A 230,686-nucleotide genomic window follows, 5' to 3' on the forward strand; every position below is an offset into this window, starting at 1 on the left:
GATCGCCTCCTGTGACGCGACCGGAGCCAGCGCGGTGGTCACCGCGTTCCCATCGAGTCCTGCCGCGACGAAACCACTCCGATAGGACTGGATTACGCCCTGACTCAACAGGATCATCGCGATGACGATCGAGAGCGGCAGCAGGATGCGTAGTGTGCCGCGGGTGAGATCCACCCAGAAGTTGCCGAGCTCCCCTCCTCGGCCGACGCGCACGAGCCCGCGAATCAACGCGACGGCGACGCCCATACCCACTGCGGCGGAGACGAAGTTCTGCACTGCGAGTCCGGCGGATTGTGTCAGCGGGCTCATCGTTGTTTCGGGAACGTAAGACTGCCAGTTCGTATTGGTGACGAACGAGATCGCGGTGTTGAACGCGACGGCGGGACTGACACCCTCGAGTCCGTGGTTCAGCGGCAACACACCCTGGATCCGTTGCAGGCCGTAGAGAAGGAGCGCGCTCGCGAGCGAGAAACCGAGCACGCTGGTGGCGTACCCGTACCAGGTTTGTTCAGCGCGGGAGTCGATGCGGCACGCCCGGTAGAGAAGCGTCTCGATCTTCAGATCCTTGCTCCGAAGCCCGGTCTCGGTGGTGTACACCTTCGCCATGTAGTCACCGAGAGGGACATACACCACGGCGAGCACCGCGGCTACCAGTGCAATCTGCAGTCCCGCAGCAAATGCAGGAGTCATGGCGGCGTCAGAACCTCTCCGGATCGAGCAATGCGACGAGGAGATACACCACGGTCACCGCGGCAATCACAATCAAAGCAGTGGTTGTCACTCCGGCCCACGTCACCTGCGTCCCCCAGTCGTGTGGAGGTCGATGCTGTGGAGGGCGCGCAGCGTCAGAGCGCACGTCACGATCCCAGCGATCAGAAGCGCCACATAGGCGGCGTCTGCCATCTCGTTTCCTGTCGTCGACACGGATCGGCGCCGGTCGGCGCCGCATCACACCATCGCGTCCGATCAGCGTGGTCGGAGTCGATCCATACGAAATCTTGACGCTTCCGTCCGATGTCCTGACGTTTCGCTTACGCTCTGCCGACTATCGACCCGCACTGTGGGTCGCAACGAAAACCAGGAAAACGACGAACAATCCGGTTATGCCGAGCACTGCACCGATCAGGGCGTCCCGCTGGTTGTCGGCCACGCCCTTCTCCACACGCATCATCCCGATCCAGCCGCATACCACCGCCACCAGTCCGGCCGGGACGGTGACCAGATCGCCGACGATGGGAACGATGGCGAACACCACCGCAGCGATCCCGGCGACGAGAGCTGTGCTGCCTGCGCCGTTGCGATAGGGCGACGGTGTCGAGGGATCTGAATGCATACCGCGAATTCTGTCAGGAGACAGAGATGCCAGAGAGATCGAACTCGCGTCGGCACCTGTAGCGGTGTTTCTTCTCGCACTATCTCGGCGATGCACGCGCGCCGACCCACCATTACGCTCGGGGGTGGTAGCTGCCATAGACGTCACCCACCGAATCGGCGCCTCACGGGCACCGCCACTTCCTACTTACGGGACGTGATCGCATGAGCAACATCGCACCCATGAACGACACCACACCCACCGACGACACCGCACTCAGCATGACAGCTCGCTACCAGGGGCGGAATCTCCAAGTGTCCGGCCCGCACCGGATCTATCCGTCCGGATTGTGGTATTTCCGTTCCGCAGATTCGGACCCCGCCCCGACGTGGATTCCGGCAGGTGACATCCGCGAAGCGCCGGGAGGGAACGCGCGGACGGACGCCGACGACCGAGGTCTGGTCGGAGCTGTCGCACGTCCGTTGTTCGTCACCGGATTGAGCTTTGCGATCGCTGTCTCGGCGTGGGTGACCTCGTTCTTCGAGGCCCGCCTCGGCGCAGTGGGTGCCCGGCCGTCGAGATGACGCGTGACCGCCGTCGTCGGATGGCCCGCGGGGACTCGTACGCTGCCCTGCCCGTAGTGAGCAGTCGCACCCCGTATGGGCAGTCACACGGTGACGACCTCGAGGGCATGTGTGAGATCGGCGATGAGGTCATCGGCGTCCTCGAGACCGACCGACAAGCGGACCATGGAGCCGGTGATGCCGCGTCGCAGCCGCTCCTGCGGTGAAAGATCGTAGTGGGTGGTGGTCACCGGTTGCGTGACCAAACTTTCGACTCCGCCGAGACTCGGTGCAAGAGTGAACAACTGAAGACGATCGACCACCTGCACTGTCGTCTCGGTGTCCGCGGCGATCTCGATCGTCACGATCCCGCCGAAACCCGTCATCTGCTTCGCCGCGAGCATGTGCCCGGAGAAACTCGGCAGGCCCGGGTACAACACCCGCGCGACCCGGGGATCGGCCTCCATCGCTTCTGCGACCGCCTGTGCATTGGCGTTGTGTTGTCTGACGCGGACGATGAGGGTGCGCAGGCTACGCGACAGCAACGCGGCGGCCTCGGGTGCGATGCAAGACCCGAAGCTCTTGCGCCAGGGCTTCAACGGGTCGATGAGCGCGGCAGCCCCGAGCACGAGTCCGGCCGTGACATCGGAGTGGCCACCGAGGTACTTGGTGGCCGAGTACGAGACGAGATCGGCGCCGAACTCGAGAGGATTCTGATTGACGGGTGACGCAAACGTGTTGTCGACCGCCACGAGAGCACCGTGACTGTGTGCGAGGTCGGCGATCGCCGCGATGTCGTAGATCCCGAGCGCGGGATTGGTGGGCGTTTCGAAGAACACCAGCTTCGCTCCGCCACGGAGGGCATCGTCCAGGCGGTGGAGTTCGTCGCCGAGGAGGAATGTGGTGGTGATGCCGAGCAAGGAAAGCTGCGCGGTGAGCAGTTCCATCGTGCCGCCGTAAGCGTCGCCGACACACACGATGCCGTCGCGTCCGTACTGAGTGAACAAGGCTGTTTCAGCGGCCATACCTGAACAGAACGCCAAAGCGCCCTCCGCACCCTCGATCGACGTCATGGTTTCCTCTAGCGCAAAAATCGTCGGGTTCAGACCGTAGCGCGTGTAGAGCGGCCCCTCGGTGTGCCCGTCGGCGACTTCGAGCAGCGCCGCGGTGTTCTCGAACGAGAACGTCGTCGTGTTGTAGACCGGCAGGTGCGGTGCACCGTAGGCATCGGTGAGGCCGGTGCCGTGGATCGCCCGGGTGGATCGACCTGCTGATGCATGCTTCACGTCTGAACTCCGTTCACGAGGTGCGTTCGAGTGGACCCGACGCAGTATCCCGTTCACGAACGTCGGGCCCGTCGCCGACTGCCGCAACTTGGGCGGTCGAGCCGTTCCGTGGCCGGGGCAGCAGTCCGCCGGATGGTCACCCGGCCGATTCCCTGACGGGCCGCGCTGTGTGTCGTAGCGTCGAGGTGACGCCGTTCGGCACGGTGATCGACACGACGAGCCCAGCCCGCTCGAACGCACGCCTGCGTGTAAGCACTGCAGCCCCTGGAGGCAGTAATGAGTCACGACAGCTTCGGAACCCGCGACACCCTGACCGTCGACGGCATCGACTACCGGATCCATCGCATCGACAGGGTCCCCGGGTCGGATCGCCTTCCCTACAGTCTCAAGATCCTTCTCGAGAACCTCCTGCGCACCGAGGACGGCCGTCTGGTCACGCGCGAACAGATCGAGGCCGTGGCCGGCTGGGACCCCGCGTCCAAGCACAACCGCGAAATCCAGTTCTCACCTGCCCGTGTGCTCATGCAGGATTTCACCGGTGTGCCGTGTGTCGTGGACCTCGTCGCGATGCGCGACGCAATGACGACCCGCGGCGGCGACGCCACACGAATCAATCCACTGATTCCCACGGAACTGGTCATCGACCACTCGGTGATCGCCGATGTCTTCGGAACCGAAGACGCATTCCGCATCAATACCGACCTCGAATTCTCCCGTAACCGCGAACGCTACGAACTGTTGCGGTGGGCGCAGAGTGCGTTCGACGACTTCAAGGTCGTACCTCCCGGTACCGGCATCTGCCATCAGGTCAACCTCGAGCACCTCGGTCGGGTCGTCTTCACCCGTGAGACCGAGGACGGAGAGACGCTGGCCTACCCTGACTCGCTGGTCGGAACCGATTCGCACACTCCGATGATCAACGGTATCGGTGTCGTCGGGTGGGGTGTCGGCGGAATCGAAGCCGAGGCCGCGATGCTCGGTCAGCCCGCCTCGATGCTGATCCCGCAGGTCGTGGGATTCAAGCTCAGCGGAGAACTGAGGGAGGGCACCACCGCCACCGACCTGGTTCTCACAGTCGCCGAAATGCTGCGCAAAACCGGCGTGGTGGGCAAATTCGTCGAGTTCTTCGGACCCGGCGTGGCGAATGTGCCGCTTGCGAATCGGGCCACGATCGGCAACATGAGTCCCGAATACGGTTCGACCATCTCCATCTTCCCGATCGACGACGTCACGCTCGACTACATGCGGCTGACCGGACGTGCCGAGGAGCAAGTGCGTCTCGTCGAGGCCTACGCCAAAGCACAGGGGCTGTGGCACGACCCGTCCCGCGAACCGGCATACAGTCAGGTCGTAGAGCTGGACCTGTCGACGGTGCGCCCGTCGATCGCCGGTCCCAAACGACCGCAGGACCGCATTCCGGCGGCTCTCGCACCGCAGGCGGTCGGGGCGCTGCTCGCCGGCGCCGATGTGCCCGGCGTCGTCGCGCAGGTGCAGGAGGTGGGTCTCGACGAGGGCTCGATCGAGTCGTTTCCCGCGAGCGATCCCGTCGCGATCTTCGGTAAGGACACCAGCGCACCACCGCGTGACCCCCTGCCCGACGACTTCACCGCGGCAGATCCGCCGTCGAACAAGGTGCCCGTGCACATCGGCGACGGCCCCGAATTCGAACTCGACCACGGCCACGTTGTGATCGCTGCGATCACCTCGTGCACCAACACGTCGAACCCGTCGGTGATGATCGGTGCCGGACTGCTCGCCAAGAATGCGGTGGACAAGGGCCTGCGCAGCAAACCGTGGGTGAAGACCAGCCTCGCGCCCGGATCGAGGATCGTCACCGACTACTACGAACGAGCGGGACTCACACCGTATCTCGATAAGCTCGGCTTCAACCTCGTGGGTTACGGATGCACCACGTGTATCGGCAACTCAGGTCCCTTACTCGATGAAATCGCCTCCGCGGTCGACGAACACGACCTCAACGTGTCGGCGGTGTTGTCGGGAAACCGCAATTTCGAAGGCCGGATCCATCCGCAGACGAAGATGAACTTCCTCGCCTCGCCGCCATTGGTCATCACGTATGCCCTCGCGGGGTCGATGCTCGTCGACATCTTCGAGGACGAACTCGGTACCGATGCCGACGGCAACCCCGTGTTTCTGCGCGACATCTGGCCGTCCACGGAGGAGATTCAGGCCGTCATCGACGAGTGCGTGCGCTCGGAGATGTTCGAGTCGGGCTACGCCGATGTCTATCACGGTGACGACACGTGGCGAAACCTCGATGTCCCGACCGGTGAAGTGTTCGAGTGGAAGGACGACTCGACGTACGTGCGGCGCCCACCGTACTTCGACGGGATGACAGCGGAGCCGGAGCCGCTACGCGACATCGCGGGCGCACGGGTCCTGGCACTTCTCGGTGACTCGGTCACCACCGACCACATCTCGCCGGCCGGTGCGATCCGTCGCGACAGTCCCGCGGGACGTTATCTGCAGGAGCACGGCGTCGATTTCGCAGACTTCAACTCGTATGGGTCGCGGCGCGGTAATCACGAGGTGATGATCCGCGGTACCTTCGCGAACATCCGGTTGCGGAACGGGCTCGTCCCTGATGTCGAAGGAGGAGTCACCCGCTACCTTCCCACCGGCGAACAGATGGATATCTACGACGCCGCGCAGAAGTACGCGGACGACGGCACTCCGCTGGTCGTGCTGGCCGGCGCCGAATACGGTTCGGGCTCGTCGCGTGACTGGGCGGCCAAAGGCACACTGCTGCTGGGGGTGCGCGCGGTGATTGCGCAGTCGTACGAACGAATCCACCGGTCCAATCTCATCGGAATGGGGGTGCTGCCATTGCAATTCCCTGAGGGCACCTCGGCCGAAAGTCTCGGCCTGACAGGGGAGGAAGAATTCGAGATCACCGGACTGGCCGATGCAGACGCGATACCGGAGACCGTACATGTGCGCGCAGGGGACATCGAGTTCGATGCAATGGTGCGTATCGATACCCCAGCAGAGGCAGAGTACTTCCGGCACGGCGGAATTCTGCAGTATGTGCTCCGTCAGCTGGCGGCATAGCGCATCCGCCGCCGTCGGCGGACATCCCGTCGCATGAGCAGGGGTGTGTCCGCGACGTGGTTGTGGGAGGTCAATCTCCGAAGTGCATGTCGGTGATCGTGTCCGCGACCCGTTGGGTGTCCGTGTCCGTCCATCCGTCCGGCGCTGTGACCGCTGCCCACCCGTAGGGGATGAGATCCTCGTAGTTGTGCCCGTGCCCGACCGGGGGTGAAGTGCCGACCATGATGTCGGCCGCCACCTGCCAGAACGTGACGATCGGATACCAGCGCATCGACGGCACCCGATCTGCGCCCGGTGGCTCGGCGAGCCAATCGGGTCGCTCGATCAGTAACTCGGGACCCCACCACACCACCGGGTCCGATGCGTGTTGCAGGTACAGCACGCGCGGATCGTGCCACGGCCCGTGGAATGACTCCAGATTCTCCGGGCTCGCAGCGAAGCGCACCTCGAGCCCGTCGTTGTTCGTGGGCAGTACCTGCGGAGAGCCGGGGTCACGGTTGGCGACGAGACCTCGCCACAGCGAGTTCGAATTGGGCGGACCCACGAACAGTGCGCCGTCGATGTCATTGCGCAGATCGGCGAGGTCGTCGAACGCCGCCTCTGCGGACTGCGATCCGAGACTCTCGCCGTACACCACCAGCTTGGGGCGTCGCCCTTCCGGAAGCTGCGCCCATCGCTCGTGCACACCGTGGATAAGTGCGTCACCCGCCGCTTTCGCGGCCGAACCGTCGACGAGGAACGAAATCCAGCTCGGCAGGAACGAATACTGGATCGCCGCGATCGCCGAATCACCGTTGTAGATCATTTCGATCGAATCCGCCGCGACGGGGTTGACCCACCCGGTTCCGGTCGTCCCCGACACCACGAGGATCTCGCGCTCCCACGCCTCGGTCCGGTCCAGTTCGTCGAGAATCAACTGCACCTGCGATGCGGTGGAGGTGTCGGCCGAAAGCCCGGCGTACACCCGGATCGGTTCACTGGCGGGAGTGCCGTTGACTTCGGTCAATTCGTCGGCCCTCAGGCCGCCGTCGGCAAACGTGCGACCCTGCCTGCCGAGGCTGTCCCACGACGATGCGGACGCAGAACTGCCGGACCGCTGCGGTTCCCGTGGTTGTGCGACACCCGGGTCGGTGCTGTTGTTGTCGGACGCGAACACGAATCGTGCGGCGGTCGACGTGCTCGCGAGGATCACCTGGTCGACGAAGACCACTGCCGAGGCTGCGAGCACCGCCGGTGCGATCACGTGCGCCGCCGGAACCGGGATATGCAGCTGTGCGCTGAGGAATCGCGCGAAACGGCGGGCGATGCGTCGGAGGCCGCGCCCGAGCAGCAGGAGGAGAGCGAAGATGGTGGCACTGACCAGTCCGGTGCGCAAGTACGCGAACGACGTGGTGTCCTCGACACCCATGAGCGCTCGGATATCGTTCTGCCAGTTGGCCGCAACCAGAAGAGATCCGGTCACTGTGACCAGCGCAAGAACAGCGACGACGATCTGCGCAATGATGCGGGCGGTGCGTCGTCTGCGCCACCATGTCAGGTGCGGCGCGATCCAGCGGCGCGCCGGATAGGCGAGCAGAACACCGATTCCGTATCCCGTGACGCTCGTGATTCCGCTGATGAGGCCTTGGTACAGCCACTCCCGGGCAATCAACGACGGACTCAGACTCCACGCGAAGAAGAACACCGCGACCACGAGGCCGACGAAATCCAGCCCGAACACCGAGAAATACGGCCGCCGTTCGACGGTCGGGGAGCCGGCGTGAGCCGATGCGGTCGTCATCCGCCGACGGTATCCCGGCGCGGGCAGATAGTGTCGGAACCATGACACGACGAGTGAGCGTATGGGGCGGCGGATTCTGGCTAAGCCGGAAAACCAGGGAAGCCGCTCTCGACGCGGCGCGGGAACTCGATGAACTCGGCTACGCGAGATTATGGACATCCGGCGGCTTCGGCGACGGTGTTCCCCCGATCTACGGAGAGGTGCTCGCTGCGACACCGAGGCTCGGTGTCGCGAGCGGAATCGTCAGCATCTGGCACGCGGATCCTGAGGACGCCGCGACGACGGTCGATCGATTCGAACGCGAACATCCCGGACGTTTCCTGCTCGGTCTCGGCGCTAGTCACGGCCCCGTCGTCAACGCGACCGAAGCCGGCCGCTACACGAAACCCTACAGTCGCATGGTCGAATATCTGGACGCGTTGGACCGAGCGGACACCCCGGTTCCAGCAGACCGTCTCGTACTGGCAGCGCTCGGCCCTCGCATGCTGACGTTGTCGGCCGAGCGCACCGCAGGCGCACACCCCTATTTCACTCCCGCCGAACACACAGCTCAGGCCCGGGAGATCCTCGGTGACGGCCCGCTCCTCGCACCCGAAGTTGCTGTAGTGCTCGATGAGGACGAAGACACCGCCCGAGGAATCGCGCAAGAGTACATGCGGGGTTACCTGTCGCTTCCGAACTACTCCGGCAACCTCCTGCGACTCGGGTTCACCGAGGAGGACGTGGCGGGGGCAGGCAGCGACCGGTTGCGCGAGGCGCTGATTCCGTCGGGCAGCATCGAACGCGTCGTCGCCGGGATCGAACGGCACTACGAGGCCGGTGCCGACGAAGTACCTGTTCAGGTACTGACTGCAGATCCGACGTCGTTCCCCACGCAGGCCTACCGGGACCTCGCCGCGGCGCTCATCGGCTGATCGGCAATGGACTGGCGGAAGACTCTCGGAATCCCCGCTGCCGCGGTGGCCGCGGTGGCGTCGTACGACCTGCTGCAGCGAAAACACTCGCTGCTGCGCAACTTTCCTGTAATCGGGCATGCCCGCTACTTCATCGAGGCCATCGGCCCCGAACTGAGGCAGTACATCGTTGCCGGAAACGACGAGGAACGCCCGTTCACCCGGGACCAGCGCCGGTGGATCTATGCATCGGCGAAGCAGGAGAACAACACCTTCGGTTTCGGCACCGACAACGACATCGAGCGCACCGACGGATACACCGTCATCAAACACCGCACCTTCTCCCAGGTTCCGCCGTCCGCCGCACCGCACAGTGACGAGGACGTGGCGATTCCCTCCGCGAAGGTCCTGGGCGGACCACGCGGTCGTGCGAAGGCGTTCCGCCCCGGTTCGGTGGTCAACATCTCGGCGATGAGCTTCGGCTCGTTGTCGGCGGCTGCGGTGGTCGCGATGAACAAGGGCGCGGCGGCCGCGGGGTGCCTCCACAACACGGGTGAAGGAGGCCTGTCGCCGTATCACCACAACGGCGCAGATCTTGTCTTCCAGATCGGCACCGCCTACTTCGGATGTCGCGACGCCGAAGGGCGATTCGACCTGGACAGGCTTGTTGCGCTCACCGAGTCGGCGCCGGTCAAGGCGCTCGAGATCAAGCTGAGTCAGGGCGCGAAACCCGGGCTCGGGGGCCTGCTGCCCGGAGCAAAGGTCACGGCGGAGATCGCCGGGATCCGCGGCGTACCGGTGGGGCGCGATGTCGTGAGTCCGTCGAGGCACACCGCGTTCCACGATGTCGATACCATGCTCGATTTCGTCGAACTCCTCGCCGAGAGAACCGGGCTGCCCGTGGGAATCAAGGCTGCAGTCGGCGATCCGAGATTCTGGCAGGTCCTCATCGACCGGATGCGCAGCGGCGACCGCGGAGTCGACTTCGTGACGATCGACGGAGGGGAAGGTGGTACGGGCGCTGCGCCGCTGGTATTCGCGGACACCGTCTCCCTCCCGTTCCGCAGTGGCTTCGCCCGTGTCTATCGGCAGTTTGCAGACGCAGGCCTTGCCGAGCGGGTCACCTTCATCGGGTCGGGGAAACTCGGTCTCCCCGACAACGCCGTCGCGGCCATGGCTCTCGGATGCGACATGCTCAACGTCGCGCGCGAACCGATGTTCGCAGTCGGCTGTATCCAGGCCCAGAAGTGTCATACCGACACCTGTCCGACCGGCGTTGCATCGCAGAAGCCCTGGCTGCAACGCGGATTGGACGTTCCGTCGAAAGCGGACCGGGTGGAGCAGTATCTGCGTGCATTACGTCGCGACCTGCTGAAGGTGTCGCAGGCGTGTGGCGTGCCGCACCCGAGCCTGATCACCTCCGACGATGTCGAGATCGCCGACGGCAACCGACGCTCTGTGACACTGACCGAGCTGTACGGCTACCGGGAAGGATGGGGCCTACCGGGTCCTACCGATCAGGAGGAGATCACTCGCATCATGACGGCGACTGCGCTCGGCGACACCGGATCCACCGGAACTGCGACTCGGTACTGATGGTGGCTGTCCCGCGCTTTCAGCGCAGCCGAAGTGGGCAGCAGCGTGAGGGTGCGGGGGGCGGATGACGACTTCGACCGCGAGGGCGGTGCTCCCGACCGCTGATAGTGGTGGTCTGTATCACATTATCGCCGTACCCTGGATCCATGAAGCACATCACCACTGGTCCACGCGATTTGACGGTCGATGTGGGGGACACCATCGAACTGCACCTGCCGGAGAACACCTCCCGCGACTACTGCTGGTCCACGACCCGAATCGGGAAAGGGCTCAACCTACGCGACATCAGGTTCGTTCCCTCGAACAATCCGCTGCCCGGAGCCACGAGTGAACGGGTGTTCTACCTCCGCGCGAAGCGGCCGGGCACGTGGCCGCTGTCGTTGCGGATGCGCAGGCACATGGACCTGTCTGCGGCACTCGCCGACATGACCGTCACGGTGACCTGAGGCTTCGCAGAATGGGGATCGACGCGTACGCGCTCCTCGACGTCGCACGCGCAGAGGCCGAGGTGGGGCTTTCCGAAGGCGGCATACCGATCGGAGCCGCGCTGTTCGACTCCGAGGGCACACTGCTCGGTCGGGGGCGCAACAGACGCGTCCAAGATGGCGATCCGACGATCCACGCAGAGACCGCGGCGTTTCGCGCGGCCGGTCGCCGTCGCGACTACAGGTCGACAATCATGGTCACGACGCTCTCGCCGTGCTGGTATTGCAGTGGTCTGGTGCGTCAGTTCGGCATCGGGTCCGTCATCGTCGGGGAGGCGGTCACGTTCTGCGGCGGCCACGGGTGGCTCGTCGACTGCGGAGTCTCGGTCACGGTGCTGGACGACCCCCGCTGCGTGGCGATGATGACCCGCTTCATCGACAACTCACCAGAACTGTGGGATGAAGATATCGGCATCGCACCGTCGTCCGATCCCCTAACCTGAACAGGAGCTACGGGTGGGGGGAATGTGTCGTCGGCGAGTCGAATTCGTAAGTCGACCTGGGTCGGTATCGGGGCACTGGTGTCGATCTCCTGTGCGTCGCCGGGCGAGCACCTGGACCGCCTGCCGGCCGACCAACTTGTGTTCAGCGTCGGCGCCGGTGGCCACGGATGGCTCCCGTTCGTGGTCCAGGCGCTTCACTCTCCGGTGATCTCGGTTTACGGCGATGGCCGGGTGGTCTACACCGAACGAACCGAACCTCTCATGATGGCCCCACCTGAATACCTGGTGGCTCAGGCAGATCCGGACGATGTGGCCCGGTTCGCGGCGGATATCGAGGATCTGTACCTCATCGATCTGGGCACCGATGTCGGAAGTCCCGGAGTGACCGATCAGGCGACGACCACCGTCGCCTTTCATGGATACGGTGACGCCTCGGAATTGCGTGTCTACGCATTCGGTACCCGGTTCGAGCAGGATCTGTCACCGGCCGCACTCGAGAATCGCGCAGCATTGCGAGACGTGATTTCGGAGGCCTGGGACTTGGCCCAGGGTGAGGCCGAACCTTTCGTGCCCGAAACCGTGCACGTCCATGAACCGCAGGCGGGGGCCGCTCCGGACGGCGTTGTTCCGTCGTGGCCGGGCCCTCACCCCGCCACGTTCAGGACGGACGATCCGGGATTACCCGGAGTGATCACCGGGGACGCCGCCGGTCTCGTCTACACCGCGGCGCGTGAGAATCCGGATTCGTGGTGGAGGGTCGACGACGAGGTGGTACGGCTCATCGTCGATCCCGTCCCGTGAGTGGCAGCAGGGGCGTGGTGTGCGACTCGCCCGGGTGCAGATCCAGCGCTCATCGCAACGCGGGCGGAGCGTCCAGATCGGACGCGGAGTAGGTGTCGCACGCTGCGATCCGGCCCGTGTTGTATCCCGCGATGAACCACTTCTGGCGCTGCTCGGACGAGCCGTGGGTCCACGCTTCCGGGTTGACACGGCCCGTTGCAGCGGACTGGATACGGTCGTCGCCGACCGCAGAGGCGGCCGAGAGCGCATCCCGGATATCGGTGTCGTTCAGCGGCGCCAGGAACGGAATACCTGTGTCCGGGTCGGGGAGGGTGTCCGCGTAGTGCGCCCACACCCCGGCATAGCAATCGGCCTGGAGTTCGGTGCGCACCGCGCCCGACTCCGGTCCGCGGGGATCCGTCTGTGCGCGACCGAGGTCTCCCAGCTGATTTTGCAGGTGATGGCCTACTTCGTGCGCAACCACGTATTCCTGGGCGAGGGGCCCGCCGCTCGACCCGAACTGGGTCACGAGCTGCTCGAAGAAGCTGGTGTCGAAATACGCCGTCCGATCCGCGGGGCAGTAGAACGGGCCGATGTCGCTGGTGGCGTTGCCGCATCCGGTCGAAGTCGCCGCGGTGAACAATTCGACTTCGGGCATCTGGTATGCAATGCCTGTCTGAGCGGCGAGTTGCTGCTCCCACACGGTATCGAGGGATTCGACAGTGAAGGCGACGCGGCAGTCGACGCTCGAGTTCGCGTCGCCGCCGGTTTCGCATCCCTCGAGGGTTCCCCCGGCGCTGTACGGGTCGGGTTGGTCCGCGACACCCGATCCGAGCAGTGACGTCGGGTCGCCGCCGAACAGCAGCGCCAGGATCAGCACGATGAGGCCACCCGCGCCGCCCCCCAGCGCGATCTTGCCACCGCGGCCGCCTCCACCGACACGAACCCGGTTCGGATCGCGTCGTGCGCCCTCGTTGAACGTCATTGCATCCGCCTTGTCGTCGAGCCACTCGAGCCGCACAAGTCTGGCACGGCCGTTTCGGCACGTGTGTGCTCGGCCGGTTCGTGTCTTTCGTAGGATTGCAGCGACGAACCCCGTCGATGATCGTTTCGAAAGGAATTCCGTGCTGCGCACCCATCTCGCCGGCTCGTTGCGAGCCGAGCACGCCGAGCAAACCGTCACCCTCACCGGTTGGGTTGCCCGGCGCCGCGACCACGGCGGGGTCATCTTCATCGACCTGCGCGACGCCTCCGGTGTGTCCCAGGTGGTTTTCCGTGACGCAAAGGTGCTCGAGCAGGCGCACAAGCTGCGCGCCGAATACTGCGTGAAGGTGACCGGAGTCGTCGAGATCCGGCCCGAAGGAAACCAGAACTTCGAGATCCCGACGGGTGCGGTGGAGGTCAATGCCGTCGAACTCGAGGTGCTGGGTGAGGCGGCGCCGCTGCCGTTCCAGCTCGACGACCAGGCCGGTGAAGAGGCCCGACTCAAGTACCGTTACCTGGACCTGCGCAGGGAGGGGCCCGGCAAGGCCATTCGCCTCCGGAGCAAGGTCAACGCTGCAGCTCGCTCGGTGCTTGCCCATCACGAGTTCGTCGAGGTCGAGACCCCGACGCTGACTCGCTCGACGCCCGAGGGTGCCCGCGACTTCCTGGTGCCTGCGCGTCTGCAGCCCGGCAACTTCTACGCGCTGCCGCAGTCGCCGCAGCTGTTCAAGCAGTTGCTCATGGCAGGTGGCATCGAGCGGTACTACCAGATCGCGCGTTGCTATCGAGACGAGGACTTCCGCGCCGACCGGCAGCCGGAGTTCACCCAGCTCGATATCGAGATGGCGTTCGTGAACCAGGACGACGTGATCCTGCTTGCCGAAGAGGTGCTGCACGCGTTGTGGCGTCTGGTCGGATACGAGCTCGCGACCCCGATCCCGCGCATGACCTACGCCGACGCCATGCGACGTTTCGGCAGCGACAAGCCGGACCTGCGCTTCGGCATCGAACTCGTCGAGTGCAAAGAGTTCTTCAAGGACACTACTTTCCGCGTATTCCAGGCGGAGTACGTCGGTGCGGTCGTCATGCCGGGCGGTGCTTCGCAGCCGCGTCGTCAGCTGGACGCATGGCAGGAATGGGCCAAGCAGCGCGGCGCCAAGGGTCTTGCGTACGTGCTCGTGGGCGAGGACGGCGAGCTCACCGGCCCCGTCGCGAAGAACCTCACCGACACCGAGCGGGCCGGGTTGGCCGCGCATGTGGGTGCCGTCCCCGGCGACTGCATCTTCTTTGCCGCCGGTGCGACCAAGCCGATGCGCGCCCTGCTGGGTGCGGCGCGCGGCGAGATCGCCCGCAAGCTCGACCTCATCGACCCGAAGGCGTGGGCCTTCGTGTGGGTGGTCGACGCTCCCATGTTCGAGCCGGCAGCCGATGCGACCGCATCGGGTGACGTCGCTCTCGGTTCGTCTGCCTGGACGGCAGTACACCACGCCTTCACCTCACCGAAGCCGGAGTTCCTCGACACGTTCGACACCGATCCGGGTACGGCGTTGGCCTACGCCTACGACATCGTTTGCAACGGCAACGAGATCGGTGGCGGCTCGATTCGTATCCACCGGCCCGACATCCAGGAACGCGTGTTCAAGGTGATGGGAATTCCTGAGGAGGAAGCGAACGAGAAGTTCGGCTTCCTGCTCGAGGCGTTCAAATACGGTGCGCCGCCGCACGGAGGTATCGCCTTCGGCTGGGACCGGATCACCGCGCTGCTTGCCGGTGTGGACTCGATCCGCGAGGTCATCGCGTTCCCCAAGTCGGGTGGGGGAGTCGACCCGCTCACCGACGCACCCGGCCCGATCAGCGCCGAGCAGCGCAAGGAATCCGGTATGGACTTCAAGTCCGACGACGTGAAGGACACCGCAGCGGTCACCGCGCAGTAGAGACACCGCGGCGGCCACGGGGCAGAGGGTTCGCCGACTGCCGGAAGAGGGACAGCCGCGGAAACCCTGCCCACATCGACGGGGCGCGTTCATCCAGGTGAGCTCGCCCCGTTCGTCGGTCCTGCACTCTGGATTTCGGACGGTACGGAAGAGCTTCATATGCCGAATCGATAGCCGTGGTAGTTCTCATTCACGAAAATGCCTCCTCGGTTCGCGCTTCCGAGAAGAACTTTCGAAGCGGTCATAAGGCTTGGGTGCGGATTGTCCGTTTCGGTGAAACGCGTCGATGATCAGGCGCAACCCGGACCGTGGAGTAGTGCGGCGTCGCTGGTTCGGTCGAAATGGACCTTGGTCCCGAGTCGGTGGGGGATTCCGCACGCCCTGTCGGAGGCCGCGACGATGTAGATTGTTCGGTGATGACCGCAACATTGGCAGACCCCGTTTCGGAGGTAGTGCAAGCGGCGGAGACGCTGCTCACTCGTCGCACCGGCGCCCCGGTTACGCTCGCGGATCCTGTGGATCTCGGCGGCAGCGGCCGCTCGGTGGTTCTTCGCGTACGAGTCGCTGCCAACCCCTTCTCTCTGCCCCGCACCCTCGTCCTGAAGCAGGTGCCGCCGACTCGCGGCGCCGGCCACGTCGACCTCCGGGGTGCCACGACGGACGAGGAGGTTGCCTTCCTCCGCGAAGCTGTGTCGTACCAGTTCGCGACCGCGCTCGCCAAGGACCATCGACCTGGAGCGGAACTCCTCGCCTACGATTTCGAGACCCGGCTGCTGGTGCTCAGCGACCTCGGCGATGCCACCCCGCTGGCGACGCTGCTGCGCAGTGGCGACACCGATACCGTCGGAAATACGCTCATGGCGCTCGCGCAGGCTCTCGGTCGCATGCATGCCGCGACCGTCGGCCGTGAGGAAGATTTCTCGGCGTTGCTCCGCAGAGCCGGGGTCGTATCCGTCGGCGATGCGGTGGCCGAACAGGCCATCGACGCGGTCCGGGGCGTGCCCGAACTACTCGCCACGGACTTCGGGCTCACCGTTCCCCAGTCGGTACTCGACCGCGCGGAGCGCGCTGCGAAGCTGTTCACCGGGGGACGGTTCCGTGCGTTCAGTCCGTCGGATCTGTGCCCCGACAACATCGTCGTCGGCGACGACGGGGTGCAGTTTCTCGATTACGAATGGGGCGGGTTCCGCGACGCGACGCTCGACATCGCGTATGCGCTCACCTCGTTCCCATTGTGCCTGTGTGCAGCGCCCCTGACCTCCGAGCGGGTGCGGGCCATGGCGGATGCCTGGCGCGCCGAGGTGGTGGGCATGTGGCCGCAACTTGCCTACGACGAAGTTCTCGCCGAGCGTCTCCTCGACGCCCAGCTCGCCTGCGTCTGGTTGAGCACCCACCTGTTCCTGCCCGAGGAGCACGCCCGCATCGCGTCGGTGCGCACCCACCAACTGTCGGTGGCGCGGCTTCGCGCGTTGAGTTCGAGGTGGTCGTTGCTCGCGGACTTCGCAAGCGATACCGGCCACGACGATGTTGCGGCGCACGCGCGCGAGATTCTCGAGAACCTGGGGCACGTGGAGCCCTGACGTCGTCGGTCCTCACAATGGCGGTGCGGGCTCCGTGCTCGCGCTGTCCGCAGCCACTCGTAGTCCCGCCGCCCGTGTGACGCCGGTGTGGGGATCGGAAAGGTCGTGCAGGTGGAACCAGTCCATCTGGATCGCCTCGGGGGTGACGTCGAGCACTCCGTAGCCGTGGGAGTCGAGTTCGACGTACTCGATGTGGTGATTGGTGGTCCGGATGGCGGATTCGATCGCGGGGCCGACCGTCCGCGGCGGAACCCCGAGCAACTCGTCGATATTCGCTGACGTCACCGAGGGCACCACGAATTCGGTTGCCACCTTTCCCGCGTTCGGATACGCGGCGGCGTCGACGGGGACGGCTGCGCCCCAAGACGTGTGGATGTCTCCGGTGAGGAACACGACATTGCGACGACCTGCCGCGGTGATCGCGTCGAGCAGTCGTCGGCGATCGGAGGGATAACCGTCCCACTGGTCGGCGTTGTACGGGATGCCGTTCGACGGCACACCGAGAAGCTCGGTCAGCGCGCCTGTCGCCTGAGGGTCCAAGGGCGGGAACAGCACCGGTGCAATCATCACCGAGTTCCCCACCAGCTGCCACTTCGTCTGCGAGCTCGTCAGCCCCGCGGTCAACCACGCCATCTGTTCCGGCCCCGTGATCGTGCGCGTGTCGTCGTCGACGGTGCGCCACTGCGCCCCGGGGCGGACCTGCTCACTCCGGTAGCTGCGCAGGTCGAGCATGGACAGTTCGGCGAGGTCCCCGAACTGAAGCCGCCGGTAGAGGCGGGTGCCGTCCATACGGACCGGCATCCACTCCGAGTAGGCCCTGACCGAGGCGGCCTTGCGCGTGGCCCAATCGCCCTCGGTCGCTGGATCATGATTCTCCGCACCGCCCGCGTAGGCGTTGTTGGCCGATTCGTGGTCGTCCCACACGACGATCCACGGCACGGTCTCGTGGAGGGCCTGCAGATCGGAGTCGGTCTTGTACTGCCCGTGTCGGATCCGGTAGTCGGCCAGGGTCACGATCTCGTTGGCCGGGGCATGGGTCCTGGCGTCGGTGCCTGCGACAGGAAACCTGCCCGCCGCGTACTCGTACAGATAATCGCCGAGATGCAGGATCGCGAACAGATCGTCGCGGGCTGCGAGATGCCGATACGCACCGAAGAAGCCGCCCTCCCAGTTCGAGCACGACACCACCCCGAAGCGCAGATGATCCGTCGGTGTGCCAGGGGCGGGCGCGGTGCGGGTGCGCCCCGTCGGCGACACGACATCTCCGACGACGAAACGGTAGTGATACTCGGTTGCGGCGGCGAGTCCGGTCGTGTCGATCTTGACGGTGTGATCCGATGCGGCGGACGCGGTGACCGTCCCGGTCGCGTCGATCGACTCGAAGTTCGTGTTGCGGGAGAGTTCCCACCGCACTGTTGTCTCGGGTCCGAGTCCAGAACCGGGTGTCGCCTCAGGCGACGGGGTCACCCGCGTCCACAGGATCACCGCGTCCGGGAGCGGATCTCCGGAGGCGACGCCGTGGCGGAACACCGACGGTGACGCCGATGCCGCGCTCCCGGTGGCGGCGAGTGCGGCAGCGCCGGCGGCGCCGACTCCGGAGCGCAGGAATGTGCGGCGGGACAATCGCGTAGAGATCACGCACCGATCCGAACACAGTTCTGGACGGGTGTTCGACGAACGAGCAGGATGCCCGCCAAGATTTCACCGAGTGTTCGGATTTCACCGAGCGTTCGTCGTCCGGGAACCGATATCCGAGTGCACGGCATACTCGCTCGCTGTGAGGAGATCGACCGCACATTCGCTCGAAGGGCGGTGGCGCTTGTAGCGTCGTCGGCGTGAGTGATCTCTTCGGGGCGAACGACCCGTCGGCCGAACCGGACGCCTTGTTCGAAGCGCCGCGCGAATCGGAGCCGGATCCCGAACCGTCGATCCGGCGTACCCCGGTCGGCCCGACCGGGCCGAACGCACCGCTGGCGGCACGGATGCGCCCGGCGAACCTCGACGAGGTCCTCGGGCAGCAGCACCTGCTAGAGCCGGGCGCGCCGCTGCGGCGACTCGTCGAGGGGTCAGGTGCCGCTTCCGTCGTCCTCTACGGGCCTCCGGGAACCGGCAAGACCACCCTTGCGTCGCTCATCTCCGGTGCCACGGGTCGACGCTTCGAAGCGTTGTCCGCGCTGTCCGCAGGTGTGAAGGACGTCCGCGCCGTGATCGACCTCGCTCGCCGTCGGCTCACCCATGGCGAGCAGACGGTGCTGTTCATCGACGAGGTCCACCGGTTCTCCAAAACCCAGCAGGACGCACTGCTCGCCGCGGTGGAGAACCGGATCGTCCTGCTGGTGGCGGCCACGACCGAGAATCCGTCCTTCTCCGTCGTCGCACCTCTGCTGTCGCGGTCGCTGGTACTCCAATTGCAGCCCCTCGGCCCGGACGACATCCGGGCGTTGCTCGAACGGGCCCGCACGGACCCGCGGGGGCTCGCAGGGACGGTCGCGATCACCGACGAGGCGCTCGATCACCTCGTCCGGCTCGCGGGCGGCGATGCTCGCCGCGCCCTGACGGCGTTGGAAGCCTCCGCCGAAACGGCGCTCGACCGCGCGGGTGACACCGACGCAGTCATCGACCTGCCGACCGTCGAATCCAGCATCGACAAGGCCGCGGTCCGGTACGACCGCGACGGTGACCAGCACTACGACGTCGCCAGTGCCTTCATCAAGTCACTGCGCGGCTCCGACGTCGATGCCGCATTGCACTATCTCGCGCGGATGATCGTGGCTGGGGAGGACCCGAGGTTCATCGCCCGGCGCCTGATGATCCAGGCCAGCGAGGAGGTCGGTATGGCCGACCCCACCGCGCTCCAGGCGGCGGTCGCCGCGGCACAGGTGGTCCAGCAGGTCGGTATGCCGGAGGCTCAGCTCGCCCTCGCGCAGGCCACCATCCACATCGCCACCGCACCGAAGTCCGGATCGGTGACCGCCGCGCTGTTCGCTGCCATCGGCGATGTGAAGGCAGGGAAGGCCGGACCCGTGCCGAATCACCTGCGTGACGGTCACTACCAGGGCGCGCAGAAGCTCGGGAACGCCATCGGGTACCGGTATCCGCACGACCACCCGGACGGTGTCCTCTCACAGCAGTACCCGCCCGACGAGCTCGTGGGCGTCGACTACTACGAGCCGACGGGCCGCGGAGTCGAGCGTGATCTGTCGTCCCGGGTGCCGAAGTTGCGTCGGATCGTACGCGGACCGCGGTAGCCGCCGCGGTCCTGATAATCCGTTCGCGAGGGCGCGATAAGCTGAAAGGCGGCCGATCGACTGGATCGTCCGCCCCATGCCGGGCAGCTCCGCCACCGTCAGACCACAAAGGACCATCGACGTGCAGACCCACGAGATCCGCAGGCGCTTTCTCGACCACTTCGTGAAGGCAGGCCACACCGAAGTGCCGAGTGCCTCGCTGATCCTGGCCGATCCGAACCTGCTGTTCGTCAACGCAGGCATGGTCCCCTTCGTGCCGTTCTTCCTCGGGCAGCAGACCCCGCCCTACTCGCGGGCCACTTCGGTGCAGAAGTGTGTGCGCACCCTCGATATCGAGGAGGTGGGGATCACCACCCGGCACAACACCTTTTTCCAGATGGCCGGCAACTTCTCGTTCGGCGACTACTTCAAGGAAGACGCCATCACACACGCGTGGTCGCTGCTCACCGATTCCGTCGGCGAGGGCGGATACGGCATCGATCCGGAAAAGCTCTGGGCCACGGTCTACCTCGACGACGATGAAGCGTACTCGATCTGGCACGACAAGATCGGTGTCCCGGCCGAACGGATTCAGCGTCGCGGCATGAAGGACAACTACTGGTCGATGGGTATCCCCGGCCCGTGCGGCCCGTGCTCGGAGATCTTCTACGATCGCGGGCCCGACTACGGCGTCGAAGGCGGCCCGGAGGCCGACGAGGACCGCTACATCGAGATCTGGAACCTCGTGTTCATGCAGAACGAGCGTGGCGAGGGCTCCAGCAAGGAAGACTTCGAGATCCTCGGCCCGCTGCCGAAGAAGAACATCGATACGGGTATGGGCGTCGAGCGTGTTGCCTTCCTGCTGCAAGGTGTCGAGAACGTCTACGAGACGGACCTGTTGCGGCCGGTCATCGACAAGGCTCAGGAACTGACCGGAAGCCGTTACGGCGCCGACCACAGTTCCGACGTGCGATTCCGTGTGATCGCCGACCACGCGCGCACCGCTGCGATGCTCATCGTCGACGGCGTCAACCCCGGCAACGACGGCCGCGGCTACGTTCTGCGCCGACTGCTGCGCCGCATCGTCCGATCGGCTCGTCTGCTCGGCGCCGAGCAGCCCACGATGGCCGAGTTCATGGCTGTCGTCCGCGACACGATGGCCCCGTCGTACCCCGAGTTGGCCACCGACTTCGCGCGCATCGAGACCGTGGCTGTCGGCGAGGAGACGGCGTTCCTCAAGACCCTCGGTACCGGCAGCAAACTGTTCGAAGGTGCCGTCGAGTCGGTGAAGGCGCAGGGCAAGACCGTGCTCGGCGGTTCCGAGGCCTTCGCATTGCACGACACCTACGGGTTCCCGATCGACCTGACCCTCGAGATGGCGTCCGAAGCAGGACTCACCGTCGACGAGGACGGCTTCCGGTCGCTCATGGCCGAGCAACGGCAGCGCGCGAAGGACGATGCCCGCGCGCGCAAGCACGCTCACGCCGACCTGACGATCTACAAGGAACTGCTCGACCGCGGCCCCACCGAGTTCACCGGCTTCAACGAACTCGTGTCGGAGGCGCACGTTCTGGCCGTCATCACCGGAGGTGAGCGCCTGCACGCCGCGAGCGCCGGCCAGGACGTCGAACTGATCCTGGACCGCAGCCCGCTGTATGCCGAATCCGGCGGTCAGATCGCCGATGTGGGCACCATCACCGCAACCGGTCTGCGCGTGAAGGTCAACGACGTGCAGAAGATCGCCAAGCAGTTGTGGGTGCACAAGGTCAAAGTGCTCGAGGGTCAGGTCGTCGAAGGCGACGCTGTTCTCGTTCAGGTCGATCCGGAATGGCGTAAGGGTGCCACGCAGGGGCACTCGGGCACCCACCTGGTGCACGCGGCGCTGCGGGAGGTCCTCGGCCCGAACGCCGTGCAGGCCGGTTCGCTCAACAAGCCCGGATACCTGCGTTTCGACTTCTCGTGGCCGGGAGCGCTGTCCGAACAGCAGAAGCAGGACATCGAAACCGTCACCAACGAGGCTGTCGCTGCGAACTACCCGGTCAACACGTTCGTCACCGATCTGGACAAGGCCAAGAAGATGGGCGCGATGGCGCTTTTCGGTGAGAATTACGGCGACGAAGTGCGTGTCGTGGAGATGGGCGGGCCGTTCTCGATGGAACTGTGCGGCGGCACGCACGTGCAGCACTCGTCGCACGTCGGCACGGTCACACTGCTTGGAGAACAGTCCGTCGGCTCGGGCGTGCGCCGGGTGGAGGCCTACGTCGGCCTCGACTCCTACCGGCACCTGGCGAAGGAACGCGCGTTGCTCGCGGGCCTGTCGTCGACCCTCAAGGTGCCCTCCGAAGAGGTTCCTGGACGAGTCGAGTCGCTTCTCGAACGACTCAAGGTCGCCGAGAAGGAACTCGAGAAGACCCGTGCCGCGAACGTGGCCGCGGCAGCAGGTTCGTTCGCCGACAAAGCGGAACGCATCGGTGATGTGCTCGTCGTCGCGGGCCGAGCACCGGAAGGTGTATCCGGCGCTGCCCTGCGCACCCTGGTGTCGGACATCCGCGGGCGGCTCGGCAGCGACCCGGCCGTGGTGCTGCTGCTCGGCAGCGCCGATGGCAAGGTGCCGTTCGTCGTGGCAACCAACGACGCTGCGCGGGACAAGGGCATCAAAGCCGGCGACCTCGTGTCGAGCTTCGGCCCGGCGATCGGTGGTCGCGGGGGCGGAAAACCCGACATGGCCCAGGGCCAGGGCTCGGACGCATCGGGTATCGATGCGGCGCTCGACGCGTTCCGTGGCCGAGCGCGCGAGCTGGCCGGCTGATCGTGGCCGAGCTACCCGGCCCTGATCGTCCCGGTTCGGATGATCCGGGCCGGGGCCGTCGTATCGCCATCGATGTCGGCAGTGTGCGGATCGGAGTGGCGTCATGCGACCCCGACTGTATCCTCGCCACCCCGGTCGAGACTGTGCCGAGGTCCAAGGAGCGCGGCCCCGACGCGCCCGATATCCGGCGCATTGTCCAGATTGTTATGGAATACGAGGCGGTTGAGGTTATCGTCGGGCTGCCGCAGACCCTGCGCGGCGAGCCGGGGAAGGCCGCGAAGCTGGCGAGTTCGTTCGCACGTCGACTTCGTCGGGAGATTCCCGAGGTTCCCGTTCGGATGGCCGATGAACGCTTCACCACGGTCACTGCGGCGCGTGCGCTTCGCGACAGTGGAGTCAGCGCGCGCGGCGCGCGGCCCGTGATCGACCAGGCCGCGGCCGTCGCCATCTTGCAAGGTTGGTTGGACGAGCGGAGTGCAGCATTGAACGTGGCAGACGGGGACCAGGGGAGCGGCCGGTGAGCCGGGACGGACGGTACGGCGACGACACTCCCGATACTCGGCATGGCGGTATGTTCAGCGACCCCTACGCCGGAACCTACGACACCGCAGGTCGCTACACCCCGCCTGGCCCCGACCCGGCGCCGCGGCGCGAAGAATACGGCCAGAACCGACCCGCTGACGGTCGGCACCCGGACGACGATCCGACCAACATCCTGCATTTCGATGAGGGCGTGTTCGACGGCCCCCCGCCGCACCGACAAGCGGGGTTCGAGGACGAACGCGGAGGGGCTCGTCACGACGACGAGTACGTCGGTGGCTACTCATACGCCCAACGTCGAGAAGACGATTATTACGACGGCGCAGAGTACGACGAGCCCGGTGTATTCGATCGGACCGAGACCATCGCCGCAATACCTGTCCACGACGACATGGATGCCGATTCGTGGGACGACGAGCGCGCAGCCCCGGCCGTCGTCGGCGCCACGACGGAGCAGCGCGCCGAGTCCAGCGCATCGGCAAAGCGTCGCAGGCGAGGTAAGGTAGTCGGCTCCCTGGCCGCTGTGCTGCTTCTCATCGTGGTGGTGGGAGGGGGCTACTTCGCCTACGACCGATTCATGGGCCCGGGGTTGCCGCCCGATTTCGCCGGTCCTCCCGGGCCGGTCGCCATCGTGCAGGTCCATGCGGGCGAAACCGCGACGGAGATCAGCAGTGAAGTCGCTGACAAAGGCGTGACCGCCAGTGCGGGCGCGTTCTACAACGCTGCGGTGCAGAACGCAGGTATGAACGCTGTGCACCCCGGCTTCTATGCAATCCCCACCAATATCTCCGGTGTCGACGCAGTCACCGCCTTCGTCTCCCCGGAGAGCCGGGTGGGCGCGCTCGTGATCTCGGAAGGCCGCCAGCTTCACGACATCCGAGACGTCAACACCGGCGCCGTTCGCAAGGGCATCTACACCCTCATCGCAGAAGCAAGCTGCTACGACGATGCCGGTGTCACACAATGCCTGACCTACGAGGAACTCGTCGCAGCCGGCGCCAGCGCCGATCTGGACGCGCTCGGGGTCCCGGCATGGGCGCGCGACGCCGTTGCGCAGGTGCCGGATCGTGAGCGTCAGCTCGAAGGCCTCATCGCTGCGGGTAGCTGGGATTTCGACCCTTCGGCCGAGCCCGGAGAGGTATTGCGGACACTCGTGACCGGCAGCGCCGCACGATACGACGAGACGGGAATCTCTGCCGCTGCGCCGAAGGTGGGCCTGACCCCGTACGAATTGCTCGTCGCCGCGTCCCTGGTCGAGCGTGAAGCCATGCCCGACGATTTCGCGCGGGTCGCACGGGTGATCCTCAACCGCCTCGAGATCGACCAGATGCTGCAGTTCGACTCGACGGTCAACTATGCGCTCGATGAGACCGAACTCGCGACCACCGATGCGGACCGTGCACGCGTGACGCCGTGGAACACCTATGCGAGCGTAGGTCTGCCTGCTACCCCGATTTCGTCGCCGAGCATCGGTGCCTTGCAGGCCGTGGAGAACCCGGAACCGGGCGAGTGGACCTACTTCGTCACGATCGACGACCAGGGAACCACCCTGTTCGCCGACACCTATGAGGAACACCTCGTCAATACCCAGTTGGCTCTCGAAAGCGGAATTCTCGACAGTGGCAGATGACAACACGAACACGGTCCGGAAGGCGGCCGTACTCGGCAGCCCGATCGGGCATTCGAAGTCTCCGCTGCTGCACCTCGCCGCATATCGGGCGCTCGGACTTGTCGACTGGACCTATGAGCGCATCGAATGCACAGCTGAGCAGCTACCGGACCTCGTGTCCGGACTCGGTGACGAATGGGTCGGTCTGTCCGTCACCATGCCGGGTAAGTTCGCCGCACTCGAACTCGCGACGGAACGCACGGAGCGTGCCATCGTGATCGGTTCGGCGAATACGCTTGTCCGCACCGACGGTGGCTGGCGCGCCGACTGCACCGATATCGACGGTGTCAGTGGTGCGCTCGGAACCATCGGAGTGACCGATCTGACGGGCCGTTCCGCTGTGGTAGTCGGTAACGGCGGCACCTCCCGTCCCGCTATCGCCGGCCTCGCAGACCTGGGTGTCCGCGAGGTGACCATCGTGGCGCGCTCGGAGCAGCGTGCAGCCGAAACCTTCGACTGCGCCGAGTCCGTGGGGGTCACGCCGCGGTGGGTGTCGTTCGACGATCCGGCGCTCGGTGAGGTGTGTGCGGCGTCAGGCGCACTGGTCTCGACGGTGCCCGCCGCGGCGGCAGCGTCATACGCCGATGTGCTGGCGCGGGCGCCGTTCATTCTCGACGCGATCTACGACCCGTGGCCGACTCCGCTCGGTGCGGCCGCGCGCTCGCGCGGCAGTGTCGTCGTGTCCGGCCTGTCGATGCTGCTGCATCAGGCATTCGGTCAGGTGGAACAGTTCACGGGTCGTCCCGCGCCGAAGGAAGCGATGGCCGCGGCCCTCGGGCTCTCCTAGCGAATCGGAAAGATTTCCGAGACCGGTTGTCCGCGCATCCATCAGCTGTGGCGAACCGCCGACATCGGAATGCGCTCAGCCCGCGGTAGCGGCGGGGTCCGTTTCTTTCTGCCACGGCCATCGACCTTCGATCTCGAGTTGAAGAGACCAGCTCAGGAAGGTCCGGATGAGTACGATGATCGCGAGCACGCCGACCGAAGTGAACGTGGGCGTCACCGCGACGGTCTTGATGATGTCGGCCGCGACCAGGAACTCGAGTCCGAGCAGGATCGACCGACCGAGATTTCGGCGGTACGGCTCGTAGATCTTCGCGCCGGTCCGGCGTCGCCACGAATCCAGCGCGATCCACGTGGACACTGCCGCGCCGAGAACGATGCATGCGACCCCGACGACATCGATCGCGGAGCCCACGTGCTCGAGTAGCTCTGCCACCTGCATCAGTGACGCTCCCTCCTACCCCGGACGACCGACCTGCCCATGCTTACACGCCGAGTTGTCCACAGGAGGCACATCGATCCACAGATCGGGCGATTCCGGTGCCGGCGTCTCCCATGGCCTTCGTGGTCGGGCGATGCTGTGACGCGTGATCCCCACCGTCGTGACTCCCGTAATCCCGTTCCTCGGAGCGGTGGTGATGGCGCTGATCGGAGCGGTGGTGGGCGTGAGTGTGCGGACGCTCACGACGCGACTGTCCGGAGCCGAGCCGTGGCGCGGCGCATGCGAGATCGCGTGCGCCACCGGCGGCGCCCTCGCCACCGCGGCGACGTGGCCTGCGGCGGCTGCGCTCGCATTGTTGATGTGGTGGTGCGTGAGCTGCAGTGGGGTCGATCTGCTGGTGCGACGGCTTCCCAACGTGCTCACCCTCGGTGGGGGACTGGCGGTCGTGTCGATCGGGGCCTGTGCGGGACACGGACGCGCCGCGGTCGTCGGCGCGGCCCTGCTGACCGGGGTGATGCTCACCGCACATCTGCTGTCCCCACGCTCGTTGGGGGCCGGCGATGTCAAACTCGCGATCGGATTAGGCGCCGCCGCGGGGGTCGCCGGAGCGCAGGCCTGGATGATCGCGCTGCTGCTCCCGCCGTTGCTGACCGCCGTCGTCGGGTCGGTTGTCCTTCTGTGCCGGCGTCTCGGCCGGGTCTCGTCGGGTGAGCGATCGTCCGGGTCGACGGTGGTGCCGCACGGTCCGTCGATGTGTGTCGCGACGATGCTGGCAGTGCTGTCCGCCGGTTGACCGCACTGTCTTCGGCGCAAGTCCGGTCGTTCACGGCCGGGACAGCCGATCCCTCGAGCGGTGTGTGTCGGTGGTCGCTTGTACGGTGCGGGCGTGCAACTCAGATACCAGTACCGCGTCTACCCGACGCCTGGCCAGCAGGACATGCTGGCCCGGTCGTTCGGATGCGCGCGGGTGGTGTTCAACGATGCGTTGCGCGCCCGGCAGGACGCGTATGCGGCCGGGGTGAAGATCTCGGACACCGCCGTGCAGAAACGGGTGGTCACCGAGGCGAAGAAGACTCCGCAGCGGGTGTGGCTGTCCGAGGTGGCGTCGGTGGTGTTGGTCCAAGCCTGTCAGGACGCGCGTCGCGCGTATCGGAATTGGTTCGAGTCGCTGTCCGGGAAGCGCAAGGGTCGCAGGGTGGGGGCTCCGCGGTTCCGGTCTCGCAAGGGCACTCGGCAGTCGATCCGGCTGACCCGGAACGGGTTCGGTATCCGAGGCAACCAGAGGCTGTATATCGCGAAGGTGGGCGAGCTGAAAGTCGCCTGGTCAGGGGAGTTGCCGTCGGAACCGTCGAGTGTGTCGATCATCAAGGATGCGGCGGGCCGCTATTTCGTGTCGTTCGTGGTGGAGACCACCGACGAGCCGCTCTCGGAGTGCGACACCGAGGTGGGGATCGACCTCGGGCTCGCCACGGTCGCGGTGCTCTCGGACGGGAAGGTCATCGAGTCCCCGAGGTTCTTCCGACGCGCCGAACGCAGACTCCGCAGGGCGCAGCAGAATCTGTCTCGCAAGGAGAAGGGCAGCAAGAACCGGGCAAAGGCCCGCCTCGAGGTCGTCAGAGCTCACGCGAGGGTGGCCGATGCCCGCAGCGAGTGGGCGCACACACACTCCACGATGATCGTCCGCGAGAATCAAGTGGTGTTCGTCGAGGATCTGTGCGTGAAGGGTGTGGCACGGACGCGGTTGGCGAAGTCGGTGCACGATGCCGGGTGGGGCATGTTCACCCGGTTGTTGGAGGAGAAGGCCGCCCGGTATGGGCGGGTGTTGGTGAAGGTGGATCGGTGGTTTCCGTCGTCGCAGCTGTGCTCGGCGTGCGGGCGGGTCGACGGATCGAAGCCGTTGTCGGTGCGGGAGTGGACCTGTCGGGGGTGTGGTGTGGTCCACGATCGCGATGTCAATGCAGCACGAAATATCCTCGCCGCTGGACGGGCGGAGGGGCGAAACGCCTGTGGAGAGATGGTAGGTCTTCCTGCTTAGCGGGGAGCGTGGCTCGATGAAACAGGAACCCACCGAGGTGGCGTGTAGCGCTGCGGTAGGAATCCCGGTTGTTCTCGGCCGGGAGGACGTCAACAGGGTGGCGTCACAGCTCGCCCGGTGACCATGGAAGGATGGACGCGTGCTGCGCTGGATAACTGCCGGAGAATCCCATGGTCCCGCCCTCGTCGCGATGCTCGAGGGCATGGTTGCTGGTGTCGAGGTGACATCGAACGACATCTCGGAGCAGCTTGCGCGGCGACGACTCGGTTACGGACGTGGCGCGCGCATGAAGTTCGAGGCCGACAAGGTCACCATCATCGGAGGTGTCCGGCACGGACGCACACTCGGTGGCCCCGTCGCCGTTGAGATCGGCAACACCGAGTGGCCCAAGTGGGAGACCATCATGGCTGCCGATCCGGTCGACCCGGAACTGCTCGCCGGGCAGGCGCGCAACGCCCCGCTGACCCGTCCCCGCCCCGGTCACGCCGACTATTCGGGCATGCTCAAGTACGGATTCGACGACGCACGCCCAGTGCTCGAACGCGCGAGCGCGCGTGAGACCGCGGCGCGCGTCGCCGCCGGAACAGTGGCCCGCAACTTCCTGCGCCAGGTGTTCGGGGCCGAAGTCGTCTCGCACGTCATCTCGATCGGAGCCTCTGATCCGTATGTGGGCCCGGGGCCGTCGGCTGCAGACCTCGGGGCGATCGACGCGAGTCCCGTTCGCGCCTTCGACAAGGCGGCGGAAGAGTCGATGATCAACGAGATCGAGGCAGCCAAGCGCGACGGCGACACTCTCGGCGGTGTTGTCGAGGTCGTGGTGCATGGTCTGCCGGTGGGTCTCGGCTCGTTCGTCAGTGGCGCCGAGCGTCTCGATGCACGCCTCGCCGCTGCCTTGATGGGTATTCAAGCGATCAAGGGCGTCGAAGTCGGTGACGGCTTCGAAACCGCGCGTCGCCGCGGCAGCGCTGCCCACGACGAGATGGTGCCGGGGCCGGATGGGGTGGTCCGATCGACGAACCGCGCCGGTGGTCTCGAAGGTGGCATGACCAACGGTGAGGCGCTGCGCGTTCGTGCGGCGATGAAGCCGATCTCGACGGTGCCGCGTGCGTTGTCCACGATCGACATGAGCACAGGTGAAGAAGCCGTCGCGATCCACCAGCGCTCGGACGTGTGCGCGGTGCCGGCAGCGGGTGTGGTAGCCGAAGCGATGGTGGCACTCGTCGTCGCCCAGGCAGCGCTCGAGAAGTTCGGTGGCGACTCGCTTGCCGAGACAGTGAGCAACGTCGACCATTACGTGAAGGGGATCGCGGCGCGCCCGCCGCGGTGACAGCCATGGTGCCGCGTGCAGTCCTGATCGGACCCCCGGGGGCCGGGAAATCCACCATCGGGCGACGGGTCGCCCAGGCGCTCGATGTGCCGTTGCTCGACACCGATGTCGAGATCGAGCGCGTTACGGGACGGACGATTCCCGAGATCTTCACCGAGGACGGAGAACCGGAGTTCCGCCGGATCGAGGAGCAGGTCGTCGCATCGGCTCTTGCCTCGCACGACGGGGTGGTGTCACTCGGTGGGGGGGCGATCCTGTCGGATCGGACCCGTGAGCTGCTGGCAGGACACACGGTGGTCTACCTCGAACTCAGTGTCGCGGAAGGCTTGCGCCGGACCGGGACGAACACCACCCGGCCTCTGCTCAACGGCGGGGATCCTGCGCAGAAGTACCGCGATCTGATGCGGAGGCGGCGGCCGCTCTACCGGAAGTCGGCGACGATCCGGGTGCGCACCGATGGCCGCAGCCCAGGTCGCGTCGTCCAGCAGGTGCTCGCCAAACTCGATTCGGCGCAGGAGAACTCGAACATCATGACCAGCGAAGAGAATCGGAGCAGCACACCGTGACCGAACCGGTACGCATCGACGTCGAAACCTCCCAGCCTTACCCGGTTGTCATCGGACGTGGACTGCTCGGCGATGTCGTCGAGACCCTCGCGGGCACTCGCACTGTCGCGATCTTCCATCAGCCGACGTTGGCCGCCACCGCGGAAGCGGTGCGGGAAGCGCTTGCGGAGACAGGGATCGACGCGCATCGCATCGAGATCCCGGATGCCGAGGACGGCAAGGAACTCGCCGTTGCCGGTTTCTGCTGGGAGGTGCTCGGAAAAATCGGCCTCACGCGTTCGGATGCGATCGTCGGCCTCGGCGGTGGCGCCGCCACCGACCTCGCGGGTTTCGTGGCCGCAACCTGGATGCGCGGTGTGAGGGTTTACCACATTCCGACGACGCTGCTCGCCATGGTCGATGCGGCTGTGGGCGGTAAGACCGGCATCAACACCGAGGCGGGCAAGAATCTTGTGGGGTCGTTCCACGAGCCGTCGGCGGTGTTCGTCGACCTCGCGACCCTCGAGACGGTACCGCGCAATGAGATCATCGCGGGGCTGGCCGAGGTCATCAAGACCGGATTCATCGCCGATCCGGTGATCCTCGAATTGATCGAGGAGAATCCGGAGGTCGCACTCGACCCGGCCGGGGCCGTCCTGCCCGAGTTGATTCGACGGTCGGTCGAGGTCAAAGCGAAGGTTGTGGCGGCAGATCTCAAGGAATCGAGTCTGCGCGAGATTCTCAACTATGGCCACACACTCGGTCACGCCATCGAACGACGCGAGCGGTACAAGTGGCGCCATGGCGCGGCGGTGTCGGTCGGTCTGGTGTTCGCCGCGGAGTTGGGCAGGCTCGCGGGGCGTCTCGACGACGCTACTGCCGAGCGGCACCGCGTAATCCTCGAATCGGTGGGTCTGCCCACGACGTATGCGTCGGATGCGTTCGGTGATCTGCTTGCGGGCATGCAGACCGACAAGAAGAACCGCGCAGGCCTGCTGCGGTTCGTGGTGCTCGACGGACTTGCGAAGCCGGGTCGGCTCGAGGGTCCGGATCCGTCGCTGCTGGCCGCCGCCTATTCCGAGGTGGCTCGGCAGGGCACGGCCGACGCAGGCACAGTTCTGCTGTAGTTCGTCAGCTTCCGTCAGGCGACCACGCCGGGTCGCGGCCGGTGAGTCCGATCAACCGATCGAGATCCGAGGCGCGATCCGCAACAGGTACCGCAGGACCGAACAGGCCACCGGCGTCGCGCTGCTCGTCGGTGATCGACTCGGCGAAGGCTGTGCACGCGGCGATCTCGAACGGCGTGCACGAGTACGAGCGGCCCGTGGCGACGGCGAGATCCCAGCCGTGTACGACGAGTTCGTCGAGTGCGACGAGTCCCGCGATGTAGCCGGGTAGGTCGAGGCCGCCGGCTCGGGTGGGGCCCGACCACGCGGCAGGGTCCCGCCATGCCTGCCGGAGCGCGTCGAGACGCTCGCGACCGAGTGCCCGCCAGTCGGTGGGGAGCTCGTCCGTGCCGGGCGACGGCGTGCTGTCGGTAAGAGCACCGAAATCCTTACGTGCGGCGGCCTCGAACGCGAGGGACAGGCCCAGCACGTGGTCGACGAGAACCCGGACCGGCATTCCGTCGCATGGAGTAGGCCGATCCAGGTGATCGTCGTCGATGTTCTCGAGGACATCGGCCATCCGGTCCGCGGCAGGGGACAGGTCGAGCATTTCGGACATGGTCTCTCCTCGGTCAGCGGTTCTGGCTGTACTGACTACGGGCAAGTGCGAAACTGAGCGCGGTCAGGGCTCCTGCAGGAATTCGAGAATCGTGTCGGTCTGGCCGAGGATCGCGTGTCCGACACCGGACAGGACGTGTACGCGTGCGGTGGGCAGGGCGCGTTCGAGTCGTGTCGCGGTGTCGGCGGAGTCGAACATGAGGTCGCGGTCGCCGACGAGGGCGAGCACCGGTACACGGATGCCGGCCAGCGCAGCGTCGTCGAAAATCGGGAGTCGCTCGGTGCGGGGCCGGAAGGTCGAGAAGGTGGCGAGGATCTCGTCGACGACGGGATCGTTCGGGTCGAGTCCGGTCATCCGCGCAGCGGACCGGCGTCGACCCGATTGCCCGAACAGACTCAGCGCTGCGGTCAGCGCCACGCGTCCGGTGGTTTGCCGTCCGATTCCGCCCGGGCACAGCAGTGCCAGCCGGGCGACCCGCTCCGGTCGGCGGAGGGTGTAGTCGAGCGCGCTCCACCCGCCGAGCGACATTCCTATCAGCGCGGTTGCGGCGAGGCCGAGTCCGTCGAGGACATCGTCGAGCCACAGAGAGACATCCTCGGTGTCGAGGCGGGGGCGGGACGGGGCACTCAGGCCGGGCTCGCCGACCATGTCGACCGCGAACACACGGAAACTCCTGGACCAGGACGCAATATCTTCCCGCCATGTCGACGAATTCGCACCGGATCCGTGCAACAACAGCACGGGTGGTGCATCGAGGTGACCGGATGCGAGGGCGAAGGTTTCGCCTTGTCGCGTGTCGAGGCGCAGGTGCTCGGCGGGTACGGGCCACGCGCTGAGTTGTTCGCGGTAGCGCTGCATGATCCGGCGTCCACCGGCTTCGGATCGGTAGATGGTACTCACGAGTCGAGCACCGCCTCGACGGATTCGAGCAGGCGTGCGGTGTCGGCGAGGCCTCCGAGAATGACGACCTTCATGCGCCTGCGCTGTTCGTCGTAGACCGTGTCGAGGCGCAATGCCGGGCCGTCGTCGCGCTGGGCCACCGACGCTGTGAGGAGCGTGCTGAGACGATAGGCGGTGTGGGGGTCGACGGCATCGATCTCGACGATGCTCGACACTTCACTGTGCCGCTCGGTCACGGTGCGCTCGCGGAGCGGTGGTGGAGCGGAGCGGCCGGTGAACGCCTCGAGATCTTCGCGGGCGATTCGATACTGCTTGCCGATGCGCACCGCTGGGAGTTTTCCCTCGCGCACGTAGTTGCGGACGGTGCGCACATGTAGTCCTAGGCGCTCCGCCACTTGATCCACCGAATACAGCACGTCAGGCATGAAACAACCCTATCGTTCCGCATCACGCGGATCAATGGGGAACGATAGGGTTGTTCAGGGAAGGGTTGGTGCATCAGGAGTCGCGGTTGCGGCCCGGGTCGACCGCCGGGAACACCTCTGTCGGTGCCTCCTCATTGCGCCAGGCTTCCGTCGCGGCGGTATCGCGGGTCGAATCTGCCGTGGAGGCACCCTGTGCGGCCATCGCGTGCTCGCGCTCCGGACGGTTCGAATGTTCGGACCAGTCGTCGTCTGCCGGCTTGTCGTGCCGGACCAGGTACCGTCCGACTCCGACCGCGACCATCGCCGGGAGGAACACCAGCAGCACGGTGAATGCGGCACCGGAAGTCAGTTCGAAGAACAGCGACTTCACCCCCACCGGAATCGCGGTGATGGTGTCGACCAGCCAGGTGACGAAGCCGCCGGCGAGGCCGGTGACCGCGCCTGCGGCGAGCCACCGCATCGTCAGATCGTCGCCGTCGTCCGGGTCCGGGTGAGCGCGACGGTCGCGAATCCCGTCGAGACCGGCCCATGCCACCGCCGCAAGAATGACCACGACCAGTCCGGCCCACCGCAGGACCGAACCCTGCAGGGGCCACTGGATCAGTGCGGCACCGAGCAGGACACGCACGACGACGTGGACCACGGCGAGCCCGAGCCCGCGAAGTAACCAGGAGTTCATGTACCCGAGGGTAACGCCTGCCGCAGCAGAAGTGTGGCAGGGCCCACATTCCCTCTGCGCGGTAGGTTGACCACCATGTCTGCCGATCATGTTTCCCGCCGCGCGGCGCTGCGCGGCCTCCTGGCCGAACGTGGCCTCGACGCCATGCTGGTCACCGATCTGCTCAATATCCGGTATTTGACCGGATTCACCGGATCCAACGCAGCCCTGCTCGTGTCGACCGATGAGGACGCCGACGAGTCTCGTACCCTGATCTGCACCGACGGACGCTACCTGTCCCAGGTGGCCGAACAGGTCCCCGATCTGCGCGCCGAGATCGCCCGCGCGTCGGCAGTCCACCTGGTGGGTGCCGCAGGGCGGGGACCGAACCGGTCCTGGGGTTTCGAAAGCCATATCGTGACCGTCGACGACCGTGCCGAATGGGATGGCCTCGACGCTGCCGTCTCCTTCGTTGCCGCGCCCCGCCTCGTCGAGCAGCTGCGCATGATCAAGGACGAACACGAGATCGACCTGCTCCGGCAGGCGTGCGGTGCCGCGGATCGGGCGCTTGCCGATCTGATCGACGCCGGGGGCTTGCGGCCCGGCCGCACCGAGAAGGAGGTCGCGCGCGACCTCGAATGGCGCATGCTCGAGCACGGAGCCGACGGCATCTCATTCGAGACGATCGTCGCGGCCGGCGCCAATTCTGCGGTACCGCACCATCGCCCGACCGGTGCGATCCTCGCGTCCGGAGACTTCGTCAAATTCGACTTCGGCGCGCAGGTGGGCGGGTATCACTCCGACATGACCCGCACCTACATCCTCGACCGTGCGGCCGACTGGCAGCGGGATGTCTACGACGTGGTCCTGCGGGCCCAACGCGCAGGTCGCGAAGCTCTCGCACCGGGTATCGAGTGTGCTGCTGTGGACGCGGCGGCCCGCTCGGTCATTGCCGCGGCCGGCCACGCGCAGTTGTTCCTGCACGGTCTCGGGCACGGTGTCGGCCTCGAGATCCATGAAGCGCCGGGAATCGGTGCCGCCGCGACCGGTACACTTGTCGCCGGTGCGGCGGTGACCGTCGAGCCGGGTGTGTACTTCCCGGGGCGCGGAGGCGTGCGGATCGAGGACACGCTCGTGGTGCGCGAGCAGTCTCCGGAGCTGTTGACGCTCACCGCCAAGACATTGACCGTCGTGTAAGGGCGGTCCCCCCGACTCTAGGAGACGCGAAATAAGTGGCTGACACCAGTGATTTCAAGAACGGTCTCGTTCTGAAGATCGAAGGCCAGCTCTGGCAGATCATCGAGTTCCAGCATGTCAAGCCGGGCAAGGGCCCCGCATTCGTGCGCACGAAGCTCAAGAATGTGACGTCGGGCAAGACTGTCGACAAGACGTGGAACGCCGGTGTCAAGGTCGAGACCGCCACGGTCGACCGCCGCGACATGACCTACCTGTACAACGATGGCACCGATTACGTCTTCATGGACGGCGAGACCTACGACCAGATCTCGATTACGCCCGAACTGCTCGGCGATGCCGCGAAGTTCCTGCTCGAGAACATGCCCGTCCAGGTGGCGACACACGAGGATCTGCCGTTGTTCGTCGAGCTTCCCGTCACGATCGAGCTCGTCGTGAAGCACACCGATCCCGGCCTGCAGGGTGACCGCTCCACCGGCGGCACCAAGCCCGCGACTCTCGAGACCGGCGCCGAGATCCAGGTCCCGTTGTTCATCAACACCGGTGACAAGCTCAAGGTCGACTCCCGCGACGGGAACTACCTGGGACGAGTGAACTCCTGAGTGTCCGGTACCCAGAAGAAACTCGGGGCTCGTCACAAGGCGCGTAAACGCGCCGTCGACCTTTTGTTCGAGGCGGAAGCCCGCGACACTCACCCCGTCGACCTCGCGGCCGATCGGGTCGCGCTCGCAGTCCGCGACGACCAGGTTGCGCCGGTGCCGCCATATGCGCAGACAATCATTCGCGGGGTCGCCGAGCACCTCGACGAGATCGACCGCACGATTGCCGATCATCTGCACGAGTGGACTCTCGATCGTCTGCCTGCCGTGGATCGCGCGATCCTGCGGTTGTCGGTCTGGGAGCTGTTCCACACCGCGGATGTGCCGCCGGTAGTAGCCGTCGACGAGGCCGTCGAGCTGGCCAAGCAGCTCTCGACCGACGACTCGCCGGCCTTCATCAACGGTGTGCTCGGCCAGATCGTGACCCTCGCGGACCAGGTGCGTGCGGCGGCTGCGGCCACGTCGGCCCGTCCGGCCACCGAGGAAGCGGGCTCCGGCGGGGACTCGACAGGCGTCGACCGGTCCTGACGGGCCTCCTCAGCTGTTCCGTGTGAGCGGGTTCGTCCGGGTCTTCTGGCGGGCCCGCTCACACGTTTTCCTCATGTGTCGGCGGCCGACGTTGCTGCAGTGGCTGTGTTGAGCTTCACCCGGGAACCGGGGCCGGGTGCTGCCGGGCCGCTGATAGGCTGATTGACCGTCAGGCATCCTTTAACGACCCGTCCAGTGAGGCGGAGAAGGAGGTCGCTGCATGGCCATGTCCGAGGACAGGTCCACAGCTTCACCCGAGTCGACACCCGACGTGTCCGCGCAGGCCCGCGAACTGTTGTCCGCCGCTGATGTCAGCCGGACCATCGCGCGCATCGCGCATCAGATCATCGAGAAGACCGCACTGGATGCCTCCGACGACCGCGCACCCCGCGTCGTCCTGCTCGGGATCCCGACCCGGGGCATCACACTGGCACACCGCCTCGCAGACCGTATCGAAGACTTCTCCGGTGTGCGTGTCCCCGTGGGATCACTCGACATCACCCTCTACCGCGACGACCTGCGCACCAAACCGCACCGTCCCCTCGAACGCACTTCTGTGCCCGAAGGCGGCGTCGACCACACTCTCGTCGTCCTCGTCGACGACGTGCTCTTCTCCGGACGTTCGGTGCGCGCTGCCCTCGATGCGTTACGCGACCTCGGTCGGCCCGACGCCGTGCAGCTGGCTGTCCTCGTCGACCGCGGACATCGTGAACTGCCGCTGCGCGCCGACTACGTCGGGAAGAACGTCCCGACCGCGCGCACCGAAGACGTCCGCGTGCTGCTCGACGAACAGGACGGCCGCGATGCCGTGGAAATCTCGGGAGGCAAGACCTCGTGAAGCACCTGCTTTCCATCGCGGACCTGACCCGGGACTCCGCGACCGAGCTTCTCGACGACGCCGAACGCTTCGAACAGGCACTGCTCGGCCGTGAGGTCCGCAAACTGCCTACGCTGCGGGGCCGCACCGTCATGACCGTGTTCTTCGAGAATTCCACCCGTACGCGCGTCTCCTTCGAGGTCGCCGGAAAATGGATGAGCGCGGACGTGATCAACGTGTCCGCATCGAGTTCGTCGGTGGCAAAGGGCGAGTCGCTGCGCGACACCGCCTTGACACTGCACGCTGCCGGCGCGGACGCCCTGATCGTCCGGCATCCCGCATCCGGTGCTGCGCACCGCATTGCGGAGTGGACCAACGAATCCGGATCGGGTCCGGCAGTGATCAATGCCGGTGACGGCACCCACGAACACCCCACCCAGGCGCTGCTCGACGCTCTGACGATCCGTCAGCGGCTCGGCTCGGTCGAGGGCCGCCGCGTCGCGATCGTCGGCGACGTCCTGCACAGCCGCGTCGCCCGATCGAATGCGCTGCTGTTGAGCATGCTCGGTGCGGAGGTCGTGCTCGTCGCCCCGCGCACGCTGCTGCCGGTCGGGGTCGAAACGTGGCCGGTGACCGTCGCGGACTCGCTCGACGCCGAACTGCCGGCACTCGACGCGGTCATGATGCTGCGCGTGCAGGCCGAACGCATGAACGGCGGGTTCTTTCCGTCCGCACGCGAGTACTCGATCCGCTACGGACTCAACGCCCGACGTGCCGCGATGCTGCCCGAGCACGCCGTGGTGCTGCACCCAGGCCCCATGCTGCGCGGCATGGAGATCGGATTCCCGGTCGCCGATGCACCGCAGACCGCCGTCCTCCAGCAGGTCACCAACGGTGTGCACGTTCGTATGGCGGTGCTCTTCCGGCTGCTCGTCGGCGCGGAAGGGGAGCTGTCATGACCCACCCTTCAGGAACAGGAGATACCCCGGTGACGCCGCAGGTGCTCATCCGCAACGTCCGGCTCTACGGCGAAGGGGATCCGGTCGACGTCCTGCTCGGCGACGAACAGATCCTCGAGATCGGCACCGCCGTCGCAGCGCCCGCCGGCGCGACCGTCCTCGACGGAACCGGACAGATCCTGCTGCCCGGGTTCGTGGATCTGCACACACACTTGCGTGAACCCGGTCGTGAGGACACCGAGACGATCGAGACGGGCTCGGCCGCAGCCGCGCTCGGCGGTTACACCGCTGTCTTCGCCATGGCCAATACCGACCCGGTTGCCGACTCGGTGGTCATCACCGACCACGTGTGGCGCCGCGGCCAGGAATGCGGCCTCGTCGACGTGCACCCGGTGGGGGCCGTGACCGTGGGGCTCGAGGGCAAGCAGCTCGCCGAGATGGGCACCATGGCCGCGGGCATCGGTCAGGTCAAGATGTTCTCCGACGACGGCAAATGCGTCTACGACCCCCTGATCATGCGGCGTGCGCTCGAATACTCGGGCTCGCTCGGAGTGCTCATCGCGCAGCACGCAGAAGAGCCGCGGCTGACGGTCGGTGCGGTCGCGCACGAAGGACCTACCGCCGCGCGACTCGGCCTGACAGGCTGGCCGCGCGCAGCCGAGGAATCGATTGTCGCGCGCGACGCGCTGCTCGCTCGCGACGCCGGGGCGCGCGTGCACATCTGCCACGCTTCCACAGCGGGCACGGTCGCGCTCGTCGAATGGGCTCGCGGGCAGGGTATCTCGATCAGCGCCGAGGTCACCCCACACCACCTGCTGCTCGACGACTCGAGGCTCGAGACCTACGACGCAGTGAACAAGGTCAACCCGCCGCTGCGTGAACGCTCCGATGTGGAAGCGCTCCGTCGCGGTCTGGCCGCAGGAATCATCGACTGTGTGGCCACCGATCATGCCCCGCACGCCGACCAGGACAAGTGCTGTGAGTTCTCCCAGGCCCGCCCGGGCATGCTGGGGCTGGAGACGGCCCTGTCGATCGTGATCGAGACGATGGTGCGCTCGGGCCTTCTCGACTGGCGCGGTGTCGCGAAGGTGATGAGCGAGCGACCCGCGCAGATCGTCGGTCTCGACGATCAGGGCCGGCCGCTCGAAGTCGGTGAACCTGCCACCGTGGTGCTCGTCGACCCTGACACCGAGTGGACCGTCAGCGGGCCCGATCTGGCGAGCATCTCGCACAACACTCCCTACGAAGCGATGACGTTGCCGGGCAAGGTGACGGCCACTGTGCTGCGCGGGCGCATCACTGCCCGTGACGGTGCGGTGTTCCCGCGTCACGGCGGCGAAGGAGTGCTCTGATGGACCGCATTCTGCTGACTCTGGGTTTCGCTGCACTGTGGGTGGTGCTGGTCCTGCTCATGTGGAAGGGCTGGCGCGGTCGCGCCCGACGACAGGCCGACGTTGTCGGCGAGCTGCCTACGCTGCCCGACGATCTCGGCAGCGAACTGATCGCCCCGAGCACCGGTTTATACGTCGGCAGCACTCTCGCCCCGAGTTGGCAGGACCGCATCGCGGTCGGTGACCTCGGGCACCGGGCAGAGTCGGAACTGAGCCGTTACACCGAAGGCATCCTGTTGCGGCGTAGCGGTGAGACGCCCATCTGGATTCCGCAGGACTCGATCCGCGCCATCCGAACCGAACGGGGACTGGCGGGGAAGGTGATGACCAAGGACGGCGTCCTGGTGATTCGCTGGGAGTTGCCCTCGGGCACCGAGATCGACACCGGATTCCGCGGCGATGACAAGTCGGTGTATCCGGCCTGGACCCGCGACGAGAACGAAAACTCATAGGACTGTGACGATCACAACGACGATGACGATCACGACAATCACGACACGCGAGAATTCAGCCCATGCGGCCGGCTCTGGTGAGGTCGAACAGAACGGAGACAACGCATGAGCGGCAGAACATTCGGCGGTGGCACCGCAGTGTTGGTTCTCGAGGACGGGCGAGTATTCCGCGGCGTCCCTTTCGGCGCCGTCGGCCAGACTCTCGGTGAGGCCGTTTTCAGCACCGGCATGACCGGATACCAGGAGACTCTGACCGACCCCAGCTATCACCGCCAGATCGTGGTGGCCACCGCGCCGCAGATCGGCAATACCGGCTGGAACCAGGAAGACAACGAGTCGGTCGGCCCGACCGGCGAGTCCGCCGAGTCGAAGATCTGGGTGGCGGGATTCGTGGTCCGCGACCCGTCCCGCCGCACGTCGAGCTGGCGTGCCACCGGCTCGCTCCAGGACGAGCTCGAGCGACAGAACGTCGTGGGACTCGCGGGGATCGACACCCGCGCGCTGGTGCGGCACCTACGCACTCGCGGTTCGATGCGTGCCGGCGTGTTCTCCGGCGACGCGCTCGTGTGGAAGGGCGACGACCTCGACATCGACACCCTTGTCGACCGCGTGAAGAGTCAGCCGTCGATGCTCGGCGCCGATCTCGCCGGGGAAGTGAGCACCACCAGCGGGTACGTCGTCGAGCCCACCGACGGTGAACCGCGCTTCACTGTCGCGGCGATCGACCTCGGCATCAAGACCAACACGCCGCGCATGTTCGCGCAGCGCGGTATCCGAGTCCACGTGCTGCCGTCCACCGCGACGCTCCACGACATCCTCGACCTGAAGGCCGACGGCGTATTCCTGTCGAACGGGCCGGGTGACCCGGCCACCGCCGACGGGGCGGTTCACCTGACCAAGGAGGTACTCGGGCAGGGGCTGCCGCTGTTCGGGATCTGCTTCGGCAATCAGATCCTCGGCCGCGCGCTGGGGCTGGGCACCTACAAGATGAAGTTCGGCCACCGCGGCATCAACATCCCGGTCGTCGAGCACGAGACCGGTCGCATCGCGATCACCGCACAGAATCACGGGTTCGCGCTCGAAGGAGAAGCCGGCCAAGAGTTCGACACCCCGTTCGGTCGTGCGGTGGTCAGCCACACGTGCGCCAACGATGGTGCCGTCGAGGGCGTCAAGCTCGCCGACGGTTCCGCGTTCTCCGTTCAGTACCACCCGGAAGCGGCTGCCGGACCCCATGACGCCGCCTACCTGTTCGACCGTTTCACCCGCATGCTCGAGGGAGAGAAGAACTGATGCCACGCCGTACCGATCTCTCCCACGTTCTGGTCATCGGCTCAGGTCCGATCGTCATCGGTCAGGCTTGTGAGTTCGACTACTCCGGCACACAGGCCTGCCGGGTGCTGCGCGAGGAAGGCCTGCGGGTCTCGCTCGTCAACTCGAACCCCGCGACGATCATGACCGATCCGGAATTCGCCGACTCGACCTACATCGAGCCGATCACCGCCGAATTCGTCGAGAAGGTCTTCGCGACCGAGGCGGCGAACGGCACCCCCATCGATGCGGTGCTCGCGACACTCGGCGGACAGACCGCGCTCAACACCGCTGTCGCGTTGTCCGAGCAAGGAATCCTCGACAAGTACGACGTCGAACTCATCGGTGCCGACTTCGACGCCATCCAGCGCGGCGAGGACCGGCAGAAATTCAAGGACATCGTCGCCAAGTGCGGCGGCGAATCTGCCCGTTCGGCAGTCTGTTACACGATGGACGAGGTACGTGCGACCGTCGCCGACCTCGGGTACCCCGTCGTGGTCCGGCCGTCGTTCACCATGGGCGGTCTCGGCTCCGGCATGGCCTACGACGAAGCCGACCTCGAACGTATCGCCGGCGGCGGTCTCGCTGCGTCACCGACCGCGAACGTCCTGATCGAGGAGTCCATCCTCGGATGGAAAGAATACGAACTCGAGTTGATGCGCGACGGGCGCGACAACGTCGTCATCGTCTGCTCGATCGAGAACGTCGACCCGGTCGGCGTGCACACCGGTGATTCGGTGACCGTCGCCCCCGCCATGACGCTGACCGACCGCGAGTACCAGGCGATGCGCGACCTGTCGATCGCGATCCTGCGCGAGGTCGGTGTCGATACCGGCGGCTGCAACATCCAGTTCGCGATGGACCCGCGGGACGGGCGCCTGGTCGTCATCGAGATGAACCCGCGCGTGTCACGTTCCTCGGCGCTCGCCTCGAAGGCGACCGGCTATCCGATTGCGAAGATGGCTGCCAAGCTCGCGATCGGCTACACGCTCGACGAGATCGTCAACGACATCACCAAGGAAACCCCGGCCTGCTTCGAGCCGACGCTCGACTACGTCGTGGTCAAGGCGCCGCGGTTCGCGTTCGAGAAGTTCCCGGGCGCCGACGGCACCCTCACCACCACGATGAAGTCGGTGGGAGAGGCCATGTCCATCGGCCGCAACTTCACCGAGGCGTTCGGCAAGGTATTGCGCTCGCTCGAAACCAAGCGCGCCGGGTTCTGGACCGGCCCCGAGGTGGAGGGCACCCTCGACGAGTTGCTCGAGGCGATCAAGACCCCCACCGACGGGCGGTTCTACCAGATCGCGCGGGCTCTCGACCTGGGTGCGACCGTCGAGCAGCTGTTCGATGCCACCGCAATCGATCCCTGGTTCCTTGATCAGTTCCAGCAGATCTCCGAGCTCGGTGAGCACGTGCGTTCGGCCGGCGAGTTCGGCGCGACCGAGCTGCGGTATGCGAAGCACCACGGGTTCTCCGACCGGCAGATCGCGGAGCTGCGTCCCACGCAGTTCCGGTCCGAGGACGACGTGCGGGCGCTGCGCGGAGAGCTCGGCATCCACCCCGTCTACAAGACCGTCGACACCTGTGCCGCGGAGTTCGAGGCGAAGACCCCGTACCACTACTCGACCTACGAGTTGGACCCCGCGGCCGAGACCGAAGTCGCCCCGCAGCCGGACAAGCCGAAGGTATTGATCCTCGGCTCCGGTCCGAACCGCATCGGCCAGGGCATCGAGTTCGACTACTCGTGTGTGCACGCGGCGATGACCCTGTCGGAGGCCGGATACGAGACCGTCATGGTCAACTGCAACCCGGAGACCGTCTCCACCGACTACGACACGGCCGATCGTCTGTACTTCGAGCCGCTCACCTTCGAAGACGTGCTCGAGGTGTACCGCGCCGAATGTGAATCCGGCACGGTCGAGGGCGTGATCGTGCAGCTCGGCGGCCAGACACCGCTGGGACTGGCGCGCCGACTGAAGGACGCGGGCGTCCCGATCGTCGGCACCAGTCCGGAGGCCATCGACCTCGCCGAGGACCGCGGCGAATTCGGTCGTGTGCTGGACGAGGCGGACTTGCCCGCCGCGAAGTACGGAACCGCCACCACGTTCGACGGCGCACGCGAGATCGCCGCCGGAATCGGTTACCCGGTGCTGGTGCGCCCGTCGTACGTCCTCGGCGGGCGCGGCATGGAGATCGTCTACGACGAGAAATCACTCGCCACCTACATCGAGAACGCCACCGAGATCTCCGACGATCGGCCCGTGCTGGTCGACCGGTTCCTCGACGACGCGATCGAGATCGACGTCGACGCCCTGTGCGACGGCACCGAGGTGTACATCGGCGGCATCATGGAGCACATCGAGGAGGCCGGCATCCACTCCGGCGACTCGGCGTGCGCGCTGCCTCCCATCACCCTCGGCCGTGCCGACATCGACAACGTTCGCCGCTCGACGGCAGCGCTCGCGAAGGGCATCGGTGTCAAGGGTCTGCTCAACGTGCAGTACGCCCTCAAGGACGACATCCTCTACGTCCTCGAGGCGAACCCCCGCGCGAGCCGCACGGTGCCGTTCGTGTCGAAGGCGACCGCGGTACAGCTGGCCAAGGCGTGTGCACGGGTGATGCTCGGTGAGACCATCGCTGAACTACGCGTATCGGGCATCCTGCCCGCAACCGGCGACGGCAGCGACACCCGGCTCGACACCCCGGTCGCGGTCAAGGAAGCGGTGCTGCCCTTCAATCGGTTCCGCCGGGCCGATGGCACCGGTGTCGATACCCTCCTCAGCCCCGAGATGAAGTCGACGGGTGAGGTGATGGGCATCGACGACGACTTCGGCACCGCGTTTGCCAAGAGCCAGGCCGGCGCATACGGTCCGCTGCCGACTTCCGGAGTGGTGTTCGTCTCGCTCGCCAACAAGGACAAGCGGTCGATGATCTTCCCGGTGAAGAGGCTTGCGGATCTCGGGTTCCATGTGATGGCTACCGTCGGTACGGCGGAGGTGTTGCGCCGCAACGGTATCCCGTGCGAGCAGGTGTACAAGGTGTCGGGCGAAGACCGCCCAGAGGGCGCGCTGGACATCGTCGACCGCATCAGGGCCGGTGACGTCGATATGGTGATCAACACTCCGTGGGGCAACTCCGGTCCGCGCGTCGACGGATATGAGATCCGCAGTGCGGCGGTCGCGGCCAACATTCCGTGTGTCACGACCGTGCAGGGTGCGTCCGCCGCGATCCAGGGCATCGAGGCAGCCCTGCGTGGGGACATCGGGGTCGCGTCGATCCAGCGTCTGCAGGCGCGGCTGCGCGACAGCGCTGCCCAGTGACCGAGCACGTAGCAGGCACGCCGTTCGGGAAGCGGCTCGCGTCGGCCATGGCCGAGCGTGGGCCGCTGTGCGTGGGCATCGATCCGCACCCGCGGTTGCTCACCGAATGGGACCTGACCGTCGATGTCTCAGGACTCGAGGCGTTCAGCGAACGGTGCGTCGAGGCGTTCGGCTCGGTTGCGCTGGTGAAGCCGCAGGTGGCGTTCTTCGAGGCCTTCGGGTCGGCGGGGATCGCTGTGCTCGAACGCACCCTCGAGGCATTGCGGAGTTCGGGCACCCTGGTGCTCGCCGACGCCAAACGCGGCGACATCGGCTCGACCATGGACGCGTACGCACGCACCTGGCTCTCCGACCCCTCCGAGCTGCGCTCCGACGCTGTGACCGTATCGCCCTACCTGGGCTTCGGAGCGCTTGCTCCGGCCCTGGAGCTGGCTGCACAGACCCAGCGCGGGGTATTCGTGCTCGCCGCCACCTCCAACCCGGAGGGCGCCCAGGTGCAACGCGCCAGGGTGGAAGACGGCCGGACCGTCGCGCAGGTGATGGTCGACGAGGCGGCCGCCCGCAACGCAGGCGCCGACACCCTCGGCTCGGTGGGTGTGGTGGTCGGAGCGACCCTGACCGATGCTCCGGACCTGAGTGCACTGCACGGACCGATTCTGATGCCCGGAGTCGGCGCGCAGGGAGGGACCGCCGACGACGTGCGTCGTCTCGCCGGTGACGCGCTCGGGTGGGTGGTGCCGAACGTCTCACGTGACGTGTTGCGAGCGGGACCGTCTGTCGCGGCATTGCGTGACGCGGTGGCACGCACCGTCGACGGGTTCGCGTTCCTCCGAGCCTGAGCGCCGGGCCGGCCGACGGGCCGAACATGCACGGTGCACGCCTTTTCGCAGCTCTGTGCCCTGCGCGACACGCGCAGGGCACAGATTTTTTTCGTCCGGCGCTTCGAAGGACCCGCGCTCGATTCGCGGCGGCCGGGTGCGCGTGCTGCCGGGGCCAGGCGAACGCCGTGGCATGTGCCTCTCACCTGCGGTTCTTCGTCGACAGGGGAGGGGACGGCCGTTCTGGGGGCGCGGCGACCTGCGCGTTCCGCGCCGCGGGATCCGCGTGCATTACCGCACGGATTTTCGAGTGGAACGGCGGGGGTCGGGTTCGCAATCGTCGGCGCGCGTGAGTACGGTCGCTATCGCCGCTGGTTACAGCGGTCGAAGACTGTTTTCCAACGATGAGACGGAGGAACCGTGGCCCTTCCCCAGCTGACTGACGAGCAGCGCGCCGCTGCTCTGGAGAAGGCGGCTGCTGCCCGTCGTGCCCGGGCAGAGCTCAAGGAGCGCCTGAAGCGTGGCGGCACCGACCTCAAGCAGGTGCTCGCTGATGCCGAGAACGACGAGATCCTCGGCAAGATGAAGGTGTCTGCCCTGCTCGAGGCACTGCCGAAGGTCGGCAAGGTCAAGGCGCAGGAGATCATGACCGAACTGGAGATCGCTCCGACCCGCCGTCTGCGCGGACTCGGCGATCGCCAGCGCAAGGCACTGCTTGCCAGGTTCGATTTCGAAGCCTGAGCACCGTGGTGGCTGACGCACAACCTGTGTCGGACAGCGCACCCGAGACGCGAAGGGGTCGGCTGGTCGTTCTGGCCGGCCCCTCCGCCGTCGGGAAGTCGACTGTCGTGCGCGTCCTGCGCACCCTTGTACCGGATCTGCTGTTCAGCGTGTCGGCGACGACCCGCGACCCGCGACCCGGCGAAGTCGAGGGACACGACTACTACTTCGTCACCAGGGATGCCTTCGATCGCATGATCGGCAACGGTGAGTTGCTCGAATGGGCGGACATCCATGGTGGCCTGCAACGATCAGGAACGCCTGCCGGGCCGGTGGAGGAAGCGCTGGCCGCCGGCCGGCCCGTACTCGTCGAGGTCGATCTCGCCGGTGCCCGCGCTGTGCGCGCTGCGATGCCCGAGGCCACACTCGCTTTCCTTGCACCACCCAGCTGGGAGGTGCTCGTCGAGCGGCTGACCGGTCGCGGCACGGAATCCGAGGATGTGGTGGCCCGCAGACTCGAGACCGCGCGCACCGAACTCGCGGCGAAAGACGAGTTCGACACTGTGATCGTCAACGACGATGTCGACCGCGCTTGCGCGGAGTTGGTATCCTTGTTGGTTGGATCCCGCGCCACCTAGCCGACGTTCCCGACCGACCCCCTCGGTCGACTGCGGTTCGGGGCGCGTGCGCCACAGTTTTCATTCCCGCCAATACTCAGGAGAACACCGAGTGAGCAGCATTCAGGCAGCCGCGACCGACATGGCGGGCGACGCCCTCCCGGTCTACGACACCCCGCTGGGTATCACCAACCCGCCGATCGACGAGCTGCTCGAGCGTGCGTCCTCGAAGTACGCGCTGGTGATCTACGCGGCCAAGCGTGCCCGCCAGATCAACGACTACTACAACCAGCTCGGCGACGGCATCCTCGAGTACGTCGGCCCCCTTGTCGAGCCGGGCCTGCAGGAGAAGCCGCTGTCGATCGCGATGCGCGAGATCCACTCGGATCTGCTCGAACACACCGAAGGCGAGTGAACGCTCCGGCTGTCGACGGCGCCCCGGACTCCGGGCGCCGTCGCGTCGTCGTCGGGGTGGCCGGTGGTATCGCCGCCTACAAGTCCTGTGCGCTGATCCGCGCCCTCACCGAGTCCGGGCACCAGGTTCGTGTCGTGCCGACCGAATCCGCTCTGGAGTTCGTCGGGCGTGCCACCTTCGAAGCACTCTCCGGGAACCCCGTGCACACGGGCGTGTTCACCGATGTGCCGCAGGTACCGCACGTGCGACTCGGTCAGGAAGCCGATCTCGTCGTGATCGCCCCCGCGACCGCCGACCTGATGGCGCGTGCCGCTACCGGACGCGCCGACGATCTGCTGACCGCGACACTGCTCACCGCGCGTTGCCCGGTGATGTTCGTGCCCGCGATGCACACCGAGATGTGGGAACACCCTGCCACGGTCGAGAACGTCGCCACCTTGCGCCGACACGGCAGCATCGTCGTCGAGCCCGCGTCGGGACGACTGACCGGCAAGGACACCGGAGCCGGGCGCCTGCCTGAACCGGATGAGATCTTCGCGCTTGCCTCGTTGCTCCTCGAACGCGCGGATGCCCTGCCCCGCGACCTCGCAGGTCGCCGCCTGGTGATCTCGGCCGGCGGTACCCGTGAACCACTCGATCCGGTGCGTTTCCTCGGAAACCGCAGCTCCGGTAAGCAGGGCTACGCGCTCGCGCGCCTCGCCGCGCAGCGCGGCGCCGAGGTCACCCTCGTCGCCGGGGCGGTCGCCGGACTCGACGATCCGGCCGCAGTGAACGTGGTGAAAGTCCAGACCGCCCAGCAGATGGGCGAGGCCGTCACCAAACACGCCGTCGGTGCCGACGCCGTCATCATGTCGGCCGCAGTCGCCGATTTCCGGCCCGCGACCTTCGCCAGTAGCAAGATCAAGAAAGGTGCGGGGGAGCCGGACTCGATCGCACTGACCAAGAACGACGACATCCTCGCCGGTCTGGTGCAATCCCGCAACGACGGCAACCTGTCGGCCGAGACGGTCATCGTCGGGTTCGCTGCCGAGACCGGCGACGAACAGGGCGATGTGCTCACCTATGCCCGCGCGAAGCTCGCCCGCAAGGGATGCGACCTGCTCGTGGTCAATGCGGTCGGCGACGGTAAAGCGTTCGAAGTCGATCACAACGACGGGTGGCTGCTCGCGGCAGACGGCTCGGAGACCGCGCTCGCGCACGGCTCGAAGGCACTCATGGCCAGTCGCGTCCTCGACGCCTTGCGTCCGCTGCTTCCCCGGCCGAGTTGATCGCGACCCACCCGGCAATTTGCTCGAGTGATTTTCAGCACTCGCGCCGACGCTCCGGGAGCAGTAGCGTCGGCACGTGGTCGGATGTGTTCCGATCGGCAGCATTCGTGTTCCACCAGGTACGGTTCAGCGCTACATCCAACAGGCGAGAGGGAGTTCTGTGAGCAAGACCGGCGGTCGTCTTTTCACCAGTGAGTCCGTGACAGAAGGACACCCGGACAAGATCTGTGACGCGATCAGCGACTCCGTCCTCGACGCGCTGCTCACTGCGGATCCCCGCTCGCGGGTAGCGGTGGAAACCCTCGTCACCACCGGGCAGGTCCATGTCGTCGGCGAAGTCACCACCTCTGCCTACGCAGACATCCCCAAAATTGTGCGTGACCGTGTCCTCGAGATCGGATACGACTCGTCGTCCAAGGGCTTCGACGGAAACTCGTGTGGCGTCAACATCGCGATCGGCGCGCAGTCCCCGGAGATCGCGGGTGGCGTCGACGTCTCCCACGAAGCACGCACCGGCACGCTGACCGACGACGAGGTGGCCCTCCAGGGAGCCGGCGATCAAGGCCTGATGTTCGGCTACGCCTGCTCCGACACCCCGGAACTGATGCCCCTTCCGATCTCCCTGTCGCATCGGCTGGCTCGTCGGCTCACCGAGGTCCGGAAGACCGGTGTACTCCCGTACCTGCGGCCGGACGGCAAAACCCAGGTCACCATCGAGTACGACGGCGACATCCCCGTTCGTCTCGACACCATCGTCATCTCCACGCAGCACGCCGCGGACATCGATCTGAACAACCTGCTCGCCCCCGACCTGCGTACCCATGTCGTCGATGCCGTGCTGGCCGACCCCAACCTCGCGCAGCTCGACACCTCCGACATCCGGCTGCTGGTCAACCCGTCCGGATCGTTCGTGCTCGGTGGCCCCATGGGCGATGCGGGGCTCACCGGCCGCAAGATCATCGTCGACACCTACGGCGGCATGGCACGCCACGGCGGCGGTGCGTTCTCCGGCAAGGACCCGTCCAAGGTGGACCGTTCGGCCGCCTATGCCATGCGCTGGGTCGCGAAGAACGCCGTCGCCGCCGGCCTGGCCGACCGCATCGAGGTGCAGGTCGCTTACGCCATCGGCAAGGCCGCGCCCGTCGGGCTGTTCGTGGAGACCTTCGGCACCGAGAAGACCGATCCCGCGCAGATCCAGCAGGCCATCGGCGAGGTGTTCGATCTGCGCCCCGGCGCGATCATCCGCGACCTCGACCTGCTGCGTCCGATCTACGCGCAGACCGCCGCGTACGGCCACTTCGGTCGCACCGACATCTCCCTGCCCTGGGAGAGCACCGACCGCGCCGAGAAACTCCGCGCGGCCGCCGGTCTGTAACCCCGGGATCGGACAGCGGTGGCCGAACCACGACACGCCGCCGAAGTCGACCCGGTCGCGCGGATACTTCCACTGCTTCCGTTGCCGCACCTCGACCGCGAATTCGACTACCTGATCCCGCACGAACTCGACGCGGACGCCCGACCGGGCGTCCGCGTCCGCGTGCGGTTTGCCGGGCGGCTCGTCGACGGATTCCTGCTGTCCCGCGTCGCTACGAGTGATCATCCAGGAAAGCTGGGCTGGCTCGATCGCGTGGTGTCCGGGGAAGTGGTCCTCACCGAGGAGATCGTCGGACTCGCCGACGAGGTCGCGACTCGCTACGCTGGGACCCGCGCAGACGTCTTGCGACTCGCGGTCCCGCCGAGACACGCCCGCGTCGAAGCCGAAACCCCCCGCGTCACCGCGGTGCCTCCGGTGCCCGAGATCGATCACGCGGCGTGGGCCCGCTACCGACATGGCGCCAACTTTCTCGAAGCGCTCGGCGCCGGTCGTGCCGTTCGTGCCGCGTGGCAGGTACTTCCCGGCGACGACTGGCCGCGACGACTCGCCGAGCTCGCGGCACTCGTCGCGGCCGGCGACCGCGCGGCGGTGCTCGTCGTCCCCGATCAGCGGGACCTCGACCGGGTCCTGTCCGCGTGCGTCGAAGTGGCCGGGGCCGAACACGTCGTGGGTCTCGCGGCCGGTCTCGGTCCCGCGCAGCGGTATCGACGCTGGCTGGCTGCATTGCGCGGCTCGGCCCGCATCGTGGTCGGTACTCGCGCCGCCGTGTTCGCCCCCACATCGCGGCTCGGACTGCTCGTCATCTGGGACGACGGCGACGACCTACACTGCGAACCACGCTCGCCCTACCCACACACCCGGGAGGTCGCGGCGCTTCGCGCCCACGCGACGGGCGCGTCGGTGGTGATCGCCGGGCATGCTCGCACCGCTGAGGCCCAGGCGCTCGTCGAGGCAGGATGGGCACACGATCTCGTCCCGTCCCGCGACGTGTTGCGTGCGTGGGCACCGAAGGTCACCGCGCTCGCCGATAGCGATCAGGCATTGGCTCGTGATCCTGCGGCCCGGGCAGCGCGGCTCCCCGCGATTGCCTTCGCAGCAGCCCGCTCCGCGCTCGGTGCGGGGCACGGTGTGCTGGTGCAGGTACCGCGTCGTGGCTATGTCCCCGCTCTGGCGTGCGGAAAGTGCCGAGCACCCGCTCGGTGCCGCCGCTGCAACGGGCCCTTGGCGCTGCCGTCGGCCGGTGGACCCGACGGGGCGGCGGTGCCGGCCTGTCGCTGGTGCGGTGTTGTCGACGCCACTCATCGGTGCCATGCGTGCGGTGCCCGGTCGTTGCGTGCGGTCGTGGTAGGAGCAGGACGCACCGCCGAGGAGTTGGGCCGCGCGTTTCCCGGTGTACCGGTGGTGACCTCGGGTGGAGCAGACGTGAAGGCCGTTGCTCCGGAAGGAGCGGCACTCGTGGTGTCCACCGTCGGTGCGGAACCGGTCGCGCCCGGGGGATACGGTGCCGCGCTTCTGCTGGATGGGTGGGCGTTGCTCGGGCGTGCCGACCTGAGAGCCGCGGAAGAGACGATGCGCAGGTGGCTCACTGCGTCGGCGCTGGTGCGCTCGTCTGCGGACGGCGGTCAGGTGGTCGTGGTTGCCGATTCCGGGATCCCCACCGTGCAGGCGCTCGTGCGCTGGGACCCGGTGGGGCACGCCCGGACCGAGGTCGAGGAGCGCGCCGAGGTGGGATTCCCGCCGGCTGTGCACATGGCGGCTGTCGACGGGGGGTCGTCGGCGGTTGCCGAGCTGATCGCGGCCACACATCTCCCCGAAGGTGCGGAAGTGCTCGGTCCGGTGCCGCTGCCGCCCGGTCAGCGATTGCCCTTCAGTGCCGACGCTCCGGAGCCCGACGAGGTGCACCGCATGCTCATCAGGGTTGCACGCACCCGCGGGCGGGAGCTCGGTCTGGCGCTGCGTCAAGCGCAGGCGACGCGTACCGCGCGCCGTGCGAACGGGCCGCTGCGCGTGCAGATGGACCCGCCGAAGATCGGCTAGCCGGAGAAGGTCAGCGCTCCTGCGGATCGGCCTGTAGAGCGGGGAGCATCAGTGCGGTCAGTGGCGCGATGTCGTCGGGGATGATCTCGAGACCGAGGTCGAGCCAACGGACCTCGTCGATCTCGGCAGCCGGGCCGCCTATCGGCACCGTCGGATGCTCGAAGACCGTGGCTTCGACTTCGAAGCCGGCTTCGTTGGCCGCTGCAGCCCGGAACACCCCGAGTGGACGCAGCGCGGCCGGATCCAAGCGCACCCCCAGTTCCTCTTCCAATTCACGGATGAGTGTCTCGGCGGCGGTCTCGCCCGGTTCGGGTTTGCCGCCGGGAAACATGAAGCTGGTGGTTCCGCGCTTGCGGACGGTCAGCACCGACGATCCCGCTGCGTTCCTCAACACCACTGCACTGACGGTGATCACTCCGGTTGTTGCCACCCCGACATGCTAGCCGCGACTCACGGGAGACCTACCCTTCGCACTGTATTTCCTACTACCGGCACGACAAGCGAGCTGTTACAGGTCACAATTATGTGGGGTTGGTCCAGAGGAAAGGAAGTCGCTGTGGGGAGACATCGGACAGTGGGTGCGGCGGTCGTGGGTGCGCTGTGCACCCTTGCTCTCGTCGCGGGACCGGCGGGTGCACAACCCGCCGGAGGCTCCACCGAGTTCGTCCCTGTGACCCCCGGTCCGGTTGTGCACACGCACGCAGAGGCTGCCGAGTACGCCGAAACTCATCCGGGTGCAGCACCGGACGGCACCAACGACTTCACCTGCCGGCCCTCGAACGAACACCCCAAGCCGGTGATTCTGGCGCACGGTACGGATTCCAACAGCTACTCGGATTTCGCTGCTCTTGCCCCACTGCTCGTGGAGTCCGGTTGGTGCGTGTTCGTCCTGAACTACGGCCTCGCCGCGGGCGACGAGGAGTACGGCACCGGAGACATTCGTGTCAGTGCCGCCCAGCTCGGCGGTTTCGTCGACACCGTACGTTCGGCCACCGGTGCCGACGAGGTCGACCTCCTCGGCTACTCGCAGGGTGCCACCGTCGCCCGCTACTACATCAACGAGCTCGGCGGTGCCGACGTCGTCGACCGCTGGGTAGGTGTCGCGTCCCCCAGCTATGGGGGCACCTTCTACGGTCTCGGTGCCGCTGCTGCCCTGGTGCCCGGTGCGCTGGAGCTCGCAGAGGAGTCGTTCTCCGTGGCGCTGGTCCAGCAGCTCGAGGGTTCGGACCTGCTCGAGCAGCTCAACACCCCCACCGACACGGTGCCCGGAGTGCGGTATACGACGATCGGCACGAATGTCGACGAGGTGATCCAACCCGCCGGTAACGTCGCGCTGCGCAGCGGTGACGCGGTGAACTACGTGATCCAGGATCTGTGCCCGCAGGACCTGACCGGGCATTTCAACATGGTTTACGATCCGTTCGCGCTGTCTCTGATGCGGCACGCCCTCGATCCGGACCGCTACGGGCTCGGCGATTGCGTTCCCGTGGCTTTGGGTACCGGTATCCCCGAGATGATCATCCAGAGCAACTTCTGAGTCCACCGGTATTCCACTGCATCAGATCTGCCGCCCGTCGACTCCCGTACTGGTCGACTCCCCATGCTGGTCGACTCCCTAGACTGTGGGAATCATCGTCGTCGAGATTCGGGAGCAGTATTCGTGACACGTCCGGCCGGACCCATCCCCACCACACCGCATCGCGTCGTGCCGGTGGTGCGCTGACATGCGCGTCGTGTTCGCGGGCACACCCGAACCCGCTGTCCCGTCGCTACGCCGCCTGATCGAGTCCGCCCGGCACGACGTCGTCGCCGTGGTGACCCGCCCCGACACCACCGCCGGCCGCGGCCGGAAGACGGTGCGTTCGGCCGTCGGCCGACTCGCCGACGAACACGGCATCGAGGTGCTCACCCCGCGTTCGCCGCGCGACCCGGACTTCATCGCGCGGCTGACCGAGCTGGCACCGGACTGCTGCCCGGTTGTCGCGTACGGAGCGCTGCTCCCGCAGCCCGTGCTCGACATCCCCGTCCACGGCTGGGTGAATCTGCATTTCTCGCTGCTGCCTGCGTGGCGCGGTGCCGCCCCCGTCCAGGCAGCGCTCGCCGCGGGTGACGAGATCACCGGCGCGAGCACCTTCCGGCTCGAGGCCGGACTCGACACGGGTCCCGTCTACGGCGTGGTCACCGAGACCATTCGCCCCACCGACACGGCCGGTGACCTCCTCGACCGTCTCGCCGACGCTGGAGCGATCCTCCTCGAATCGACCCTCGACGGCATTGCCGACGGCATACTCAGCCCCGCACCCCAATCCTCCGATGGAGTCTCGCTGGCCCCGAAGATCACAGTCGACGCGGCCCGGGTCACGTGGACGCATCCCGCGCACGTCGTCGACCGCCACATCCGTGCCGTCAGCCCGGCACCCGGAGCGTGGACCATGATCGGTGACCTGCGTGTGAAGCTCGGACCCGTCACCGTAACGGACGAGTCTCTCGAACCCGGCGAGATTCTCGCTCGGAAAGACGGCCTGTTCATCGGAACGGCAACCAGCGCCGTCCGGCTCGGCACCGTCCAGCCACCCGGCAAGAAGGCGATGGCCGCCGCCGACTGGGCGCGCGGCGCCCGCCTCGACACCGAAGTGAGTGCACAGTGACCGAATCCCGCAGGCCCGCACGGCGTCCCGGAAAAGGAACCGGGGATCGCAACCCGAAACCGCGTCAGGCCAGGCGCCCGTCGCAGTCTGCGGTGGATCCGGCGCGCACCGCAGCTCGCGACGTGCTGCGCGCGGTACGGGACCGTGACGCTTACGCCAATCTCGTACTTCCCGCGTTGTTGCGCGAACGGAAGCTCGATTCCCGCGACGCGGCGCTCGCGACTGAACTCACGTACGGTGCGTGCCGCGCTCAAGGGATGCTCGACGCGGTCATCGAGTCCGCCGCGCAGCGTCCCGTGGACGAGATCGACGGTGCGCTGCTCGACGTGCTGCGCCTGGGTACCTACCAGCTGCTGCGGACTCGCGTCGCGCATCACGCTGCTGTCGCGACCAGCGTGGATCTGGTCCGCACCGAATTCGGCCAGGGCCGAGCAGGATTCGTCAACGCGGTGTTGCGGCGAGTGGGAGAGCAGACCGAGGACCAGTGGGTCGAGCGGCTGGCCCCGGACGCGGACCGGGATCCGGTGGGACACCTCGCGTTCCGCCACGCACACCCGGTGTGGATAGCGCAGGCGTTCGCGCATGCACTCGGCCAGGACGCCGGGGAGCTCGCCGAGGTGCTCGCTGCAGATGATGCCCGCCCGATCGTGCACCTCGTGGCACGCCCCGGCATCATCACCGCCGAGGAACTCGCGCTCATCACCGGTGGGGAACAAGGCAAGTGGTCGCCGTACGCGGTGCATCTCGACCACGGCGATCCCGGTCGGCTCGAACCCGTCCGCGAAGGCATGGCCGCCGTGCAGGACGAAGGCAGCCAACTCGTCGCCCGGGCATTGACTCTCGCTCCGCTCACCGGCAACGACAGTGGACGCTGGCTCGACCTGTGTGCCGGGCCCGGCGGGAAAGCCGCGTTGCTCGGCGCCCTCGCCGACCTCGACGGCTACACCGTCGATGCCGTCGAACCGATCGAACACCGCGCCGATCTGGTCCGTAAGACCGCCCGCGGACTGCCGGTCACCGTGCATGTGGCGGACGGTCGCGAACCGGGACTCGAACCCGGCTACGATCGTATCCTCGTCGATGCACCCTGTACCGGGCTCGGTGCACTGCGTCGCAGGCCTGAAGCGCGGTGGCGGCGCCGACCCGGTGACGTCGCCGATCTGGTGCGCCTGCAGAAGCAACTCCTCGCATCTGCGATCGGACTGTTGCGTCCGGGCGGTGTCGTGCTGTATTCGACGTGCTCGCCGCACGTGTCCGAGACGGTGGCGGTCGTCGCCGACGCGGTGCGCCGCCACGGGGTCGAAGAACTCGACACCCGTGAGCTCGTCCCGGGGGTGCCGCAACTCGGTGCCGGACCGGGCGTGCAGCTGTGGCCGCATCGGCACGGCACCGACGCGATGTTCATGGCGGCGCTCCGGAAGCCGGTGGCGTAACCGGCCCTACGGTGCAGCGATGCGACCGGTGAACCTCGCGACGGTCGAGTGCCGCAGCGTATGCCGAAGATGAAGACTCTCTCATCTTCGTTTCACGAACTGTTCACGCCGACGTCAGAGCATTGTTGCCATGGCAGTCGTGAAGCGCATCTCTGCACTGGTGGCCCTGTTGATCATCCCGGCCGGACTCGCATGGGCCGGCCAGTTGCTCGGCGGTCATGCCGGGTCCCCGGACGTGGGCAACGCTTCGATCACGGTGTCGGTCGATCCTCGCGACCCCGGCACGACCGACGACGCTCCCCGCGGGCGCGAACCGCAGCCACCCGGTGCCGGTGCAGAGGAAACCGACGCGCCGGGACCCGAGGCAATGCGTCCCGGCCCGGTTCCTGCGGTGGAACCTGTCGCGCCGACGGCAGAGAACACGGTGCCCCCCGCACCTCAGATCTCCGATGTGCAACGGCAGCCGCTTCCCGCTCCCGCACAGGAATGGGATGACGACTGGGACGATGACGATGGGGACGACGACTGGGACGACGACACCGAGGATGATGACTGGGACGACGATGGCGAGTGACGGGGTGAGAGGACCGCGAGGATCAGCCCTGCCGGCCCGCTGGCGCATCCTCACCTGGATTCTCCTCACCACCGCCGTCGCACTGGTGTCGGTCGTTGTCACGACCCGAGCGTTGCTGCTCAACGATGTCGACCATGACGCGAACGCCGATATCACGCAGGAGATCGACGAGTTCCGCGCCTTCGCGTCCGTCGGTGTCGACCCGACCACCGCTGCGCCGTTCACCAGTGTCGACCGGATGCTCGAGGTGTACCTGAACCGGCAACACACCTCGGAAGGTGAGGTGATCGTCGGGGTCGTCGGTGGTCAGTTGTTGTTCGATCGGCGTATCGCCCTCGACCGGCCCGACCTGCCGCCGGGCCTGACCGAAGACGGAAATCTCTTCGACCGGATGCTCGGCACACCCACCAACTCGGGTGTCATAGACGCCGAGGGCGGGCGGGTCCGGTGGGCCCGGTCCGACGTCACCTCGGGCAATGACGACGGCGCACTGGTCGTTGCGGTGTTCACCGCTGAACAACGAGCCCAGGTCGGCGAAACCATCGGCACCATCGCCCTCGTCGCGGTCGGAGGACTCGGACTCACCGCAGTCATCGGCTGGCTTGTCGCCGGCCAGATACTCGCCCCGATCCGGCAGGTGCGCGAAGTCGCCGCGGCGATCGGAGAGAAAGACCTCACGAGTCGGGTGCCCGTCCACGGGCGCGACGATATCGCCGCGCTCGCCGAAACCTTCAACTCGATGCTCGATCGCTTGGAACAGGCCCACGCCACCCAGCAACGGTTCGTCGATGACGCCGGACACGAATTGCGCACGCCGATCACCGTGATCCGCGGGCACCTCGAAGTGATGGAACTCGACCGAACCGCCGATGCCACCACCCGCGCCGCGACTCTTCGCCTCGTCGAGGACGAGCTCGATCGCATGGCCCGCATCGTCAGTGACCTGCTGGTGCTTGCCAAGGCCGAACGCCCCGACTTCGTGACGTGCCGCGAGGTGGATGTCACCGACCTGACGCTCGACATCGAAGCCAAGGCGCAGATGCTCGGGACCCGCGACTGGCAGCTCATGGAAGTGGCCGAGGGGGTCGCCGACATCGACAGCCAGCGTGTCACCCAGGCCGCGTTGCAGCTCGCCACCAACGCGGTCTCCCACACTTACGACGGCGACATCATCCAGCTCGGATCCGCCTTCGTCGTCGACGACGGGCATCGTCTGTTCCGCGTGTGGGTGAAGGACACCGGCCCCGGTGTGGCACCGGAAGACGCGAGTCGCATCTTCGAGCGGTTCCGGCGTGGCAACCCCAGCCCTGCCGACGTCGGCGGGCAGGCACCCGAACGTGGCGGTGCGGGACTCGGATTGGCGATCGTGCGGGCCATCACCGACGCCCACCACGGATCGGTGTGGGTAGACAGCACCCCGGGAGAGGGCGCCACTTTCGGTATCGACCTGCCTGCAGACCGTCCCGGTGCACGCGTCCACGCCATCGACCACCGCGAACACACCGAGCCGGGACCCCGCGAGCCCGTATCAGCCCCAACCCTCGAGAGGCCGTAATCCATTGAGCCGCATCTTGATCGCCGAGGACGACCCACGGATCGTCGCCTTCCTGGAGAAGGGGCTGCGCGCTGCCGGCTACACCATCACCCATGCGGGCGACGGGGAGACGGCGCTGCTGCTGGCCCGCAGTGACGCGTTCGACCTTGTCATCCTCGATATCGGGCTGCCCAAGATGGACGGGTTCACCGTGCTCGACCGGCTCCGGGGCGAAGGGGTCCGCACCCCCGTCATCGTGCTCACCGCACGCGACAGCGTCACCGACACCGTCGCGGGGCTCGAGGGCGGAGCCAACGATTATGTGAGCAAACCGTTCCAGTTCGCCGAACTCCTCGCACGGATCCGGCTGCGCATCGGTGACGTCGGCGCGACCGATCCGACGTCGGTGCTGGGCGACGGCGATCTTGCACTGGACCTCCGCACCCGCCGCGTCGAAGTCGGTGGCGCCACCGTCGACCTCACCAGCCGCGAGTTCTCCTTGCTCGAGGTATTCCTGCGGCATCGCGGCCAGGTGCTCTCCCGTGAACAGATCCTCGGGCACGTGTGGGGCTACGACTTCGACCCGGCCTCCAACGTCGTCGATGTGTACGTCCGCGCGTTGCGCAGCAAGATCGGCGGCGACCGGGTGGAGACGATCCGCGGAGCGGGGTATCGGCTGCGATGACGTACTTCGCGACCACGCCACCGCGCGCGCCGGCAACCTCGCCGCCCTCACCTCGGTGGGAGCGGCGCTTGCCGGCCCCCGGCCGTCTGTCTGCCCTCGTCGTCCTGTTCGTCGCATGCGCCGGCATCGTGTATCTCGCCCGCACCGATGTCGCTCTGAGCGCGGACGCCGCACTCACCCTGATCGTGTTCGTGATCGCGGTGTGGTTGTGGATCTTCACCCGTGTCGACGACACCTACATAGCGCTCGGTGCTGCCGCGACGCTCACCGTCGTGGGAGTCACCGACGCCGATGCGCTGTTCGCCGCGCTCGGCGACGACATCGTCTGGCTGCTCCTGTCGGCGTTCGTCATCGCCGCAGGCGTTGCCTCCTCCGGGCTGGCCACCCGCGGCGCTACGTTCCTCGTCACCGGCGCGCGAACGCCACGGGCTCTGATCCACCTGGTGACCGCGGCGCTGGTGGTGACTGCGTTCGCCGTGCCGTCGACATCGGGGCGTGCGGCGCTCGTGCTGCCGGTCTTCGTCGCGATTGCCACCGTCCTGGCGGACCGCCCCCGGCTGGTGCGCGCCCTGGCGCTGCTGTTCCCGACCGTGATACTTCTGTCGGCCGTGGCATCGTTGCTCGGTGCCGGTGCACACCTGATCACGAGCCGGATCGTCACCGCCGCGACCGGCAGCGGATTCGATTTCGCGACGTGGATGCTGCTGGGGCTGCCCCTGGCGATCGTCTCGTCGCATGCTGCGGCGGAACTGGTGCTCTGGATGTTCACCGACACGGAGGACCGTCACCGGGACCTGTCGATCACCGCCGAGGACATCGGTGCGCAGTCCTCGACTCCGGTAACCGGTCCGTTGACCGTCGCCGAGTCCAGGGCAGCGCTGCTGCTCGCCGTCGTGACGGTGCTGTGGTGTACCGAACCGCTGCACGGCATCCATCCTGCTGTGGTGGCGCTGCTCGGCGCGCTCGTGGCGACCTCACCGCGCTACGGGTCGGTCAGGCTCGGAGCAGCACTGAAGACCGTGCCGTGGACGCTGTTGCTGTTCATGGCCGCGACGTTGTCGATCGGTACCGCGCTCACTACCAGCGGCGCAGCGGACTGGCTGGCAACCACCGCGTTCGGTCCGCTCACCTCACGCGGTGCCGCGGCGGGGCCGCTCTTCGTCGTGGTCGTCGTCTTGATCTCGACTGCTGCGCACCTGGTGATCCAGTCACGTTCGGCCAGGTCGGCGGTGCTCATCCCCGTGGTCGTGGCACTCGCTCCCAGTGTGGGCGTCGATCCACTCGCGGCAGCGTTCGTCTCGACCGCCGCGGCCGGCTTCTGTCATACCCTACCCAGTTCCGCGAAACCGGTGACGCTGTTCTCGTCGGTGCCGGAACTCCCCACGTACACGAGCAGGGACCTGCTGCGGTTGTCCATGGTGCTCGGCCCGCTCAGCGCGGTGCTGGTGCTCGTGTTCGCGTGGTTCGTCTGGCCGTTGCTCGGCATGGCGCTGTTCCCGTGATTCCGCCCATGGTCCCCACTGAACGCTTTCACCGTACCGATAGGAGTGACGTCATGGCACTGAAGGTCCCACACCGAATTCTCGTCGCGCCCAGCGGATTCAAGGAGAGTCTCGACGCCCCGTCCGTGGCCTCGGCGATCGCGGTCGGTGTCCGGAGGGCACTGCCCGGCGTCGCCGTCGACACCGTCCCGATCCCGGACGGAGGGGAGGGTACCGCCGAGATCCTCGCGGCGGCCACCGGAGGCACTCTCGTGCCGACCACGGTCACCGGCCCCGTCGGCGAACCAGTGGTCGCGCATTGGGCACTACTCGGGGGCGCTGCCGCTGGCACTGCAGTGATCGAAATGGCCTCGGCCGCGGGCCTGCGCCTCGTGCCCGGCGACCGCCGCGACCCCGGCCGGACCACAAGCCGAGGTGTGGGTGAGCTCATCGCTGCCGCACTCGACGACGGCGTCCGCCGCATCATCGTCGGATGCGGCGACTCCGGCACCTGCGACGGAGGTGCCGGCGCCCTGCAGGCGCTCGGCGCTCGGATCCTCGACTGTGACGGGCACGATCTTCCCGACGGGGGTCGCCATCTGGCTCGGTCCGATCGGCTCGAACTCGACGCCCTGCACCCAGCGCTCGCCGATGCAGAGATCGTCCTGGCGTGCAACACCCACAACGTGTTGTGCGGGCCGGGGGGCGTCGCCCGCGTGTTCGGGCCGCAGAAGGGTGCGAGTCCCGCGCAGGTCGAGGAGCTTTCGGCCGCGTTGGACAGGTGGGCGACGGTGCTCGAACAGCACTGCACTACTACGGGATTCGATGTCAGGACCGGCCCGGGCAGTGGGGCGTCGGGCGGGCTCGGCGCAGGACTTGCCGTTATCGGGGCCCGAATCGCGTCCCGTTTCGACGTACTGCTCGACAGCGGCCTTTCCTGCATCGACCTCGACGCCCTCGTCGCGCGCGCCGACCTGATCATCACCGCAGAGGGGAGCATCGACTTCCAGACACCGCGCGGCAAGGTACCCGCCGAGATCGCTCGGCGCGCTCAGCGAGTCGGGGTACCGGTGCTTGCGCTCGCCGGGTCGCTCGGCCCAGGCGCATTGGACGTACACGACGTCGGAATCGGTGCGATCGCGTCGATCATCCCCGTCCCGATGAAACTGGAGGACGCCGTCGCCAACGGTCACGACCTGCTCGTCGATGCCGCAGCACGATCGATGCGTTTGCTCATGCTCGGCTCCGCCGTCGCATGCCGGAGCAAGGGGTGGGGTAAGAAGAACAAACGGCAGGTCGCCGCGGCGACCGCGGCGTGACGAGGATTTCGCTCGCGTAGAGGTCGGCGCCGACCACGGCAAGTTTCTCCGGGTCGACGTGCAAGCACCCCTGCCAATAGGGTTCGCGTATGCCCGACATCGTCACACTGACCATGAACCCGGCCCTCGATGTCACCACTTTCACCGACCGGGTGGTTCCCACCCGCAAACTCCGGTGCGACGAGCCGTTCTACGATGCAGGCGGGGGCGGGGTGAACGTCGCGAAGGTCGCGCGCGTGCTCGGTGCGTCGGCCGCCGCGGTGTACCCGGCGGGAGGTGCACGCGGCGAACAGATGAGCGGGTTACTCGACGACGACGATGTCGAAGAGCACATCGTGCCCATCGTCGACGACACCCGGGAGTGCTTCACGACGATCGACCGCGCGAGCGGCCTCGAGTACCGGTTCGTCACTCCCGGCCCAGAGCTGACAGCCGAGGAACAGGAACAGTGCCTGGTCGCGCTCACGAAGGTGGCGAAGGACGCTAAGTATGTCGTCGCCAGCGGAAGCTTCCCGCCCGGTGTGCCGGGCACCTTCGTGCGGCAGATCGCCGAGGCCGCCCGCGACGCCGGAGCGCGGTTCGTCCTCGACTCTTCGGGTGACGCACTCGCGAGCATCGAGTCGGGGGTGTTTCTCGTCAAACCGTCGTTGGACGAATTGTGCGAGTGGGTCGGTCACGACCTCCCCACATCGGAGGACCGGATCGGCGCCGCCCGCGCACTCGTCGACCGCGGTGTCGCGGAGGTCGTCGTGGTCTCCCTCGGTGCCGACGGGGCCATCATGGTCACCGCCGCCGAAACGGTGCAGGTGCCCGCCCTCGACGTCGAGGTGCGCAGCGCGGTCGGGGCCGGTGACAGCATGGTGGCGGGGCTCGTAGTGGGGTTGTTGCAGGATCGGCCGCTGCGCGATGCGTTGGCGTTGGGAATCGCCTGCGGCTCCGCCGCGCTGCTCACAGCAGGCAGCCACGTCTGCCGGCGCGAAGACATCGATCGCTTCGACGCCCTCGCCCGCAGTCTGTGATGTCGACGGGGCCGCGGCTTCGTGCCTGCCGTACCACGCGCACCCCGGTCGCTGCGCGTGGTACCTCTCATCAGTCGAGGAACAGATCGAGTTGGAGTTCGCCGGTGCCCGCCCGGTACGGCTCGAGGTCGGTGATGCCGGCATCGGCGAGCACTTCGTCGTCGATGTAGAAGTTTCCGGTCGCCTCGGTGCTCGGTGAGGTCAGGACGGCGTACGCGGCGTCGGCGTAGATGTCCGGCGTCCGCGACGAATCGACCATCTGCTCACCGCCGAGGAGATTGCGGACGGCGGCGGTCGCGATCGTGGTGCGCGGCCAGAGCGAGTTGACGCCGATTCCGTCGTTCTTCAATTCTTCGGCGAGACCGAGTGTCGTCAGACTCATCCCGTATTTGGCCATCGTGTAGGCAAGATGCGCTCCTGCCCACTTGGGGGAGAGGTTCAGGGGTGGTGACAGCGTCAGGATGTGCGGGTTACGGCCTGCTTTCGCCGAGTCGCGCAGAGCGGGGATGGACAGCTTCGAGAGCAGGAACGTGCCGCGGCAGTTGATGTCCTGCATGAGGTCGTATTTCTTCATCGCGATGTCGGTGGTGGGTGACAGGTCGATCGCGGAGGCGTTGTTGACGACCATGTCGATCCCACCGAACCGCTCGATCGTCTGCCGGACCGCTTCGGCGACCGCGTCGTCGTCGCGGACATCGCCGACGAACGGCAGCACGCGTCCGCCTGCTTTCTCGAGTTCGGCAGCGGCGGTATGAATGGTGCCGGGCAGCTTCGGATTCGGAGTGTCGGTCTTGGCGATCAGTGTGATGTCGGCGCCGTCCCGGGCGGCGCGCAGTGCGATGGCGAGGCCGATCCCACGGCTTCCGCCGGACATGATCATGGTTTTGCCGGCCAGTGGTGCCGGATTCGGAGTGCTCACCTGTGCCCCTTCGTCGGATGCCGTCGAGTATGGGCGTACTTGGTGGCTTTCGGGAGCGGATCCGTCCGTGCCCCGGGACCGCGGTCACCGGAGCGCCCCCCTGCGGCGCTGTGGTGGCCGCAACCCCGGCCAGGTCATTCACTTGCCATCGATCGGTCGCCGAGTGACGCCCCGAAGTATCGCTCGGGTCGGATCGGCACGATGCACCGGTGAGTGAAGAGTTGATCAGCCTCGACTCAACCATTTCGCGGCTTCGGGGGCCAGTGCCATAGGTCCTCATCTACGTCGGCGGTGGCGACCCGGCATTGTTTTCGATCGGGTCCGGCCGCGCACTAGACTTTCCCGATGTGGCCCACCCGATGATTGCCCCCTCCATTCTTTCCGCGGACTTCGCGCGCCTCGCCGATGAGGCCGAGGCCGTCGCCGGCGCCGACTGGCTGCATGTAGACGTCATGGACGCACATTTCGTGCCGAACCTGACTCTCGGCCTGCCGATCGTGCAGTCGTTGCTCGCGGCAACCGACATTCCTCTCGACTGTCATCTGATGATCGAGGATCCGGGTAGGTGGGCGCCGCCGTACGCCGAGGCAGGCGCGCACAACGTCACGTTTCACGTCGAGGCCACGGACGATCCCATCGCCGTCGCGCGGGATATCCGCGCCGCAGGTGGTAAGGCCGGGCTGTCTGTGAAGCCCGGAACTCCCATCGAGCCGTACCTCGAGATCCTGAAGGAGTTCGACACGCTCCTCGTGATGAGTGTCGAACCGGGATTCGGTGGCCAGTCCTTCATCCCCGACGTGCTCGGCAAAGCCCGCGCGGTCCGGAAACTGGTGGATTCCGGTGAACTGCGTCTGCTCGTGGAGATCGACGGGGGGATCAACGCCGATACCATCGAGGCCGCTGCCGAGGCCGGTGTCGATTGCTTCGTCGCAGGCTCCGCTGTCTACGGCGCGGAGGATCCCGCAGAAGCGGTGCGCAAACTGCGCGCGCAGGCCGGGAGGGCCTCCGCGCACCTGACCCTCGCGCCGTGATCGCGCCGGAACTCACCGAAGCGCTGCAGTTCGCGCTCGACGCCGCGGAAGCAGTGCGCGGGACGACGAGCCCCAATCCGCCGGTGGGCGCGACCATCGTCGACGCGGACGGTCGAATCGCCGGAGTGGGGGCCACCGCACCGCCCGGCGGTCCCCACGCCGAAGTGCGCGCCCTCGCGGCCGCCGGAGACAGGGCGCGTGGCGGAACCGCCGTCGTGACCCTCGAACCCTGCAACCACACCGGTCGTACCGGACCCTGCGCACAAGCCTTGATCGATGCCGGTATTGCGACAGTGCACTACGCGATCGCAGATCCGAACCCGGTCGCAGGGGGCGGCGCAGACACCCTGCGTGGCGCAGGCGTGGCGGTCCACGAAGGTCTCGGCGCGGACACCGTGGCCCACAGCTCACTTCGCGCGTGGCTGCATCGGCAGCGCACCGGCCGTCCGCACGTGACCTGGAAATACGCGGCCGGGCTCGACGGCCGCAGCGCGGCCGCCGACGGCACCAGTCAGTGGATCTCCGGAGCGGACGCCCGCACACGCGTGCACGACGAACGCAGCAGACTGGACGCGATCGTCGTGGGCACCGGCACCGTTCTCGCCGACGACCCGTGGCTGACCGCGCGCCTGCCCGACGGTGATCTCGCACCCCATCAGCCCTTGCGTGTGGTCGTCGGGTTCAGTGACATCCCCACCGATGCGCGGGTGCTCGACGACAGCGCGCCCACCCTCGTACTGCGCACCCACGACGTCGACGAGGTCCTTGCCGCGCTCGCCGACCACCCCGACGTGCTTCTCGAGGGTGGCCCGCGTCTCGCGGGGGCATTCCTGGCGGCCCGCCGGGTCGATCGAATCCAGGCCTACATCGCGCCGGTCGTGCTCGGAGACGGGAGCGCCGCCGTGCAGGACGCGGGCGTCACCACGATCACCGAGGCGCTACGGTTTCGTCGGGAGCGCGTCGAGACCGTCGGCGCCGATGTCCTCATGACCCTGGTCCCGGACCGGGACTGACGAACCCGGTCACCGACCGGGAGTGAAGGAGCCGACCGTGTTCACCGGCATCGTGGAAGAACTGGGTGAAATCGTGGCGCGCGAAGACCTCGCGGATGCCGCTCGATTCACTGTGCGGGGGCCGGTGGTGACAGCCGACGCCAAACACGGTGACTCGATCGCGGTCAACGGTGTGTGCCTGACCGTCGTCGACGTCGTCGACACCGACTCGTTCACCACGGACGTGATGCAGGAGACACTGAACCGTTCGAGCCTCGAGGACCTCGCCGCGGGCAGCCGCGTCAACCTCGAACGCGCGGCAGCGGTGAACAGCCGTCTCGGCGGGCACATCGTCCAGGGCCACGTCGACGGGACCGGCTCCGTGCTCTTGCTCACGCCGTCCGAGAACTGGACGGTGGTCCGGATTTCCTTGCCTGCGAGCATCGCCCGGTATGTCGTCGAGAAGGGTTCGATCACGGTCGACGGCGTGTCGCTGACGGTGTCGGCGCTCGGCGGCGAGCCGGGCGACGAATGGTTCGAGATCTCGCTGATCCCGACGACGTTGTCGCTGACCACGCTCGGTGGCGCCGAGGCGGGTACCACCGTCAACCTCGAGGTCGACGTGATCGCGAAGTACGTGGAGCGACTGCAGAACGCTCGGTGAGAGGTCGTACTGTGGAACAGGACAGTGGACGCGAAGCACGAGTCGTCCGACTAGAAGATTTGGAGTCAGGGCAAGTGACGAGGTTCGACACCATCGAGCGCGCGGTCGCCGACATCGCCGCCGGTAAGGCGGTCGTCGTGGTCGACGACGAAGACCGTGAAAACGAGGGCGACCTCATCTTCGCTGCGGAGAAGGCCACTCCCGAACTCGTGGCGTTCATGGTGCGCTACACCTCCGGTTATCTGTGTGTGCCGCTCGACGGCGACGACTGCGACCGGCTCGGTCTGCCCCCCATGTACTCCACGAACCAGGACAAGCACGGTACCGCGTACACGGTCACGGTCGATGCGAAGGAAGGTATCGGCACCGGCATCTCGGCGTCCGACCGTGCCACCACGATGCGGCTGCTCGCAGACCCCGACTCGACCGTGCTGGACTTCACGCGTCCGGGCCACGTCGTGCCGTTGCGCGCGAAGGAGGGGGGCGTCCTGCGACGCCCCGGCCACACCGAGGCGGCCGTCGACCTCGCCCGAATGGCAGATCTGCGCCCGGCAGGCGTGATCTGCGAGATCGTCTCGCAGAAGGACGAGGGCCACATGGCCCGCACCGACGAGCTCCGGGTGTTCGCCGACGAACACGACCTCGCCCTGATCTCCATCGCGGATCTCATCGCGTGGCGTCGCAAGCACGAGAAGCACGTGGTGCGGGTCGCCGAGGCCCGTATCCCCACCCGGCACGGTGACTTCACCGCGGTCGGGTACCAGAGCATCTACGACGAGGTAGAGCATGTCGCGCTCGTCCGCGGTGACCTCGCCGGCCCCGACGGTGACGGTGCGGACGTGCTGGTGCGCGTGCACTCCGAATGCCTGACCGGTGACGTCTTCGGATCGCTGCGCTGCGATTGCGGTCCTCAACTCGACGCGGCACTCGAGATGGTGGCAGCGGAGGGGCGCGGTGTCGTGCTCTACATGCGTGGGCACGAGGGCCGCGGCATCGGGCTGATGCACAAACTGCAGGCCTATCAGCTGCAGGATGCGGGGTCCGACACCGTCGACGCGAACCTGGAACTGGGGTTGCCCGCCGACGCACGCGACTACGGCATCGGCGCGCAGATCCTCGTCGATCTCGGTATCGCGTCGATGCGGTTGCTGACCAACAACCCGGCCAAGCGGGTCGGGCTGGACGGATACGGCCTGCAGATCACCGAGCGTGTCCCGATGCCGCTGCGTGCGAACGCGGAGAATCTCACCTACCTGCGTACGAAGCGCGACCGGATGGGTCACGACCTGATCGGACTCGACGACTACGAGGCCGGTGACGCCTGATGAGCGGTGAAGGGCTACCCGACCTGCAACTTGCGGACGCCGCCGGTCTGCGTGTGGCGATCGTTGCGGGCCGGTGGCACACCGCGCTCTCCGATGCGCTCATCGCCGGGGCCCGGCGAGTCGCCGTGGACGCCGGGATCACCGAGATCACCGTCGAACGTGTCGCAGGTGCGATCGAACTGCCCGTGGTCGCGCAGCAACTTGCCCGCACACACGATGCCGTGGTCGCGTTGGGTGTCGTGATCCGCGGCGGGACCCCGCATTTCGAATACGTGTGCGACGCCGTGACCTACGGATTGACCCGCGTCGCCCTCGACGAGGGCACCCCGGTCGGCAATGGTGTGCTCACCACCGAGACCGAGCAGCAGGCACTCGACCGTGCCGGGCTGCCGGATTCGATCGAGGACAAAGGCGGCCAGGCATGTGCAGCCGCACTCGACACCGCCGTGACTCTGCGACGGCTCCGAGGAGCGGCGCGGTGACGGCAGCGACCGATACCGCGTGGGAACTCGACGTCCGCGCACGCAAGATGACCCGGGTGGCGCAGATCATCGCCGGGTTCCTGGTGGTCGGCCACATCGGAGCGGCCGTGGTCCTGCGGTCGGGCGGCGACACCGGTGTGCACCTGCGGGTCGCCGATCAGATCGCGATGGTCCTGATCGGACTCGTGGTCGCGGCCGGGGTACTGTTGTTCACCCGCCCCCGGCTGCGTGCAGGTGCGAGCGGTATCTCGATTCGGAACATGTTCCAGGAGAAGCATTTCGGCTGGAATCAGGTGCGCGGAATCTCATTTCCGCACGACGCGCCCTGGGCTCATCTCGAACTTCCCGACGACGAGTATCTGGCCGTGGTCGCGGTGCAGGCCCGCGACGGCGCACACGCTGTCGACGCCTTGGAGCGCTTTCGTGCGATAGAAGCACGGTACGGCCGGGGTGTCGGCGCGGACGGCTAGCCTGGACGTCGTGCCCGACCCCTCGACATACCGCCCCGCCCCCGGCACCATCCCCACGGAGCCGGGGGTGTACAGATTCCGCGACCCGCACGGCCGGGTCGTCTACGTCGGCAAGGCCAAGAGCCTGCGTTCGCGTTTGAACTCGTATTTCGCCGACGTCTCCTCGTTGCACCCGCGCACCCGGCAGATGGTCACCACCGCAGGCAGCGTCGAGTGGACGGTGGTGCGCACCGAAGTCGAGGCGCTGCAACTCGAGTACAACTGGATCAAGGAATTCGATCCGCGCTTCAACGTGCGGTATCGGGACGATAAGACGTATCCGATGCTGGCCGTGAGTGTGGGGGAGAAGTTCCCGCGACTGTTCGTCTACCGCGGTCCCCGACGAAAAGGCGTGCGTTACTTCGGTCCCTACTCCCACGCGTGGGCGATCCGGGAAACCCTCGACCTGTTGTTGCGGGTGTTCCCCGCCCGTACCTGTTCGGCAGGCGTCTTCAAACGGCACTCGCAGATCGGGCGGCCGTGCCTGCTCGGTTACATCGACAAGTGCTCGGCTCCCTGTGTCGGTCGGGTGGACGCCGACGAACACCGCCGGATCGTCGACGATTTCTGTGACTTCCTCGCCGGCCGCACCGACCGGCTCGTCCGCGAGGTCGAGACACGAATGCACGCTGCCTCCGAGGAACTCGATTTCGAGCTTGCAGCACGTCTGCGCGACGATCTCGGCGCGCTGCGGAAGGCGCTCGAGAAGCAGGCCGTGGTACTCGGTGACGGAACGGACGCCGATCTCGTCGCGTTCGCCGGCGACGATCTCGAGGTCGCCGTCCAGGTGTTCCACGTGCGCGGTGGCCGCGTCCGCGGTCAGCGTGGCTGGGTCGTGGAGAAGTCCGGCGACGTCGTCGACCGTCCGGCGGATCGCGACGCGCGGCCGTCCGGATCCGACGACGCCGATCGCGACGAAGAGTTGTCGCTGCTCGTCGAACAGTTCCTCACACAGTTCTACGGCGAGGAGGTTGCGGTCACCACCGCTGCCGACAGCGACCGCGCCGCAAGCGCGGTACCACGTGAAGTCCTGGTTCCGGCGCTGCCACCGGACCCGGACGAGATGAGCCGCTGGTTGTCGGGTCTTCGGGGCGGACCGGTGCGGCTGCGCGTACCGCAGCGCGGCGACAAAAAGGCGCTCGCCGAGACGGTGCTGCGCAATGCGAAAGAAGCGTTGACGCAGCACAAACTGCGGCGGGCCGGCGATTTCACCGCTCGGTCGGCGGCCTTGCAGGGTATTCAGGAGGCCCTCGACCTCGACTCGGCGCCGCTGCGCATCGAATGCGTCGATATCAGCCATGTGCAGGGCACAGATGTCGTTGCGTCGCTGGTGGTCTTCGAAGACGGGCTTCCGCGCAAATCCGACTATCGGCGCTACGCGATCAAGGAAGCTGCGGGTGAGGGCAGATCCGACGATGTCGGTTCGATCGCCGAAGTCACGCGCCGCCGGTTCCTCCGGCACAACCGCGACGTCGCGCACGCCGCGACCGGCGAGGGCGGTGGTGACGGTGGTGACGCAGCACCGGAGGCCGCGCTCGACCCTGCCACCGGCAGGCCGCGCCGCTTCGCGTATCCACCGAACCTGTATGTGGTGGACGGTGGTGCGCCACAGGTGGCGGCGGCCGCAGAAGTCCTCGATGATCTCGGTATCACCGACGTTGCCGTGATCGGTCTCGCCAAGCGCCTCGAGGAAGTGTGGGTGCCCGGCGAGGACGACCCGATCATTCTGCCGCGCGCGAGCGAGTCGTTGTACCTGCTGCAACGAGTGCGCGACGAGGCACACCGGTTTGCGATCACCTACCACCGCAGCAAACGCTCGCAGCGCATGACAGCATCCGCGCTCGACGGGATCCGGGGGCTCGGTGACACGCGGCGAAAAGCGCTCGTGATGCATTTCGGGTCGGTGGCGAAACTGCGTCTGGCCACCGTCGAGGAGATCACGGCGGTCCCGGGGATCGGTCGCGCGACCGCGCAGACCGTGCACGACGCACTCCGCGGCGAGATGGTGAGCGGTGTCTCGACGTCCCCACCCGACTCGACTCCGGAACCCGGTCCGGATGCAGGAGACACGCCGGTGGGCAATGATGACACAGTCGGCGTGTCGGAAATACGAGCGGAGTCGCAGCAATGACGGATGTCGGTAGTGACACCATCGGATCGGGTCGAGGCGGTGCCGCACCCCGCGCCGAGGTGATCATCATCACCGGACTGTCCGGGGCCGGGATGAGCACCGCGGCCACCGCGCTCGAAGACCTCGGATGGTTCGTCGCCGACAATCTTCCGCCGCAGTTGGTCATCTCCATGATCGATCTCGCGGTGCGCGCCGAGCCGCCACTCGAACGGTTGGCCATCGTCATGGATGTGCGCAGCCGTCTGTTCACCGGCGATCTCGGTCAGGTCGTCAACGAACTGGCTGCGCGGCCGGTCCAGACCCGTGTGTTGTTCCTCGAGGCCACCGATGCCGTGCTCGTCCGACGATTCGAGCAGGTCCGGCGCAGTCACCCCTTGCAGTCCGACACCGCCGACCGCACGCTCACCGACGGGATCGCGGCCGAACGCGGACAACTCGCACCCGTGAAGGCAGCGGCCGACCTCGTCGTCGACACGTCCGCGCTGACGGGGCCGGAACTGCGGCGCAAGATCGAAACGGCCTTCGGAGACGCGACGTCCGACACCATTCAGGTGACCGTCGAATCATTCGGCTTCAAGTACGGTCTGCCGATGGACTCCGACCTCGTATGCGATGTGCGCTTCCTTCCGAACCCCCACTGGGTTCCCGACCTGCGTCCGCAGACCGGCCGCGATGCGCCGGTGCGCGACTACGTCCTGTCCCACGAGAGTGCACCGGAGTTCCTCGACAGTTACCAGCGGATGCTCGAACTGACCACCGCCGGCTATCGGCGCGAGGGGAAGCGTTACATGACCATCGCGGTGGGTTGTACCGGCGGCAAGCACCGCAGCGTTGCCATGACCGAAGCCCTCGCGGGTCGATTGAGCGGCGAGCCCGGACTCGACGTGCACGTGGTACATCGTGATCTGGGGCGCGAGTGAGCACCTATCTGGGAAATTCTCCGACAGGTCCGGCGATCACGGCACTCGGCGGGGGACACGGCCTGTTCGCGACGCTGCGCGCCGTGCGCCGGCTCACCGACCGGGTCACGGCCGTCGTCACCGTCGCCGATGACGGCGGGTCATCGGGCCGGCTGCGCGCCGAGCTCGGCGTGATCCCCCCCGGCGACCTCAGGATGGCGCTCGCCGCGATGTCTGCCGCCGATGCCGAGGTGGATATCTGGACGCAGACCGTGCAGCACCGCTTCGGTGGTACCGGTGCCCTTGCCGGGCATTCGGTGGGTAACCTGATTCTCGCGGGCCTGACCGAGGTGCTGGGTGACACCGTCGCCGCCCTCGATGCCGTGGGCCGCCTCCTGCAGGTGCGTGGTCGGGTCCTGCCGATGTCACCGATTGCGCTCGACATCGAGGCAGACGTCTCCGGCCTCGAAGCAGATCCGCGGGCGAGCCGATGCATCCGCGGACAGGTCGCGGTCGCGACCACACCGGGGAAAGTGCGGCGTGTGCGGCTGATCCCGGCCAACCCACCGGCCGGTCCCGAGGCGCTGGACGCGGTGTGCGATGCCGACATGGTGGTGCTCGGGCCGGGCTCGTGGTTCTCGAGCGTCATCCCGCACGTGTTGGTCCCGGATCTCAACGATGCCCTGATCCACACGAACGCCCGTAAGGTGCTTGTGCTCAATTTGGCTGCCGAACCAGGCGAAACCGCCGGGTTCTCTGCGGAACGCCACCTGCACGTTCTGGCGCAGCACGCGCCGGACTTCCGCGTCGACAATGTCGTCGTCGACGAAGCATCGGTACCCGCCGGTCGCGAACGTGAGCACCTTCGGCGCGCTGCGACCGGTTTCGGCGCCGATGTCGACTTCGTCGACGTCGCAGAACCCGGCACCCATCGGCACGACCCCGCCAAGTTGGCGAGGGCGCTCGGACAGTATCTGACCACGCCGCACGGACGCAGCAGTTCCGTGGGCGGTGGCGGAAGGGAGATCGTCTCGTGGCAATGACAGCGGAGGTCAAGGACGAGCTGAGCAGGCTCGTCGTCACCCGCACCAGCAATCGCAAGGCCGAGGTGTCCTCGTTGCTGCGGTTCGCGGGCGGTCTGCACATCGTCGCGGGACGTGTAGTCGTGGAGGCGGAGGCCGATCTCGGGTCGATCGCGCGGCGGTTGCGCAAGGAGATCTTCGAGCTGTACGGCTACCAGGCGGAGGTGCTCGTACTCGGTGCCGGCGGGTTGCGCAAGAGTTCGCGTTACGTGGTGCGGGTCGGCAAGGACGGTGAGGCACTCGCACGGCAGACCGGACTGCTCGACAACCGCGGTCGACCGGTGCGGGGGTTGCCTGCGCAGGTGGTCGGCGGCAGCGTGTCCGATGCCGCTGCAGCGTGGCGCGGTGCGTTCCTTGCGCACGGCTCACTGACGGAACCGGGTCGCTCCTCTGCCCTCGAGGTCAGCTGCCCCGGACCGGAGGCAGCGCTCGCCCTGGTGGGTGCCGCCCGTCGTCTCGGGATCACCGCGAAGGCACGTGAGGTCCGCGGCGCCGATCGCGTCGTGATCCGCGACGGCGAGGCCATCGGTGCGTTGCTGACCCACATGGGCGCGCAGGACACCCGGCTGATCTGGGAAGAGCGTCGAATGCGGCGTGAAGTGCGTGCGACCGCCAACCGGCTCGCGAACTTCGACGATGCGAATCTGCGGCGGTCGGCGCGAGCCGCGGTCGCGGCGGCTGCCCGGGTCGAGCGGGCACTGGCCATCCTCGGCGCCGATGTGCCGGATCATCTCGCGGCAGCGGGCACGCTGCGGGTGCAGCACCGACAGGCATCGCTCGAGGAACTCGGTCAGCTCGCGGATCCGCCGATGACCAAAGACGCTGTCGCCGGTCGGATCAGACGGCTGCTGTCCATGGCCGATCGCCGTGCGAAGGAAATCGGGGTCCCCGACACCGAGTCCGCGGTGACTGCGGAGTTGCTCGAGGAAGCCTAGGGCTTCACTCTGATGTGGTGATTCGTGCCACGCAAGGGCGGATCCCGAGTGGTGAACCACGCACATTAGAGTAGTGGTCACACCAGCAGACTCATCTTGGATTCTGGGCAAACTTAAATTCTGGGCAAAGGAGCTTCACTGTGACTGTCCGCGTAGGCGTGAACGGCTTCGGTCGTATCGGACGTAACTTCTTCCGTGCTGTCGAGGCGCAGAAGGCGCTCGGCACCACGGACATCGAGATCGTCGCGGTCAACGACCTCACCGACAACGACACCCTGGCGACGCTCCTGAAGTACGACTCGATCCTCGGTCGCCTCGACAAGGACGTGCGTGTCGAGGGCGATTTCATCGTGGTCGGCGACCAGAAGATCAAGGCTCTCGAGATCAAGGAAGGCCCCGCCGCACTGCCGTGGGGCGACCTGGGTGTCGACGTCGTCGTCGAGTCCACCGGTATCTTCACCGACGCAGCCAAGGCCAAGGGCCACCTCGACGCAGGCGCCAAGAAGGTCGTCATCTCCGCGCCCGCCAAGGGCGAGGACATCACCATCGTGATGGGCGTCAACGACGACAAGTACGACGGCAGCCAGAACATCATCTCGAACGCGTCGTGCACCACCAACTGCCTCGGCCCGATCGCCAAGGTCCTCGATGACAGCTTCGGCATCGAGAAGGGCCTCATGACGACGGTCCACGCCTACACGCAGGATCAGAACCTGCAGGACGGTCCGCACTCCGACCTGCGCCGTGCCCGCGCCGCCGCACTGAACGTCGTCCCCACCGGCACCGGTGCCGCCAAGGCCATCGGCCTGGTCCTCCCGCAGCTGCTCGGCAAGCTCGACGGCTACGCACTGCGTGTGCCGATCCCCACCGGCTCGGTCACCGACCTCACCGCCAACCTTCGCACCAAGGCGTCCGTCGACGAGATCAACGCGGCGATGAAGGCTGCTGCCGAGGGACCGCTGAAGGGCATCCTGAAGTACAACACCGACCCGATCGTGTCGTCGGACATCGTTACCGACCCGCATTCGTCGATCTTCGACGCGCCGTTGACCAAGGTCATCGACGACCAGGTCAAGATCGTTTCCTGGTACGACAACGAGTGGGGTTACTCGAACCGCCTGGCCGATCTCATCGGTCTCGTCGCCAAGTCGCTCTGACACCCCACACGAACAGGACACCCGAACAGTGGCAGTTCAGACCCTGAAGGATCTGCTCGACGCCGGGGTGGAGGGGCGCGGTGTGCTCGTGCGCTCCGACCTCAACGTCCCCCTGGACGGCGCGACGATTACCGATCCCGGACGTATCCTCGCGTCTGCGCCGACGATCGCAGCACTCGCGGAAGCGGGCGCCAAGGTTGTCGTCACCGCGCACCTCGGTCGCCCCGAGGGCGAGCCGGATCCGAAGTTCTCGCTTGCTCCCGTTGCGGCGAAGCTCGGTGAGGTGCTCGGCCGCAACGTCCAGCTCGCCGGCGATGTCGTCGGGCAGGACGCCCTCGCTCGTTCCGAGGGCCTGACCGACGGCGACATCCTCCTGCTGGAGAACATTCGGTTCGATCCGCGTGAGACCAGCAAGGACGAGGCTCAGCGTCAGGCGCTCGCCCGTGAGCTCGTCGAGCTAGTCGGTGACGACGGCGCGTTCGTCTCCGATGGTTTCGGTGTCGTGCACCGCGCACAGGCGTCGGTGTACGACGTGGCAAAGCTGCTTCCGCACTACGCGGGCGGTCTCGTCGCTGCGGAGGTGGAGGTGCTGGCCAAGCTCACCACCGATACCGAACGTCCATACGCGGTGGTTCTCGGCGGTTCGAAGGTCTCCGACAAACTTGCGGTGATCGAAGCGCTCGCACCGAAGGTGGACACCCTCGTCATCGGCGGCGGTATGTGCTTCACATTCCTTGCCGCACAGGGTATTTCCGTCGGGAACTCCTTGCTCGAGGAGTCGATGATCGACACGTGCAAGAGCCTGCTCGACCGGTTCGCCGACGTCCTCCACATCCCGCAGGATGTGGTGGTGGCCGACAGTTTCTCCGCCGATGCCGAAGCGAAGACCGTTCCCGTCGCCGAGATTCCGGACGGGTGGATGGGGCTGGACATCGGCCCGGAGTCGGTGCAGCGTTTCGCGTCGCTGCTCACGGCGGCCCGGACCGTGTTCTGGAACGGCCCGATGGGCGTGTTCGAATTCGACAAGTTCGCGGCAGGCACCAGAGGCGTAGCCGAGGCCATCGTCGAAGCCACAGGTAAGGGTGCGTTCAGCGTCGTGGGCGGCGGCGACTCCGCAGCGGCGGTGCGTCAGCTGGGTCTGCCCGACGACGGGTTCTCGCACATCTCGACCGGTGGTGGCGCTTCCCTCGAATACCTCGAGGGCAAGGAACTGCCCGGCATCGCTGTTCTGGAGGCATGAGATGGCACGCAAACCGCTCATCGCGGGCAACTGGAAGATGAACCTCAACCACCTCGAGGCCATCGCACTGGTGCAGAAGATCGCGTTCACCCTCCCCGACAAGTACCTGGAGAAGGTCGATGTCGCGGTCATCCCGCCGTTCACCGACATCCGCTCGGTGCAGACCCTGATCGAAGGCGACAAGATCGGGCTCACCTACGGTGCGCAAGACGTGTCGGCGCAGAGTTCCGGTGCCTACACCGGCGAGATCTCCGGTGCCATGCTCGCCAAACTCGGATGCACCTACGTCGTCGTCGGACACTCCGAGCGGCGCACCCTCCACGGAGAGACCGACGAGCTCGTCCGCGACAAGGCGAAGGCTGCGCTCGCGCACGGTCTGATCCCGATCGTATGTATCGGTGAAGGTCTCGACGTTCGTGAGGCGGGCAACCACGTCGCCTACAACGTCGAACAGTTGAAGGGTTCGCTCGCCGGGCTGTCCGCCGACGACATCGCCAAGATCGTCGTCGCATACGAGCCGGTCTGGGCCATCGGCACGGGCAAGGTGGCCTCGGCCGCCGACGCTCAGGAGGTGTGTGCCGCGGTGCGGGCCACCCTCGCCGAGCTGGCCTCGCCCGAGGTCGCGGCGTCCGTCCGTGTCCTCTACGGCGGTTCCGTCAACGCCAAGAACGTCGGTGAGCTCGTCGCTCAAACCGACGTCGACGGAGGTCTCGTGGGCGGTGCATCGCTCAAGGCCGACGAGTTCGCGCAATTGTCGGCGATCGCTGCCGGAGGCCCGCTGCTCTAGGCAATCGACACGCTGGTGTCACCGCTGTGGGGTGCAGGATCCGTGCTGATCCTGCACCCCACAGTCATTGTCGAAGCTCGACTGCGTTTCGCGGCAACGCGAGGTCATGCATGACTGCGGTGCCGCGAATCTGCATGCACCCGGCCACCGGGTAAGCTGACGGCCGACGTCACCCACCAGCCGAAGGACACCGAACACCGACATGGCACTGTTCCTGGACATCCTCCTGATCGCCACCAGCCTCCTGCTGATCCTGTTGGTGCTGCTGCACCGCGCCAAGGGCGGCGGCCTGTCGAGCCTGTTCGGTGGCGGAGTCCAATCGAGCCTGTCCGGTTCGACCGTCGCGGAGAAGAACCTCGACCGAGTGACCCTCTTCGTCGGCATCATCTGGGTCATCTCCATCCTCGGTATCGGGCTGCAGATCAAGTTCAGCTGACGCTGTAGCGCTCGCGGAGCGGCAACCGGCCGCGGATACTGAGCGCATGACCGACACCGCTCCGGCTTCGGCCACCGAACCACTCCGCGACGACATCCGACTGCTCGGCGGCATCCTCGGCGCCGTCGTCCGAGAACATGCGGGCGACGAGATCTTCGGTCTTGTCGAAGCAGCACGTGTCGCCAGCTTCCAGATCCGGCGTTCCGAACTGGAACGCTCCGAGCTGGCCGCGCGTCTCACCGCGGTCCCCACCGCCGATGCCATTCCGGTGGTGCGTGCCTTCAGTCACTTCGCTCTGCTCGCGAACCTTGCCGAAGATCTCCACCGCGAACGTCGCCGCGCCGTCCACGTCCATGCGGGCGACCCAGCACCGGACAGCTCCCTCGCCGCGACCTACATCCGGCTCGATGCGGCGCACCTCGATCCGGGCACTGTCGCCGACGCCCTCGCCGCCGCGCTTGTCGCTCCCGTCATCACCGCGCATCCGACCGAAACCCGTCGCCGCACCATCTTCGACGTGCAAACCGCCGTCACCGAACTCATGCGTCGCCGCGACAACGTGGCCGACGCGCATGCGCGTGAGCTACTCGACAAAGACCTGCACCGACAGATCCTGACGCTGTGGCAGACGGCGTTGATCCGATTGTCGCGGCCACGGATCAGCGACGAGATCGAGAACGGTCTGCGGTACTACGAACTCGCGCTGTTCGATGTCGTCCCCGAACTCAACACCGAGATCCGCCGCGAATTGCGCCGCCGCTGGCCCAGTGCAGCGATCCTCACCCAGCCCCTGGTGCGCCCCGGGTCGTGGATCGGTGGTGACCGCGACGGCAACCCCAACGTCGACGCCGACGTCGTGGCGACAGCGTGCGACAGAGCCAGCGCGACGGCGCTGCGTCACCACCTCGGCGAACTCGCGGCGCTAGAGCGCGAACTGTCGATGTCGGCTCGGATCACTCCGGTCACCGAACAGCTGAAGGCGCTCGCGGACGGTTCCGGCGACAACGACCCTGCCCATTGCGACGAGCCGTACCGCCGAGCGGTCCACGGGATCCGCCGCCGGCTCTCTGCGACCGTGATGCGCCTGCATCCGGGACTCGAACTGGCCGACACCGTCGACGGTGAGCCGGTGGGTTACGTGAGGCCGGCCCAGTTGCTCGCCGATCTCGGAATCCTCGACGTCTCGTTGCGGGGTGCGGGCAGCGCGGTGATCGCCGATGACCGCCTGGCCCGGCTCCGCGGGGCTGTCGAGGTGTACGGATTCCACCTCGCCCCGCTGGACCTGCGCCAGAACTCGGAGGTCCACGAACGCGTCGTGGCCGAGTTGTTCGCCTGGTCGGGGGTGACCGACCGCTACCGTGAGCTCGACGAGAATGCCCGGGTCGCACTGCTCACCGCGGAACTGCGCGTCCGTCGGCCATTGAGCACGCCCGAGGCCCACCTGACGGAGGAGACCGCAAAAGAACTCGCGATCCTCCGTGCCGCTGCGGCTGCGGTGCGCCGCATCGGTCCTACCGCGATCGAGCACTACGTCATCAGCATGTGCACGTCGGTCTCGGACCTGCTCGAAGTGGAGGTGTTGCTCAAGGAGGTGGGGCTGCTCGATCTCGACGCGGGCTACCCACGATGCACCGTCCAGGTGATACCTCTGTTCGAGACCATCGACGATCTGCGTGGGGGAGCGACGACCTTGACCGCGGCACTTGCCGTCCCCGAGTTCCGCAGCCTCGTCGATGCCCACGACGGCGTGCAGGAAGTGATGCTCGGGTATTCGGACTCGAACAAGGACGGCGGCTATCTCGCCGCGAACTGGGCGCTGTATCGCGCCGAACTGGACTTGGTGGATGCCGCGCGCGCGACCGGAATCCGGCTGCGGCTGTTCCACGGCAGGGGCGGCACGGTCGGCCGCGGCGGCGGCCCGAGCGACGATGCGATCCTCGCGCAACCACCTGGCGCGGTGAACGGATCGCTGCGCCTGACCGAACAGGGCGAGGTGATCTCCGCGAAGTACCGTGATCCTGTTCTGGCCCGCCGAAACCTGGAGGCACTCGTCGCCGCCACACTCGAGTCGACGCTCCTCGATGTCGAAGGCCTCGGTGCCGACGCACCGGCGGCCTACAGAGTCTTCGACGAACTAGCGGATCTCGCTTATCGGGCCTACCGGAGCCTGGTGCACGATACACCGGGCTTCGTCGAGTACTTCACCACTTCGACTCCCGTCGCCGAGATCGGTGATCTGAACATCGGGAGCCGCCCGGCGTCTCGTAAACCGACCGAGGCGATAGCCGACCTGAGTGCCATCCCGTGGGTGCTGGCCTGGACCCAGTCGCGTGTGATGCTTCCCGGCTGGTACGGCACGGGCAGTGCCATTACGGAATGGATCGGTAACGCCCCCGACCGGCTCGCGACTCTGCAGGAGCTCTACCGACGGTGGCCGTTCTTCCGTTCCGTACTGTCGAACATGGCCCAGGTCATGGCCAAATCGGATCTGGGGTTGGCGGCCCGCTACTCGGAACTCGTGGAGGACGAAGGACTACGCGCGCGGGTGTTCGGTCGGATCGTCGCCGAACACGAGAGCACGGTGCAGGTGTACTTGCAGATCACCGGATACGACTCGCTGGTCGCCGACAACCCCGCCTTGGAACGGTCGCTTCACAACCGGTTCCCCTATCTCGAACCGCTCAACCACCTGCAGGTCGAACTGTTGCGGCGATATCGTGGCGGCGAGGACAACGACGAGGTCAAGCGTGCGATACAGCTGACCATGAACGGACTCGCCACCGCGCTGCGCAACAGCGGCTGAGATCCCCCGAAAGAAATTTCGCGCGGTATGTCGATTCGAGGCAGGTCCGTTCGTCGTCATCATGTACGGCAACCCGGCCGCACATCCGCACACTGGAGATCCGTCGTGAAATACATGCTGATGATCTACGCAGACACCGCAACCGACATCGAGCCCACCTGTGACTTCGAGGATTGGCAGCAATACGACAAGGAGTTGAAGGAGGCGGGGATCCTTGTTTCCGGGCATGCCCTCGAAGACCTCGTCACCGCCACCTCCGTCCAGGTGGACGCCGAAGGCCGTCGCAGCGTCACCGATGGCCCGTTCGCGGAGAGTCGTGAGGTTCTCGGAGGGTACGACGTCATCGACGTACCGAACCTCGACGTCGCGCTCGACTGGGCGGCACGCTGCCCCGGGTCCCGCGACGGCGGCCGTGTCGTGGTGCGACCCATCGCGGAGTTCGGGGCCTAAGTTGTGACCGACCCGGACACCTCCGCAGATGCCGCGCTGCGGATCGAGACGGTGTTCCGGGAGGAACACGGCCGGCTGCTCGCGGCGCTCGTCCACCGGTTCGGTGACCTCGACCTCGCCGAGGAAGTGGCGTCCGAAGCGATCGAAGCTGCCTTGATTCACTGGCCGGTGGACGGCGTCCCGGATCGCCCCGGAGCGTGGTTGCTCACAACTGCACGCCGGCGCGCTCTCGATCGTCTCCGCCGTGACCGCGCCTACGCAGAGCGGCTGGCGGTCCTCGCAGTGGAATCCGAGAGATCCGCGCCCCGCACGGTTCCCGAGGGCGACGACCTGCCCGACGATCGGCTTGAACTCTTCTTCGCATGCGCCCATCCGGCATTGTCGCCGGACGACCGCATCGCGCTGATCCTGCGCTGCCTCGCTGGACTCGATACCGGCGAGGTTGCGCGGGCCTTCCTCGTCCCGCGCACCACCATGGCCCAGCGGATCGTGCGTGCCAAGAACAAGATTCGTGGTGCACGCATCCCGTTCCGGGTGCCGCGCCCCGACGAGCTGCCGGAGCGGCTGCCGGTGGTGCTCGGCGCCGTGTACTCGATCTTCACCGAGGGGTACACGGCGAGCACCGGAGAGTCACTGCAGCGCCTCGACCTCGCGGAAGAAGCGATCCGCCTGGCCCGGATCCTGCGCAGGCTGATGCCCTCGGAACGTGAAGTGACCGGGCTTCTTGCCCTGACACTGCTCGTGCACGCCCGCCGCGAAGCGCGCACCGATTCGTCGGGCGCGCTGGTGTTGCTCGCCGATCAGGACCGCACTCGCTGGGACCTCCCGATGATCGACGAAGGTCGGTATCTGGTCGGTGAAGCATTGACCGGCGGACGTCCCGGCCCCTATGCGGTGCAGGCGGCGATTGCGGCGGTGCACGACGAATCGGAGCGCGCCGACGACACCGACTGGCCGCAGATCGTGGCGCTCTACGACGTGCTCGGCGCCCTCACGCAGTCACCGATCGTCGCGGTGAACCGCGCGGTGGCTGTTGCGATGCGCGACGGTCCCGCTGCGGGACTGACTCTGCTCGAGGACCTGGCCGGCGAACCGGCTATTCGCAATCACCACCCGTACGCCGCAGCCCGAGCCGAGTTGCTGCACCGCCTCGGACGTCACGATGAAGCCGCCGAGTTGTATCGGCGCGCGCTGGACCTCGCGGGTACCGCGCCCGAACGCCGGTACCTGTCGATGAAGCTCAGCGAGATCACGCCGAAGTGAGGCACGAAGACTACCGATACTCGTCGGCGAGATCGGGATATTCGTCCCACCGTGGTAGCCGGGTCCCGAGCACCGCAGCCTCGAGCCGGTCGAGGTAGTACTGCCAGCCGGGACCGATTTCTCCGACCTGCGAGCGGGGCACGTGTCGATGGGAGAATTCGACGGTGGTGACCCGGCCGATCGAGTGCAGCGCTACTTCGAGCAACCATCCGTCGATGTCGACGACGAACCCCGTCGGAGGAGTGCAGGTCACCACCCGTACATCGCTGGTGCTCGTGTCGTGCTGATCCGACATCGTCAGTCGAATCCATCCTGTAGTGGGGTCGCCGGTGTAAGAGCCGTACCAGCGGGAAAGGGATTCGGGATCGGTCAGGGCGGTCCACATCTCGCCGAGTGAACAGACGACCACGCGCTGATACCGCAGCGTGACCAGGGTCGAGCCGTCCGGGCAATCCTGCTCGGGGCGAACAGCTCCGGGGATGGTCGTCGGGGTGCTCACAGTGACTCTCCTCTCCCACGTTCTGGGCGTCGTGCTCCACCCATTGTCGCGCAGTGTGCCGACGTTGCGGTGACATATTGGGTGGGGGAGGGAACCGTTCGGGTCTCCGCCGCGTCGAACTTGACGAGAGGGAAATCACGCGGCGACACGCCGCGGCAACCACGTGAGGAGCCCGCCGCATGGATCCACGCACGACGCGATGTGTACCAACCAGGTCACCACTGAGGACCCTGCGTGTGGCCCGCGGCCCGCGTTCCCTGAGGCAGATGCGTTGCGTGCATGTGGGAGGGGCTACGCCGCAGCATCGGTCGGGTCAGGACGACCCGGATCGGAACGAGCGGGAGGAGTGAGCTGCGGAGCGGCGTCCGGTGCTGTGCGGGCGAGGTGGGTCGGTGGAATGGGAATACCGTGGTGGGTCAGGGTCGCAGCATCCAGCCCGGCGAGGAAATGATGCAGCGTCGAGATCAACGGGTGGGTCTTCACGGACGAACCTCCTCGGAATCACTGTTCGGAATCACTACTCGGGCACTTCGAGCACACCACCGCCGATGCCGTAGAAACAGTGGCAGTGATGCCATGTATCGGTAATATTTGGCCATGTCGCACGTGGTGGCGCTTCCGGTGTACGACGGCATGACCTTGCTCGAATACGGGGCGGTGATCGAAGCCCTGGGATTCCGGTGGTCCGAGCTGCCCGAACTCGATTACGAACTGCGCAGCTGCGGGCCGAAGACCGGCGTGACCACGCTCAGTGGTGCGGCGCTCGTCCCTCGATTCCCGATCGAGGCGATCGCCGACGCAGACACGGTCATCGTGACCGGTGTCCGCGATGTCGACCGCGACCGTTGTGCCGAGTGGGGCGACCTGCTTCGCACCGCCGCCGCACGTGGCGCCCGGATGGTGTCGGTCTGCACCGGTGCGTTCGCCCTCGCCGAAGCGGGACTCCTCGACGGTCGACGGGCCACGACACACTGGCGGCACGAACACCTCATGAGGTCCGCATTTCCGGCCGTCGACCTGAACATCGCAGCGATCGTCGTGCGCGACGGCAACTTCGTCACCAGCGCCGGAGCATCCGCGGGTCTCGACCTCAGCATCGCCCTCATCCGGGACGATCACGGGCCGGACCGCGCCAACGACATCGCCAGGCGGTTGGTCATGACACCACATCGCCACGCAGACCAGGCCCAATTCGTCGACGTCGACCGGATTCAGGTGCGCGACGACCCCGCCTTCACGCGCATACTCGGTGCGGTCGGTGACGACGTCGGCCGCCCGTGGACAGTTCAGGATCTTGCGGCCGAAGCGAACGTGTCGCCGCGCACACTACATCGGAGATTCCGGGCATACACAGGGTTCTCGCCCTTGGACTGGCTTGTCCGCCAGCGCATTCGAGCGGCGATGTCGCTGCTGGAACACACCGATCGGCCGGTCGAGGCGATCGGACGTGCAACAGGATTCGATGCCGCGGAAACCTTCCGATACCACTTCAGGCGTGTTGTCGGAACCAATCCGCGCGACTACCGCATGAGCTTCCGCGGAGCGTAGAACAGGTCGGACGATCAGGGCTTCGGGAGATCCGCTGCCGCAGCCGGATCGACGAACCACACTGTCCGCTCGCGGCCCCTCGCACCCGCTGCGGGAATCTCATGCGGATCGGCGCCGCCGACCGCCGCGGCGACCGCGTCGGCTTTGGCTGCACCGGTGACGAGCAGCCACACCTGTCGCGCCCGCTGAATCGCGGGCAACGTCAGCGTCACCCGCGCGGGCGGGGGTTTCGGGGAATCGTCGAGACCGACGACGAACCGGGCGTCCTCACGCACCGCATCGGTATGGGGGAACAACGAATTGATGTGCCCCTCCCCGCCCATGCCGAGCAGGTGCACATCGAAGGTGGGGACGGTGTTGTCGGGGGAGTGCTGGGCGAGCACCTCCGCGTAGCGAGCAGCGGACTCCTGCGGCGTGGTGCAGCCGTTCTCGCCGAGCCCCGGCATCGTGTGGACGCGCGACGCGCCGATCGGAACCAGATCGAGCAACGCGGCGCGGGCCTGCACCTCGTTGCGGTCGGGGTGGCCGGGCGGCAGGAAGCGCTCATCGCCGAAGAACACGTTCACCGCCGACCAATCGATGCCGCCTTGATCGCGTCGCACGTGCTCGAGAACCGCGATGCCGGTACCTCCGCCGGTCAGGACAACAGATGCCTGCACGCGCTCGCGTTGTGCGGCGACGATCGCCTCGACGAACTGCGATGCAGCAGCCTTTGCGACCGCATCGGCATCGGCGAACTTCGCGACCTCCACGGGTCCGAACTCAGACATATTCCACCTTCGACAGTTCGGCCAGCGCGGCCTCGTAGATTTCGTCGGGATCGAGGCGCCGCAACTCCTCTGCGAGACACTCGGCAGAGTCACGGCGAGCCAGGGTGATCAGGGCGTCGGGTTTGTCGGTGCGCTGCAGCGTCGCCACACGCCCGTCCTGAGGCCGATCGAGCACGATCGTCTGAGTTTCGGTGTGCAACTCGACGCGCAGCTCGCCGACTGCGCGCTGGACCGGGCAATCGAGCCGGCTCGCGAGCCACCCCGCCAGCAGATCGATCGCGACCTCCCCGTGCAGACCCGACACTGTCGCCGAGAGGACCTTCTCGTAGGGTGGCTGATCCAACGCGGAGACGAGCAGCGCGCGCCAGTACGTGATCCTGGCCCACGCAAGGTCGGTGTCGCCGGGCCGGTAGCCCGTGAGGCGCCCCACGATGTCGGCCCGCGGATCGATCGCATTGGTGGCATCGGTGATGCGCCGCACCGCGAGCTTCCCGACCGGATCCAGGGCCGGAACGGCGGGGGCCTGATTCGGCCACCAGGCGACCACCGGTGTGTCCGGAAGCAGGAACGGGACGACCACGGATTCCTGATGGTCGCCGAGCTCGCCGTGCAACGCGAGGATCAGCACCTCGGATGCCCCGGCCTCCCCGGCGACCCGGATCTCCGCGTCGAGGCGCGGGGGGCCGTCCATGCGTCCCCGGCCGATCACGATGACACGGCACGGATGTTCGCGGGACGCGTCGGTCGCCGCCGAGATCGACGCTTCGAGACGCCGTGCGTCGCCCGCACACACGATCAACGTCAGAACGCGACCCTGCGTGACGACACCGCCCGTGCGCCGCAGTTCCACGATCTTCTTGCTGACATCCACGGCGGACGTGTCGCGCAACTGAACTCTCACGGTCGCCTCCATTCGCGGCCGGAGCGGCGCAGCATCTCGTCGGCGGCAGCGGGGCCCCACGTACCCGACTCGTACCCTTCGGGGCGACCCGACTTCGCCCAGTGCTCGAGTACCGGATCGAGGATGTGCCAGGACAATTCGACCTCCTGGTTCACCGGGAACAATGACGGCTCACCGAGCAGTACGTCGAGCAACAACCGCTCGTACGCCTCGGGGGACGACACCGTGAACGCCTGGCCGTAGCTGAAGTCCATATTCACATCCCGGACCTCCATCTCGGAGCCGGGGACCTTCGAGCCGAAACGCATCGTGACGCCTTCGTCGGGCTGAACCCGGATGACGAGGGCGTTCTGGCCGAGTTCCTCGGTCATCGTGGTGTCGAACGGAAGGTGCGGTGCGCGCTTGAACACCACCGCGATCTCGGTGACACGGCGACCGAGCCGTTTACCCGTGCGGAGGTAGAACGGCACTCCCGCCCACCGGCGGGTATCGACTTCGAGGGTGATCGCGGCGTAGGTCTCCGTCGTCGAATCGGACGCGAACCCGTCCTCTTCGAGCAGCCCCACCACGGGTTCGCCGCCCTGCCAGCCCGCGGTGTACTGGCCGCGGGCGGTGGTCTCGTCGAGCGGCTCGGCGAGACGGGTCGCGGACAGCACCTTGATTCTCTCGGCGCGCAGCTCGGACGGCGCAAAGCTGACCGGTTCCTCCATGGCGGTGAAAGCGAGCAGCTGAAGCAGATGGTTCTGGATGACGTCGCGGGCCGCGCCGATACCGTCGTAATACCCCGCGCGACCACCGAGGCCGATGTCTTCGGCCATCGTGATCTGCACGTGGTCGACATAGTGCGCGTTCCAGATCGGGTCGAACAGCTGGTTCGCGAAACGGAGCGCCAGGATGTTCTGGACCGTTTCCTTGCCCAGATAATGGTCGATTCGGAACACCGAATCCTCGGAGAACACCTCACCGACGACGGAATTGAGCTCGCGGGCGCTTTCCTGGTCGTGCCCGAACGGCTTCTCGATCACCACGCGGCTCCACGCGCCGTTCTCAGGTTCGGCGAGCCCGGATCGGGACAACTGTCCGCACACCACCGGGAACGCGGCAGGCGGGACCGACAGATAGAACGCATGGTTTCCGCCGGTGCCGCGTTCACGGTCGAGTTTCTCGAGTGTGGCAGTCAATTCCGCGAAGGCGCTGTCGTCGTCGAAGGAGCCCTGCACGAAGCGGATTCCTTCGGAGAGACGTTGCCACACCTCTTCGCGGAACGGGGTACGGGAATGGTCACGGACCGCGGCGTGCACGATCTGACCGAAGTCCTCGTCGGCCCAGTCCCGCCGAGCGAAACCGACCAATGCGAATCCGGGCGGCAGCAGACCCCGATTGGCCAGGTCGTAGACCGCGGGCATCAGTTTCCGTCGGGCGAGGTCGCCGGTGACCCCGAAGATCACGAGGGCGCATGGTCCCGCGATGCGAGGAAGACGACGGTCTCTGCCATCCCGCAGCGGGTTGACCCACGCCGCCGCGCCGGATTCGCGCACGCTCAGCCCTCCGTGCCCGGAGCGTGGGCAGCCAACTGCTCGGATGTGGCCGCCAGCAACTCGTTCCACGAAACCTCGAACTTCTCGACGCCTTCGTCCTCGAGTTTGCGGAAGACATCGGGCAGGTCGACACCGATCTTGGTGAGCGCATCGAAGACCTGCTGGGCGGCCGCGACGTTGCCGGTGACGGTGTCGCCGGTGATCTCACCGTGGTCGGCGACGGCCTCGAGGGTCTTCTCCGGCATGGTGTTGACCGTGTTCGGCGCCACGAGGTCGGTGACGTACAGGGTGTCGGGGTAGTCCGGGTTCTTCACGCCTGTCGAGGCCCACAAGGCCCGCTGAGGGTGGGCACCAGCGGCCTCGAGTGACGGGAACCGCGCGCCGGTCTCGAACGCCGCCCGGTACGCAGCGTAGGCGAGGCGGGCGTTGGCGACCCCCGCCTTGCCGCGCAGAGCGAGCGCGGCGTCGGTGCCGATCTCGTCGAGGCGCGGATCGATCTCGGTATCGACGCGGGAGACGAAGAACGACGCCACCGACCGGATCTGCGACAGGTCGTGGCCCGCGGCCTTGGCGGCGGTGAGACCGTCGAGATACGCGTCGATCACTCGTTCGTAGCGGTCGACGGAGAAAATCAGCGTCACGTTCACGCTGATGCCCTCACCGATCACCCGGGCGATTGCGGGCAGCCCCGCGACCGTCGCCGGGATCTTGATGAACAGGTTGGGACGGTCGACGATCTTCCACAGCTCGAGTGCCTGCTCGACTGTCTCGTCGGTCTTGTGCGCCAGGCGGGGATCGACCTCGATGGACACACGTCCGTCGAGGCCTCCCGAAGCGTCGAAGACCGGGGCGAGCACATCGCATGCCGCCCGCACGTCGTCGGTGGTGGCGGCGAGGATCGTGGCGTCGACATCGGCGCCGGCGGCGGCGAGGTCGCGAATCTGCGAGTCGTACGCGTGGCCCTTCGACAACGCCGCCTGGAAGATCGACGGATTGGTGGTGACGCCCACGACACTGCGGGTGGCGACGAGTTCGGCGAGGTTGCCGGATTCGATGCGCTCACGCGACAGGTCGTCGAGCCAAACCGACACGCCTTCGGCGGACAGCTGCGCCAATTTCTCGTTCTGAGTGGAAACCTGCTGGGTCATCGGGGTCATCCCTTCACACGGGTGAGCGAGCGGCGGGCAGCGTCGACGACGGCCTCGGCGGTGATGCCGAACTCGCGGTACAGAGTCTTGTAGTCGGCCGAGGCGCCGTAATGCTCGAGTGAGACGGCTTCACCCGCATCCCCCAGCAGTCGGTACCAGGACATCGCCAGACCGGCTTCCACCGAAACACGGGCCTTGACCGACGGTGGGAGCACCTCATCGCGGTACGCCTGATCCTGCTCGAGGAACCACTCGAGCACCGGGACCGACACCACTCGCGTCGGGACACCGCCGGCTTCGAGCGTGTCGCGGGCGGCGACCGCGAGTTCGACCTCGGAACCGGTGGCGAGCAGCACGACCTCGGGGGTGCCGTTCGACGCCTCGGCGAGCACGTAGGCACCGCGGGCGACGCCCTCTGCCGCCTTCTCGCGTGTCCCCTCGAGCACAGGAACGTTCTGACGGGTCAGGGCGAGCGCTGTGGGGCCGGTGCGGTTCTCCAGTGCCGACTTCCACGCAAACGAGGTCTCGTTGGCATCCGCAGGACGGATCACCGCCAGATTCGGGATGGCGCGCAGCGCGGTGAGGTGCTCGATCGGCTGGTGGGTCGGGCCGTCCTCACCGAGACCGATCGAATCGTGCGTCCACACGTAGATCGCCGGGGTCTGCATCAGCGCAGCGAGACGCACCGCGGGGCGCATGTAGTCGGAGAACACGAGGAACGTGCCGCCGTACGGACGGGTGGGACCGTGCAGCGCGATGCCGTTGAGGATCGATCCCATAGCGTGCTCACGGATGCCGAAGTGCAGGGTGCGGCCGTACGGCTGTGCAGTCCAGTCCTTCGTCGAGATGGAGGCCGGGCCGAACGACTCGGACCCGGCGATCGTGGTGTTGTTGCTGCCCGCGAGGTCGGCGGACCCACCCCACAGCTCGGGCAGGATCGGGCCGAGGGCAGCGAGTGCCTTACCCGAGGCGGCTCGCGTGGCCGGTCCCTTCTCGGTCGGCTCGTAGGTGGGAAGTGCGTCCACCCACCCCTCGGGGAAGCTGCCCTCGTGCAGGCGGTCGAACAGTTCCTTGCGCTGCGGTTCACGCTCGGCCCACGCATCGAAGTCGGCCTGCCAGGCCTCGCGGGCCTTGGTGCCGCGATCGACGACACGGCGGGTGTGCTCGATCACCTCGGCGGCGACATCGAAGTTCTTCTCGGGGTCGAACCCGAGGGCCGTCTTGACCGCGGCGACTTCGTCGGCGCCGAGCGCGGCCCCGTGCGCGTCGCCGCTGTTCATCTTCGTCGGGGCGGGGTAACCGATGATGGTGCGCACCGAGATGAACGACGGCCGGTCGGTGACGGACTTGGCGTTCTCGACGGCCTCGAGCAGCGCGGAGACGTTCTCGCCGCCCTCGACGGTCTGTACATGCCAGCCGTAGGCCTCGTAGCGCTTGGAGACGTCCTCGCCGAGGGCGATCGCGGTGTCGTGCTCGATGGAGATCTTGTTGTCGTCGTAGAAGACGATCAGGTTGCCGAGTTCCTGCACGCCGGCGAGCGAGGACGCTTCGGACGTGACGCCCTCTTCGATGTCGCCGTCGGAGGCGACGACGTAGATGTAGTGGTCGAACGGACTCGCGCCCGGCGCGGCCTCGGGGTCGAACAGGCCACGCTCGCGGCGGGCGGCCATCGCCATGCCGACGGCGGAGGCCAGCCCCTGACCCAGCGGCCCGGTGGTCATCTCGACACCGGCGGTGTGGCCGTGCTCGGGGTGGCCGGGTGTGAGTGAACCCCACGTGCGCAGTGACTCGAGGTCGGCGAGTTCGAGTCCGTAACCGGACAGGTACAGCTGCACGTACAGCGTCAGGCTGGAATGTCCGCACGAGAGCACGAAGCGATCACGACCGACCCACTTCGGATCGGTCGGGTCGTGTCGCAGAACCCGCTGGTAGAGCGTGTAGGCCAGCGGAGCGAGGCTCATAGCGGTGCCCGGGTGCCCATTTCCGACCTTCTGGACGGCGTCGGCGGCGAGAATCCGCGCGGTGTCGACGGCCTTGGTGTCCAGGTCGGTCCAGTCGGCGGGATGGACCGCCTCGGTGAGGGTGCGGATCTCGTCTGTGATCGACACGAGCAGAAGTCTCCTGACATGGGTGTACGGGGTGCCGGCGGGTGTCAAAGCCCCACGCGCTCCTCCAGACTAATGCCCGGTGGTGAGCGGGTCGATTCGGTGCGCAGATGGCTGCGGTCTACCATCGTCCGTAGTAGTGGCGCGTCCGAACGACCGGGCGACCGTGAGCGGGCGAGCGAAGGTGCGTATTCGCGTGGTACAAGGAGACAGTGTGCGAGCAGGGCGGCGACCAGGAGGTCACGGCTTGGGCGCCCCGGAGGTTCCCGCCACGCCACGACCGGATACCGCGTGGGGTCGTCTTTCCGGCACGGTGCTCGCCTATATCGCGTTGACCAAGCCGCGTGTGATCGAGTTGCTGCTCGTCGCGACAATCCCCGCGATGCTGTTCGCAGACCGTGGCAGCGTCGACATCGTCCTGATCCTGAGCACCCTCTTCGGCGGGTGGATGGGTGCCGCGAGCGCGAACGCGCTCAACTGCGTCGTCGACGCCGACATCGACAAGGTGATGAAACGCACGGCGCTGCGGCCTCTCGCGCGCCAGGCCGTTCCGACCCGCAACGCCTTCGTGTTCGGTGTGGTGTTGGGGTTCGCGTCGTTCCTGTGGTTGTGGTGGCGTGCGAATCTTCTCGCGGGCCTGTTGGTCGTGGCGACCATTGCGTTCTACGTGCTCGTCTACACGATGGTGCTCAAGCGCCGCACGTGGCAGAACGTCGTGTGGGGCGGGGCCGCCGGATGCATGCCGGTCATGGTGGGCTGGGCCGCGGTCACCGGGTCCCTGAGCTGGGAACCGATCGTATTGTTCCTGGTGATCTTCTTCTGGACTCCGCCGCACACCTGGGCGCTCGCGATGCGCTACAAAGAGGATTACAAGGCCGCCGGGGTGCCGATGCTCCCGGTGATCGCCACCGAGCAGCACGTGACCAAGCAGATTCTGTTCTACACGTGGGCGACGGTCCTCGCGACACTGGTCATCGTGCCCGCGGCCGGCTTCATCTACGCAGTGGTGACGGTGCTGGCGGGGGCGTGGTTCCTTTATGTCGCGCACCAGCTGTACAACAGCGTTCGCGGTGGCGCATCGGTCAAGCCGCTCAAGCTGTTCCTGCAGTCCAACAACTATCTGGCCGTGGTGTGTCTCGGTCTCGCGGTGGACTCGGTGCTGGACCTGTCGACCATCACGTCGTACTTCTGACCCGTTTCTGCGATCACCCCGGTTTCCCACCTCGGTTCGGGAAACCGGGGTGATCGCGTGCAGCGCCGTGTCAGGGGAGCAGCACGATCGAACCGGTGGTGCGCCGTGACTCGAGGTCGGTGTGGGCCCGGGCGGCGTCGGCGAGGGGATACGTCGCGCCGACCCGGATGTCGAGCGTCCCCGCTGCGATCGCCGCGAACACGTCGCCGGAACGCCAAAGCAGTTCCTCGCGGGTCAGGGTATGGTGCGCCAGCGTCGGACGGGTGACGAACAACGATCCGGCCGGGTTGAGTCGCTGCAGATCGAACGGGGGCACTGCGCCGCTGGCGGCCCCGAACAGTGCCAGCGTGCCGCGGATACGCAGCGACGCCAGCGACGCCTCGAAGGTCGCGGCACCGACCCCGTCGTACACGGCGGCGACTCCGTCGCCGCCGGTGCGCGCCCGGACCTGCTCGGCGAGATCCTCGCCGTACCGCAGGACCTCAGCGGCACCCGCCTCCCGCGACAATGTCTCCTTCTCGTCGGTCGAGACCGTGGTGATCACGCGGACGCCCTTGGCAACCGCGAGCTGTGTCAGTAGCAGCCCGACACCGCCGGCTCCCGCATGCACGAGCACGGTGTCGCCGGGCTGCGCCGGATAGGTCGACTCGATCAGGTAGTGCGCGGTCATTCCCTGCAGCAGCACCGACGCGGCTTGCTCTGCGGGAACCGTGTCCGGGACGGGCACTGCCATGGAAGCCGGGACGCGGACCAGTTCGGCGTAGGAGCCCGGTGCCGCGCACCACGCCACACGCTGCCCGACGCTGATGTCGTCGACATCGGCGCCGATGGCCACCACCGTGCCGGTACCTTCCGAACCCGGGATGTGCGGTAGATCCGTGCTGTACATCCCGGTCCGGAAATAGGTGTCGATGAAATTGACGCCGATGGCCTCGGTCCGGACGAGCAGGTCGCCGGGGCCGGGTTCGGGATCGGGGAGTTCGGCGGGGACGAGTACTTCCGGGCCGCCGTGCTGTGCCACTTGGATTGCGCGCATACCGCCACAGTATTCTGCAGACATGAGCGTCGAAACCCAGACCACGCAGGCACCGGCCGACATCGTCTCGTCCCTCCGCAGCTTCGTCGCCGAGCACGGCGAAACCGCCAAGGCGGTCATTCAGCCCGTCGGGTATGCCGGCGTGCGGATCACCGTCGTCGCCGAGGACGGTGTGCTCGGTGATCGTATGGTCGCCGACCTGCCGACCGCTCACGCGGTCGTCGCGGCACTGCCCAACGTCACCGTCTCCGGATGGGAGCGTGAGGTCACCAGTATCGCCGATCCGGCCCGGGGGCACTGGAAGAAGATGGCGGGTTGGGTCGCAAATCAGACTCGTTTCCCGAAGGCACGTAACGAACGCTGAACGGAACTCTCAGAACGACACTTCGGCCGCCCGAGTTCATCGGGCGGCCGAAGTGGTATCTGCAGGAATGGTCACACCGTGACCGGCTCGCGGTGGGGCGAGTGGGTGCGGATCCGACCTGCGGCCCAGACCGCGGCGGTGGCGGCGGTGCACAGTCCGGCCCCTGCGACGTGGAACACCACGAGCACCGCCGGGACATCGGTCCAGAACTGCACGAGACCGATGCAGGACTGCGCGACGACGAGGGCCAGCACGACCTTGAGGCGAAGCTTCACAGCATTCGTGGTCTCCACCGCATACACGGCGAAGGTGAGGCCGACGAGCAGCGCCAGATACGCGACGAGCAGTTCGGCGTGCAGGTGCACGAGTGTGGTGATGTCGATATCCAGTCGCGGCACAGGCCGGTCGATGCTCTTGTCTCCGGCGTGCGGGCCCGCCCCGGTGACCATCGTCCCGGCGATCAGGACCCCGGCCAGCGCGGCACCGGACAGCGCGGTCAACCACCGCAGTGGCTGCGGGAGAATCTGCACCACCGCACCGTCGTCGGGTTCGCCGACCTTCGCGAAGAGCACGGTGGCGAGCCAGACCATCACCATCGACACCAGCAGGTGGATCGCGACGGTCCACCACAGCAGGCCCGTCAGGACGGTGATGCCACCGATGATGGCCTGCAGCACGGTGCCTGCGGGCATCAGCCACGCCCAGGCGATGACCTCACGGCGACGGCGCGCGCGTGTCACCGCAAGCACAATTGCGGCCGCGACGAGCACCACGACGAAGGTGAGCAGGCGGTTTCCGAACTCGACGATCTGGTGGAGCGTGTTCACGCTGCTGGATACGCCGACCGGAACCAGGGACCCGGGGAAACATTGCGGCCAGGTGGGGCATCCGAGACCGGATGCGGTCACGCGTACCACCGAGCCGGTCACCGCGATACCGCCCTGCACCACGATCGACAGAAAGGCGATAGCCCGCTGGGTCCTAAGGGACGGCAGAGGGAGACGGTCGACAAGGCTCAGGTAGCCGCGATACAACACGGAGACGATAGTACGACTCCGTCCACTACGGCCTGTAGTTGGGTGGTTCGGGCAAGGATCAGATGAAGCGGAACCACCGGCTCGCGGCCGCGCCGCCGATCAGGGCCCACACCGCCATCACGACGATGGACAACCAGTCCACGGCCCCTGCGATCGCCGAGTCGAGCGAGAGGGTCAAAGCACCCGACGGAACCAGACGCACGACGTGCACCAGGGCTTCGGGGATCACGTCGTCGAGTAGTACGACGCTGCCGATGCCGAGCAGCACGAACCACACGATGTTCGCGAGCGCCAGCACGATCTCCGCGCGCAGCGTGCCGCCGAGGAGCAGTCCGAGCGTCGCGAACATCACCGTTCCCAGCGCGATGACCACCGCTCCGATGATCAACCCCGTCGCGCTCGGGCGCCAGCCCAGCGCAAGTCCGATGGCGCCGAGAAGAATTGATTGCATCACTACTACGATGCCGACAGCAGTGCTCTTACCTGCGATGATGCCCCATTTCGGGAGCGCGGTCGCACCGATCCTTTTCAGTGCACCGTACCTGCGGTCGAATCCGACGGCGATTGCCTGGCCGGTGAACGCGGTGGACATCACCGCCACCATCATCACCGCGGGCAGCACCCGGTCCACGCGGGCGTCGCCGAGATCGCCGATCGGCAGGAGGGTGAGCCCGATCAGCAACGTGATCGGGATGAACATCGTCAGAAGGAGTTGCTCGCCGTTGCGCAGGAGCAGGGTCAGTTCCATCCGGGACTGTGCCACGAGCATCTTCACGGGCGCATTCGGTCGTGGGCCCGGTGTGAAGGTGCCGGGAGCGAAGCGATTGTCGGCCAGGCGGTCGCGGGATGTCACACTCAACCTCTCAGTTCCCGTCCGGTGAGTTCGAGGAATACGTCCTCGAGGCTGCGCTGGTCGACGCGGATCTCTGTGGCCAGCGCGTCTTGCTCGGCACACCACGTGGCTGCCGCGGCGACCACGGACGGATCGATATCGCCTTCGACGAGATAACGTCCGGGCAGCGCCTCGCGCACCCGGTGCTCCGCCAGCGCGGTCCGCAAGATGGTGACGTCGAGATCGGGTGGCGCCGACAGCCACAGTTGGCCCTCCGCACCGATCCGGGTGACCTCTTCGGGAGTTCCCGAAGCGACGACCTTGCCGTGATCGATGATGACGATCTCGTCGGCGAGTTCTTCCGCTTCGTTCATCAAGTGAGTGGTGAGCAACACGCTGACACCGTCGCGGCGCAGGGCGTCGATCAGTTCCCACACCAACAGCCGGGCCTGGGCGTCCAATCCGGCCGTGGGTTCGTCGAGGAACACCAGTTCCGGGCGGCCGACGAGCGCGCAGGCCAACGCGAGGCGCTGCTGCTGCCCACCGGAAAGCCGCCGGTACGGGGTGCGGCGCGAATCCTCGAGGCCGAGGCGCTGCAGGAGCCAATCCGGATCGAGCGGGTCGGCGGAGTAGGCGGCCACCAGATCGAGCATCTCCCCGGCCTTGGAACCCGGATAGGCGCCGCCGCCCTGCAGCATGACCCCGATCCGTGGCCGCAGGAGGTCGGACTGGGTGATCGGGTCGAGTCCGAGAACACGGACGGTGCCCTCTTCGGGGGTGACGAATCCCTCGCACATTTCCACCGTGGTGGTCTTACCGGCGCCGTTGGGACCGAGTAGAGCGAGCACCTGAGCGGGTTCGACTGTCAGGTCGAGTCCGTCGACCGCGGTCACACCCCCGAATTTCTTGACGACGCCGTCCAGGCGCACAGCGGGAGCCGCACCTGCGGCAGATTTCGAGGTCACGGGTTTCCAGCCTAGGCGTCGGCGGTCTCGGTGGGGCGCGCTGGTGCGTGATCTTCACCGCGCCACGGCAGCAGGGTGCGGGTCGCGACGATCAGAAGACCTGCGACCACGATCGTGGCGATGGCAGCCTGCACGATGATGAACGGTTGGTACTCGCCACCGTTGGGCATCAGGATCACGCTGACCACCGAGGAGAACACGATCGTCGGGATGCGGAAGACAGGTCGGGTCGCCCACGCAGCCAACGGAATTACCGCCCACAGCAGGTACCACGGTTGAACCACCGGGAACAACAGCACGATCGCACCGAGCGAGACACCCAGAGCACCGACCGGATGCAGTCGCCCCGTCAGCACTGCCAGCAGCATCCGCACAGTGACGAACGCCGCCACGAGCGCGGCGATTGGCCGTGTGATGGACAACACCGCAGTCGTGTGGTCGCCCAGGCCGAGTACGACTCCGGCCAGGCCGGTGCCGACGCCGAGCAGGGTGGGGATCGACATCCAGCTGCGGACCTCGGTGGCGGTGCCCAAGGTGTGTGTCCAGCCCAGCCCGAGGCCGCTGCCCCAACTGATCAACGCGATGACCGTGAGCGCGACGACACCGAGCGCCGCGGCTGCCGTGAGTACCGATCGCACCGATCCGCCCCACTTCCGCGCGAGGGCCATGCCGACGAAGCCGAGCGCGAGCAGTGAGGGGACCTTGATCATCGACGACAACGAGATCACAGAGGCGCCGGCCACGAGCCATGCGGCGACGTGCCACCGCGAGGTGCGGGCGGTGTCGCTGTAGACCCCGCGCAGTGCCAGTTCGACACCCGCGAGCATGAGCCCGAGCATCAGCGCTTCGTTGTGGATGCCCGCCACCAGATGGAACAGCAACAGCGGATTCGCGGCGCCGAGCCACAGCGCGCTCACCGGGGCCACCCCGCACCGTCGCGCCAGACGCGGCAGCGCCCACACGATCAGGGCGACGCCGAGCAGTGCGAACAGCCGGTGCACGAAGATGCCCGCGACGATGTTCTCACCGGTGAGGAAGGCAACCTTCTCACCGAGCCAGATGAACGCGGGTCCGTACGGTGCGGAGGTATCGCGCCAGATGTTCGGCACGGTCCGGGTCAGGACGTGATCGACTCCGAGCGCCCCGGCCGGCCCGATGCCGTACGGGTCCATGCCGCGTGCGGCGATCTCACTCTGCGCGAGGTAAGAATACACGTCCTTGCTGAACATGGGGGGTGCCACGACCAGCGGGAGGATCCACAGCAGCAGCGTGCGGTCGAGTTGCGACCGGGTCAGGCGACGCGGTTGCCCGTCGGGGTCGCGGCGTCCGATCGCGAAACGCCCGAGCAGGAGCCACGCGAGGACGACGAGGACGGTTCCCGTCATGGTCAGGGTCAGCGCGGCACTGGGCATCCGGGCGGCGAGCCCGAGCGCGCGGACGCCCTGCACAGGATTCTGCAGGACGGGCTGGGCACCGGCGCCGAGCGCGCCGATGGCCATCAGGACGGCGCCGGTCGCACCGAACAGCCGGATACGGTGCAGCTGGACGGTCTCGGTGGCATCGAGTCCGCGTCCTTCGGTCTCGTCGCCGTGCAGGACCGCGGCCACGTCGTGGCGTGCGCCACGGCCGTCGAGGCCGAAGACGCGTTGGACGAGCGTGAGCGCGCGGGTGCCGATACCGGTTCCGTCGGAGCGCGGATCCGAGGGGGAATCGGTTTCGGGTGGTGTCGACGGCACTCAGGAAGCGTAACGGGCGCCGGGAAAGCGCCCGGACGTGTCTGCCAGTGCCATCTAATCCCACTATTCCCGCGGTGAGGAAGGGCACCCTTGGTGGACCCGGGCTCTGAATTCCGTCACACTGGTGTTGTGAAAAGCCCGTCAGAGTTCGTGGAACATACAGAACGCGCAGGTCGAACACCTGCCGCGGGTTCTGTACGTCCATCGGCCGGACGCGAGCACCACGAAGGGCAGACCCGTGCCGCAGTCGTGAAACTGCTGGTCGAGAACGGGCCGATCACAGCAACCGACATCGGAGAGCGACTCGGCCTGAGCGCAGCAGGAGTGCGCCGCCACCTCGACGCACTCATCGAGTCGGGCGAAGCCCAGTCGGTGGTGCCGCCGCGAGCGAAGGCGCGGGGCCGAGGACGCCCCGCCCGGCGTTTCCAGCTCACTTCCCTCGGTCGTGCCCGACTCGGACATTCGTACGACGATCTCGCAGGCGCCGCTATGCGCCACCTGCGCGAACTCGGCGGTTCCGCCGCGATCGAAGATTTCGCGCGCCGCCGGGTCCAATCCATCGTGGGCGGTATCGAACCGGTCGAATCGGACGACGAGATCGACACGGTGGCCGATGAGATCGCCGCGGCATTCAGTGCGGCGGGATTCGCGGCGTCGACACGCCGCGTCGGGGCCGGCGTCCAGATCTGCCAGCACCACTGCCCGGTCTCGCATGTCGCCGAGGAGTTCCCCGAGCTCTGCGAGGCCGAACAGGACGCATTCGTGCAGTTGTTGGGCAGTCACGTGCAGCGTCTCGCGACGATCGCGAACGGCGACGCATTCTGCACCACCCATGTGCCGGTGCTCCCGGCCAAGGAGCCGCCGAGCCCGTGATCCGCAGCGAACCGCAAGAGATCAGAAACACCAGACAACCCGAAGTTCGTCCGTCGGTACAGCCCGCGCCGACAACCACCCCACTCCGGAAGGAGCCCGCATGACCGTCACATCGGACCAGACATCCGGCGCCGGTACACCGCTGACGCAGGAAGAGGCCATCGAGTCTCTCGGCCACTACGAATACGGCTGGTCGGACTCCGACGCTGCCGGCGCGGTGGCGCAGCGCGGCCTGTCCGAGGACGTCGTGCGTGACATCTCCTCGAAGAAGAGTGAGCCCGATTGGATGCTCGACATCCGTCTCAAGGCGCTGCGGACCTTCGACAAGAAGCCGATGCCGGTGTGGGGTTCGAAACTCGACGGGATCGACTTCGACAACATCAAATACTTCGTGCGTTCCACGGAGAAGCAGGCTGCGAGCTGGGACGACCTGCCCGACGACATCAAGAACACCTACGACAAGCTGGGTATCCCGGAAGCGGAGAAGCAGCGTCTCGTCTCGGGTGTCGCCGCTCAGTACGAGTCCGAGGTGGTCTACCACCAGATCCGCGAGGACCTCGAGTCGCAGGGCGTGATCTTCCTCGACACCGACTCGGGTCTGCGCGAACACCCCGAGTTGTTCCGCGAGTACTTCGGCACGGTGATCCCGGCCGGCGACAACAAGTTCTCCGCGCTCAACACCGCGGTGTGGTCGGGTGGCTCGTTCATCTATGTCCCGCCGGGTGTCCACGTCGACATCCCGCTGCAGGCCTACTTCCGGATCAACACCGAGAACATGGGTCAGTTCGAGCGCACGCTGATCATCGTCGACGAGAATGCGTCCGTGCACTACGTCGAGGGGTGCACGGCACCGATCTACAAGTCCGACTCGCTGCACTCCGCGGTCGTCGAGATCATCGTCAAGAAGGGTGGCCACTGCCGCTACACGACGATCCAGAACTGGTCGAACAACGTCTACAACCTGGTGACCAAGCGCACCAAGGTCGAGGCGGGCGGCTCGATGGAGTGGATCGACGGCAACATCGGATCCAAGGTGACGATGAAGTACCCCGCGGTGTGGATGATGGGCGAGCACGCCCGCGGCGAGGTGCTCTCGGTCGCATTCGCCGGCGAGGGCCAGCACCAGGACACCGGCGCGAAGATGCTCCACCTGGCGCCGCACACCTCCTCGACAATCGTGTCGAAGTCTGTCGCGCGTGCCGGTGGCCGTGCGTCGTACCGCGGTCTCGTCCAGGTCAACAAGGGCGCCTACGGCTCGAAGTCGACCGTCAAGTGCGACGCGCTGCTCGTCGACCAGATCAGCCGCTCCGACACCTACCCCTACGTCGACATCCGCGAGGACGACGTGACGATGGGCCACGAAGCCACCGTCTCCAAGGTCAGCGACGATCAGCTGTTCTACCTGATGAGCCGCGGACTGAACGAGGACGAGGCGATGGCGATGATCGTGCGCGGCTTCGTCGAGCCCATCGCCAAGGAACTGCCGATGGAATATGCACTCGAGCTCAACCGGCTCATCGAACTGCAGATGGAAGGGGCAGTCGGCTAAATGACTGCGGAAGCGAAGAACATTACGACCGCCGGCGGGCAAGGCGTCCAGGACGCCGTCCGCGGCGAGAACCGCGCACCGGCCGTCGACACGCAGGCGGTGCCTGCCACGAACAAGGGTGAGGTGTTCACGTCGTTCGACGTGAACGCATTCGAGATCCCCGGCGGCCGGGACGAGGCGTGGCGGTTCACCCCGCTGCGCCGACTGCGCGGACTGCATGACAGCACTGCCGTCGCCGACAGCACCGCGGCCATCGAGGTCAGCGACGTCGACAATGTGCAGGTCGAAACGGTGGGTCGCGACGACAGCCGACTGGGCCGGGGTGGCGTGCCATTCGACCGGGTCGCCGCGCAGGCGTACTCGTCGTTCGAGACGGCGACCGTCGTCACCGTCGGTCGCGAGGTCGAGGTGGCCGAACCCGTCACCATCACGGTGACCGGCCCCGGCGAAGGACACGTGGCCTTCGGGCACCTCCAGATCCGACTCGACGCGTTCGCGCAGCTCACCGTTGTGCTCGACCAGAAGGGCGGCGGCACCTACGCGGAGAACGTCGAGTTCGTCCTCGGCGACAGCGCACAACTGCGGGTCGTTGCGATTCAGGACTGGGCGGACGACGCCGTGCACGTCGCGGCACACCACGCCCGACTCGGGCGCGACGCCGTGCTGCGGCACTTCACCGTCGGGCTCGGCGGCGACCTGGTGCGTCTCTCCGCCACCACCAAGTACGACGGCCCCGGTGGCGACGCCGAGCTTCTCGGCCTGTACTTCGCCGACGCGGGCCAGCACCTCGAACAGCGTCTTCTCGTCGATCACTCGCAGCCCCACTGCAAGTCGAATGTGGTGTACAAGGGTGCGCTCCAGGGCGACCCCGATTCGGGTAAGCCCGACGCCCACACTGTGTGGATCGGCGACGTGCTGATCCGCGCAGAGGCCGAGGGCACCGACACCTTCGAACTCAACCGCAACCTCGTGCTCACCGACGGTGCGCGCGCGGACTCGGTTCCGAACCTCGAAATCGAGACGGGTGAGATCGTCGGGGCCGGGCACGCCTCCGCCACCGGCCGTTTCGACGACGAGCAGCTCTTCTACCTGCGTGCCCGCGGCATTCCGGAGGATCAGGCCAGGCGGCTCGTCGTGCGCGGCTTCTTCCACGAATTGCTCGAGAAGATCACCGTGCCCGAGGTTCGTGAGCGACTCGAAGCCGCGGTCGAGGCCGAACTCGCTGCGGTCGGCGTCTGACACGCCCCTCCGCTGTTACTCCCATTGACTTTCGAAGGAATCAGTAAACCGATGTCCAGCCCCCAGAACGTCCTCGAGATCAAAGACCTGCACGCGCGCGTCGCGCAGACCGACGCGAACGCCGAGCCGATCGACATCCTCAAGGGGGTGAACCTCACGGTTCGCTCCGGTGAGACCCACGCGATCATGGGCCCGAACGGTTCCGGCAAGTCCACACTGTCGTACGCAATCGCCGGACACCCCAAGTACGAGGTCACCTCGGGTTCGATCACCCTCAACGGTGAGGATGTCCTCGAGATGAGCGTGGACGAGCGGGCACGTGCCGGGCTGTTCCTTGCGATGCAGTACCCCGTCGAGGTGCCGGGCGTGTCGATGTCGAACTTCCTGCGCACTGCCGCCACCGCCGCCCGCGGTGAAGCTCCTAAGCTCCGCCACTGGGTCAAGGAGGTCAAAGAGGCGATGAGCGAGCTGGACATCGACCCTGCCTTCGGCGAACGCAGCGTCAACGAAGGATTCTCCGGTGGTGAGAAGAAGCGTCACGAGATCCTCCAGCTCGGACTGCTCAAGCCGCAGATCGCGATTCTCGACGAGACCGACTCGGGCCTCGACGTCGATGCGCTGCGCGTCGTGTCCGAGGGGGTCAACCACTACCGCGAGCGTGAGCACGGCGGCGTTCTGCTGATCACCCACTACACGCGCATCCTGCGTTACATCAAGCCCGAACACGTGCACGTGTTCGTCGGTGGCCGCATCGTCGAGTCCGGCGGCCCCGAGCTCGCCGATGAGCTCGAAGCGAACGGCTACGAGCGCTTCACCGCCGCTGCAGCGACGGCAGACACCCAGGGAGCGTGACCGTATGACGGTGCCGGTGCGGACATTCGACGTCACCCGGATACGGGAGGACTTCCCGATCCTCGCGCGCACGGTGCGCGACGACAAGCCGCTGGTCTACCTTGATTCGGGGGCGACCTCGCAGCGTCCCGTGCAGGTGCTCGATGCCGAACGCGACTTCCTCTTCACGTGCAATGCTGCGGTTCATCGCGGCGCGCACGCGTTGTCCGAGGAAGCGACCGATGCATACGAAGGTGCACGCGCCGTCATCGCTTCGTTCGTCGGGGTCGATCCCGACGAGGTGGTGTTCACCAAGAACGCCACCGAGTCGCTCAACCTCGTCGCCTACGCATTCGCCGACGCCCGCTTCGCGCACCGGCTCGGCCCCGGCGACGAGATCGTCATCACCGAACTCGAGCACCACGCCAACCTGGTGCCGTGGCAAGAACTGGCCCAGCGCACGGGCGCAACCCTCCGCTGGTACGGCATCACCGATGACGGCCGCATCGATCTCGATTCACTCGAGCTCACCGACGCGGTCAAGGTCGTGGCGTTCACCCATCAGTCCAATGTCACCGGGGCGGTCGCCCCGGTCGAAGAAATCGTCCGTCGCGCGAAAGCGGTCGGAGCGCTGGTAGTGCTCGATGCATGCCAGTCCGTTCCGCACATGGCGGTGGATTTCCGGGCACTCGGAGTCGATTTCGCCGCGTTCTCCGGGCACAAGATGTTCGGACCGTCCGGTGTCGGCGTCCTCTACGGACGCCGTGCACTCCTCGCCGAGGTGCCGCCTTTCATCACGGGCGGATCGATGATCGAAACCGTGAGCATGGACGCGACGTCGTTTGCGGCTCCGCCGCAACGATTCGAAGCCGGTTCGCCGATGTCGTCGCAGGCCGTTGGTCTCGGTGCCGCCGTGCGGTATCTACAGGACATCGGTATGGACGCGGTCGCAGCGCACGAACACGAACTGACCGCTGCTGCCCTTGCCGAACTCGGTGACATCGACGGGTTGCGTCTCATCGGCCCGAGTACACCGGAACAACGCGGCGGCGCAGTGTCGTTCGTCGTCGACGGTATCCATGCTCACGATCTGGGCCAGATCCTCGACGACGAGGGCGTGGAAATTCGTGTGGGACACCACTGCGCGTGGCCGTTGCACCGTCGATTCGGCGTTGCCGCAACTGCGCGTGCGTCCTTCGCGGTGTACAACACGCTCGACGAGGTCGCAGCGCTCGGCGCCGCGATCCGCCGTGCACAGGACTTCTTCGGGGTGCGTGGCTGATGCGAATGGAACAGATGTACCAGGAAGTGATCCTGGACCACTACAAACACCCCCACCACCGGGGGTTGCGCGATCCGTACGGCGCCGAAGTGCACCACGTCAATCCCACCTGCGGTGACGAGGTGACCCTGCGCGTGCACGTCGAGGAGGGCGTTGTCGCCGACGTGTCCTACGACGGACAGGGCTGCTCGATCAGTCAGGCCTCGACGTCGGTGCTCACCGACCAGGTGATCGGCATGCCGGTAGAGGACGCGATGACCACCGTCGCGAGCTTCGCCGAGATGGTCGGCAGCCGCGGCACCATCGACGGCGACGAGGACGTGCTGGGCGACGGTATCGCCTTCGCCGGGGTGTCGAAATACCCCGCGCGGGTCAAGTGCGCCCTGCTGGGTTGGATGGCGTTCAAGGATGCTGTCGTGCAGATCGCCGCCAGTACGAGCGACGACGAAACCGTATCGAGCGGAGGACCGAACCGATGACCGAACCCGCCCCCGACACCGCTGTCGGAGACACCGAGCAGATCACCGACGACGCTGCGGCACTGGTGGCCGACACAGCACCGCCGCTGGACCCCGTGCGCCTCGATGAGCTGGAGGAAGCGATGCGCGATGTGGTCGACCCCGAACTCGGCATCAACGTCGTCGACCTCGGGCTCGTCTACGGAATTTCCGAATCTGCCGAGGCCGTCACCGTCGATATGACGCTGACATCCGCCGCGTGCCCGCTCACCGATGTGATCGAAGATCAGGCTCGCGGTGCCCTGGTGCGTAGTGGACTGTGCGACGAGTTGCGCATCAACTGGGTCTGGATGCCGCCGTGGGGACCCGACAAGATCACCGATGATGGGCGTGAGCAGCTGCGCGCGCTCGGTTTCACGGTGTGACGACTACAGATACCTCTGAATCGGCGGATGCGCCGTCGGCCTCGGTGCCGGCGGACGCCGCTGATTCGGGCCCCGGCGCCGACCCGGTGGTCGGGCTCGAACAGGGCCTGGTGATCCTGTGGCGTCGCATCCGCGGTCTGATTCGCGAGCGTGCGGCAGCGGTGCATCCCAAACTCGATCCGGTCTGTTATCCGATGCTGATGATGCTGCGCCGCGCCGATGCTGTGGCGATGGCCGATCTTCATGCGGACCTGGGCATCGAGAAATCCACTCTCACTCGCCGGATCGACAGCACGGTTCGTCTGGGTCTGGTCGAGCGGACACCCGACCCGCACGATGCGCGTGCTCGTCTCCTGGCACTGACCCCGCTGTGCCGCGAACGCCTCAGCGAACTCGAATCGGTGCAGACCGAGCAGTGGCGCACCCGATTGTCGGACTGGGACAGCACCGACATCCGCCTACTCGGTGAGCTTCTCGGCCGCCTCGGCGACTCGATCGAAGCACACGAAGACTGACCGGCACCGACTGTGGATCGCCTCTCGTTCTAGGCGCGCTTGCGCGCAGTGCTCTTCTTCGCGGTGCTCTTGGACGCGGTGGCCTTCTTCGGAGCCGCTTTCTTGGCAGCAGTCTTCTTCGCCGATGCGTTCCGCCCGGTCGACTTCGTCGCGGCCTTCTTCGTACCGCCGTCCTGATCGTCGGTGTCCTGCTTTCCACCCGCAGCCTTGACACTGCGTTGCAGCGCGGCCACCAGGTCGAGGACCTCGGCGTCCTCACCCTCGGTCGACGCTTCGGCGACCTGGAAGACCTTTTCGCCGCCGCGCTCGATCGCGTCGTCGAGCAGCGCACGCAGTTCCATCTGGTATTCGTCGGTGAACTCGGCGGGATCGAAATCCTCGGACATCGACTCGACGAGTGTCTCGGCCATCGCGAGTTCCTTGTCGGTCGGCGCCGCGACATCGTCGAGCGCACCGAACTCGGCGGCACGTACCTCGTCCGGCCACAACAGCGCCTGCAGGACAAGTACCCCGTCGGTGGTTCGCAGCGCCGCGAGCCGGGTGCGTTGCCGCAGCGTGAAATGCACCAGAGCGGTGCGATCGCTGCGTTCGAGTGTCGCCGCGAGCAGCGCATAGGCCTTGGGGGAAGCCGAATCGGGTTCGAGATAGTACGTCTTCTCGAACAGGATCGGATCGATCTGCTCGGTGGGGACGAACTGCAGGACCGGAATTTCGTGTTTCTCGGCGGCAGGCAACTTCTCGAAGTCGTCCTCGGTGAGCACGACGCGCACACCCTCATCGGATTCGTAGGCCTTGTCGATGTCCTGGAAAGGGACGATCTCACCGCATTCGCTGCACACACGCTGGTATTTGATCCGGCCACCGTCGGCCGCATGGACCTGATGAAACCGGATGTCGTGACTTTCGGTGGCCGAGTATACTTTCACGGGTACGTTCACGAGCCCGAACGCGATTGCACCCTTCCAGATCGAACGCATGGCTCCATCATGATCGACCTCGACCTGCCGCGCTGCGCTTCAGAGGATTGCACGCATGATCGATCCGCGAACACCCCACGGGACCGCTGCGAACAGTCGGCGCATGCCATCGAGGGTTCCCAGGACGTCGGTTCGCCCCGAGAGGTAGGCGCGTTGCCGGTCGGGCGGCAGGTCGAAGAACGCGGCGAAGAACTCGGGGACCTCTGCCGGGCGCAGGCCGAGCAGCACTCGCAGCCCGAGTGTCCGTAGAGCAGCGACAGTACGCGCTGAACTCGGCCACAGGGACCGGTAGGGATCCGCCCCCGACCGGATCGCCGATGCCACTGGATCCGCGGCAGTGAGCGCGGCGGCAACCGCGTAACCGGTCGCCGGGTGCATCAGCCCGCCACAGGCACCGAAACCGAGCGCGCCGTCGTGCCGTCGCGCTCCGCCCTCCACGGAGAACCGAACCCGCTCCACCGAGGCGGTGGCAGCAACCTCGACGTCTCGTGCGGCCAGTCGTCTCGTGAGTCTGCGCTGTAGTTCGGGGAGGGGGAGCGCGGGTCTTCCCACCAGACAAGTCTCTTCGAGCAGAACTTGTTCGTCGTCCAACGGCACGGCGTACAGAAACGACGGAGTGTCCGCATCGCTGGTGCCGTTGTCCTGCCGCCAGTCCATGAACCACGCCGAGTGGCCCTCGAGAGCCGGCGCCGCAGTGTGCGCGTCGGTCACCACGCCGAAGGCTGTCTGCTGAGCACACGTAGGCGGTGCCGGTACCCCGCGGGCATCGAACACATGTGAGGCACGCAGTCGTTTCCCATCGTCGAGAACCACCGCACCGGGACCGACCGAGCGGACGCTGGCCTGCGTCACCGCCACCGACTCGAGTGACAGCGACTGCTGCAGCGCAGCGGTGTCGAGCACGACATACGGACGGTCGAGGACGTGAGGGTGCGTGGTCCACACTCCCGGGGACTCGATCCGCGTCGCGAGAACATTGTCGGGTAGCCACGACGGCAATTCGTCCGCCCAGGCGCCGTAGGTTGCGGTCCACGGCCGGTGTGGGGACGGGTCGACGGCCCGCACCGACAGACCGGCCTCCGCGCAACGCGCGGCCAACGCACGCCCGGACGGCCCCAGACCTGCGACCAGCACATCCGTGGTCACTGTCGTGGCCGTACGGTTCTCAGCCTGATCATGATCGCCACACTAATCCGCATTCGCGCCGACGTAGTGCATCTCACCTCGTGAAACGGCGCGTGGCGCAGTAAAATGAATGGTTCGTGTGCCGTATGCCCGGCATCATGTTCCACACACAGTCTCAGCCATCGAGGAGCTCTACGCGTGATCACCGCCACCGACCTGGAAGTCCGCGCCGGCGCGCGGACGCTGCTCTCCTCACCAGGATCAGCGCTGCGTATCCAGGCGGGTGACCGGATCGGGCTGGTGGGACGCAACGGCGCCGGGAAAACCACCACACTGCGCATCCTCGCCGGGGAGGGCGAACCGTACGCGGGCACCGTGATTCGCTCGGGCGATCTCGGCTATCTTCCCCAGGATCCGAAAGAAGGAAATCTCGAGGTCCTCGCCAAGGACAGGGTGCTCTCCGCGCGCGGACTCGACGAGATTCTCCGCAGCATGGAGAAGCAGCAGGCGCTGATGGCCGAAGCTGCCGACGACAAGGTCCGCGACCGTGCCGTGCGCAAATACGGCTCGCTCGAGGAGCGGTTCTCGACGCTCGGCGGGTACGTCGCCGAGTCCGAGGCCTCCCGGATCTGTCACAGCCTCGGTCTACCCGACCGAGTTCTCGGTCAGCCGTTGCACACGCTGTCCGGTGGGCAGCGCCGCCGCGTCGAACTGGCTCGGATCCTGTTCGCCGCGTCCGACGGATCCGGCGGCAAGTCGGACACCACGCTGCTACTCGACGAGCCCACCAACCACCTCGACGCAGACTCGATCACCTGGCTGCGTGGTTTTCTGCAGAACCACGAGGGTGGCCTCGTGGTCATCAGCCACGACGTGGATCTTCTCGCCGACGTGGTCAACAAGGTGTGGTTCCTCGACGCTGTGCGCGGCGAGGCCGACATCTACAACATGGGGTGGAAGAAGTACCTCGACGCCCGCGCGACCGACGAGGCGCGCCGCCGGCGCGAACGCGCCAACGCGGAGAAGAAGGCTTCGGCGCTGCAGAAACAGGCAGCGAAGCTCGGTGCCAAGGCGACAAAGGCCACCGCGGCGCAGAACATGGCCAAGCGCGCCGAAAAACTGCTCAACGATCTCGATGACGTGCGCGTGGCCGACCGGGTCGCCAAGATCCGGTTCCCCACGCCCGCAGCCTGCGGCAAGACGCCGCTCATGGCCAAGGAATTGACGAAGGTCTACGGATCCCTCGAGATCTTCACCGGCGTCGATCTGGCCATCGACCGTGGTAGCCGCGTCGTGATCCTCGGACTCAACGGCGCCGGTAAGACCACGCTGCTGCGTCTGTTGGCGGGTGTCGAGACCCCCGATCTCGGAGAACTGGAGCCGGGGCACGGGCTCAAGGTGGGCTACTTCGCGCAGGAGCACGACACGATCGACGACGCGGCAACGGTGTGGGAGAACATCAGGCACGCAGCACCCGACGCCGGTGAGCAGGACCTGCGCGGTCTCCTCGGCGCGTTCATGTTCACCGGTCCGCAGCTCGATCAGCCGGCAGGCACACTGTCCGGTGGTGAGAAGACCCGTCTGGCACTCGCCGGACTGGTGTCGTCTGCAGCGAATGTGCTGCTGCTCGACGAACCGACCAACAACCTCGACCCGATCTCTCGTGAGCAGGTGCTCGATGCGCTACGGAGCTACGAAGGCGCCGTGGTTCTGGTCACGCACGATCCGGGAGCTGCCGAGGCGCTCGATCCGGAGCGCGTCATCATGCTGCCGGACGGCACCGAGGACCACTGGTCTCAGGACTACCTCGAGCTGATCCAGCTGGCGTGACGGCGAGGCCCGAGGCAGGTTCCCGGACCGAGAGTTCGTCCCTCGATCCGGTCGGCGTTGCGCGATCCGCTCCGGGCGCTGCCTGCGTGAACTAGCCTGGTGCTGGGACCTTCGGCGAGGCGACGGGAGGATTCGATGGCGCGAAATCCTGACACTGGGCAGCCTTCGTACGCGAAGGGAGCCAGAGTGACCGGGGAGTCCAGAGACCGGTTACAGGCCGAGCTCAAGCGACGCTACGAGGCCGGCGCGAGTATTCGGACACTGGCGCAGGAAACCGGGCGATCATACGGCTTCGTGCACAACGTGCTGGTGGAATCGCAGGTGCGGTTGCGCGGCCGCGGTGGCCCGAATCGTCGGCGTGCCGCATCCGCGAGCAACAGCGGTAGTTGAGACCGTCTGGCGCCGACCTGCGATGATCGCGGTCAGTCGCGACGGCGGACCGACTCTTCGACGAGGTCGAGCACCTGTCCGAGTTCATCCTCCGCATGACCTGACGCGAGCCGCGAGATGAGCCCGTCGAGGACCAGATCGAGATACGCGACGAGCACTTCTGTCGGCACATCGTCACGGAGCTTCCCGGCGTCACGCTGACGCTCGAGGCGGCCGACCGTGGCCTCGGTCAGCTCGGCCGAATGCTGGGTCCACGCCTTCGCGAATTCGGGATCGGTGCGGAGTCTGCGTGTGATTTCGAGCCGGGTTCCGAGCCAGTTGAACTGCGCGGGCGTCGAGAGCATGTCACGCATGACCTGGACGAGACCCTCATTGCTGGCGACATCCGCCATGCGTTTGGCATCTTCCTGCGCGAGCGCGAGGAACAGCCCGTCCTTGTCCTTGAAATGGTGGAAGATCGCGCCGCGAGAGAGACCGGTGGCGATCTCGAGACGTCGGACGGTCGCTCCGTCATAGCCGAATTCGGCGAAGCAGCGTCGTGCGCCGTCGAGAATCTGGCTGCGCCGCGCGGCGAGGTGATCCTCACTGACCTTGGGCACTACCTACATCCTTCCGGAACAGGGCCGTGGCGGAAACGAGGCGGTCGGTGGTGGCACGGCGGGCCCGCGACGAGTTGTGTCCCGGGCCCGCCGGTGCCGTACCGGAGTGGCCGCGTGGCCACGGGGGTCGGATCAGCTACGGATCATGTTCCGCAGCACGTACTGCAGGATGCCGCCGTTACGGTAGTAGTCCGCCTCACCGGGAGTGTCGATACGCACGACCGCGTCGAACTCGACCTTGCTGCCGTCGGCCTTGGTGGCGGTGACATGCACGGTGCTCGGCGTGGTGCCCTCGTTGAGCGCCTCGATGCCCGCGATGTCGAACGACTCGGTGCCGTCGAGTCCGAGCGACGACGACGACTCACCGGCCGGGAACTGCAGGGGGATGACGCCCATGCCGATCAGGTTCGAGCGGTGGATGCGCTCGAAGGACTCGGTGATGACGGCCTTGACGCCGAGGAGGCTGGTGCCCTTGGCTGCCCAGTCACGCGACGATCCGGATCCGTATTCCTTGCCGCCGAGCACGACGAGCGGGATGCCCGCCTTCTGGTAGTTCTGCGACGCATCGTAGATGAACGCCTGCGGCGCACCGTCCTGGGTGAAGTCCCGGGTGTAACCACCGGACACTCCGTCGAGCAGCTGGTTCTGCAGGCGGATGTTCGCGAACGTGCCGCGGATCATCACCTCGTGGTTGCCGCGACGCGAGCCGAGCGAATTGTAGTCCTTGCGCTCGACGCCGTTGGCATCCAGGTACTGCGCGGCGGGGGTGCCGGGCTTGATCGGGCCTGCCGGGCTGATGTGGTCGGTGGTGACCGAGTCGCCGAGCAACGCGAGCACGCGGGCACCCTTGATGTCGGTGACCGGAGCCGGATCCATCGTCATACCGTCGAAGTACGGCGCCTTGCGGACGTACGTGGACTTCTCGTCCCACGCGAAGGTATCGCCTTCGGGAGTGGCAAGGTTCTGCCAGCGCTCATCGCCCTTGAAGACATCGGCGTAGGAGCTGCGGAACATGTCCTGGTTGATCGCCGACTTGATGGTGTCGTCGATTTCCTGAGCGGACGGCCAGATGTCCTTCAGGAACACGTCGTTGCCGTCGGTGTCCTGGCCGAGGGCGTCGGTCTCGAAGTCGAAGTCCATCGTGCCTGCAAGACCATAGGCGATGACCAACGGCGGGGACGCCAGATAGTTCATCTTGACATCCGGCGAGATGCGACCCTCGAAGTTGCGGTTACCCGAGAGCACCGCGGTCACCGAGAGGTCGTTGTCGTTGATCGCCTTCGAGATGTTCTCCGGCAGTGGACCGGTGTTGCCGATGCACGTCGTGCAGCCGTACCCACCGAGGTAGTAGCCGAGCTTTTCGAGGTACGGCCAGAGGCCGGCCTTCTCGTAGTAGTCGGAAACGACCTGCGAGCCCGGCGCCATGTTGGTCTTGACCCACGGCTTGGTGGACAGGCCCTTCTCGACCGCGTTGCGGGCCAGCAGGGCAGCACCCAGCATGACGGACGGGTTCGAGGTGTTGGTGCACGAGGTGATACCCGCGACTACGACAGCGCCGTGGTCGAGCACGAACTCGCCCTGCTCGGGGGTGGTCACGCGAATCGGCTTGGAGGGGCGGCCCTCGGCGCCGTTAGCGGCGGACGCCACAGCACCTGCATGGTCGTCGGCGAAAGTGAGTGCGGCGGGATCGGACGCGGGGAAGGACTCCTCGACGGCCTCATCCAGCTGGCTGTGATCGGCCGGGGCCTGATCCTCCACGTAGGTGTGGATGTCGCGGCGGAACGCGTTCTTCGAATCCGACAGCAGGATTCGGTCCTGCGGGCGCTTCGGGCCGGCGATCGACGGCACCACGGTGCCGAGATCCAGCTCGAGGTACTCGGAGTAGTTGGGCTCGGCGTCGGCGTCGTGCCACATGCCCTGTTCCTTGGCGTACGCCTCGACGAGCGCGAGCTGCTCGTCGCTGCGGCCGGTCAGGCGCAGGTAGTTGATGGTCTCGCCGTCGATCGGGAAGATCGCGGCGGTGGAACCGAACTCGGGGCTCATGTTGCCCAGCGTCGCGCGGTTCGCCAGGGGCACCTCGGCGACGCCCTTGCCGTAGAACTCGACGAACTTGCCGACGACGCCGTGCTTGCGCAGCATGTCGGTGACGGTGAGCACCACGTCGGTGGCGGTCACACCGGGCTTGATCTCGCCGGTCAGTTTGAAGCCGACGACGCGCGGGATCAACATGGAGACGGGCTGGCCGAGCATCGCGGCCTCGGCTTCGATGCCACCGACGCCCCAGCCGAGCACGCCGAGGCCGTTGACCATGGTGGTGTGCGAGTCGGTGCCGACGCAGGTGTCGGGGTAGGCCTGACCGTTACGGGTCATGACGGTGGGCGCCAGGTACTCGATGTTGACCTGGTGGACGATGCCCATGCCCGGGGGGACGACCTTGAAGTCGTCGAACGCGCCCTGGCCCCAACGCAGGAACTGGTAACGCTCACCGTTGCGCTGGTACTCGAGGTCGACGTTGCGCTCGAGAGCGTCGGCGCGGCCGAAGACATCGAGGATGACCGAGTGGTCGATGACCATATCGGCGGGGGAGAGCGGGTTGACCTTGTTCGGGTCGCCGCCGAGGGCGGTGACTGCCTCACGCATCGTCGCGAGGTCGACGATGCAGGGCACGCCGGTGAAGTCCTGCATGATCACGCGGGCGGGCGTGAACTGGATCTCGATGCTCGGATCGGCCGACGGATCCCAGCCCGCGATCGCGCGGATATGGTCGGCGGTGATGTTTGCGCCGTCTTCGGTGCGCAGCAGGTTCTCGGCGAGGACCTTGAGGGAATAGGGGAGTTTCTCGGTGCCGGGGACCGACGACAGACGGAAGATCTCGTACGAGTTCTCTCCGACCTGCAACGTCCCCTTGGCGCCGAACGAATCAATACTGGTGCTCACATCAGCTCCACTCGTCGTCACGGCTCGCCGTCGACGGGGCTGTGTCGACGGCTCAAGCGAGGCTCACGACTATGCCCGGGGTTGACCGGTGCCGCGGCATCTCGCCACAAGTCTAACAGTACGCTTGTCCTACATACCGGGGGTGGGTGCGAAAGGGTCGCGACGCGGGCTCTCGGCCCGAGGTGCGGTTTCCGATCCGGTCCGGTCGATCGCGTAATGTGCGGGGGTGCCGTACGAGTGCGGCATACCTGCGACACCGACGGCGTCCTCGCCGCACCCGGTTGTTGCGGCGAGTGCGGTTCGTCCGCTTCTGACCAGGACCACCGGAGAGAGATGTCTGCGCCACTTCTTCGTATACCCGGGCCCGCGGCCACGGACCTCCCTCCCGGAGTCGCTCTAGAGACGATCCTCGCGGACCTGGCCGACGATCAGGTCTCGGTCCCCGACAGCGCGGATTCGGAACTCGATCCCTCTCAACTTGTCGAGCAGGTACAACGTGCCCAGGACCACGGCATCGACCTCAGTGTCGTCGTGGTCGACAGCAACCCCTACATGGATTCGCAACTGCGCGACCTCGCCACAGCCGTCGGATCCGAGGACGGTGGCACCGTGCTCGTACTCAGCCCCAATTGGGTGGGCACCTTCAGCGACGCGCTCGATCGTGTGACGCTCGAAGCGGCGCAGGACCGGACCTACACGGGAGATCCGGTGGAGTCGACAACCAACTTCGTCGACTCGCTACTCGAACCCTCCCCGCCGTGGACTGCGATGACCCTCGTGCTGATTCTCCTGGTCGCGGCCGCCGGGGGCCTGACGTATCTCGCGAAGATCAGGCGTGCGCACGCCGAATCGGAGGCGGGTTCCGCAACGGGGCAGGTTTCTCCCGAAAGGGACAGTTCTTCGCGCTGAAATCTCCCGGATGCCGCGCCTTCACCCGATCGCGGCCGATTCTCCTGTCGGAGTGACCGCCCAGTGCGACGCCGACGGCGCGGGGTCGGCGCTGTCCCGTAATGAATGACCAGGGCGTTTCCGACGAATATCTGTGACTGTCGTGCGGGAGGTGCCCACAGTGTCGTACGGTTCACGTGGCGCTCTTGGGGAAGAAGTGTCACAACCCGAGTAGCGGGACGCTGACCCGTTACCCGCACGAGATCATCAGCGATCGGCCGCACAACCGCGGACGATCGGTGCTGTGCGCTCTTCTCTGTGTGCTCTTCTCCGGGCGTCGGGGTCGGCCGGTGCGATCGGTCGGCACGATCGAGGGAGAGCACAGTGCGACGGTTCGGCATCCACGGGGGGATTCCGCCACAGTCCTGGTCATCCGGCAGCGGGGCTACCCACAGAGATGTGCCGCCCGGCCGGGATCGGGGTGTGTCCTCTCCAACAGCGCGGCGCATTCCGCGGCTACTGGCGGGGCTGGGGCTGATCACGACAGTGGTCGTCGGGCTCGGGTCCACCGCAGGCGCGGTGCCACCCCCGCCACCGAATCCGAGCGAGTCGGAACTCGACGCTGCAGGCGCCGCGGTGAGTTCGGGCGTCGACCGAATCGGGTCACTGATCGTGCAGATTGCAGACGCCGACCAGCAATTGACCGAACTCGACGCGCAGGTGGCGATCAAGCGCGAAGACGTCAACCGTGCACTCGTGGATCTCCAATCGGCTCGCGACGCCGCGGATGCGGCCGCGCAAGAGGTCGCCACCTCGGAACTGGCACTGCAGGATGCCGGAGCCCGGATCCGGCACGCGCAGGACGATTTCGACGACTTCGCACGCAGCAGCTACACGCAGGGGGTCAACGGCGCATCGCTCGCATCCTTTCTCTCGACGGACGGACCTGACGATCTTCTGGACCGAGCACAGGTGATGCGGCTGTTGTCCTCAGGCAGAACCGCGGTGCTGGAGGCCTTGGAGCGTGCCCGCGCCACCGAGGCCAACAGCAACTCCCGGGCCCGCGCGGCGAAGCTCGACGCCGACGCCGCCGCGACCGCTGCCGAACAACGCCGATCCGAGGCGGAAGCTGCCATTTCGACTGCTCGGGCGGCGCTCGAGGCGCAGACGAGCGAGAAACAACGCATCGAGCAGGAACGCGCACAGGCCCAGACCGCACTCGACCAGGCACGGACGAATGTCACAGGGCTCGAAGGGCAGCGCGCGGAGTATGTGGCGTGGGACGATCGTCGTCGCGCGGAGGAAGCTGCCGCATCGGCGGCCGCGCAGGTCGCTGCGCAGGCCGCATCCGAAGCAGCGGTGCGGGTGGCTGCGGACGCCGCCGCGCGAGCGCGTGCCGCAGAACTCTCGAACGGACAGCGACCCCACACTCAACTCGACATCCCGGCGCCGACAGTGACTGCGCCGAGCGAGACGGAAGTCGCCGAGACCGAACCGACCGAATCCGACGGTCCCGGCACCGAGTCCGACGGCACCGGAACCGAGTCCGACGACACGGACACCGGCACTGGAACAGGCGCCGACACCGACACCGGTATCGACGAGGACGACGACGTCGGCGAATGGACGAATCCCGACCCCGCCGACGAAACGGGTCCATCGACACCTCGCCAGTCCAGCCCTCGCTCGTCCCCACGCACAACCCAGCGTCCGACACTGACCGGGGCTGCTGCCGTCGAAACGGTGATCGACCGAGGACTCTCGCAGATCGGTGTGCCCTACGCGTGGGGTGGCGGTGACGAGACCGGCCCCACCCGAGGGATCCGGGACGGTGGTGTCGCCGACAGCTACGGCGACTACAACAAAGTCGGCTTCGACTGTTCCGGACTGATGATCTATGCGTTCGCAGGAATCGGCGTCTCCCTCCCGCACTACACCGGGTACCAATACACCGCTGGTAGACAGGTTCCCGCCTCGGAGATGAAACGCGGTGACATGATTTTCTACGGACCGAACGCAAGCCAGCACGTAGGTCTGTATCTCGGCGACGGCACCATGCTCGAGGCGCCGCAGTCGGGTGCGCACGTGAAGATCTCGCCGGTACGCTGGGACGGCATGACACCGTATGTGGTGCGCATGGTGTCGTGACGGCAACGCGACGCAGGTCGCGCGGGGGTGACGACACGGAATACCGGTACCTGCAATAGTGGTGCCGGCAGGTGTTTCCAGCGGAGCGACAGGCGAAAGCGGTGGATTGTTGGTGACCTCACGCGAGGGTGGGACGTCGGGGACTGCAGGGTCGAACGACAAGAGCGAATCGACCGTCCAGAAGAGCGGCGAGCGAGGCAATGCTGTGAATGCCCCGACGGGGAACACCCCGACGGCGAACAACGCAGCAGTGAACACGACGAAGGCGCAGAAGCCCGCCGCGCCGCGCAACGACGGCCCGACACCCGACGGCCGGAGCCGCGACGGCAACGGCGCGCCGAAGGCGGTTGATCCTGCTCAGGACATCCGGCTCCTCGAGCGCGCCATCTACGAGGTCAAACGAGTCATCGTCGGACAGGATCTGCTCGTCGAGCGAATGCTCGTCGGCGTCCTCGCGCGCGGCCACGTATTGCTCGAAGGTGTACCCGGGGTGGCCAAGACCCTTGCGGTGGAAACCTTCGCCAAGGTCGTCGGCGGTTCGTTCTCCCGCGTGCAGTTCACCCCCGACCTCGTCCCGACCGACCTGGTCGGCACCCGGATCTACCGGCAGGGTCGTGAAGAGTTCGATACCGAACTCGGCCCCGTCGTCGCGAATTTCGTCCTGGCCGACGAAATCAACCGCGCCCCCGCGAAGGTGCAGTCGGCGCTGCTCGAGGTGATGGCCGAGCGGCACGTGACCATCGGCGGGAAGACCTTCCCGATGCCCGACCCCTTCCTCGTCATGGCAACCCAGAACCCGATCGAGAACGAGGGCGTCTACCCCCTCCCGGAAGCGCAGCGCGACCGGTTCCTGTTCAAGGTTCTCGTCGACTACCCGACCGTCGAAGAAGAGCGGGAAATCGTCTACCGCATGGGTGTCGCCGCGCCCGAGCCCAAGCAGATCCTCGGCAGCGACGAACTGATCCGCCTGCAGAAGGTCGCAAGCCGCGTGTTCGTGCACCATGCGCTCGTCGACTACGTGGTGCGAGTGATCTTCGCGACCCGCGCGCCTGCCGAAGTCGGCCTCGATGATGTGCAGGGCTGGATCGCCTACGGCGCATCACCCCGCGCGACGCTCGGCATCATCTCTGCTGCCCGTGCGCTGGCACTGGTACGCGGACGCGACTACGTCATCCCTCAGGACATCATCGATGTCATTCCCGACGTGCTCCGCCACCGGTTGGTGCTGTCCTACGATGCGCTCGCCGACGACGTCTCGCCGGATCACATCATCGGCCGGATTCTGCAGACCGTCGGGCTGCCGCAGGTCGCGCCTCTCGCGTCGGCTCCGCAGCCGGCACGTGCCGGCGCGTCCTCCACCGCACCCGAGGCGGGTGCGGCGCCCCGGTGAGTGAACGCGCCCCCGGGTCGCCGCCGACGTTCCGTGCCGGTCAACTGCGTGAACCCGAGCTGACCGCCGCGCTGCGCACGCTGGAATTGACGGTCCGGCGCCGTCTGGACGGTGTTCTGCACGGTGATCACCTCGGTCTGATTCCCGGCCCCGGATCCGAGCCCGGCGACGCCCGCGAATATCAGCCCGGCGACGACGTCCGGCAGATGGACTGGTCGGTCACCGCCCGCACTACCCACCCGCACGTCCGCCAGACCGTCGCCGACCGGGAACTCGAGACCTGGCTGGCGCTCGATCTGTCGGCCAGCCTCGATTTCGGCACCGGAATCTGCGAGAAACGCGACCTCGCCATCGCTTCGGTCGCTGCGATCGCCTATCTCACCGGGGGTGGCGGAAACCGCATCGGTGCGGTGGTGTCCAACGGCCGCGACTTCGTACGCATGCCTGCTCGCGGTGGGCGTCTGCACGCACAGTCGATGCTGCGAACGATCGCCACCACCCCGCACCCTCCGGACGGCACCCGCGGCGATCTGCGGGGAGTCATCGATTCACTTCGTCGCCCACAGCGCCGCCGCGGACTGATCGTGGTCATCAGCGATTTCCTCGGACCCATCGATTGGGAGCGACCGCTTCGGGCCCTGTCCGGTCGGCACGACGTGCTCGCCGTCGAGGTCCTCGACCCGCGAGATCTCGAACTGCCCGATCTCGGCGACGTCGTACTGCACGATCCCGAAACCGGCCGGACTCGCGAATTCACCACCACCGCGCAACTGCGGGCCGACTTCGCGCAGGCGGCGTCCGACCACCGCGACGCAGTGGAACAGGCGCTGCGCCGGTGTGGCGCACCCCGGTTGAGCCTGCGCACGGACCGTGACTGGATCGGCGATGTCGTCCGCTTCGTCGCGTCCCGCAGGCACAGCATCGGCGCAGGACAGGGGCGACGATGAGTTTTTCCGGTTTCGCCTCCCCATGGTGGCTGCTGTTCTTGGTCGTTGTCGCGGCACTCACCGTCGGATATGTCCTCGTGCAACGCCGCCGGCTCGCCCACACCCTCCGGTTCACCAACTTCGAACTGCTCGAGAAGGTCGCACCCGACAGACCGGGACGCGCGCGACACATCCCCGTTGCACTGTTGCTCGTCGGACTGACGTTGCTGACCATCGCGCTGGCCGGGCCCACTTCGGAGCAGCGAGTTCCCCGCAATCGAGCGACGGTGGTGCTCGCGATCGACGTGTCGCTGTCGATGGAAGCCACCGACGTCGCGCCATCCCGGTTGGCGGCGGCACAGGAAGCGGCCAAGTCGTTCGCCGACGATCTCACCCCCGGCATCAACCTCGGGCTCGTCGCCTTCTCCGGTACGGCATCGGTCCTCGTCTCACCCACCACCAACAGGGAGGCGACGAAGACCGCGATCGACCATCTACAACTGAGTGAACGCACGGCGACCGGCGAGGCGATCTTCACCTCGATGCAATCGATCGAGACCCTCGCTGCGGTCCTCGGCGGCAGCGACCAGGCACCGCCTGCCCGCATCGTCCTGTTGTCCGACGGCAAGCAGACGGTGCCCGAAAGCCCGGACGATCCCCGCGGCGGCTTCACCGCGGCCCGCCAGGCAGCCGAGAAGGGCATCCCGGTGTCCACCATTTCGTTCGGGACCCAGTACGGCAGCGTGACGATCGAAGACGAACAGATCCCTGTCCCCGTCGATGATCCGTCGCTCGAGGAGATAGCCGAGTTGTCCGGCGGCAGCTTCTTTGCAGCATCCAGCCTCGAAGAACTCGAGGGCGCCTACGACACCCTCGAAGAGCAGATCGGATTCGAGACCACGCGCGGCGATGCCAGCCGTCCGTGGCTGATGCTCGGTGTCTTCGCTGTCGCCGGGGGGCTGATCGCCGCCATGGTGCTCCGTCAGCGACTGCCTTGACGCCCGTTGTGGCACCAGCGGTGTCTTTTCGAAACTCGAGTCCCTACCAGATAGGTTTGACGGCATGACTGACGCAACCAGCGCCACACCGTCGCGGCACGTGACCACCCCCCGTTCGGTCCTCGTCACCGGAGGCAACCGGGGGATCGGCCTCGCTGTCGCCCGGCGCCTCCAGGCGGACGGACACAAGGTCGCCGTCACCCATCGCGGTTCCGGTGTTCCCGACGATCTGTTCGGCGTCGTGTGCGACGTCACCGACAGTGATTCCGTCGACCGCGCGTTCAAGGAGGTCGAAGACCAGCAGGGGCCGGTCGAGGTGCTGGTCGCCAACGCGGGCATCACCGACGACACGTTGCTGATGCGCATGACCGAGGACCAGTTCACCAGCGTCCTCGACGCGAACCTCACGGGCGCGTTCCGGTGCGCCAAGCGCGCCAACCGCGCGATGCTGCGGGCGCGGTGGGGCCGGATGATCTTCCTCGGGTCGGTCGTCGGTATGGCCGGTCAGGCAGGCCAGATCAACTACGCATCCTCGAAGGCCGGTGTCATCGGCCTGGCACGCTCGGTGACCCGCGAACTCGGCTCCAGGTCGATCACCGCCAACGTCGTCGCGCCCGGTTTCATCGAGACCGACATGACTGCTGATCTGTCCGACGACATGCGCGACATGGCGAAGAAGTTCATCCCGTTGCAGCGCCTCGGCAAGCCCGAGGACATCGCGGCGGTCGTCAGCTTCCTCGCCTCGGACGACTCCGCTTACGTCTCCGGCGCCGTCATTCCGGTCGATGGCGGTATGGGCATGGGCCACTAGCAGCCCGCGAAACCGAACCACATCCGAAACTCACTGGAGGATCGACACACTCATGGGCGGACTGCTCGAGGGCAAGACCATTCTCGTCACCGGCATCATCACCGATGCCTCGATCGCGTTTCACACCGCGAAGGTCGCGCAGGACCAGGGCGCGAAAGTAATCATTACGGGATTCGACCGGCTCCGGCTGATCGATCGCATCGCGCAACGGTTGCCGCAGCCGGTGCCGCCCGCAATCCAGCTGGATGTACAGAATCCTGAGCAGCTCGAGGGCCTGGCAGACAAGATCCGGGAACTGGCGCCCGAAGGTCTCGACGGCGTCGTGCACTCGATCGGCTTCGCGCCGCGGTCGTGCCTGGGAAGCCCGTTCCTCGACGCTCCCTGGTCGGACGTCGCGGTGGCGGTGGAGGTGTCCGCGTACTCATACGCCGCGCTCGCCAAGGCCGTCCTGCCCGTGATGAACGACGGTGGCTCCATCGTCGGTATGGACTTCGACCCCGCCCGCGCCGTCCCGTTCTACAACTGGATGGGTGTCTCCAAGGCCACCCTCGAATCCGTCAACCGATATGTGGCGAAGGAGGTCGGCTCGCGCGGCATCCGCTCGAATCTGGTGTCTGCCGGCCCGATCAAGACCCTCGCTGCAAAGGCGATCGCCGGCGACGCCACCGGGCCTGGCGCCGAGATGAACAAGCTCAACGACGGTTGGGCGGCTGCGTCGCCGATCGGCTGGGACGTCGACGACCCGACTCCGGTCGCGAAGACCGTGTGCACCGTGCTGTCCGACTGGTTGCCCGGCACCACCGGATCCATCGTCTACGTCGATGGCGGCTTCCATTCCCAGGTCGGTTTGGGCGGCTGAGGGCCTTACGAGCAGAAGGGCCGTGTCGATGGGAAACAACTCCGAGGAATACGACGCACTGGTAGTGCTGTCGTTCGGCGGTCCCGAAGGCCCCGACGATGTCCGTCCGTTTCTCGAGAACGTCACCCGCGGGCGGGGCATCCCACCGGAACGACTCGACGACGTCGCCCAGCACTACCTCCACTTCGGTGGTGTCTCTCCGATCAACGCGCTCAACCGCGCGATCATCGATGCGGCGCACACCGAACTGAGTGCGCACGGCATCGACCTGCCGATCTACTTCGGCAACCGCAACTGGCACCCGATGATCGAGGACACCGTGACGCAGATGCGTGACGACGGTGTGAAGAACGCCCTGGTGTTCGCCACGTCCGCGTGGGGAGGGTACTCGGGTTGCCGGCAATACCACGAGGACATCGCCCGGGCGGGGGAGGCGGTGGAGAACGCTCCGCGGCTGACCAAGTTGCGTCATTTCTACGACCATCCGTTGTTCCTCGATGCGGTAGCCGACGCGGTGCACGCCGCCCGTACCGAACTGCCCGACGACGTACGCGACACCGCACGGCTGGTGTTCACCGCTCACTCCATCCCCATCGCCACCGACGCGACGGGCGGACCCGCAGCAGAAGGCGGATACCTCTACAGCAGGCAGGTGTCAGAGGCCGCACGGCTCGTCGCGGAGGCCGTCGGAGTCGGCGAATACGACCTGGTGTGGCAGTCCCGTTCCGGGCCGCCGCAGGTACCGTGGCTCGAACCCGACATCGTCGACCACCTCGACAGCCTGCACGAGTCGGGAGTGAATGCCGTGATCGTCTCGCCCATCGGATTCGTCTCCGACCACCTCGAGGTGGTGTGGGACCTCGACACCGAGGCCCGGGGACGAGCCGAGGAACTCGGGATGGCGTTCGTTCGGGCCGGCACTGCGGGAACGGATCCACGATTTGCGGAACTGGTCCGCGAACTGGTGCAGGAACAGACCGACTCTGCTTCGCCGAGACGCCGTGGTTCCGAACCGTTGCTCGGTGTGGGTTGCGACGGGAGCTTGTGCGCGGTGGACTGTTGTGCCCCGCCACGCCGACCGTCCCGGCCGACCGCCGACTGAAACTGTCTTTCGGCACAGCACTATTCGCCGATGAGAGCGTCGCCGGCGGCGAGCGGCGGCGCGAACCACTCCGGCAGCGAACGGCGCAGAAACGACGGACCGTCGATGACGACCGCTCCGGAATCGAGGGCCTCCGACCAGCCGAGTTCACCGCGCCAGATCTCCGTCAACTCGCGAAGGCCAGCGGTGACACGCACGGACACGTCGAACCCGGGATCGGTATCGCACACGTCGACCGCAGTCTCGGTGATGACGAGCCACCATCGCTGCGACACCCACGACGTTCCGGGAAAGGTGAACTGCACGACCACCTCGGTCTCCGGCACCGCACTGTGAACGACATTTCTGTGCATGTCCCACATCAGCAGTTTCGGGTCCAGGTCGGCGTCGCCGAGTCGGCCCGTCCACCGCAGGCCCCATGCACCCAGTGCCTCGACCACCGGTTCCAGGTCGCGTCCGGCCGGCGTGAGCACGTAACGAACGTCGGATCCTTCGGCGACACGCTGCACGATGCCCGCGGAGACGAGTCGGTGCAAGCGCGCCGACAACAATGTCGGTGACATCCGGGGAAGGCCCCGACGCAGGTCGTTGAAGTGTTCGCTTCCGAGGACGAGTTCGCGTACGACGAGCAACGTCCACCGCTCGTCGAACAGTTCCATCGCCTTGGCGACGGGACAGAACTGGTGGTACGACGACCCCATAGTCGGATGGTATCCCGCTGCGGCGCCGACGAACAGTGCGTACGCGGCGCCGTTCCGGTACAAATTCCGTACTGGATGGCGATCCACGACCGTTCCTACAGTCGAGATACGGCCCACGGAACTTTCCGACGACTCGGGCCGACTCCGGACGAAGGAGGAGCGTGATGACCGAATCCATCACCGTAGCGGCGGCCGACCGCGAACTGAAGGCGAAACATCGAGCGATGTGGGCGCTCGGCGATTATCCCGCCGTGGCGAGCGAAGTCATCGCAGAACTGGGACCCGTCCTCGTGTCCGCCGTGGGCGTCGGCGAAGGAGATCGGGTGTTGGACATCGCCGCAGGATCGGGCAACGCCTCGATCCCGGCCGCACGAGCAGGGGCCAGGGTGGTCGCGACGGATCTGACACCGGAACTGTTCGAGGCCGGTCGCCGGGATGCGCTCGGAGCGGGGGTGCAGGTGGACTGGCGCGAGGCGGATGCCGAATCGTTGCCCTTCGACGATGCGAGTTTCGACGCGGCGATCTCGTGTGTGGGGATCATGTTCGCGCCCCACCATCAGGTCGCCGCAGACGAACTCGTCCGCGTCACCGGACGGGACGGTCGGATCGGCGTGCTGAGTTGGACCCCGTCCGGTTTCATCGGGCAGATGTTCGCCACCATGAAGCCGTACGCGCCGCCGCCGCCCGCCGGCGCCCAGCCGCCCCCGTTGTGGGGCGACGAGACGCACGTGCGTTCGCTGCTCGGAGCCCGGGTCACCGACTTCTCGGCCCGCACCGCAGTTCTGCACGTCGGGCGTTTCTCCACCGGCGAGGAGTTCCGGGACTTCTTCAAGGCCACCTACGGTCCGACCATCGCGGTCTACCGGAACATCGCGAACGACCCCCACCGGGTCGCCGCCCTCGATCGGGACCTCGCCGACCTTGCACGTGAGTACGACACCGGTGCAGGAGCGATGGACTGGGAATATCTCCTGGTCACTGCTCGTCGCGCCGACTGAGTGCTGCCCACACGTGGGAAGGGCGGTCCGCTACCGGGCTTCCGACAACCGCCCGGACGTTCGGGGAGAAGGGGGAGGTCCGGGCGTGCGGTTGACCGATCGCACCGCCCACCCCTGCGACCACTCGATCTCGCTCACCGCGCCATTGAGGATGCGCGGCGCCGGTTCGCCCGACAGGTCGTCCAGGACGGCCCGAATGAGTGCTCCGTGCGCGACCACCACGATCCGGCAGGACGGATGTGCCGCGACGATCGAATCGAGCGCGCGGCATCCTCGTTTCGCGACCGCCGCGAGCGACTCGAGGTCGGGGTAGCGGCCGTCCGGCCAGCGCGCCGCGGCATCGGACCGGGAAAGTCCCTCGGCTGCACCGTAACTGCGCTCGACGAGTGCGGGCAGAGGAGCCGCGGTGCTCACTCCGAGGTGTGCCGCGATGATCCGCCCCGTCCCCACGGCTCGTGCCGCCGTCGAGGTGATCACGGTGTCCCATTCCTCGTCGGCGAGCATCGCTGCGACCGCCCGTGCCTGCTCCTGCCCTACCTCGTCGAGCGGAATATCGCTTCTTCCCTGCAACAATCCGAGACGATTCCATTCGGTCCGTCCGTGCCGGACCAGTGCGAGCGTCGACCTGCTCATCGCGCACTGCCAGTCAGAGCCACCGTCCGGTGCGGCGCCCCACTCGTCGCGGGGGCATCCGGATAGAACAGCGCGCGCCGAACGGACAGCCCGACACGGTCGCCGACCGACGGCCGCACGCCACGGACCGAACACCGGAACTCGACGCCTCGGCAGGACACGACCACATCACTCGCGTCCCGGCCGAACAGTGACGACATCACGATTCCGTGGGCTGTATCGGCATCGCTGACCGTCGTGACATCGATGTCCCCGGGCAGTACCGCGAGGGTTCCCTCGCCGGTGGCGCCGTCCTGCAACAGATCCCGGCTCACGATCACGTCGGCGTCGATTCCGGTGAATTCGTGGGTCGTCACGGTTCCGCGCAGCAGATTCGCGTCCGACAGAAACCTCGCGACGAACGCCGACTGCGGGCGGTGCACGAGTTCCTCGGGTGTTCCGACCTGCTGTATCCGTCCACCGTCGAGCACGACGACTCGATCGGCAAGTGCAAGTGCTTCGGCGCGGTCGTGCGTGACGTGCACGACCGTGAGGTTCTGAGCACGGGTCAGTGTGCGCAGTTCGAGACGCAACCGGTCGCGGAGCGGTTCGTCCAGCGCAGACAGCGCCTCGTCGAGGAGCAGGGCACGAGGGTTTCCGGCCAGTGCGCGTGCCAGAGCGACACGCTGACGCTGTCCGCCGGACAGGGTCGCCGGATCCCGTTTCTCGACACCTGGCAACCCGACCAGGTCGAGTACCTCGGAGACGCGTTCTGCGCGCTGCGCGCGGGGCACCTTCGCCACTTCGAGCGGATACGCCACGTTGCGCTCCACACTGCGATGCGGCCAGATGGCATGTTGCTGGAACACCATGCCGAGACCGCGTTTCTCCGGTGGCACGCTGTGGCGGGCGTCGGCGACGACGTCGCCTCCGAGACACACCGTGCCCGCAGTCGGATCGAGGAAGCCGGCGACGGTGCGCAGGAGCGTGGTCTTACCGGAACCCGACGGCCCCACCAGTGCCACGAACTCGCCGTCGCGGACGGCAAGATCGATGCCGGTCAACCCGGTCGTTCCACCGGGGTAGTGCAGGTCCACACCCGTGAGAGTGATCGCGGACATGAGAGGTGAACTCCGATCTGTGGGGGGTCAACGGCCTGTGCGGGCGCCTGCGGCCACACCGAGGCCTGCGATGCCGACGAGTGCGACGAGCAGGGACAGCGCAGACGCGGCGTTGTAGTCGCCGGCCTGTTGCAGGTTGAAGATCGATACGCCGAGAGTCTGGGTGCCCGGTGCTACGAGCAGCACCGACATGGTCAGTTCGCGGACAGCGGTCAGCGCGACCAGCACGCCGCCGGTGGCAGCGGCCGGGATGGTCATCGCCCACGGCACGTCCCGCAACGACCGCAGTCGGGACGCGCCCGACGACCTCGCCGCTTCCTCGAGCGCTGCCGGGGTGGTGGACAACGGTGCCCGAACCGCCTGCACCACGATTGCGAGGAACGCGGTGATGTACGCACACAGGATGACCCAGCGTGTGTCGAACAGTCCGGTGTACCGGCCCACGATGAGCCAGCCCACTGCGATGACCAGTCCGGGCACTGCTTGCGGCAACATCGCGAGTAGGTCCAGACCGGCGTTGTCGCGTGATCGGGTGCGCGTGGTGAGCACCCCGATCGCCAGGCCCATCACACCGCAGACGAGTCCGGCGCCCACGGCGAGCATCAGCGAGTTCTGCACACCGACGACGGTGCCCGGTGCAGTGACCGCAGCGATAATGCTGTCGAGCGTCAGATTTTCCCACGTGAAAGGTACTCCGGGAGCCGGAAGCAACGCCTGCGTCGCCAGGGCGAGGATGGGCAGCACGGTCAGTGCGAGACCGACGGTCCACGCCAGGGCTCCGGTGAGCGTGCGCGCGCCCGCGAGAGGCAGGAGTGCAGGAGCGGTCACAGGGCCGTCCAGTTGCCTCCGACGCCCGGCCAGCCGGCGGTCGGCAGCGACAGCGAGAACCGCGAGCAACAGCAGTGCGATGCCGATGGTGGAGACCACTTCGAGGGGCCGGTCCACCGTGCCGGACTGGATGTAGCGGTAGACCATCGTCGACAAGGTCACGTATCGCTCGGGTAGCCCGATCAGGGCGGGGATCCCGAAGTCGGCGAGATTGCCCACCGCGGTCAAGGTGAACGCAGCCAGCAGGGCAGGTCGCAGCAGAGGCACCGTCACCGTGCGCAGGGCACGTCCGGGAGCGGCCCCACCGATCCGTGCGACCTGCTCGAGATCGCCGGGGATCTTCCGCAGTGCGGCCGAGATGATCAGATACGCCATCGGGTACGAGTGCACGGTCAGCAGGAACACCACGCCGTCACCGCCGTAGATGTTCCACAGCGGTCCACCGAAGTGTTCGGTCCAGAACTGGTTCACCATGCCGCTCGGCCCCAGCAGCCCGGTCCAGGCGATGGCTCCGACGAACGGGGGAATAAGCAAGGGAGACAGCAGGAACAATCGCAGCACGCCGCGTCCGGGGAGGTCGGTCCGGTCGAGGAGCAGCGCCATCACGGTGGCCAGGACCACGGCGAAGAATGCGGACAGGCCCGCGGAGACGACACTGTTGACGGCGGCACCTGCGATGTCGTCGTCGACCAGCTGTCGAACATGATTACCGCCGAGGCCCAGGGAGACGACGGTAGCGAGTGGGGCGACGACGATCGCGGCGACGAACACCCACAGTGCGATCCGGACGTAGGTCACGGGATCGGGCCGCCGCCCGGAGGGAATCCGGACGGCGGGCGCCGTATCGCTTTCGGACAATTTTTCGGGAACGTCAGCCGACGAGGTCATTGAACTTCCGGACCGCGTCGCTCTGCGTCCGGGTGATCTCCGCCAGGTCGGGGGTCAGCAGCGGGAGATCGGACAGGGCCGGAGCGCCCTCCGGGGTTCCGACGTCCCCGCGCACGGGCAGGTACTGCTGCTCGACGGCCATTTCCTGGCCCCGCTTGCCGACCAGGAAGTCGACGAACTTGCGAGCCGCCTCGGTGTTGTCGGAGTCGGCGAAGATGCCGGCCGGCTGGGAGACGAAGGGGACACCGTCCGTCGGGTACGACAGTGCGATCGGAGATCCCTTCGCTGCGAGTTCACGCACGAGGTAGTCGACGACGATCCCCACCGGCTGGGTGCCCGCGGCGACGGCCTGCCCGACCGGGCCGTTGCTCTCCGCGATCACGGGTTCGTTGGCGGCCAGCGCCTCGAGCCAGCCTTCGCCGAGTTCGGGGGTGTTCATCCAGACGGCGGTGTTGAATGCGGCGGCTCCCGACACATCCGGGTTGGGCAACGTGAGTTTGCCGAGGTACTGCGGATCGGTGAGGTCCTGCCAGGAGGTCGGCGGTGCATCGGCGGCGGTCGTGTTGTAGGCGATGACGGTCGGGATGATCCGGGTGCCGACGTAGTAGCCGTCGGGATCGACGACGTCGGGGTTGAGCGCGTCCGCGTCGGCGGGGACGTACTGCTGCAGCAGACCGTCGGCCTTGTACTGCTCGAAGGTGGGTGCGTCCGCGGCGAGCAGGACGTCCGCACCGATCTCCCCGGTGGCACGTTCGGCCTCGATGCGGGCCGTGAGGTCGCCGGTACCGGCACGGAAAACTTCGACGTCGATGCCGGTTTCCTCGGTGAACGCGGCGGTCAGCGCATCGATCTTGGCTTGGGGCTCGGAGGTGTAGACCGTCAGGACCTGCTCTCCGGCCGAGACCGGGGCACCGGTCGAATCAGTTTCGGAGGCAGCGGGTTCCGAGCATGCGGCGAGGGTGACCGCGGCGAGGGCGCCGAATGCGGCGACCGAGACGAAACGGGGAAGTGATGTCACGAAAGATTCTCCTGGTCGAGGGGGGATGAGATGGTCAGTGGGCGGCGACGGTCGGTGTGGGGCGTGACCGGAACAGCACCTCGGGAGTATGGAGTGAGATGGGCAGAGCGCTGACTCCGCGTCGAGAGCACCGAACGATGGAATAGCTCGGCGCGTCGAATCCGACGACGGTGTCGGCCGGGGATCCCACATCTTGCAGATAGGCGAGCGAACTGCCCACCCACAAAGGAATACCGGCGAAGACGCCACTCATCGGATGGTGGAAGTGGCCTGCGAGAACCGCGATGACGTCGGATCCGGCGAGCACCGAGGCGAGTTCGTCGGGGGCGGCTAGCTCCCGCTCCGACAGCGCTGCCGCAGGGGACGGAACCGGTGGATGGTGCAGAGCCAGCACCGTGCCTTCCGGTGCAGCCGAACATAATTCGAGGCGCAGAGCTTCGAGATCGTCGCGTCGGATCCTGCCGGTCGAACTGTCGATGCCGATCAGCCGGAAACCACCGATGTGCTCGACGGGCCGCCGCCCGAACGACGCCGCGAAAGCTGCCTCGTCGTCGTGGTTGCCCGGAACGGCGATCACCGGACACGCCAGGCGCGTACCCAGTTCGTCCAGGGCCGCCGCCAACGCCGGATACGCCGACGCTACGCCGCGCTGCGCCAGGTCGCCGGTGACCACGACGGCGTCCGGCCGCAACAGCGATGATTCGACGTGCTCGGCAACGCGCCCGATCCGGTCGATGCCGTCGACTCCGGGAAAGAGCGGTTCGGCCGAGGTGGCGTGCACATCGCTCAGGTGCAGGACCGTGAGCTCACCGGACGCGGACGCGCCGCCGCACAGTCTCGTTCGCAGCGCCTCGAAGTCTTCGTCGGTAAATCCTTGGGCGCGAAGATATCCCGGCACGTTTCCGTAGCGGTCACGTAGGTACGCGAGTGTTGTGGCCATCGCCGCCGGAGGTGAGTCGAGGTGCAACTCGAGGGCGCGCGCATGTTCGGCGGGGTCGAGGGGCAGTCCGCTCAGCAACTCGTGGACCGCGGCCTCCCGGTGCGGTCGGACCTGAACGCCGGACCGGGCGTAGTCGTCGACGATGCGATCGTCCGGGAAGCCCACGGCCGCCAGTGCGAGCGCGACCACCAGACCGGTGCGATCCTTGCCGACGGCGCAGTGCACCAGGGCGGGACCGGGGGACTGGGCGAGTGTCCGGAGCGCGGCGACAAGTGCATGTCCGCGCTCTTCGAGCAACGCGTGATAGGTCGCGACGATGTCACCCGATCGAGGCGGCCCGACCCGGGGGTCGAACAGAGGGTTGTGCACGACCTTCCAGAAGGTGTTTTCGTCCACCCGCCGTTCGGTGGCGTCGCGAAGATCGAGGACGGTCGTGATTCCTCGGGCGCGCAGAAGATTTCGGCCGTCCTCGGTGAGGTGATCGAGTGCTGCGGATCGGTACAGGATTCCGGGAGCGATCCCAGGTCCTGCTATCGCGCGCACATTGAACGTGCCGGCCACTTCGATCGGATCCACGGTTCGTCCTTCGTCACTCAACGTTCCAACACGGTCGGAACGGCGTTCCGACCGGACACATCGTGAGGGGCCCGATTGAATGAGCGGGTCCGGTTGCCGGAACAGGCGACGACACGCAGGTTAACAGTCGGATATGGGTAGAGTGTCGTAGTTGTTCGAATGATCCGGGTGTCCGGGCAAGGTGTCGCTGAGGGCGTCTGCCACCACGTCGTGAACGCCGAGACCTGCAACGTGCTGCTCCGGATGGGTCAGCATGCCCCGCGTGAGCGAATAGAGAATCGTGCACTGGCTGATGCGGGCCGAGAACGAATCCGCTTCGTGCTCGTGGACACCGGCGCCCGCCCACAATACGAAATCTGCGAGGCGGGTCAGGGGTGTGTTCGTATAACTGGTCACCGCGACGATCGTCGCCCCACGCTCGCGTCCGGCGGCGCACGCACGAAGGGTGTGGGTGTTCGCCCCCGAATAGCTGACCGCCAGGCACAGATCCTCGGCCGTGAGCAGTCGCGCCGAGAACTGCTGCCCCAGAATGTCGAGCGGCGCTTCCACGCTGCGGCCGACGGTGGTGAAACGCAACGCCGCGTCCTGGATCGGGGGAGATGAGAAACCGTTGCCGACCAGCAGGATCCGTCGGGCGCGCACCATGGAGTCGACCACCTCCGCGAACGTGTCGGAGTCGATCGTGGCGCGCGTCGCGGTCAGTGCCTCGGCCGCTGCATCGAACGCCGAATCGACCGGTGTCGACGCGGCGCGTTCGGGATCGGGTGCGGCACGGGCAAGTTCGAGACGAAGGTGCTGAAAGCCGCGAAAACCCAGGCGCTGGCAGGCGCGGACGACAGTCGCAGGCGAGGTACCGGACGTCGCCGCCAATTCGGCCGTGGACAGTTCGACGACGGATGCGGGCTCGGCGAGGACAGCCCTCGCAACCCGCTGTTCACTCGGTCCGAGCGAGCCCAGTCCGGCGCGAAGTCGAGCGAGCGTAGTGTTCGAACGCCATGATCCTTCGGGGGTTTGTGACATTACGTGGGGGGTCCTGTTCGTCCCGGCGCCGGGGGACTCCGGCGGGTTCAGGCCGCCAGACTAGACACTGCGCACAGGCCACCGCGGGCCGGTGGCGTGTGTTCACCGTTCGTCCATCCGGACGTCCGCTGCGCGTCACCGTCCCGTATATCGGCCCGACAAGGTCGATGTCCGTTTCCTCATCCGCCAGTCGCCCGGTCACTCCTGTGCCAGCTCTCCAATGTTGCGATCGCCGCTGCCAGACGCGCTGTGCGAACCGTCGCCCACAACGGACGCAACGCCTCCTCGCGCATGGACACCGCTGACGCCGAACCGGCCTGTAGGCCCCGACCTCCGGACGCCACGGTGAGGATCGCCGCGACCTGATCGGCCGAATCGAGAATCCGGACGGCCCGCGACGGCAGGTGGTCCGGATACCGGTGACGGGCCTGCTCGGCCACGACGTCGGCGATCTCGGCCCGCGGATCGGTGCCCCGGCCGTCGAGACCGACGGTTCGGATACCTCCGAGGGCCTCCGCGGCACCACGCACGGCTTCCCGCAGTGTGAACTCGGCCTCGCCGAGGCCAGGGCCGGCGGACGGCTCGGGAAGTTCGGGTACAGCGAAAACGTTCCAGCGGAGCACATCCGGTCCCTCGGCGACCGGCACCAGCCCGAGTCCGGGTGTGCCCGGGACACCCACGAGCACACCCTGTCCACCCGTGAGCGCCGCCGTCGCGAAAGCGGTTCCGGTCGGTAGGCCCTGCACATCACCGGGGGCCGGAAGGACCAACCGGATCCCCGAGCCATCCGTCGGGGCGGCCCGGCGGATGACAGCCGACAACGTAGCGGCGCCGACGACAGGCTCGAGGGCTACCCCCGAGGCCGCGGATGCGGGTTCGTCGTGCGCTGCGACCAACTGCAGCGGTGCCCACACGTGAAGTGCGTCGATCATGTCGTCGATGGACGTGTGGCCGGAGAGCCACGACCCGCCCCACAGTGTCAGGGTCAGACTCGGAGAACTCACCGACGCAGCATACGGCGACGTCGGGCGGGGACGCTCGGCGTGGCGGCGGCACCCCTCGCCGACGATGTCCTAACGTGGAACGGCGTGAGCCCACGCGACATGTACGGCGGCGACATCTTCGCCGGCCACACCCGCACGAAGAAGAAGCCCGTCCCGGAACTGCCGGCCGACCGCGGTGTGGTCGTCGAGGACGCAGCGACGGGATGGTGCGGAGCAGTCGTGGGGTTCGAGAAGACCTACGACGGAGACTTCGTCCGACTCGAGGACGGGCAAGGACGGACGCGTCTGTTCGCAATGCGCCCCGCCGCGTTCCTCGTCGACGGTGCCCCCGTCACGCTCGTGCGGCCCAAGACTCGTCCTGCTGCTCGGCCCACGGTGTCCGCCTCCGGATCGACGCGCGTGGAGGGGCTGCGGGCACGCGTGGCTCGGGGAAGCCGCATCTGGGTGGAGGGCGTACACGACGCGGCGCTCGTCGAGCGAGTGTGGGGGCACGACCTGCGCGTCGAAGGGGTTGTCGTCGAACAACTCGAGGGACTCGACAATCTCGGTGCCCGGCTCACGGAGTTCGAACCGGGCCCGGGCCGGCGCGTGGGTGTCCTCGCCGATCACCTCGTCACCGGTTCCAAGGAAGAACGACTCACCGCGAATCTCGGCCCGCACGTGATGGTCACCGGTCACCCGTACATCGACGTGTGGCAGGCCGTGAAGCCGCAAGCGCTCGGCATCAGCGCCTGGCCCACCATCCCGCGTGGTCAGGACTGGAAGACGGGTGTGTGCCGCGAACTCGGCTGGGGTACCCCGCAGGACGGCTGGCGGCGCGTGTATTCGGCGGTGAACTCGTTCCGCGATCTCGAATCGAACCTCATCGGTGCGGTCGAACGGCTCGTCGATTTCGTCACCGATCCAGGGGAGGGCTGAAAGACCGCCCCTCTCCGGGGCCGTCCGAGCGAGCGACGACGAACCAGCATGGCGACTGTCGAACATGTTGCGGCAGAAGGGACTCCACAGATCTGGGGTGCTGTGTTCCTGCCCTCGCCGAATGGCGGTGGCCGGACTACTCGTCCGTGCTGTGCCACAGGAATGGACCGTGCCCGCCGAGATCCTGCCGGAGCCGTTGCGGCCGTCGTGAAGCTGCAGCAATAGGGGACGCGGTTCTTCCTGAGGAACGACTGCGCGACACGGGTTCCGGACGAACCGCTCCTACCAGCGCTGCTGCTGTCGTGTCCGATTTGTGGTTCGATGGGGGCTGTGGCGGCGTTGATATGGCTGATCGTAGGAGTGGCTCTGGCCGCGGGTGAAGCGCTGACCGGAGACTTCGCGTTGCTCATGCTCGGGGGCGCCGCACTTGCTACCGCCGGTGTCTCGGCGGCGACCGACTTCCCGGTGTGGGCCGACGCGATCGTGTTCGGAGCGGCGTCGCTACTGCTGTTGCTGGGGGTGCGGCCCGCACTCCGCCGCCGGTACGCCACGCCGCCCGCCTTGCCGACCGGAATAGAGGCGCTTCCCGGAAAACCCGCTGTGGTTCTGGAGCAGGTCGACGAGAGGTCGGGCCGCGTGAAGATCGACGGCGATGTATGGACCGCGCGGGCGCTCGACGCGACCGAAGTGTACGAACCCGGCACGACCGTGACAGTGATGCAGATCGACGGCGCTACTGCCGTCGTATGGAGGGGTGTGTAGAGGATGGAAGCGTTGATCGTGCTCGCCGTAGTGGTGGCACTGGTCGTGATAGTCGTGGCGAAATCGGTGTCGCTGGTGCCGCAGGCCGAGGCGGCGGTGATCGAACGACTCGGCCGGTACTACCGAACGGCCTCGGGTCAGCTGACCTTCCTCGTGCCGTTCGTCGACCGGATCCGGGCAAAGGTGGATCTGCGTGAGCGGGTCGTCTCGTTCCCGCCGCAGCCGGTGATCACCCAGGACAACCTGACGTTGAGCATCGACACGGTTGTGTACTTCCAGGTCACCAATCCGCAGGCCGCGGTCTACGAGATCAGCAACTACATCGCCGCTGTCGAACAGTTGACGGTGACGACCCTGCGCAACGTGGTCGGCGGGATGACCCTCGAAGAGACCTTGACGTCGCGTGATTCGATCAACGGACAGCTTCGCGGGGTGCTGGACGAGGCCACCGGCCGATGGGGGCTGCGGGTAGCTCGCGTCGAACTCAAGAGCATCGATCCACCGCCGTCGATCCAGGAATCGATGGAGAAGCAGATGAAAGCGGATCGCGAGAAGCGCGCGATGATCCTCACCGCCGAGGGGCACCGCGAAGCCGCGATCAAGACCGCCGAGGGTGACAAGCAGTCCCGCATCCTGTCGGCGGAAGGCGCCAAACAAGGGGCGATTCTCGAAGCGGAAGCCGATCGGCAGTCGCGGATCCTGCGTGCTCAGGGCGACCGTGCGGCCAGCTATCTGGAGGCACAGGGTCAGGCGAAGGCGATCGAGAAGGTGTTCGCAGCGATCAAGGCAGGCAAACCGACACCGGAACTGCTTGCCTACCAGTACTTGCAGACCCTGCCGGAGATGGCGCAGGGCGACGCGAACAAGGTGTGGCTACTGCCCAGCGACTTCGGTGATGCCCTCAAGGGATTCGCGAAGAACCTCGGTGCGCCCGGCGACGACGGCGTGTTCCGGTTCGAGCCGAGCCCGGTCGAGGAGGATCTGCAGCGTCCCGAGGACGACTCGGCCGAGGTCGAGGACTGGTTCACCACCAAGAGCGATCCGGCCGTGGCGAAGGCCGTCGCCGAAGCGGAGGCGGTGGCACGCAAGCCGGTCGACCCCGATGTGCCCGGATCGGCTTCGCGGCACCAGGCAGGCCAGACCGCAGGAACGCCGCCGCAGGCGTTGCCGCAGTCACAGCCTGCGCAAGATGGGTGGATGCCCACCGGTGAGCCGGAGCAGGAAGCGGATCCCCAGCAGTACCCGCCCCAACAGCAGTAGCGCTTCCGCTGGTACCCGTCGCGGCCCGCACATCCGATGTGCGGGCCGCGACGTTGTCATGCCGCCGATCCGACCTGCGCTGCGGGAATCTTGCTGCGGCGCCGGCGACCGGTGGCGAGCGGGAGCGTCATCGCCGCGATGATCATCCCGGCGCCGAGGGTGGCGAGGAGTGAGATCGATTCGCCGAACGCCAGGGCACCGAGAATCAACGCGACCACGACCTCGAGATATGACAGCCCCGACAATTCCGCGGCCCGCAGGTGCTTGCCCGCGACGACGAGCAGACCCAGAGCGAGCAGACCGCACACGACGAAGAATCCGGCGGCCCACGCCCAGTTCATAGCGGTCATGCCCGTTACGTCGGGCCGGGTGACCACGACCATCGCCGCGGTCGCGACCGCACCGAAGGCGAAGTTCCAGAAGCTGCGGACGTCGGCGGGCATATCGGAGCGATACCGGTAGCAGAGCAGCGCCAGACCGTAGAAGAGGCCCGACGCGACGCCGAGCACCGTACCCAGGCTCTCCTGGTCGGACCCTGCTGGCGGGTCACCGCCGATCAGTCCGGCGGCCAGCAGCATTCCGGCGAACGCGGTGACCAGCGACAGGGCGTCCAGACGCGTGATCGATTCTTTGAGAAGAACCCGGGCAAGCACCGTTGCGATGAGCGGACCGAGATAGTGCAGAACAACGGCCCGCGACAGATCGGTGAGCAGCGTGGAAGACAGATAGGTGGCCAGCGACAAGCCGAGGAACACGCCGCCGAGCACGATCGACGGTGACAACCGCGTGCGGCGGATCGCGCCGAGCCGACGGGAGAAGGCGATCAGGAGCAGCATCCCCACGGTGCCGACGAGCATCCGGCCCAGGGTCAGAGCCTCGCCCAGTGCTGCGCCGGGCGGGGTGGCCATGCGACCGAAAAGCCCTGCGGCGCCCATGGCGGTTGCGGAAATGACGATGGCGGCGATGCCGAGCCGTCGATTCGTACGCGCAGGCCGGGGCGTGGTCGTCGGTGCGACGGGAGCGGGCACAGTCTGGACGCGCGGGGATGCGCCGACGGTCAGCGTCAAGGAACTTCCTCCGGACAGGGTGCATCACGCACCGGGGGCGGTGGTTCCCCGCTCTGTCATCGGACCTGAGAGCTTTCACGGATCCTGTCGGATCCGCCTACACCGTCGGTGAGCCCCGAAGGACTGCTTTCCAGAGTTGCCTCGCGTGCGGCGGTCTGTGGGCCTGAGAGATTCCCGGGAGGTTGCTCCTTCGGCGCCCGCAGATGCGGGACTCTCCCGCCGCAGTTCAATGGCATATTCAGTTGCGCCCGCAAGTATGCCAGTCCGGCTGTGTCGATGAGAACTCAAGTGATCAAGGCGTGGCCGACCCCACACGCCGCGGCGGCCCACAACACACTCGTCGACGTGCCGATGATGAATTGCTCGGACGCCTGCGGTTCACGCAGTTCCGGGTATCTGGCCAGGCCTTTGACCGCCATGATGATCGCGATGCCTTCCGGCCATCCCGCCAGGATGGATGCCGCGACCGCGCCGCGCTCGAGGACGCCGATGACCCGGCCGCCGCGTAGCGGCCCCGGTGGTGGGGTCGGTGTCGGTCCCGCGTCGGGCTGCCGCCTGGCGATCCGGAACGCGACGAGCACGGCCGGTCCGCCCCCGGTGATGGCGACGACGGTGGTGAGGGTGAGCGTCGCCCCGAGCGCGAAACCCTGAGCGGGATCGGTTGCGGCTGCGGTGAGAGCCGCTGACCCGAGTGCGATCGCGGTCACTGCCGCCCCGATCCACACCGGAAGCCGCGGGATCAAGGACAGGGCAGGCGCGGCGGCTGCGACAGCGAGGAGCGCCAGAGAGGTGACGGTCAACGATCGGCCCTTTCGAGGAGTCGGTGCAGCAACAGACGGCCGGCGAGTTCGGCCTGCCACCCGGCAGTGAGCAGGCGCTGGGACACGGCCTGTTTACTGATGCCGAGTTCGGTGGCGATCTCGGACTGGGACAGTCCGGCGCGCGCAAGCGTGACGGCTTCGACACCCTGGTCGGTACGGCGCACCACGATGGTCGCGAGGAGGGTCAGGGCCGCGTCGACGTCGGATGCCGAATCGGCGTCGGTGCCGTCGGCAGCGATTCGGCCGGGCGCATTCTTGGCGCGTTCTACGGCGGTGCGGGCGTGCTCGAACGCGGGACCGCGACCGGCTCGGGTCTGGGCAGGAAGCGGTGTTTCGACGGGGCCGATCCCGATGCCGATACTCCAGTTGTCCCGCTCGAGCAGATCCAATGCGAGATCGATCACCGTGCCGGAGTCGTCGGACACGGCCTGGACTTCGTCGCCGGCGGTGCGTTCGAACTTGCGGAGCAGGGGAACGTCGTGGAGTTCGACGAGCAGATCTTCGACGCGATCGATGTCGCGGCGACTGCCGCGTTGGTCGACCGTCAACACGTACATGGAACAAGGATGGAGGCTTGAAATCAAGAAATCAAGCCTTCAGGCTTGTCTCCTCGTCTTGGGTGCCCGTGATGGCATCAAGTGCCGACCCCGCAGGCTGAGGAAGGCGTGCCTCGAGTAGGAGGCCGCCGACACCGAGCACAATGCAGAGCGCCGTCACTGCCACCAATGCAGGACTCGACTGCCCGGTGAGCACGTCGCCCAGCAGCACCACGGCAACGGTGCCAGGCAGGATCCCGATCACGGTGGCGACGGTGTACGGCGCCAGGCGCACGGACGACACCGCGCAGCAGCAGTTCACGACGAAGAACGGCGCCGCGGCGATCAATCGCAGCGACCCGACGGCAAGCCAACCGCGCCGGGCGAGACGCAGATCGACGGCCTTCGCTGCAGGATGGGTCAGGTATGACGTCACGACACCCCGACCCAGCGCCCGTACCAGCAGGAACGCGAGGACTGCGCTTACCGTGGTGGCTGCCGTGGTGACCGCGATACCCACGGCGGGACCGAACAGGACCCCGGCACTGAGAGTGAACACCGTGCGCGGTACCGGACTGATCGTCACGAGCGAATGGACAGCGAAGAAGAGCAGGACCAGCAGCGGACCGTCGACAGATTCCGACCACTGGCGGATCTGCGCGATCGACGGATGGGGGAGCAGAAGCGCCGCCGCGGCCAGTGCTGCGAGGAGTGCGAGGATGCCGATGACCCTGCGGTCCCTGAGAATCCTCATCACGGGGACCCAGCGTACCCGGCGGGGTGCGTGGGCATGTGGCACGGAGGAATGCGAGCTGGGGGTCGCATCCTGGAGCATCCACGGTTATCGATCGCTAGAGAAATTGTGGTGATCCCCACGATTTCACACCGGAGTGTGCGGCTAGCATCACAACTACATCGGCTTAGTGTTTGCGAGGCGTCATGCCCCGCGGCCCACCCCGGCCGCTCGAGAGCCTGCCCACCCGCAGTAGGAGGAAATCGCACGTGTCATTAGCAGCAGAGGCCGAGGACGCCGCGCGCGCATACGCGCAGTGGCAGCAAGCGGTCGCGGGCGTACTCGCCAAGTCGCGCCGCGTCGATCCGGCAGAACTCGGCCCGGAGCCGCAGCGCCTGCTCGAGACCACCACGTACGACGACGTGACGGTTGCTCCGCTCTACAGCAGCCGCGACGAACGCCCGGAGGCTCCGCTGCCCGGGCAGTTCCCGTACACCCGTGGCGGCTCGTCCACCCGTGACGTCAACGCAGGCTGGCTCGTGAGCGCCCGGTTCGACGGGAGCGACGCCAAAGACCTGAACGAGCGCATCCTCGATGCTCTCGAGAACGGTGTCAGCGCCCTGTGGCTGCGAGTCGGCGAGGGTGCACTGCCCGTCGACGGACTGTCCGCGGCACTCGACAAGGTGCTGTTCGACCTCGCGCCTGTCAGTCTCGACGCAGACAGCGACCTCGCTGCCGCCGCGGAGTCCCTGTACGCGCTGCTCGACGCACGCACCGACGTCGCCGACCGCGGCGCAGTGCGTATCTCACTCGGCGCCGCGCCGCTGACCAGCGCCTTCTCCGGCCGCGCTGACGTCACCGTCGACGACGCCGTCGCGCTCGCCGTCGCGTCCGCAGAACGCGTCGAGACCGTCCGCGCCATCACCGTCGACGGCACCGCCTTCCACAACTCGGGCGCATCCGACGCTGAAGAACTCGGTGCGGCGATCGCTGCAGGCATCGAATACGTCCGAGCCCTGGTCGCGGCGGGACTGTCCGCGCAACAGGCTCTCGGCCAGATCGAGTTCCGGTTCGCGGCCACCGACGACCAGTTCCAGACCATCGCCAAGTTCCGGGCAGCCCGTCAACTCTGGGCGCGTGTCGCGCAGGTCGCCGGAGCGAGCGACGCCGGAAACGCCCCGCAGCACGCAGTGACCTCCGCTGCCATGATGGCCCAGCGCGACCCGTGGGTGAACATGCTCCGCACCACCCTCGCTGCGTTCGGCGCCGGAGTCGGTGGCGCCGACGCCGTCACCGTTCTGCCGTTCGACGCCGCATTGCCCACCGGTGCCGTTGGCGTGTCCGAGGCATTCTCCGCGCGCATCGCTCGCAACACCAACCTGCTCCTCCTCGAGGAGTCCAACCTCGGTCGTGTCCTCGACCCGGGCGCAGGATCCTGGTACATCGAGGATCTGACAGCACAGGTCGCGGGCAAGTCGTGGGAGTTCTTCCAGCAGATCGAGGCAGCCGGCGGATACCGTGCGGCCCTCGACGCCGGACTGGTCTCCGAGCGCATCGCCGCTACCCGCGCCCGCCGCGAGGCCGATATCGCGCACCGTAAGTTCTCCGTCACCGGCATCAACGAATTCCCGAACCTCGCCGAGGCCCCCCTGCCCGCCGGTGTCGCCGACTCGGGTGCCTTCGCGGCGCGCTACGCAGCACCGTTCGAGGCGCTGCGCGATCGCTCCGACGTCTTTCTCGCTGTGCACGGCTCCCGGCCCACGGTGCTGCTCGCCCCCCTAGGGCCCGTCGCGGAACACAACGTGCGCACCACCTTCGCCAGCAACCTGCTCGCAGCCGGTGGCATCGAGGCCGTCAACCCCGGACCGGTGGATCCGAGCGACGACACCCTCGCCGCCGCGGTCCGCGACTCCGGCGTCACGGTCGCCGTGCTGTGCGGCACCGACGCCCGCTACGGCGAGCACGCAGGCAGTGCCACCGCGGCGCTGCGTGCCGCGGGGATCACCACCGTGTTGCTCGCAGGCCCGGAGAAGGCCGTGGGCGACGCGCAGGGCGACAACCGTCCGGACGGTTACCTGACCGCGCGCATCGACGCGGTCGCTGCACTGACCGATCTTCTGAACACCCTGGGAGCGTAAGTGAGCATCCAATCCGAGATCGGCAGCTTCGCCGATGTCCCACTGACAGATCCGGATTCCCCGGAACCCGCTGCTCCTACCGCGGAGCAGACCGCCGCACTCGTCGATTCCGTAGCGTCCGCGAACAACTACACCGTCGACGACGTGGTGTGGAACACCCCCGAAGGCATCGACGTCAAGCCGGTCTATACCAAGGCCGACCGTGACGCCATCGCCGCCGAGGGCTACCCGCTCGGTAGCTACCCGGGCATCGCGCCGTTCGTACGCGGCCCCTATCCGACGATGTACGTCAACCAGCCGTGGACTATTCGCCAGTACGCGGGTTTCTCGACGGCAGCCGAATCCAACGCTTTCTACCGTCGTAACCTCGCCGCCGGGCAGAAGGGCCTGTCGGTGGCCTTCGACCTCGCGACCCACCGCGGCTACGACTCCGACCACCCGCGCGTCCAGGGCGACGTCGGCATGGCCGGTGTCGCTATCGACTCGATCCTCGACATGCGTCAGCTGTTCGACGGCATCGACCTGTCGAAGGTGTCGGTGTCGATGACGATGAACGGCGCGGTGCTGCCGATCCTCGCGCTGTATGTCGTGGCTGCGGAAGAGCAGGGCGTGACGCCCGAGCAGCTGGCCGGAACCATTCAGAACGACATTCTGAAAGAGTTCATGGTCCGCAACACCTACATCTACCCGCCGAAGCCCTCGATGCGGATCATCTCCGACATCTTCGCGTATACCAGCACGAAGATGCCGAAGTTCAACTCCATCTCGATCTCCGGCTACCACATCCAGGAAGCCGGCGCCACCGCCGACCTGGAGCTGGCCTACACCCTCGCCGACGGCGTCGAGTACATCCGCGCCGGCCTCGACGCAGGCATGGAGATCGACAAGTTCGCGCCCCGCCTGTCGTTCTTCTGGGCCATCGGCATGAACTTCTTCATGGAGGTCGCCAAGCTCCGCGCCGGCCGGCTCCTGTGGGCCGAACTCGTAGAGAAGTTCGATCCCAAGAACGCGAAGTCGCTGTCCCTGCGTACCCACTCGCAGACTTCCGGTTGGTCGCTGACCGCGCAGGACGTGTTCAACAACGTGGGACGGACCTGCGTCGAGGCGATGGCCGCGACCCAGGGGCACACCCAGTCGCTGCACACCAATGCGCTCGACGAGGCGATCGCGCTGCCGACCGACTTCTCTGCCCGCATCGCCCGCAACACGCAGCTGCTGATCCAGCAGGAGTCGAACACGGTCCGTCCGATCGACCCGTGGGGTGGCTCGCACTACGTCGAGTGGCTCACCAACGAGCTCGCGAACCGGGCCCGCGCCCACATCGCCGAGGTCGAGGAGGCCGGCGGCATGGCGCAGGCCATCAGTGAAGGTATCCCGAAGCTTCGCATCGAGGAGGCCGCGGCCCGCACCCAGGCCCGTATCGACTCCGGTCGGCAGCCACTGATCGGCGTCAACAAGTACGTGCCTGCCGAGCCGGACAGCATCGAGGTCCTCAAGGTCGACAACACCAAGGTGCGCGCCGAGCAGCTCGCCAAGCTCGAGAAGCTCCGCGCCGAGCGTGACGAGGACGCGACGCAGGCGGCCCTCGCCGAGCTCACCCGCGCCGCGGCATCGACCGAGGGTGGTATGGAGAACAACCTTCTGGCGCTCGCAATCGACGCGGCCCGCGCCAAGGCCACGGGCGGCGAGATCTCCGACGCGCTCGAGAAGGTGTACGGGCGCCATCAGGCCGAGATCCGGACCATCAGTGGTGTGTACCGGGACGAGGCCGGAAAGGTGAGCAACATCTCGAATGCAATCGAACTCGTCGAGAAGTTCGCCGAGGAGGAGGGACGTCGTCCCCGCATCCTGGTCGCGAAAATGGGCCAGGACGGCCACGACCGCGGACAGAAGGTGATTTCCACCGCCTTCGCCGACCTCGGATTCGACGTCGACGTCGGACCGCTGTTCCAGACCCCCGAAGAGGTCGCCCGGCAGGCGGCCGACAACGATGTGCACGTCATCGGCGTGTCGTCGTTGGCTGCGGGACACCTCACCCTGGTGCCCGCGCTCAAGCACGCGCTCGCGGAGGTCGGTCGTGCGGACATCATGATCGTGGTCGGCGGTGTCATTCCGCCCGGCGACTTCGACGAGTTGTACGAGGCCGGGGCTGCGGCGATCTTCCCGCCCGGCACCGTCATCGCCGATGCCGCGGCCGGCTTGCTCACCAAGCTCGCCGACCAGCTCGGACACTCTCTCGCGAGCTGATATGGGTGACACCTCGATCGGGAATTCCGTGACGCGCCGTCGTCCGGTCGACCTCGACGCTCTCGCGACCTCTGTGCTGGCCAACGAGCGAGCCGGACTCGCGAGGGCCATCACCCTGATCGAATCGACCCGCGACGACCATCGGGAGCAGGCGCAGCAGCTGCTGCTGCGCCTGCTCCCGCAGGTGGGTGGTGCGATCCGGGTCGGTATCACCGGTGTGCCGGGAGTCGGGAAGTCCACCTTCATCGACGCGCTGGGCATGTACCTGATCGGTAAGGGACATCGGGTCGCGGTGCTCGCCGTCGATCCGTCGTCGACGCGGACCGGTGGGTCGATCCTGGGCGACAAGACCCGGATGGCGCGCTTGTCCGGCGAGCAGGACGCGTTCATTCGCCCGTCACCGACGGCCGGCACCCTCGGCGGTGTCGCGAAGGCGACCCGCGAGACGATGGTGCTGCTCGAAGCAGCCGGTTTCGACGTGATCCTGGTCGAGACCGTCGGTGTGGGACAGTCGGAGGTCACCGTCGCGAACATGGTGGACTGCTTCTGTTTCCTGACACTGGCCCGCACCGGCGACCAGCTGCAAGGCATCAAGAAGGGCGTGCTCGAGCTCGCCGACCTCGTCGCGGTGAACAAGGCGGACGGCAACCACGAGCGCGACGCGCGAGTCGCCGCACGTGAATTGTCCGGGGCGATGCGCATGGTGCACCCGCATGACGCGTTGTGGAAACCGCCCGTGATCACCATGAGTGGCCTCGAAGGCGTTGGTCTGGACACGTTCTGGGACACCGTCCTCGAACACCGGAAGGTGCTCACCGAAGCGGGTCGGTTCGAGGAGAACCGCAGTCGCCAACAGGTCGACTGGACGTGGACGATGGTGCACGACCAGCTGCTCCGGCGTCTCGAAGGCAATCCGCGCGTCAAGGCGATCCGCGGTGACGTCGAGGCCGGAGTGCGCGACGGGTCGCTTACCGCGGCCATCGGTGCGCAGCAGATTCTCGATGCTTTCGACGGTGTCGGCAGCGACGAGAACGACGGTCCCTCTCGGTGACCCAGGGCATCGGTGCGCGGATCGCGTTCGCCGGTTTCGGTGTACTCGCCGCGGTACATCTGCTCGCCCAGCTCATCGATCCCGTGGCGATGCTGGTCGACGCCACTCAATGGCTACTCATGCCGGTGCTGGCGACCGCGCTCGTACTCGGCACGACCGCGCCCCGATCACGGCTCGTCGAGCTGACGCTGGTGGCGTTGGCCTTCTCCTGGCTCGGCGACACCGCACCCGATCTGTTCGACGGTGACACCTCGTTTCTGGTGCTCGTCGGATTCTTCCTGTGTGCGCAGGTGACGTACATCGCGGCGTTCGCACCGTACCGGTCCGGAAGTGTGCTGCACACCAGGCGCTGGGTACTCGCGGTCTTCGCAGTCGCCGTCGTCGTGCTGGTTGCCGTGTGCGCCCCGGGTGCGGGCGTACTGGTGGTCCCCGTCGTGCTCTACGCGCTGTGCCTGGCCACGATGGCGGTACTCGCCACCGGAGTCGGGCGCACCGTCGCGATCGGCGGTGTGGTTTTCGTGGTTTCCGATTCGCTGATCGCCTTGCGTGCCTTCGTCGACGACTTCCCCCTGCCGATGTCGGGCTTCTGGGTGATGCTCACCTACATCTCGGCGCAGGTGCTCATCACGTGCGGCGTGATGTCCAGGGCACGAGATGAGAACACCGATAGGAGAGCGGTCGGTCAGCTCGACTGAGCGGACACGAAAGCGGGCGCGGTCACCATATCGGTGACCGCGCCCGCGCTCGTTCGAGACCGGTTGTTCAGCGGCCCGGTTCGTTCAGCCGCCCGGTTCGTTCAGAGGCCGAGGAGTTCCGTGGCGGCGGCGACGGCCGCGGGCCCGTCCAAGCTGGGGGAGTCGGCCCACTGCCCGCCCGTGATCGAGACACGCACGTCCGGGAATTCGACGGTGGTAACCGTGATTCCGGCTACGTCGGTTCCCATATTCATCGTGTAGGCGACGCCGCCCTTCGATTCGACGGTGCTGTCGGAGAGCACCTCGAGTCCTGCGGTGCTGAGCACCGAGGGGTCCGACACGGCGCCGTTCCCGGTCTCGATCATGACCTCGACCGTGCGGATGTCGTCGAGGCTCGCTGCGGCGTCGGGCGTCGTCCAGGTGCAGTACACGCCGTAGTCGCTCGAGCCGTTGTCCGGGTCGGCGTCGAGTCCGTCGATGTATTGATCCACGGCGGGGGACACGTCGTCGCAGCTGGAGAACTTCGTGAGAAGGTCAGCGTCGAGCGTCTCGATGCTGACGTCTCCTTCGGAGAAGGAGGCATCGGCTGTCTCAGAGGCGTTGCCGCTCTCGGAGGCAGACGTGTCGTCGGACGAGCAGGCGCCGAGGACGAGCGCGCAAGCGAGGGCGGCAGGGAGGGCGGCGAGGCGAAGTCGATTCACGCGGCGAATGTTATCGGGTGTGGCGCACCGAACTGATCTTGGTGTGGGTGATTTGTCCGGTCAAGGTGCGTGCTAGATTTTTTGGCCCTGTGGATCTTCCTGCAACGCTGTCGGAGTCGGGGCCTCGAGCTTCTCGAGGCCGCCGGACGACTCGGCGGCGGTGAGCTTCGAACGCTTCCACGACACCACCAGCAGCGTGATCCAGCCGGCGATGAGCAGCATGTAGAGCAGCGTTGCGACGGTGCTGGACACCTCGAACGTGTCGAACAGCTTGTACAGATTGGTCACCACGATGACGCCGCCGACCGCGGTACCCAACAGGGTCGCCGGAACGCGGGAAACCAGCCATGCCGCGACCGGTGCCGCCAGCGCACCGCCGATCGCCAACCCAGCGACGATGAGCAGGTTGTCGAGCGATTCGCGCCCCAGACCGATCAGGAATCCGATACTTGCTGCGACCGCGACAAGGAACTCCGAGGCACTGACCGAGCCGATCACTGTGCGCGGTGCGGTCTTTCCGCGGGAAAGCAGTGTGCTGGTGGTGATCGGACCCCAACCACCGCCTCCGCTCGCGTCGATGAAACCGCCGAAGAATCCGAGGGGAGAGAGGAACTTCGCGGTGTGCGGCGAGGTACGGGCATCGGCCACGGCCGGCGGGCGCACCGAGAAGCGCAGGGCCACGTACACGCCGATGATCAGCAGGATCGTCGCGGTGACCGGAACAGCCGCTTCCGTGGACAATCCAGAAAGGACTGTGGCACCGAGGAACGCACCGATCGCACCGGGTACGCCGAGTCGCAGCACGACCTTCCAGTCGATGTTGCGGAAGCGCCAATGTGCAACACCGGACACCAGGGTGGTACCGACCTCGGCCAGGTGAACCGCGGCACTCGCGTGCGCCGCGCCGACACCGCTGAAGATCAGCAAAGTGGTGGCAGTGACACCGAACGCCATGCCGAGAGCGCCGTCGACCAACTGGGCACCGACACCGACCAACGTGAAAACGAGGAGATTGAGCATGCATCGCTCCGTGCGACTGGAAGGAACCTAGACGAACACGACGAGCGGTGCGACACCGCTCAGAAGGACATCCAGGAACAACACTCGCAGTCGAAGCACGCGCCACGACGGGTAGGCCAGAACGCCATCAGCGCAAGCCGAGCGGCCGGAGCCGTCTCGATGCTCATCGCGTACATGGTGCCCTATCTTCCATCGGCTACTTCGGTCGCCGGACAGGCGACCGATCGAGCATAACCTCCCGGCTACTCCGAAACCACGCCGGTACGAAGATTCAGGGTAGACGGCGTGTCGAGATCTCGAAGCCCGCTGCACGTAGCCGCTCGGTCAGCACATCGCCGAACGCCACCGCCGGAGTGAGCACGCCACCGCCGGCATGCAGCGCCGAACCTCCCACTGCCAACGACAGCGCGGATTCACTCAGCATCACCGCGGTCGCCTTGTAGCCGGGATCACCCTTGGCGGCTATCCGCGCCGTGTAGCGGGCGCCGGTTTCGGTGGTGGTGAACAGATCGACCGTGAAGTGCCCGCGCTCGCGGGTTCGTTCCGACGGGCCCTCCCCGGGTGCGGGCAACACCTTGTCGAGAAGGAATCGGGTCGGCCGGAACGACAGGCCCGCCACGAGTGCACCCAGCCCCACTGCGACGGCTCCGGCGATCACCGGGGACGCAATCGACGAGCCGACGTTCATCACCTCCCGATACCGGAACCGCGGTCCGTAGGTCCCTTCGGTCAGCGCGCTGCTGCGCCGCACCACCCGGGTGTTGACCGACGCCATCGCGAACGGCGCCTTCCATCCGGTCAGCTCCGGAGCGATCGATTTGCCGTCGACCAGCGCGACATCGCTCTGCCTGCCGTGATCGGGTTCCAGACTCCGGTCGGGCGACAACGAGTAGGGACTTGCCGCGATCTTCCGTGCGACGCGATCCCCGCGCACCACCTCGAGCTGGTTGCGCAGCGAATCGATCGTGCCGCCGCTGACACCGCCTCGCATCGAGGTCAGGACGAACGTGGTGTCGGTCAGTGCGCCGGCGCCGTCCGCGTCTGCGGCACGACGCAGAGCATGGACACCGAGATCGGACGGAACCGAATCGAATCCGCACGCGTGCACGATACGGGCGCCCGTGCGGCGTGCGATGTCGTCGAACCGGTCGATGCTCTCGCGCTGGAACAGCACCTCCCCGGTGAGGTCTACATAATCGGTGCCCGCTTCGGCACACGCCTGGACCAGCGGTATGCCGTACCGGGCGTAGGGGCCGACCGTCGTGATCACCACGCGCGTCTCGGCTGCCATCGAGGCGAGGGAGCCGGGGTCTTCCGCATCCGCGATGATCAAAGGCCAGTCGGCGGCAGGCGAAGGAAGCGTCGAGCGCACAGCATCGAGCTTGTCGCGGGAACGGCCGGCGAGGCCGACCGTCAGACCGGACGGCAGGTGGCGGGCGAGATACTCGGCGGTGAGCCGGCCGACGAAGCCGGTGGCGCCGTAGACGACGACGTCGAGATGGCGTGAGGCAGTCATGCCGCCACCCTACTGTCGGGTAAGTCCCGGTGCGGCCTTTCCCGCCCGCGCACGCCCGTGGCGTAGCCACAGCACCGTCCAGGACACCACGATGCACACCACGACACCGGCACGGACCAACCCCAGTGCCGATTCCGGATAGATCACGCCGGTCAGATAATGATCGATGAATCCACCCGCAGGCAATCCCGACTCACCGGCCTTGCCCCTGGCCCAGTTCTCTGCCGACGTCAACGGACAGTCGAACCCGATGATCACCGACCCGGCGCCCCACATCACAGCGAGCGCATGGGTGACGATCGTGCGCGGCCACCGCCACGTGAGGAACCCGCCGAACGCGACGTAGAGCACGAACAGCAGATGGACGAACGCAGTGGCGTCGGCAAGGAGCCGGTATGCCATGCAACCAGAGTAGGGCGATCACTCGTCCTTCACGACGAGTACCGGAACCGCCGCTTCGATGATCATGCGCTGTAGACCGCGTTCGAGGAGGAACTTGCCGGTCGCGGTCCGGCCGCGGCTACCGACCACAGCTCTCTCGGCACCGCTGCGCGCGAGCAACTCGACGACCGTTCCGACCGAATCACCGTTGTGCACCTCGGTGAGCAGTTCCCAGTCGCCTTCGCCGAGGACCTCTCGGACGTCGGCGACCACCGCGTCACTGTCGGTGGGATCGTCGAGAGGGGCCAGCACCAGGAGTGTCTGCCCGCGGTCGGAGGCTTCCCTGGCACCGGCGCGCAGGGCGGCGCGTCCCTCGGGGGTATCGGCATGGACGACGGCGACAGACATGATGCTCCTATGCGCGGTGGGACAGATGGACCACTGTGTACCAGTATCGCGGCCGATACCGGTGAATTCGGAATCCGTTCTGTGTGGAAGTGATCTCCGCGGGCGGTGCCGTGTCGGCCGGATCTCACCGGACCGACCTCACCAGGGCGCAGGTGCGTAGTCCTTGAGGAAACACCCGTACAGATCGACGCCGGCTTCACCCTGCACGACCGGGTCGTACACCCGCGCTGCCCCGTCGACCAGATCGAGCGGTGCGTGAAAGCCTTCCTCCGCCAACCTGATCTTCGTATGGTGGGGTCGTTCGTCGGTGATCCACCCCGTGTCGACGGCGGTCATGAGGATGCCGTCGCTCAGCATTTCCTCGGCGCTCGTCCGGGTGAGCATATTGAGGGCGGCTTTCGCCATGTTGGTGTGCGGGTGCCCCGCGCCCTTGTATCTGCGTCCTGCGAACTGGCCTTCCATCGCCGAGACATTGACGACGTATTTGCGGCGTGCCGGTGACGAGGCCATCGAGGGGCGCAGTCGATCGACGAGGATGAACGGCGCCACCGAGTTGCACAATTGCACTTCGAGTAGCTCGAGTGGCTCGACCTCGCCCACGGTCTGCACCCAGCTGTTGGTGTGCACAAGATCGGGGAGTAGACCGCCCGCGTCGATCGCGACGCCTGCGGCGATCCGCTCTGGCGTCGCCGATCCGGCCACCATCGCCAGCGACGACACCGCCTCCGGTGACAATGCACTGCCCGACAGGCTCCCGGCGAGCGCGGCGGGATGAGCATCCGACGGCTTACCGAACGTGAGGACTTCCGGACGAGGCCCCGCCGGAAGCGCCGCGGACTCGGCCTCGGCTAGGGCCGAATAGGCGCCGGGGGAGCGTCGCACCGTCTGTGCCGCATTGTTGATGAGAATGTCCAGCGGACCCTGCGCTGCGACCTCGTCGGCGAGGGCGACGACCTGCGCCGGGTCGCGCAGATCGATTCCGACCACCCGCAGGCGGTGGAGCCAGTCGGCGCTGTCCTCCATTGCGCTGAACCGGCGGATCGCGTCGTTCGGGAAGCGGGTGGTGATCGTCGTGTGCGCGCCGTCGCGCAGCAGTCGCAGCGCGATGTACATCCCGATCTTGGCGCGACCACCGGTGAGCAGCGCGCGCCTGCCGGTCAGATCGGTGCGGGCGTCACGCTTGGCGTGATTCGCCGCTGCACACTCCGGGCACAGCTGATGGTAGAACGCGTCTACCTGGGTGTACTTGTTCTTGCAGACATAGCAGCCGCGCGGCCGCAGTAGTGTTCCCGCGCTTGCGCCCCGTACGGACGATGCCAGTGGAACACCGGCGGTCTCGTCGTCGATACGGGTAGGGGACCCCGTTGCGGTGGATTCGAGCACCTCGCGATCGGCCGCGGCCTTACGGTCGCGTCGCTCGTTTCGGCGGAGCCGCTTGAACTTCTTGAACATGTGCCCGACGGCGCGCTGCACCGTGACCGCATCCGGGTGATCGGCCGCGAAGTCGCCCGCCATATCGAGAACACGGAGGCAGGTGTCGAGGTCTGCGGGATCGATCCGATCGGATCGCGGTGTGTCGGTGGATGTCGGTGCTGTCTCGCTCTGGGGGTCCATATGCTCTTTTTCCGGTATGTGCAGTAGCAAATAATGGTAGCGGTGAGCGCCGAACGCACGTCGCTCGTGTCCTGAGGATCACTTCGGAGGAATGATGAGTTCGACCGCACCCGCGGAGACGGTCTGCGCCAAGAAGAAGTTCGCCGACCTGAAGCCGTGGCAGAAGGTCCTGGTGTGCACACTCGCGAGCGTGCAGATCTCGCTTGCCGCGACCGCCTGGGTCGATCTCGCGCGGCGTCCCGCAGAAGAGGTCGACGGCAGCAAACTGAAGTGGGCCCTGATCATCGCCGTGAACTTCGTCGGGCCGCTCAGTTACTTCCGCACAGGACGCCGAAACTGAGAAGCTCGCCTCCGACGACAATGGCCCCGAACCTGAATCAAGTTCGGGGCCATCATGTTCGGAGTGTCCGAGGGGGGACTTGAACCCCCACGTCCGTTAATAGGACACTAGCACCTCAAGCTAGCGCGTCTGCCATTCCGCCACTCGGACCTATGCCATGCAGGCATGCGATGCACTCCCGCTCTCGCGGGCGCTGTCGAAAACAGTAGCGCATGAGTACGCCGTTCCCCAATTCGCCTGCCCAGACCCCTCTCGGGTCGTATCGATCCGGTCCGTCGGTGAGAAGGCCCCCATCCCGGCAACGACGAAGGCCCCGAACCTGATCGGTTCGGGGCCTTCGTCGTCTGTCTCGACTCAGAGTGTCCGAGGGGGGACTTGAACCCCCACGTCCGTTAATAGGACACTAGCACCTCAAGCTAGCGCGTCTGCCATTCCGCCACTCGGACTGATGCCTGCACCCGCTCCGGCGGGCGCTGTGAAAGATTAACGCACCACGCTCCAGCTCCCAAATCGCTACCCCTACCTGCAGTGATTCACAGCGCCTTCGATGGTAGACATGCAGGCATGGTCCCCACGTCGAGCGCGCATCCACCGTCCCGTGCCGAAGCCGAGGTCGTCGACCTCGTTTCCCGGCTCATCCGCTTCGATACGTCCAACACCGGCGACCTCGCCACCACCCGCGGCGAGAAGGAATGCGCCGAATGGGTCGCATCCCAGCTGCAGGAGGTCGGATACGAGACCACCTACGTCGAATCCGGTGCACCCGGCCGCGGCAACCTGTTCGCCAGACTCCCCGGCGCCGACCGCGACCGCGGGGCGTTGATGCTGCACGGCCACCTCGACGTGGTTCCCGCCGAACCGGCCGACTGGAGTGTGCACCCGTTCTCCGGGGCCGTCGAAGACGGCTACGTCTGGGGACGTGGAGCGGTCGACATGAAAGACATGGTCGGCATGATGATCGCCGTAGCCCGACGCTTCAAAGCCGAGGGCATCGTCCCACCGCGCGACCTCGTCTTCGCGTTCCTCGCAGACGAGGAAGCCGGCGGCACCTACGGCTCCCATTGGCTCGTCCGGCATCGCCCCGACCTCTTCGAGGGCATCACCGAAGCCGTCGGTGAGGTCGGCGGTTTCTCGCTGACCGTTCCTCGTCCCGACGGGACGCAACGCCGTCTCTACATGGTCGAGACCGCCGAGAAGGGTCTCGGATGGATGCGTCTGACCGCGAAGGGACGCGCCGGACACGGATCGTTCCTGCACGAGGAGAACGCCGTCACGATTCTCGCGCAGGCCGTCGCCCGGCTGGGCACCCACACGTTCCCGCTCGTAGTCCCCGATTCGGTCGCCGAATTCCTTGCCGCCGCGGGGGAGGAGACCGGCCTGGACTTCGATCCCACATCGCCCGACCTCGAAGGCACTTTGGCCAAACTCGGGTCGATCGCCCGGATCGTCGGTGCCACCCTGCGCGACACCGCCAACCCCACCATGCTCGATGCAGGCTACAAGGCGAACGTCATCCCGCAGACCGCCGAAGCCGTCGTCGACTGCCGCATCCTGCCCGGTCGCCGCGCCGAGTTCGAGCGCACCGTCGACGAACTGATCGGTCCCGACGTCACCCGAGAATGGATCACCAGTCTCGATTCCTACGAGACCACGTTCGACGGCGACCTCGTCGATGCGATGAACGCCGCTATCGAGGCACACGACCCGTTGGGACGCACGGTGCCGTACATGCTGTCGGGCGGCACCGACGCCAAGGCATTCGCCAAGCTGGGAATCCGGTGCTTCGGCTTCGCGCCGCTGCAACTGCCCCCGGAACTCGACTTCGCGGCCCTGTTCCACGGTGTCGACGAGCGTGTCCCCGTCGACGCACTGCGCTTCGGCACGCGGGTCATGGAACACTTCCTCATGCATTCCTGATCACCGAAACAGATCACCGAACACAACCCGAAAGGACCGGCATGGCCTTCGATTACGACCCCTACAAGTTCCTGCCCGAGCTGCCCACCTTCCAGGTGACCAGCGAGGACTTCGCCGAAGGCGGACAGTGGAAGCTTCCGCAGGCCAGCGGCGCGTTCGGAATCCCCGGCGGCGGCGACGTCTCTCCCCAGCTGTCGTGGTCGGGATTCCCTGCCGAGACGAAGAGCTTCGTCGTGACCGTGTTCGACCCCGACGCGCCTACCGCGTCCGGGTTCTGGCACTGGGCTGTGGCGAACATCCCAGCCGACGTCACCGAGTTGCCGTCCGGTGCCGGTAGTGCGGATTCCGCTGCTCTGCCGACCGGGGCCGTGCAGTTGCGCCACGACGGAGGCGCCTTCGGATTCATCGGTGCCGCCCCGCCGGCCGGTCACGGCCATCACCGGTACATCGTCGCCGTGCACGCTCTCGACGTCGACACACTCGAAGGAGTCGGCCCGGAGGCCAGCCCGGCGTTCCTCGGCTTCAACGTATTCGGGCACGCCATCGCGCGTGGCCTGCTGACCGGTACCTACGAGGTCGAATAGACGAACGGACCAACCGGGGGCCGACACCGCCACGGTGTCGGCCCCCGGTCCTCTACCGGGACAACTCAGTGACCGGCGCCGACCGCATCCGCGATCGAGGCGTAGCCGGACGCCCGCAGCTTGCGAGCAAGTCCCTTGTTGAGTCGGCGCGTCCAGAACGCGCCGCCGTAGATGAACCCGGTGTAGCCCTGCACCAGCGATGCACCGGCCAGGATGCGTTCCCACGCCTGCTCCGGTGTCTCGATCCCCCCGACCGACACCAGAGTCAGACGATCTCCCACACGCCCGTACAACCGGCGCAGCACCTCGAGCGATCGTGCTGCCACAGGAGCGCCCGACAGGCCACCGGCTCCGATCTCCTCGATTCGGGCGGCGTCCGTATGCAATCCGTCGCGGCGGATGGTGGTGTTGGTCGCGACGATCCCGGCGAGCTTCAACTCGACGGCGAGATCGGCGACCGCGTCGATGTCCTCGTCGGACAGGTCCGGGGCGATCTTCACGAGCACAGGCACTGTCACAGTGTCGAGAACCGCCTGCAGCAGCGGCCGCAGCGACTCGACGGCCTGCAGATCCCGCAGACCCGGGGTGTTCGGGGACGACACGTTGACCACTATGAAGTCGGCGAGCGGACCGAGCAGTTGCGCGCTTGCGGTGTAGTCCTCGGCGGCCTGCTCGGCGGGCACGACCTTCGTCTTGCCGATGTTCGCGCCGATCGGCACCGTCCGGCGGCGCTGCCGCAGATGATTCGCGGCTTCACCGGCGCCGTGGTTGTTGAACCCCATCCGGTTGATCAGCGCGCGGTCCTCCGGCAGCCGGAACAAGCGCGGTGCCGGATTGCCGGGTTGTGCCTGCGCGGTGACCGTCCCGATTTCCGCGAAGCCGAATCCGAGCGGGCCCCACGCGTCGACACCCCTGGCATCCTTGTCGAAGCCTGCTGCCATGCCCACGGGATTCGGGAACCGCACACCGAACACGGTGTTGTCCAACACCGGATCGTCGACGGCGAGGATCTTCGACGCGAGCGCGCGGGTCGGCCCGAAGCCGGTGATCAGACGCAGCACAAAGAACACCACGTGGTGAATTCGTTCCGGCGGCACAAGGAACATCACGCGAAGAAGCAAGCGGTACACGAACAACTCCCTGCACAGGGGCGCGGAGGCCCCGAGACTCGATCAGCGGACGGTGGGTTCGGGGACGTGATGGCCGGTCTTGCGCCGCCGCAGCAGCACCCGGCGGCTGCCGTCGGGATACAACCGCAGCCGGGTCAGCTCCCAGCCGTGGAATTCGGCCGAGATCGCGAGTCGCAGCGACGCGCTGATCCGCGAGACTTCCTTCGGAAGCTTCAGTGGCACGTAGTCGTACTCGTCGTTGCTGGTGTCCCACCCCACGGGGAGGCGGGTGAACCGGCTCGCATTCTCGCTTGCCATCACTACCCTTCGACCGGGATCCTCTGCAGTCCGTCGCCGGTCGCCGATGCCACCACCAGTGCTGCATCTGCCGGATCGACGGCGAGCGAGTTGGGTTGCTGCACCGTCGAGAAGCGGTGGCGTTCCCTCGGGATACCGGTCGACAGATCGTAGCCCACGACCTCGTTACTGCCGGTCAGGGTGACCCACACCAGGTCGCGCTTCTCGTCGTAGGCCAGCGCGTACGGCGCCGGTCCTGCCGGATACCGCTGCCGCAGGACCAGCGAATCGAGGGTGTAGACCAGCAGTTCGTCGCCGTCGGTGTCGGTGACCATGACGCGGCCGAACGGGTCGCTGGTCATTTCGGTTGCGCCCTCGCCTGCGCGCAATGCGACGCGCAGACCCGAATCCTCCAGGTCGAGTTCGGTGATGGACGTCTGGTGGCGGTCCAGCGCGGCGACCGTGCCCCCGGCGACCGCGAGTGCGTCGACGGAGACGAGCCCGCTGATCGTCGAGTCCACCTCACCGGTCTCGGGGGCGACGACGAGCACAGTGCCATCCGCGGTTCCGACCACCCAGCGGCCGTCGGGAAGGACGGCAGCCGAACGCGCTTCCCCGTCGACCGGCACGTCGGTGACCGCTCCGGTGGTGGCATCGATCTGCGAGACCGCGCCCGCGGCGGGAGCCAGCACGCTGCCCTCGGGGCCCGGGGAGACGGTCGCCGCGGCGGCGGGCAGCGTCACCTCACGGGGCGCTGCGCCCGCGTCGTCGATCAGCAGCATTTTCCGACCGTCGTCGACGAGGGCAGCGACGGTGCTGGTGCCGGGGGCGATGACCATCGCCTCGACCGACTCCGCGAGCGGAGTGACGACCCCGGCGGGGGTGGTGCTCACCTGCGGTGCCACTGCGGCGGTGGCCGGCTCACGGGTCGGTACCGATTCGGCTGCCTCGTCGGACGAGGAACATCCGGCGACGAGAGTCACCGCGAGCCCGATCACCACCGCGGCGCTGCGCATCACCGGTCCACCCATCGTCGTCGCTCCTCGCTGTCGTGCTGTGACTGTGGCAGTGCCCTGACGGCAGCGCCGCCATCCAGTGTTCCCGATCGTCATCCCGTGAGTGCAGGCGCCTCCGTGCCGGTCAGCCCAGGTGTGACGTGGCGCTCACAGCGTGGGTGCAGACCCGTCCCGATGCGGCAGCACGAGCGGGGTCCCGGTCTCCGGGTGCGCGCTGACCCGCACCGGATAGTCGTAGACGCGGCTGAGCAGTTCCTCGGTGAGCACCGCGACGGGGCTGCCGTCGGCAACGAGAAGGCCCTTCTCCAGCACGCAGATGCGGTCGGCGTACGCCGCGGCGAGGCCGAGGTCGTGCAGCACCACCACCACCGCGTGGCCGTGATCGGCGCGGGACCGCACCACCTGCATGATCGTTTCCTGATGCCCGATGTCGAGTGCCGCGGTCGGCTCGTCCAGCAGCAGCGTCTGGGTGTCCTGGGCGAGCACCCGCGCCAGCGCGACCCGGGCCCGTTCACCACCGGACAACGCCGGAAACGGGCGGTCGGCGAGATGGGTCACGTCGCAGGTCGCGAACGCGGCATCGACGAGTTCGCCGTCGGCCCCCTGGCGGTCCGTACGCGCCCACGCGGCGCGGCCCATCTGCACCACCTGCCGTGCCGTGAACGGAAAACCGACGGTGTGCTGCTGCGGCAGCACGGCGCGTCGCCGCGCCAACGCGAGGGGGGTCCACTCGTCGAGGCCACATCCGTCGACCTCGACGTGCCCGCCGCTGAGCGGATGATCGCCGGTCAGCGCGGCGAGCAGCGTCGACTTACCCGCGCCGTTGGGGCCGACCAGCGCGACCACTTCACCGACGCGGACCTCGAAGTCGATGCCGTGCAGAATCTCACGTTCGCCGCGCTGCAATCGGATTCCGGTGCCGCGCAGAGTCACGGAACCGGGCGCGGATCGCTCGGGCACGTGGTGGCGGCCACGCAACCGGCCGAGTATCGGAGTGACCGGAGAGGCGAACGAAATCCGGTTCACGCCCACCCACCCTGCTTCGCTCGGGTGCGGCGCAGCATCAGGAAGAACACCGGCCCGCCGATCAGCGCGGTGAGCATGCCGAGGGGAAGGTCGGCGTTGGATACCAGGGTGCGGGCACCGAGATCGGCTGCCAAGAGCACCACGGCGCCGCCCAGGACGCTGGCGAACATGAGGACACGGTGGGCGGGGCCGAGTGCCAGCCGCATCAGATGCGGTACGACGAGCCCGACGAACATGATGATGCCGGTGAATGCCACTGCCGCACTGACCAGCACCGCGACCGCGACGATCGCCACCTGCCGGACCCGCTCGACGTCGACCCCGAGATGGCGAGCCACGCTCTCACCGAGCGCGAGCACATCGAGTTTGGGCGCGAGCACAATCGCCACTGCGACCCCGACCACGGTGAGCGGAGCGACCACCGACACGATGTCCCACGTGGCGCCCCCGAGACTGCCCAACTGCCAGAACACGATCTGATCGCGGGCCGCGGGATTCGCGACGAAGGTGAAGAACGCAATCAGGCCGCCGGCCATGGCGTTGACGGCGACACCGGTGAGGATCACGGTGACGACTTCGGTCCGTCCTCCCGATCGCGACATCGCGTACACCAGGAACGTGGTGATCAGACCGGACAGCAACGCGGCCCACGCCAGCGACCATCCCGACGAGAAGGCGCCGCCGAGCACGATCACTGCGGAGGCGCCCACGGCGGCACCTGACGACACCCCGATCACGCCGGGTTCAGCGAGGGGGTTCGCGAAGATGCCCTGTAGCAGCGCGCCGGAGCAGCCCAGTGCGGCGCCGACGAGTATCGCCAGCACCACCCGCGGGAACCGCACCTCCCACAGCGTGACCTCACCGGCCGGATGCGCAGGCAGCGGCCCGAAATCGAGACCGAGTCGGTGCAGCACACTGCCCACTACCTCGGCGGGGCTGGTGGGTACCTGACCGAGACATGCCGACACGATCGCGAGCGCTACGAGCGCAACGACGAGTCCGGCGAACACCACGGTGGTGCGGGTGGGTCCGGCCTTGCGGAGCGCCTCGGCGGGCAGTCCGGTGGTTTCGCCGACCTCACTCACTGCAAGTATCCGTCCGCCCGCGGCTCGCTCACGCCGCGTCCGTGGGGTAGAACGCCTCGACAAGTGCTGCGAGCACCTCACCGGTCTCGGGGCCGAAGCTGAGCAGCACCGCGTCGTCCATGTCGACAATGCTGCCGTTCTTCCCGGCCGGGGTTTGCGCGACTCCGGGAAGCTCGGCCAGGCCTTCCGGTCCACCGACGGATTCGAGGCTGTGCGTCATGATCAGGATCGTGTCGGGTGCCGACGCGATCATGGCCTCGCTCGTTATCGGCATGAACTGCGATTCGAGACCGGCCACGGTTCCCGCGTCACGTCCGCCGAGGGCTTCGATCAACGCATCGGCACCGGAACCCGGACCACCGAGCATCTTGATCGCCGAGCCACGCAGATACAGGAACGCAACGGTGAAATCGGGGTGCTCCGCCGGAACAGCGGACTGCGCCGCGGCGATCTCGTCGTTGGTGCGGTGCACCAATGCCTCTCCCGCCTCGGGGACGCCGAGTGCTGCGGCGACCGACTCGATACCCTCCGCCACGGTGTCGAGGCTGCGTTCCGGATCGACGAACACCACCGGTACACCCGTGTCGCGCAACTGCTGCTGCACGGCCAACGGCCCGATCGAGGTGTCGGTGAGCACCACCGTCGGGTTCAACGCCAGAATCGCTTCGGTGTTGAGGCCGTGCCCGCCGGGTGTGACGTTCGGCAGGTGCTCACCGGCGGGAAAGATCGCGGTGGAGCGGCCGACGACATTGTCGCCGAGACCGAGGGAGAAGACGGTCTGGGCGAGGGTCCCGGAGCGGTCCGCGACCACGATCCGCGACACATCGGTGACGGTGACATCGACACCGTCGAAGCTACGGACCGTCGTGGGAAGGTTCGGGGACGGATCGTTGGTGATCGGTCGGGGATCGGGGTCGGCGACGGTCGCGGTGCGGGCGCCGGCCACAGATGTCCCGCTTCCGCCGGACTCGGTGCTGCAGCTGCCGAGCGCGAGCGTGACGATCGCCACGAGCAGCGCCGACAGGACCTTCACGGTCGAACGGAACATAGCGTTCAGACCCGCGCCCGGTATCGGTCGAGATCGGCGGCCAGGTCGGCGAACAACGCTCCGTTGAGCCCGAAGACGAGATTGGCCTCGTCGATCACTTGCTGCTGCTGGGCCTCGTCGAGGGGAGCGGCATCGAGCTTGGCGCGATAGGAGTCCTTGAACGGCTTCGTCTTCGGGATGTCGTCGAAGATGTAGAAGCGCAGCCCGTCGCGGTCGTAGCCGTAGGCGCGTTCGAGCATGCGGCGGATGATCTGCCCACCGGACAGGTCGCCCAGGTAGCGCAGGTAGTGGTGCGCCAGGAACGCTTCCGGGGAGGCCGCAGCGACCTGCTCGAGCCTTTCGACGTACGCGGCGGTGGCGGGCAGTGGCGTGAGTCCGTCACGCCACTGCGCACCGAGCAGGAACCCCAGGTCGGCCTCGAGCGCCGGAGTGCGAAGGAGTTCGGCGGTGAGGAACGGCCCGACGATCGGGTCGTCGGTGTAGGTGCGGCCGATCCGTTCGAGTGCGTCGTACACGAACCAGGTTTGGGCGATCAGCGCGGCATGTGCCGAGGCATCGAGCTTCCCGTCGAGCAGTTCGGTGACGAAGACCGAGTTCTCGGTGTCCGAGTGTGCCTTCTGCGTTTCGATCCGGATCCGCTCGGCGAACCCTGCGACCTCGATCGTGGTCATCGACCCACCTCTCTGTACTGCCCCTCATCACCCTCTTGGCAGGACAGCCTAACCTTTGTGAGGTGGACCGGCGAGTGCCGGTTCCAGCTCACGCACTGACATCGTCGAGCGCAGCCGAAATCGCCGGCGGCAACGCCAGCTCCTCCGCGACCAGCACTCCTGTCAACTGTGCCAGATCACGCGCGCCGACCAGAGCCGAGGCGACGTGCGGGCGATCGCGCACCCACGCCAGCGCCACGGCCAACGGGGATGTGCCGAGCCCGTCCGCTGCGGTAGCGACCGCGTCGACCACCCGGACCGCGGACTTCGTCAGGTACCGCTGCACTTCTTCGGTGTGCACGTCGTCGGCGCCCCGCGAGTCGGCGGGCGTCCCCGAGCGGTACTTGCCGGTGAGCACACCACCGGCGAGCGGGACCGCCGCGAACACACCGACACCATGATGCGCAGCCGCGGGAATCAGTTCCTCTTCGACGCCCCGGGCAAGCAGCGAGTACTCGACCTGTGTGCACACCAGCGGCGCGGGCCGTCGGGTACGCGCAGCCGCGGTCGCGAGCTGCCACCCGAGGAAGCCACGCACCCCGACATACCGGACGCGGCCACTGGACACCGCGAACTCGAGAGCCGAAGCGACCTCGTCGACAGGTGTGTGCGGGTCCCAGGTCGCGACCTGCCAGATATCGAGATGATCGGTGCCCAGCTCGCGGAGCGTGTGGTCGAGCTGCGTGAGCAGCCCCCCGCGGGAGCAGTCGACCCGGCCGGCACCCAGCTTGGTGGTGTCGATCCCGGAACTACCCGAGAGCACCAGTTCGTCGCGGGGCACCACATCGTCGAGCAGCTCGGCGAGGATGCGCTGCGCGACCCCGTCTCCGTACGCGGGGGAAGTATCGACGAGGGTGCCGCCCGCGTCGACGAACGCCGACAACTGGGCCGCCGCTTCGTCACCGTCGGTACCGCGCCCCCAAGTCAACGTTCCGAGCCCGAGCCGCGACACGCGCAGCCCACTCGAGCCCACTGTTCTGTGTTCCATCCGCCTGTGATCCTCCCGACCGGAGAGAACGTGCCGATCGATGCACGGCCGTTCCCTGACTGGCACCTTAATGTCGGATGCACGACGAGTGATGGTCCGCCGCGCCGCGTACTGTTTCGCGGGTGAATCGGAATCTGCGCTCTTCGAATGCGGGCACCTCGACCCCTCGTCCTTCCTCATCCCGCGGCGGCGCCGGAGTCGCGGCATGACCGAATCGATGACCTGGCTGCAGACCATCATTCTCGGACTCGTGCAGGGCCTGACCGAATTCCTGCCGATCTCTTCGTCCGGTCACATGCGGATCGTCTCCGAATTGTTCTTCGGGGCAGACGCAGGCGCATCCTTCACCGCCGTGACACAGCTCGGCACCGAAGCCGCCGTTCTGTTGTTCTTCGCCGGCGACATCTGGCGCATCCTGTGCGCGTGGTTCCGCGGCGTGTTCCACAAGGAGCACCGCGACAACCACGACTACAAGATGGGTTGGTATGTGATTCTCGGCACCATCCCGATCGGCATCCTGGGTCTGGTGTTCAAGGACGAGATCCGCACCGTCGCACGCAACCTGTGGCTCGTGGCGACCATGCTCATCGTCTTCTCCTTCGTCATCGCCGCCGCCGAGTACTACGGACGCCAACGCCGCACCGTCGAGCAGCTCACCCTCAAGGACGGCCTGATCATGGGTTCGGCGCAGGCACTCGCTCTGATTCCCGGCGTGTCCCGCTCCGGTGGCACCATCTCCGCCGGCCTGTTCCTCGGGCTGACCCGCGAAGCAGCAGCGCGATACTCGTTCCTGTTGGCCATCCCGGCCGTCCTCGCCTCGGGGTTGTTCAGCCTCCCCGACGCGTTCGAGCCCGTCGGTGAGGGGCTCGAGGCCTCCGGCCCGCAGCTCGCCGTCGCGACGCTCATCGCGTTCGGTGTCGGCTACGCGGCGATCGCCTGGCTGCTCAGGTTCGTGGTGAACCACTCGATGTACTGGTTCGTCGGATACCGCATCATCATCGGCCTGCTGCTGTTCGGTCTGCTCGGAACCGGTGCGATCGCGGCGACGTAGCCGTCGTCGAACGCTCGGCTACCACGAGACATCTAGGCTGGATCACATGACGGTCATCCTGCTGCGCCACGGACGGTCGACGGCCAACACCTCCCACATGCTGGCCGGCCGCGCCCCCGGAGTGGAACTCGACGAGGTCGGCCATGTGCAGGCCAAGAACCTTCTCACCCGATTGACCGGTCTCGAGATCACCGAGATCGTCCGGTCGCCACTGCTGCGCTGCCGGCAGACCGTGCAACCGCTGGCCATCGACCGGGGCCTGACACCGACGATCGACGACCGGCTCGCCGAAGTCGACTACGGGCAGTGGACCGGCCGCAAACTCGGCGACCTCGTCCGCGAGCCGCTGTGGAAGATCGTGCAACAGCACGCGTCCGCCGCGATATTTCCCGGCGGTGAAGGACTCGCGCAGGTGCAGGCCCGCGCGGTCGAAGCGATCCGAGAGCACGACCGCCGGCTCGCCGACACCCACGGCAAGGACGTCGTGTGGGTCGCGTGCAGCCACGGCGACGTCATCAAGGCAATCCTGGCCGACGCACTGGCCACCCACCTCGACGGTTTCCAGCGCATCGTCGCCGAGCCCGCATCGATCAGCGTCGTGCGCTACACCGACACCCGGCCCTTCGTGTTGCGCGTCAACGACACCGGCAGCGACCTCTCCGGTCTTGCGGTCGCCGACGCCCCGAAGTCCGTACCCGGAGGTGAAGTGCCCGGCAGCGGGACCGAAGAATCCCCGGCCGACGACACCCGGGAGGAACACGGCACCCGGAGCGGATAATGACAGTGACCGACATGGCACAGTGGACGAACTCGAGGAGGTGCAATGGCCCGCGCAATACACGTCTTCCGGACCCCGGATCGGTTCGTTGCCGGCACCGTCGGTGAACCCGGCGACCGGGTGTTCTACCTGCAGGCCGTACACGACTCCCGGGTGGTGAGCGTGATACTGGAGAAGCAGCAGGTCCAGATCCTCGCCGACCGGATGGGGCTGCTGCTCGAAGAGGTCCACCGGCGGTTCGGCACCACGCTGCCCGACGACGCCGACGTCGACACCAGCCCTCTGGAAACTCCCATCGACGCGGAATTCCGGGTCGGCACCATGGGATTGGGCTGGGACGCAGACTCCGGAGCCGTCGTCGTCGAACTGCTCGCCGTCACCGAAACCGAACTCGACGAATCCGTCGTACTCGACGACACCGAGGAAGGCCCCGACGCCGTCCGGGTGTTCCTGACCCCGATCCAGGCGCGCGGCTTCGCGACGCGTTCCGAGATGGTGATCTCCGCGGGACGCGCCCCATGCCCGCTGTGCGGCGAGCCCATCGGCGGCGAGGGCCACATCTGCATACGCACCAACGGTTATCTCCGCAGTCCGGGTTTCGATCCGACCTCGTGGTTCGACGAGGAGAGCTGACGCGGTGGCGGTTCCCGACGTGCGCGGCGTGCTGGCCGACGGTGAGCTGACCGTCGTCGGCCAGATCGTGCACGCCAGCAATGCCACGCTCGTCTGCGACGCCACACTCGGCTCACAGAGCGTGCGGTGCGTCTACAAGCCCGTCCGAGGGGAACGCCCGCTCTGGGATTTCCCGGACGGCACCCTCGCCGGTCGTGAAGTCGCCTCCTACCTCGTCTCCGAAGCACTCGGCTGGGACGTCATCCCCATGACGGTGCTGCGCGACGGCCCCTTCGGGACCGGCATGGTGCAACGTTGGATCGACACCCGTGCCGACTCCGCAGACCGGCTCGACCTCGTCGACATCTGCCCGATCGATGCCGTCCCCGACGGGTGGCTGCCCGTGCTGCACGCCCGCGACATGGACGGCAGCGACGTGGCGCTCGTCCACGCCGACGACCCCCGCCTGCAGCGGATGGCCGTGCTCGACGTCGTCCTCAACAACGCCGACCGCAAGGGCGGGCACATCCTCGAAGGTCTCGACGGCACCGTCTACGGCATCGACCATGGCATCTGCCTGCATTCTCAGAACAAGCTCCGGACCGTGCTGTGGGGATGGGCGAACTCCACCGTCGACCAGGCGCTGCTCACCGACCTCGACAAGCTCGCCCGCAGATTCGACGAAGACTTCGCCGACATGTTGCGCGAACACATCACCGACGACGAAGCCGCAGCCTTGCATCACCGCATCACCGCGCTGCTCGAACGGCCCGTGATGCCCCGCCCCGTCGGGGAGCGGCGCATTCCCTGGCCTGCGTTCTGATCGAGGTCAGTGGACCTCGGCGCTCTTCTTCCGCTTCGGAATGAAATGCACGATCAGCACGACGAGCGCGCCCAGGGCCAGCCCGACGATCGCGGACGTCACGGTACCCGCCGTCCACGACAGGACACCGCCGAGCCCGCCGTGCACGAGCTCACCGAACCAATGCTCGAGATCATGGAGACGATCGGCAGGCCAATGGAACCCGGCCTCACCGACGTTGACGAGCAGAATGTGCCCACCGACCCACAGCATCGCGGCGATACCGACCACCGTGAGCACCGACATCACCTTCGGCATCGCGGCCACCAGAGCGCGCCCCACCCGCTGACTGATTGTCGATGTGCGTTGAGCGAGCGACAGGCCCACGTCGTCCATCTTCACGATCAACGCGACCACCCCGTACACGAGGATGGTGATCATGATCGCGACGACGATCAGCACCAGCAGCCGGGTCACGAACGGCTCGTTCTCGACCGACGACAGCGAGATCACCATGATCTCCGCCGACAGGATCAGGTCGGTGCGGATCGCGCCGCTCACCATCGACTTCTCGAACTCGGGTCCGCGCACCGCGGCCGGAACGTCGTCTTCGGCGTGATGACCGCCGAACAGCGCTTCGTAGACCTTCTCGGCACCCTCGAAGCACAGGAACAAACCACCGGCAATCAGTAGATACGGCAGTGCCTGCGGAAGGAACTGACTCAGCAACATCGCCACCGGCAGGATGATCAGCAGCTTGTTGCGGATCGAGCCGATTGCGATCTTGCGGATGATCGGCAGTTCGCGGTCGGGGGAGAAGCCGTGCACATAGCGGGGGGTGACAGCGGTGTCGTCGACCACCACTCCCGCAGCCTTGATGCTCGCCTTACCGGCCGCTGCACCGATATCGTCGATGGACGCCGCAGCCGCCTTTGCCAGTACCGCTACGTCGTCCAGCAGAGCGACGAGACCACCAGCCACGGGAACCTCCCACAATCTCGAGATCGGTAGAGCCGAACACGTGGTCGTGGCCGACACCGCACCGTACCGAATCCATGGTGACGCACGACCGCGGAGCAGGGGCAAGGCCGCGTGATTCGCCCACTCCATTAGGCTCGGGTTCATGCTGTCTTGGTCCGATGTCGCGATTCCGTCCGTGCCCGGTGAAGGCCCCCCACTGAGGTTGTTCGACACCGCCGACCGAGCGGTGCGCCCCGTCACCCCCGGCGCGACGGCCACCATGTACGTGTGTGGCATCACCCCGTACGACGCCACTCATCTCGGGCACGCCGCCACCTACCTGACCTTCGACCTGGTCAACCGCATCTGGCGCGACAACGGGCACGACGTTCACTACGTGCAGAACGTCACGGACGTCGACGACCCGTTGTTCGAACGCGCCGACCGCGACGGCGAGGACTGGGTCGTGCTCGGCATGCGCGAAACCGCTCTGTTCCGTGAAGACATGGAAGCCCTGCGGGTCCTGCCGCCACGCGACTACATCGGTGCCGTGGAGTCGGTGGGCGAGGTCGTCGAACTCGTCGAGAAACTTGTCGCATCCGGAGCCGCCTACACCGTCGACGACGCCGAGTACCCCGACGTGTACTTCCGTGTCGACGCGACCGAACAGTTCGGATACGAATCCGGCTACGACCACACCACGATGATGCAGTTCTTCGGCGAGCGCGGCGGCGACCCCGCCCGCCCCGGCAAACGCAACCCGCTCGACGCCCTGCTGTGGCGGGCCCGGCGTCCCGGCGAACCGTCGTGGCCGTCCCCGTTCGGCGACGGACGCCCCGGCTGGCACATCGAATGCGCCGCGATCGCCCTCAACCGCATCGGCTCCGGCTTCGACGTCCAAGGCGGCGGCAGCGACCTGATCTTCCCGCACCACGAATTCTCCGCCGCGCACGCCGAAGCCGTCACCGGCGACCGCCGCTTCGCGCGGCACTACGTGCACACCGGCATGATCGGCCTCGACGGCGAGAAGATGTCCAAGTCGCGCGGCAATCTCGTGTTCGTCTCGAAGCTGCGCGGCGAAGGCGTCGACCCGGCCGCGATCCGGCTCGGTCTGCTCTCCGGCCACTACCGCCTCGACCGGCCGTGGACAGCGGACGTGCTCGCGTCCGCGCAGTCCCGCCTCGATCTGTGGCGCCGGGCAGCGGCGTTGCCGTCCGCGGCGTCCGCCGACGACACGGTCGCGCGGTTGCGTCAGCACCTCGCCGACGACCTGGACACCCCCAAGGCCCTCGCCGCCCTCGACGCGTGGGCGCAATTCGCGGTCGATCGCGGCGGCGACGACACCTCCGCACCGGGACTGTTCGCCGCCGCCGTCGACGCGCTGCTGGGTGTGCCACTGCGCTGACCCACGGGCGGCGGAACCGCACTGTCGTACCCCGTCCCTACACTGCCGCCGTGCCCACAGGAACGTTCACGGGAGCCTCGACGCTCGACGACGATGCGCTCACCCTCGCTCTCGGCCCCGCCCTCACACCCAACGGCATCGTGGCGTCACCCACGTTCTTCCGTGGATTCGCGACCCACCCGCAGGTCCTGGCGCGCGGTCTGCTCGTGCTGGCCGACATCACCGCTACCCGGTACTTCCGGCACACGCCCACGTCGTTGCGCGATCCAGTGCTCACCGCGCACGGAGACCGACTGCGTGTCGAATGTTTCTCGGCGTGCAACGGAGTCCACGCGCGCCTCGACCTGCTTGCCGACGGCTTCGACGGCGGCGCCCTCGCGCACGGCACCACGAACGTCGACATCGGACCGGCGATGCGCAGCGCCCTCGGGTCGGTGCACCGGCATGCGTTGCTGCACCTCGCGGTGGGGATCGATGGCATGACGGTGTCCGATCCCCACCGGACGGACACCGAACGCCCAGTGGCGATGCCCGATCGCTGGGTGCGTGCACTCGGCAACGTCGCGGAGATGCACCGCGAACTGCACTGCGCATTCACCGTCGACGCAGCCGGCACCCGCCGTTTTCTGGCCACGGTCCCACCGGCCACCGGAGCGGAACGCAGCGGATGGCTCACACCGTCCACCTCGGGTGTGCGACTCGCCGCCCGGCCCACCCGCGGCGCCGTCCACATCGACGGACTGCACCGGCTCACCGCGGCGAAACGTCTCCTGCCGCATGTGCAGGGCATGACCGTGTACGGGCCCGATGGCTCCGAACCCGGTCCACTCGCAGTCGAATTCGCACTTCCGTCGGCACGTCTCGTACTCGGACTGACCGAACAGACCTGGCGCGGCCACTCCGGCGAAGGTGCGTTGCTGCAGGCACTCACCTCGCCGACGGTGCGCGACGACGCCGAGACGATCTCCGCGCTGCTCGCGTTCGAACCCTCCGTCGACATCGACCGGCTCGCCCGCGAGACGACCCTGGACCGCACTGCCGTGCACGGCGCGCTCGCGGTGTTGGCGTCCTCAGGACGGATCGGCTGGGACCTGCACGAGAGCACCTACTTTCACCGTGAACTGCCCGACGATCCTGATCGCGTCGACACCGACAATCCGCGGCTCGTCGCCGCGCGCGGGCTCGTCGAAGCCGGTGCGATCACCGCGACAGATCCGGACACATGGTCGGTCCGCGGTCACGGCAGCGGCGGCACCACGGAACATCGCGTCACCGTCGGCCACGGGGCCGCCGAGACGGGCCGATGCACCTGCACCTGGTACCTGCGCCACGCCGACCGGCGCGGCCCGTGCCGACACATCCTGGCCGTACGACTCCACCGGAAGGGCATCGCGTGACCGTCAGCGACGAACTCGCCGCAGCGATCGACATCTTCACCGAACTCGGTTGGAGCAAAGCCGATCTCACAGATGCTCCGACACTCCCGCTCGGCACCGACGAGCAGCGACGTGTCGCGCTCGCCGGGCTGCGTACGGGGGAGTGGGGCGAGTTCGGGAAGATCGCCGAACGCACCTACGGCTGGATCAGCTTCGTCGACGTCGACGACGCGGCCCTCGCCCTGTTCGCGATCCGGCTCGGCGTCGACGCGCGTCGCGCCGCGCACATCATGCCGTCCACACACCGGCTGGGCGATGACCTTGCAGCCGAGATCCTCGCGACCCGCGGTCCGGAATTCGCTCAGCGGTTCGTCGAGAGGGTATGCGTGTCGTCGCGGCGCGCGTGGGAACACGCCACGTCGGTGCATGCCGGTGCGGCGGTGAGACTCGTCGCTCATCACCGACTGCCCGTCCCGCAGCACATCGAGTATCTGAAGGACTGGGCCGTGTACGCGCTCGGCGCGCTCACCGGCGAGGGCGAGCTGTTCCCCGCCGAACGCGGCTGGGTCGACGACGCCGTGATCGCCGAGCCGTTCGCCGACCACGCTCGTGCCGCCGTCGCCGCCGGACTCCCCGCGACCGGCCCGTTCCCCGCGACCCTGATGCCTGCGATCGACCGCGGCTGGATCGACCGCGCCGACGTGGTCGAACTGTGTTTCGCGGCATTGGATTCCGCGCAGCGACCGGGCGACAGGAAAGCCTGGCTCCGGTTACTCACCGACGAACTCGCCGTTGACGAAACAGAATTCGTGGAGCGCGCCGACGCAATGGTGTCGCTGATGTCGTTCGGAGACGCCTTCGCCGTCGAAGCCGTCGCACCGATCCTGATCGCCGCCGCCGTCGACGACGATCTGCTCGTCGATGTTCTCACCGTCGCTCTCAGTGCACCGACGAAGAAGGCCCGGCGGGTCGTCCTCACCGCCGCGGCTGCGCGTCATCGGCCCGGCGACGACACCGTCGCGGCGGTCGCCGAGCTGATCGCCGACGATGCTGCCGACGGTGATCGGGCCCTCGCGCGTGCTGCAGCGGACCTGAGGTCGGCGTGGGCGATCACGGCATCCGCACCGGATGCCACGCCCTCGACCGTGCAGGGATTGTGGCAACCCACCCCTGAGGTGTGGCAGGTGCCGCGTTTCGATCCGGGCGAGGCCACGGTGGAGACCGTCACCGATGCGGCAGCTCTGTTGCTACGCCGCTACACCGGTGTGGTCGACGTCGAGGTCGAACGCTTCCTGGCTCTCGCCAACCGTCTCGCCCACGACGACCCCGACGGCGCCCGCGTCGCGCTCGGCGGGGTGCGGAAGAACTGGATTCCCGGGCTCGCCGTGGTCCGGACATGGTTGCACGGTGAGCCGAACTACCTGGCCGACCGGATCAACGGCGGCACAGACGACGACCCCTGGTACCGCGACAGGGTCTGGGAGGTGCTGCATGCCCGCGAGGGTGCCGTCGTCGCGCGACTCGGGGAGGCGCCCGTGTTGCTGTCGACACCCACGTGGGTCGACCTTCGTATCCACCCCGACGACCTACTCGCCCGGCTCGACACCTATGTGACGGCCGATGTGGTCGCTGCCGAAGCCGACCTGTTCGCGGCACTGACCCGGCTCGACACCACGCTGGCCACCGACACGCACCGGACGCGCGCCCGGTCGCTGGCGGTGCCCCTGCAGACATCGGCCGGGACGCTGCTCTCGGTGACCGCGGGCCGCGTGCTCGCCTCCTATCTGGATGATCCCGTCGTCGAGCCGCATCTGGTACACCACCGGGAATGGGATCGTTGGATCGCCGGAGACATTCGGATCCCGAACTCTCTCAGCGTGCTTCCGAAACGACTGGCCTTCGACGAGTACCGTTCCGCCGACCCGGCAACCCTGCCCACGTGGGGCGATGCGGCCGGACTGTCGGTCGGGCACGGCGACGACGCGTCCGCGGGGGTTCTCCTGCGCCAGATCGCGCGCCGCACGACGCCGTTGACTCCGGGTCTGGCGGTCAACATGATCGGCGCCCAACGCGGATTCCATCGCGGTGCCGCTGCGGACGGCGCGACCGCCGTCGTCGAAGCGTGGCAACGTGGCCTGCTACGTCCGGGAGTGGCCGATGCCCGCTATCTGGACTGGCAGACGACCCCGTCCGGTCTCGCGGCACTCGCCCGCGCCGGCAGTGAACTCGCCGACGAGGGCATGCTGTCGGTGCTGTGGCCGCTGTTCGACGACCTGATCGCCGCTGCCGTCCACGAGACCCGGATCCCACCGGGCGCCGCCGACCTGGTGGAAGCCCTCGACCGGTGGCTCCCCGAAACGCAGCGCGGTGTCGATGCCGGCGTCGCCGATGTCGACGTCCTCGACCTACCCGGGGTGCGGGCCCTCGCGGCGCGCAGCGGATCGTCGCGCGCCGTCGCCGCTGCACGCGCGCTCGTGGCAAGACTGCCGGAGCCCACGCGCGTGCCCGTCGAGGAACCGGCGGACGAGGAGGTTCTCGACTTCGACGAATGGTGGCGCCCCGAACTCGGTGCCGCCCCGACCGTCGACGACGGCGCCGTGATCACCGCGACCTGGGAGGACGCCTCGGCACCGTCGAAGTTCCTGTCCGTCGACCTCGAATTTCCGGACCGTCCCAGCGAGATGTTCCGCATCAGGAAGGGCTGGTTCTACGACCTCGAACACGAAGGGCAATGCGCCGCCGTCCGATACACCGACGGCGACCGACCGGGCGGCGACCGGCCGGATCACGGACGGGACCAGGTGTGGTTGCGGTGGGACGAGGCGGCGAAAACCATGATCGTCGGCGAGCACCGCAACTGGGTCGACGGCACCGACGGCCCCCTCCACGGTGGCAACGCATCGCCGCTCACCACGTCGATGACCGCTGTCGTCCTGGTCGGCGCGTGCCACGGCAGGCCGGACATGTACTCGATCCGATCCATCCTCCGCGACGGTTTGATCGGATCGGGTTCGGTTGCCGTCGCGATGCGTGCACTACTGACCCAACCGGACGTGACTCCCGCTCGTCTCGTGCGACTCCTCGAACGCGATGCGTCGCTGCTGCCGGTGCTGTGGCCGATACTTGTCGAATCGATCCGGTACACATCCGATCTGGACGGAACTGCTCCGCGCTGGCTCAACCGGATCCTCGACGTCGCGCTGCTTCACGCACCGCTGCTGCGGGAAGCCGGTCGCCGCGGGCTGATTCCGGTGGAGGCCGCGCGGTGGCCCGGGCTCGTCTCTCTTGCCGCGCGGCTGGGCCGGTCGGCTGCGTCGACGAAAGCGAAGGCACTCGTCGCCGCACTCTCACCGGCGGAGCCGCACTCAGTGCAGGAGCGCCCGGATGTCGTCGGCGGTCAAGGCGGAGGAGAACATCTCTCCGTCGTCGACGACGGACGAGAACAACTCGGACTTTCGTAGCTGCAGCGCCCGCACCTTCGCTTCGATGGTGTCGCGGGCGATCAGCCGGTACACCATCACGTTGCGGGTCTGCCCGATCCGGTGGGTGCGGTCGATCGCCTGCGCCTCGGCGACAGGATTCCACCACGGGTCGAGCAGGAAACAGTAGTCGGCTTCCACCAGGTTCAATCCGAACCCGCCTGCTTTGAGACTGATCAGGAACACCGGCGCGGCCCCGGCCTTGAAGTCGTCGAGCAGCTTTCCACGTTGCTTGGTTTTGCCGTCGAGATACAGGTATTCGATACCGGCCGCATCGAGGCGGTCGCGGATGCGGCCGAGGAAACCGGTGAACTGGCTGAACACCAACGCGCGGTGGCCACCGGCGATCACGTCGTCGAGTTGTTCGAGCAGCGCGTCGATCTTCGCGGAGCCGATCTTGCTGTGCGCCTCGTCGACGAGCACCGGATCGAGACTCAATTGCCTCAGCAGCGTCAACGACTGCAAGATGGTGAAGCGGTTGCGGTCCAGGTCGCCGATGAGCCCGAGGATCTTCTGGCGCTCCCGCTGCAGCTGCCGGTCGTAGAGAGCGCGGTGCTTCGGTGCGAGATCCACCTCGAGCACCTGCTCCTGCTTGTCCGGCAGATCAGAGGCCACCTGCTCCTTCGTGCGCCGCAACATCAGCGGTTTGAAGCGCTGCCGCAACTGCGCGAGCAGTTCAGGGTTGCTGCCGCTCTCGATGGGCTTGCGGTAGTAATCCTGGAACTTCGTCGGGTTGGGGAACAGCCCGGGCGCGGTGATCGACAGCAGCGACCACAACTCCATCAGGTTGTTCTCCATCGGGGTGCCGGTGATCGCGACCTTCAGCGGCGCGTCGATCTGCCGCACACACTGATATGCCTTCGCCCGGTGGTTCTTCACGAACTGGGCTTCGTCGAGCAGGAGCATCGACCAGGGGTGTTCGAGATAGTCGTCGATGTCGATGCGCAGCAGGGTGTAGGACGTGACGACGACGTCGATTCCGTCGAGCAGCTCACCCAGGCCCACCCCGCGCTTGCCGGAGGTGTCGGTGATCGCGACGAGGTTCAGATGCGGAGCGAACCGCTTCGCCTCGGCGGCCCAGTTGGGAACCACCGACGTCGGCGCAACGATGAGCACCGGGGCATCCGTGGGACGTTTTGCGCGAGCGTGGCAGATCAACGCGAGCGATTGCAGGGTCTTGCCGAGTCCCATGTCGTCGGCGAGGATGCCGCCGAGGCCGTGCGTCCACAGGAATGTCAGCCACCGGAAGCCGTCGAGCTGATACGGGCGCAATGTTGCCTGCAGAGTTTTCGGTATCCGCGTTTTCGCTGTCGCTTTCACATCGAGAAGGCCCTGCACCTGTTTCTTCCAGGCCGCAGCCTGCCGGTCGACGACGCCGAGCGCCGCCAGCTCCTCCCACATGCCCGCCTGGAATCGACTCAGCCGCAACCGGTCCGGGTCGTGGTCCTCATGCAGAGCGCGGGCTTCGTCGACGAGGCGGCGCAGCTGCTGCAGCTCGGGCTTGTTCAACGACAGGTATGCGCCATCTGGCAGCATCAGGTACGACGCGCCCTCGCTGAGCGCGGTGAACACCTCACGGAACGGCACGGTCTCACCGTCGAGTTCGATGGTGATGTCCAGGTCGAACCAGTCGGAGTCGCCGGTCGCCTTGGTGGACAACCCGATCCGCAGGCTGTCGCCCACATCGCGGTAGTCGGCGGGAGTGCCCTCGACACGCACTTGCACGTCGTCGCGGTCGGACAGCAGAGGCAACAGTTCGGATACGAGACGGGCAGTGTCGAGGCCGGTGAGGGTGATGCGTGAGAGGGGCCGGCGGTCGACGGAGTTGTCCAGTCCGTACGGCGCGACGACCTCGCGGATCTCGGACAGGAGCGCATCTTCGGTGCCGCGGTCGCGGACAGCGTCAGTACGCTGCTCGTACAGTTCGACGGCATGCTCGGCGTCACCGACGCGGTAGACGAACTGCCAGTGCAGGTCGGTGCGGTGCTGCGGGCGGAACGCGATGTGCAGTAGCAGCGAGGGGCCGCTCACCGTCGGGGCGGTGAATGATCCGTCGGCGGACCCGACGGTGGCGGTGCGCTGCAGCCGCGGGTAGTAGCCGGTGACGAAGCGGGGCACCTGCTCGGGCGGCACCGCAAGCGCGGCACCGCCGAGCAGCAGCTGCTGCATCCCGTCCGGTGTGGTGCCGTGCAGTCGGGCGATGCGGAACGGAAGATCCGCGGGCGCGGCGTCGGTGGGATCACCTGGCGGCCGAAGGATCACGCCGTGTGCCGGGGCGCCGATGAACCCGAGGGCAGACGCAGACTGATCGCCGATGCGCAGGGTAGGCGTGACGGTCAGACCGTTGCCGGTGTCGGCGACGTCGACGCACACCTCCGCGACACCCGGCGGCGGCACTGCACCGTGCTTCTTCTTCGCGTAACGCAGCTCGATGCCGTGAGCCGTCGCGTCGTCGAGCAAGGCCCACAGTCGCGGCGACGCGGCCGACAGGTCGAGGGTGTTCTGCGAGGTGACGTAGTAGCTTCGTGTCGCCGCCTGCGCCAACGCGGCGAGTTCGAGTAGCAGCCGTTTGTGCTGCGGGTTCACGTCGTAGGTGTAGCTCAGGTTCGACCAGGAGATGTTCCCCGATACCCATCCGGTGCGGCCGGGACGCACCACACGTGCGGTGAGTTTCGGCGTGGGGACCTGCGACGGCTGCGACAACGCCAGCTGCAGGCCCAGTGGCACACCGCTGTCGGCCTGGTCGGTACCGAAGTGCGCGGCGAACATTTCATCCCAGTCGGGTTCGACGGACGCCGGGGCGCTGGCCGGTGTCGTGAGGGCGAGCAGCAGAGCCACCGTGTGTTTGCAGTCGTACCCGACGGGACACGAGCATTCGCCGTACTCGAACTCGAGGCCGCGCGGGCCGGGGCGCAGCTGGATCAGAGTGCGGTATACCTCGGTGCCGGCGATGGTCCCGATGCCGATCAATTCGTCTTCGTCGAAGGCGCAGTCCAGGACCGCACCGGACTCCGCATAGTGCTTGCCGCGCGAGAAGGTGGGTCTGCCCACCGCCGAGATCATCGAGTGGACGAGGCGCTCGTACTGGGGATTCGCGGACATAGACCGGCAGTCTATGCACCGGCGTAACGCACCGTTTCGAGTCGATGTTGTCGCCGCGGGCCAGAACTGCTTCACGAGATGACAGAATGGTGCGTCGTTCCAGATCACTCAGCCAAGGGAGCATCATCCACTGTGTGTGGCATCGTCGGTCATGTCTCGAGCAGTCTCGTCAATCAGCAGATATACGACTCCCTGTTGCTGCTGCAACACCGAGGCCAGGACTCGACGGGTATCGCCACGGCGGAGGGCAGCACGTTCCACACCGTCAAGGAACGGGGGCAGGTGCGTGAGGCGTATCGCACGCGGGATATGCGCACGCTGCTCGGAAACATGGGCATCGGTCATGTTCGCTACGCAACTTCAGGATCCGGCAGCGAGGACGAGGTACAGCCGTTCTACGTGAATGCGCCGTACGGCCTGCTCCTGGTCCACAACGGCAACCTCACGAATACCCGCGAACTCTCGGACGAACTTTTCCGCGTCGACCGGCGTCACCTCAACTCTTCGAGCGACACCGAGCTACTGCTCAACGTGCTGGCGAATGAGCTGCAACGCTCGATCGACGGCCAGAACCTGACGCCGGACGACATCTTCGACGCCGTCGCCGCCGTGCACCGCCGCGTTGAGGGGTCCTACGCCGCGATAGCCCTGGTCGCGGACCACGGAATGCTTGCGTTTCGTGATCCCTTCGGTATTCGTCCCCTCGTGCTGGGACGGCGAATGGATGCGGGTGGCCGAGACGAGTGGGTCGTCTCCTCGGAGTCGCTCGTGCTCGCCTCGGGCGGCTACGATGTGGTCCGTGAAGTCGAGCCCGGCGAGGCAATCTTCATCAGCGAGTCGGGCCGGATGTACTCGCGTCAGTGCGCCGAGAATCCGACCACCGCGCCCTGCGCTTTCGAGTACGTGTACCTCGCGCGGCCCGACTCGATCATGAATGGCGTCTCGGTGTACGACACCCGTCTGCGAATGGGCGAAAAACTCGGCCGCAAGGTGGAGCGCGAGATGGATCTCGCCGAGATCGATGTCGTCATGCCGATCCCGGACTCGGCCCGCCCCTCGGCCATGCAATTGGCGCAGACCCTCGGGTTGCCCTATCGCGAGGGCTTCTACAAGAACCGCTACGTGGGCCGCACCTTCATCATGCCCGGCCAAGAACTACGAAAGCGGTCGGTGCGCCAGAAGCTCAACGCGCTTTCGCAGGAGTTCGAGGGCAAGAATGTGCTGCTCGTCGACGACTCGATCGTTCGTGGCACGACGTCGAAGGAGATCATCGAGATGGCGCGCGCGGCAGGCGCCCGCAGGGTGTACCTCGCGTCCGCGGCGCCGGCCGTGCGCTACCCCAATGTGTACGGCATCAACATGCCGACCCGCGCCGAACTCGTCGCGTCGTCGCGGTCGGTCGAGGAGGTCTGCTCGGTGATCGGCGCGGACGCGCTGATCTATCAGGATGTCGACGACCTCTTCGACGCGATCACCGCCGATACCGAGCTCACACAGCTCGATCTGTCTCCGTTCACCGGCGAGTACGTGACCGGCACCGTGACACCCGAGTACCTCGCTTACCTCGAGGAGCACCACATCTCCTGAAGTCTTCGGGACGGCGGTGCGGAGGATCTCTACGGAGTGCGCACTGGCCGCAATCGCCGCGGCACTGTAGGATTGCGCCGATGACTACCTTCTCTGATCCAAGATTGGGGGCCCAGTTCACACACGGTGAGTGCTGATGCACCCTCCGACCGTGAACGGGTTCGACCCCCGACTGTCCTTCTGGCTGCGCGTGCGCGAGTTCGCCGTGCCGCCGTCCATGATCGAAGCCGCAACCGATCTGCGTCTCGCAGGCGACTGGCGCGGCGCCTGTGCTGCAGCGGGTTTCGATGTCGACATCGACCTACGCGCAGTGCGTCACACCCACGGACTCGACGTCGCATCACAGGTTCTGGACGATCTGCGTCACCTCGCCCCGGACTTGCTGCGCTGGCACCTACCGCGCGTGGCACCCGATGGGCTGCTGCGACCCGGACTGACCGTCACGCTGGCCCGATATTCCCGTTGTGGGAACCGAAAAACTTGTGGTGGAACCGATTCCGTGCACTTGGTGGCCCGCACCGCCCCGGCCTGGGTGGATGCCGGGCAGCGGATTGTCCTGACGCTGTGGGACGGTCCCGATCCCGCGAATCATCCGCATCCTCGACCCAACCGGCGTTTCCGGCTCGACCTCCATCGGCATCTGTGGGAGGCGCGCAGATCAAGCGAGCTACGAATACGCTGCGGGGCAGGTCAATTGCCGGACTCCGCCGCACTCGACCCGCGCCTGCGTGAAGTGATACCGGAGGGCTGCGCCGTCGACCGCTGGGCGGCCGAAGCCCGCATCCTCAACCGTGCGGACGGGCAGAATGACGGTCCCGTTCGGGTGCGATGCGGGGGCCGGGGGCTGGTGATGGAGTCGGCCGGCGGCACCGAACCCGCAGCCGTGCGGCTCGTTGCCGACTACCCACGCGGCCGGCTCGCCGCACTGCCGGTGCTGCCCGATGCCGCGACCTGGGTGTTACCGGATCTGGAACTGATCCGGTCGGGAGCGATCACCGCCGACCGACTGCACCCGCTGGTCGCCGCCGCCCTGGATCCGGGCCGGCCGCCGCCGTCATCCTCGAGATCGACGCCGACGAATCGGATCGACAGCGTCGACTGCCGTGGTGAGCAGCACCGGATCGGATTGGTCGACGGCGCATTGACCGCACTCGACCACGATCCCGCCGAGATTCGGCGCGAGGAACTGCTCGTCCGATTGGGTGGCACTCCCTTGCCGTGTCTTCAGGTCATCGACCAGGCGCTTCGTCGCCCGGACTGTCTGCCGGGCGTTCGCGAACGTCTGGACCACGGCGACGCCGTCGGCGCCTTGGCGCTCGTCGAAGGACTGCTCGGTCCCGATGCGGTCCTCCGCGACGGTCCTCTGCTGGATGAACTTCGCGCCGCCGCGGACCGCCGCAGTATGTACGAGGGGTTCCGTGCCGCACCGGTGGAACCGCCCCCGGTAAGGCAACCTCGGCGCACCGCCCGGTCGCGCCGGCCCCGTTCGCGCTGACCCATCTCCGCACTCCCCGAAACCCGCTGAGCTGCTGCTCGGCTCGATACCTCAGGTGATGCACATGTCTTCCATGCTCCATTCCGACCGCCCTCGCAACGATGAACTCGACAGTGCTGCAGTACTGTTGACGATGCTCGGCACGGTGACCACCGAACCCCGTCCCGACGACCAACTCGAGGCCCTCACCCTGGCCGTGGCCGCGGATCTCCCGGTACTGCTGTGGGGTGAACCGGGAATCGGCAAGACCGCCGCACTGACCCAGCTCGCCGACGCCTTGGATCTTCCGTTGACCACCGTCATCGCGAGCGTGCACGAGCCCTCCGACTTCTCGGGTCTGCCCGTGCTCGGGGACGACCCCGCCACACAGGGTGTCCCGATGGCCCCGCCGGACTGGGCTGTACGGCTCGTAGAGGCCGGCCGAGGGCTGCTCTTCCTGGACGAACTGTCGACGGCACCGCCCGCCGTGCAGGCTGCCATGCTCCGTCTCGTCCTCGAAAGACGAATCGGGGCACTGCAATTGCCACCCGGAGTGCGCATCGTGGCAGCCGCCAACCCGCCATCGTCGGCAGCGGACGGCTGGGAGCTGAGCCCGCCGTTGGCCAACCGATTCGTGCACCTGAACTGGACCTACGACCACGAGGTGGTCGTCCGGGGGCTCGGCGGGACCTGGCCACGCGCGACGCTGCCGCGCCTTGATCCGGAGAAGTTCTCCGATGCGGTGACATTCGCCCGCCGAGCCGTCTGCGAACTTCTCGCCGCCCGACCCGCCCTCGTTCATCAGCTTCCCAGTAGCCAGACCCGTCGTGGCAGCGCGTGGCCGTCGCCGCGGAGCTGGGACATGACCGTGCGGCTGATCGCGTTCGCGACCGCCACCTCGTCGTCGAAGGATGTGCTGTCCCTACTGGTTCGGGGGAGTGTCGGAGACGGACCCGGATTCGAGCTGCTGGCCGCCATCGAGCGCATGGATCTCCCGGACCCGGAGACGCTGCTTGCCGATCCGGCGTCTGCCGAGCTACCCGAGCGCGGCGATCTACGCCAGGCCGTGCTCGACGCGGTGGTTGCTGCTGTCCGCCGACAGCCGGAGAAGTCGCGTTGGGATGCGGCATGGGCAATCCTGGTGGCCGCGGTGGAGACCGGGCCACCCGACCTCGTGGTTGTCCCGGCAACCACACTGGCCACCCTGCGGCGGGACAATTGGGAGGTGCCTGCGGCGATAGATCGTCTCGCCGGGGTCGTGTCGGTGTCCCAGGCAGCCGACCACGCGGGTGAGCGTGCCGTCGCGCAGGCAACGCGATGACGGCCGCACCAGTTTTCGACGAGAACAAGATCTATGCCGCACGGTTGTTCGCCGCGCGTGCCAGGCCCTACCTCGCGACAGCCCTGTACGCGCTGCACATCGTCAACTCACCCCGAGTCCCGACGATGGGTGTGGACCGGCATTGGCGCTGTTATCTCTCGCCCATCTTCGTCGCTCAACGGCCGGTGGAGGAACTGGCCTCGATCCTGGTCCACGAGGTCTCGCACCTGCTGCGCGATCACCACGGCCGCAGTGATCGCTACGCCCATGCGCACGGACTGACCTCCCGCGCAGATCGGCTACGGATGAATCTCGCTGCCGATGCCGAGATCAATGACGACGCGTTCGGTGACGGATTGCAGACACCGCCCGACGCTGTCCTACCGTCGACCCTTGGGTTGCCCCACGGCCGGCTCATGGAGGAGTACCTGGGCGAATTCGGTCTCGGCCCCTGGACTGATGCGGTGGGGTGGCTCGACTGCGGCAGCGGCGCCGACGGGCTGCGACGCGAGTGGGAACTGGGTCCCGACGGGGCGAACGGACTCAGTGACGAGCAGCGAGACGCGGTCCGTTACCGGGTGGCGCACAGCATCATCGGACAGCCGGGCAGTGCACCTCGCGGGTGGCGGCGGTGGGCGGAGGAGGCCGTGCACCCGCCGCAGCCGTGGCGGGCGCTGCTGGGTGCGGCGATCCGCTCGGCCACATTCTCGTCAGGGACCGGCGACAATTACACCTACCGGCGGCCGGCGCGGAGATCCGCGGCCGTGCCCGGCGCGGTATTACCGAGCCTGCGGCGCACCCCACCTCGGGTCAGCGTCATCGTCGATACGTCGGGTTCGGTCAGCGACGCCGACCTGGGTAGTGCACTCCTCGAGGTCGCCGCCATCGCGCGGGCCGTGGGTGGGCGCCGCGACCTGGTCACGGTGCTGTCCTGCGACGCGGCGGCCCGGGTGGTGCACCCGCTGTGCCAGGCAGAGGACATTCCACTGGTCGGGGGTGGTGGCACGGATCTGCGCGCCGGGTTCGAGAGGGCGCTGCGCAGTCGACTCCGTCCCGACGTGGTGGTGGTGCTCACCGACGGGCAGACACCGTGGCCCAGCAGGCGACCGGGGTGCCGAACGGTGGTCGGTCTGTTCCCTCGAATCGTTTTCCGCAGCGAAGAGAACCCCGACTACGTTCCGGACCCACCACCGGAATGGGCGCATGTGGTGGAGATCGGCACGTCGCGTACCGGTAGCGGCACCCGCCGCTACCGGTGACGAGTCTGCCGTATATCCGCATCCGTACGCCGTCACGGGAATTCTCACACCGCTGTGCGGCTGGTGTCACCGATCTTGTGACGGACGGCAGCCAGGGCCGCCGCAACCGATTCCATGAGGGCGGCCTGCCGCTCGGGACGGTCGGAAAGGAGATCGAGTAGACGCGCACGGACAAACGTCGACGTGGGGAGTCCAGCGCGACATCGGCCAACGCCACGATGGCGTCGTATTCCTCGACAGCACCCGCTCGACACCGGTCGTTTCAGCTTCTGCAGCGACGCGATCGATCAGCGCTTGTGTCTCGGGGGAAAGCTCGGCGGGCGTGGGAGAACCACACCCCACCGTCCGCTGCCTGGAGTCAGGGAAGTGCTCACCGCATGTGCCAGTGCCGCCGTCGACTCGTGGACGGTCGCGTCGTGGCTCTCGACCGAGCAACCGGAACTCGACGGCCGCACCCCACGCCTGGCTCTTGCCGAGGGCGACATCGACGCGGTCGTGATGCTTGCGCGTCAGGCCGCGGCACGGCTCCTTGCGTGACATCGCCCCGTGAGGGCCTGTACCTTGCTGGCCCGCCGTCCCCGCGCGAGCTTCGTGGCAGGTTTCCACGGACCACGGTTCCTACGGGCGCCCCGCTGGTATCCGGAACTCGTACTGGGCGACGGTCGCGCCCATCGATGTCCAGGACGGCGTCCTGACCGTGGGCGGGCAGACCCTCTGTGGCGGGTTCGGGGTCTCACCAGTGTATTCGCCGTCTTTCGAAAGTTTCGAAATGATGTTACGTTTCTTTCGAATAATAGGAGGTAGTTGATGACGCAGGTACTGGAGGAGCACACCTACCTGCCGGATCCCAACGAAGACACGGGTCTGGCCGAGGTGGTCAGCTTCCTCGATGCGCACGAACGCCGCTCCGGCGATCAGGTCGAAACGCGATATCTACTCGTCGACGCCGGTGAAGGCGAACAGGTGCCGCTGCCTCCCGAGGTGCACGCCATCCTCAAACAGGTCGTCTCCGCGCTCCAAGCCGGACGTGCGGTCACCGTTGCGCCCCGTACGACGAAGCTGACCACACAGCAGGCGGCCGATCTGCTCGGGGTGAGCCGGCCGACGGTCAAGCGGTTGATCGCGGTGGGGGAGTTGCCGGCGGAGAAGATCGGTACCCGGCATCGTCTGGTGCTGCGCGAGGTCCTCGACTATCAGCAGCGACGACGCGCGCAGCAGTACGAGGCACTGGTGAACACCTCGGTTGCGCTCGATGACGAGGACGATCCGGAGAAGATCGCCGAGCAGTTGAAGGCCGCCCGTAAGGCGGTGGCGGCGCGCCGACGTACCCGCGCCGAGAGCAGGTAACCACCGGAGTCCATGTCGGTCGGCATCCATACACTGCACGGATGTTCGCGGTTGTCCTCGATACGTCGGTGCTGTGGCCCAGCCGGCAGCGGGATTTCCTGCTGTCCTTGGCGATCGAAGGTCTGTACCGGCCGTTGTGGTCCGAGGCGATCCTGGAAGAACTGGAGTTCCACGAGGCTGTCAAACTCGAGGCTCGGGGTACACGCGCCGCAGATGCTGCTGCCACCGCGTCACGCCTGGTCTCCCAGATGCGACGGGCATTCGATGACGCGATGGTCAGCGAGTGGGAGCCGTTGGTCGGTTCCTATGGTCTGCCGGATCCCGATGACGATCATGTGGTGGCTGCGGCGGTGGTCGGTGGGGCCGGTGCGATCGTCACCAGCAACATCAGAGATTTTCCTGCAGACCATGTGCCGGAACATATCCAGATTTTGTCCCCGGCGGAGTTCGCCGCCGATACTGTCGCGGTATCACCGGTGGTGGCGCGGCAGGCGGTCGCATCGATGACCGCGCGGTTGAGCAACCCGGCCATGAGCGTCGAGGAAGTCTTGACGTTACTGGTGGATCGCTATGCGATGAACGATGCGGTGGCGCTGCTCCGGCAAGCATGACCGGCCATCTCGGGCGCAAAGTCGCGGACATGGCCTACAACAGTGACCCGCAGCGCCTCGTCGGGATCGCCGCCATTACCCGAGATGAATCTGCCGTCCTCGCTCGACCCGTCGTGACATGCGGCGATCGATGCTGAGCCATGTTCGTGCTCGCAACCGTCGCCCGTGGCGGTGCGATGTTCAAGGCCGTGCGCGGCGACTACGGTTCGGGTAAGACGTTCTTCGCTCGCTGGCTCGCTGACCGCGCCATGAAGCGCGGATTCGCGGTCGCGGAAGTGCAGATCAACGAGATCGACACGCCACTGCACAAACTCGAAACCGTGTACCGACGCAGCATCGAATCATTACGGACTGCCTCGATCCCGCCGTCCGCGTTGCGACCGATCCTCGACGCGTGGCTCTTCACCATCGAAGACGACGCCACCACGCAGGGCGTGAGCGTCGACGAACTGCTCGAGCGCCGCCTTTCCGACGTCGCCACCCGAGCCCCGGTTTTTCCGATGGCGATCCGCGCCTACCGTCGGATGCTCGCCGAGGGCGACAACGATGGCGCCGACGGCCTGGTCGCGTGGCTCGGCGGGCAGCCCCACCTCGCGGCGGCCGTCAAATGCCGAGCGGGGATCAAGGGCGACCTCGACCACTTCCTTGCGCTGGGATTCCTTCGTGGGCTCCTCGCCGTCCTCGCCGATGCGGGCAATGCCGGTCTGGTGCTCGTCCTCGATGAGATCGAAACCCTTCAGCGGGTGCGGTCGGATGCCCGCGCGAAGGCGCTGAACGCGTTGCGGCAACTCGTCGACGAGGTCCACGACGGACACTTCCCCGGCCTGTACCTGCTGATCACCGGCACTCCCGCATTCCTTGAGGGACGCCAGGGCATCCAGTTGCTGCCGCCGCTCGCGGACAGGCTGCACACCGACTTCTCCCGCGACCCACGCTTCGACAACCCGCGTGCCCCGCAACTGCGGCTGACCGGCTTCGATCTCGATCGACTCGTCGAGCTTGGCGGTAGGGTTCGCGAATTGTTCTGCAGCGGAATCGAGTCCGCTGATCGTGTGCGAACCACGGCAGACGACGAGTTCCTCCGCCGCTTCGCGTCCGCGGTCGCCGGTGGGCTCGGTGGTCGTGTCGGCATCGCGCCGTGCTTGTTTCTGCGCAAGCTCGTCGACGTGCTCGACGTGATCGAGCTGCACCCCGACTTCGATCCGTATACCGACTACGACGTGAAGATCGCCGCGTCGGAGATGTCTGCCGCAGAAAGTGAAGTCGTCAACGCGGATGACATCGACCTGGACCTATAACCCCTGTTGACCGCCGGTAGTTCAGGTTCGGTCGAGCTTCTGCCCGGCTGCGATGTACTTCTCGCGCAGATCTTGGTTCACACCCACGATGTACTCGACGGACCGCTTGGCGGGATCCACGGCTTTCGGGCTCGTATGACGGGTGGGGAACTCCCATACTCCGGCTGCGATTAATGGATCGAGCTCGTTCATCACTCTCCAGACTCGTCTTGCAACGACGCCATTGAGGATCACGACCTCCAGGTGGGGAAGGAGCTCGAGGAAACCGCGAAGTGCGGCCGCCGCAGCACGGTCGGAAGCGTCCGTTTGTGGATGAGGCTTCGGCCACGGGTACGCGTTCCAAGAAACGATCTGTGAAACATCTATTCCTGCCTGACCCATGAAGTATTTCTGTCGGGCTGCCGTCAGATCGGCGTTCTCGAGGCAGATCATCCCCGACCCATTGTGATTGGCGGGATCGGTTTTCGGGCCAGGGTCTTGCATCAGAGTGAGCAACCGAGCATGCACGCCGCCATATGTCGGCGCGACATAGGGAATGAAAACTCCAGGACGTTCAGACCTGAGCTGATCGACGTACGAATTGATCGATCGCACATTCGGATCGGCGCGTCTGCTATACATCTCGTCGCGATAGGCCTTGTCGCTGCATCGTTGGCGTCCGATCCATCGGCCAGCGTCGGTTGCTGCGGGTGCTTGGTGGGGCGGAGTCGGCTGAGCGGAGTTGTCCGCAGCCACTGGTCGATCCCCGGCCGCGGCGCGTGAGTCCACCCGGAATCCAGGGATGATATCGACAATGACGAGTGGAGCTCCAGCAGGCAGCGAGACCTTGTCGCCGACTTTGCGTCGGCGAACCACTTTGCCCAACGGAGACTCGTAGGACACGGTTTCGTACTCGGTGTCGATCGGCCGCTCCGTGAGTACGAACGTGGACTGCTCACCATCCAGATATCGGATGGTCACAATCGATCCGGCGACTACCCAGTCATCGGTGGAGCCCCAGGACGCGAGACGGTCGCGGTCCGTAGTGTACCGGCCTCGGCTGGCTACCAGCTCCACGAGCTGTGCGTCTACCTGGCGAAAACTGCTGTGATAGCGCTGATAGTCGACCAAGAGATCGCCGCCGTCGCGGCACTCGTCCATCTTTGCTTGGAGCTCTCGGCGGCGCCCGGCCAATACTTCTTCGGCGAGGCGATACTGCTCGAGCTCGCGGTCGAAGTGAGTGTGCGGAAGGTCGACCATCGCCTGATCCTCGGCCAGGGGCACCACGACGGACGGAGTAATCTCGTCGGTCGGCGGTGTCTCTGAGTCCGGTTCGCTGGACGCCGGTGTATCGGCATCGTTGGTCTGTGCCACTTCTGTACGAACGGAGCGCCCGAACCTTTGTCGTAACTTCCACATTCGGCTGCGCCGTTCTTTCATTCCGCGATAGTAGCGGGTAACTCGGCCAAATCGGACGACGGGTAGATGTCGGTGAGCGGCACGTCATATGGCGGTGCTGTGGCGGGTTTCAACGTGGACTGACGAATAGGACCGCGGTATCTTCCTGGACACGTGCGTAGTGGTACTCGGTTGGGAGGCTGGATGGCTCGGGCTCGTCGAACTGGAGTGCATTTGCACACTGGCGATCCGGGTGTCAAGGCGCGGACTCCGGTATGGGGTGCGCGCGACGCAGCAGGGAGTGGCGTCGTCGATCCGGATGCACCTCGACAGACTGCACAGAGTCCCCGCCGCGTGGCGAAATGCAGTTGGTGTGGCGAGTCGAATGCTGTTGCCGGGTCGAAGCCGAAGCGCTGCAAGCGGTGCGCAAAGCTCGAACGCATAATTGCAGCGGCGGAGAGCTATCTTGCAGCCAAGGGACTTCGTCCACTCGGAGGCTCCATCCATTCGGGCAGTCCTGCCGAGGAGCAGCAACGCAGGATAGCAGCGACAGCGCGCACGACTCTCAACAATGTGCGCAGTATGTCGTCGGAGAAGAAGCCCAATGTAAGCGGCGCGGTTTCCCGTTCACCTCACCCGGCGGGCGAGCGTGGATCCGGCCGGCGAAGGGCAAGTGCACCGAAGAAGAAGCAGAAGGACGGCAAGGTGCCTGTTCGAAGCATGAAAAATTCGGAGCTGACCGAGGGCAGGCGGTTGCTCTCGGCTGTGCGACTGCGTATCCGAGACGAGCAGAAGCAGGGCTTCGATCGAACTGCGAGTGGTCAGGCACGCATCGCCAGGTTTAGGGAGATCGAACGGGAATTGGTGCGGCGGGTGGCGCCGTGACTAGGTGCCGGATTCGGCGAATCCTCGCTGGCGATCGACGTTTGATTCCTCAAGTGTGGTGAGTATTTGGCGAAGACATCGACCAAGGAGATGATGTGCCGGAAGTGCACCGGATCACCGCAGCCACGGGCGTCGAGTTATGGGCCGAGGTCACCGGGGAAGGATCACCGCACGTCCTGGTAGCCGGGGCGGGTGGGGATCATTCGACTTGGGATCCGGTGTGGCCGCAGTTCACCGCGACGAACCGCTGTGTGCGGTATGACCTACGCGGGTGTGGTGCATCCGAGGATCGAACTACTGCACGGTTCCGCCACGCGGACGACTTGGCTGCGCTGCTTGACGGATTGAACGTCGAGCTCACTGCGCTGACCGGTGTCTCGATGGGTGGGCGGATCGCGGTCGACTTTGCACTCGCCTTTCCGGATCGGGTCGATCGGCTGGTGCTGATCAGTCCGGGACTCGCCGACTGGGACTGGTCGAACGCCTGGCGAGATCGTTGGCTCGAGTTGACCCGGACTGCTCGGAACGGAGACCTGGAACGGGCCAGGGACATGTGGTTCCACCATCCCTTGTTCGCCACTGTCCGCCGCGATCCGGCGACGGCCGCCCAGCTGCGGGCTGCCATCGCGGCGGATGCGTGCCGCGTCTGGTTGGACGCGGATCGGGAGATACCACCGTCGCAGCCCCACATCGAGTATTTGGGCGATCTGGCCATACCGGTACTGCTGATCACCGGCGCAGATGATGTGGAGGACTTTCGCGTGATAGCCGAGGTCATTGAGGCGATGGTCCCCGATGTTCGCCGTGTCGATCTACCGGATACCGGGCATCTGGTACACCTCGAACGTCCGGCTGAGACAGCGGCGCAAATCAGGACCTTCCTTACCGAACGGTTCGACCTCAGGCCGTCGCGTTCAATGCAATGACGGTGGGTCATGCTCAGCGGGGCGAGCTTGTCGGTCGTCGAGGAGCCCTTCATGGGGACCGGCCCAATCGAAATCCTCATGCCGGGTTGTCGTCATCGAGGTCGGTGTTGTAGTTGTGGTATTCCTCCGTGTGGACGCGCGTTTCGTCGTTGATCACGTGTTCGAGCACCCATCTGTGTGTTTTCACTCGATCTGGACCCAGGCGCGTACCGCTTCCCTGATCACCTCGGATCGCAAGAGGTGCTCACGTTCCGAGCGCGCCTTCAAGGCGTCCATCAATGCCCCATCGATCGGTACAGCAAGTACTTCTCCACGGTTGGTTCCGCTGGTGGGGCGGCCGCGTTTGTGAAGTGTCTCGACGTCATAGTCGGTTTCCGCTTCGTCCGCCCACTTCCGGATCGCTTCGTCGGATACGAATAGCGTTCCGCTGCGGAAGAGTTCAAAGAGTGGTTGGGGAACAACTTCGTCGTTGGAGGCAAGATCGTCGATGACGTCGTCCACCAGATGGACAAGGCTCTCCAAGGCATGGTTCTGATGGCTGTCCAACCACGACAGGCCAGGAAATTCGAGTACGGTCGCGATGTGTTCGCCGTCATCCGGCGACCACTGAACCCGGTAGTTGTAGTGCCGAGCATCCGGTCGAGTCACGATTCCTCCCTTTCCTTGATTGTGGCAAGCATCTACGAGACCTGGAATGGCTGTGCGCATCTTTCCAGATTCGACGTCGATATCGATGCCGACTATTCGGCTACGCGGCCGATGCGGTGAGCAGCCTCGGCAAGTCGGGAATCGAATCCAGAGTGATCGAGGGGAAGAGTCATCTCGAAGTCAGCAGGAACGGCATGAGCAGCGGGTGGGAAGAATGCGATGCACAGTGCGCCGGTGAACCATCCGCGGTAGACGAGACCGTCGAGATCGGGGTGTGCGGCGCGCATTGTGCGCGCCCAACGCTGGGCGATGCTAGGTGCTGCCGTCCGAAGTTCCCGCCGACACGTGTCGGCCATCGTCCGGACCCGTGTGCAGCGATAGACCTACATTGGGACGCCTGGCGGCGCCGAATGTCTGCAAGAACGGAAGCAGTTCGTGACGATCGACCGTCGGGTGCATAGGCCTCGGCGCTTTCGAAGTCGACATCGCCGGCCAGGTAGCGATCTTCAACTCTGGACATATCGACGACCTCCCTGGGGGCAGTTCCTCACAGTGAACTGCACTGTTAGGCGAGATGCTCTGTTCGTCGACGTGCGGCACGAGGTGAAGTTGCTTCGAGTCACGCAACCACGAAAGATCGACCACGTGCCTGACCATCATGCGACCGAGCAGGACGCCTCGTCATTGACGACTCCTTCGGCCTGTTCCACCCCGGAGTCCAGTACCACCTCGCGAACACGCTGCGCTGGAACGGCCTGCGACCTACCCAAGCTGCTGCCGTCGCACCGATCCTCGCCGGCGATGACGCTCTCGTGTTGGCTCCCACGGCCGGCGGAAAGACCGAAGCCGCGGCCTTCCCTCTGCTGTCATCTATGGCCGAACACGACTGGCAGGGTACCTCGGTGCTGTATGTGTGCCCGCTGCGGGCGCTGCTGAACAACCTTCAGCCACGTCTACACGGCTATGCGCAATGGCTTGGCCGCAGTGCTGCCGTGTGGCACGGGCGACGTCGGCCAGTCTGCGCGCACCCGGATCCTGCGGGAGCGACCGGACATCCTGCTCACCACCCCCGAATCACTCGAAGCGATGCTCGTGTCCACGAAGGTCGATCCGCGGGTGCTGTTCGCGGGACTGCGCGCCGTCGTCGTCGACGAAGTCCACGCTTTCGCGGGGGACGACCGTGGCTGGCATCTGCTCGCCGTCCTCGAACGACTTGCCCGCGTCGCCGGTCGCGACATTCAGCGCATCGGGCCGTCGGCGACGGTCGGCAATCCCGACGAGTTGCTGGCGTGGCTGCAGGGGAGCGCAACCGGTCGGCCGCGTCGTGTCGTCGCGCAGAAGAGCTCGGTGCGGCACTGCGAGATCGCGGAATCACCACATTCCTGTCTCATTCATCGTTGTCCGCCGCCGAACGACGTCAATCGGAAGAAGCCTTCGCCGAATCCCGCGACACCGTGATCGTCGCGACGTCCACGCTCGAACTCGGTATCGACGTCGGAGACCTCGATCGCGTCATTCAGATCGGCGCACCTCGTACCGTCGCGTCGTTCCTCCAGAGGCTCGGGCGGACCGGACGCCGCGCCGGGACTTCCCGCAACTGCCTGTTCTTGTGCCTGGACGACGAACAGGAGTTGCTTGCCCTCGGCATGCTGGATCGCTGGGCGCGCGGATGGGTGGAGCCGATCACGCCGCCACCGTCCCCGCGGCACATCGCAGCACAACAGATGATGGCGCTGTGCCTGCAGGAACACCGCATCGGTGCGACGAGTTGGCGGCAGTGGTGGGGAAATCTACCGTTTTTCGACGACACCTCCGACGACATCATGCAATTCCTGTGTCAGCAAGGGTTTTTCGATCGCGACGGCGAATTCTTACACATCGGTCCCGAAGCGGAACGACGATTCGGCCGCCGCTACTTCTCCGACCTGACCGCAGTGTTCAGTGCACCACCGGAATTCACAGTGCTCGCCGGGCGCAACGAGGTCGGCACGATCGGCACCGACCTGCTCACCGAAGAGGTCGACGGACCGCGGATCCTGCTCCTCGCCGGCCGCTCGTGGAAGGTCACCCACATCGACTGGCCGAGGCGACGCTGTTTCGTCGAACCCATCGACTCGGGTGGAGGCGCAAAATGGTCCGGACTCGGTGGTGGCGTCTCGTACGAGATCGCGAAAGGCATGCGATCGGTGCTGCTCGGTGCGACGCCACCCGGTGTCACGCTGACTCGACGAGCCGAATCAACCCTCGTCGACCTGCGTGCGAGCTATCTGCCCGCGGTCGATACCGATGCAGCGGTCATCGCCCTCCCATCCGAAGGCAGCGGACGATGGTGGACGTGGGCCGGTACTGCAGCCAACCGCACCCTGCAGGCATCGTTGCCATCTCTGGTCGACCCTCGGCAACGCATCGACGAGAAATCGTTGCGCCTGCTGCCCGATGTCACCGCACGCGATGTGTCCGCCGCTCTCGCGCAGATTGCGTGGCGCGCGCCGACGGTCGCGGCCAATGCGGTGTCGGGACTGAAGTTTTCCGCCGCATTGCCGCCGGGACTCGCGGAGCAGACCCTGGCCGAGCGACTCGGTGATGAACACGGCGCACGCGCGGCACTCGAAGTGCCGCGCACCATTTTCCGCAGGTTCGATTAGGAGCCCGTTAGGCGAGTCCGCTCTTCGGGAACGACCGATCGCAGCGGCGGACACCCGATGGAGAATGGCAGGTTCACAGCTCACGCACCGGACGCGGTGCGGGGCCCTCGAGAAGGGATTGTCGATGGGGATGCGCGGCATCAATCATGTCGTCCTGTATGTGTCGAACCTGCAACGAAGTCTGCATTTCTATGAGCAGGTCCTCGGATTCGAGCGATTGGCAGGGGAGTTCCCCGGTGGCACCTTCCTTCGGCACGCGGGATCGGCCAACGACGACGATCTGGGACTGTTCCAGGCGCGCGGTAAGGACACTGTCGTGCCGGGCAGAGTCGGGCTCTACCACGTCGCGTGGGAGGTCGAAACGCTGACAGACCTCGACGCTATGCGTCAGCACCTCGTCACTGCGGGGGCGTTGACGGGTGCCGCGGACCACGCCGCCACCAAAGCGCTGTACGGCCGCGATCCCGACGGAATCGAGTTCGAAATCTGCTGGCTGGTGCCCGACGAGCGGATCGAAGAAGCACTGTACCCGGGTGTCCCGATGGTCGGCCCCTTGGACATCCCCGGCGAGATCGCTCGATACGGCGCCGAGACGCCTGGGGGGCCACGCACCGACGTCGAGGTATGGAAGCGACTCGCGGCGAGGTCGTCTGCTACGCCGTGATCTCGTCGCCGTGCGGTCGGGAGCGCGGCGAGGTGCGGTGGTCAGGACGGACCAGCACGCAGGGCTGCTTCCACAGCGGTCCCGATCCCGTCGTGCCAAGGATTGCCGTGCCCGGGCAGTACGGTCGCGGCGCCGGTCTCGGCCAGCGCCGACAACGATGCGAGTGCCCGAGTGCTGTCAGCAGTCGCCGCGCCGGCAACGATATGCGGTCCTGTTCGGCACGTGTACGGATCCAGGGTGACCAGGGCATCGCCGGAGATCACCGCGTCCCGGTCCGGTAGGTGCAGCGCGCAATGCCCCAACGTGTGGCCGGGAGTGAACACCACCCGAGGCCGGCCGGGGACGTCGAGCTGAGCGCCGGTGCCGAAGACGGTCACGTCGGTCACGCCGCGCACCGCGAGCGCGCCAGCCGCGGCCATTCTCCCGAGGACCGGAAGGCAACGTGGATATCGGATCGGATACAGCAATCGGCTCTTCTCGTGCTTGTAGCGATAAGGATGGGCAGCGAGATATTCCTCATCGCGGTGTGTCCACACCGGCACCCTCCACTGTCGACGCGCACGGCGTGCAGAGCCGACATGGTCGAAATGGGCATGTGTCAGCACGATCGCGCGCACGTGCCTCGGCGAGCGTCCGAGGTCGTGGAGCGCTGACTCGATATGCTGGAAAGTGGCGGGTAAACCTGTGTCGACCACAGTGATCCCGTCGTCGTCCTCGACGAGATAGACATTCACATCGGCGTGCGCAATGCGGTGTACGCCTTCGGCTACGTTGCGTTCGAACATGATTCCTCTTGTCTGATCGTCCGTGCCGCAGGAGACCGTTGTCGACAACGGGATGAAGGAGACCTTCCGAGTCCGGACAGGAGCGTCGGTCATCCCCCGAGGTTCGCGATGGTGGAGTCCAAGGAACTTGCTCGCAACTCGAGAGCAGTTTCGTCGTACTCCTGATCACTCGGTAGCTCATCACGAAGCTGCTTCTGCGTGAGCACGACGAAGGCGCGGTGCCGTTCGGTCATGTCTTCGGCGCCTACGACTCGGAACCGGCCTTCGTCGAGCACGAGTGCAGGATCTGCGAGGGTGGAGTCGAGAAGGTTCCGTAGATCGTCTGCGGTCAAAGTGGTGGACATGAGCGTCTCCTGTCTCAGTGGTGGTGACCTGCATCTACGGCGACGGCATGCCGCCGTTCACGTGGATCGTCGAGCCCACCACATAGCTGGATTCCGGGGACGCAAGGAAAACGTATGCAGGTGCCAACTCGGTAGGCTGCCCGGCACGGCCCATCGGGGTGCTCTTTCCGAATTCGGGCAATTTGTCCTTTGGCTGGCCGTCTGTGGGTTGGATAGGCGTCCATATCGGGCCGGGCGCCACCGCATTGACCCGGATGCCCTTACTTGCCAGTTGATTGGCCAATCCCTTGGTGAAATTGTTGATCGCCGCCTTGGTGGAGGCGTAGTCGATGAGCGTGGGCGCCGGCATGTAGGCCTCGATCGAGGTCGTGTTGATGATGGTGCCGCCTGGAGGTATGTGTGCCAACGCTGCTCGCGTCGTACGGAACATGGCAAGTATGTTCGTCTGGTAGGTCTGTTCGAGCTGGTCGTCAGGCAGTTCCTCGAGGCTGGTCGCGACCACCTGCTTTCCGGCATTGTTGACGAGAATGTCGAGGCCACCGAGCTGTTCCGCGGCCTGTTCGACGACGTCCCGGCAGAAGTCGGCACGGGTGAGATCTCCTGGCAGAGTGACCGCCTTACGGCCGCTGTCGGTGATGATCCGTGCGACCCTCGCCGCGTCCGGTTCCTCGTCCGGCAGGTAGGTGATGGCGACATCGGCGCCTTCACGGGCGAACGCGATCGCGACCGCAGCACCGATACCCGAATCGCCGCCGGTGATCAGTGCCTTGCCAGCCTCCAGCCGACCGGTCCCACGGTAGGAGAACTCGCCGATGTCGGCCCTCGGTTCCAGTTCGGATTCACGTCCGGGCTCGGGTTGATGCTGCTCAGGAGGCGAGATCGTCGGGTATCGGGACACAGGGTTCTGTAGGTAGAGCTGATCTGTGCCGGTTGTGTGCGTATCGTCGTCAGCCATGGATGCCGTCCTGGATGTGTGAGAGCGGTGTTGTCCTTGCATCGCGCGGAGGATAGTTCTTGCCTCCGAGTGCAGGTTTCCCTCGTCGCACGGCCCCAAACTAGGGATGACGATGCGGTAATCGAAATTATCGAATGGAAGATGGACTTCATGGCACACGTGCAGCGTTTCGACCATGTCGGTATCACCGTCGCGGACCTCGCCTCCGCAACGGCGTTCTTCGCAAGACTCGGATTCGAGGTGGAAGGCACCGGATCTGTGGAAGGCGAGTTCGTGGAGACCGTCTGCGACATCCCCGGCGCTCGCTGCGAGATCGTGATGCTACGGCCGCCCGGGGGTGGAGTCGGGCTCGAGCTCTCGAGCTTCATCACGCCCGCTCACGCGCCCGGATCGCCGGCGGCGATGGCCAACGAGGTCGGATTGCGCAATGTGTCTTTCGAAGTCGGCGACCTCGAGGCTGCAATCGATGCGGTAGCCGCGGACGGATACGGACTTATCGGTGGTATCGGTGAGTACGAGAACAGCGTGCGGATGGCTTATGTGCGTGGGCCTGACGGGATCATTGTGTCGTTGTTCGAGCGCGTCGGTTGACCAGACCGGCCCGCAGACGCAAGTCCCTCGGTCGTCGCTGGGCACTGCACTCGACAATGTGACTGGATCGGTTTGCGTCGTCATCGACCCTCCGCTGGTCCGATCCACTCGGGGAATTGCGGAGCGAGGGGGGTTCCGGGAACGACGCCAGCCGCGCGGAACGTGGTGTTGCCGCCAACTTTCAGTGTGTCTGGGTGATTTGCCAGCCACCAGTCGGTGCAGGCGGGTTCGGCAACGTGTTTCTCCGTGTTGAGGCCTTGTGGGATCAGACGAGTGATTCTCCAGGTGCCGAAAACGTTCCAGTCGGGGGTGCGTCGGGCGCGAGAGTCATGGTTTGCACGGTCGGTGTCGGGGATGCCGGGGAGGCCCGGGGTGTCGGCAGTGTTGTGCAGGGAGGCGGTCCAGGAGAGCCCGTGACGGGTGATGTGGTCGTTGGTGGTGGTTTCGGTGTACACGATATCGTCGCAGATGCTTGCGGTGATGTCCGTGGGGGTTTCGATGAGTTCGGTGATGTGGTAGCGGATAGTGTGTTCGTCGACCTGGTCCCAGTCGGTATTCCCCGCGTCGGCTCCCCGGACGATGTTCTGGATGGAGGGGTGGGGATAGCCGATGGCTTCGCGGTATCCGGGGAAGGAGTTTGTGATCGAGTACATCTCTGTTTGCCAGCTGGATTCGAATGCGGCTCGGATGAGTTCTGCTTCACGGCTGAGCAGGTCGATGCCGGGTTCGGCAGACCATGAGCTTGTGTAGATCGGTTGGAAATCCGGTGGTGTGTCCCGGTCGCCAGGGGCGTGTGAATTCGGTTGGGTAGTGCAGCTACTGACGAGTGCAGCGAGGGTGACGGCGATCGCGATGCGACTGAGGTGGGCCATAGAGTCTCGATTCGGCTATCTGTTGTGGTGCGTGGATGCGCGTGGACCTGTGGTGGTCAACTAGGTGGCTTGACTTCGTCATACGCGAGACGAAGACCGTACTGGTTACCCGATTCGCTCAACAGATTGGCGAGCAGATAGTCAGTAGCTGACCAACTCGCGGTGTTGCCAGATACTGAAAAGAGCTCATCGTAAGGACGGACATTTCCGTTTTCCTCGAATACATCGCGATATTTGGTTCGAAGATCTTCTGGGAAGTCTTGAAAAGCCGCCAGGGAAAAGTAGCTGAGGCGCTGGAAATTTGGACGATTCACGTAAGCTTCGGCTGCGGGGTCGGGTTTGGGGCCGATCACCGATTCCTTCATTGGCTCTCCGCCAGCGGAAATAGTGTCGAAGAGCAAATCAGTGCCGGGGAGAACATGACCTCCGAGCCACGTTACAGCGTTGTAGGCGTTTGCCTTTTGTTCGTACACAGCCAGGTCGCGAGCGGCATCGTCGTCATACCGGTCTTGCATCGACATTTCGATGCCCTTGTCGGTCAACGCCAAGAGTTGACCGGCGTTGGCGAGATGCTGGTTCGAATTCGGAGCATCCGGGTTCTCGCCGAATCGGATCTGGGCCGCGACGGACTCTTGCAGGACGTGGGATTGGAAGTGCGTCCCAGCTTCCTCATCCGTACTCAACGCGGCGAAGACGTTGGCGGATCCACGGTAGCTTCGGGAACCCTCGGGGTCCGTCCACCCCTCAGTGTCGAAGCCGGGCCGATCAGGTACTTCGACGTTCACGAGGCTCTGGATGTACGGCGTCATACTGTGGGAAATGGTGCGCACCAGTTCGGGATTCACCTCACCGATCGATTGGTGGTCTGTGCCGGGAATGCTCGACATCTGCTGCCACGCAGCATCTGTGCTCATCGCAGATGCGACCGCCGACATGATCTGTCCGCTCCGGGTTGCTTCCGCGACATCGACGGGATCGTTCGAATCCTGCACGGCGCCTTCGAGTTCGTCGAAGTGGAACATCGGCTGCACCGTGGATTCGTCAGACCACGAGTGGGTGAGGACGTCTCGTACGAACTCAGATCCGTTCGGGTCTGTGACTGCCTGCTCGATGGCAACTCGATCGTCGGAGACGGCTGCGAATATCGGGTCGAGGTACGGATCTCCAGGGGTGTGGCCGTCGACCTCGAAGATGGTCATGTTGCCTTGGGGATCCTGATCGTGTGTGACTTGTGCATCGAGATACTCGCGACCGGCAGCGAGAAGCTGCTTGTCGAGCTCGCTGCCGTTGCGGTACTCGCCGTCCCCTGCGGAGACGATCGATGCGATTGCGTTCGTGTCCGGAACGCCGTGGAGAGTGGTCTGCCGCAGGGCAGTTCCTCCCATCGACTCGACACTGTGGACCACGCGGTCCTCCCGCGACAACGAGTCGCGAATGCCTTCGGGGAGGAGGTCGATGCCGCCTCGGGCGGGGACGTCGGGGTCTCCGCTGGTCGCGACGGTGACGGTGCCGGTCGAGATGATCTGCAACGAGTTGGCCAGACCTGCTCGTGCGTCGTCCGGCAGGGTCGAGATCAGCTGCTCCAACTCGTGTGGACTGAGAGTGTCGAGTGAGCGGGCGACGGTGTTGAGATATTCCATCTGAGAGGCCGGAATCGAGGTAGGTTCGCCAGCGCGCAGGTCGGTGAGTTGCTCGGGCGTGAGAGTTCCCGATTCGACGATGCGGTGCAGGGTTTCGGGGCCGACATCGCCGGCTGCGAGGGCAGCGGCGTCTGCCGTGGCCTGGGTGTCGCCGAGTGCGGCCGCGGAGGTGAATGCGAGTCGCAGGCTGGTACGCGCCTCTTCAAGGCTGCGCGTCAGGTCGAAATCTGCTTGTTCGGCGAGGCCGGCATAACGCTGAAGGTTGGTCTGTAGTCCCGCCCGGAGCGCTTCGCGGTCCGCGTCATCCTCGGTGCGGGGGTCGATCACTTCGAGGTTGTCGGTGATGGTGAAGCAGTTCTCCTGGGCGGTGGCCAGAGCATCGCGCGCAACGTCGAGGTTGCCTTTGATCGCGTGGTACCCGGTGGTGATCGTTTCGGCTACGCGTTCGAGGGTGTCGACGATGGTGCGTGCGGTGGTGCGGTCGTTGTGTGCGCGCTCGAAGGCGGCTTCAGCGGCTATGCCTTCCCAGTATTCGCCGTCGACCTTTTCGACGTGGGCGACGTAGTCGTCGAAGAGGGATTCGATGCTGGTTCCGAAGCTTCGCCAGCCGTCACTCCAGGTGAGGAGCGATCCGGGAGTCCAATTCTCGACCTGGGTTCGGGTCGGTGTCATGCGTCGCTGCCCGTGGTCCAGGCGCCGGTGGCCGACAGATAGGTTGCGGCAAGCTGTTCGGCCATGCTGTCGTCGGCGTTCCTGTACTGGGCTACGGCCTGGCGCATGACGTCGGCGGTTTCCTCGAACCGTTCGGTGACGGCAGCGACCAGCGCTGTGTCGAGTAGGTCGGTGGAGATACTGATGACGGCCCGAACCGACGACAGGCTCGTTGCGGGAGCGTCGATCCAGGGCTCGTGCGGTATGACCTTCAATGTTTCGGCGCTTCGTGCGAGTTGGTCGAGCCGGCCCGACAGGTGTGAGAGTCGATCAAGATCAACTCTCAAGGCATGATTCGGCATGTGTCCCCCCTTGACAGCGATGGAGAGTAGCAGAGCGGTCGGACCGACGGATCACCCTGCACTGGTGCGACTGGGTGAATGCAGGATCGGCAGTCCGTGAATGGGTCACGACGTTGACGCTGTCGAGTCTGGAGAACCGTGGCGGAATGACTCGAGCCTTTCGGAATCATACAGAACCGCCTGGCCACGATCATCGGTGTGCCGCGCCTGCGGCCACATTCAGGACGCTGATCGTCCTATATCCGCGACACACTCGCATCATGAGCGAAATCAATTCGACCACGGGACAGCCCGATCAGGCCGACATCACCGACTATGACGATCCGAATGCGCCGTGGAACCAGGCTTGGGACCAGGAAGGCAGCATCGCGAATTGGAACGATGACGTGATCAAGGAATTCCGGGAGAACTCGGGCAAGGTGGGCGGTGCTTACGCAGGCGGGGATCTCATCCTGCTCACCACCAAGGGAGCCAAGAGCGGCAAGCGGCACACGACTCCGTTGGGGCCTCTGTACCGGGGCGACACTATGTTTGTCAGCTCGTTCATCGAGGACAAGTACCCGGCCTGGTGGTACAACATCAAAGCGAATCCTCAGGTCACCATAGAGCTCCGGGACACCACCTACCAGGCGACCGGCAGGGCTCTCGAAGGCGCGGACTACGACGAGTTCGCGAGCTGGGTGCTGGCCAACAACCCTTTGCTGGCGGACTTCCAGTCCAAGACCGACCGGCCCATGCCGCTGGTCGTGCTGACTCCCAACGTGAGGTCCGAGCGCTCCTGAGAACTCCCGGCCATGATGTGTCGAATGGTGTGCATCGGGCGGCGGAGTAGAGCGAGGACGCTTCTTTGTTTCGAGTGATCGGCAGGAGTGCTGCTGGCGGCTACAACCCTCGAATGTGAGCGGTGCTAAGTGCGAGCCGTACTTTTCGACGTGGGTGGCGTTCTGATCGACTCATATGGTGCCGACCGGCAGGTTTGGAGCCGGTGGTGCGCGGATGCGGTCGGTTTCCTTCGAAGAGGCCTGGTCGGCAACACATGGGCGACGACCTGTCGAAACGATTGCCGAAGTAGCGCCTCATCTTGACCCGGTCGATGAATATGTAGTGCTCAGGAAATTGATGCACGACATCGGAGTTCAGTCCCCCGCAATTCCTGCCGCAGCCTCGCTGCTTGCTTCATTGCCGAAGGAGTGTTGGGGATCGGTCACGAGCGGACGTCGGCAAACATTGCTGTCGCGGTTCAGGACAGCGGGGGATTCCTGACCCGGGGGTCATTGTCGATGGAACCGATGTGGCCGTCGGAAAGTCTTGCGCGGAAGGGTATCTGTGTGCGGCGGAGCTTCTGGGTTTCACGCCTGCTGATGTGCTGGTTGTCGAATGTGCCCCGGGCGGGAGTCGCTGCCGACAGGTCGGCTGGGATGTGGGTGCTCGCGATCGGCCGTCCCGCACACGTGTGCTGAGTTGGCCTTGGCGAATGACTGGGAGGGATCATTGGTTATCGCAACATTGTTTACCCGTTGCTGAATTCGTTCCCGGAGCTGCATCTGGATCTGTATGAGGTGTCTACCGCGGTGAACTCGCGTAATAATGGCCCGGAGCTGCTGTGTCCCGTAGAAGGGTGAGCGCGAAGGGGAGTATGCCATCTGCCACAGCATCGAGGTCGATTCCGACTGATCTGGACTGTTGACTCATCGAAGGAATACCTCCAGTGGCAGCGCCGCCGAGCCTTGGCGAACCGGCTACGGCCTCAGCCAGCTGGTGGTCGGTGTCTGGTGCTGGCGACGGGCGAATGGGCCTCAGCGTGCTGTTCCGGCTGCTGGCTGGGCAAGTCCGGGATGACGCGCTCGCCGGGTCTGCACTCCAGCATGTCGTCGACGAACTGGTCGCCTTCGGCTACGTCGCGGAGTGGATTCGCGCCGCCGAGATCGGACTGGATATCGTTGGTCCGCCGGACTGCCCCCCGGGATCCGACGCGGTCATCCGCATTTCACCGAGGAGAACCATGGCTGTGGAAATCGAACAGGTCAGCGACGTCACCGACGAGATCGTCGACGCCTTCGCGCGTCTCGTTCCTCAACTGTCCCGCTCGGCCCCACCGGTGACAGTCGAGACGCTCCGCACCGTGGTCGATTGCCCCGCGAACACGCTTTTCGTCGCCCGCTTGGACGGCCGCGTTGTCGGCACCCTGACACTGGTGGTCTTTCCCATTCCGACCGGAGTCCGCGGCTGGATCGAGGACGTGGTGGTGGACGCCGAAGCACGGGGACAGCAGGCCGGTGCCACGCTGACCCGCGCTGCGATGGACCGGGCAGCCGAACTTGGCGCCCGGACGGTCGATCTGACCTCGCGTGCGTCGCGGGAGGCAGCCAACCGTCTCTACCGTAACCTCGGCTTCGAGGAGCGGGACTCCAACCTGCTCCGGTACACCCCGATCGACCGTGGCTGATCGCAGTCCGTGCAGCCCCCTGATCTCAGGACCGGGTGTTCGCCTTGTCGACGACCGCCGCACTGTGCACAGGCCGCGATGAACACCATCTCGCAGATGAGATCGGATATGCCGGCGCATCCCGCGGAAGGGCGCCGGGGACATGCCATCGGCTCACCTCGTCACAACTCACGATGCGATCAGATCGGTTTTCGAGCGACGCAGTACAGAACGCCGGCTCGATCGGCACCGACGGTCTCGGACAACTTGGATCGAAAATCATGCTCGAACTCTGCGCGGGCATCGTGCGAGAGCGCTGCGAGTTGTTCTGTGTACATCCGCTCATGCACCGCCCACGCATTGCCTGAATCGGCAGAGGTGAAGCGCGCCTGTTCGTCGTGTATCTCGACGACGCGGAGACCGGCACGTTCGATATGTTCGGCGCTCGCGCTGGGGGTGCCGAGTATTGCGCTGGGGTCGTCGATCACGATGGCCAGCATCGGCGGCGAGGCGACGGAAGAGTTCGGCAGCGGGCGGGTTGTCGGATGCCATCGACGAGAACGCAACCCGGCCGCCTAGGGTCTGGCCGGCACCGATCAGACTGTGCGGCCGAAGGATATGGCTCGTTTGCTGCCTTCAGTTCTCGCCAGCGACGGCGGAAGTTGTGTGGCTGTGCATCTGGGTGACGTCAACGAGGACACCTGGTGATTCGTAGCGCATTGCGGCTGCAGATGCTCACCGCCCCGGGCGTTGCGTGCGGCTGGTGCCCGCTAGCGTAGGACGAGTGAACCATCGCTTTCAGGTAGTGCCGGCTGTCTACGTGCTCTTCCGCCGCGAGTACTGCGGGCGTGAGCAGGTCTTGCTTCAGCTGCGGGAGGGGACCGGCTACCTGGACGGGTATTGGGCTCATGCTGCGGCGGGACATGTTGAGCGGGGTGAGTCGCTCTTCGACGCCGGTGTTCGTGAGTGTGCCGAAGAGCTAGGAATTGCGGTTGATGCCGCTGATTTCGTGGCGCTGACGACGTTGCATCGCCAGGAGCTTCCCGGTCTCTCCTACAAGGATCACCGAGTGGACTTCTTTGTCGAATGCCGTCGCTGGTCATCCGAGCCGCGACTGATGGAACCGGAAAAGGCGGCAGCTCTGAGATGGTTCGATGTAGATGAGCTTCCGACTCCGATGGTTCCGCATGAGGAGTTCGTGCTCGCCGCTCTGCGAGCTGGCCGACTCGCTCCGCTGCACTGCATTGGTTTCTGAGTTTGGTCGTGCGCGCAGTGGCTCGCTTCGGTCAGCTCGCACAGCGATACGCCGATCCGTGTGAAGACCGTCCGCGGGTCTCGACGCAGGCGTCGCCGATCGTGGGCAATGACGCGCTTCCTGACGCGTAGCGACAACGTCGACCGGATGGAGTCGAGCCGGCCGTGGTGGTAGAAGGCGTCACCCGAGTGCAGAACACACTCGTCGTCTGTGTCGACGGTGACGACCGCGTGGCCTCGACTGTGACCGGGTAGCGCGACGAGTACGAGTACGAGTGCGTCGTCGATCTCGGTCAGCTGTCTGCCGCTGCCGAAGCTTCGCCAAGAGACTTCCCGCGCAGGTTCGTGAGTGACGGTCCGTGGTCTCGTTGGGCCGAGAGGTAGCGGTCTACTCCGGTCACCCCGCGAGGACTGGGAGCGGCCTCGTTGGCTGTGGTGGTGGGATAAACTCGGTACCAGTGGAATTCGGATAGTTCGGTTCCGCGCTGCTCACACCGGTGGACTCGATCCTCTGCTTCCTGTACACAGTGGTCGGTCCGGGATTTTGCGGCCGTGCGGTCAGCCGTATTGCTGGTGATGTTCACGTCCTCGCCGTGCTGGTTGCAGTCTAGTGTCCTGGCGCCGCCGCTCCTGATGGCCGACAGTGCCGAATTCGGCATCGTCGGCGCGGTGGCGGCAGCGAGTACAGTGCCGAAACTGGCAGTCGCGCGCCCGAGCCCACCGGTCGCATTTCACCCCATCACGGAAACGAACGGGGCGCGTTCCCGTCCGGCATATGGCCGTCTCATCGGCGGCCCCGATATTCCTGGCTGTGTGTCAGGTCGAGGCCCAGCTCCGATCGTCAACTCGAAGATTCCAGAGACTCGCGAGGCGGCCCGGAACACAAGGCGGCCGAGCACGATTCGTTTCTGCATCGCCGGACTTTGCAGTGTCAGCCGGGAAGAACCACTGCCACTACACTCGGTGTAGTGCTCATCTGGATAAACGGTGCATTCGGTGCAGGCAAGACGCAGACCGCGTTCGAATTGCATCGCCGTGCTCCATCCTCACATGTCGCGGATCCCGAGTTCATCGGATTCGCACTCCACAAGATGCTTCCTGCCCACGCACGGGGCGACTTCCAGGACCGACCTCAGTGGCGGTCGGCCGTCGTCAGGACGCTTGCTGACGCGGTGGCCGTAAGCGACGGACCGGTCATCGTTCCGATGACGCTCGTGAACCCGGCCTACTTCGACGAGATCATGACCGGACTGTCGGCCGAGAACGTCGACGTCAGGCACTTTTCCCTCATCGCATCGCCCGAGACTCTGCGGCAACGGTTGCGGACACGCAGCGGCTATTGGCTCGGTCGTCTTGCGGGGAGGGAAGACACTTGGGCGCTGCGCCAGATCCCTCGCTGTGTGCAGGCGCTCGCTTCTGAGCGGTTCGATGAACACATAGGCACCGATGGCCGCGCCGTGGACGAGGTTGTCGAGGACATTGCGCGACGCACGGGCTTGGACCTGATCCACGACAGGATGAACGGCGCTCGCTACCAGCTTCGGCGCGCTGCGGTCGGTGTGCGTCACATCAGAATCTGAGTACGACCGTCAGCGCCATGCGGCAACAGCGATTCATGGTGACGCTCACGTCGTCGCGAGCATGGTGGCCCAGGTGACTACCCTCGAAGCATGGCTGCTATCCCGGATTCACCAGTAGACGCGAACACGGCGACATTCGGCTTCGAGAGCACGTTCGTCGACGAACTGGGCGACCTCAGTGTGTCGTGGGAGGGCGCCGAGGTTCCGGATCCGACGCTGCTCGTGCTCAACGACCAGCTTGCAGCGCAGCTGCGGTTGGATGAAGGCACACTGCGCAGCGACGAGGGAATCGCCGTCCTGTCCGGGGCCGCGACACCGTCCGACGCGACACCGGTCGCCATGGCGTACGCGGGTCACCAGTTCGGCGGATACGCCCCGCTCCTCGGAGACGGGAGGGCGCTGCTGCTCGGCGAACTCGTGGACCGGGACGGCCGGCGGGTGGATCTGCATCTCAAAGGGTCGGGACCGACGCCCTTCTCCCGCGGCGGCGACGGGTTCGCGGTGGTAGGCCCGATGCTGCGCGAATATCTGGTCAGCGAGGCCATGTTTGCCTTGGGTGTCCCCACCACGCGCGCCCTGTCGGTGGCCGCGACAGGCCGACCCGTCCACCGCAACGGTGCCGAGCCCGGTGCCGTGCTGGCCCGGGTCGCTGCCAGTCATCTGCGGGTGGGCACGTTCGAACTCGCGGTCCGGCAGGGTGAGATTCTGCAGACCCTCGCCGACTACGCGATCGCACGTCATTGCCCGAACCTGGTCGAATTGCCCGCCGAAGGAGAGGGGAATCGCTACCTGGCATTCCTCGAAGCAGTCGTCGACGCTCAGGCATCGCTGGTGGCGCGGTGGATGCACATCGGCTTCGTGCACGGAGTGATGAACACCGACAACACGACGATCTCGGGGGAGACCATCGACTACGGCCCGTGTGCCTTCCTCGATGCTTACGACCCCTCCGCGGTGTTCAGCTCGATCGATCAGGGTGGCCGCTACGCGTTCGGCAACCAGCCCATCGTCCTGAAATGGAATCTGGCGCGATTTGCCGAAACCCTGTTGACGCTGGTCGCCTCCACCCCGGACGATGCGATCACGGCCGCCACTGCGGTGCTCGAGACATTCGACGAACGCTACGAGCATCACTACAGGAACGGTATGGCCGCGAAGCTCGGTCTGACCGGAGAGCTCGCCGACCGGGCGCTGATCGAGGATCTGCTGACCGTGATGGCCGAGCACGGTATGGATTGGACCGGAACTTTCCGTGCTCTCGCAGACGAACTCCGCGGCAACTCGGAGCCCCTCGACGTTCTTGTGGCGCGTGAGCACCTCGACCCGTGGCTGGGTCGGTGGCGTAGTGCTCTCGGGACCCGCAGCTGCGCTGAGACGGCGGGCGCGATGGATCGCGTCAATCCGCTCTACATTCCGCGCAACCACCAGGTCGACGCTGCACTGCGCGCGGCGACCGCCGGTGATCTCGCTCCGTTCCAGGCACTGTTGGATGCGGTGACGCATCCGTTCGAACGCCGGGACGAGTGGGCGGTTTACACATCCCCGGCATCCAGCGAGTTCACTGAGAACTTCCGGACGTTCTGCGGCACCTGATCGTTTTCATGTGCACTGCACGCTCGGCATCACGTTACGGTCCGCGCAGTCGGTGATTACGCGCGATCAGAAGAGCTCCAAGTCCGAGAGGCGCCACTGTGCCGCAGTGACATTCGACAGCACCTGTTCGGGCGTGGTGGCTCCGGTGATCACGGAGGTGACCGATGTCTGAGAGGTTAACCATGGGTCACACCTGCATCCAACGCCGCGTCGATCACGGCACGGGACGCGTCGAGTTCGAGTCGTGTGCCGAAGTTGTTGGTTCCCAAGCCGACCACGGACAGGAGTGGTCCGCTGTCGCCGAGTCGTCGGAAATCCATGCGGGTCCCTCTTCAGCGTGCACGTTGCGTCGGCAGCCGCCTCGTGACAGTGATCAAGTCAGGCGACGGCGACAGCCGGATGGAGGAACGCATCGTCGTAATCGCGCTGGGCGAGTGTCGTCTTCCCGGCCCGAAGCTTGCGTTGGCGCTCCGTGAGGGTGGGATCATCGGTGCCGAAAAAGCCGGTGTCGAACGAATTGCGGCCGAGGGGGAACCGGCCGTGACGCAGCCCCTCGGTCAGGATTCGGCAGTATTCCTCGACGCGCGCTGCCTCCTCCGCGTCGTACGGTGCGTATGAGGCGCCGAAATTGGTGGTGCCGCCGCCGAGGTACTCCCTTGCAGCATCGTCGAGGTCCCAGAACAGGCGCAGCGCCAGTGCCCGATCACACCGCGGGTGACGGATGACGGCGAGCGGTACCTCGAAGCCTTCGTCCCAGTTGTAGTGGCTCATGAGCTCCCACAGTCGGAACTCGTCGGCAAGCGATGCGACCCGATCGGCGAGGCTTCCGTGGTCGTCGGGGTCGTGGTTCAGAACCAGTTCGACGGCGGGGTGCATGACACCGTCCTTCAGGTGAGTCTCCAGGGCCCGCACCGGGCCGGAGAATGGTCGAGTCGATTCGCGAGACTACCGAACCGAGAAAGAGGACGCCCTGCGGGCGGCAGTGCTCGACCGTACGGAGACCCTGCGGGTCCCTGAGCTTGCCTTCGGCCCCTTCCCCACAGCTGCCCGGTCGCCATGCCCCGATAGACCATCTCGGCCAGCACTTCTGGCCCCACGTCGGAGGTGACGTGCGGCTTGTGCTGGACCCGGTCGTTCGTGTCGACCCTCACGAGCGGGTGCTCCACCGCCAGCTGTGGAGACGAAGGTACTGGCGCCCAGTCGGTTTCACGCACGGGAATGGCACCCCTGCGCGCAGCGTCGAACGCGCTGACGTCGGACCTGAAGGAGATGAGCGACGAATACTCCGACATGCCGCGGCTACCGGACCGGCCCGCGCACACGTCGCAGCACAAACACCGCCAGCCTCTCGACCTTGTCGGTCGAGAGGCTGGCGAGAATCAGGACGTCAGCGAAGACCCCGGCGGGGTGAGACGAAGAGGATCGGCATCGAAGACCGAGCCATGAGAAGCGCCCCCTGGGGGCGTGTGGATAGACTCCACCCTACGGTGCATGACAGCTCTTTTCTGTCGTGTGCCCAGACCCCGGTCGGTGTTGGTAGCACCCTCCGGGGTCGACCTGTTTTCAGGTTGGTGCGGGAATCGTCCCATGTGGCGGGGGAGGCGTCAACTCGAATGCATGTTCGTGTCGCGATCGCCGAGTGCAGGGTGGAGTGCCGTCGGAGCCGAACGCGCGGCCGATCAGCGTGACCGCGCGGCATCGCTTTTCGACACTCCGGTTAATCTTCTCAGCGAACGCGCACAGCCTGTGTTGGATGACCGAGGGAGATGACGATGGTTGCACTGACCCCCGGCACGGTCTTCGCTGGATACAAGATCGAACGACTGCTGGGTGCCGGCGGTATGGGATCGGTGTATCTGGCAGACCATCCACGGCTGCCCAGGAAGATCGCGCTGAAACTCCTGCACAGGTCGCTGACCCAGGACCAGCATGCGAGTGCCCTGTTCGAACGCGAAGCCGACCACGCGGCGCGACTCGATCACCCGAACATCGTTTCCGTCCTCGATCGTGGACGCGAGGGTGATCAGCTGTGGATCGCGATGCAGTACGTCGCCGGTATGAACGCATCCGAGGCCATGGCACAGCGACGACTCGAACCCGAGCAGGCCGTTCATGTCATCGGTGAAATCGCGAAGGCTCTCGACTACGCGCACGACAACGGTGTTTTGCACCGCGACGTGAAGCCGGCGAACATGCTGCTCGAAGAAGCGGGCCCGGGACGATCGGGGCGCGTGCTGCTGACGGACTTCGGCATTGCCAAAGCCCTCGTCGAGACGGCATTCCACACCAAGACGGGAATGATGCTCGCGAGCCTGCACTACGCGGCTCCCGAGCAGTTCGAGGGAGCGACGCTCGACGGTCGTGCAGACATCTATTCATTGGGGTGCAGTCTTTTCCATCTGTTGACCGGCGAGCCGCCGTATCCGGGCGATTCCTTGCCGCAGTTGATGCACGCGCATCTGGGTGGCCGGATACCGGCACCGAGTTGGATCGTTCCGAGCCTGCCCGTCGAACTCGATCGGGTGGTGGCGCGGGCGATGGCCAAGAACCGCGAAGACCGCTATCCCACGTGTGTGGCGTTTGCCGACGCAGCGGCGGAGGCAATCGCATCGTCTGTGCGGCGCACCGATCCGACCAAGGTGTTCGATTCCGCAGCCTCGTACTCGGAGCAGTTCGGGAGTCCGTATCAGTCCACCCAGACGCCCCAGCCGGTGACCGCGCAGGTAGTTGCGAAGGAGCCGGTGCACACTCCCGAGCCTGTGCTCGTGCAGGAACCGCCGGTTGCTCCCGCGGCTCCTCCGGAGACCCCCGTGGCGCCTCCGGTTGCGGGCGGTGGCGCGGTCGAGGCGCAGCCGACGACCCGGAAAACCGGGTGGGGTAAGAAAATGCTGGCAGTCGCGGTGATCGTTCTGCTCGCCCTCGTCGTTATCATCCTCGGAATGAACAAGTTCGCGTCGTCGGACTCCGATTCACCCGCGTCGGTGATCCCCTCCACGGTGATGATGGGCGCGGACGGCGCCGAGTACACGGTGTCGGGAAGTCTTCTGGAGAAGTACTACACTGCCGATGCCTCCCAGAAAGCCGACCTCGGGCAGCCGTTGGGTGCCGAGAAGACCAATCCCGACGGCAAGTATCAATGGTTCGTCGGTGGCGTGATCATTCAGAAGACAGGCAATCCCGCATACATCGTGTGGGGCGAAATACGGAACAAGTGGAACGAACTCGGCGGCAGCCAGGGCGCTTTGGGCTACCCCACCAGCGATGAGATCGATGTCGACGGTGTGAAGGTCAGCACGTTCGAGAACGGCTCGGTCATGTTCGACCAGGGTGTCGTCACCGTCCGATGATCGCGCCAGCACGGCGGAATCGGTATGCAGCGGCAGGCAACCGAGGTTGCGCGCGGGCGCGCGTCAGTCCTGCACGAGCCGAGTGCGGGCAGTCGTGTTGTCTTTCCAATACTCCTCACGAATATGACGCTTGTAGAGCTTGCCGTTCGGATCGCGGGGCAACTCGTGCACGAAGTCGATGCTGCGCGGGCATTTGTAGGAAGCGAGCTCGCGGTGACAGTACGACAGGAGCTCGTCCGCGAGGGCGTCGGTGGCGGCATCGGGCTCGACCAACTGCACGACCGCCTTCACCGCTTCGCCCATCTCGTCGTCGGGAATTCCGATGACGGCCACATCGAGCACCGCGGGGTGCCCGATCAGAATGTTCTCGGTCTCCTGCGGGTAGATGTTCACCCCGCCTGAAATGATCATCAGGGCTTGTCGGTCGGTGAGGTAGAGATAGCCTTCGTCGTCGACATATCCCATGTCGCCGAGGGTGCGCCATCCGTTCGGGTGGGTCACTCCCGCGGTCTTGTCGGGGTCGTTGTGGTATTCGAAGGGGCGCCCGCCGTCGAAGTACACGACACCGACCTCGCCGACCGGAAGTTCCTCGCCGTCCTCACCGACGATATGGCAGATTTGCATCGGCCTGCCGACCGATCCGGGGTGCGTGAGCCACTCCTGCGACGAGATCTGGGTGGCTCCGACATCCTCGGTTCCGGAATAGTATTCGTGAATGATCGGCCCCATCCACTCGATCATCCGATATTTCACCGAGACCGGGCACGGGGCAGCGCCGTGGGTGACTTCCTGAAGCGACGACAGATCGTATGCCGCCCGGTCCTCGTCGGACAGCTTGAGCATCCGCACGAACATTGTCGGCACGAACTGTGCGTAGGTGACGCGGTGTTGATCGATGAGCTCGAGACACCGGACCGGATCGAACCGTTCCATCACGACGACCGCGGCACCGAGTCGTTGCGCAGACATGCAGAAGACCAGGGGAGAGCCGTGGTACAGCGGGGCGGGCGACAGGTACACGCTGCCGGCGGTGATTCCTCGCGCGGCGATGCCCTGGGCGACCTGGGAGGTCGGCGAGGCAGGGTCGCCGAAGGGAGTGGCCGGAAGTGGTTTGCGAACACCTTTGGGACGCCCGGTGGTACCCGACGAGTACAGCATCTCGCGGCCTTCGACGCTGTCGTCGAGCGACAGCGGATCGTTGCTGTCGAGGATCGACGCGTAGTCGTAGAAACCGGGCAGTGCGCCGTCGGTGCACACGCGGACGCCGATGCTCGCCAGATCGATACCGTCGATGACGTCGGACATCGATACGGTCGCGATCAGGGCGGCCGAGCCGGAATCATCGAGGATGTACTGAACCTCGGCCGGTCGCAGGTGTCGATTGATCGCCGTGTAATACAACCCGGAACGCTGAGCAGCCCAAGCGACTTCGAGGAACGCGCGCGAGTTCTCCATGAGGATGGCGATGTGGTCGCCGATGGTGAGTCCCTGAGCGCGGAGATATGTGGCGAACCGCGCCGACCGGTCGTCGAGCTCCCGGTAGGTGACCACATCTCCGTCGCCCATGATGATGGCGGGCGCGTCCGGGGTGCGCAGGGCGTGGGCGGTAGGAGTCAGTGCGATCTCCGTCGGTTCGGCCGCGGCTGCTGTCATCAGTGCCTCCCAGGTTCGGCATGCGCATGAGAATATGATTCTGTTTTGTGAGAGTATCGTTTCTAACCGGTCCGGGCCACCCCGGTTTCAGCACTGAGCCGAACCGGCGCTCGTGCAGTCGCTCCAGTGGAGGAGTCCAGATGTCGAACTTCATCCGTCGCAGACCGGAGAGCCGCAGCACGATGTTGGTGCCGGTGCTCGTCGCGGTTATGGCCCTGGTGTTGGGAGCATGCGGGGGCGGGGGAACAACGGGCAACGCCGAAACCGATGCGGATGTCGGCGACCCGATCCAGGGTGGGACGGTCACCGTCGTGCAGGGCGGTGAGCCGCGTTCGCTCGATCCGGCCACTCTCGTCAACGCGTGGGTCTCGAACAGTCTCATCGGCAATGCCCTGTACGGAACGCTACTGGTCAACGATCCCGAGACACTCGAAATCACGCCGGTGCTCGCCGAGTCGTTCGACACCGCCGACGGTGGCGCAACCTTCGAACTGGCACTGCGCGACGGCCTACGTTTCACCGACGGAACCGCCTACGATGCCGAAGCCGTCCGCTACAACTGGGAGCGGATGCGCGACGAAGCTTCCGGGTCACCATCTTTGATCCAGGCCTCGCAGATCGCCGCCCTCGAGGTGACCGACTCCCTCACGCTGCGGGTGACCTTGCAGTCACCCAACCCGCACTACGCCCAGTCCGTGGTGTGGAGCGGTCTGAACTGGATTGCCTCCCCGGCGGCGCTCGAGGCCGGACGGCAGGCATTCGACGACGATCCCGTCGGGGCCGGCCCGTTCACCATGGCAGAGTGGCGGCGACAGGACCGGATCATGCTGGAGCGCAACGTCGAATTCGAGCCTGCGCCCTACCTGGACGGCATCGAACTGGTCCACAACGGCGACACGAACCAACGCATCAACGCCGTGGTCTCCGGCCAAGCCGGTCTTGCCATCGAGGGGAGCTGGGCGTCGCTCGGACGCGCCGAGGACGCCGGCCTCCGCACCCTCGTCGAACCCACCGGTGGCGGGCAGTTTCTGGCGCTGAACACGCGTCGTGCGCCGTTCGACGACGAACGCGCTCGAAGGGCACTCGCGCTCGCCATCGACATCGACGCCCTGAACGAGGTGGTCTTCGCGGGGCGTGCGGAACTACCACGGGCCCTGTTCGACGAGTCCTCACCGTTCTACGCGGATATCGAGATCCCCGCGCACGACCCGGAAGCGGCCCAACAGTTGTTCGATGAGCTCGCCGCAGAGGGCAAGCCCGTGTCGTTCACCTTCCTGGCCTACACCTCGGTCGAGAACAAGGCCATCGCCGAGGCGGTGCAAGCGCAGCTCAGCGCGTTCGACGGCGTCGACGTCCGGGTGGAGGTCCTGGATTTCACCTCCGCTCTGCCACGGCTGAACACTTACGATTTCGATGTGGCGATCACGTCGGCGACGGTCCTCGACCCCGACACCGCGCTATGGGCAAATTTCCACGGCGACTCTCCCGGGAACTTCACAGGTATCAATGACTCTGAGCTCAACGCTGCCATCGACGAAGGCCGGACAGCCGACCACCTGGACGACCGCAGTGCGGCCTATGCGACCGCACAGCAGCGGATCGTCGATCTGAATCCCGCAGTCTGGTATATCCGCACCGCGCCTGCCGCCGTTGTCGGTGAGGGAGTGCACGGTGTGCAGATGTACGGGATGGGCTCGATCCGACCGGAGTTGCTGTGGACAACGGGATAGTTCGCGGTGTCTCCGTGGCGGATTACGGATTGTCGAGAAGACGGAGGAGTGACGGCGACAATGCAGGCCCTGACGCGACACGCCACTGGATCCGGTGCTGTCACCGCTGCTCATCCGACGGTGCAGAGTCCCGTGAGCACACGAGCATCTCATTGCCACCGATCTGGAATTCGTACTCGACGCTGCGGATCTCGGTGGTCATGCCATCGTCGGCGAGCCGCTCTCGCAAGACCTCGAGATTCGGGTATCTGTTCGATCCCATGCCGACGAGCGGGAAGATCCGCACCTCGGTCGCGGCAACGCGCATGAGCTCGCACATGGCGCGGTGGTGGAACGACAGATCGAGCCGGTCTGCGTAGCTGAACAGAAAATGGGAGCTGAGCACGAGATCGAAACGTTCGTCGGTGAACGGCAGTCGAGGTAGAGCACCGGCGACGTAACGCTCGGGGTGCGCGCGGTGATGGTCCGCGAACCGATGTCCGGAGGCACTACGGGAGGACGAGTGATGCTCCGGATCGGTGAAGAAAGTCCACATGTACTCGTCCGAATGGGTGCGGCAGTAGCGGTTGCCACGTTCGGTTTCCCGCTGCCCGAGAGCAGTGAGCTCATCCGCTGTGTACTGCCCATACACTGGATCGCACGCCGTGACGTCTCCACCGGCAGCACACACCTCGGCGGTGAAACTGGCGGTGCCACCGGGACAATCGAGGATTTGACGACGCAGATCGGCCGGGGAGAGAGCGAACATCGCGCTGTACTCCGTCATCGAGCGGGAGGTCACCAAGATGTCGCCGATGACGTTCGGTGGGGCAGTGGTACCGGTGGTTGATCGAGGGTCGCTAGGCATAGAAGGCACTCCATAGGATTGGGAGTCTGCCTGCGCGGACATCCGGCGAGATCAACAGGGTCGAGCCGCCAGCGCAGGCGACTCGGGACACGCGCAAGCGTCACGGCCGCTGTAGCGGCCGCCACCAGTTACGCGCAGCGGACAACACCCCGACACAGTAGCGGACTCATCGGCCCGTGAGGAACCCTTGGGACTGAGGCCTAGATGTAGTTCCTGCCCGTGATGAGTTGAGCTAGGGGCCCGGCCATCGTTGTTCGGCGGCGGTCCGGGTCGGGAGCTTCTACCAACGCAGCGAGCCGTCGAGCGAGGCCGTGTTGCCGGACACTTCTGAAAACCTCGTAGGTCTACGCGCGCGTCGCTGCTGACACTCTCGTGTGGGCGCTCCTCACCTCTCCATCTGCGCCCTCACCGACCCGGCCGGTGCCAGGATGCAGTGAGGTAGGCGGATAGTCACACCTGGATGGCCCCCACTGTGAGCAGGAGCCCCGCCTCCACACTCTCGTTGTAGCTGATTCTCAGCTGATGACCGTTCGGCGCGGTCGCTATGTACACCTGCTCACTGCGTTCGAGGTTCGGTCTACGTATCTGTTCACGAGGTGGGCCGTCGTCGATACTGACTGTCGATCGGTGAATCTCCTCGCTGACGCCGGACCGCTCCAGCAAAGCCTCTCGCGCGACAGGTGATGGGGTACGCACCGTGATGGTCCCGGAGGAGTCCGGGAAGCTCGAATGCCATGCGCAGGAAACGACATCGTCGTCGTCGGACAGCTCCAGCCCCAGCTCGGAGGCGAGGGACAGAGCGGAGTCACACGGATCGCGGTGAAACATGTCGGGAACAGCAAATATGCCCGCGATGAGCAGAACAACCGCTAGTGCCCCACCACCGAGCCACCACCGCACATTGCGGGTCCGCAGGCCTCGGGTATTCGACCGATCGCTCACCTTCCACATCGTACGGAGGCAGGTATTCCGGACGAACTGCTCACTTTTTGACCGGACCCGACACAAGGCGCGCAACGTTTCACCCTTGACCGTTTTGTTGGTCGAGTCCGTGCGTCTTGACGCGCGGGATACCGGGGCACCACATCGATGTGTGGACACCCGAACAGTTCGCACGAGTCATCGACCGATCGTATGGGGCCAGGTCTCGTACCTGCCCTCAGGCACGGAGTGTGCACCACGTCGAGCACACCTTCGGCGACGCCGAGACCGAAGGACTGTGTGTGCTGTTCTCGGGACAGGCTCGCCGAGTATCACTCGGTCGTGGGGTTTCTCGGCGAAGCGAAGTGTCCCGCAGCCCGCACGGCCACGAACAGACCTATCAAAGCCAGATCGGCTGCCCTCCTACCGCGAAAGTCGAGTCTGTTCGAACACACCCGTTCAAGCTCACTCTGCGGAACCGGATCAGACTGCACCACGGGCTCGTGCGATCCGGCGATCGTAACTGTCAGTTCGTTGGCCGGCACCGGACTGATGACGGATCCGCAGACGACGCTGCGCGGTCCGACGCTGTCGACCGGCACCGAGAAACTCGTAAAGAGCGCCCAACCGATCATGGCTAGAGCCAGGATGGCCAGCACTGTGCAGATCGAGCCGAACAAGATCGCATATCGACTGCGCTGACGCCGTTTCCACCAGAAACAGGTGAGCGCCGACCCCGCAACGAGATACACCAGCCATGCCCACCAGTCGAGGAGCCCGAGCATGTAGGCGAACAAGAATGTGATCATCCAGAACGCGGCGGTCAGCCACGTGGTACGTGATTTCGTGCGTTGCCGGTTCCTGAGCGCCACCGAGCCATTCTCTCTGACTTGTCGGCAGCCGGCGGAAATTCGTTGCCTGTCATTGCCCTTCCTACCCGCATCTGCTCGATCACTGAAGGTTCCCCGCCTCGGAGGGGGACGGTCACATACTCGACCGGACCGGGTCCGGGGCGACAAGCCATACTCCTCTCGCGACAATCGGAAGTTGCTGCGCCGCCGCGGGATCGACGCGGTGATCTCCGAGCCGCCCGACCAGGTAGGGCATCGTCGCAGACGCGGCTCGCGTGGTGGCCGCCCACCGGCGTTCGACCCGGTCAACTACCGCGGCGGCAACGTGGTCGAACGCCGGTTCTGCTACCTCAAACGGTGTCGTGGTCTGGCGACTCGGTTCGACAAGCTCGCGACCGTCTACTTTGCAGCGGTGTCCTGCACGCAGTGATTGCTCGGAGCCGGCGACCGCTAGATCGAACGCAGGTCTTTGAAGTACCGCGCAACAGGCCAGCGCACAAAACCGATTGACTCGTAGACGGGACTGCTGCACGATCCGGTGACAGATTCGGTCACGCAGCCTGTGTGGCTGGTGTGGTCATGATGGTCTCGAACTCGACAGGCGTCAATCTGCCGAGCCGGAGCTGACGTCGCCGGCGGTGATAGGTCCGCTCGATCCAAGTCACGATCGCGATGCGCAACTGCTCGCGTGTGGCCCATCTCTGCCGGTCGAGGACGTTCTTCTGGAGCAGCGCAAAGAACGATTCCATCGCGGCATTGTCGCCGGCCGCACCCACCCGACCCATCGATCCGACCAGGTCGTGGCGGGCGAGGGCGCGGACAAATTTCCGGCTGCGAAATTGCGATCCACGGTCGGAATGAACCACACATCCGGCAACCGAGTCCCGCCGTGCCACTGCCGATTCGAGGGCCGTGACAGCCAGACGGGATTTCATCCGATCGCTGATCGAGTAGCCGACGATCCGGTTCGAGTACACGTCCTTGACCGCACACAGGTAGAGCTTGCCTTCCTCGGTTCTGTGTTCGGTGATATCGGTGAGCCACAAAGTGTTTGGAGCATCCGCGGTGAAGACGCGGCCGACGAGATCATCGTGCACCGGCGGCCCGGAGCGGCCCTTCTTCGAGCCACGTTTCTTGCCGAACACACTCCACCACCTGTTGGTCGAACAGATCCGCCACGCCGTGCGGTCCGACATCGACTCGCCCGCATCGCGGGCTTCGTCGGCGAGGAACCGGTAGCCGAACTCCGGGTCCTCGCGGTGGGCGTCGAACAGGGCGTTCGCCCGGTACGCCTCCTCGAGTTCGGCGTCGGTGACCGGGTCGGCGAGCCACCGGTAGTACGGCTGGCGCGCGATCCCCAGAACCCGGCACGTCACCGCGACGGGAATCCCGCCGGCGGCCAGCTCGCGGACGAGCGGGTACATCATTTTCCCGGAAGATTCGCCTGTGATAGATACGCCGCGGCCCGCCGCAGCACTTCGTTCTCCTGCTCAAGCAACCGGATCCGCTTTCTCAGCTCGCGGTTCTCTCTGGACTCCTCGTTCGTCGTCCCTGGCTTGGTGCCGTCCTCGACGTCGGCATTCCTGAGCCAGTTGGTCAGGCAGGATTCGCTGATGCCGAAGTCGGCGGCGATCTGCCGCAGGTGCTGACCTGGTTCGCGGTTGCGGGCCACGCGGACGACGTCGTCGCGGAACTCTTTCGGATAGGGCTTGGGCACGGGGTCCATCCTTCCAGCAGTGCCTCACGGCACCACAGTTCAGATGTCACCTATCCGTGCAGCAGTCCCGACCGACTGAGCTGATACGTGGCCGCGGTCACCGCCAGTCTCGACCATTGCCATTTCCATCCCGGCCTCACGTATTCGCGCGAACGAGTGCTATAGGAGAGCAATGCTGACACCTCGCCGTTGGTAGTCGGGATCGACAGCCAGGACATAGACCTCGCCTATGCAGTCCTCGGGCTGCAGGCGGGTGCATATCCATCCCATCGGGCGTTCAAGATCGAGCGCTACATCGATATTCTGCGGTTCCGTGGCAATGACCTCGGCGAGATCGTTGTACTGCCGTTCTTCCAGCCGTTTGGGTGGAACGATTCGTAAACGAAGCTCGGGACTTCGTTCAGAAGGATGGGGAATACCGGACTCCACGCCTGGATGGACAGGTCGAGGAGTGCGGTTCGGTACTTCGGTTCATAGGCAACGATTTGCGTCATGCGACATCCCTTGTCGTCACAGAGTGGAAGAACTACTTTCGACGACGCACTATCCGTGCCCTACACAGCGCATCGGCATTGCGCATCGGCCTCACCACGACGATGCTGCCGCTCGGCGCTGTTGACGACGACCGCCCTTCCCGTCGTGCTTCCGCCGAGCCGGGATTCGATTCGCCCGCCGTCGCAATGCCAATTCGTGTTGGAGACGCTCGGCCGACAACTTTCCCGGCCCGTGAATGCGGGTGCCGTCGGCCTGTTCGACTACTGTCGCCATCCGCCTGCCCTTCTTTTTCCTGCGTCAGTGAACAGGAAAGTATGGCGCACTCGGTGCCGTCGGGGCGCGTGAATTTCTGCGGTATCAGTCGCGGGGGAAACTCTGGGCCGTCGGCTCCGGAGACGATGGTCGCACGGCGAGTCCTTGCGCGGTCGCCGCGTCGCGCACCGCGTCTATCACCAATTGCAGCGGTTGCCGATGGAGATCCGAGCCTCGATACGCTATGGAAATCGTCCGCATCAGAGGTTCGGTGAGTGCGACGACCTCGATTCCCGGAGGACGCAGAGTCAGACCCAGATCGGAGACGAGGGTGACACCCAGGCCTGCCGCGACCATCGCCAGCGCGGTCGCCTGCTCGCCGACCTCATGGTTGATCCGAGGCTCGAATCCGTAACGTTGACAGGCCAGGCGCACTGCGCGCCCGAAATGCGACCGGGGTCCGGCAAGGATCCAGGGGTGCTCCGCGAGATCTGTCAACGTCATGGTCCTGGCCGAGACCGTGCCCTGAGGTAACGCGGCGTGCAGTCGCTCCACCGCGATGACCACCCTCGTCAGTTCCGGATCCCACGGCATCGGATAGTCCGAGTAGTCGATGACGAACGAGAAGTCCAGCGTGCCGTCCAGCACCGCGCCCGCCGTCTCCTCCGGTGCGAGTTCTTTCGTCCGCACCTCGATACCGGGATAGTCGGCGGCCAGCAGCATCAGCGCATTCGGGATCAGGCTCGACGCGACAGAGGCCCAGACACCCCCCGTCAATCGAGCATTGACTCCATCCTGTGCCCGCTCGAGGGCGGTGGTGGCGCGCTCCACCGACCGCATGATCTCCTCGGCATGCTCGGCAAGGATCAGGCCCGCTTCGGTAAGCTGCACCCGCCGGCCGCGTCGCTCGAAAAGCTTTGCCCCGACCTCGCGTTCGAGCAGAGTGAGCTGCTGTGACACGGCGGATGTGGTGTAATGCAAGGCCTGCGCCGCAGCCGTCACCGTGCCTCGGCGATGCAACTCCCGAAGCATCCGCAACCGTCGCAGAGACAGCTCCATGTCGTCAGGGTAGGCGCTGTGTAGTAACCGTGAACGCAATCCTTCAGGTTTCGTAACTGGACGCCGGATCATCAGCGAAGGCACCCTGACGTTATCGGCCGAACATCTGCGGTGCCGACAACTTTCTGAGGATGAGTGGGGTGACTCGGGTGACCACAACAATGGAACGCGGATTCGGGGCAGGCCCGGACGACCGAGAAGCTCGCAACCGTGAGCCACTGTTGCGCATGACCTGGACCGACCCCGTCACCGGAGCTCACGGCTACCTCGTCGTGCACACGTCGGTCTCCGGCATGTCGACCGGGGGTACGCGCATGCGGGCGGGCTGCACGATGTCGGAGGTCGAGGATCTGGCCAGAGGCATGGCAGCGAAAACCGCTGTGTTCGACCTACCGGTCGGCGGTGCGAAAGGTGGCATCGATTTCGACCCGAAGGATCCTCGCGCTGTCGGGGTTCTCGAACGGTTCTGCCAGGCGATGCGGCCGTGGCTCGATACCCACTGGGTGACCGCTGAGGATCTCGGGGTGCCGCAGCACCTCCTCGACGAAGTCTTCGGGAGGCTCGGCCTGCAGCAGTCCTATCACGCGGCGATCGGTCGTTCGGCGGACCCGGAGCGGACGCTGCATCGGGTTCACGGCGCGTTGAATGCCCCGGTCCCCGGGGGTTTTCTGCTCGGTGATGTGGTCGGCGGTTACGGGGTCGCGCAGGCCTGCATCGGCACGATGCACGCCCAGGGCTGGGTTCCGTCCGAGACCACGGTGGCGATCCAGGGTGTCGGCACCATGGGCGGCGGCGCCGCTTGGTACCTGCATGAAGCCGGCGTACGCGTGATAGCTGTCGCTGATGCCCTCGGCACGTTGTACTGCGCTGACGGAGTGGACGTTCCGGCGTTGCTCGATCTGCGAGACGGATACGGCGAAATCGACAGGTCCCGCGTCCCGTCGAATGTGCAGCAATGGCCGGTCGAGGCTGTGATCGGTGTTGCGGCAGATATTTTCGTGCCTGCCGCTATCTCTTACGCGATCACCACCGACAACGTCGACCAGGTTGCGGCGAAGGTCGTGATCGAAGCAGCCAACGCCGCGACCACACCGGAAGCCGAGGCGGTCCTCACCGGCCGGGGTATTCCCGTCGTACCGGACTTCGTCGCCAATTCCGGTGCCGTCGCGTGGGCGTGGTGGGTGCTGCTCGGTCACGTCGGTGTGGACCCCGAAGACTCGTTCCTGCGTTTGCGGACCGAGATGCTGGCCAAGGTCGCGATCCTGCTCGAGCGGTGGGTCCTCTACGGAGCGGCGCCGCGTCAGACCGCGTGGGAACTGGTTGCGGCGCACCACAGTGCGTCGGTGCCTGCTGATCCCCTCGCGGTGCAGGTGCTCACCATCCCGTGAATGGTGCGTGTGTTTTCGGCTGGAAGGTTGTGCCGGTCACCTGACACACTGTGGACGGCGATCCGCGGAAGATCCGAGGACCGGATTCCGAGGAGACGTGGTGCGCAGGACAGTTCTGGTTGTGGCCGCCTCGACGGTCTTGGCAGCGTCGGCCGCAGCGGGCGCACAGGCAGGGTGCAGCGCATCCGGCTCCGAGACGGCTGCAGTCGTCGCCGGCCGTGAGGAGCGAGGTGGGGAAGCGGTGTCGAGTCGAGGCGTGGTCCGCAGCTGGGATGTCGAGCACATGCAGGGCGTGATCGACAGCGACGACGTACCCGGTGGATGCCACGTCAGCTTCGGAGCCGTCGCGGTGGACGGGTTCCCTGCCCTGGCACAGGGTCAGCAGGTGGAGTTCGAGTGGACTCGCCTCGACACGGCGGACAAGGGCTTCGCATACGAATGTGTGCGAGCGTGGCCGGTCGGACGACAGCCATTCATCAGACCGACCCCTTTCGGGGCGCGAGCGTGGTCGCTCCACTCCGACGGCAGCATCGAGGAGCTGGTTCCCGACCCCTCGGAGCCGGTTCCGTCCGTAGCTCGGATCACCGGCCACACCACCGGCACGGTCCGGATGTGGAACGACGAGGAAGGCTGGGGAGTCATCGATTCCGAGCAGACCCCTGGTGGTTGCTGGGCGCACTTCAGCAACATCGTCAGCGACGGCTTTCGCAGTGTGCAGGTCGGAGCGACCGTCATGCTGGATTGGGAGCAGGTCACCGATCAGGACGGTTACCGGTATCGCGCGACTCGGGTAGAGCAGCAGCCGAGCTGAAGCTGGGCACTATCGCGGAGTGCACCACGTCTGGTCGACGCCCGCGGCCGGGTCGTGGCGCAGCGGTACTGGATATCGGAACGGGCTCCGATAACGGGCACTCCCGGCTTTTTGTCCTCGACGAGGAGGGACATCTGCGCCTCGGCCCGCCCCTGTCTCCGCTGCCCGGCTCCTTCTTCGTCGGGGATGATCCTCCGAGATTGGTCGATCCGCGAGGTCGGTAGGTGACGATCCGCCATGACTTGACCGTCGGTGACGTCGAAGCTGCTGCAGTAAGAGGACATTCGGGCGGCACCGCTGGTCCATGGGTGTGGGTCGTGCATCATGCGAGCGATGATCCGAACATCGAGCCGAATCCTCTCAGCGATTGGTACTGCCTGCTGTCGATACTCGATCCGGTCAGTTTCGCCCTGCAGTGCCGCCTGGCGGTTCGTTCGCCGTACCCGGAGGTGTCCTATGACGGCGGCGGGCTGATCTGGATCGTCGCCGGAGAGGTATGGGTCGTGGATCCGCGCTCGCCGGGACCGGTGCAACACCTCCCTTCCGACCGGCTCGCCGGAAAGTAGATCTTCCTGTCGCTCCTCTGGTGGGTTCCCGCGCAGGGTATCTCGTCGGCCCCGCGTCCTGGCACGTACCGTCACCAGGGCACACGGGTGCCCTGGTGACGGTGGCTGTGTTCTGTTTACGTGGAGCTCAAGCGACCAGATCCGGTCTGTTCCCCGGTATCGGTGTGCGGAACAGATCCACACTCGCCGGCGGAATGAACTGCGGCCGGCGTTCTTCGGTGAGTTCGACGTCCCAGCCGGTGTGATGCATCAACCGGTGGTGATGCCCGCACAACAGCACCAGATTATCCAGATCGGTGCTACCACCATCGACCCAATGATCGATGTGATGGGCGTCGGCCCATGCCGGGGGTGTGGTGCACCCCGGAAACGCGCATCCGCCGTCGCGGACCGCGAGGGCGCGTCGCTGCGCGGTGGTGGCGGAGCGGTGCGTGCGTCCGTGTGCGAGGGGTACTCCGTGGTCGTCGAGCAGGATGCGGGTGACCTGGCAGTCGCAGGCGAGCATCCGGGCGGTGTCGAGGGAGAGTGGTCCGGCCCAGGGTTCGGTGGCGTAGCCGTGTTCGGGGCTGCGGGTGAACAGTTCTTTCACCGCAGTGTTGGTGGTGAGGTCTTTGATCGAGGCGGTGATCGACAGGTGGGGTTTCACGCTGCCTTCGACGGGAACGACTCCGGTGGTTTCGATGAGACGCAGCAAGTGTGCGAAGGCGTCGGCGTGGCGTTTCGAGGCGGGCCGGTCGTCTGTGATGCCGTTCGTCTCGGGTCGGGGTGCTCCCAGGGGTGAGAGCAGGTGCCGCAGGCGGGCGCCGGTGACCGCGTCGAGGTCGGCTTTGATCACGATGCGTCCGCGGAGGGTGGTGGAGACGAACAGTGCGTTGCGGTCGGTGTCTTCGCCCGGTGGTGGGCCGTCGCCGGTGCCGAAGAGGTGTTCGAGTCGGTGGATCAGTGCCCGCACGGTGGCTTTGGTGGCGATGTTCTGGCTGGCGTGGTCGAGCAGGATGGTGCGGGCTTTGGTGAAGTCGCAGGGGTTCATGGTTGTGGGGTAGTGCTGGCAGAAGTAGGCGATCTGCCGGGCTTTCTCGGCGTCCAGCAAGCCTGCCGAGTAGGCGGCGCGGACTTCGGGTTCGAGTCGCAGGAGTTGCGCGAGTGACGCGATGCGCTGGCATTCGCCGATTTCGAGGTGTGTGGCTGCGGCGAGCCAGTGGGCGGGGCTGCGGTAGCCGTGTTCTTTCACGGTGTCGCGTTCGACCATCGCGATGATCAGGTCCACCCGCTGCACTTGCAGGGCATGGATGTCGGCGGAGATGGCGAGCGTCTCGGCCATCAGTTGTGTGTCGTTGAGTTTCCAGAGGTCCCCACCCATGGAAACACTGTATCGAACTGATATTCGAGTTGCAAGGAAATTAGAACAAAGCTTCGATCCCTGTGAGATGCCTCCCTTGTGGTTGCGGGGCAAGTCGGGACCTCCGGCAGGCTCGGGTTCGAGGCAGGCAGACTGCAAGAGTTCGCCGGGGACATTCCCCGACGGGTCACGCGAGCAACCAGGGGGTGACACGGCGAAAGTCTGAGCGCGGATTCGTCTGGTGCACACATTGATTCATCTCACGTGAGGGGTGGGCTGAATCGTGGCTGCCATCGGTCGGGCAGACTGGCTCACATGGGTACGCAAGGGAGCAAGTCGGGGGGCGCGACGCCTGCGGCAGTGGTGCAGAAGAACGAAAACGCAAGGATGCCACGGCCTTCGTGGCGGATGCCGTTGATCGGGGATGCAATGAGGCTCGATCCGAAGCGGCCAGTTCAGCGTGAGACGGAGTTCGTGCGCGAACTGGGGGATGTATTCGAGATCGATATCGTCGGCAGCAAGGTGATCGTGGTCGGGGGCGGAAATGCCGTGGCCGAGGTGTTCGACGAGTCCCGGTTCGCGAAGGCAGTCGTGCCCCCGGTGAAGAACCTACGCGACCTTGCAGGTGACGGGCTGTTCACGGCCTTCAACAGTGAACCGGCATGGGCACAAGCCCACAACGTACTGATGCCCGCATTCAGCCAGGCGTCGATGCGCAACTACCACGACACGATGGCCCAGTGTGTCGAAGAACTGTGCGACTTCTGGACGGGTCGGCTCGATCGAGGGCCCTCGGATATTTCATCGGATATGAACCGGCTGACGTTGGAAGTGATCGGACGGGCAGGTTTCGGCTACTCCTTCGATTCGTTCGCAAATGAGCGCCACGAGTTCGTCGAAGCGATGACCCGAGCGTTGTCGTTCGCATCGAGAACCGCGAACGATGTACCCGTACTGAGAGAGATCTTCGGCTGGAAAGCGCTGCGGCAGAATCCGAAGGACATCGCTCTGTTGACGCATTCGGTCGATGGGATCATCGCCGCTCGTCGAGGCGGGAAGACGCCGAGGCAGGACGACCTGCTCCAGCGCATGCTCGAGTACCCTGATCCCGATACCGGCGAACTGCTCTCCGACCAGAGCATCCGTAATCAGGTGCTGACCTTCTTGATCGCAGGTCACGAGACGACCGCAGGCACATTGTCTTTCGCGCTGCACTATCTTTCTCTGAACGCCGATATCGTGGACAGGGCACGGGCGGAGATCGAGGACGTCGTCGGACGTGACGGCGCGGCGATACAGTTCGAGCAGGTCGCGAAACTGCGATATGTGAGGCGGATCGTCGACGAGACCCTGCGGTTGTGGCCGGCAGGTCCGGCTTTCTTCCGCAAAGCACGTGCCGACACGACGCTGTCCGGGTATCCGATCGGAAAGAGCGCCACGATTCTGGTGGTCCTGCTTGCGTTGCACCGTGATCGTCGGTTGTGGGGTGAGGATGCGGACGAGTTCGATCCCGACAGGTTTCTTCCGGCTCACGTGCGTGCCCGCCCGGCGCATGCCTACAAACCGTTCGGAGTAGGGGCGCGGGCCTGCATCGGAAGGCAGTTCGCGCTGCACGAGGCGGTGCTCGCGCTCGCTCGAATCCTCATGCGGTTCGACGTAGTGCCCACTCCCGGATACGAATTGTCGGTGTCCGAAATGCTGACGATCAGGCCGGAGGACCTCCGGCTTCAGCTGCGTGCTCGGTGAACATGAGCCGACGCGAGACTGTGCGTAGCCGCTGCGCCCGGTCACCGGGATTCGTCGGAGCCGTTCCTTGTTTCGTTCCAGATCCAAGCATCAGTTCTCGTGAGGTCGATCATCGATTGGTCTGCTGAGTGCGGTGGGAGGGGGCTGAGTCTCGTCGTGCGCGCGCAGATCGACACGCCGCGCGCCGCATGTGGCGCACCGCACGTAGAGTACGAGACCGATCGAGGTCGAGTGGCGGGATTCCACGCCCCATCCGTGTTCGTGCTGGACGGCGGGTACGGGTACGGGTACGGGTGCGGGATCGTGGAGGGTTTCGCGTGTGAGCATGCGTACCACCATGATGTAATGCCGTTATGCATCTCAACCCTTACGGAGAGTATGCGGTCGTCCTCGCTGCGTCACTGGCCAACGACTGGCCGGCCACGCGCGCCGAGATCGAGGCCCGAACCCGGGATGTCGGGATGACGATGGAATTCGCCGAGGGGCCCGACGATCATGCGCTCACCCGGGAGGTCATCGACGAGTGGCTGACCGTCGTCGATGCGTCCGATCCGCAGGAGCGCGCACGCCTGCTCAACGCACAGATGGCCACCGCCTCGGCGTATCCGCGACTGACGGATCATGACGGAGAGGGCTGGCACCTGCACTACCGCGCCGAAGAGAAATCTCTACCCGACGTACTCCGATCCATCATCAGTGTCGGCACGGCGCTGCATCTGACCACCCGCGGAATGCACCGTCTGGGGCGATGTGCTGCGGGGCAGGTTCCGGGTGATCCGTGCTCCGCTGTCGTTGTCGACATCACCCGCAATGGACGTCAGCGTTATTGCTCGGTGCGCTGCGCGAACCGCGATGCCGTCCGTCGGCATCGGGCGAGGGGTAGATCCGAGCGCTGAGTCGAGGCCGAGACGAGACGCGAGCCGATTCGCTTCGTCGCCACCTCGCCATTTCTTACTTTGGAGTAAGGTGGCGGGATGCAACCTGCGGTGACATCGACATACCGAACCTGGCTGAAGCTGCCGCGGGGTGCTGTGGGCTCCCTGCTTTTCTCGGTGGGGATGTGCGTGCGCGTCCCCTTCTTTGCGACGGTGCTACCCCGTGTCACCGCGCTCGAGCCGGGTCGCTGCGAGGTGCGAGCCCCGAAATGGTGGGGCGTACACAACCATCTCGGTACCTTCCACGCGATCGCCGCATGCAACCTCGCCGAAGCGGCCATGGGGATGCTCGCCGAGGCGACAGTGCCCTCGACGCATCGGTGGATCCCGAAGGCCATGTCCACCCGGTACCTCGCCAAGGCGGAATCCGGTCTCCGTGCGGTGGCCGAACTCGATTCGCTTCCGGATTTCGCGTCCATTACCGAAGGGCTGGAACTCGTTGTCCCCGTGCGTATCTACGACACAACCGGTGCGGAGGTCGTACACGCGGACATCACAATCTGGGTCACGCCGCGCTGACTCGCCCCGGCGCGACGTACGCTCTCGAAAAGACTCGCCGTGGAATCCACGTTTGCATAGTCAGCTGCATTTTCCGTGCGGCCACGAACTCGTTCTCGATTCGGAAGAAGACTCTGGGGATACACCGGTGTGTCTCGGCAATGCGCGGTACCGTCTCTCCTGGAACAGCATCATGCTGCACATCGCGCCAGGAGAAACCCATGCGTGAGAAAGCCGAGAGTCCCGGCGGGGCACGAGCGCTATTCGACCGACTCGCGACCGAGTACCGCCGCGATCCCGACATCGAGGTCGGCACGATGTTCCGCAGTCCAGGTCTGCGGATCGCAGGCAAGGTTTTCGCCTTCGTCGGCTCCGGCAGGTGTCTGATCGTCAAACTTCCACGGCATCGCGCACTGGAGATGCTCGACTCGGGACTTGCCGACGAAGTCACGATGGGCAAACGGACGATGAAGGAATGGGTGTCCCTCCCTGTCGACGACGATGATCTCGACGCAACGCTCGCCACGTGGCGTCAGGTCGCAGGCGAAGCGCTCGAATTCGTTGGCGGGACGCCGTGCCGTGAGTCGAGTGATGAGTAGTCTGTGGGGCTTTGCCGTCGTTCGAGCTCGGCCCGGTGAGTTCCATTCGAATGCGGAGACCGCGTCCTCGTGAGTTCTTGACCTCGAGTGGACTCGAGGTTGCACCGTTGAGTCGTGGTTCGACACCGACGAACGAGGAGGAATCACGATGCGACAAGTTCTGCCTGATCTGTGGGAAACAGAACAAGACAGTCCGTTTCCCGGCCTGACCACCCATGCCTACTTGTGGACCGGAAACACCAATGTGCTGTTCTACTCGGTCGCAGGCGAGGCGGACTTCGCCGAATTGGAGCGACGAGGCGGGTTCACTGATCAATATCTGTCTCACCAGGACGAAGCGGGACCGATGCTCGGAAGGATAGCGGAGCGGTTCGGTGCGAAGCTGCACGCATCCGCGGCCGAAGCCGACGCGATCGGCCCGCATGCACGCATCGACGTCCCGCTGACGAATCGGCACACCGACCGCAATGGGGTGGAGGTCATCCCGACACCGGGGCACACGGTGGGGAGCGTCTGCTACCTGGTTCCGGGCGCGGACGGAGCTCGCTACCTGTTCACCGGCGACACTCTGTTCGTCGGTGCCTCGGGAGAATGGACGGCAGGCTACATCGATGGCTACAGCGACTCCCGCGTCCTGGCCGAAAGCCTGCGGTTGCTGGGCACGCTCACGCCGGATGTGGTGATCTCGAGTGCGTTCCCCAGCGAGTCGGCGGTACATCGGATCGACCCCCAGCAATGGCAGGCCCACCTCGAACAGGCTCTGGTCGGGCTGTCCGGCGCCGTGACGCGCTGAGGTCGTCAGGCCGGGTCGAGCATGGCGGCTGCCGATGCGAGATCGGACTCTGCACCCGTGGTCAGGGCGTAGAGGGCGTATCCGATGGGGGACGCATCCCACAGATGTCCTGCCTGGGCTGCGAGCCCGGGGTGGGGGCGTCCTCCAGCGGCAGCGTAGGCGTCGATGGTGACGTGCAGCATCTCCTCGCCGGCGGCGCCGTATTGGGCGGCCAGATCGCGGGCCGGGTCGTCGACGCGAGCGGTGGTCCAGTCCAGGACCCCGGTGATCGCGCCGCCCTCGCCGAGCAGGACATGCGCCGGGTAGATCTCACCGTGCGTCATGACGGTGTCGTCCGGCCAGCAGATGTCGTCCTCGAGCCAGGTCTGCCACGCCCGGCTCAGAGCAGGTGCGATGGTGAAAGCCTCACTCACCCGATCGATGTCGTCTCGCCACGCCTGGCGTACCCGGGCGGGACTGCGTACCTCGATGCCCGCGGCCCCGGCCTGTTGCGCGCCGATCGAGTGCAGGCGGGCCAACAGACGTCCCAACCGTTGGGCGTAGTCGGGGCTGGCGGGATCGATGTGCCAGACGGGTTCTCCGGTGCCGGTGAGAGTCAATCCGGGCGCGCCGGGCAGGGCAGGGTAGGCGATCAGTTCGGGGGTGCGGATCTGCCAGTGTGGGACGGCGATACCGTCCTCGGACAGGACGGGGGAGACCAGATCGAGGATACGCATCTCGGCGGCCATGCCTGCCGACACATCGTCGCGGCGTGGTACGCGCAGCACCCAGCGCTGCCCGGTGTCGTCGGTGGCCATGACGACGCGGTAGTCCAGGCCCGCCTCGTTCACTGTGGCATCCGCAGCGGACAAGTGTAGGCCGTGCGCGGCGGCGAGCGAGATGGCGGCGGAGACGTCGAAGGAGGTCATGGCCCCACGATTTCATCTCTGTGTAGGCCGGGGCCAACGGTTTCACTCGAATACTGCGGAGACCGCGTCCTCGGCACGCGCGCGATCCTCCGGAACCAACCCGATTCGGGTGCGACGATCGAGTACGTCGTCGACGTCGAGTGCGCCTTCGTGGCTCACCGCGAACTGCACTTCTGCTCGCGTGATGTCGAGTCCGGGGGCGATCGGCTCCATGTGAGTGGGATCGGCGGCGACGATCGCTGCCTCGGTTCCGTAGCGCTGCACCAGCATCTGCGGCGCATGCACCGTGCGGAGCGTGGCGGAATGCGCAGCCCCCACCACCGGCAGATGCCGGGTACGGCACGGTCGCGCAGTCAGGCCCGCCACCTCGAGCGCTGTGTCGACGGCATCTTCGGCCATCTTCCGGTAGGTCGTGAGCTTGCCGCCGACGATGCCGATCGGTCTGCCCTCGGCCCTGATGACCGCGTGCTTGCGCGACAAGTCGGCCGTCGCGCCCCCGCCGTCGGAGGTGACGGTGTCGAGCAGCGGGCGGAGTCCGGCAAAGGACGCGAGCACGTCGTTTCGGGTCAGTGCTTTTGCCAGTGCCGTGTTGACCGTGTCGAGCAGGAAATCGATCTCCCCGTCGGTGGCGCGCGGGACGTCCGGTAACTCGCCCGCGGCGTCCTCGTCGGTCAGACCGAGGTAGACGCGGCCGAGTTGGGCGGGGAGAGCGAACACGAACCTGTTGCGCTCGCCCGGGATCGGCACCGTGAGCGCGGCAGCCGGGTTCCCGAGTGCTGCCGCGTCGAGCACGACGTGCGTACCCCGGCTCGGGCGCAGCCGGATGGTGGGATCGACGCGACCGGCCCACACCCCCGCGGCATTCACCACGGCGCGGGCACGGACATGCAGTTCGCTCCCGGTGAGGGTGTCGCGGAGCGTGGCACCCTCACCGGTGACGTCGCGGGCGTCCACACGGGTGAGGATGCGCGCACCGTGCGCGGCGGCGGTGCGAGCGAGCGCGACAACGAACCGGGCGTCGTCGATGAGCTGGCCGTCGTAGGCGAGGAGGCCGCCGCGGAGCCCGGCTCGCCGGACAGCCGGCGCGAGCTCTGCGGTGCGCTGCGCGCTGACGCGCCGGGATCGTGAAAGGACGGTGGACGGTGTTCCTGCGGTGGCGCGCAACGCGTCACCGGCGAGAAACCCGGTGCGGACCAAGGCGGCTTCGGCAGCCCCCACGGACGGCAGGAGCGGGACGAGCTGGGGAAGTGGCCGCACGAGATGCGGTGCGGTGCGTGTCATGACGATGTTGCGTTCGACGGCACTTTCCCGAGCAATACCGACGTTGCCGGATGCGAGATAGCGCAGTCCGCCGTGTACGAGCTTCGAGCTCCAACGGCTGGTGCCGAACGCGAGATCGTGGCGTTCGGCGAGGACGACGCTCAGTCCTCGGCTGGCGGCGTCGAGGGCGACACCGGCGCCGGTGACGCCGCCGCCGATGACGAGCAGGTCGACGGCAGGTTGCTCACCGAGCTGCTCGAGCTCGCGACTGCGACGGACGGCATTGAGCGAGCTCGGCCCGGCGGGCATCATCATGAAGACCTTTCCGCGGGCGCGAGATAGGAGTCGATGGCGTGGCCGAGTTCGTCGAGCAACGCTCGGTGGTCGACGATCTCACTGATCATGCGAACGGATTGCACCGTCGACTGGGCGGTGAGCAGTACGAATGCCGCGAGCGTGTGGGGATCGCCGCCGCGGACGGAGCCATCGCTCTGGCCCTGCGTGATCGCGGAAACGAGGACGTCCAGGATGGCGCGTTGGCTGGTACCGAGCCTGTCGACGATGTACGTGATGAGCACTTCCGGGTCCGTGCGCAGGATCTTCTCGAAGATCGGATGGGTTCCGATGTCGTGGGCGGCGGTGACGACTGCCGAGACCAGGAGGGGGCGGGTAGGCCCGACGCCGTGTGTGTCGGGAAGTGCGGCACGGATCTCCCGGGTGAGCAGATCGGCGAGTACCGAGTCCGTGTCCGGCCACCGGCGGTAGACGGTGGGTCGGCTGACGCCGGCGCGTCGAGCGATTTCGGCGAGGGTGGTGCGCCGTAGTCCGAAGTCGAGCAAGCAGGAGCGTGCGGCGTCGAGGATCTTGTTCTCGATGTTGTCGCCGGGTGGGTCGGAATCGGGCGACAGTGGGTGCCGTGACGGCGCATCACTGAATGTGTCGTTACGAACAGGCGTCATGTGTAAAACTGTAACGCATGACTGAGAGCTTCACGCCCCTTCGACCCGATCAGCTCGCTCCGGAGATGGAGTGGGACGCATGGGGTACTGCCGAACACCGAACTGAATTGGGCGCCGAGGTGCGCACTCTGCTCGAGCAGGCACTCGGAGTCCACCCTCGGCGGAACTCGCTCGCCGAATCCGACGTCCGGCTCACCCCCACCCGACTTGCCCCGGAACATCGAACCGGCCTCGTTCGTCTTCTCGGCGCCGAGCATGTCCTCGACGACGACGCCGCACGCCTGCGGCATGCAGGCGGAAAAAGCACTCTGGACCTGTTGCGTCGGCAAGGAACCGATCCGCAGGCAGCGCCCGACGCAGTGGTTCTGCCCGCCGACCACGACGAGGTCCTGATCATTCTGAAATACTGTGCGGCACAGTCGATCGCGGTTGTCCCGTTCGGTGGAGGCACCAGTGTCGTCGGGGGAGTCGATCCGGATTCCGGCCGCTTACCCGCGGTGATCGCGGTGGATCTGCGCCGATTGAACGCCCTCACCGATCTCGACCCAATCTCCCGTGTCGCCACCGTGCACGCGGGCGTCACCGGACCCCAGGCGGAAGAACTGCTCGGCACCCACGGATTCTCCCTCGGTCATTACCCGCAAAGCTTCCGCCACGCGACCATCGGCGGCTTCGCGGCCACCCGGTCCTCCGGACAGGCCTCCGCCGGGTACGGACGGTTCGACGACATGGTCGAACACATGACGGTGGCCACACCCCGGGGCACGATCCGCGTCGGCCACCCGCCGGCCTCCGCGGCCGGGCCGGACCTGCGGCAACTCTTTCTCGGATCCGAAGGAACATTGGGGATCATCACGGAGGTCGGAGTACGCATCCATCCCATTCCCGCGGTGGTCGAGCATCGCGGATGGAACTTCCCGGACTTCACGACCGGCACCGACGCACTTCGAACTCTCGTCCAGAGTGGACTGCCGCCGACGGTGTTGCGTCTGTCGGACGAAGTCGAAACCGGCCTCAACCTGGCCTTGCACAAAGACATCGGGCGTGAGAGTCCGGGCGGATGCCTCGCCGTGACCACCATCGAGGGCGACGAGCGTTACGTGCGCGACCGTGCGGCAGCCGTTCAAGAAATCCTCGGTGCCGCGGGAGGCATCGATCTCGGAGCGGAACCGGCCCGACAGTGGGAGCAGGGCCGATTCGGCGCACCGCACCTGCGTGACGCGCTGCTCGAGGCCGGCGCCCTCGCCGAAACCCTCGAAACTGCAACGACCTGGTCGAATCTGTCGCGACTGCGCACCGCGGTCACCGAGGCCCTCACCGGCACCCTTCGTGAGGGCGGCACTCCGCCACTGGTGATGTGCCACATCTCGCACACGTATCCGGCGGGCGCATCGCTGTACTTCACCATCGTGTGCGCGCAGGCCGATGACCCGGTCCGGCAATGGGCCGAGGCGAAACAGGCAGCCACTGCGGCGATCGTTGCTGCCGGCGGGACCATCACCCACCATCACGCCGTCGGACGCGATCACCTGCCGTGGATGACCGATGAGGTAGGCGACTGTGGTGTGGAGGTGCTCCGAGCGATCAAGAACGCGCTCGATCCGCACCACATCCTCAATCCCGGAAAGCTGATCCCGTGACCACCGGCTCGGTTGTCGTGCTGAGCAACCCGACCGCCGACGACGACGCACTTCACACCCTCGCGGATGCCAGTGCACGACTGCGCAGGCACGGACTGCGCATCGCGCACATCGCCGCCGATTCGGTCGACGAGTCGATCGCACTCACCCGACACGCGGTCGAAGACGGTATCGACGCGGTCGTCGCGGTCGGGGGCGACGGCATCGTCTGGCAAGCGTGGCAGGCCACCGCCACTACCGGCACCCCCGTCGGGATCGTCCCTGCCGGAACCGGCAACGATCTGGCCCGCGTCCTCGGCATCCCGGACGAACCGGGCGCAGCGGCGGACGTGGTGGCGACCGGCCACCGGCGAACCATCGATCTCGGCCGGGTCTCCGCAGACGAAGGACCGGACCAGTGGTTCGGCACCGTGCTCGCCGGGGGCTTCGACGCTCTCGTCACCGACCGTGCCAACCGAATGAAATGGCCGCGCGGGCCATTGCGCTACAACGCTGCCACCATCGTCGAACTGGTGAATCTGCGGCTGCTCCCGTACTGGATCACCTTCGACGACGAACCGGCCGTCGAACTCGACGCAACGTTGGTGGCCGTCGGCAACGCCTCCACCTACGGCGGCGGAATGCGAATCGCACCGGGCGCGTTGCTCGACGACGGCCTCCTCGACGTGGTGGTGGCCACCTCGGCGAACCGCACTCGCCTTCTGCGTCTCTTCCCGACCGTCTACCGGGGCACCCACGTCGACCTGCCCGAGGTGATGGTGCGCCGCGCACGACGGGTACGGCTGGACAGTCCCGGTATCACGGTCTACGCCGACGGCGAACCGCTCCGCGCGCTGCCGGTCGAGGTGGAGGCAGTGCGCGGAGCAGGCACGGTGCTGGTGCCGCAACACTGATGTCGGCCGACTCACGGCCGGAACCTGCAGAGGCGGTAGACGATACGTCCCGGGGCGGGAACCGTGTCACGCGAAGATGTCCTGGTGGAAGCGGCCTTCCGACTCGAGGCGGTGCAGCGGGACCTCGCCGTCGTCATCTGTTCGTGCAGCAAGGATCTGTGCGAGTGCTCGTCGTACGGCCGGTGCCATGTGCAACCCGTCTCCACACACGTAGATATGCGCCCCCCGTTCGAGCAACTCCCGGATTCGGTCGGCCTCGGCGACAAGCGCCTGCTGGACGAATCGCTCCGGGTGGTCCGGCAACGCGGAATACGCCGTGTGCACCCTCGCGAGACCGGCAGCGTGCCACGCATCGAGGTCCTCGGCGTAGAGACGATCGTGCTCGGGGTGCCGACAGCCCGTGAACAGCTCGACAGGCCCGGTCGCGGCAGTATGGGCCCGTTCTTCCACAAAGCTTCTCAACGGGGCGATGCCGGTACCCGGTCCGATCAGGATGACCGGCGTCGTCGGGTCCTCGGGAAGGCGGAAAGCCGGCGCGGGAGTGCGAACGTGTCCGTAGAAGACATCGCCGGGAGCGAGGCCGGCCAGGTAGTTGGAGCAGGTTCCGCGGTATCGGCCGGAGCCCGCCCAGGAGGCGCCGTCGACGAGCCCGACCGTGAGCCGGACATGGTTCGGCGCCGCCAAGGGCGAGGACGAGATCGAGTAGTAGCGCGGACGGATCGGGCCCGTCATTTCCAGGAAGACTTCCAGCGGCAGGACGACCGCGGGAAACCGTTCGAGCAGGTCGAGCACACACACGCGTTTGCCGACGATCTCCTCTGTGTACGTGTCGGCGAGCGCTGTGAGCCGTCCGAGAGTGTTCGGGCACCCGGTGTGGGCAGCGAGCGTTTCGAGGTCGGAGCGAGTGGCGGGCTCCTGGAGTTCGGAGAACTCGGTCAGCAGCAGTCCGGCCGTGACCGGTGTGTTCACCGGGAGGTGGGTAGTTCCTCGGGTATGTAATCGGACCACCTGGTCCGGTGAGGTCCGGAGCAGGTGTAGTGCGCGCTGGACCTGCACGGCTTCGTTCCGGGGGAAGACGGCGAGGTGGTCGCCGGCGGAATACGAAAGGTCAGGTGGGAGTTCGGCCACGATCGCACGAACGCCCGGGCGGGGCGCTTCGAGGGAAAAATCCCACAGGCCGGCCGGATCGCCGGTGAGCTCCTTGTTCTCGATCACGGTCAGCGGGACAGCCGTCGAGGAAAGCACGTCCGGGCGGATGTCGGCTTCGGTGAGCACCTCCATGCGGTAGCGGGAGCCGCGGGCCGCAGCAGTCACACCGTATTCGGTGGACAGTGCTTCCCACAGGGCGGAGATCCACGCACTGACACCACCGTCGAAGTCGCCGGCGGCATCGGCTTCACAACGGTCGATGAGCGGAACCGCTCCTGCTTCGGTGAGCTTCGCAAAGGCGCGGCGAGGAAAGGCCTGGTAGGTGGGCCATTGAGTGTCTCCGCACCCCAGCAGTGCCAGCCGCACTCCCCGCAGGGACGGCATGTCGTCGAGCGAGTCGAACAGTTGGGCATTGTCGGGTGCTCGCCCGTTGTAGCTCGAGGTGATCACTGCGAGCATCCCGCAGCGAGGTGGATCGGCGGCGAGTTCGTCGAGAGTGCTCAACCGGACCTCGAAGCCGGCGCGCCCGGCGCGCTCGGCAAGCCGTTCGGCGATATCGGCGCAGGTACCCAGATTGGACCCGTACGCGACAGTGAGCGCAGTGCCTGCGGGGACCGCGCCGAGATCCTGCTCGCGGGTGTCCGGGTCGGCGGCCGGTGTGGGCGCCGTGGCCCGCTCATGAGGACGACGTTCGCGGACACGGATGGTGAAGCCCTCGGGTTTGAGGGTGAGTGTCTGCTTGACC

The 230,686-nt window shown here is 66.2% G+C and carries 212 protein-coding genes, 2 tRNA genes, 1 pseudogene and 1 riboswitch (2 of these 216 only partly in view); of the genes and pseudogenes, 131 read left to right on the top strand and 84 right to left on the bottom strand.

What is annotated here, in order from left to right:
* The 3 genes from kdpA to ACSYG9_RS22290 all read right to left on the bottom strand — a co-directional run.
* Positions 1–690: the beginning of a potassium-transporting ATPase subunit KdpA gene (gene kdpA, locus ACSYG9_RS22280; RefSeq protein WP_440124524.1), read on the bottom strand. It extends 1,011 nt beyond the left edge of the window; the window shows 690 of its 1,701 coding nt (coding positions 1–690); the start codon lies at positions 688–690; the stop codon falls past the left edge of the window.
* A 7-nt stretch (positions 691–697) separates the two neighbouring features.
* Positions 698–796, bottom strand: coding sequence for a potassium-transporting ATPase subunit F (locus ACSYG9_RS22285; RefSeq protein ID WP_440124525.1), 99 nt, complete (start codon positions 794–796; stop codon positions 698–700).
* Between the two features lie 249 nt (positions 797–1,045).
* Positions 1,046–1,333 carry a hypothetical protein gene (locus tag ACSYG9_RS22290; protein WP_440124526.1) on the bottom strand — a complete coding sequence of 96 codons (288 nt, stop codon included), beginning with the start codon at positions 1,331–1,333 and terminating at the stop codon, positions 1,046–1,048.
* Between the two features lie 203 nt (positions 1,334–1,536).
* On the opposite strand from ACSYG9_RS22290, the gene ACSYG9_RS22295 reads away from it, so the two are divergent.
* The gene (locus ACSYG9_RS22295; RefSeq protein ID WP_440124527.1) at positions 1,537–1,896 is read left to right on the top strand and encodes a hypothetical protein; all 360 of its coding nucleotides are present in this window, start codon (positions 1,537–1,539) and stop codon (positions 1,894–1,896) included.
* Between the two features lie 83 nt (positions 1,897–1,979).
* Here ACSYG9_RS22295 and ACSYG9_RS22300 read toward each other — a convergent pair whose 3' ends face one another.
* On the bottom strand, positions 1,980–3,161 hold the full coding sequence (locus tag ACSYG9_RS22300) for an aminotransferase class I/II-fold pyridoxal phosphate-dependent enzyme (protein ID WP_440124528.1): 1,182 nt from the start codon (positions 3,159–3,161) through the stop codon (positions 1,980–1,982).
* 276 nt (positions 3,162–3,437) lie between these two features.
* Between ACSYG9_RS22300 and ACSYG9_RS22305 the strand changes: the two genes are divergently transcribed.
* The gene (locus ACSYG9_RS22305) at positions 3,438–6,233 is read left to right on the top strand and encodes an aconitate hydratase AcnA (protein WP_440124529.1); all 2,796 of its coding nucleotides are present in this window, start codon (positions 3,438–3,440) and stop codon (positions 6,231–6,233) included.
* A 70-nt stretch (positions 6,234–6,303) separates the two neighbouring features.
* Here the strand turns inward: ACSYG9_RS22305 and ACSYG9_RS22310 are convergent, their stop codons facing one another.
* Positions 6,304–8,013, bottom strand: a complete 1,710-nt coding sequence (locus ACSYG9_RS22310; protein ID WP_454839959.1) for an alpha/beta hydrolase — start codon at positions 8,011–8,013, stop codon at positions 6,304–6,306.
* Positions 8,014–8,054: 41 nt separating this feature from the next.
* On the opposite strand from ACSYG9_RS22310, the gene ACSYG9_RS22315 reads away from it, so the two are divergent.
* From ACSYG9_RS22315 to ACSYG9_RS22335, 5 genes are all read left to right on the top strand, one after another.
* Positions 8,055–8,927 carry a TIGR03620 family F420-dependent LLM class oxidoreductase gene (locus tag ACSYG9_RS22315; protein ID WP_440124531.1) on the top strand — a complete coding sequence of 291 codons (873 nt, stop codon included), beginning with the start codon at positions 8,055–8,057 and terminating at the stop codon, positions 8,925–8,927.
* 6 nt (positions 8,928–8,933) lie between these two features.
* Complete coding sequence (locus ACSYG9_RS22320) at positions 8,934–10,502, top strand: glutamate synthase-related protein (protein WP_440124532.1); 1,569 nt, start codon at positions 8,934–8,936, stop codon at positions 10,500–10,502.
* Positions 10,503–10,648: 146 nt separating this feature from the next.
* Complete coding sequence (locus ACSYG9_RS22325; RefSeq protein WP_169691000.1) at positions 10,649–10,948, top strand: protease inhibitor I42 family protein; 300 nt, start codon at positions 10,649–10,651, stop codon at positions 10,946–10,948.
* An 11-nt stretch (positions 10,949–10,959) separates the two neighbouring features.
* On the top strand, positions 10,960–11,430 hold the full coding sequence (locus tag ACSYG9_RS22330; protein ID WP_440124533.1) for a deaminase: 471 nt from the start codon (positions 10,960–10,962) through the stop codon (positions 11,428–11,430).
* A 24-nt stretch (positions 11,431–11,454) separates the two neighbouring features.
* Positions 11,455–12,231 (top strand): hypothetical protein, encoded by a 777-nt coding sequence (locus ACSYG9_RS22335; RefSeq protein WP_440124534.1) that lies wholly within the window; start codon positions 11,455–11,457, stop codon positions 12,229–12,231.
* Positions 12,232–12,280: 49 nt separating this feature from the next.
* On the opposite strand, the gene ypfJ is transcribed toward ACSYG9_RS22335, so the two are convergent.
* Positions 12,281–13,195: a KPN_02809 family neutral zinc metallopeptidase gene (gene ypfJ / locus ACSYG9_RS22340; protein ID WP_440124535.1), complete on the bottom strand. Its 915-nt coding sequence runs from the start codon at positions 13,193–13,195 to the stop codon at positions 12,281–12,283.
* A gap of 139 nt (positions 13,196–13,334) precedes the next feature.
* On the opposite strand from ypfJ, the gene aspS reads away from it, so the two are divergent.
* Both aspS and ACSYG9_RS22350 read left to right on the top strand, forming a co-directional pair.
* Positions 13,335–15,128, top strand: a complete 1,794-nt coding sequence (gene aspS, locus ACSYG9_RS22345) for an aspartate--tRNA ligase (protein WP_454839963.1) — start codon at positions 13,335–13,337, stop codon at positions 15,126–15,128.
* Positions 15,129–15,544: 416 nt separating this feature from the next.
* Positions 15,545–16,708, top strand: a complete 1,164-nt coding sequence (locus ACSYG9_RS22350; RefSeq protein WP_454839965.1) for a phosphotransferase family protein — start codon at positions 15,545–15,547, stop codon at positions 16,706–16,708.
* A 12-nt stretch (positions 16,709–16,720) separates the two neighbouring features.
* Here the strand turns inward: ACSYG9_RS22350 and ACSYG9_RS22355 are convergent, their stop codons facing one another.
* On the bottom strand, positions 16,721–18,346 hold the full coding sequence (locus ACSYG9_RS22355; RefSeq protein ID WP_454839967.1) for an alkaline phosphatase D family protein: 1,626 nt from the start codon (positions 18,344–18,346) through the stop codon (positions 16,721–16,723).
* Positions 18,347–18,543: 197 nt separating this feature from the next.
* On the opposite strand from ACSYG9_RS22355, the gene ACSYG9_RS22360 reads away from it, so the two are divergent.
* The 5 genes from ACSYG9_RS22360 to ACSYG9_RS22380 all read left to right on the top strand — a co-directional run bounded on the left by ACSYG9_RS22360 (position 18,544) and on the right by ACSYG9_RS22380 (position 25,740).
* Positions 18,544–19,956, top strand: a complete 1,413-nt coding sequence (locus ACSYG9_RS22360; protein WP_440124539.1) for an AAA family ATPase — start codon at positions 18,544–18,546, stop codon at positions 19,954–19,956.
* A gap of 121 nt (positions 19,957–20,077) precedes the next feature.
* The gene (gene alaS, locus ACSYG9_RS22365) at positions 20,078–22,744 is read left to right on the top strand and encodes an alanine--tRNA ligase (protein ID WP_454843022.1); all 2,667 of its coding nucleotides are present in this window, start codon (positions 20,078–20,080) and stop codon (positions 22,742–22,744) included.
* The gene (gene ruvX, locus ACSYG9_RS22370; RefSeq protein ID WP_440127767.1) at positions 22,744–23,265 is read left to right on the top strand and encodes a Holliday junction resolvase RuvX; all 522 of its coding nucleotides are present in this window, start codon (positions 22,744–22,746) and stop codon (positions 23,263–23,265) included. The genes alaS and ruvX overlap by 1 nt, the downstream gene beginning before the upstream one ends.
* Positions 23,262–24,914 (top strand): endolytic transglycosylase MltG, encoded by a 1,653-nt coding sequence (locus ACSYG9_RS22375; protein ID WP_454839969.1) that lies wholly within the window; start codon positions 23,262–23,264, stop codon positions 24,912–24,914. The genes ruvX and ACSYG9_RS22375 overlap by 4 nt, the downstream gene beginning before the upstream one ends.
* Positions 24,904–25,740, top strand: a complete 837-nt coding sequence (locus tag ACSYG9_RS22380; RefSeq protein WP_454839971.1) for a shikimate dehydrogenase — start codon at positions 24,904–24,906, stop codon at positions 25,738–25,740. Before ACSYG9_RS22375 ends, ACSYG9_RS22380 begins: the two co-directional genes overlap by 11 nt.
* A gap of 75 nt (positions 25,741–25,815) precedes the next feature.
* Here ACSYG9_RS22380 and ACSYG9_RS22385 read toward each other — a convergent pair whose 3' ends face one another.
* Entirely contained in the window at positions 25,816–26,178 is a 363-nt protein-coding gene (locus tag ACSYG9_RS22385; protein ID WP_454839973.1) for a DUF1622 domain-containing protein, read from the bottom strand.
* A gap of 145 nt (positions 26,179–26,323) precedes the next feature.
* Between ACSYG9_RS22385 and ACSYG9_RS22390 the strand changes: the two genes are divergently transcribed.
* From ACSYG9_RS22390 to aroB, 5 genes are all read left to right on the top strand, one after another.
* A complete protein-coding gene (locus tag ACSYG9_RS22390; protein ID WP_454839975.1) occupies positions 26,324–26,971 on the top strand; it encodes a prepilin peptidase in 648 nt (215 codons plus the stop codon).
* Positions 26,972–27,064: 93 nt separating this feature from the next.
* Positions 27,065–28,213, top strand: coding sequence for an RNA-guided endonuclease InsQ/TnpB family protein (locus ACSYG9_RS22395; RefSeq protein WP_454839977.1), 1,149 nt, complete (start codon positions 27,065–27,067; stop codon positions 28,211–28,213).
* A 139-nt stretch (positions 28,214–28,352) separates the two neighbouring features.
* Complete coding sequence (gene aroC / locus ACSYG9_RS22400) at positions 28,353–29,540, top strand: chorismate synthase (protein ID WP_440124548.1); 1,188 nt, start codon at positions 28,353–28,355, stop codon at positions 29,538–29,540.
* Positions 29,541–29,545: 5 nt separating this feature from the next.
* A complete protein-coding gene (locus ACSYG9_RS22405) occupies positions 29,546–30,106 on the top strand; it encodes a shikimate kinase (RefSeq protein ID WP_440124549.1) in 561 nt (186 codons plus the stop codon).
* Complete coding sequence (gene aroB, locus ACSYG9_RS22410; RefSeq protein WP_440124550.1) at positions 30,103–31,212, top strand: 3-dehydroquinate synthase; 1,110 nt, start codon at positions 30,103–30,105, stop codon at positions 31,210–31,212. Before ACSYG9_RS22405 ends, aroB begins: the two co-directional genes overlap by 4 nt.
* Before the next feature lie 4 nt (positions 31,213–31,216).
* Here aroB and ACSYG9_RS22415 read toward each other — a convergent pair whose 3' ends face one another.
* The 4 genes from ACSYG9_RS22415 to ACSYG9_RS22430 form a co-directional block, all read right to left on the bottom strand.
* Entirely contained in the window at positions 31,217–31,810 is a 594-nt protein-coding gene (locus tag ACSYG9_RS22415; protein ID WP_454839980.1) for a TIGR03086 family metal-binding protein, read from the bottom strand.
* 63 nt (positions 31,811–31,873) lie between these two features.
* Positions 31,874–32,710, bottom strand: coding sequence for an alpha/beta fold hydrolase (locus ACSYG9_RS22420; RefSeq protein WP_454839981.1), 837 nt, complete (start codon positions 32,708–32,710; stop codon positions 31,874–31,876).
* On the bottom strand, positions 32,707–33,135 hold the full coding sequence (locus ACSYG9_RS22425; RefSeq protein ID WP_454839983.1) for a helix-turn-helix domain-containing protein: 429 nt from the start codon (positions 33,133–33,135) through the stop codon (positions 32,707–32,709). The genes ACSYG9_RS22420 and ACSYG9_RS22425 overlap by 4 nt, the downstream gene beginning before the upstream one ends.
* A gap of 73 nt (positions 33,136–33,208) precedes the next feature.
* Entirely contained in the window at positions 33,209–33,814 is a 606-nt protein-coding gene (locus tag ACSYG9_RS22430; protein WP_454839984.1) for a B-4DMT family transporter, read from the bottom strand.
* 75 nt (positions 33,815–33,889) lie between these two features.
* On the opposite strand from ACSYG9_RS22430, the gene ACSYG9_RS22435 reads away from it, so the two are divergent.
* From ACSYG9_RS22435 to ACSYG9_RS22510, 16 genes are all read left to right on the top strand, one after another.
* Positions 33,890–34,990, top strand: coding sequence for a M24 family metallopeptidase (locus tag ACSYG9_RS22435; protein WP_454839986.1), 1,101 nt, complete (start codon positions 33,890–33,892; stop codon positions 34,988–34,990).
* A 35-nt stretch (positions 34,991–35,025) separates the two neighbouring features.
* Complete coding sequence (gene efp, locus ACSYG9_RS22440) at positions 35,026–35,589, top strand: elongation factor P (protein WP_054807759.1); 564 nt, start codon at positions 35,026–35,028, stop codon at positions 35,587–35,589.
* Complete coding sequence (nusB, locus tag ACSYG9_RS22445) at positions 35,590–36,114, top strand: transcription antitermination factor NusB (protein ID WP_454839988.1); 525 nt, start codon at positions 35,590–35,592, stop codon at positions 36,112–36,114. It begins immediately after the preceding gene.
* Between the two features lie 220 nt (positions 36,115–36,334).
* Positions 36,335–36,952, top strand: coding sequence for a bifunctional pyr operon transcriptional regulator/uracil phosphoribosyltransferase PyrR (pyrR, locus tag ACSYG9_RS22450; RefSeq protein WP_440124557.1), 618 nt, complete (start codon positions 36,335–36,337; stop codon positions 36,950–36,952).
* A complete protein-coding gene (locus tag ACSYG9_RS22455; RefSeq protein ID WP_440124558.1) occupies positions 36,949–37,890 on the top strand; it encodes an aspartate carbamoyltransferase catalytic subunit in 942 nt (313 codons plus the stop codon). The genes pyrR and ACSYG9_RS22455 overlap by 4 nt, the downstream gene beginning before the upstream one ends.
* Entirely contained in the window at positions 37,887–39,242 is a 1,356-nt protein-coding gene (locus ACSYG9_RS22460; RefSeq protein WP_454839990.1) for a dihydroorotase, read from the top strand. Before ACSYG9_RS22455 ends, ACSYG9_RS22460 begins: the two co-directional genes overlap by 4 nt.
* Positions 39,242–39,733, top strand: a complete 492-nt coding sequence (locus ACSYG9_RS22465; RefSeq protein WP_440124560.1) for a PH-like domain-containing protein — start codon at positions 39,242–39,244, stop codon at positions 39,731–39,733. Before ACSYG9_RS22460 ends, ACSYG9_RS22465 begins: the two co-directional genes overlap by 1 nt.
* Before the next feature lie 105 nt (positions 39,734–39,838).
* Entirely contained in the window at positions 39,839–41,023 is a 1,185-nt protein-coding gene (gene carA, locus ACSYG9_RS22470; protein WP_440124561.1) for a glutamine-hydrolyzing carbamoyl-phosphate synthase small subunit, read from the top strand.
* Complete coding sequence (gene carB / locus ACSYG9_RS22475; protein WP_454839992.1) at positions 41,023–44,361, top strand: carbamoyl-phosphate synthase large subunit; 3,339 nt, start codon at positions 41,023–41,025, stop codon at positions 44,359–44,361. The genes carA and carB overlap by 1 nt, the downstream gene beginning before the upstream one ends.
* A 47-nt stretch (positions 44,362–44,408) precedes the next feature.
* Positions 44,409–45,200: an orotidine-5'-phosphate decarboxylase gene (pyrF, locus tag ACSYG9_RS22480; RefSeq protein WP_454843023.1), complete on the top strand. Its 792-nt coding sequence runs from the start codon at positions 44,409–44,411 to the stop codon at positions 45,198–45,200.
* 399 nt (positions 45,201–45,599) lie between these two features.
* Positions 45,600–45,920, top strand: a complete 321-nt coding sequence (gene mihF / locus ACSYG9_RS22485; RefSeq protein ID WP_054720859.1) for an integration host factor, actinobacterial type — start codon at positions 45,600–45,602, stop codon at positions 45,918–45,920.
* A gap of 5 nt (positions 45,921–45,925) precedes the next feature.
* Entirely contained in the window at positions 45,926–46,537 is a 612-nt protein-coding gene (gene gmk, locus ACSYG9_RS22490; protein ID WP_440124564.1) for a guanylate kinase, read from the top strand.
* Positions 46,538–46,658: 121 nt separating this feature from the next.
* On the top strand, positions 46,659–46,931 hold the full coding sequence (gene rpoZ / locus ACSYG9_RS22495; RefSeq protein WP_206040507.1) for a DNA-directed RNA polymerase subunit omega: 273 nt from the start codon (positions 46,659–46,661) through the stop codon (positions 46,929–46,931).
* On the top strand, positions 46,928–48,199 hold the full coding sequence (coaBC, locus tag ACSYG9_RS22500; protein ID WP_454839995.1) for a bifunctional phosphopantothenoylcysteine decarboxylase/phosphopantothenate--cysteine ligase CoaBC: 1,272 nt from the start codon (positions 46,928–46,930) through the stop codon (positions 48,197–48,199). Before rpoZ ends, coaBC begins: the two co-directional genes overlap by 4 nt.
* A gap of 160 nt (positions 48,200–48,359) precedes the next feature.
* On the top strand, positions 48,360–49,574 hold the full coding sequence (gene metK / locus ACSYG9_RS22505; RefSeq protein ID WP_169690594.1) for a methionine adenosyltransferase: 1,215 nt from the start codon (positions 48,360–48,362) through the stop codon (positions 49,572–49,574).
* 18 nt (positions 49,575–49,592) lie between these two features.
* Positions 49,593–51,611, top strand: a complete 2,019-nt coding sequence (locus ACSYG9_RS22510; RefSeq protein ID WP_454839996.1) for a primosomal protein N' — start codon at positions 49,593–49,595, stop codon at positions 51,609–51,611.
* A 10-nt stretch (positions 51,612–51,621) separates the two neighbouring features.
* On the opposite strand, the gene ACSYG9_RS22515 is transcribed toward ACSYG9_RS22510, so the two are convergent.
* Positions 51,622–52,041 carry an NUDIX domain-containing protein gene (locus ACSYG9_RS22515; protein WP_440124567.1) on the bottom strand — a complete coding sequence of 140 codons (420 nt, stop codon included), beginning with the start codon at positions 52,039–52,041 and terminating at the stop codon, positions 51,622–51,624.
* A gap of 126 nt (positions 52,042–52,167) precedes the next feature.
* On the opposite strand from ACSYG9_RS22515, the gene ACSYG9_RS22520 reads away from it, so the two are divergent.
* From ACSYG9_RS22520 to ACSYG9_RS22560, 9 genes are all read left to right on the top strand, one after another.
* Positions 52,168–53,148 (top strand): esterase/lipase family protein, encoded by a 981-nt coding sequence (locus ACSYG9_RS22520; protein WP_454839997.1) that lies wholly within the window; start codon positions 52,168–52,170, stop codon positions 53,146–53,148.
* A 187-nt stretch (positions 53,149–53,335) separates the two neighbouring features.
* On the top strand, positions 53,336–54,259 hold the full coding sequence (gene fmt / locus ACSYG9_RS22525) for a methionyl-tRNA formyltransferase (protein ID WP_440124569.1): 924 nt from the start codon (positions 53,336–53,338) through the stop codon (positions 54,257–54,259).
* Complete coding sequence (locus tag ACSYG9_RS22530; protein ID WP_440124570.1) at positions 54,256–55,692, top strand: transcription antitermination factor NusB; 1,437 nt, start codon at positions 54,256–54,258, stop codon at positions 55,690–55,692. Before fmt ends, ACSYG9_RS22530 begins: the two co-directional genes overlap by 4 nt.
* A 130-nt stretch (positions 55,693–55,822) precedes the next feature.
* A complete protein-coding gene (locus ACSYG9_RS22535) occupies positions 55,823–56,266 on the top strand; it encodes a hypothetical protein (RefSeq protein ID WP_440124571.1) in 444 nt (147 codons plus the stop codon).
* A 4-nt stretch (positions 56,267–56,270) separates the two neighbouring features.
* A complete protein-coding gene (locus ACSYG9_RS22540; RefSeq protein WP_454839999.1) occupies positions 56,271–57,821 on the top strand; it encodes an ATP-binding protein in 1,551 nt (516 codons plus the stop codon).
* A gap of 4 nt (positions 57,822–57,825) precedes the next feature.
* Positions 57,826–58,485, top strand: a complete 660-nt coding sequence (locus ACSYG9_RS22545) for a response regulator (RefSeq protein WP_440124573.1) — start codon at positions 57,826–57,828, stop codon at positions 58,483–58,485.
* Positions 58,482–59,987, top strand: a complete 1,506-nt coding sequence (locus tag ACSYG9_RS22550) for an SLC13 family permease (RefSeq protein ID WP_454840000.1) — start codon at positions 58,482–58,484, stop codon at positions 59,985–59,987. Before ACSYG9_RS22545 ends, ACSYG9_RS22550 begins: the two co-directional genes overlap by 4 nt.
* 53 nt (positions 59,988–60,040) lie before the next feature.
* Positions 60,041–61,285: a glycerate kinase family protein gene (locus ACSYG9_RS22555; RefSeq protein ID WP_454840002.1), complete on the top strand. Its 1,245-nt coding sequence runs from the start codon at positions 60,041–60,043 to the stop codon at positions 61,283–61,285.
* An 89-nt stretch (positions 61,286–61,374) separates the two neighbouring features.
* Positions 61,375–62,304, top strand: coding sequence for a hexose kinase (locus tag ACSYG9_RS22560; protein WP_440124576.1), 930 nt, complete (start codon positions 61,375–61,377; stop codon positions 62,302–62,304).
* Between the two features lie 70 nt (positions 62,305–62,374).
* Here ACSYG9_RS22560 and ACSYG9_RS22565 read toward each other — a convergent pair whose 3' ends face one another.
* Positions 62,375–63,178, bottom strand: coding sequence for an SDR family oxidoreductase (locus ACSYG9_RS22565; protein ID WP_454843024.1), 804 nt, complete (start codon positions 63,176–63,178; stop codon positions 62,375–62,377).
* 392 nt (positions 63,179–63,570) lie between these two features.
* Here ACSYG9_RS22565 and rpe point away from each other — a divergent pair, with 392 nt between their 5' ends.
* The 17 genes from rpe to ACSYG9_RS22650 all read left to right on the top strand — a co-directional run bounded on the left by rpe (position 63,571) and on the right by ACSYG9_RS22650 (position 81,409).
* Complete coding sequence (gene rpe, locus ACSYG9_RS22570) at positions 63,571–64,254, top strand: ribulose-phosphate 3-epimerase (protein ID WP_454840003.1); 684 nt, start codon at positions 63,571–63,573, stop codon at positions 64,252–64,254.
* Entirely contained in the window at positions 64,251–65,267 is a 1,017-nt protein-coding gene (ribD, locus tag ACSYG9_RS22575) for a bifunctional diaminohydroxyphosphoribosylaminopyrimidine deaminase/5-amino-6-(5-phosphoribosylamino)uracil reductase RibD (protein WP_454840004.1), read from the top strand. The genes rpe and ribD overlap by 4 nt, the downstream gene beginning before the upstream one ends.
* A gap of 37 nt (positions 65,268–65,304) precedes the next feature.
* Positions 65,305–65,910, top strand: coding sequence for a riboflavin synthase (locus ACSYG9_RS22580; RefSeq protein ID WP_454840005.1), 606 nt, complete (start codon positions 65,305–65,307; stop codon positions 65,908–65,910).
* A gap of 74 nt (positions 65,911–65,984) precedes the next feature.
* Entirely contained in the window at positions 65,985–67,235 is a 1,251-nt protein-coding gene (locus ACSYG9_RS22585; protein WP_440124581.1) for a bifunctional 3,4-dihydroxy-2-butanone-4-phosphate synthase/GTP cyclohydrolase II, read from the top strand.
* Positions 67,235–67,717 (top strand): 6,7-dimethyl-8-ribityllumazine synthase, encoded by a 483-nt coding sequence (gene ribH / locus ACSYG9_RS22590; protein ID WP_454840007.1) that lies wholly within the window; start codon positions 67,235–67,237, stop codon positions 67,715–67,717. The genes ACSYG9_RS22585 and ribH overlap by 1 nt, the downstream gene beginning before the upstream one ends.
* Positions 67,714–68,187, top strand: coding sequence for a PH domain-containing protein (locus ACSYG9_RS22595; RefSeq protein WP_440124583.1), 474 nt, complete (start codon positions 67,714–67,716; stop codon positions 68,185–68,187). The genes ribH and ACSYG9_RS22595 overlap by 4 nt, the downstream gene beginning before the upstream one ends.
* Before the next feature lie 10 nt (positions 68,188–68,197).
* Positions 68,198–70,357, top strand: coding sequence for an excinuclease ABC subunit UvrC (gene uvrC / locus ACSYG9_RS22600; RefSeq protein ID WP_440124584.1), 2,160 nt, complete (start codon positions 68,198–68,200; stop codon positions 70,355–70,357).
* A gap of 92 nt (positions 70,358–70,449) precedes the next feature.
* Complete coding sequence (gene rapZ, locus ACSYG9_RS22605) at positions 70,450–71,277, top strand: RNase adapter RapZ (RefSeq protein ID WP_454843025.1); 828 nt, start codon at positions 70,450–70,452, stop codon at positions 71,275–71,277.
* Positions 71,274–72,299 (top strand): uridine diphosphate-N-acetylglucosamine-binding protein YvcK, encoded by a 1,026-nt coding sequence (locus tag ACSYG9_RS22610; RefSeq protein WP_440124586.1) that lies wholly within the window; start codon positions 71,274–71,276, stop codon positions 72,297–72,299. The genes rapZ and ACSYG9_RS22610 overlap by 4 nt, the downstream gene beginning before the upstream one ends.
* Positions 72,296–73,273: a DNA-binding protein WhiA gene (gene whiA, locus ACSYG9_RS22615; RefSeq protein ID WP_440127768.1), complete on the top strand. Its 978-nt coding sequence runs from the start codon at positions 72,296–72,298 to the stop codon at positions 73,271–73,273. The genes ACSYG9_RS22610 and whiA overlap by 4 nt, the downstream gene beginning before the upstream one ends.
* A 140-nt stretch (positions 73,274–73,413) precedes the next feature.
* The gene (gap, locus tag ACSYG9_RS22620; protein ID WP_440124587.1) at positions 73,414–74,430 is read left to right on the top strand and encodes a type I glyceraldehyde-3-phosphate dehydrogenase; all 1,017 of its coding nucleotides are present in this window, start codon (positions 73,414–73,416) and stop codon (positions 74,428–74,430) included.
* Between the two features lie 28 nt (positions 74,431–74,458).
* Positions 74,459–75,670, top strand: coding sequence for a phosphoglycerate kinase (locus tag ACSYG9_RS22625; protein WP_440124588.1), 1,212 nt, complete (start codon positions 74,459–74,461; stop codon positions 75,668–75,670).
* Between the two features lies 1 nt (position 75,671).
* On the top strand, positions 75,672–76,457 hold the full coding sequence (gene tpiA, locus ACSYG9_RS22630) for a triose-phosphate isomerase (protein ID WP_440124589.1): 786 nt from the start codon (positions 75,672–75,674) through the stop codon (positions 76,455–76,457).
* A gap of 202 nt (positions 76,458–76,659) precedes the next feature.
* Positions 76,660–76,893: a preprotein translocase subunit SecG gene (gene secG / locus ACSYG9_RS22635; protein WP_054720914.1), complete on the top strand. Its 234-nt coding sequence runs from the start codon at positions 76,660–76,662 to the stop codon at positions 76,891–76,893.
* 46 nt (positions 76,894–76,939) lie between these two features.
* Positions 76,940–79,696 (top strand): phosphoenolpyruvate carboxylase, encoded by a 2,757-nt coding sequence (ppc, locus tag ACSYG9_RS22640; protein ID WP_454840010.1) that lies wholly within the window; start codon positions 76,940–76,942, stop codon positions 79,694–79,696.
* 105 nt (positions 79,697–79,801) lie between these two features.
* On the top strand, positions 79,802–80,146 hold the full coding sequence (locus tag ACSYG9_RS22645; RefSeq protein ID WP_440124591.1) for a YciI family protein: 345 nt from the start codon (positions 79,802–79,804) through the stop codon (positions 80,144–80,146).
* 3 nt (positions 80,147–80,149) lie between these two features.
* Positions 80,150–81,409, top strand: a complete 1,260-nt coding sequence (locus tag ACSYG9_RS22650) for a DUF6596 domain-containing protein (protein WP_440124592.1) — start codon at positions 80,150–80,152, stop codon at positions 81,407–81,409.
* A gap of 10 nt (positions 81,410–81,419) precedes the next feature.
* Here the strand turns inward: ACSYG9_RS22650 and ACSYG9_RS22655 are convergent, their stop codons facing one another.
* The gene (locus ACSYG9_RS22655) at positions 81,420–81,908 is read right to left on the bottom strand and encodes an SRPBCC domain-containing protein (protein WP_440124593.1); all 489 of its coding nucleotides are present in this window, start codon (positions 81,906–81,908) and stop codon (positions 81,420–81,422) included.
* Between the two features lie 291 nt (positions 81,909–82,199).
* The gene (locus tag ACSYG9_RS22660; RefSeq protein WP_440124594.1) at positions 82,200–82,391 is read right to left on the bottom strand and encodes a hypothetical protein; all 192 of its coding nucleotides are present in this window, start codon (positions 82,389–82,391) and stop codon (positions 82,200–82,202) included.
* Between the two features lie 114 nt (positions 82,392–82,505).
* Here ACSYG9_RS22660 and ACSYG9_RS22665 point away from each other — a divergent pair, with 114 nt between their 5' ends.
* A complete protein-coding gene (locus ACSYG9_RS22665; RefSeq protein ID WP_440124595.1) occupies positions 82,506–83,456 on the top strand; it encodes a helix-turn-helix domain-containing protein in 951 nt (316 codons plus the stop codon).
* 14 nt (positions 83,457–83,470) lie between these two features.
* Here ACSYG9_RS22665 and pgl read toward each other — a convergent pair whose 3' ends face one another.
* From pgl to tkt, 5 genes are read right to left on the bottom strand one after another with little or no spacing between them, the layout of a single operon-like run.
* The gene (gene pgl / locus ACSYG9_RS22670; protein WP_440124596.1) at positions 83,471–84,226 is read right to left on the bottom strand and encodes a 6-phosphogluconolactonase; all 756 of its coding nucleotides are present in this window, start codon (positions 84,224–84,226) and stop codon (positions 83,471–83,473) included.
* Positions 84,219–85,127: a glucose-6-phosphate dehydrogenase assembly protein OpcA gene (gene opcA, locus ACSYG9_RS22675; RefSeq protein ID WP_440124597.1), complete on the bottom strand. Its 909-nt coding sequence runs from the start codon at positions 85,125–85,127 to the stop codon at positions 84,219–84,221. The genes pgl and opcA overlap by 8 nt, the downstream gene beginning before the upstream one ends.
* The gene (gene zwf / locus ACSYG9_RS22680) at positions 85,124–86,665 is read right to left on the bottom strand and encodes a glucose-6-phosphate dehydrogenase (protein ID WP_440124598.1); all 1,542 of its coding nucleotides are present in this window, start codon (positions 86,663–86,665) and stop codon (positions 85,124–85,126) included. Before zwf ends, opcA begins: the two co-directional genes overlap by 4 nt.
* Before the next feature lie 2 nt (positions 86,666–86,667).
* The gene (gene tal / locus ACSYG9_RS22685) at positions 86,668–87,813 is read right to left on the bottom strand and encodes a transaldolase (protein ID WP_454840015.1); all 1,146 of its coding nucleotides are present in this window, start codon (positions 87,811–87,813) and stop codon (positions 86,668–86,670) included.
* A gap of 5 nt (positions 87,814–87,818) precedes the next feature.
* A complete protein-coding gene (gene tkt, locus ACSYG9_RS22690; protein WP_454840017.1) occupies positions 87,819–89,921 on the bottom strand; it encodes a transketolase in 2,103 nt (700 codons plus the stop codon).
* 211 nt (positions 89,922–90,132) lie between these two features.
* Between tkt and ACSYG9_RS22695 the strand changes: the two genes are divergently transcribed.
* A complete protein-coding gene (locus tag ACSYG9_RS22695) occupies positions 90,133–91,110 on the top strand; it encodes a heme o synthase (RefSeq protein WP_454840019.1) in 978 nt (325 codons plus the stop codon).
* A gap of 70 nt (positions 91,111–91,180) precedes the next feature.
* Here the strand turns inward: ACSYG9_RS22695 and ACSYG9_RS22700 are convergent, their stop codons facing one another.
* Positions 91,181–92,146 (bottom strand): quinone oxidoreductase family protein, encoded by a 966-nt coding sequence (locus tag ACSYG9_RS22700; protein ID WP_454840021.1) that lies wholly within the window; start codon positions 92,144–92,146, stop codon positions 91,181–91,183.
* Positions 92,147–92,168: 22 nt separating this feature from the next.
* On the opposite strand from ACSYG9_RS22700, the gene ACSYG9_RS22705 reads away from it, so the two are divergent.
* Entirely contained in the window at positions 92,169–92,510 is a 342-nt protein-coding gene (locus tag ACSYG9_RS22705) for a hypothetical protein (protein WP_169690557.1), read from the top strand.
* Positions 92,511–92,581: 71 nt separating this feature from the next.
* On the opposite strand, the gene ACSYG9_RS22710 is transcribed toward ACSYG9_RS22705, so the two are convergent.
* The 4 genes from ACSYG9_RS22710 to mptB are packed head-to-tail and all read right to left on the bottom strand — an operon-like array spanning position 92,582 to position 97,080.
* The gene (locus ACSYG9_RS22710; protein ID WP_440124603.1) at positions 92,582–93,547 is read right to left on the bottom strand and encodes a COX15/CtaA family protein; all 966 of its coding nucleotides are present in this window, start codon (positions 93,545–93,547) and stop codon (positions 92,582–92,584) included.
* A gap of 58 nt (positions 93,548–93,605) precedes the next feature.
* Positions 93,606–94,406 carry an ABC transporter permease gene (locus tag ACSYG9_RS22715; protein ID WP_440124604.1) on the bottom strand — a complete coding sequence of 267 codons (801 nt, stop codon included), beginning with the start codon at positions 94,404–94,406 and terminating at the stop codon, positions 93,606–93,608.
* Positions 94,403–95,344 (bottom strand): ABC transporter ATP-binding protein, encoded by a 942-nt coding sequence (locus ACSYG9_RS22720; protein ID WP_454840024.1) that lies wholly within the window; start codon positions 95,342–95,344, stop codon positions 94,403–94,405. Before ACSYG9_RS22720 ends, ACSYG9_RS22715 begins: the two co-directional genes overlap by 4 nt.
* Before the next feature lie 11 nt (positions 95,345–95,355).
* Positions 95,356–97,080 carry a polyprenol phosphomannose-dependent alpha 1,6 mannosyltransferase MptB gene (gene mptB / locus ACSYG9_RS22725; protein WP_440124606.1) on the bottom strand — a complete coding sequence of 575 codons (1,725 nt, stop codon included), beginning with the start codon at positions 97,078–97,080 and terminating at the stop codon, positions 95,356–95,358.
* Between the two features lie 93 nt (positions 97,081–97,173).
* Here mptB and ACSYG9_RS22730 point away from each other — a divergent pair, with 93 nt between their 5' ends.
* From ACSYG9_RS22730 to ACSYG9_RS22765, 8 genes are all read left to right on the top strand, one after another.
* On the top strand, positions 97,174–97,953 hold the full coding sequence (locus tag ACSYG9_RS22730) for a winged helix-turn-helix transcriptional regulator (protein WP_440124607.1): 780 nt from the start codon (positions 97,174–97,176) through the stop codon (positions 97,951–97,953).
* 100 nt (positions 97,954–98,053) lie between these two features.
* The gene (sufB, locus tag ACSYG9_RS22735; RefSeq protein WP_440124608.1) at positions 98,054–99,502 is read left to right on the top strand and encodes a Fe-S cluster assembly protein SufB; all 1,449 of its coding nucleotides are present in this window, start codon (positions 98,054–98,056) and stop codon (positions 99,500–99,502) included.
* The gene (gene sufD, locus ACSYG9_RS22740; protein WP_440124609.1) at positions 99,503–100,741 is read left to right on the top strand and encodes a Fe-S cluster assembly protein SufD; all 1,239 of its coding nucleotides are present in this window, start codon (positions 99,503–99,505) and stop codon (positions 100,739–100,741) included.
* Positions 100,742–100,792: 51 nt separating this feature from the next.
* On the top strand, positions 100,793–101,593 hold the full coding sequence (sufC, locus tag ACSYG9_RS22745) for a Fe-S cluster assembly ATPase SufC (protein ID WP_440124610.1): 801 nt from the start codon (positions 100,793–100,795) through the stop codon (positions 101,591–101,593).
* A gap of 4 nt (positions 101,594–101,597) precedes the next feature.
* Positions 101,598–102,854, top strand: coding sequence for a cysteine desulfurase (locus ACSYG9_RS22750; protein ID WP_454840027.1), 1,257 nt, complete (start codon positions 101,598–101,600; stop codon positions 102,852–102,854).
* Positions 102,854–103,333 (top strand): Fe-S cluster assembly sulfur transfer protein SufU, encoded by a 480-nt coding sequence (gene sufU / locus ACSYG9_RS22755; RefSeq protein ID WP_440124612.1) that lies wholly within the window; start codon positions 102,854–102,856, stop codon positions 103,331–103,333. Before ACSYG9_RS22750 ends, sufU begins: the two co-directional genes overlap by 1 nt.
* On the top strand, positions 103,330–103,737 hold the full coding sequence (locus ACSYG9_RS22760) for a metal-sulfur cluster assembly factor (RefSeq protein WP_440124613.1): 408 nt from the start codon (positions 103,330–103,332) through the stop codon (positions 103,735–103,737). Before sufU ends, ACSYG9_RS22760 begins: the two co-directional genes overlap by 4 nt.
* Entirely contained in the window at positions 103,734–104,252 is a 519-nt protein-coding gene (locus tag ACSYG9_RS22765; protein WP_454840028.1) for a MarR family winged helix-turn-helix transcriptional regulator, read from the top strand. The genes ACSYG9_RS22760 and ACSYG9_RS22765 overlap by 4 nt, the downstream gene beginning before the upstream one ends.
* A 29-nt stretch (positions 104,253–104,281) precedes the next feature.
* On the opposite strand, the gene ku is transcribed toward ACSYG9_RS22765, so the two are convergent.
* Both ku and ACSYG9_RS22775 read right to left on the bottom strand, forming a co-directional pair.
* Positions 104,282–105,229, bottom strand: coding sequence for a non-homologous end joining protein Ku (ku, locus tag ACSYG9_RS22770; RefSeq protein WP_440124615.1), 948 nt, complete (start codon positions 105,227–105,229; stop codon positions 104,282–104,284).
* Between the two features lie 39 nt (positions 105,230–105,268).
* Positions 105,269–106,375 carry a lycopene cyclase family protein gene (locus ACSYG9_RS22775; protein WP_440124616.1) on the bottom strand — a complete coding sequence of 369 codons (1,107 nt, stop codon included), beginning with the start codon at positions 106,373–106,375 and terminating at the stop codon, positions 105,269–105,271.
* A 177-nt stretch (positions 106,376–106,552) separates the two neighbouring features.
* On the opposite strand from ACSYG9_RS22775, the gene ACSYG9_RS22780 reads away from it, so the two are divergent.
* Together ACSYG9_RS22780 and ACSYG9_RS22785 are read left to right on the top strand one after the other, a co-directional pair.
* Positions 106,553–108,184 (top strand): ATP-binding cassette domain-containing protein, encoded by a 1,632-nt coding sequence (locus tag ACSYG9_RS22780; RefSeq protein WP_440124617.1) that lies wholly within the window; start codon positions 106,553–106,555, stop codon positions 108,182–108,184.
* A gap of 135 nt (positions 108,185–108,319) precedes the next feature.
* Positions 108,320–108,574 (top strand): helix-turn-helix domain-containing protein, encoded by a 255-nt coding sequence (locus ACSYG9_RS22785; protein ID WP_440124618.1) that lies wholly within the window; start codon positions 108,320–108,322, stop codon positions 108,572–108,574.
* A 32-nt stretch (positions 108,575–108,606) separates the two neighbouring features.
* Here the strand turns inward: ACSYG9_RS22785 and ACSYG9_RS22790 are convergent, their stop codons facing one another.
* On the bottom strand, positions 108,607–109,173 hold the full coding sequence (locus ACSYG9_RS22790) for a TetR family transcriptional regulator (RefSeq protein ID WP_440124619.1): 567 nt from the start codon (positions 109,171–109,173) through the stop codon (positions 108,607–108,609).
* A gap of 132 nt (positions 109,174–109,305) precedes the next feature.
* The gene (gene acnA, locus ACSYG9_RS22795; protein WP_440124620.1) at positions 109,306–112,110 is read right to left on the bottom strand and encodes an aconitate hydratase AcnA; all 2,805 of its coding nucleotides are present in this window, start codon (positions 112,108–112,110) and stop codon (positions 109,306–109,308) included.
* A 333-nt stretch (positions 112,111–112,443) separates the two neighbouring features.
* Here acnA and ACSYG9_RS22800 point away from each other — a divergent pair, with 333 nt between their 5' ends.
* From ACSYG9_RS22800 to ACSYG9_RS22835, 8 genes are all read left to right on the top strand, one after another.
* Positions 112,444–113,019: an Rv1476 family membrane protein gene (locus tag ACSYG9_RS22800; protein ID WP_440124621.1), complete on the top strand. Its 576-nt coding sequence runs from the start codon at positions 112,444–112,446 to the stop codon at positions 113,017–113,019.
* Positions 113,020–113,481: 462 nt separating this feature from the next.
* Complete coding sequence (locus tag ACSYG9_RS22805) at positions 113,482–115,146, top strand: NlpC/P60 family protein (protein WP_440124622.1); 1,665 nt, start codon at positions 113,482–113,484, stop codon at positions 115,144–115,146.
* Positions 115,147–115,258: 112 nt separating this feature from the next.
* Positions 115,259–116,536, top strand: a complete 1,278-nt coding sequence (locus tag ACSYG9_RS22810) for an AAA family ATPase (protein ID WP_440124623.1) — start codon at positions 115,259–115,261, stop codon at positions 116,534–116,536.
* Positions 116,533–117,483 carry a DUF58 domain-containing protein gene (locus ACSYG9_RS22815; protein ID WP_440124624.1) on the top strand — a complete coding sequence of 317 codons (951 nt, stop codon included), beginning with the start codon at positions 116,533–116,535 and terminating at the stop codon, positions 117,481–117,483. Before ACSYG9_RS22810 ends, ACSYG9_RS22815 begins: the two co-directional genes overlap by 4 nt.
* Positions 117,480–118,460 carry a VWA domain-containing protein gene (locus ACSYG9_RS22820; RefSeq protein WP_440124625.1) on the top strand — a complete coding sequence of 327 codons (981 nt, stop codon included), beginning with the start codon at positions 117,480–117,482 and terminating at the stop codon, positions 118,458–118,460. The genes ACSYG9_RS22815 and ACSYG9_RS22820 overlap by 4 nt, the downstream gene beginning before the upstream one ends.
* Before the next feature lie 64 nt (positions 118,461–118,524).
* Entirely contained in the window at positions 118,525–119,271 is a 747-nt protein-coding gene (gene fabG1 / locus ACSYG9_RS22825) for a 3-oxoacyl-ACP reductase FabG1 (RefSeq protein ID WP_454840031.1), read from the top strand.
* A 52-nt stretch (positions 119,272–119,323) separates the two neighbouring features.
* Positions 119,324–120,130, top strand: coding sequence for an NADH-dependent enoyl-ACP reductase InhA (gene inhA / locus ACSYG9_RS22830; RefSeq protein WP_454840033.1), 807 nt, complete (start codon positions 119,324–119,326; stop codon positions 120,128–120,130).
* Positions 120,131–120,158: 28 nt separating this feature from the next.
* On the top strand, positions 120,159–121,232 hold the full coding sequence (locus ACSYG9_RS22835) for a ferrochelatase (RefSeq protein WP_440124628.1): 1,074 nt from the start codon (positions 120,159–120,161) through the stop codon (positions 121,230–121,232).
* 20 nt (positions 121,233–121,252) lie between these two features.
* Here ACSYG9_RS22835 and ACSYG9_RS22840 read toward each other — a convergent pair whose 3' ends face one another.
* Entirely contained in the window at positions 121,253–121,933 is a 681-nt protein-coding gene (locus tag ACSYG9_RS22840; RefSeq protein ID WP_454843026.1) for a winged helix-turn-helix transcriptional regulator, read from the bottom strand.
* A 164-nt stretch (positions 121,934–122,097) separates the two neighbouring features.
* Between ACSYG9_RS22840 and ACSYG9_RS22845 the strand changes: the two genes are divergently transcribed.
* Positions 122,098–122,931 carry a methyltransferase domain-containing protein gene (locus ACSYG9_RS22845; protein WP_440124629.1) on the top strand — a complete coding sequence of 278 codons (834 nt, stop codon included), beginning with the start codon at positions 122,098–122,100 and terminating at the stop codon, positions 122,929–122,931.
* A gap of 30 nt (positions 122,932–122,961) precedes the next feature.
* On the opposite strand, the gene ACSYG9_RS22850 is transcribed toward ACSYG9_RS22845, so the two are convergent.
* The 7 genes from ACSYG9_RS22850 to ACSYG9_RS22880 form a co-directional block, all read right to left on the bottom strand.
* Positions 122,962–123,564 carry a histidine phosphatase family protein gene (locus ACSYG9_RS22850; protein WP_454840035.1) on the bottom strand — a complete coding sequence of 201 codons (603 nt, stop codon included), beginning with the start codon at positions 123,562–123,564 and terminating at the stop codon, positions 122,962–122,964.
* Positions 123,561–124,664, bottom strand: a complete 1,104-nt coding sequence (locus ACSYG9_RS22855) for an ABC transporter ATP-binding protein (RefSeq protein ID WP_454840037.1) — start codon at positions 124,662–124,664, stop codon at positions 123,561–123,563. The genes ACSYG9_RS22850 and ACSYG9_RS22855 overlap by 4 nt, the downstream gene beginning before the upstream one ends.
* A 27-nt stretch (positions 124,665–124,691) precedes the next feature.
* Complete coding sequence (locus ACSYG9_RS22860; RefSeq protein ID WP_454840038.1) at positions 124,692–126,380, bottom strand: ABC transporter permease; 1,689 nt, start codon at positions 126,378–126,380, stop codon at positions 124,692–124,694.
* The gene (locus tag ACSYG9_RS22865) at positions 126,364–127,398 is read right to left on the bottom strand and encodes an ABC transporter substrate-binding protein (RefSeq protein ID WP_454840040.1); all 1,035 of its coding nucleotides are present in this window, start codon (positions 127,396–127,398) and stop codon (positions 126,364–126,366) included. The genes ACSYG9_RS22860 and ACSYG9_RS22865 overlap by 17 nt, the downstream gene beginning before the upstream one ends.
* 34 nt (positions 127,399–127,432) lie before the next feature.
* Entirely contained in the window at positions 127,433–128,914 is a 1,482-nt protein-coding gene (locus tag ACSYG9_RS22870) for a tyrosine-protein phosphatase (RefSeq protein ID WP_454840041.1), read from the bottom strand.
* Between the two features lie 120 nt (positions 128,915–129,034).
* On the bottom strand, positions 129,035–129,934 hold the full coding sequence (locus tag ACSYG9_RS22875) for an SIS domain-containing protein (protein WP_440124635.1): 900 nt from the start codon (positions 129,932–129,934) through the stop codon (positions 129,035–129,037).
* A 179-nt stretch (positions 129,935–130,113) separates the two neighbouring features.
* Positions 130,114–130,938: a hypothetical protein gene (locus tag ACSYG9_RS22880; protein ID WP_440124636.1), complete on the bottom strand. Its 825-nt coding sequence runs from the start codon at positions 130,936–130,938 to the stop codon at positions 130,114–130,116.
* Positions 130,939–131,037: 99 nt separating this feature from the next.
* Between ACSYG9_RS22880 and ACSYG9_RS22885 the strand changes: the two genes are divergently transcribed.
* The 3 genes from ACSYG9_RS22885 to ACSYG9_RS22895 all read left to right on the top strand — a co-directional run bounded on the left by ACSYG9_RS22885 (position 131,038) and on the right by ACSYG9_RS22895 (position 133,878).
* Entirely contained in the window at positions 131,038–131,856 is an 819-nt protein-coding gene (locus ACSYG9_RS22885; protein WP_440127770.1) for a DUF3097 domain-containing protein, read from the top strand.
* A gap of 321 nt (positions 131,857–132,177) precedes the next feature.
* The gene (locus ACSYG9_RS22890) at positions 132,178–132,618 is read left to right on the top strand and encodes an NfeD family protein (RefSeq protein WP_440124637.1); all 441 of its coding nucleotides are present in this window, start codon (positions 132,178–132,180) and stop codon (positions 132,616–132,618) included.
* A 3-nt stretch (positions 132,619–132,621) separates the two neighbouring features.
* The gene (locus tag ACSYG9_RS22895; RefSeq protein ID WP_440124638.1) at positions 132,622–133,878 is read left to right on the top strand and encodes an SPFH domain-containing protein; all 1,257 of its coding nucleotides are present in this window, start codon (positions 132,622–132,624) and stop codon (positions 133,876–133,878) included.
* Between the two features lie 56 nt (positions 133,879–133,934).
* Here the strand turns inward: ACSYG9_RS22895 and ACSYG9_RS22900 are convergent, their stop codons facing one another.
* The 4 genes from ACSYG9_RS22900 to ACSYG9_RS22915 form a co-directional block, all read right to left on the bottom strand.
* Entirely contained in the window at positions 133,935–134,945 is a 1,011-nt protein-coding gene (locus ACSYG9_RS22900; protein WP_440124639.1) for an EamA family transporter, read from the bottom strand.
* Between the two features lie 141 nt (positions 134,946–135,086).
* Positions 135,087–135,174: riboswitch (glycine riboswitch) on the bottom strand.
* Between the two features lie 55 nt (positions 135,175–135,229).
* Positions 135,230–135,745, bottom strand: a complete 516-nt coding sequence (locus ACSYG9_RS22905; protein ID WP_440124640.1) for a hypothetical protein — start codon at positions 135,743–135,745, stop codon at positions 135,230–135,232.
* Positions 135,742–136,323, bottom strand: a complete 582-nt coding sequence (locus tag ACSYG9_RS22910; RefSeq protein ID WP_440124641.1) for a hypothetical protein — start codon at positions 136,321–136,323, stop codon at positions 135,742–135,744. Before ACSYG9_RS22910 ends, ACSYG9_RS22905 begins: the two co-directional genes overlap by 4 nt.
* Before the next feature lie 31 nt (positions 136,324–136,354).
* On the bottom strand, positions 136,355–137,056 hold the full coding sequence (locus ACSYG9_RS22915; RefSeq protein WP_440127771.1) for a VTT domain-containing protein: 702 nt from the start codon (positions 137,054–137,056) through the stop codon (positions 136,355–136,357).
* 248 nt (positions 137,057–137,304) lie between these two features.
* Between ACSYG9_RS22915 and mutA the strand changes: the two genes are divergently transcribed.
* From mutA to ACSYG9_RS22935, 4 genes are read left to right on the top strand one after another with little or no spacing between them, the layout of a single operon-like run.
* Entirely contained in the window at positions 137,305–139,173 is a 1,869-nt protein-coding gene (gene mutA / locus ACSYG9_RS22920) for a methylmalonyl-CoA mutase small subunit (RefSeq protein WP_440124642.1), read from the top strand.
* Positions 139,174–141,420 (top strand): methylmalonyl-CoA mutase, encoded by a 2,247-nt coding sequence (gene scpA / locus ACSYG9_RS22925; protein WP_440124643.1) that lies wholly within the window; start codon positions 139,174–139,176, stop codon positions 141,418–141,420.
* Between the two features lies 1 nt (position 141,421).
* On the top strand, positions 141,422–142,471 hold the full coding sequence (meaB, locus tag ACSYG9_RS22930) for a methylmalonyl Co-A mutase-associated GTPase MeaB (RefSeq protein WP_440124644.1): 1,050 nt from the start codon (positions 141,422–141,424) through the stop codon (positions 142,469–142,471).
* Positions 142,468–143,166, top strand: coding sequence for a lysoplasmalogenase (locus ACSYG9_RS22935; RefSeq protein ID WP_440124645.1), 699 nt, complete (start codon positions 142,468–142,470; stop codon positions 143,164–143,166). The genes meaB and ACSYG9_RS22935 overlap by 4 nt, the downstream gene beginning before the upstream one ends.
* 101 nt (positions 143,167–143,267) lie before the next feature.
* Here the strand turns inward: ACSYG9_RS22935 and ACSYG9_RS22940 are convergent, their stop codons facing one another.
* The 6 genes from ACSYG9_RS22940 to ACSYG9_RS22965 form a co-directional block, all read right to left on the bottom strand.
* Positions 143,268–143,867 (bottom strand): hypothetical protein, encoded by a 600-nt coding sequence (locus tag ACSYG9_RS22940; protein ID WP_440124646.1) that lies wholly within the window; start codon positions 143,865–143,867, stop codon positions 143,268–143,270.
* Positions 143,868–143,939: 72 nt separating this feature from the next.
* Positions 143,940–144,887, bottom strand: a complete 948-nt coding sequence (locus ACSYG9_RS22945) for a TSUP family transporter (RefSeq protein WP_440124647.1) — start codon at positions 144,885–144,887, stop codon at positions 143,940–143,942.
* A gap of 271 nt (positions 144,888–145,158) precedes the next feature.
* Positions 145,159–146,403 carry a saccharopine dehydrogenase NADP-binding domain-containing protein gene (locus ACSYG9_RS22950; RefSeq protein ID WP_440124648.1) on the bottom strand — a complete coding sequence of 415 codons (1,245 nt, stop codon included), beginning with the start codon at positions 146,401–146,403 and terminating at the stop codon, positions 145,159–145,161.
* 9 nt (positions 146,404–146,412) lie between these two features.
* Positions 146,413–146,805, bottom strand: a complete 393-nt coding sequence (locus ACSYG9_RS22955; RefSeq protein WP_440124649.1) for a DUF2784 domain-containing protein — start codon at positions 146,803–146,805, stop codon at positions 146,413–146,415.
* Positions 146,806–146,823: 18 nt separating this feature from the next.
* Complete coding sequence (locus ACSYG9_RS22960; protein WP_440124650.1) at positions 146,824–147,192, bottom strand: universal stress protein; 369 nt, start codon at positions 147,190–147,192, stop codon at positions 146,824–146,826.
* A 138-nt stretch (positions 147,193–147,330) separates the two neighbouring features.
* Entirely contained in the window at positions 147,331–148,806 is a 1,476-nt protein-coding gene (locus tag ACSYG9_RS22965; protein WP_440124651.1) for an SDR family NAD(P)-dependent oxidoreductase, read from the bottom strand.
* Positions 148,807–148,900: 94 nt separating this feature from the next.
* On the opposite strand from ACSYG9_RS22965, the gene ACSYG9_RS22970 reads away from it, so the two are divergent.
* On the top strand, positions 148,901–149,146 hold the full coding sequence (locus ACSYG9_RS22970) for a PLDc N-terminal domain-containing protein (protein ID WP_440127772.1): 246 nt from the start codon (positions 148,901–148,903) through the stop codon (positions 149,144–149,146).
* 64 nt (positions 149,147–149,210) lie between these two features.
* On the opposite strand, the gene ACSYG9_RS22975 is transcribed toward ACSYG9_RS22970, so the two are convergent.
* A tRNA-Leu gene (locus tag ACSYG9_RS22975) sits at positions 149,211–149,296 on the bottom strand.
* 210 nt (positions 149,297–149,506) lie between these two features.
* A tRNA-Leu gene (locus ACSYG9_RS22980) sits at positions 149,507–149,592 on the bottom strand.
* A gap of 118 nt (positions 149,593–149,710) precedes the next feature.
* Here ACSYG9_RS22980 and ACSYG9_RS22985 point away from each other — a divergent pair.
* Positions 149,711–151,063, top strand: a complete 1,353-nt coding sequence (locus tag ACSYG9_RS22985) for a M20/M25/M40 family metallo-hydrolase (RefSeq protein ID WP_454840047.1) — start codon at positions 149,711–149,713, stop codon at positions 151,061–151,063.
* A 41-nt stretch (positions 151,064–151,104) separates the two neighbouring features.
* Positions 151,105–151,647 carry a YbhB/YbcL family Raf kinase inhibitor-like protein gene (locus tag ACSYG9_RS22990; protein ID WP_440124653.1) on the top strand — a complete coding sequence of 181 codons (543 nt, stop codon included), beginning with the start codon at positions 151,105–151,107 and terminating at the stop codon, positions 151,645–151,647.
* A 65-nt stretch (positions 151,648–151,712) separates the two neighbouring features.
* Here ACSYG9_RS22990 and ACSYG9_RS22995 read toward each other — a convergent pair whose 3' ends face one another.
* The 8 genes from ACSYG9_RS22995 to ACSYG9_RS23030 all read right to left on the bottom strand — a co-directional run bounded on the left by ACSYG9_RS22995 (position 151,713) and on the right by ACSYG9_RS23030 (position 158,926).
* Complete coding sequence (locus tag ACSYG9_RS22995) at positions 151,713–152,777, bottom strand: quinone-dependent dihydroorotate dehydrogenase (RefSeq protein WP_440124654.1); 1,065 nt, start codon at positions 152,775–152,777, stop codon at positions 151,713–151,715.
* 42 nt (positions 152,778–152,819) lie between these two features.
* Positions 152,820–153,074, bottom strand: a complete 255-nt coding sequence (locus tag ACSYG9_RS23000; RefSeq protein WP_169690516.1) for a DUF5703 family protein — start codon at positions 153,072–153,074, stop codon at positions 152,820–152,822.
* 2 nt (positions 153,075–153,076) lie between these two features.
* Positions 153,077–154,084: a hypothetical protein gene (locus ACSYG9_RS23005; protein ID WP_440124655.1), complete on the bottom strand. Its 1,008-nt coding sequence runs from the start codon at positions 154,082–154,084 to the stop codon at positions 153,077–153,079.
* 132 nt (positions 154,085–154,216) lie between these two features.
* Positions 154,217–155,002 (bottom strand): heme ABC transporter ATP-binding protein, encoded by a 786-nt coding sequence (locus tag ACSYG9_RS23010; protein ID WP_440127773.1) that lies wholly within the window; start codon positions 155,000–155,002, stop codon positions 154,217–154,219.
* An 89-nt stretch (positions 155,003–155,091) separates the two neighbouring features.
* Complete coding sequence (locus ACSYG9_RS23015) at positions 155,092–156,153, bottom strand: iron chelate uptake ABC transporter family permease subunit (protein ID WP_440127774.1); 1,062 nt, start codon at positions 156,151–156,153, stop codon at positions 155,092–155,094.
* Positions 156,154–156,208: 55 nt separating this feature from the next.
* A complete protein-coding gene (locus tag ACSYG9_RS23020) occupies positions 156,209–157,228 on the bottom strand; it encodes a heme/hemin ABC transporter substrate-binding protein (protein WP_454840049.1) in 1,020 nt (339 codons plus the stop codon).
* 5 nt (positions 157,229–157,233) lie between these two features.
* Positions 157,234–157,899: a biliverdin-producing heme oxygenase gene (locus ACSYG9_RS23025; protein ID WP_440124657.1), complete on the bottom strand. Its 666-nt coding sequence runs from the start codon at positions 157,897–157,899 to the stop codon at positions 157,234–157,236.
* Positions 157,900–157,987: 88 nt separating this feature from the next.
* Positions 157,988–158,926 carry an aldo/keto reductase gene (locus ACSYG9_RS23030; RefSeq protein ID WP_440124658.1) on the bottom strand — a complete coding sequence of 313 codons (939 nt, stop codon included), beginning with the start codon at positions 158,924–158,926 and terminating at the stop codon, positions 157,988–157,990.
* Positions 158,927–159,131: 205 nt separating this feature from the next.
* On the opposite strand from ACSYG9_RS23030, the gene ACSYG9_RS23035 reads away from it, so the two are divergent.
* Genes ACSYG9_RS23035 through ACSYG9_RS23050 form a run of 4 tightly spaced genes read left to right on the top strand, consistent with a single transcriptional unit; the run spans position 159,132 to position 162,190 of the window.
* Entirely contained in the window at positions 159,132–159,977 is an 846-nt protein-coding gene (locus ACSYG9_RS23035; RefSeq protein ID WP_440124659.1) for an undecaprenyl-diphosphate phosphatase, read from the top strand.
* A 46-nt stretch (positions 159,978–160,023) separates the two neighbouring features.
* Entirely contained in the window at positions 160,024–160,755 is a 732-nt protein-coding gene (locus ACSYG9_RS23040) for a histidine phosphatase family protein (RefSeq protein ID WP_440124660.1), read from the top strand.
* A gap of 45 nt (positions 160,756–160,800) precedes the next feature.
* Positions 160,801–161,388 carry a DUF3090 domain-containing protein gene (locus tag ACSYG9_RS23045; RefSeq protein WP_440124661.1) on the top strand — a complete coding sequence of 196 codons (588 nt, stop codon included), beginning with the start codon at positions 160,801–160,803 and terminating at the stop codon, positions 161,386–161,388.
* 4 nt (positions 161,389–161,392) lie between these two features.
* Positions 161,393–162,190: an SCO1664 family protein gene (locus ACSYG9_RS23050; RefSeq protein ID WP_440124662.1), complete on the top strand. Its 798-nt coding sequence runs from the start codon at positions 161,393–161,395 to the stop codon at positions 162,188–162,190.
* Positions 162,191–162,196: 6 nt separating this feature from the next.
* Here the strand turns inward: ACSYG9_RS23050 and ACSYG9_RS23055 are convergent, their stop codons facing one another.
* A complete protein-coding gene (locus tag ACSYG9_RS23055; protein WP_440124663.1) occupies positions 162,197–163,150 on the bottom strand; it encodes a DUF808 domain-containing protein in 954 nt (317 codons plus the stop codon).
* Positions 163,151–163,292: 142 nt separating this feature from the next.
* Here ACSYG9_RS23055 and mshC point away from each other — a divergent pair, with 142 nt between their 5' ends.
* From mshC to ACSYG9_RS23070, 3 genes are read left to right on the top strand one after another with little or no spacing between them, the layout of a single operon-like run.
* Entirely contained in the window at positions 163,293–164,534 is a 1,242-nt protein-coding gene (mshC, locus tag ACSYG9_RS23060; protein WP_440124664.1) for a cysteine--1-D-myo-inosityl 2-amino-2-deoxy-alpha-D-glucopyranoside ligase, read from the top strand.
* 50 nt (positions 164,535–164,584) lie between these two features.
* The gene (locus tag ACSYG9_RS23065) at positions 164,585–165,931 is read left to right on the top strand and encodes an SWIM zinc finger family protein (RefSeq protein ID WP_440124665.1); all 1,347 of its coding nucleotides are present in this window, start codon (positions 164,585–164,587) and stop codon (positions 165,929–165,931) included.
* Complete coding sequence (locus ACSYG9_RS23070) at positions 165,928–169,371, top strand: hypothetical protein (protein ID WP_454840052.1); 3,444 nt, start codon at positions 165,928–165,930, stop codon at positions 169,369–169,371. The genes ACSYG9_RS23065 and ACSYG9_RS23070 overlap by 4 nt, the downstream gene beginning before the upstream one ends.
* On the opposite strand, the gene ACSYG9_RS23075 is transcribed toward ACSYG9_RS23070, so the two are convergent.
* On the bottom strand, positions 169,276–172,491 hold the full coding sequence (locus tag ACSYG9_RS23075) for a DEAD/DEAH box helicase (RefSeq protein ID WP_454840054.1): 3,216 nt from the start codon (positions 172,489–172,491) through the stop codon (positions 169,276–169,278). The genes ACSYG9_RS23070 and ACSYG9_RS23075 overlap by 96 nt on opposite strands.
* 132 nt (positions 172,492–172,623) lie before the next feature.
* Between ACSYG9_RS23075 and purF the strand changes: the two genes are divergently transcribed.
* The 8 genes from purF (at position 172,624) to brxD (ending at position 181,388) form a co-directional block, all read left to right on the top strand.
* Positions 172,624–174,078 (top strand): amidophosphoribosyltransferase, encoded by a 1,455-nt coding sequence (gene purF / locus ACSYG9_RS23080; RefSeq protein WP_440124668.1) that lies wholly within the window; start codon positions 172,624–172,626, stop codon positions 174,076–174,078.
* 130 nt (positions 174,079–174,208) lie between these two features.
* Complete coding sequence (locus ACSYG9_RS23085) at positions 174,209–175,573, top strand: hypothetical protein (protein WP_440124669.1); 1,365 nt, start codon at positions 174,209–174,211, stop codon at positions 175,571–175,573.
* Positions 175,574–175,631: 58 nt separating this feature from the next.
* On the top strand, positions 175,632–176,873 hold the full coding sequence (locus ACSYG9_RS23090) for an AAA family ATPase (RefSeq protein ID WP_454840056.1): 1,242 nt from the start codon (positions 175,632–175,634) through the stop codon (positions 176,871–176,873).
* Complete coding sequence (locus ACSYG9_RS23095; protein ID WP_454840057.1) at positions 176,870–178,132, top strand: vWA domain-containing protein; 1,263 nt, start codon at positions 176,870–176,872, stop codon at positions 178,130–178,132. Before ACSYG9_RS23090 ends, ACSYG9_RS23095 begins: the two co-directional genes overlap by 4 nt.
* Before the next feature lie 366 nt (positions 178,133–178,498).
* Positions 178,499–178,669 carry a hypothetical protein gene (locus ACSYG9_RS23100; RefSeq protein ID WP_454840059.1) on the top strand — a complete coding sequence of 57 codons (171 nt, stop codon included), beginning with the start codon at positions 178,499–178,501 and terminating at the stop codon, positions 178,667–178,669.
* 270 nt (positions 178,670–178,939) lie between these two features.
* Positions 178,940–179,479, top strand: coding sequence for a helix-turn-helix domain-containing protein (locus tag ACSYG9_RS23105; RefSeq protein WP_454840060.1), 540 nt, complete (start codon positions 178,940–178,942; stop codon positions 179,477–179,479).
* Between the two features lie 41 nt (positions 179,480–179,520).
* Positions 179,521–180,090: a PIN domain-containing protein gene (locus ACSYG9_RS23110; RefSeq protein WP_454840062.1), complete on the top strand. Its 570-nt coding sequence runs from the start codon at positions 179,521–179,523 to the stop codon at positions 180,088–180,090.
* Positions 180,091–180,230: 140 nt separating this feature from the next.
* Entirely contained in the window at positions 180,231–181,388 is a 1,158-nt protein-coding gene (gene brxD, locus ACSYG9_RS23115) for a BREX system ATP-binding protein BrxD (protein ID WP_454840063.1), read from the top strand.
* A gap of 21 nt (positions 181,389–181,409) precedes the next feature.
* Here the strand turns inward: brxD and ACSYG9_RS23120 are convergent, their stop codons facing one another.
* Complete coding sequence (locus tag ACSYG9_RS23120) at positions 181,410–182,741, bottom strand: GreA/GreB family elongation factor (RefSeq protein WP_454840065.1); 1,332 nt, start codon at positions 182,739–182,741, stop codon at positions 181,410–181,412.
* 606 nt (positions 182,742–183,347) lie between these two features.
* Here ACSYG9_RS23120 and ACSYG9_RS23125 point away from each other — a divergent pair.
* Complete coding sequence (locus ACSYG9_RS23125) at positions 183,348–183,650, top strand: hypothetical protein (RefSeq protein ID WP_454840066.1); 303 nt, start codon at positions 183,348–183,350, stop codon at positions 183,648–183,650.
* A gap of 218 nt (positions 183,651–183,868) precedes the next feature.
* On the top strand, positions 183,869–184,576 hold the full coding sequence (locus ACSYG9_RS23130; protein ID WP_454843027.1) for an alpha/beta fold hydrolase: 708 nt from the start codon (positions 183,869–183,871) through the stop codon (positions 184,574–184,576).
* Positions 184,577–184,759: 183 nt separating this feature from the next.
* Here ACSYG9_RS23130 and ACSYG9_RS23135 read toward each other — a convergent pair whose 3' ends face one another.
* Positions 184,760–185,284 carry a hypothetical protein gene (locus tag ACSYG9_RS23135; protein WP_454840067.1) on the bottom strand — a complete coding sequence of 175 codons (525 nt, stop codon included), beginning with the start codon at positions 185,282–185,284 and terminating at the stop codon, positions 184,760–184,762.
* Between the two features lie 32 nt (positions 185,285–185,316).
* Positions 185,317–185,511 (bottom strand): hypothetical protein, encoded by a 195-nt coding sequence (locus ACSYG9_RS23140; RefSeq protein WP_454840068.1) that lies wholly within the window; start codon positions 185,509–185,511, stop codon positions 185,317–185,319.
* Positions 185,512–185,907: 396 nt separating this feature from the next.
* Between ACSYG9_RS23140 and ACSYG9_RS23145 the strand changes: the two are divergent.
* Together ACSYG9_RS23145 and ACSYG9_RS23150 are read left to right on the top strand one after the other, a co-directional pair.
* Positions 185,908–187,869 (top strand): annotated as a pseudogene (locus ACSYG9_RS23145) (DEAD/DEAH box helicase).
* Between the two features lie 124 nt (positions 187,870–187,993).
* Positions 187,994–188,533 (top strand): VOC family protein, encoded by a 540-nt coding sequence (locus tag ACSYG9_RS23150; protein WP_454843028.1) that lies wholly within the window; start codon positions 187,994–187,996, stop codon positions 188,531–188,533.
* A gap of 41 nt (positions 188,534–188,574) precedes the next feature.
* Here the strand turns inward: ACSYG9_RS23150 and ACSYG9_RS23155 are convergent, their stop codons facing one another.
* From ACSYG9_RS23155 to ACSYG9_RS23165, 3 genes are all read right to left on the bottom strand, one after another.
* The gene (locus tag ACSYG9_RS23155; protein WP_454840069.1) at positions 188,575–189,318 is read right to left on the bottom strand and encodes an MBL fold metallo-hydrolase; all 744 of its coding nucleotides are present in this window, start codon (positions 189,316–189,318) and stop codon (positions 188,575–188,577) included.
* 89 nt (positions 189,319–189,407) lie between these two features.
* Entirely contained in the window at positions 189,408–189,662 is a 255-nt protein-coding gene (locus tag ACSYG9_RS23160) for a hypothetical protein (protein ID WP_454840070.1), read from the bottom strand.
* 34 nt (positions 189,663–189,696) lie between these two features.
* Positions 189,697–190,617, bottom strand: coding sequence for an SDR family oxidoreductase (locus ACSYG9_RS23165; protein WP_454843029.1), 921 nt, complete (start codon positions 190,615–190,617; stop codon positions 189,697–189,699).
* A gap of 150 nt (positions 190,618–190,767) precedes the next feature.
* Between ACSYG9_RS23165 and ACSYG9_RS23170 the strand changes: the two genes are divergently transcribed.
* The gene (locus ACSYG9_RS23170; protein WP_454840071.1) at positions 190,768–191,208 is read left to right on the top strand and encodes a VOC family protein; all 441 of its coding nucleotides are present in this window, start codon (positions 190,768–190,770) and stop codon (positions 191,206–191,208) included.
* An 80-nt stretch (positions 191,209–191,288) separates the two neighbouring features.
* On the opposite strand, the gene ACSYG9_RS23175 is transcribed toward ACSYG9_RS23170, so the two are convergent.
* The 3 genes from ACSYG9_RS23175 to ACSYG9_RS23185 are packed head-to-tail and all read right to left on the bottom strand — an operon-like array spanning position 191,289 to position 194,733.
* A complete protein-coding gene (locus ACSYG9_RS23175) occupies positions 191,289–192,080 on the bottom strand; it encodes a hypothetical protein (RefSeq protein WP_454840072.1) in 792 nt (263 codons plus the stop codon).
* A gap of 56 nt (positions 192,081–192,136) precedes the next feature.
* A complete protein-coding gene (locus ACSYG9_RS23180; protein WP_454840073.1) occupies positions 192,137–194,392 on the bottom strand; it encodes a TPR repeat region-containing protein in 2,256 nt (751 codons plus the stop codon).
* On the bottom strand, positions 194,389–194,733 hold the full coding sequence (locus ACSYG9_RS23185) for a hypothetical protein (RefSeq protein ID WP_454840075.1): 345 nt from the start codon (positions 194,731–194,733) through the stop codon (positions 194,389–194,391). The genes ACSYG9_RS23180 and ACSYG9_RS23185 overlap by 4 nt, the downstream gene beginning before the upstream one ends.
* A gap of 260 nt (positions 194,734–194,993) precedes the next feature.
* Between ACSYG9_RS23185 and ACSYG9_RS23190 the strand changes: the two genes are divergently transcribed.
* Positions 194,994–195,515, top strand: a complete 522-nt coding sequence (locus tag ACSYG9_RS23190) for a nitroreductase/quinone reductase family protein (RefSeq protein ID WP_454840077.1) — start codon at positions 194,994–194,996, stop codon at positions 195,513–195,515.
* Between the two features lie 983 nt (positions 195,516–196,498).
* Positions 196,499–197,179, top strand: coding sequence for a GNAT family N-acetyltransferase (locus tag ACSYG9_RS23195; protein WP_454840079.1), 681 nt, complete (start codon positions 196,499–196,501; stop codon positions 197,177–197,179).
* A gap of 179 nt (positions 197,180–197,358) precedes the next feature.
* On the opposite strand, the gene ACSYG9_RS23200 is transcribed toward ACSYG9_RS23195, so the two are convergent.
* Positions 197,359–197,646: a hypothetical protein gene (locus ACSYG9_RS23200; protein ID WP_454840080.1), complete on the bottom strand. Its 288-nt coding sequence runs from the start codon at positions 197,644–197,646 to the stop codon at positions 197,359–197,361.
* 296 nt (positions 197,647–197,942) lie between these two features.
* Here ACSYG9_RS23200 and ACSYG9_RS23205 point away from each other — a divergent pair, with 296 nt between their 5' ends.
* The 3 genes from ACSYG9_RS23205 (at position 197,943) to ACSYG9_RS23215 (ending at position 201,585) form a co-directional block, all read left to right on the top strand.
* Positions 197,943–198,413 carry an NUDIX domain-containing protein gene (locus ACSYG9_RS23205; protein WP_454840082.1) on the top strand — a complete coding sequence of 157 codons (471 nt, stop codon included), beginning with the start codon at positions 197,943–197,945 and terminating at the stop codon, positions 198,411–198,413.
* Between the two features lie 967 nt (positions 198,414–199,380).
* Positions 199,381–199,992: an AAA family ATPase gene (locus ACSYG9_RS23210; RefSeq protein WP_440124683.1), complete on the top strand. Its 612-nt coding sequence runs from the start codon at positions 199,381–199,383 to the stop codon at positions 199,990–199,992.
* A gap of 90 nt (positions 199,993–200,082) precedes the next feature.
* Positions 200,083–201,585 carry a protein adenylyltransferase SelO gene (locus ACSYG9_RS23215; protein ID WP_454840084.1) on the top strand — a complete coding sequence of 501 codons (1,503 nt, stop codon included), beginning with the start codon at positions 200,083–200,085 and terminating at the stop codon, positions 201,583–201,585.
* A 176-nt stretch (positions 201,586–201,761) separates the two neighbouring features.
* On the opposite strand, the gene ACSYG9_RS23220 is transcribed toward ACSYG9_RS23215, so the two are convergent.
* Positions 201,762–201,905, bottom strand: a complete 144-nt coding sequence (locus tag ACSYG9_RS23220) for a hypothetical protein (protein WP_454840085.1) — start codon at positions 201,903–201,905, stop codon at positions 201,762–201,764.
* Positions 201,906–201,963: 58 nt separating this feature from the next.
* Positions 201,964–202,461: a DUF4274 domain-containing protein gene (locus tag ACSYG9_RS23225; protein ID WP_454840087.1), complete on the bottom strand. Its 498-nt coding sequence runs from the start codon at positions 202,459–202,461 to the stop codon at positions 201,964–201,966.
* Positions 202,462–203,357: 896 nt separating this feature from the next.
* On the opposite strand from ACSYG9_RS23225, the gene ACSYG9_RS23230 reads away from it, so the two are divergent.
* Positions 203,358–204,932 carry a protein kinase domain-containing protein gene (locus ACSYG9_RS23230; RefSeq protein WP_454840089.1) on the top strand — a complete coding sequence of 525 codons (1,575 nt, stop codon included), beginning with the start codon at positions 203,358–203,360 and terminating at the stop codon, positions 204,930–204,932.
* A gap of 63 nt (positions 204,933–204,995) precedes the next feature.
* On the opposite strand, the gene ACSYG9_RS23235 is transcribed toward ACSYG9_RS23230, so the two are convergent.
* A complete protein-coding gene (locus ACSYG9_RS23235; protein WP_454840090.1) occupies positions 204,996–206,585 on the bottom strand; it encodes an acyl-CoA synthetase in 1,590 nt (529 codons plus the stop codon).
* Positions 206,586–206,725: 140 nt separating this feature from the next.
* On the opposite strand from ACSYG9_RS23235, the gene ACSYG9_RS23240 reads away from it, so the two are divergent.
* Complete coding sequence (locus ACSYG9_RS23240; protein WP_454840092.1) at positions 206,726–208,315, top strand: ABC transporter substrate-binding protein; 1,590 nt, start codon at positions 206,726–206,728, stop codon at positions 208,313–208,315.
* Positions 208,316–208,415: 100 nt separating this feature from the next.
* Here ACSYG9_RS23240 and ACSYG9_RS23245 read toward each other — a convergent pair whose 3' ends face one another.
* The 3 genes from ACSYG9_RS23245 to ACSYG9_RS23255 all read right to left on the bottom strand — a co-directional run bounded on the left by ACSYG9_RS23245 (position 208,416) and on the right by ACSYG9_RS23255 (position 210,955).
* Positions 208,416–209,162, bottom strand: coding sequence for a hypothetical protein (locus tag ACSYG9_RS23245; RefSeq protein WP_454840093.1), 747 nt, complete (start codon positions 209,160–209,162; stop codon positions 208,416–208,418).
* 450 nt (positions 209,163–209,612) lie between these two features.
* The gene (locus ACSYG9_RS23250; RefSeq protein ID WP_454840095.1) at positions 209,613–210,104 is read right to left on the bottom strand and encodes a hypothetical protein; all 492 of its coding nucleotides are present in this window, start codon (positions 210,102–210,104) and stop codon (positions 209,613–209,615) included.
* Between the two features lie 311 nt (positions 210,105–210,415).
* Positions 210,416–210,955, bottom strand: coding sequence for a hypothetical protein (locus ACSYG9_RS23255; protein WP_454840097.1), 540 nt, complete (start codon positions 210,953–210,955; stop codon positions 210,416–210,418).
* A gap of 175 nt (positions 210,956–211,130) precedes the next feature.
* On the opposite strand from ACSYG9_RS23255, the gene ACSYG9_RS23260 reads away from it, so the two are divergent.
* On the top strand, positions 211,131–211,364 hold the full coding sequence (locus ACSYG9_RS23260) for a hypothetical protein (RefSeq protein ID WP_454840098.1): 234 nt from the start codon (positions 211,131–211,133) through the stop codon (positions 211,362–211,364).
* Between the two features lie 121 nt (positions 211,365–211,485).
* On the opposite strand, the gene ACSYG9_RS23265 is transcribed toward ACSYG9_RS23260, so the two are convergent.
* From ACSYG9_RS23265 to ACSYG9_RS23275, 3 genes are all read right to left on the bottom strand, one after another.
* Positions 211,486–212,651, bottom strand: a protein-coding gene (locus ACSYG9_RS23265; RefSeq protein ID WP_112320133.1) for an IS3 family transposase whose coding sequence is annotated in 2 segments (ribosomal slippage) — positions 211,486–212,376 and positions 212,379–212,651 — 1,164 coding nt in all. Because the reading frame shifts where the segments join, the coding sequence is not laid out codon by codon here.
* A 159-nt stretch (positions 212,652–212,810) separates the two neighbouring features.
* Complete coding sequence (locus ACSYG9_RS23270; RefSeq protein WP_454840100.1) at positions 212,811–213,080, bottom strand: GNAT family N-acetyltransferase; 270 nt, start codon at positions 213,078–213,080, stop codon at positions 212,811–212,813.
* Between the two features lie 423 nt (positions 213,081–213,503).
* Positions 213,504–214,457 carry a LysR substrate-binding domain-containing protein gene (locus ACSYG9_RS23275; RefSeq protein WP_454840101.1) on the bottom strand — a complete coding sequence of 318 codons (954 nt, stop codon included), beginning with the start codon at positions 214,455–214,457 and terminating at the stop codon, positions 213,504–213,506.
* A gap of 149 nt (positions 214,458–214,606) precedes the next feature.
* Here ACSYG9_RS23275 and ACSYG9_RS23280 point away from each other — a divergent pair, with 149 nt between their 5' ends.
* From ACSYG9_RS23280 to ACSYG9_RS23290, 3 genes are all read left to right on the top strand, one after another.
* Complete coding sequence (locus tag ACSYG9_RS23280) at positions 214,607–215,845, top strand: Glu/Leu/Phe/Val dehydrogenase dimerization domain-containing protein (protein ID WP_454840103.1); 1,239 nt, start codon at positions 214,607–214,609, stop codon at positions 215,843–215,845.
* Positions 215,846–215,945: 100 nt separating this feature from the next.
* Positions 215,946–216,656 carry a cold-shock protein gene (locus ACSYG9_RS23285; RefSeq protein WP_454840104.1) on the top strand — a complete coding sequence of 237 codons (711 nt, stop codon included), beginning with the start codon at positions 215,946–215,948 and terminating at the stop codon, positions 216,654–216,656.
* A gap of 224 nt (positions 216,657–216,880) precedes the next feature.
* Positions 216,881–217,222: a hypothetical protein gene (locus ACSYG9_RS23290; protein WP_454840106.1), complete on the top strand. Its 342-nt coding sequence runs from the start codon at positions 216,881–216,883 to the stop codon at positions 217,220–217,222.
* Between the two features lie 127 nt (positions 217,223–217,349).
* Here ACSYG9_RS23290 and ACSYG9_RS23295 read toward each other — a convergent pair whose 3' ends face one another.
* Positions 217,350–218,582 (bottom strand): DUF222 domain-containing protein, encoded by a 1,233-nt coding sequence (locus tag ACSYG9_RS23295; RefSeq protein ID WP_454840108.1) that lies wholly within the window; start codon positions 218,580–218,582, stop codon positions 217,350–217,352.
* A gap of 366 nt (positions 218,583–218,948) precedes the next feature.
* On the opposite strand from ACSYG9_RS23295, the gene ACSYG9_RS23300 reads away from it, so the two are divergent.
* The 5 genes from ACSYG9_RS23300 (at position 218,949) to ACSYG9_RS23320 (ending at position 223,132) form a co-directional block, all read left to right on the top strand.
* Positions 218,949–220,307: a cytochrome P450 gene (locus ACSYG9_RS23300; RefSeq protein ID WP_454843030.1), complete on the top strand. Its 1,359-nt coding sequence runs from the start codon at positions 218,949–218,951 to the stop codon at positions 220,305–220,307.
* Between the two features lie 353 nt (positions 220,308–220,660).
* Positions 220,661–221,203 carry a CGNR zinc finger domain-containing protein gene (locus ACSYG9_RS23305; protein WP_440124696.1) on the top strand — a complete coding sequence of 181 codons (543 nt, stop codon included), beginning with the start codon at positions 220,661–220,663 and terminating at the stop codon, positions 221,201–221,203.
* A gap of 78 nt (positions 221,204–221,281) precedes the next feature.
* Positions 221,282–221,761: a hotdog fold domain-containing protein gene (locus ACSYG9_RS23310; protein WP_440124697.1), complete on the top strand. Its 480-nt coding sequence runs from the start codon at positions 221,282–221,284 to the stop codon at positions 221,759–221,761.
* Between the two features lie 200 nt (positions 221,762–221,961).
* Positions 221,962–222,339 (top strand): hypothetical protein, encoded by a 378-nt coding sequence (locus ACSYG9_RS23315; protein WP_440124698.1) that lies wholly within the window; start codon positions 221,962–221,964, stop codon positions 222,337–222,339.
* 148 nt (positions 222,340–222,487) lie between these two features.
* Entirely contained in the window at positions 222,488–223,132 is a 645-nt protein-coding gene (locus ACSYG9_RS23320; protein WP_454840111.1) for an MBL fold metallo-hydrolase, read from the top strand.
* A 5-nt stretch (positions 223,133–223,137) separates the two neighbouring features.
* On the opposite strand, the gene ACSYG9_RS23325 is transcribed toward ACSYG9_RS23320, so the two are convergent.
* The 3 genes from ACSYG9_RS23325 to ACSYG9_RS23335 are packed head-to-tail and all read right to left on the bottom strand — an operon-like array spanning position 223,138 to position 226,259.
* On the bottom strand, positions 223,138–224,040 hold the full coding sequence (locus ACSYG9_RS23325) for a macrolide 2'-phosphotransferase (protein ID WP_454840113.1): 903 nt from the start codon (positions 224,038–224,040) through the stop codon (positions 223,138–223,140).
* A gap of 42 nt (positions 224,041–224,082) precedes the next feature.
* The gene (locus ACSYG9_RS23330; protein ID WP_440127776.1) at positions 224,083–225,612 is read right to left on the bottom strand and encodes an FAD-dependent oxidoreductase; all 1,530 of its coding nucleotides are present in this window, start codon (positions 225,610–225,612) and stop codon (positions 224,083–224,085) included.
* On the bottom strand, positions 225,612–226,259 hold the full coding sequence (locus ACSYG9_RS23335) for a TetR/AcrR family transcriptional regulator (RefSeq protein WP_454840115.1): 648 nt from the start codon (positions 226,257–226,259) through the stop codon (positions 225,612–225,614). The genes ACSYG9_RS23330 and ACSYG9_RS23335 overlap by 1 nt, the downstream gene beginning before the upstream one ends.
* 17 nt (positions 226,260–226,276) lie before the next feature.
* Here ACSYG9_RS23335 and ACSYG9_RS23340 point away from each other — a divergent pair, with 17 nt between their 5' ends.
* Entirely contained in the window at positions 226,277–227,899 is a 1,623-nt protein-coding gene (locus ACSYG9_RS23340) for an FAD-binding oxidoreductase (RefSeq protein ID WP_454840117.1), read from the top strand.
* Complete coding sequence (locus ACSYG9_RS23345; protein WP_454840118.1) at positions 227,896–228,792, top strand: diacylglycerol kinase; 897 nt, start codon at positions 227,896–227,898, stop codon at positions 228,790–228,792. Before ACSYG9_RS23340 ends, ACSYG9_RS23345 begins: the two co-directional genes overlap by 4 nt.
* A 66-nt stretch (positions 228,793–228,858) precedes the next feature.
* Here ACSYG9_RS23345 and ACSYG9_RS23350 read toward each other — a convergent pair whose 3' ends face one another.
* A protein-coding gene (locus tag ACSYG9_RS23350) for a bifunctional cytochrome P450/NADPH--P450 reductase (RefSeq protein WP_454840120.1) crosses the window boundary here: on the bottom strand, positions 228,859–230,686 show its 3' portion. Its footprint extends 1,310 nt past the window's final position; the window shows 1,828 of its 3,138 coding nt (coding positions 1,311–3,138); the start codon falls outside the window, past its right edge; its stop codon occupies positions 228,859–228,861.

It is taken from the genome of Rhodococcus sp. SJ-2 (assembly GCF_053750035.1).

Coding starts and splice junctions, on each gene's coding strand:
- ACSYG9_RS22425 (WP_454839983.1), bottom strand. CDS start 33,135: ATGCCTGACGTGCTGTATTCGGTGGATCAAGTGGCGGAGCGCCTAGGA.
- ACSYG9_RS22785 (WP_440124618.1), top strand. CDS start 108,320: ATGGCGCGAAATCCTGACACTGGGCAGCCTTCGTACGCGAAGGGAGCC.
- ACSYG9_RS22915 (WP_440127771.1), bottom strand. CDS start 137,056: ATGAGGATTCTCAGGGACCGCAGGGTCATCGGCATCCTCGCACTCCTC.
- tal (WP_454840015.1), bottom strand. CDS start 87,813: ATGACCCAGCAGGTTTCCACTCAGAACGAGAAATTGGCGCAGCTGTCC.
- mshC (WP_440124664.1), top strand. CDS start 163,293: ATGCTGTCTTGGTCCGATGTCGCGATTCCGTCCGTGCCCGGTGAAGGC.
- ACSYG9_RS23125 (WP_454840066.1), top strand. CDS start 183,348: ATGTCGTCGGAGAAGAAGCCCAATGTAAGCGGCGCGGTTTCCCGTTCA.
- ku (WP_440124615.1), bottom strand. CDS start 105,229: ATGCGTTCGATCTGGAAGGGTGCAATCGCGTTCGGGCTCGTGAACGTA.
- ACSYG9_RS23110 (WP_454840062.1), top strand. CDS start 179,521: ATGTTCGCGGTTGTCCTCGATACGTCGGTGCTGTGGCCCAGCCGGCAG.
- ACSYG9_RS22945 (WP_440124647.1), bottom strand. CDS start 144,887: ATGCTCAATCTCCTCGTTTTCACGTTGGTCGGTGTCGGTGCCCAGTTG.
- ACSYG9_RS23335 (WP_454840115.1), bottom strand. CDS start 226,259: ATGACGCCTGTTCGTAACGACACATTCAGTGATGCGCCGTCACGGCAC.
- secG (WP_054720914.1), top strand. CDS start 76,660: ATGGCACTGTTCCTGGACATCCTCCTGATCGCCACCAGCCTCCTGCTG.
- ACSYG9_RS23140 (WP_454840068.1), bottom strand. CDS start 185,511: ATGCGCGCCGCACACCCCGATCTCGACGGTCTCGTCTACCGCGGATGG.
- ACSYG9_RS22295 (WP_440124527.1), top strand. CDS start 1,537: ATGAGCAACATCGCACCCATGAACGACACCACACCCACCGACGACACC.
- ACSYG9_RS23095 (WP_454840057.1), top strand. CDS start 176,870: ATGACGGCCGCACCAGTTTTCGACGAGAACAAGATCTATGCCGCACGG.
- ACSYG9_RS23245 (WP_454840093.1), bottom strand. CDS start 209,162: ATGCCTAGCGACCCTCGATCAACCACCGGTACCACTGCCCCACCGAAC.
- ACSYG9_RS22415 (WP_454839980.1), bottom strand. CDS start 31,810: ATGTCCGAAATGCTCGACCTGTCCCCTGCCGCGGACCGGATGGCCGAT.
- ACSYG9_RS22885 (WP_440127770.1), top strand. CDS start 131,038: ATGTACGGCGGCGACATCTTCGCCGGCCACACCCGCACGAAGAAGAAG.
- pyrR (WP_440124557.1), top strand. CDS start 36,335: ATGGCCATGTCCGAGGACAGGTCCACAGCTTCACCCGAGTCGACACCC.
- ACSYG9_RS23090 (WP_454840056.1), top strand. CDS start 175,632: ATGCACATGTCTTCCATGCTCCATTCCGACCGCCCTCGCAACGATGAA.
- brxD (WP_454840063.1), top strand. CDS start 180,231: ATGTTCGTGCTCGCAACCGTCGCCCGTGGCGGTGCGATGTTCAAGGCC.
- ACSYG9_RS22760 (WP_440124613.1), top strand. CDS start 103,330: ATGACCGAACCCGCCCCCGACACCGCTGTCGGAGACACCGAGCAGATC.
- ACSYG9_RS23155 (WP_454840069.1), bottom strand. CDS start 189,318: ATGTTCGAACGCAACGTAGCCGAAGGCGTACACCGCATTGCGCACGCC.
- ACSYG9_RS22835 (WP_440124628.1), top strand. CDS start 120,159: ATGGGAAACAACTCCGAGGAATACGACGCACTGGTAGTGCTGTCGTTC.
- ACSYG9_RS23310 (WP_440124697.1), top strand. CDS start 221,282: ATGCAACCTGCGGTGACATCGACATACCGAACCTGGCTGAAGCTGCCG.
- ACSYG9_RS23275 (WP_454840101.1), bottom strand. CDS start 214,457: ATGGAGCTGTCTCTGCGACGGTTGCGGATGCTTCGGGAGTTGCATCGC.
- sufC (WP_440124610.1), top strand. CDS start 100,793: ATGTCCAGCCCCCAGAACGTCCTCGAGATCAAAGACCTGCACGCGCGC.
- ACSYG9_RS23320 (WP_454840111.1), top strand. CDS start 222,488: ATGCGACAAGTTCTGCCTGATCTGTGGGAAACAGAACAAGACAGTCCG.
- ACSYG9_RS22460 (WP_454839990.1), top strand. CDS start 37,887: ATGACCCACCCTTCAGGAACAGGAGATACCCCGGTGACGCCGCAGGTG.
- ACSYG9_RS23225 (WP_454840087.1), bottom strand. CDS start 202,461: ATGCACCCCGCCGTCGAACTGGTTCTGAACCACGACCCCGACGACCAC.
- ACSYG9_RS23175 (WP_454840072.1), bottom strand. CDS start 192,080: ATGGCCCACCTCAGTCGCATCGCGATCGCCGTCACCCTCGCTGCACTC.
- ACSYG9_RS23030 (WP_440124658.1), bottom strand. CDS start 158,926: ATGGAACACAGAACAGTGGGCTCGAGTGGGCTGCGCGTGTCGCGGCTC.
- ACSYG9_RS22565 (WP_454843024.1), bottom strand. CDS start 63,178: ATGTCCGGCGGAAGCCGTGGGATCGGCCTCGCCATCGCACTGCGCGCC.
- ACSYG9_RS23300 (WP_454843030.1), top strand. CDS start 218,949: ATGCCACGGCCTTCGTGGCGGATGCCGTTGATCGGGGATGCAATGAGG.
- ACSYG9_RS22435 (WP_454839986.1), top strand. CDS start 33,890: ATGTCTGCCGATCATGTTTCCCGCCGCGCGGCGCTGCGCGGCCTCCTG.
- ACSYG9_RS22700 (WP_454840021.1), bottom strand. CDS start 92,146: ATGCGCGCAATCCAAGTGGCACAGCACGGCGGCCCGGAAGTACTCGTC.
- ACSYG9_RS23075 (WP_454840054.1), bottom strand. CDS start 172,491: ATGTCCGCGAATCCCCAGTACGAGCGCCTCGTCCACTCGATGATCTCG.
- ACSYG9_RS22430 (WP_454839984.1), bottom strand. CDS start 33,814: ATGAACTCCTGGTTACTTCGCGGGCTCGGGCTCGCCGTGGTCCACGTC.
- carB (WP_454839992.1), top strand. CDS start 41,023: ATGCCACGCCGTACCGATCTCTCCCACGTTCTGGTCATCGGCTCAGGT.
- ribH (WP_454840007.1), top strand. CDS start 67,235: ATGAGCGGTGAAGGGCTACCCGACCTGCAACTTGCGGACGCCGCCGGT.
- ACSYG9_RS23170 (WP_454840071.1), top strand. CDS start 190,768: ATGGCACACGTGCAGCGTTTCGACCATGTCGGTATCACCGTCGCGGAC.
- ypfJ (WP_440124535.1), bottom strand. CDS start 13,195: ATGACGTTCAACGAGGGCGCACGACGCGATCCGAACCGGGTTCGTGTC.
- ACSYG9_RS23005 (WP_440124655.1), bottom strand. CDS start 154,084: ATGGGTGGACCGGTGATGCGCAGCGCCGCGGTGGTGATCGGGCTCGCG.
- ACSYG9_RS22310 (WP_454839959.1), bottom strand. CDS start 8,013: ATGACGACCGCATCGGCTCACGCCGGCTCCCCGACCGTCGAACGGCGG.
- ACSYG9_RS22290 (WP_440124526.1), bottom strand. CDS start 1,333: ATGCATTCAGATCCCTCGACACCGTCGCCCTATCGCAACGGCGCAGGC.
- ACSYG9_RS23330 (WP_440127776.1), bottom strand. CDS start 225,612: ATGATGCCCGCCGGGCCGAGCTCGCTCAATGCCGTCCGTCGCAGTCGC.
- ACSYG9_RS22800 (WP_440124621.1), top strand. CDS start 112,444: ATGTCTGCGCCACTTCTTCGTATACCCGGGCCCGCGGCCACGGACCTC.
- ACSYG9_RS22820 (WP_440124625.1), top strand. CDS start 117,480: ATGAGTTTTTCCGGTTTCGCCTCCCCATGGTGGCTGCTGTTCTTGGTC.
- ACSYG9_RS22850 (WP_454840035.1), bottom strand. CDS start 123,564: ATGAGCAGGTCGACGCTCGCACTGGTCCGGCACGGACGGACCGAATGG.
- ACSYG9_RS22405 (WP_440124549.1), top strand. CDS start 29,546: ATGGTGCCGCGTGCAGTCCTGATCGGACCCCCGGGGGCCGGGAAATCC.
- ACSYG9_RS23135 (WP_454840067.1), bottom strand. CDS start 185,284: ATGCGCACAGCCATTCCAGGTCTCGTAGATGCTTGCCACAATCAAGGA.
- ACSYG9_RS23190 (WP_454840077.1), top strand. CDS start 194,994: ATGAGCGAAATCAATTCGACCACGGGACAGCCCGATCAGGCCGACATC.
- ACSYG9_RS23025 (WP_440124657.1), bottom strand. CDS start 157,899: ATGACCACGATCGAGGTCGCAGGGTTCGCCGAGCGGATCCGGATCGAA.
- sufB (WP_440124608.1), top strand. CDS start 98,054: ATGACCGTCACATCGGACCAGACATCCGGCGCCGGTACACCGCTGACG.
- ACSYG9_RS22385 (WP_454839973.1), bottom strand. CDS start 26,178: ATGCAGGTGGCAGAGCTACTCGAGCACGTGGGCTCCGCGATCGATGTC.
- ACSYG9_RS23235 (WP_454840090.1), bottom strand. CDS start 206,585: ATGACAGCAGCCGCGGCCGAACCGACGGAGATCGCACTGACTCCTACC.
- carA (WP_440124561.1), top strand. CDS start 39,839: ATGAGCGGCAGAACATTCGGCGGTGGCACCGCAGTGTTGGTTCTCGAG.
- ACSYG9_RS22320 (WP_440124532.1), top strand. CDS start 8,934: ATGGACTGGCGGAAGACTCTCGGAATCCCCGCTGCCGCGGTGGCCGCG.
- ACSYG9_RS23000 (WP_169690516.1), bottom strand. CDS start 153,074: ATGGCAAGCGAGAATGCGAGCCGGTTCACCCGCCTCCCCGTGGGGTGG.
- ACSYG9_RS23305 (WP_440124696.1), top strand. CDS start 220,661: ATGCATCTCAACCCTTACGGAGAGTATGCGGTCGTCCTCGCTGCGTCA.
- ACSYG9_RS22950 (WP_440124648.1), bottom strand. CDS start 146,403: ATGACTGCCTCACGCCATCTCGACGTCGTCGTCTACGGCGCCACCGGC.
- rapZ (WP_454843025.1), top strand. CDS start 70,450: ATGAGCACCGCGGCCACCGCGCTCGAAGACCTCGGATGGTTCGTCGCC.
- ACSYG9_RS23020 (WP_454840049.1), bottom strand. CDS start 157,228: ATGTTCCGTTCGACCGTGAAGGTCCTGTCGGCGCTGCTCGTGGCGATC.
- ACSYG9_RS22465 (WP_440124560.1), top strand. CDS start 39,242: ATGGACCGCATTCTGCTGACTCTGGGTTTCGCTGCACTGTGGGTGGTG.
- whiA (WP_440127768.1), top strand. CDS start 72,296: ATGACAGCGGAGGTCAAGGACGAGCTGAGCAGGCTCGTCGTCACCCGC.
- fabG1 (WP_454840031.1), top strand. CDS start 118,525: ATGACTGACGCAACCAGCGCCACACCGTCGCGGCACGTGACCACCCCC.
- ACSYG9_RS22970 (WP_440127772.1), top strand. CDS start 148,901: ATGAGTTCGACCGCACCCGCGGAGACGGTCTGCGCCAAGAAGAAGTTC.
- ACSYG9_RS23295 (WP_454840108.1), bottom strand. CDS start 218,582: ATGGGTGGGGACCTCTGGAAACTCAACGACACACAACTGATGGCCGAG.
- ACSYG9_RS22840 (WP_454843026.1), bottom strand. CDS start 121,933: ATGGGGTCGTCGTACCACCAGTTCTGTCCCGTCGCCAAGGCGATGGAA.
- ppc (WP_454840010.1), top strand. CDS start 76,940: ATGACCGACACCGCTCCGGCTTCGGCCACCGAACCACTCCGCGACGAC.
- ACSYG9_RS22845 (WP_440124629.1), top strand. CDS start 122,098: ATGACCGAATCCATCACCGTAGCGGCGGCCGACCGCGAACTGAAGGCG.
- ACSYG9_RS22330 (WP_440124533.1), top strand. CDS start 10,960: ATGGGGATCGACGCGTACGCGCTCCTCGACGTCGCACGCGCAGAGGCC.
- ACSYG9_RS22985 (WP_454840047.1), top strand. CDS start 149,711: ATGGTCCCCACGTCGAGCGCGCATCCACCGTCCCGTGCCGAAGCCGAG.
- ACSYG9_RS22955 (WP_440124649.1), bottom strand. CDS start 146,805: ATGGCATACCGGCTCCTTGCCGACGCCACTGCGTTCGTCCATCTGCTG.
- ACSYG9_RS23315 (WP_440124698.1), top strand. CDS start 221,962: ATGCGTGAGAAAGCCGAGAGTCCCGGCGGGGCACGAGCGCTATTCGAC.
- ACSYG9_RS22890 (WP_440124637.1), top strand. CDS start 132,178: ATGGGGGCTGTGGCGGCGTTGATATGGCTGATCGTAGGAGTGGCTCTG.
- ACSYG9_RS22875 (WP_440124635.1), bottom strand. CDS start 129,934: ATGTCACAAACCCCCGAAGGATCATGGCGTTCGAACACTACGCTCGCT.
- ACSYG9_RS22895 (WP_440124638.1), top strand. CDS start 132,622: ATGGAAGCGTTGATCGTGCTCGCCGTAGTGGTGGCACTGGTCGTGATA.
- ACSYG9_RS23325 (WP_454840113.1), bottom strand. CDS start 224,040: ATGACCTCCTTCGACGTCTCCGCCGCCATCTCGCTCGCCGCCGCGCAC.
- ACSYG9_RS23150 (WP_454843028.1), top strand. CDS start 187,994: ATGGGGATGCGCGGCATCAATCATGTCGTCCTGTATGTGTCGAACCTG.
- ACSYG9_RS22550 (WP_454840000.1), top strand. CDS start 58,482: ATGACGTACTTCGCGACCACGCCACCGCGCGCGCCGGCAACCTCGCCG.
- ACSYG9_RS23340 (WP_454840117.1), top strand. CDS start 226,277: ATGACTGAGAGCTTCACGCCCCTTCGACCCGATCAGCTCGCTCCGGAG.
- fmt (WP_440124569.1), top strand. CDS start 53,336: ATGCGCGTCGTGTTCGCGGGCACACCCGAACCCGCTGTCCCGTCGCTA.
- ACSYG9_RS23180 (WP_454840073.1), bottom strand. CDS start 194,392: ATGACACCGACCCGAACCCAGGTCGAGAATTGGACTCCCGGATCGCTC.
- ACSYG9_RS22855 (WP_454840037.1), bottom strand. CDS start 124,664: ATGTCCGCGATCACTCTCACGGGTGTGGACCTGCACTACCCCGGTGGA.
- ACSYG9_RS23220 (WP_454840085.1), bottom strand. CDS start 201,905: ATGGATTTCCGACGACTCGGCGACAGCGGACCACTCCTGTCCGTGGTC.
- ACSYG9_RS23035 (WP_440124659.1), top strand. CDS start 159,132: ATGACCGAATCGATGACCTGGCTGCAGACCATCATTCTCGGACTCGTG.
- ACSYG9_RS22555 (WP_454840002.1), top strand. CDS start 60,041: ATGGCACTGAAGGTCCCACACCGAATTCTCGTCGCGCCCAGCGGATTC.
- ACSYG9_RS22910 (WP_440124641.1), bottom strand. CDS start 136,323: ATGTACGTGTTGACGGTCGACCAACGCGGCAGTCGCCGCGACATCGAT.
- ACSYG9_RS22665 (WP_440124595.1), top strand. CDS start 82,506: ATGTCGCACGTGGTGGCGCTTCCGGTGTACGACGGCATGACCTTGCTC.
- ACSYG9_RS23185 (WP_454840075.1), bottom strand. CDS start 194,733: ATGCCGAATCATGCCTTGAGAGTTGATCTTGATCGACTCTCACACCTG.
- ACSYG9_RS23215 (WP_454840084.1), top strand. CDS start 200,083: ATGGCTGCTATCCCGGATTCACCAGTAGACGCGAACACGGCGACATTC.
- ACSYG9_RS22315 (WP_440124531.1), top strand. CDS start 8,055: ATGACACGACGAGTGAGCGTATGGGGCGGCGGATTCTGGCTAAGCCGG.
- pyrF (WP_454843023.1), top strand. CDS start 44,409: ATGGCCGAGCGTGGGCCGCTGTGCGTGGGCATCGATCCGCACCCGCGG.
- ACSYG9_RS23040 (WP_440124660.1), top strand. CDS start 160,024: ATGACGGTCATCCTGCTGCGCCACGGACGGTCGACGGCCAACACCTCC.
- ACSYG9_RS22705 (WP_169690557.1), top strand. CDS start 92,169: ATGAGCGTCGAAACCCAGACCACGCAGGCACCGGCCGACATCGTCTCG.
- ACSYG9_RS23165 (WP_454843029.1), bottom strand. CDS start 190,617: ATGGCTGACGACGATACGCACACAACCGGCACAGATCAGCTCTACCTA.
- ACSYG9_RS22965 (WP_440124651.1), bottom strand. CDS start 148,806: ATGGACCCCCAGAGCGAGACAGCACCGACATCCACCGACACACCGCGA.
- ACSYG9_RS22750 (WP_454840027.1), top strand. CDS start 101,598: ATGACGGTGCCGGTGCGGACATTCGACGTCACCCGGATACGGGAGGAC.
- ACSYG9_RS23230 (WP_454840089.1), top strand. CDS start 203,358: ATGGTTGCACTGACCCCCGGCACGGTCTTCGCTGGATACAAGATCGAA.
- ACSYG9_RS22305 (WP_440124529.1), top strand. CDS start 3,438: ATGAGTCACGACAGCTTCGGAACCCGCGACACCCTGACCGTCGACGGC.
- pgl (WP_440124596.1), bottom strand. CDS start 84,226: ATGTCTGAGTTCGGACCCGTGGAGGTCGCGAAGTTCGCCGATGCCGAT.
- rpoZ (WP_206040507.1), top strand. CDS start 46,659: ATGGCGGGCGACGCCCTCCCGGTCTACGACACCCCGCTGGGTATCACC.
- sufU (WP_440124612.1), top strand. CDS start 102,854: ATGCGAATGGAACAGATGTACCAGGAAGTGATCCTGGACCACTACAAA.
- ACSYG9_RS23240 (WP_454840092.1), top strand. CDS start 206,726: ATGTCGAACTTCATCCGTCGCAGACCGGAGAGCCGCAGCACGATGTTG.
- ACSYG9_RS22960 (WP_440124650.1), bottom strand. CDS start 147,192: ATGTCTGTCGCCGTCGTCCATGCCGATACCCCCGAGGGACGCGCCGCC.
- inhA (WP_454840033.1), top strand. CDS start 119,324: ATGGGCGGACTGCTCGAGGGCAAGACCATTCTCGTCACCGGCATCATC.
- ACSYG9_RS22860 (WP_454840038.1), bottom strand. CDS start 126,380: ATGACCTCGTCGGCTGACGTTCCCGAAAAATTGTCCGAAAGCGATACG.
- sufD (WP_440124609.1), top strand. CDS start 99,503: ATGACTGCGGAAGCGAAGAACATTACGACCGCCGGCGGGCAAGGCGTC.
- tpiA (WP_440124589.1), top strand. CDS start 75,672: ATGGCACGCAAACCGCTCATCGCGGGCAACTGGAAGATGAACCTCAAC.
- meaB (WP_440124644.1), top strand. CDS start 141,422: ATGGGTGACACCTCGATCGGGAATTCCGTGACGCGCCGTCGTCCGGTC.
- ACSYG9_RS22535 (WP_440124571.1), top strand. CDS start 55,823: ATGGCAGTCGTGAAGCGCATCTCTGCACTGGTGGCCCTGTTGATCATC.
- ACSYG9_RS23160 (WP_454840070.1), bottom strand. CDS start 189,662: ATGTCCACCACTTTGACCGCAGACGATCTACGGAACCTTCTCGACTCC.
- ACSYG9_RS23105 (WP_454840060.1), top strand. CDS start 178,940: ATGACGCAGGTACTGGAGGAGCACACCTACCTGCCGGATCCCAACGAA.
- ACSYG9_RS22350 (WP_454839965.1), top strand. CDS start 15,545: ATGACCGCAACATTGGCAGACCCCGTTTCGGAGGTAGTGCAAGCGGCG.
- ACSYG9_RS22325 (WP_169691000.1), top strand. CDS start 10,649: ATGAAGCACATCACCACTGGTCCACGCGATTTGACGGTCGATGTGGGG.
- ACSYG9_RS22560 (WP_440124576.1), top strand. CDS start 61,375: ATGCCCGACATCGTCACACTGACCATGAACCCGGCCCTCGATGTCACC.
- ACSYG9_RS22990 (WP_440124653.1), top strand. CDS start 151,105: ATGGCCTTCGATTACGACCCCTACAAGTTCCTGCCCGAGCTGCCCACC.
- ACSYG9_RS23045 (WP_440124661.1), top strand. CDS start 160,801: ATGGCCCGCGCAATACACGTCTTCCGGACCCCGGATCGGTTCGTTGCC.